The organism is Pseudomonas sp. GW822-FHT06D10 (assembly GCF_058799535.1).
The window spans coordinates 541,457-732,260 of record NZ_JBXALN010000005.1; the positions used below are offsets into that span (position 1 = coordinate 541,457).

The window sequence follows — 190,804 nt, forward strand, 5'->3', positions numbered from 1 at the left end:
CGTCAGCCAAATGGTTTACAAGCACGCTATCTCGACAGTGGTTCCAGTTCGCCCGATTCGCCTGCCTAGCGCTTCCGAATCCGAACAGGGTGACGCTGAGCCAGGTAACGCCTGATAGGAGTCTCCTTTGTTCTTTGAGCGCCACGGTGGTGGTGAACGGGCCATTCTCGTTCACTTGGATGGTCAGGACCCTGAGGCGCGCGAAGATCCGCAGGAGTTTCAGGAGCTGGCATTATCGGCCGGCGCCGAGACCGTCGCGTTTGTTAGCGTGCCGCGTCATCGGCCAACCGCCAAATACCTGGTTGGCAGCGGCAAGGTCGAGGAGTTACGCGACCTGGTCAAAGCCGAACAGGTAGACCTGGTGATTTTCAATCACATCCTCACACCCAGTCAGGAACGTAACCTCGAACGTGTATTCGAGTGTCGCGTGATCGACCGCACGGGTCTGATTCTCGATATCTTCGCTCAGCGCGCGCGCACCCATGAAGGCAAGCTCCAGGTTGAACTGGCCCAGCTTGAGCACATGAGCACCCGTCTGGTTCGTGGCTGGACTCACCTTGAACGGCAGAAAGGCGGTATCGGTCTGCGCGGGCCCGGTGAAACCCAGCTGGAAACCGACCGGCGCCTGTTGCGAGTGCGTCTGCGGCAGATCAAGGCGCGCCTGGAGAAGGTTCGCAGCCAGCGTGAGCAGGCCCGTCGTGGCCGCAAGCGTGCGGATATCCCTTCAGTGTCCCTGGTGGGCTACACCAACGCCGGCAAGTCCACGCTGTTCAATGCGGTCACTGCGTCCGATGTTTTCGCTGCCGACCAATTGTTCGCCACCCTCGACCCCACCCTGCGCCGGCTTGAGCTGGATGACCTGGGGCCGATTGTGCTGGCCGATACCGTGGGGTTCATCCGCCACCTGCCGCACAAGTTGGTGGAGGCGTTTCGGGCTACCCTCGAAGAATCGAGCAACTCCGATTTGCTGCTGCATGTGATCGATGCCCATGAGCCCGAGCGCATGGCGCAGATCGAGCAGGTGATGGTGGTGCTGGGGGAGATCGGGGCTCAAGACTTGCCGATCCTGGAGGTCTATAACAAACTCGATTTGCTCGAGGGTGTGGAGCCGCAGATCCAGCGCGACCCTGACGGCAAGCCGCAGCGGGTCTGGCTGTCGGCCCGTGATGGCCAGGGGCTGGATCTGCTCAAGCAGGCCATCGCCGAGCTGCTGGGTGAAGATTTGTTTGTAGGCACCTTGCGCTTGCCTCAGCGTTTTGCTCGACTGCGAGCACAGTTTTTCCAGTTGAACGCTGTGCAGAAAGAAGATCACGACGACGAAGGTGTCAGCCTGCTTGCTGTTCGCCTGCCACGGGCCGAGTTGAACCGGCTGGTCAGTCGCGAAGGCATGCAGCCGTCGGAATTCATCGAGCAACACACTTTGCAATAAAAGCCTGGGCAAGCGGTTGTGCCGCTGTAGCAGGCATTCTGTAGCATTGGTCGGCGCGCCGTGGGTGCGTCTTTGCTTTATCAGATGGAGAGCGCTATGGCTTGGAATGAGCCGGGTGGCAACTCGAATAATCAGGACCCTTGGGGTGGTAAGCGCCGCAATAATGGCGATCGCAAGGGGCCACCAGATCTCGACGAGGCCTTCCGTAAGCTGCAGGAAAGCCTGAATGGGTTGTTCGGTGGTGGTAAGAAACGTGGTGATGACGGCGGTAGTTCCGGCAAGGGCGGTGGTTTCGGCCTGCTGGGTATCGGTCTTGTCGTGCTGGCTGCCGTGTGGCTGTACAGCGCGGTGTATGTAGTAGACGAGCAGGAGCAGGCCGTGGTGCTGCGCTTCGGCAAATACTACGAAACCGTCGGCCCGGGTCTGAACATCTACTTCCCGCCGATCGATCGCAAGTACATGGAAAACGTCACGCGCGAGCGTGCCTACACCAAGCAGGGCCAGATGCTCACCGAGGACGAGAACATCGTCGAAGTGCCGCTGACCGTGCAGTACAAGATCAGCAACCTGCAGGATTTCGTGCTGAACGTCGATCAGCCGGAAATCAGCCTGCAGCATGCGACCGACAGCGCCCTGCGCCACGTGGTGGGTTCCACCGCCATGGACCAGGTGCTGACCGAAGGTCGTGAATTGATGGCCAGTGAGATCAAGGAGCGTCTGCAACGCTTCCTGGACAACTATCGCACCGGTATCACCGTGACCCAGGTGAACGTACAGAGCGCAGCGGCACCGCGTGAAGTACAGGAAGCCTTCGATGACGTGATCCGTGCCCGTGAAGATGAACAGCGTTCGCGCAACCAGGCTGAAACCTATGCCAACGGCGTTGTGCCGGAAGCCCGTGGTCAGGCCCAGCGCATCCTCGAGGATGCCAACGGTTACCGTGACGAAGTGGTATCCCGGGCCAAGGGTGAGGCAGATCGCTTCACCAAACTGGTTGCCGAGTACCGCAAGGCTCCTGAAGTCACCCGTCAGCGCCTGTACCTGGACACCATGCAGGAAGTCTTCAGCAACACCAGCAAGGTGTTGGTGACTGGCAGCAAGGGCGGGCAGAACAATCTGCTCTATCTGCCGCTGGACAAGATGATCGACAGTGGTCGTAGCGGCAATGCTCCGGTAACGGGCGCAGCGTCGGCGGCCAGCAATGAAGCGAATGCGCGCGCCGCGGCTGACCATATGCAGCAACAGCAGCAGACGCGTTCTAGGGAGACTCGCTGATGAGCAATAAATCGCTGATCGCCCTGATCGTGGGCGTTGTCGTGGCGGTGGTTGCCTGGAACAGCTTCTACATCGTCGCTCAGACCGAGCGTGCGGTGTTGCTGCAGTTCGGTCGTGTGGTTCAGGCGGATGTCCAGCCTGGCCTGCATGTGAAAGTGCCCTACGTGAACCAGGTGCGTAAGTTCGACGCACGCCTGATGACCCTGGATGCACCGACGCAGCGCTTCCTGACCCTGGAAAAGAAAGCCGTGATGGTGGATGCCTACGCCAAGTGGCGGGTGAAGGATGCCGAGCGTTTCTACACCGCGACTTCCGGCCTCAAGCAGATTGCCGACGAGCGTCTTTCCCGTCGCCTGGAGTCGGGCCTGCGTGACCAGTTCGGTAAGCGCACCCTGCACGAAGTGGTTTCCGGTGAGCGTGACGCGCTGATGGCGGATATCACGGCTTCGCTGAACAAGATGGCGGAAAAGGAGCTGGGTATCGAGGTGGTCGATGTCCGGGTCAAGGCCATCGACCTGCCCAAGGAAGTGAACCGCAGCGTGTTCGAGCGCATGAGCACCGAGCGTGAGCGTGAGGCTCGCGAGCACCGGGCCAAGGGTAACGAACTGGCGGAAGGCATCCGTGCCGATGCCGATCGTCAGCGTCGCGTGCTGTTGGCTGAAGCCTATCGGGAGTCTGAAGAGGCTCGCGGTGACGGTGATGCCCAGGCAGCGGCGATCTACGCCAAGGCCTACGGCCAGGACCAGGAGTTCTACGCGTTCTACCGTAGCCTGCGTGCCTACCGTGAAAGCTTCGCGAACAAATCCGACGTCATGGTTCTGGACCCAAGCAGCGACTTCTTCCACTACCTGGAAAAGTCCAAGCCTTGATCAGGCCCTGACCCTGGAGCACCCCGCCGGGCGGCTAAAACGCCTCGCGGGGTGATCCTTTGGGAAAACGGGTGTATGATGCGGCAGCCGGGAAATTCCCGGCTTTTTTGCGTCTGCATCTTTGATTGGCCGTGGCTCGTTCAAGAGACCGGCAAGATTTTTCGAGGAAAATAGTCTGTACAGCTGATTCCTGGCTGCCTGTCCGGCTGAGCTCGCGTCGGATGCGACTGTTTTCTGCTTCACTCTAAGGCTGGCCCCAGGCTTGCCGCCCGGACCATAGGGGAATGGCGTAATGGCAACGGTAGACCGCTGGCTGCTGCCAGATGGCATCGAAGAAGTATTGCCGCCGGAAGCGGCGCGCATCGAAGTGGCGCGTCGTCAGGTGTTGGATCTGTTTCAGAGTTGGGGTTACGAGTTCGTCGTCACTCCCCATATCGAATACCTGGAATCCCTGTTGACAGGTGCAGGCCAGGATCTGGATCTGCGTACCTTCAAGGTCATCGACCCACAGTCGGGCCGGCAGATGGGGTTTCGGGCCGACATCACGCCGCAGGTGGCGCGTATTGATGCCCACACCCTGCGCCGCGAAGGGCCGAGCCGCCTGTGCTACGCCGGCAGTGTGCTGCATGCGCAGCCGCGGGCCTTGTCGTCCTCGCGCAGCCCGATCCAGCTGGGGGCCGAGTTGTATGGCGATGCCAGCCCGAGCAGCGATGTTGAAGTCATCAGCCTGATGCTGGCCATGCTGCAACTGGCCGACGTGCCCGATGTGCACATGGATCTGGGACATGTTGGCATCTACCGTGGCCTGGCACAGGCCGCCGGCTTGTCCGGCGCTGTTGAACAGCAACTGTTCGATGCCCTGCAACGCAAGGCGATCGACGAGGTCATCAGCCTGACGGAAGGCCTGCCGGCCGACCTGGCGGACATGCTGCGCTCCCTGGTGGACCTGTGCGGCAGCCGCGAAGTGCTGGGCGATGCCCGTCGTCGCCTGGCCGGTGCGCCGACGTCTGTGCTGCTGGCGCTGGATGAATTGCTGACCATTGCCGAGCGCCTGTCCGTGCGGTTCCCGGACTTGCCGCTGTATTTCGACCTTGGCGAGTTGCGCGGCTATCACTACCACACCGGTGTGGTGTTCGCGGTATTTGTTCCAGGCGTGGGCCAATCCATCGCCCAGGGCGGGCGCTACGATGACATCGGCGCGGATTTCGGGCGTGCCCGTCCCGCGACTGGTTTCTCCACCGATTTGAAAACCCTGGTGACCCTGGGGCGTGCTGAAGTCGAGCTACCGTCTGGCGGTATCTGGATGCCAGACAACACTGACGCGGCACTCTGGCAGACCGTCTGCCGCTTGCGCAGTGAGGGTCAGCGTGTGGTTCAGGCCTTGCCTGGGCAGCCTTTGGCCGCCGCCCGTGAAGCGGACTGCGACCGGCAATTGATTCAGCAGAATGGGCTTTGGCAAGTATTGCCGCTGGCTTCTTGAGTTTTCCTGCCGGCGGCTGCCGGCACCAAGTTTGCGCGAATGAGGACAAGTGTTATGGGTAAGAATGTCGTAGTCCTGGGCACCCAATGGGGTGATGAGGGCAAAGGCAAGATCGTTGATCTGCTGACCGAACATGCCGCCGCCGTAGTGCGCTACCAAGGTGGCCACAACGCTGGCCACACCCTGGTGATCGACGGTGAGAAGACCGTCCTGCACCTGATTCCGTCCGGTGTGCTGCGCGAAGGCGTGCAGTGCCTGATCGGTAACGGTGTGGTGGTAGCTCCGGATGCCTTGATGCGTGAAATCGTCAAGCTGGAAGAGAAGGGTGTGCCGGTGCGCGAGCGCCTGCGTATCAGCCCGTCCTGCCCGCTGATCCTGTCCTATCACGTGGCCCTGGACCAGGCCCGCGAGAAAGCCCGTGGCGAGCAGAAGATCGGTACCACCGGCCGCGGCATTGGCCCGGCTTACGAAGACAAGGTTGCACGTCGTGGCCTGCGCATCGGCGATCTGTTCCACCGCGAGCGTTTCGCCGCCAAGCTGGGCGAACTGCTGGACTACCACAACTTCGTTCTGGTGAATTACTACAAAGAGCCGGCCATCGACTTCCAGAAGACCCTGGACGAGTGCATGGAATACGCCGAACTGCTCAAGCCGATGATGCTCGACGTGACTGCCGAGCTGCACCAGCTGCGCCGCGCCGGCAAGGACATCATGTTCGAAGGCGCCCAGGGTTCGTTGCTGGACATCGACCACGGCACCTACCCGTACGTCACCAGCTCCAACACCACTGCTGGTGGTATCGCGACCGGTTCGGGCGTGGGTCCGATGTACCTGGACTACATCCTGGGCATCACCAAGGCCTATACCACTCGCGTAGGCTCGGGCCCGTTCCCGACCGAGCTGTTCGACGACATCGGCGCTTTCCTGGCCAAGCGTGGTCATGAGTTCGGCGCCACCACCGGCCGCGCTCGTCGCTGCGGCTGGTTCGATGCCGTGATCCTGCGTCGCGCCATCGACGTCAACAGCATCTCGGGCCTGTGCCTGACCAAGCTGGACGTTCTGGACGGCCTGGAAACCATCAATATCTGTGTCGGCTACAAGAACCAGGATGGTGCAGTCATCGACGCGCCAACCGACGCCGACAGCTACATCGGCCTGGAGCCGGTGTACGAGCAGATGCCGGGCTGGAGCGAGTCGACCCTGGGTGCCAAGACCCTGGAAGAGCTGCCTGTTGCGGCCCAGGCTTACATCAAGCGCATCGAAGAGTTGGTCGGCGCGCCGATCGACATTATTTCGACAGGCCCGGACCGCAACGAGACCATCGTTCTGCGTCATCCGTTCGCTTGATAAGTCGTTGATGTAAAAAACAAAGGGCCCTTAATCGGGCCCTTTGTCGTTTCTGCCTGCCACGCGGCACGACCCTTGCTGTGAAATCCACTTCTAGAGTGCCATCAGAATAATGGCGTCAAAAGTAGAGGGATTTCCTGTGTCGGCCGTTCTCTCACTGTTACAAAGCCGTTTACTACGGCCTGTGTTCGTTACTCTCGGTATCGCCCTTTTGGTGCAAGTGCTGGTAGCGGTTGCCCTGACTCGGAGCACAGTGACTGCCCTCGAGGCGGATCTGGCTTCGCGCCTGGGCGGCGACAGCCAGAAATTGGCTGGCGAGCTCGAGCAGGCGGGCAAAGAAGTCACCTCCAGTCTGGAGAGTCTTTCCAGCAGTACCCGCCAACGCCTCACGGCCGGCCTGTCTTCGCGTCTCAAGGAAGAACAGGTACAGCTGCGTGCGGCGCTGGAGAAGGACCTGAAGGACTCTGCCAATGACATGGCTCAGTTGCTGGCCTCCGTGGCGCCTCGCGCCATGTGGGACAGTGATGTGCCGACCTTGTCCGAGTTCGCCCGACGGGCTCAGCGCAACCCCAATGTGTTGTTCGTGGTTTATGACGATGCGGCGGGAGAGCACCTGACCCGCTACCTGAATCGTGAAAACCCGATCAACAAGGCGCTGCTGGAAAAGGGCAAGGGCGACCGGGCGCTGGACAAGGTCCTGGATGCAGCGAAGAACGATCCTTCGGTGTACTACCTTGAAGCCTCGATCAATCCCAATGGCGTGGAAATCGGCAAGGTGCTGATGGGAGTCTCCACCGCGTCGGTGGAGGCCGATATCGCCGCCCTGGATCAGCGCTTCAGTGCCTTGATTGCCAGCAGCGATCAGTTGGTTGGCGACAGCCTCAAGGGAGCTTCTGCCGACAGCTCGGCGGCCATGCGCTCGCGCTTGCAGTCGGCCCAGGGTACGGCGGCACAGATGCAGGCCAATACCGCGAGCACGGTGCAGGAGGCGGCGACTACCTTGCGCTGGCAGATCGGCGTCGGCCTGGCGCTGGTTGGCCTGGCCCTGCTGCTGTTGCTGGCAGTGGTGCTGGGGCGTCGCGTGGTGAGCAAGCTGCATTTGCTGATCGCTGCGCTCAATGACCTGGCAGCGGGCGAAGGTGATCTGACCAAGCGTGTGCCGCTCAACAGCAATGATGAGATTGGCGATATGGCCTCGGCGGTGAATCGCTTTGTGGATAAGTTGCAGCCCATCGTGCGGGAAGCGGGGGATGTGGCCCAGCGCACAGGCGTCGAGATCGGCGCCATGAGCCAGCGTAATGCCGGGGCTGATGCCGCAGCCGAAGCGCAGCGTGATGAGGTGGCAGAGAGCCTGCGGGCGTTGTCGCAGATGGCCGATGAAGCCCAGGCGGAAAGCCAGGCGATGCAGGCCGCACTGCAGCAGGTGGTGGAGATTCGTCAGGCGACGGACGAGACTACCCGCACCTCTGAGCAGGTCGGCAGCCTGATCGAGGCGCTGGCGGGGCAAGTGGATACCGGGGCCAAGGTGATCGAGCGCCTGGCCCAGCAGAGCGAGCAGATCGAGGTGGTGCTGACGGTGATCCATGGCATTGCCGAGCAAACCAACCTGCTGGCATTGAACGCTGCGATCGAGGCCGCGCGCGCCGGCGAGACCGGGCGCGGATTTGCCGTGGTGGCGGATGAGGTGCGGGCCCTGGCCAGCAAGACGCAAAGCTCCACTGGCGATATCCAGGCCCATATCGGTGCCCTGCAGCAGGGCGCGCGGGAGGCCGTAGCGGCTATCGGTCAGGCCGGGCGTCAGGCCAGCGAGGGCTTGCTGGTGCTGCGCGACAGTGCTCGCCTGCAACAATCGGTGCAGTCTTCGGTAGAGCAGGTGCACGCCGCGATTGGCCTGGCCACGCAGGCTGCGGCTCATCAGGCGCAGGGCGCGCAGGCGGTGCGTGGGCGGGTGGAAACCATCCATGCCCAGGCCGAGCGGGCGGCTCAGGCCGTGGTAGAAACCACCGCCAGCGGCAAGGTACTGGACAGCCTGGCGGCGCAGCTCAAGGCCAGCCTCGGTCAGTTCCGCGCCTGATGCCTGGCCGGCAAGCCGGCTCCTGCCACCTTACTGCAGGAGCCGGCTTGCCACCTCTCAGCGACTCAAATACATCCGCGTTGTCAGCAGATAGACCGGTAGCCCTGACACCAGTATCAACAGCGCCGCATAAGGTGCCGCCGCTGCAAACTCCACATTCGCCGTATGCGCCCACACTTCTGTGGCCAGGGTGTTGAGCCCGGTTGGGCTGAGCAGCAGGGTCGCTGTCAGTTCCTTCATCGCATCCAGAAAGACCAGGGCGAATGCCGCGCCCAGCGCCGGGAAGATGATCGGCAGGGTCACTCGGCAAAAGGCGCTGAACGACGATGCGCCGAGGGTTCTTGCCGCTTCTTCCAGCTGTGGTGCGGCCTTGTTCAGCGCGGTGCGGATCGGCGCCTGGGCGAGGGGCAGGAATAGTAGGGCATAGGCAATCAGCAGCAGCGCCGAGGTCTGGTACAGCACCGGCACATAGTGCAGCGCGAAATACACCAGGGTCAGGGCGATCACCAGCCCTGGCAGGGCATGCAGCAGATAGGGCAGGCGCTCTGCCCAGATGGCCAGGCGCCCCTTGTAGCGCACCACCAGCAGGCCCACCGGCACTGCCAGCACCAGGCACAGGCCGGCGCCGCCCAGGGACAGGGCCAGTGAAGACAGCAATGCTTCGCTGATTGCCGCGACGGGGAAGGCTGCCGATGAACCGACGGCCAGCCAATAGGCAAGCATGCCCAGGGGTACACCGCTGCCGATCAGCGCCAGCATCAGGCAGTAAAGCTGTCCGCCTATGCTCCAGCGTCCCAGGCGTACCTGTTCGGCGTGCCTGGCTGCGCCCTGGCCGGTGCGTACATGGCGGCCCTTGCCGCGGACGCGCAGTTCCAGCCCCAGCAGCAGCAGGCACAGCGCCAACAACACGGCCGACAGCATGGCGGCGTTGGCATTGCTGAACTCCAGCTCGAATTGCTGGTAGATGGCGGTGGTGAAGGTCTGCAGGCCGATGATCGACAGGGCACCGAATTCCACCAGCATATGCAGGGCAATCAGCAGCGAGCCGGCCAGCAATGAAGGCCAGAGCAAGGGCAAGGTGATCTTGAAGAACACGCCCCAGCGATTTTGCCCCAGGGTCCGCGCCGATTCCTCCAGGGAGGGGTCGAGATTGCGCAGGGTGGCCGCCACCGGTAGGAACACCAGCGGGTATTTGGACAGGGTCATCACCAGGATCGCGCCGCCCAGTCCTTCGAACCCGGCGCTCAGGGATACCCAAGTGAAGCTGCTGACAAAGGCCGGTACGGCGAAGGGCAAGCACAGCACCACGCCCCAGATCCGCCTTCCCGGCAAATCGCTGCGTTCCAGCAGCCAGGCCAGGGACAGGCCGAGCACGGCGCAGGCAAGGGTCACCCCGAGCATCAGCAGCAGGGTATTGCTCAGCAGGCGCAACACATAGGGGCGCCACAGCAGGTGCAGGGCTTCAGCCCAGCCGGCCTGCCAGGCCTTGAGGCCGACATATAACAGTGGCAACAGGCTCAGGCAGACCAGTAGCAGGACTGGCAGCAGTAGCCAGATCGAAGGCCGCTTGCGCCTCGGCACAAAGGTGGTGCGCAAGGCGGAAGCGGATGGCGATGGATTCATCAGTTCAGGCCGACGTCACGTTCCAGGTCCAGGGCTTCCTCGGCATTGCCGAGATCGGCTGGGGTCACCTTCGGGGCTTCCAGTTCATTGAAGGGCTTGAGTCCGCGATCGGACTGCATGCCTTTATGCAGTGGGTACTCGGCCGTGGTCTGGGTAATCACCCGCTGGCCTTCTTCGCTGGCCATGTAGGCCAGAAGTTGCTGGGCCTCTTTCGGATGCTTGCTGGACTTGAGTACGGCTGCGCTGGACACGGTGATCAGGCCGCCGACGTCGCCGCCCGTGAAGTAGTGCAGTTTTGAGTCGAGCTGGCCTTTTTCCCGTTGCAGGGCAAACCAGTAGTAGTTGTTCACAAGGACCGTGGCCACTTCGCCGTTTTCCACGGCTTTGAGGGCCACCATGTTGTTGCTGTAGACCTTGCCGAAAGCCCGCAGGCCGGTCAGCCATTCTTCGGCAGCATCCTTGCCGTGCATCTTGATGATGGCCACGGCCTGTTCCTGGAAGGCGCCGCTGGTGGGCACGAAGCCAACCTTGCCTTGCCACTGCGGCTGGGAGAATTCCATCACCGACTTGGGCAGATCTTTTTCGTCGATCAGTTTCGGGTTGAAGGCGACGACTCGTACGCGCGCGGTGACACCGATCCAGGTACCGTTGCCCGCAACATATTCCTTGGGCAGCACGGCCAGGGTCGTGGCGTCGGTCTGGGCCAGCAGGCCCTGCTCGCCGAGTTTGTTCAGGGGAGGGGATTCTTCGGTGTAGATCACATCAGCTGGGGAGCGGTCGCCTTCTTCGACAACCTGGCTGGCCAGTTGATTGCTGCTGCCCTTGCGGACATTCACATGGATGCCGGTTTTGGCTTCGAAAGCCTTGGCTACCGCGTCGCCGACTTCCTTGTGCTGACCGTTGTACAGGGTCAGGGAAACCGGATCGGCTGCCTGGGTGAAGGGGGATGCCAGGGTCAGCCCCAGCAAAGTGATGGTCAAGCCACGCAGAAGGGATGTTGGAAGGAGGGTATTTCTGAACATCATTCGCAGGTTTCCTCACTGTAGTGCCGCAAAAACTTGTAACAATCATAAACGATATCGTTTCTCATGTGCGCTTTGCGGATGCGGAGGAAGGTGATGGCGCGGGGAAATATCAGGGGGCAGAAACGCAAAAACCCGCTTTCGCGGGTTTTTGTGAGACTTGAAAGCGATGCTCTCAAGTTTTGAATTGGTGCCCAGAAGAAGACTCGAACTTCCACGACCTTGCGGTCACCAGCACCTGAAGCTGGCGTGTCTACCAATTTCACCATCTGGGCAGTATCGACGTCGTCGCCGTGTCGATGGAGCGCACTATACGGACAGCGTTTTGATCTGTAAACCCCTGTTTTGGTTTTATTAAATCAAACACTTAGAATGCAAAAACCCGCTTTCGCGGGTTTTTGTTCGAGCCTTGAAACTGATCTAATCTCAAGCTCTTGAATTGGTGCCCAGAAGAAGACTCGAACTTCCACGGCCTTGCGGCCACCAGCACCTGAAGCTGGCGTGTCTACCAATTTCACCATCTGGGCAGTATCGCTGACGTCTCCGTCGTCGATGGCGCGCACTATACGGAGGCTCTTTTAAGCTGTAAACCCCAGATTTCAAAAAAGATTGAAAAAAGTCTCCGGCGGTATGCGTGACGATGTTTCTGAGGCGATGGCGAGGATTATTCCCAGGTTGTCTGAGCCTGAAATTTCCCGTTTCAATACGCGTATGCCAAACTAACCCGCATATAGACAAGGTGAAATTTATCTAATGGCCGATTGGCAGTCCCTCGATCCCGAGGCCGCTCGTGAAGCGGAAAAATACGAAAACCCTATTCCTAGCCGCGAACTCATCCTTCAGCATCTTGCTGACCGGGGTTCGCCTGCTAGTCGCGAGCAGTTGGTAGAAGAGTTCGGTCTGACCACGGAAGACCAGCTGGAAGCCCTGCGCCGCCGCCTGCGCGCCATGGAGCGCGACGCTCAACTGATCTATACCCGCCGCGGCACCTATGCGCCGGTGGACAAGCTCGACCTGATTCTCGGCCGTATCAGCGGTCACCGCGACGGCTTCGGCTTCCTGGTGCCGGATGACGGCAGCGACGACCTGTTCATGAGCCCGGCGCAAATGCGCCTGGTATTCGATGGCGACCGCGCCCTGGCGCGGGTTTCCGGCCTGGATCGTCGTGGCCGTCGCGAAGGCGTGATCGTCGAAGTGGTGTCCCGTGCCCACGAAAGCATCGTCGGTCGCTACTTCGAAGAAGGTGGCATTGGTTTCGTGGTGGCAGACAACCCGAAGATCCAGCAGGAAGTGCTGGTAACGCCGGGGCGCAATGCCAATGCCAAGATCGGTCAGTTCGTCGAAGTGAAAATCACTCACTGGCCGACGCCGCGCTTCCAGCCGCAAGGCGATGTGGTGGAAGTGGTGGGCAACTACATGGCACCGGGCATGGAAATCGACGTTGCCCTGCGCACCTACGATATTCCTCATGTCTGGCCAGAGGCGGTGCTCAAGGAAGCCGGCAAGCTCAAGCCCGAAGTGGAAGAGAAGGACAAAGAGAAGCGCATCGACCTGCGTGATCTGCCTTTCGTCACCATCGACGGCGAAGACGCCCGCGACTTCGACGACGCCGTTTTCTGCGAAGCCAAGCCCGGCAAGCTGCGCCTGTTCGGTGGTGGCTGGAAGCTGTATGTGGCGATTGCCGACGTCTCCAGTTACGTGAAGATCGGTTCGGCTCTGGATGCCGAAGCCCAGGTGCGCGGCAACTCGGTGTACTTCCCCGAGCGGGTGATCCCGATGCTGCCCGAGCAACTGTCCAACGGCCTGTGCTCGCTGAACCCGAAAGTCGATCGCCTGGCCATGGTTTGCGAGATGACCATCTCCAAGTCCGGCGAGATGACCGATTACCAGTTCTACGAGGCGGTGATCCACTCCAAGGCGCGCCTGACCTACAACAAGGTCAGCACCATGCTCGAGCAGCCGAAAACCAGCGAAGCCAAGCAGTTGCGCGGTGAATACGGCGATGTCCTGCCGCACCTGAAGCAGCTGTATGCGCTGTACAAGGTCTTGCTGGGGGCTCGCCATACCCGGGGCGCCATCGACTTCGAGACCCAGGAAACCCGGATCATCTTCGGTTCCGAGCGCAAGATCGCCGAAATTCGTCCGACTACCCGCAATGATGCACACAAGCTGATCGAGGAATGCATGCTGGCGGCCAACGTGGCCACCGCCGAGTTCCTCAAGAAGCACGAGATTCCGGCCCTGTACCGGGTGCACGATGGTCCGCCGCCGGAGCGTCTGGAAAAACTGCGCGCCTTCCTCGGCGAACTGGGCCTGTCCCTGCATAAGGGCAAGGATGGCCCGACGCCGAAGGACTACCAGGCATTGCTGGAAACCATCAAGGACCGTCCGGATTACCACCTGATCCAGACCGTGATGCTGCGCTCCCTGAGCCAGGCGGTGTACAGCGCTGATAACCAGGGCCACTTCGGCCTGAATTACGAAGCCTATACCCACTTCACTTCGCCGATCCGCCGCTACCCGGACCTGTTGACCCATCGGGCCATCCGCAGCGTCATCCACTCCAAGCAGGACACGCCGCACGTGCGCCGCGCCGGGGCGATGACCATTCCGAAGGCGCGTATCTATCCGTACGACGAAGCGACCCTGGAGCAGCTCGGCGAGCAGTGCTCGATGAGCGAGCGCCGTGCCGATGAGGCTACGCGGGACGTAGTGAACTGGCTCAAGTGCGAGTTCATGAAGGATCGTGTGGGCGAGTCCTTCCCGGGTGTGATCACCGCGGTGACCGGTTTCGGCCTGTTCGTCGAGTTGACCGACATCTACGTCGAGGGCCTGGTGCACGTCACCGCCTTGCCGGGGGACTACTACCACTTCGACCCTGTGCATCACCGCCTGGCGGGCGAGCGCACCGGTCGCAGCTTCCGCCTGGGCGATACCGTGGAAGTGCGGGTCATGCGCGTCGACCTGGACGAGCGCAAGATCGATTTCGAAATGGCCGAGAAGACCATCAACGCACCGATCGGCCGCAAGAAGCGTGGCGCCGCGGACGCACCTGCCAGCAAGGTCGTGGAAGAGCCGGCTCCAGCCAAGGCGGGGCGTCGCAGCTCCGCCAAGGAAAAGGCGGTCGAGGCTTATCGCCCAAGCGATGCTGCAGCGAAAAACGCCGAAGTGCGCAAAAGCCGCGAAATGAAGCGGGCGCTGCTGGCCGAAGCCAAGGGCGGTGGTAAAGCGACGTCTGCGGGAAAGTCCGGTAAGCCGGCGCCCTCGCGCGCTGGCGAAAAGCCCGCCAAGCCGAGCAAACATCGTAAAGGTCCGCCCAAGGCGGGCTCCGCTTCCGGCGCTAAAAGCGGCGGGGCGCGCAAACCTAAGGCCAAGTCATGAGTCAGTTGGAAAAGATCTACGGCGTGCATGTCGTAGAAGCGTTGCTGCGTCACCATCCCAAGCGGGTCAAGCAGATCTGGTTGGCTGAAGGGCGCAGTGATCCACGGGTTCAGGTTCTGGTGGACCTGGCTGCGCAGAACCGTGTTTCGGTTGGCCAGGCCGAGCGTCGTGAGATGGACGCATGGGTTGAAGGCGTGCACCAGGGCGTAGTGGCGGAAGTCAGCCCGAGCCAGGTGTGGGGCGAGGCCATGCTCGACGAGCTGCTGGACCGTACCGAAGGCGCGCCGTTGCTGCTGGTGCTGGACGGTGTGACCGACCCGCATAACCTCGGGGCCTGCCTGCGTACTGCCGATGCGGCCGGTGCCCTGGCAGTGCTGGTGCCCAAGGACAAGTCGGCGACCCTGACTCCGATCGTGCGCAAAGTGGCCTGCGGCGCCGCCGAAGTGATTCCGCTGGTAGCCGTGACCAACCTGGCCCGCACCCTGGAGAAGCTCCAGCAGCGTGGGCTGTGGATCGTCGGCACCGCCGGCGAGGCCGAACAGGAACTGTACGACCAGGACCTGACCGGCCCGACCATCATCATCATGGGGGCCGAAGGCAAGGGCATGCGTCGCCTGACCCGCGAGCACTGCGACTACCTGGTACGCCTGCCGATGGCCGGCAGCGTCAGCAGCCTCAACGTCTCCGTGGCCACGGGCGTATGCCTGTTCGAAGCCATGCGCCAGCGCGGTGCCAAGGCCAAGGCCGGCGCCAAGAAAGCCTGACCCACAGTTGTAGGAGCCGGTCTGCCGGCGAGGCGCATGCTGCCGTCCATCGTCGGCATGCCGGCTCCCGCAGGTGGTTGTTCAAATAATCACCAATTGCCTTGCGCCGCTGTTCCCCCTTCTCTACAATTGCGCCCCTTGCCGTGACGGCAGGCGCATATGTGCCTACTACCAGGCAAGACACACCAGTGTCATTCACTCCTTGTCTGACCGCTTATAGGCGGCAGGCTACAACCCGTAAGGAGCATTCATGCGTCATTACGAAATCATCTTTTTGGTCCACCCGGATCAAAGCGAGCAAGTCGGCGGCATGGTTGAGCGTTACACCAAGCTGATCGAAGAAGACGGCGGCAAAATCCACCGTCTGGAAGACTGGGGCCGTCGTCAACTGGCCTACGCAATCAACAATGTTCACAAGGCTCACTACGTGATGCTGAACGTTGAGTGCACCGGTAAAGCCCTGGCTGAGCTGGAAGACAACTTCCGTTACAACGATGCTGTGATCCGTAACCTGGTCATCCGTCGCGAAGAAGCCATCACTGGCCAATCCGAGATGCTCAAGGCTGAAGAAAACCGCAGTGAGCGCCGTGAGCGTCGTGACCGTCCTGAGCATGCTGACAGCGCCGATGGCGATGACAGCGACAACAGCGACGCCAGCGATAACGCTGACGAGTAATCCACGGACCTTTTGAGGAGCCAATTACATGGCACGTTTCTTCCGTCGTCGTAAATTCTGCCGCTTCACCGCTGAAGACGTGAAAGAGATCGATTACAAAGATCTCAACACTCTGAAAGCCTACGTATCCGAGACCGGCAAAATCGTTCCAAGCCGCATCACCGGTACCAAAGCTCGTTATCAGCGTCAGCTGGCCACCGCTATCAAGCGCGCCCGCTTCCTGGCCCTGCTGGCCTACACCGACAGCCACGGCCGCTGAGATCGGGCAGTCGACAAGTAGTAAGGGATTGAATGCATGCGCGCCTTAGCTGAGTTCATCATGCGCGGTCGTATGCAGGCCACTCTGGTAGTGGCTGGCTGTTCGGCATTGCCGTTGTTGTATTGGTTGGGTGCTGCCGCCGGAAGCCTGGTGCTTCTGCGGCGCGGATTGAAGGATGCCCTTGGCGTCCTCGCTCTGGGAGTGCTGCCAGCTTTGCTCTGGTGGCTGACGTTCGATGACCCGCGGGCACTTCTGGTGCTGCTGGGTTCTTCGAGTCTTGCGTTGGTTTTGCGCGCAAGCGAGTCCTGGAGCCGCGTGCTGCTGGTCAGCATAGCGATGGGGTTGGTGTTTGCTGGAGTCCTGGGTGCGGCTTTCCGCCCTCAGATCGAAGCGCTGTCACAGGAATTGATAAAAATCCTGCCGATGGCCTTGGGTGAGGTCTACCAGCAGCTATCGGTTGAAGAGCGAGCTCGTCTTGCCACGCTGATTGCACCGATCCTGACCGGCCTGATAGCGGCCCTGTTGCAAGCCATCAGCGTGCTGAGCCTGATTCTTGGGCGTTACTGGCAGGCTGTGTTGTATAACCCGGGTGGTTTTGGTCGCGAGTTTCGCGCCATCAGAATCCCTCTTGGGCCAGCGATGTTGCTGCTGGCGTGCATGCTGGTGGGGCCGAACTTCGGACCTCAACTAGCCATGCTGACGCCAATGTGCAGTGTCCCGCTGGCTTTTGCCGGGCTGGCCCTGATTCACGGGCTGGTGGCACAAGGGCGACTGGCCAGGTTCTGGCTGGTGGGGTTGTACGTCACGCTGTTGCCGTTCATGCAGCTGATCTATCCGTTGCTCGTGGTCCTGGCCATTGTCGACAGTCTGGTTGATTTTCGCGGTCGTTTGGCGCCGAAAGACGCTGATAACGGCTCTGCGAACGGTGAAGGTTAAAAGTTAAGAGGTTATTACCAAATGGAACTGATCCTGCTGGAAAAAATCGCCAACCTGGGCAACCTGGGCGATAAGGTAAACGTTAAGGCTGGTTACGGCCGTAACTACCTGCTGCCTTTCGGCAAAGCCACCGCTGCTACCGCTGCCAACCTGGCTGCGTTCGAAGCGCGTCGTGCCGAGCTGGAAAAACTGGCTGCAGAGAAGAAGGCTTCTGCCGAAACTCGCGCTGCGCAACTGGCTGAGCTGGAAGTGACCATCACTGCCACCGCCGGTGACGAAGGCAAGCTGTTCGGTTCGATCGGCACCCACGACATCGCTGATGCACTGACCGCCTCGGGCGTTGAAGTGGCAAAAAGCGAAGTTCGTCTGCCGAACGGCACCATCCGCAACGTAGGTGAATTCGACGTAGCCGTGCACCTGCACGCTGAAGTTGAAGCAACCGTACGCGTTGTCGTGGTGGCTGCTTAAGCAGTACCAAATCGTCTGGCACCTTGTGTGGCTGACGGTTAACATCGGGCACGATCCTGTTTACAGGTCGTGCCCTTTGTCTTTCTGCTGATCCTGATTTTCATCCCCCGAATTCCAAGTGGCCATGAACGATATCTCCGCTCCCGAGCAATACGATCTGCAAACCGCTGCCCTGAAGGTGCCGCCGCACTCCATCGAGGCCGAACAGGCCGTGCTCGGTGGTCTGATGCTGGACAACAACGCCTGGGAACGTGTGTTGGATCAAGTGTCCGACGGCGATTTCTACCGGCATGACCACCGTTTGATCTTCCGCGCCATCGCCAAGCTGGCCGACCAGAACATGCCCATCGACGTGGTCACCCTGTCCGAGCAACTGGACAAGGAAGGCCAGACTTCACAGGTCGGCGGTCTGGGCTACCTGGGCGAGCTGGCGAAGAACACACCGTCGGTGGCCAACATCAAGGCCTATGCGCAGATCGTTCGCCAGCGGGCCACCCTGCGCCAGCTGATCGGCATCAGCACGGAGATCGCCGACAGTGCCTTCAACCCGGAAGGGCGCACCGCCGAAGAGATTCTCGACGAGGCCGAGCGGCAAATCTTCCAGATCGCCGAAGCGCGGCCCAAGACCGGCGGCCCGGTGGGGGTCAACGAACTGCTGACCAAGGCCATCGACCGCATCGATACCCTGTTCAATACGGACAACGCCATCACCGGCCTGTCCACCGGCTATACCGATCTCGACGAGAAGACCAGCGGCCTGCAGCCGGCCGACTTGATCATCGTCGCCGGCCGTCCGTCCATGGGTAAGACCACCTTCGCCATGAACCTGGTGGAGAACGCGGTACTGCGCAGCGACAAGGCGGTGCTGGTGTACTCCCTGGAGATGCCAGGTGAATCGCTGATCATGCGTATGCTCTCCTCCCTGGGCCGCATCGACCAGACCAAGGTCCGTTCCGGCCAGCTGGAAGACGACGACTGGCCACGCCTGACCTCGGCGGTCAACCTGCTCAACGACCGCAAGCTGTTCATCGACGACACCGCGGGCATCAGCCCCTCGGAGATGCGTGCGCGGACCCGGCGTCTGGTGCGTGAGCACGGCGATATCGCCCTGATCATGATCGACTACCTGCAGCTCATGCAGATTCCAGGCTCCAGCGGCGACAACCGGACCAACGAGATTTCCGAGATTTCCCGGTCCCTGAAGGCCCTGGCCAAGGAGTTCAACTGCCCGGTAGTGGCCCTGTCCCAGCTCAACCGCTCCCTGGAGCAACGTCCCAACAAGCGCCCGGTGAACTCCGACTTGCGGGAATCCGGAGCGATCGAGCAGGACGCCGACGTGATCATGTTCGTCTACCGGGACGAGGTGTATCACCCGGAAACCGAGCACAAGGGCATTGCCGAGATCATCATCGGCAAGCAGCGGAACGGCCCCATCGGCTTTATCCGCCTGGCGTTCATCGGCAAGTACACCCGCTTCGAGAACCTCGCCCCGGGCAGCTACAACTTCGACGACGACGAATAACGGCGCCAGCCATGGTGGTTGGCCGGCTCTGGTGGGGCAGCGTGCTCCCGCTGGAGCAAGCTGCGGCCCCAAGGCCGATCGGCGTCTTGCTCCAGATATATTGTCGCCACCGACTCTGCGTCTGCTGCGCAGGCGAGTGGGAGTAAGCGCCCTCGCCACGGGGCGCGTGACGTGACAATGAATTCCGACCCTTTTGGTCGGAATTGGTTATTTTTTGTGCTATATTCCGCGCCCGCGAATTTCCCTGTGAATCAACGCGTCCCTATCCAAGCCAACACCGGTCATCGACATGCAAGCAGCCAAGCCGTTATTTGACTATCCCAAGTACTGGGCCGAATGTTTCGGGCCAGCACCCTTCCTGCCCATGAGCAGGGAGGAGATGGATCAGCTCGGCTGGGATTCCTGCGACATCATCATCGTCACCGGTGATGCCTACGTCGATCACCCGTCGTTCGGCATGGCGATCATCGGCCGGCTGCTGGAGTCCCAGGGCTTTCGCGTCGGGATCATCGCCCAGCCCAACTGGCAGTCCAAAGACGACTTCATGAAGCTCGGCGAGCCGAACCTGTTCTTCGGTGTCGCTGCCGGCAACATGGACTCGATGATCAACCGCTACACCGCCGACAAGAAAATCCGCTCCGACGACGCCTACACCCCCGGTGGCCTGGCGGGCAAACGCCCGGATCGTGCGAGCCTGGTCTACAGCCAGCGCTGCAAGGAAGCCTACAAGCACGTGCCCATCGTTCTCGGCGGCATTGAAGCGTCCCTGCGCCGCATCGCCCACTACGACTACTGGCAGGACCGGGTGCGCAACTCGATCCTGATCGACGCCAGCGCCGACATCCTGCTCTACGGCAACGCCGAGCGGGCGATTGTCGAAGTGGCCCAGCGCCTGTCCTACGGCCACAAGATCGAAGACATCACCGACGTGCGCGGCACCGCCTTCATCCGCCGCGACACGCCCAAGGACTGGTACGAAGTGGACTCCACTCGTATCGACCGCCCGGGCAAGATCGACAAGATCATCAACCCCTACGTCAATACCCAGGACACCCAGGCCTGCGCCATCGAGCAGGAAAAGGGCCCGGTGGACGATCCCCAGGAAGCCAAGGTGGTGCAGATCCTTGCCAGCCCGCGCATGACCCGGGACAAAACCGTGATCCGCCTGCCGTCCATGGAGAAGGTGCGCAACGACCCGGTCCTGTACGCTCACGCCAACCGCGTGCTGCACCTGGAAACCAACCCGGGCAACGCCCGCGCCCTGGTGCAGAAGCATGGCGAGATCGATGTCTGGTTCAACCCGCCGCCCATCCCGATGACCACCGAAGAGATGGACTACGTGTTCGGCATGCCTTATCAGCGCATTCCGCACCCGGCCTATGGCAAGGAAAAGATCCCGGCCTACGACATGATCCGTTTCTCGGTGAACATCATGCGCGGCTGCTTCGGCGGTTGTACTTTCTGCTCGATCACCGAGCACGAAGGGCGGATCATCCAGAACCGTTCCGAAGAGTCGATCATTCGCGAGATCGAAGAAATTCGCGACAAGGTTCCAGGTTTTACCGGGGTCATTTCCGACCTCGGCGGCCCGACCGCGAACATGTACCGCATCGCCTGCAAGAGCCCGGAAATCGAATCCGCGTGCCGCAAGCCGTCCTGCGTGTTCCCGGGCATCTGTCCGAACCTGAATACCGACCATTCGTCGCTGATCCAGCTGTATCGCAGCGCCCGTGCCTTGCCCGGGGTGAAGAAGATCCTCATCGCCTCCGGCCTGCGCTACGACCTGGCGGTCGAGTCGCCGGAGTACGTCAAGGAGCTGGTGACCCACCACGTGGGCGGCTACTTGAAGATCGCCCCGGAACACACCGAGGAAGGTCCGCTCAATCAGATGATGAAGCCGGGCATTGGCACCTACGATCGCTTCAAGCGGATGTTCGAGAAATACTCCAAGGAAGCGGGCAAGGAGCAGTACCTGATTCCGTACTTCATCGCCGCCCACCCGGGCACCACCGATGAAGACATGATGAACCTGGCTCTGTGGCTCAAGGGCAACGGCTTTCGCGCGGACCAGGTACAGGCGTTCTACCCGTCGCCGATGGCCACCGCCACGGCCATGTACCACTCGGGCAAGAACCCGCTGCGCAAGGTCACCTACAAGAGCGACGGCGTGACCATCGTCAAGAGCGAGGAGCAGCGCCGCCTGCACAAGGCGTTCCTGCGCTACCACGATCCGAAGGGCTGGCCGATGCTGCGCGAGGCTCTGCTGCGCATGGGCCGTGGCGACCTGATCGGTCCGGGCAAGAACCAGCTGATTCCGACCCATCAGCCGGCTACCGACAGCTACCAGAGTGCCCGTCGCAAGAATTCGACACCGGCCGGCAGCCACAAGGTGGCCAAGGAAACCAAGATCCTTACCCAGCACACCGGGCTGCCACCTCGCGGCAGCGACGGCGGCAATGCCTGGGACAAGCGCGAACAGGCCAAGGCTGCGGCGTTTGCCCGCAACAAGCAGGCGGCCAAGGAGCGTGCCGACGCGGCCAAGGGCAAAGGCAAGAAGCCGACCCGCAAGCCGGTAGTACCGCGCTAACCCGCACCGCAAGACGCCAGCCACGGAGCTGGCGTTTTGCTTTTAGGGTGATGGGTTTTCGTGCCTGCGCGGGTGTCCATATGCCTGGCCATTGGGCGCCGTCTGGCACATTTATGTGCAACGGCCTGCACAGGGACACACCGGTTGCGCGGTTTTGGTGCTGTACTGCCCTGAGTCGTTGAACAACTCCCGGGACTTGGGCGCTGGCACAAGTCTTGCGCGGGTTCACCCACCGCTCAGGCTCGCAGGAGGCACGCCGTGTCGATTCATGTCGCATTGCACCATGTCACGCACTATCGCTACGACCGCGCCGTCGAACTGGGCCCGCAGATCGTCCGCCTTCGCCCGGCGGCCCACAGCCGCACGCGAATTCTTTCCTATGCGCTGAAGGTCCAGCCCGAGCAGCATTTCATCAATTGGCAGCAGGACCCGCAGGGCAATTACCTGGCGCGTCTGGTGTTCCCGGAAAAAACCAGCGAGCTGCGGATCGAAGTCGACCTGCTGGCGGAAATGGCGGTGTTCAACCCGTTCGATTTCTTCCTCGAGCCCTACGCCGAGCAGATTCCCTTCGCTTATGCCGCCGATGAACAGCGTGAGCTGGCGCCCTACCTGGAAACCCTGCCCCTGACGCCGAGGTTCCAGGCTTACCTGGACGCCATTTCGCGTACACCGCTGCCGGCGGTGGATTTCCTGGTGGGCCTGAACCAGCGGTTGAGTACCGACATCGCCTACCTGATCCGCATGGAGCCCGGGGTGCAGACTCCGGAGCAGACCCTGCTCAACGCCTCCGGCTCCTGCCGGGACTCGGCCTGGCTGCTGGTGCAATTGCTGCGCAACCTGGGGTTGGCGGCGCGCTTTGTCTCCGGCTACCTGATCCAGCTGACGGCGGACGTCAAATCCCTGGATGGCCCCTCCGGCACCGAGGTGGACTTCACCGACCTGCATGCCTGGTGCGAGGTGTACCTGCCGGGCGCCGGCTGGATCGGCCTGGATGCCACGTCCGGGCTGTTCGCCGGGGAAGGGCATATTCCCCTGGCCTGCAGCCCCGACCCCTCTTCAGCGGCGCCCATCACCGGGCTGGTGGAGCCCTGCGAATGCGAATTCAGCCATGAGATGAGTGTGGAGCGCATCTGGGAAGCGCCCCGGGTGACCAAGCCCTACACCGACGAGCAATGGCTGGCGATCCAGGCCCTGGGCCGGCAGATCGATGTCGACCTGCTGGAGGCGGATGTGCGCCTGACCATGGGCGGCGAACCGACTTTCGTCGCCATCGACGATCCCGATGGCCCGGAGTGGAACACGGCAGCCCTGGGGACGAACAAGCGCCGCCTGGCCGGCGAGCTGTTCCAGCGCCTGCGCCAGCACTATGCGCCCCAGGGCCTGCTGCACTTCGGCCAGGGCAAGTGGTACCCGGGGGAGCAGCTGCCGCGCTGGTCGCTGAATTGCCACTGGCGTCGCGACGGTGTACCGGTGTGGCGCAACAACGCGCTGATTGCCGATGAGCATGAAGATTACGCCGCCGATGCGTTGTTGGCCGGACGTTTTCTGGCCAGTGTCGCCGAGCGTCTGAAGCTGCCTGCGCGTTTTGTGTTTCCCGCCTACGAGGACAATTTCTACTACCTGTGGCGCGAAGGCAGCCTGCCGCTGAATGTCAGCGCCGAGGATTCGCGGCTGGAGGATGCCCTGGAGCGGGAGCGCCTGCGCAAGGTTTTCAGCCAGGGGCTGGACAAGGTCATCGGCCAGGTCCTGCCCTTGGCCCGTACCGCCAAGGGCGACCAGTGGCAGAGCGGGCGCTGGTACCTGCGCGATAACCATTGCCGGCTGGTACCGGGTGATTCGCCCCTGGGCTATCGCTTGCCCCTGGCGTCCCAGCCCTGGGTGACGGCGGCGGAGTATCCGTTCATTCATGCCATCGATCCGAACCAGGATTTTCCCGAACTGGTGGGCGCGGCTCAGCTGGCAGCGATTGATGAGCCGGCAGTGGCCGACGAGCGGGTGCCCCAGGTGGACGAGTCCGCCGACTGGCTGACCCGTACCGCGCTCTGCGCCGAGGCGCGCGAGGGACGGTTGTATCTGTTCATGCCGCCCCTGGAGCGTCTGGAGGATTACCTGCAACTGGTCAGCGTGATCGAGGCCACGGCCGAGGAGCTGCGCTGCCCGGTCTTGCTGGAGGGCTACGAGCCGCCGGCGGACCCGCGCCTGTGCAACTTCCGGGTGACCCCGGACCCGGGGGTGATTGAAGTCAACGTGCAGCCCTCGGTCAGTTGGGACGAGTTGGTGGAGCGCACCGAGTTTCTCTATGAGCAGGCCCGGCAGACGCGCCTGACCAGCGAGAAGTTCATGATCGATGGGCGCCACACCGGCACCGGTGGCGGCAACCATTTTGTCCTTGGCGGAGCCACCCCGGCCGACTCGCCGTTCCTGCGGCGCCCCGACCTGCTGCGCAGCCTGATCAGTTACTGGCACAACCACCCGTCGCTGTCCTACCTGTTTTCCGGGTTGTTCATCGGCCCCACGTCCCAGGCACCGAGGGTCGACGAGGCACGCAATGACGCGCTGTACGAGCTGGAGATTGCCTTCGCGCAGATGCCGGCTCCCGGCCAGGAGTGCGCGCCCTGGTTGGTGGACCGCCTGCTGCGCAACCTGCTGATCGATGTCACCGGCAACACCCATCGCGCCGAGTTCTGCATCGATAAGCTGTATTCGCCGGATGGCGCCACCGGGCGCCTTGGCCTGCTGGAGCTGCGGGCCTTTGAAATGCCGCCCCATGCGCGCATGAGCCTGGCCCAGCAGTTGCTGCTGCGGGCGCTGGTGGCGCGCTTCTGGCGCGAGCCTTACGCGCCGGCCCGGTTGGCGCGCTGGGGCACCGAACTGCACGATCGTTTTCTGTTGCCGCACTTTATCGAACAGGATTTCGCTGATGTATTGGTGGAGCTGAATGCCGCCGGCTACCCGCTGCGGGCCGAATGGTTTGCCGCGCACCTAGAGTTCCGCTTTCCCAACGTCGGCGATTACGCCGTCAGTGGCATCGAGCTGGAACTGCGCCAGGCCCTGGAGCCCTGGCATGTGCTGGGGGAGGAGGGCGCGGCGGGTGGCACGGTGCGTTATGTCGACTCTTCCCTGGAGCGCCTGCAGGTCAAGGTCGGCGGCCTGGTACCCGAGCGCCATGTGTTGACCTGCAATGGCGTGGCGCTGCCCCTGCATCCCACCGGGCGGGTCGGCGAGTTTGTCGCCGGGGTACGTTACCGCGCCTGGCAGCCGGCCAATTGCCTGCAACCCACTATCCCTGTGCATGCACCGTTGGTGTTCGACCTGCTGGATACCTGGATGCAGCGCTCCCTGGGCGGCTGCCAATACCATGTGGCCCACCCCGGCGGGCGCAATTACGACAGCCTGCCGGTGAATGCCAACGAGGCGGAAAGCCGGCGCATGGCGCGCTTCTTCCGCCTGGGCCATAGCCCGGGAAGCCTGGAGGTGCCGCCAGTGGTGATCAATACCGAGCTGCCGCTGACCCTGGATTTACGACGTTTCTAATCCACCTGCGACGCCTGTGAGATAGCCATATCCGGGCGTCATGGCGGTGCGTTAATCTGACTTTCCCTGCCGTCTGCCGAGTGTTCCATGCCTGACTTGCTAGACCGTTACCCGCTGACGGCGGGTACCTACCACGAGTTGCTGGATGACCAGGGCCAGGTCCGGGCGCACTGGCAGCGGCTGCTGGAACAGTTGCAGCGCAGCAGCCCCGGTCAACTGGCCCAGCGCCAGGCGCTGCTGACCCGGCAGATCCACGAGAACGGCGTCACCTACAACGTCTATGCCGACCCCAAGGGCGCCGACCGGCCCTGGGAACTGGACCTGTTGCCCCATGTGATCGCGGCGGATGAATGGCAGTTGCTGTCCACCGGAATCGCCCAGCGCGCTCGCCTGCTCAATGCCGTGCTGGCGGACCTGTATGGCCCGCAGCGGTTGATCCGCGAAGGGCTGTTGCCGGCGGAACTGGTGTTCGGCCACAACAATTTCCTCTGGCCATGCCAGGGCATCTGCCCGCCGGAACAGACCTTCCTGCACCTGTATGCCGTGGACCTGGCACGCAGCCCGGACGGGCGTTGGTGGGTCACCGCCGACCGTACCCAGGCGCCCTCCGGGGCCGGCTATGCCCTGGAGAACCGCATGAGCGTGTCCCGGGCGTTCCCCGACCTGTACCGCGACCTGCAAGTGCAGCACCTGGCCGGGTTCTTCCGCACCCTGCAGGAAACCCTGGCCCGCCAGGCACCCCGGGACAGCGAAGCGCCGCTGGTGGTGCTGCTGACGCCAGGGCGGTTCAACGAGAGCTATTTCGAGCACCTGTACCTGGCGCGACAGCTTGGCTACCCGCTGGTGGAGGGCGGCGACCTGACCGTGCGTGATGCCACGGTGTACCTCAAGACTCTCAGCGGCCTGCGCCGGGTGCACGCCATCATGCGTCGCCTGGACGACGATTTCTGCGATCCGCTGGAGTTGCGCACCGACTCGGCCCTGGGGGTTCCCGGGCTGCTGGACGCGGTGCGCCAGGGCCGGGTGCTGGTGGCCAACGCCCTGGGCAGCGGGGTGCTGGAATCCCCCGGCCTGCTGGGCTTCCTGCCGAAGATCAGCCAGTTTCTGCTGGGCGAGGAACTGCTTCTGCCGTCCATCGCTACCTGGTGGTGCGGCGAGGCCCCGGTGCTGCAGCAGGCCCTGGAAAAACTCCCGGATCTGCTGGTCAAGCCGGCCTTCGCTTCCCAGAGCTTCACCCCGGTGCTGGGCCGCGATCTGAACGCCGAGCAACGCCGGCGATTGGCTGAGCGCATGCGGGCGCGGCCCTATGCCTATGTCGCCCAGGAATTGCCGCAACTGTCCCAGGCGCCGGTCTGGCAGGCCGAGAACGAGCAGTTGCAGCCCCGTGCCATCGGCATGCGGGTGTATGCGGTGGCCAGCGAGGACGGCTACCGGGTGCTGCCCGGAGGACTGACCCGGGTCGCTGCCCAGGCCGGTGCCGAAGTGGTGTCGATGCAGCGCGGTGGCGCCAGCAAGGACACCTGGGTGCTGGGTGAGCGGGCGCCCAGCGGCGAGCAGTGGAAGGCCCAGCGCACCATCGGCGTGTATGACCTGGTGCGCCGCGATCCCTACCTGCCGTCGCGGGTGGTGGAAAACCTGTTCTGGTTCGGCCGTTATTGCGAGCGCTGTGACGACAGTGCGCGGCTGCTGCGGATCATGCTGGCGCGCTATGTCGACGGCGATGACCCGCAAGCCTTGCTGGCCGCGGTGGACCTGGGAGAAAGCCTGATGCTGCTGCCGGATGAGGGCGAGCTGCCCGAGCGCCTGCTGGCGGCCCTGTTGGGTGAGGACTGGTCCTTCAGCCTGCGGTCCAACCTGCAACGCTTGCAGTGGGCGGCTTCCCAGGTACGCGGCAAGCTGTCCCGGGAAAACTGGCAGGCCCTGGTGGAGCTGCAGCGCGAGGCCCAGGAGCTGGACACTCCGGAGCCGGATTTCGCCGAACTGCTGGATTTTCTCAACCGCCTGGTGATGTCCCTGGCGGCGCTCTCCGGCTTCGCCCTGGACGACATGACCCGCGACGAAGGCTGGCGCTTCCTGATGATTGGCCGGCGCATCGAGCGCCTGCAGTTCCTCAGCAGCAGCCTCGCGGCCTTCCTGCGGGGCACCGCGGCCTTCGACCAGGCCGGCCTGGACTGGCTGCTGGAGCTGGGTAACAGCAGCATCACCTACCGGTCGCGCTACCTGGCGGTGGCGCAGTTGATTCCGGTCCTCGACCTGTTGCTGCTGGATGAACAGAACCCCCACGCCGTGTTGTTCCAGCTCAAGCTGGTGACCCGCACCCTCAAGCGCCTCAACGATGATTTCGGCGTGCCCCGCGAGCTGGCGCTGCCGCGGCTGGTGGAGCGCCTGGCGCATTTCGACCTGGGCTGCCTGGAGAACTCGCTGTTCGGCGAGGCCAGTGTGCGCGCCGCAGTGGAGGGCCTGGCGGACCTGCTGCAGGAGATCGCCGAGGTCAGCGGGCAGGTTTCGGACCGCCTGGCGCTGCGGCATTTCGCCCATGTGGATGATGTCAGCCAGCAAACGGTGTCGGTCTGATGAGCGCGCGCTACCAGGTGTTCCACGACACCCACTACCGCTACGACAGCCCGGTATCCCTGGCCCAGCAACTGGCGCACCTGTGGCCTCGGGCCTGTGCCTGGCAACTGTGCAGCGAGCGGCAATTGCTGATCAGCCCCGACCCTACCAGCCGTCGTGACGAGAAGGATGTATTCGGCAACCCGCTGACCCGCCTGGCCTTCGAGCGCCCCCATGACGAATTGCTGGTCAATGCCCAGCTCAGTGTCGAGGTGCTGGAGCGGCCGGCGCTGGATTTTGCCGCGTCACTGCCCTGGGATGCCGCCCGCGGCGCCCTGACCTACAGCGGCCAGCCCTTGCCCGAGGCGTTGCTGGAAGCCTGTCGCTACCGTTTCGAATCGCCTTATGTGCATCTGAAGCAGAGTTTTGTCGAGTTCTGCGCCAGTTGCTTCGTACCGGGGCGGCCGCTGTTGCAGGGCGCCCAGGCGTTGATGGAGAAGATCTTCAGTGAGTTCACTTTCGACGCCGAAGCCACCCAGGTGGCGACGCCGCTGGTGGAGGTGCTGGAACGTCGGCGCGGGGTGTGCCAGGACTTCGCCCACCTGATGCTGGCCTGCCTGCGCTCGCGAGGGCTGGCGGCGCGCTATGTCAGTGGCTACCTGCTGACCCAGCCACCGCCGGGACAGCCGCGGCTGATCGGCGCCGATGCTTCCCATGCCTGGGTTTCAGTGTTTTGCCCGGTGCTGGGCTGGGTGGATTTCGACCCGACCAACAACGTGCAGCCGGCGCTGGAGCACATCACCCTGGCCTGGGGCCGGGATTTTTCCGATGTGTCGCCGTTGCGTGGGGTGATTCTGGGAGGGGGCAGCCATGACCCGGATGTTCGGGTCACCGTCATGCCCCTGGCATGACACGGCCATCTCCGACCTTGCAGGAGCCGGCTTGCCAGCGATGGGGCCGGCGGATATTGCGTAGGGCTGGAGAGCGCTTTCGCTGGCCAGCCAGCTCCTACGGGGCAGGTCAGGCCTGGGGGGCCTCGGGCTCGGCGTCGTCGACGCTCACTTCACCTTCTGCATCCGGGTTCAGTGCGCTGGTTTCTTCAGCGGCGGCTTTCTTGCGTTGCAGCTTTTCCTCTTTCTTCTGTTCCTTGGCCAAGTCACGTTGACGTTTGGCGAAGGAGTAGTTGGGTTTGGCCATGGGCGATCCTCTGGGGTCGAAGGTGAGGTTGAGCGGCGCGTATTCTGCCTGTTATCGGGGCCGGGTGGTTAACTGGGTTTGCCTTCGGCCCATTTGTCCGGGACCGTCGGTTGCCAGGCGTCCAGCGCATCCAGCAGGCCGGCCGGCGACTCGCTCATTTGCAGCATGTCACGGTGCGGGGCACGGACGAAGCCTTCGCCGACGATATGATCGAGAAAACCGCTGAGTTTTTCGTAGAAGCCATTCACTTCCAGCAGGCCGAGCGGCTTGTGGTGGTAGCCCAACTGGCCCCAGGTCCAGACTTCGAACAGTTCTTCCAGGGTTCCCAGGCCGCCGGGCAGGGCGATGAAGGCGTCGCTGAGCTCGGCCATGCGCGCCTTGCGGGCGTGCATGCCGTCCACCACTTCCAGGCGGGTCAGGCCGCGATGGCCGATTTCCTTGTCCTTCAGGCTTTGCGGAATGATCCCGATGACTTCGCCCCCGGCCGCCAGGGCCGCGTCGGCGACGATGCCCATCAGCCCTACCGCGCCGCCGCCATACACCAGGGTCAGCTTGCGCTCGGCGATGGCCCGGCCCAGGGCCTGGGCGGCTTCACGATAGAGAGGGTTGGCGCCGGTGCTGGCGCCACAGAATACACAGACAGAAGTTAACGACATGACTTACTCCGAGGTCATTGATGGCCTCAGAGTAAAGGCTCGCCGGCCTCGCTCCAAGTATTAAACCTCCCGTTGCGGGGTTTCATGGGTACCGCTGGCGCCACAGGCGTAGGCGGCGAGCAAGCTGCGAAACAGGCTGTTCAACGGCATGAGGGTGACTCCGATCAGGGACGATGGCGTGATTCTAGAAGCGTGCCATGCCGCTGGCCGGTTGATTGTCTTGATCAGGTCGATAGCAGAGAGTTGTATACAATTTTTTGATGCAAATCATAGGAACTTGCGAGAAATTCAGGCAGTCTTCCGTCCCATGGATTCAGATGGATTTTGTTAACCCTGCCTTGGAGATTCACCATGTTTGCCAAACTCGTTGCGGTATCCCTGTTGACACTGGCCAGCAGCCAACTGATGGCCGCCGAATGCAAGGTCGATGTCGACTCTACCGACCAGATGTCCTTCAACACTAAGGAAATCACCATCGACAAGAGCTGCAAGACCTTCACCGTGAACCTGACCCACTCCGGCAGCCTGCCGAAGAACGTCATGGGCCACAACTGGGTACTGAGCAAGACCGCAGACATGGCTGGCATCGCCACCGACGGCATGGCCGCCGGCATCGACAAGAGCTACCTGAAGGAAGGCGACACCCGCGTCATCGCCCACACCAAGATCATCGGTGCCGGCGAGAAAGATTCGGTGACCTTCGACGTATCGAAGCTGACCGCTGGCGAAAGCTACCAGTTCTTCTGCTCGTTCCCGGGCCACAACTCGATGATGAAAGGCGCTGTGGTCCTGAAGTAAGCATCAGGCCCGGCTGCAACAAGAAAGCGCCCCCAGGGGCGCTTTTTTGTGTGCATCCGTAGGAGCGGGCAGGCCCGCGAAGAGGCCCTCGAGCCTTGTGCAGTACAAGCGGCCCTTTCGCCGGCAAGCCGGCACCTACAGAGCGAGGCGGGTCATGGGGCGAAGGGCATGACGCGTTTGTGATGGGTCTTGCGGTAGGTGTCGCAGATGATCTTGAAGGCTTCCTCACGTACCGGCTGGCCATGCAGGAAGGCGTCGATCTCGGAGTAGGTGACGCCGTGGGACGCTTCGTCCGGCTTGCCCGGCGACAGGTCTTCGAGGTCGGCGGTAGGGACTTTTTCCACCAGGGACTCCGGCGCGCCGAAATAGCGGGCAATGGAGCGCACCTGGTTTTTCACCAGGCCGCTCAGGGGCGCCAGGTCGCAGGCGCCGTCACCGAACTTGGTAAAGAAACCCATCACCGCTTCGGCGGCGTGGTCGGTACCTATCACCAGGCCATGGGCGGCGCCGGCGATGGTGTACTGGGCCACCATGCGCATCCGCGCCTTGGTGTTGCCGAGGACGAAATCCCGGGACACCGCGTGCTGCCCCTCGAAGGCCGCGACTTCGTTGGCCAGGGCCCTGACCGCCGGGCCGATGTTCACGGTGTGGCGTTCGTCAGGGTTGATGAAGTCCACCGAGGCCTGGGCATCGTGTTCGTCGAACTGGGTCTCATAGGGCAGGCGCACGGCAATGAAGCGGTAGCCATCGTCCCCGCTGCGTTCGCGCAATTCACGCATCGCCCGTTGGGCCAGCAGGCCGGCGGTCAGGGAGTCGACACCGCCGCTGATGCCCAGCACCAGGGACTTGAGCCCGGAATTGACCAGGCAGTCCTGGATGAAGCGGATGCGCCGGGCGATTTCTGCCTCAAGGGCGGCGTGGTCGGGAAAAGGTGCTTGGACCTTGAGCTGCTGCGCAATCTCACGCTGTACGGCTTGCATGATTCACTCCTTGCCAGGTTGGGCAGGTACTTGGAAAACGTGGCGCAAGTAAGCGACGAAGTTCGGATCCTTGCAATGGGTCTTGCCCGCTTCATCGGAGATCTTGGCGACGGGCTGGCCATTGCAGGCAGCCATTTTAAGCACGATGCTCATCGGCTCGACACCGGGAATGTCACAGGTCAGGTTGGTGCCGATGCCGAAGCTGACATTGATCCGCCCCCGCAGCGCACGGAATATTTCCAGGGCGCGCGGCAGGCTCAGGCTGTCGGAGAACACCAGGGTCTTGCTCATCGGATCGATGCCCAGCTTGTGGTAGTGGGCGATGGCCTTTTCCGCCCAGAGGATCGGGTCGCCGGAGTCGTGGCGCAGGCCGTCGAACAGCTTGGCGAAGAACAGGTCGAAATCGCCGAGGAAGGCATCGGTGGTGATGCAATCCGTCAGAGCGATGCCCAGCAAGCCACGGTATTCGCGGACCCAGCAGTCGAGGGCGGCGATCTGGCTGTCGATCAGCCGCGGCCCCAGTTGCTGGTGGGCCATGATCCATTCGTGGGCCATGGTGCCCAGGGGTTTCATGTTCAGTTCCCGGGACAGGTGCACGTTGCTGGTGCCGACAAAACGTCCGGGGAAATCGTGCTTGAGCACGTTCACTACTTCTTCCTGGACCCGGTAGGAAAAGCGTCGGCGGGTGCCGAAATCCGCCACTTGCAGCTCGGAAAGTTCTTCGCTGCTGGCGTTGGCGGTCAGCCAGTCGAACTTGCGGTACAGCTGCTCGCGGGCCTGGACCAGCTGGATCTCGCGATAGCGGTAGCGGTTGCGCACCTCGCTGATGATGGCCAGCATCGGCACTTCGAACAGGATCACGTGCAGCCAGGGGCCGCGCAGGCGGATAAACAGCTCGCCGTCCTCGATGCCGGTATGCACGTAGCGCAGGTTGAAGCGAAACAGCCCGAGAAAGCGCAGGAAATCCGGCTTGAGGAAGCTGATCCGTTCGAGAAAGCCCAACTGGTCGGCGCTCAGGCTCAGTTCCGCCAGGCGCTCGAACTGGTAGCGGATCTCTGCCAGATAGGGCCGCAGGTCCTCGCTGTTACGGCAACGAAACTCCCATTCCACCTCGACGTTGGGGTAGTTGTGCAGCACCGCCTGCATCATGGTCAGTTTGTAGAAGTCGGTGTCGAGCAGGTTCTGCACGATGCGATCGGCAAATACACTCTCGCTCATAACGGGAATCTCCATGCTGGCCGCGACGGACAAGTGCGGCATTCAGCTCTTTCAATGAAGGCGCTAGTGGCGCATAGACGCGCAGCGCTTTGCCAGTGTTTTTTGTGGCGGGCCATTCTCCGGCCGTAGGAGCTGGCTTGCCAGCGAACGGATCTTCAGTCTTGAGCAGGGCTCAAGGGCCCCATCGCCGGCAAGCCGGTTCCTACGGCAGGGGCGAGTCGTTGTGTTCGAGCATCCAGCGCACGAAGTCCCGGACCTTGGGCACTTCCGCCGAGTGTTCGGGGTAGGCCAGGTAATAGGCGTCCTGGCTGGGCATGGCGTATTCCCAGGCGATCACCAGCTTGCCTTCAGCCAGTTCTTCTTCCACCAGAAAACGTGGCAGCAGGGCGACCCCGCAGCCGACCTGGGCCGCACGGATGCACATATAGAAGGTTTCGAAGCGTGGGCCGTGGTAGCTGTGCTCGGTCTGGTAGCCCTGTTGGTCGAACCATTCGTGCCAGCCCTGGGGCCGTGAAGCGTTTTGCAACAGCACCAGTTCAGTGAGTTGCCTGGGGTCGGTCAAGGGCTCGGCGGGCAGGCTGTCAGGGGCGCAGACCGCCACCAGCTCTTCGCTGAACAGCTTCAGGCTCTCGGTGCCGGGGCGTGAGCCCTGGCCAAAGTAGAAGGCCAGGTCGGCATGGCCCTGGAGCAGTTCGTCAGGCTCTTGCTCATTGCACAGGTCCAGGTGGATGTGCGGGTGGCGCAGTCGCCAGCCCTTGAGGCGCGGCACCAGCCAGCGGGCGCCAAAAGTGTAGGGCGTGGAGACTCGTAGGACTTCGGTCTCGCCGCCGTAGGAACGCAGGTAATGGGTAGACATCTCCACCTGGGTGAGGATCTTGCGCACCTCCACCAGGTACAGGTCGCCGGCCGGAGTCAGTTGCAGGCGCCGCCGTACCCGACGAAACAGCAGGTGTTGCAGCAGCTCTTCCAGTTGCGCCACTTGCTTGCTCACCGCGCTCTGGGTCAGGTTGAGCTCTTCGGCCGCACGGGTGAAGCTCAGGTGCCGGGTCACGGCCTCGAAGCACTGCAGGGCGGTGATCGACGGCAAGTAGCGTTTGTTGAGCATGGGTGTTCCTTGTTCTTATGGGTGCCAGCGAGCGGCTCAGCATGAATAAACGGAATGATATCTCGCTTAAAGGTCGTTTGTTGGCAAGTCTCGGGCCAGCTACAACTACTAGCCTTGATGGCCGTCGCAGCGGCCTGGTTCTTTCGCTTTCATCTGTAAGGAGTAACCCCATGGTTGCCGCATTGCTTGATCGTCTGGGTGTCAACCCGGCCCTGTACCAGTCGGGCACCCAGCCTGTGCATTCGCCCATCGACGGCAGCCGGATCGCCGCGGTGAACTGGCAGGGCGCCGCCGAGGTGGAGCAGCAGGTCAGTCGCGCAGAGCATGCATTCGCCCTGTGGCGCAAGGTGCCGGCACCCCGTCGCGGCGAGCTGGTGCGGCAATTCGGCGAGGTGCTGCGCGAGTACAAGGCCGACCTGGGGGAGCTGGTGTCCTGGGAAGCTGGCAAGATCACCCAGGAAGGCCTGGGGGAAGTGCAGGAAATGATCGACATCTGCGACTTCGCTGTCGGCCTGTCGCGCCAGCTCTACGGCCTGACCATCGCCTCCGAGCGCCCGGGCCACCACATGCGTGAAACCTGGCATCCCCTGGGGGTTGTCGGGGTGATCAGCGCCTTCAACTTCCCGGTAGCGGTCTGGGCCTGGAACACCACCCTGGCGCTGGTCTGCGGCAACCCGGTGATCTGGAAACCCTCGGAAAAGACCCCGCTCACCGCCCTGGCCTGCCAGGCGCTGCTGGAGCGCGTGTTGAAGAACTTCCAGGATGCTCCCGAATACCTGAGCCAGGTGATCATCGGCGGCCGTGATGCCGGCGCCGCCCTGGTGGACGATCCGCGGGTGGCCCTGATCAGTGCCACCGGCAGCACCCGCATGGGCCGCGAAGTGGCGCCGAAAGTGGCCGCGCGCTTTGCCCGCAGCATCCTCGAACTGGGGGGCAACAATGCCATGATCCTCGGCCCCAGCGCCGACCTGGACATGGCGGTGCGCGCCATCCTGTTCAGCGCCGTGGGTACCGCCGGCCAGCGTTGCACCACCCTGCGTCGCCTGATTGCCCACGAGTCGGTGAAAGAGGAAATCATCAGCCGCCTCAAGACGGCCTATTCCAAGGTGCGCATCGGCCACCCGCTGGAAGGCAACCTGATCGGCCCGCTGATCGACAAGCACAGTTTCGAGGCCATGCAGGATGCCCTGGAGCAGGCCCTGAGCGAGGGCGGCCGGGTCTTCGGCGGCCAGCGCCAGTTGCAGGACCAGTTCCCCAACGCCTACTACGTGTCGCCGGCCATCGTCGAAATGCCCGAGCAGAGCGAGGTGGTGTGCAGCGAAACCTTCGCGCCGATCCTCTATGTGATCGGCTACAACGACTTCGAAGAAGCGCTGCGCCTGAACAACGCCGTGCCTCAGGGCCTGTCGTCCTGCATCTTCACCACCGACGTGCGTGAGGCCGAGCAGTTCATGTCGGCGGTGGGCAGCGACTGCGGCATCGCCAACGTCAACATCGGTCCCAGCGGCGCAGAGATCGGCGGCGCCTTCGGCGGCGAGAAGGAAACCGGCGGCGGTCGCGAATCCGGCTCCGATGCCTGGCGCGGCTACATGCGGCGCCAGACCAACACCGTCAACTACTCCCGGGAGCTGCCGCTGGCCCAGGGCATCACCTTCGATTGAGTCTTTTCGCGAGCACGCTCGCTCCTACGGGGAGGTTTGTAGGAGCCAGCTTGCTGGCGAACAGCGGCAAGTGCGTTTCAGCGTCTGTGGTTCGTTGATTTCGGAGTCTGGCAATGGCGCTACAAGAACAATGTCTGTGGGAAACACTCACTCCGCAACGGCCTGACAGGGCGCCGCTCAAGGGCGAGCTGACGGCGGATGTGTGCATCATCGGCGCCGGCTTCACCGGGCTGTCGGCCGCCGTGCATTTGCTGGAGCAGGGCAAGCGGGTCTGTGTGGTCGAAGCCCACCGCGCGGGGCATGGCGGTTCAGGGCGCAACGTCGGGCTGGTGAACGCCGGCATGTGGATCCCGCCGGACGAGATCGAGGCCGGTTTCGGCGAGCAGGTGGGCAACCAGCTCAACCGCATGCTCGGCGCGGCGCCGTCATTGGTGTTCAGCCTGGTGGACAAGTACCACATCGATTGCCAGCTGCGCCGCGAAGGCACTTTGCACATGGCCCACAACGCCCGGGGTGAGGCTGATCTGCGCAGCCGTGAAGAACAGTGGAAACGTCGCGGGGCCCCCGTGGAGTTGCTGACCGGCGCGGCGTGCGAGGCGGCCACCGGCACTCGCAAGATTGCCGCGGCCCTGCTCGACCGGCGGGCGGGAACCCTCAACCCCATGGCTTACGTCAGCGGCCTGGCCAGGGCGGCGACGGAATTGGGCGGGCGTCTGTTCGACCATTCCCCGGTCACCCGCCTGGAGCGTCAGGGCCGGCGCTGGTCGGTGCAGACCGAGCAGGGCTCGGTGCTGGCCGAGCAGGTGGTGATCGCCTCCAACGCCTACACCGAAGGCGACTGGACCGAGCTGCGGCGCAACTTCTTCCCCGGCTACTACTACCAGGTGGCTTCCGCGCCCCTGACCGAAGAAGCGGCCCGGCAGATCCTGCCCGGGGGCCAGGGCTCCTGGGATACCCGACAGGTGCTCAGCAGCATCCGCCGGGATGCCGAGGGCCGCCTGTTGCTGGGTAGCCTGGGCAATGGCAGCCAGAAGCCCTTGTGGTTCCTCAAGGCCTGGGCCGACCGCGTACAGCAGCATTACTTCCCGTACCTCAAGCCGGTGGAGTGGGAATGCACCTGGACCGGCTGCATCGCCTTCACTCCCGACCACCTGATGCGCCTGTTCGAGCCGGCCCCGGGCCTGGTGGCTGTCACCGGTTACAACGGCCGGGGCGTGACCACCGGAACCGTGGTGGGCAAGGCCTTCGCCGACTACCTGTGCAACGGCGACCCCCAGGCCCTGCCGATCCCCTTCGCAGCCATGCAGCCCCTGGCCGGCGTGGGCTTGCGCAGTTGCCTGTACGAAGCCGGCTTTTCCCTCTATCACGCGGGCCAGTGCCTGCGAATTGTGATCTGAACAAGGAAATAGTGGGCGGCCGACGACGCTTTTCGATGCAGCGACTAGCCTGTAATGGTGCGGCTCGTAGCAGTCTCGCACCAGCAGTGTGCAGTTCGGTGACGCGAGCTGTTACAGCAGGGTTGCACGTTGAATTGTGTCGCGGTTGCAATGATGGCACGCATGGGTTGCGCCCATTAAAAAGCAGGGTTTTACCTTCCGCGGTTTAGACGGTTGCACGCCCAATAAAAAAGGGCTCGAAACAGTCGAAATAACAATAAGACAGCGACTTTTTTCAGAATAAAAAACCACTGGCACGGCGCTTGCTCTGAGCAACCTTAGTGAAGTCGCAGTGCCAACTAAAAAAACCTTGGAGCACCACCTCATGTCCCAGACGTTTTACAAGAAAGGCTTTCTGGCCCTCGCAGTGGCAACTGCGCTGGGTGTTTCTGCGTTTGCTCAAGCCGACCTGAAGATCGGTGTAGCGGGTCCCATGACAGGCGCCAACGCGGCATTTGGCGAGCAGTACATGAAGGGTGCACAGGCAGCGGCTGACGAGATCAACGCCAAGGGCGGGGTCAATGGCGAGAAGATCGTCCTGGTCAAGGGCGATGACGCCTGTGAACCCAAGCAGGCGGTGGCAGTGGCCAACCGCCTGGTGGACCAGGACAAGGTGGCCGGCGTGGTCGGGCATTTCTGCTCCTCGTCGACCATTCCGGCTTCCGAGGTGTACAGCGACGCCGGTGTGATTGCCATCACCCCGGGCTCCACCAACCCCCAGGTCACCGAGCGTGGCCTCTCCGCGATGTTCCGCATGTGCGGGCGTGACGACCAGCAGGGCATCGTCGCCGGTGACTACATCATCGATGTGCTCAAGGGCAAGAAAGTCGTGGTGCTGCACGACAAGGACACCTACGGCCAGGGCCTGGCGGATGCCACCAAGGCACAGTTGACCAAGCGCGGCGTGACCCCGGTGCTGTACGAGGGCCTGACCCGTGGCGAGAAAGACTTCAGCGCCGTGGTGACCAAGATCCGCGCCGCCGGCGCCGACGTGGTGTATTTCGGCGGCCTGCATCCGGAAGCCGGTCCGCTGGTACGCCAACTGCGCGAGCAGGGCCTGAAGGACGTCAAGTTCATGTCCGACGACGGCATCGTTACCGACGAATTGGTGACCACCGCCGGTGGCCCGCAATACGTTGACGGCGTGTACATGACCTTCGGCGCCGACCCGCGCCTGCTGCCGGACAGCAAGGCCGTGGTGGATGCCTTCCGCAAGGCCGGCACCGAGCCCGAGGGCTATACCCTGTACGCTTATGCCTCGATCCAGGCCCTGGCGGCCGGCTTCGGCGGCGCCAAGTCCAACAAGGGCGAAGATGCGGCCAAATGGCTCAAGGCCAATCCGGTGAAAACCGTGATGGGCGAGAAGTCCTGGGACGCCAAGGGTGACCTCAAGGTTTCCGACTACGTGGTCTATCAGTGGGACAAGGACGGCAAGTACCACCAGCTGGAAAAACAGAAGTGACATGAGTCCGAACGGACCGGTACCACCCCCTGGTACCGGTCCCTGCTCGTGCAGTACTTGCCTTTTCTCGTAGAGCTGCACAACGGACGTGTTGCGCAGACGGGTGATCCCTGTCCGGCGTCGACGGCCTGTGCAGTCTCTCAAGTCCGTGAGATTGCGTTATGGATGGTATTTTCCTGCAGCAACTGATCAATGGGCTGACCCTCGGGTCCGTCTACGGTCTGATCGCCATCGGCTACACAATGGTCTATGGCATCATCGGCATGATCAACTTCGCCCACGGCGAGGTTTACATGATTTCCGCCTACCTCGCGGCAATCAGTCTGGCTCTGCTGGCCTATTTCGGCATTGAATCCTTCCCGCTACTCATTCTCGGCACGCTGATCTTCACCGTCGTGGTGACGGGGATCTATGGCTGGGTCATCGAGCGCGTGGCCTACAAACCCCTGCGCAACTCCACCCGCCTGGCGCCGCTGATCAGCGCCATCGGCATTTCGCTGATCCTGCAGAACTACGCGCAGATCAGCCAGGGTGCCAAGCAGCAAGGGGTTCCGACCCTGCTGGCCGGGGCCTGGAAAGTCGATATCGGCACAGGCTTCGTGCAGCTCACCTACACCAAGATCTTCATCCTGGTGGCGGCGTTCGCCGGCATGGCACTGCTCACCTACATCATCAAGTACACCAAGCTCGGGCGTATGTGCCGGGCCACCCAGCAAGACCGCAAGATGGCCTCGATCCTCGGCATCAACACCGACCGGGTGATCTCCTACGTGTTCGTCATCGGCGCGGCCATGGCGGCCCTGGCCGGGGTGCTGATCACCATGAACTACGGCACGTTCGACTTCTATGCCGGCTTCGTCATCGGCATCAAGGCGTTCACCGCGGCGGTACTCGGCGGCATCGGCTCGCTGCCTGGGGCGATGCTCGGCGGGATCATCCTCGGCATCTCCGAGTCGCTGTTCTCCGGCTTGATCAACTCCGACTACAAAGACGTGTTCAGTTTCTCGCTGCTGGTGCTGATCCTGATCTTCCGTCCCCAAGGCCTGCTGGGTCGCCCACTCGTGGCGAAGGTGTAAGTATGTCTGCTGCCAATAAACCGATTGATATCAAAAAGAGCGTCATCGACGCCGTGCTGGCCGGGCTGATCTCGCTGATCGTGTTTGGCCCCATCGTGGGTGTGGTGCTCGATGGCTACAGTTTCAACCTGCAGCCGACTCGCGTGGCCTGGCTGGTAGCCATTGTCATGGCCGGCCGGCTGGCCCTGAGCCTGTTCCTGCAAACCCCCAAGGGCCTGAAGATTCTCCAGGGCTTTGAAAGCACCGGCTCCGGCGTGCATGTGCTGGCGCCGGACTACAAGTCGCGGCTGCGCTGGATCATCCCGGCCCTGATCGTGATCGCCATCGTGTTTCCGTTCTTCGCCAACAAGTACCTGCTGACCGTGGTCATTCTCGGGTTGATCTACGTACTGCTGGGCCTGGGGCTGAACATCGTGGTGGGGCTGGCGGGCCTGCTGGACCTGGGTTACGTGGCGTTCTACGCCATCGGCGCCTACGGTCTGGCCCTGGGTTACCAGTACCTGGGCCTGGGCTTCTGGACCGTGCTGCCCCTGGCGGCGATTGCCGCGGCCCTGGCGGGGTGCATATTGGGCTTCCCGGTGCTGAGGATGCACGGCGACTACCTGGCCATCGTGACCCTGGGCTTCGGCGAGATCATCCGCCTGGTGCTCAATAACTGGCTGTCCTTCACCGGTGGCCCCAACGGCATGCCGGTGCCGTCGCCGACTTTCCTGGGCCTGGAGTTCGGCCGCAAGGCCAAGGACGGCGGGGTGCCGTTTCATGAGTTCTTCGGCCTGGAATACAACCCCAACCTGAAATTCCTGTTCATCTACATCGTGCTGTTCCTGGTGGTGCTGCTGGTGCTCTACATCAAGCACCGGCTGACCCGCATGCCCGTGGGGCGGGCCTGGGAAGCCCTGCGTGAAGACGAGATCGCCTGCCGCGCCATGGGCCTGAACCATGTGCTGGTCAAACTCTCGGCCTTCACCATCGGTGCCTCCACCGCGGGCCTGGCCGGGGTGTTCTTCGCCAGCTACCAGGGCTTCGTCAACCCGTCCTCGTTCACCTTCTTCGAGTCGGCGCTGATCCTCGCCATCGTGGTCCTGGGCGGCATGGGCTCGACTGTCGGCGTGGTGATCGCAGCCTTCGTGCTGACTGTGGCGCCGGAGTTGCTGCGCAGCTTCTCCGAGTACCGGGTGCTGCTATTCGGCATTCTCATGGTGTTGATGATGATCTGGCGACCGCGAGGGCTGATCCGCATCAGCCGCACCGGCGTCACTCCACGCAAAGGTGCTCTGACTGAGGGGAACGCGCCATGAGCGAATACATTCTTTCGGTCGAAAACCTGATGATGCACTTCGGTGGCATCAAGGCCCTCAGCGACGTCAGCCTGAAGGTCAAGCGCAACTCGATCTTCGCCCTGATCGGCCCCAACGGCGCCGGCAAGACCACGGTGTTCAACTGCCTGACCGGCTTCTACAAGGCCTCCGGCGGGCGCATCGAGCTCAATACCCGGGGCCGGCAGACCAACGTCATCAAGCTCCTGGGCGAGCCCTTTCGCGCCACCGACTTCGTCTCGCCGAAAAGCTTCGCCAGCCGCCTGTACTACAAGATGTTCGGCGGCACCCACCTGGTGAACCGCGCCGGGCTGGCGCGGACCTTCCAGAACATTCGCCTGTTCAAGGAAATGTCCGTGGTGGAAAACCTGCTGGTGGCCCAGCACATGTGGGTCAACCGCAACCTGCTGGCCGGCATCCTCAACACCAAGGGCTACCGCAAGGCGGAAAGCGCCGCCCTGGACCATGCTTTCTACTGGCTGGAAGTGGTGGACCTGGTGGACTGCGCCAACCGCCTGGCCGGCGAGTTGTCCTACGGCCAGCAACGACGCCTGGAGATCGCCCGGGCCATGTGCACCCGGCCGCAGATCATCTGCCTCGACGAACCGGCCGCCGGCCTCAACCCCCAGGAAACCGAGGCGCTGAGCGCAATGATCCGGCTGCTGCGCGACGAGCACGACCTGACTGTGGTGCTGATCGAACACGACATGGGCATGGTGATGAGTATTTCCGACCACATCGTGGTGCTCGACCACGGCAACGTGATCGCCGAGGGCGGGCCGGAGGCGATCCGCAATGATCCGAAAGTGATTGCCGCCTACCTGGGTGCCGACGAAGAGGAGCTGGCATGACTCAACCTATCCTCGAACTCAAGGACCTGGACGTGTACTACGGCCCGATCCAGGCCCTGAAGAAAGTCTCGCTGCACATCAACGAAGGGGAAACCGTGAGCCTGATCGGCTCCAACGGCGCCGGCAAGTCGACCCTGCTGATGTCGATCTTCGGCCAGCCCCGGGCGGAGTCCGGGCAGATTCTCTATCGCGGTGTGGACATCACCCACAAATCGTCCCACTACATCGCCTCCAACGGCATCGCCCAGTCCCCGGAAGGGCGTCGGGTGTTCCCCGACATGACCGTGGAGGAAAACCTGCTGATGGGCACCATCCCCATTGGCGACAAGTACGCCAATGAGGACATGCAGCGCATGTTCGAGCTGTTTCCCAGGCTCAAGGAACGGCGTACCCAGCGGGCCATGACCATGTCTGGCGGCGAGCAGCAGATGCTGGCCATTGCCCGGGCATTGATGAGCCGGCCCAAGTTGCTGCTGCTGGATGAGCCGAGCCTGGGCCTGGCGCCGATCGTGGTGAAGCAGATCTTCGCCACCCTGAGGGAGTTGGCGGCCACCGGCATGACCATCTTCCTGGTGGAGCAGAACGCCAACCACGCGCTGAAGCTCTCGGACCGCGCCTACGTGATGGTCAACGGCGAGATCCGCTTGAGCGGCACCGGCAAGGAACTGCTGGTCAACGAGGAGGTGCGCAACGCTTACCTGGGCGGCCACTGACCGTCCGTTCTGTGATAAAGCATGCCCCGCCGGCCCGCGCCGCCGGGGCATTGTTATGCCCACCCCATCCCGTCTTCCCCTGTAGGCGCTGGCTTGCCAGCGAAGGGGGCCGCCTGACCGCCTTTCTGATATCACCGAGCGCCGACTGGCGCTTTGCGCCTGCACCGAGCCTGTGTCCGGTAATTGTGGAAAACATTCCTGGCAAGCTGCTTTAACGCGGCATAAAGACGCTGCAAACAGTTGTTTTTCCACTGTTTTGACTTGTCCCCGTTTGCTGTGGAGCGGGCTGTGGGTAACGTGGGTGTAGCTGGCTGCAGGCCTTTAACCACGTGGCTTGCAGGCGATTGTTTGTTTTTTGATCGGTGCTTTTTGTGGGAGCTGAAGGTGCGCTTGTCAACCTTTTTATTGTCGCAGCCGTACCTGGAAAAGGGTCGGGATAAGCCTGTGGATAAGTCTGTGATTAAACTCTGGAAAGACGGCTCTGAGCGGCGTAGTTACTGGCCTCTGGCCTTGTCAACCTTGACCGTGCGGTCATCTTTGCCCGGGCCGGCTGCATGGACCCGCGGTCCGGGTCAAGCAAAAAACTTCTGCTGAACCCACGCAAGCCCTGTGGATAGCGGCTTTCAGCCCTTTGCACTTGCCCCCAAAGACTGTGGACCGGCCTGTGGATAAGGTGCGTGCACATGGCTGCAGGCCACGTAACCCGCGGCTTGGCGCCAGGTGAGTGTTTTTTGTACAGCGAGCGTCGGGCGCGCTCACCGCTTGCGGCTCTTTACGGCCAACGGCGCGGTTGCCGGTAGGAGCCGGCCCGGGCATGCTGCGAAGCGTTTTTTATCGAAACGGCGGCTCGCCACCCAGCAAGGAGAACACCATGACTTCCACACTGTTCATTACGGGCGCGACTTCCGGTTTTGGCGAAGCCTGCGCCCGGCGCTTTGCCGCAGCCGGCTGGTCCCTGGTACTGACCGGGCGCCGCGAGGAGCGCCTCAGCGCCCTGTGCGCGGAGCTGTCCAAACAGACCGAGGTGCATGGCCTGGTGCTCGATGTGCGCGACCGCAAGGCCATGGAAGAGGCCATCGCCCAGTTACCGCCCTCGTTCAGCAAGCTGCGCGGGCTGATCAACAACGCCGGCCTGGCCCTGGGCGTGGACCCGGCGCCCAAGTGCGACCTGGATGACTGGGACACCATGGTCGACACCAACATCAAGGGCCTGATGTACAGCACCCGCCTGCTGCTGCCACGGTTGATCGCCCACGGTCGCGGCGCAGGCATCGTCAACCTGGGCTCCATCGCCGGCAACTACCCGTACCCGGGCAGCCACGTCTATGGCGCGAGCAAGGCCTTCGTCAAGCAGTTCTCCCTGAACCTGCGCTGCGACCTGCAGGGCACCGGCGTGCGCGTCACCAACATCGAGCCGGGGCTGTGCGAAAGCGAGTTCTCCCTGGTGCGCTTCGCCGGTGACCAGGCACGCTACGACGCCACCTACGCCGGGGCCGAGCCGATCCAGCCCGAGGACATCGCCGACACCATTTTCTGGGTGCTCAATACCCCGGCACACGTCAACATCAACAGCCTGGAGCTGATGCCTGTGAGCCAGACCTGGGCCGGTTTCGCCATCGAACGCAATGCCAAGTCATGAGTCTCCTGTAGCCGCTGCCGCAGGCTGCGACAGGGCCGTAGTGCCCTCCGGCGCCCGCAAGATCTTGCGCCTCTTGCGGAGGCGGTCGCAGCCTCGCCAGCGCTCGGCAGCGGCTACAGTTGTACTCGGATACACATAAGCTGATTCGTTTCAGCTTGTGGTCAGCCCTGACAGGTTAGAATTCCCGCCGGAAATTTCGCCGCTGCCTCACACGAGGCGGCGTTTTTGAAGTTCGATAGGAGGAATTGTGAGTAACCGAGGTGAGCAGGCTCTGCTCAAACAATCGACCGTACTGATGTTCGCCGTGGCGATCGCCGGTATCGTCACGGGTTTTGTTTCTGGCGCCCAATCCATCCTGTTCGATGGATTTTTTTCGCTGATCGCCACCTTCATCAAGGTCCTGATGCTGATCACCGCCAAGCTGATCGCCAAGGAAAGCAACCACCGTTTCCAGTTCGGCTTCTGGCACCTGGAACCCATGGTGCTGCTGATCGAAGGCAGCTTCCTGATGCTCATCGCCATCTACGCCTTCCTCAATGGGGTGTTCGGCATCATCAATGGTGGCCGCGAGGTCGAGCTGGGGCTGGTGATTTTCTATGCGGCGTTTTTCGCCGTGGCGGAGTTCGCCTACTTCTTCTACGTGCGCCGGCGTAACCGCAAGCTCAAGTCGTCGCTGATCCAGTTCGACAACATCAGCTGGCTGGTGGACGCGATGCTATCGGTGGGGCTGCTGGTGAGCTTCATCATCGCCTTGCTGCTCAAGCAGTACGGGCACGGCCAGTGGGCGGTGTATGTCGACCCGGCGATCCTGATCCTGCTGGCCCTGAGCATGTTGCCGCCGGCGCTGAAGATCCTGCGCCCGGCCCTGCGTGATGTGCTGGGGATCGCCCCGGACCAGTTGGACGAAAAGGTCCGCAACGTGATGGAGCAGGCCAAGGCCGCCCATGGTTTCGACGACTACATCAGCTACGTGCAGAAGCACGGTCGGGCGCGGTTCATCGAGATCCATATCGTCTTGCCGGCGCACTATCCGCTGCAGGATGTGGCGACTCTGGACCGCTTGCGCGAGGAGATTTCCAGCCTGTTGGGAGAGGCCGACGCAGCGCGCTGGCTGACCATCAGCTTTACCGGGGATCGCAAGTGGATCGCTTGATGGGCGGTGCGTCCTTCGCGGGCAAGCCCGCTCCTACGGGGTGTTGCAGGAGCCGGCTTGCCGGCCAAGGGCCTCAGGCAAAATATTCCGCCAGCCCGCGATAGCAGGTCGCCAGGTGATAAGGCGTGGTCGAGGGCATATCCCGCCGGCTGACCGCGCCGCTGGCATCCAGGCATTCATTCCAGCCCCCTGCATGCAGGAAATGCGCTTGCAGCGCCTTTAGCTGACGCAGCAAGGGCGCCTGGCCGGCCGGGCGCAAGGTCAGGGCACGCAGGTATTCGGCCTGGGCCCAGATGCGCTGGGTGGCGTCCTTGACGCCGGCTCGGGGCGGCAGTTCGAGCATGGCGCACACGGCGCCGCTCTCGGGCTCGACACCCAGTTGCTCGGTAAAGGCGAAGGCTCGTTCCACGCAAGCGTGCAGGGCGCTGCCGCGCAGTAACTGTGATGAGGCCAGCAGGAAGTACCACTCGAACTGGTGCCCCGGCTCGAACCAGTTATCCACAGCTCCCAGGGGCTTCTCCATCATCACCCCGTGCTGGGGGTCGATGAACTGCTGCTGTATGGCCTGGCACAGTTCCAGCAACGCGGCTTGGACCGCAGCGTCCTCGCGTACGGCCAGGATCGCGAGAAAGGCTTCGGCCAGGTGCATCAGTGGATTCTGCAGCGGCCCCGAACCCAATATGCACCAGTCCTCGGCGAGGCTGGCTTCGTAGAGCCCGTCGCCGCGGGCGAAGCGCTGGGCTACCACTTCCAGGGCGGCGTTGAGCACCGACTCCACCAGCGGCTCGCGGACCTTGGCCCAGTAGTGAGCGCAGGCGAAGAGGATGAAGGCGTGGGTGTAGAGGTCCTTGCGCCTATCCAGCGGCGCGCCTTCGGGGTCGATGCTGTAGAACCAGCCGCCGTGCTCGGCGTCGTGAAAGTGCCGCTGCAGCGAGCGGAACAGTGCGGCGGCGCGCTCCTGGGCGAAGGGCGCGGCGGCATCGCCGATCAATTGGGAGAACAGATACAACTGCCGGGCGCAAGCCATGGCCCGATAGCGCTGCGGTGGCAGCGGCCGATGCTCGGCGTCCAGCGCCTCATAGGGCAACGCCAACTGCGGGTTCCAGCCCGGGCCCTGCCATAGCGGCACTATCACCTTGTGGAAATGCTGCTGCATGGCGTTGAACAGAGCGCTCGATTCAGGCGAGGCGGCGGAACGGGATACATCAGGCATTGGCTGGCGTCGTCACGGCAGTTTTGAATGCGCGACATGTTACCAGAGAAGCCCCACAAGGCGGCTTGCCCGCCGAGCACGACCTGCTGGCAGGAACTGGCTTGCCAGCGAACGAGGCCCGCAAGACCGCCTTCGCCGGCAAGCCGGCTCCTGCAGATGAAGCAGGGATCAGCCTGCCAGCAACCACACGCCCGTAGCGGCCGAGGCCGCACCGGCCAGACGCACCAGCGGCGCTGCCGCCTGAGGCAGTGCCCGCACCACGGCATAACCGGCGGCATGCAAGGCAGCGGTAGCGGCCACGAAACCCGTGGCATAGGCCCAGGGGCTGGACATGTCCGGCAGTTCCAGGCCGTGGGCCACGCCATGGAACAGGGCAAACAGCGCGGTGGCGGCAATCGCCAGGCTCAGGGGCGGGCGCACGGCCAGGGCCACGGCCAGGCCCAGGGCCAATACCGAGGCGGCGATGCCGCTTTCCAGGGCCGGCAACTCCAGGCCCTCGAAGCCCAGCACGCCACCGATCAGCATGGTGCCGACGAAGGTGCAAGGCAGCGCCCAGCGCGCGGCGCCTTGCTGCTGGGCGGCCCACAGGCCGACAGCGAGCATGGCCAGCAGGTGGTCGAGGCCGCTGATGGGGTGGCTGATACCGGCCATCAGGCCGTTGTCGCCATGGCCCGGGTGGGCGAAGGCCAGGGCCGGGGTCAGCAGCAGGGCCAGGGCCCCGAGGATGCGTTTTAGGGTCATGGAGTGGCTTTCCTTGTTGAGCGGATTGGGTTCGGGGATCAGGCCGCGGTGAGCAGGCCCTGGCGTTCGATGAAGGCGATGATGTCCGCCAGGCCCTGGCCGGTTTTCTGGTTGCTGAAGACGAACGGCTTGCCGCCGCGCATGCGCTGGGTATCGCTGTTCATCATCTCCAGGGAGGCCCCCACCAGCGGCGCCAGGTCGATCTTGTTGATCACCAGCAGGTCGGATTTGCAGATGCCCGGACCGCCCTTGCGCGGCAGCTTGTCACCGGCGGAAACGTCGATCACATAGATGGTCAGGTCGGAGAGTTCGGGGCTGAAGGTGGCCGAGAGGTTGTCGCCGCCTGACTCCACCAGGATCAGGTCGAGCCCGGGAAAGCGCCGGTTCAACTGGTCCACCGCTTCCAGATTGATCGAGGCGTCTTCGCGGATCGCGGTGTGCGGGCAGCCGCCGGTTTCCACGCCGATGATCCGTTCCGGCGCCAGGGCCTCATTGCGTACCAGGAAGTCGGCGTCTTCGCGGGTATAGATATCGTTGGTCACCACCGCCAGGTTGTAGCGCTCGCGCAGGGCCAGGCACAGGGCCAGGGTCAGGGCGGTTTTACCGGAGCCCACCGGGCCGCCGATGCCGACGCGCAGAGGTTGTGCGTTCATGAGTTTCTCCTAGGAACGGAACAGGCGGCTGTACTGGCGCTCGTGGGCCATGCTCGCCAGGGACAGGCCGAAAGCGGCGCTGCCATGATGGTTGGGGTCAAGGTTCGCGGCGTGGTGCTGGGCTTGCTGCAACAGTGGCAGCAGCTCGCTGGTCAGGCGCTGGGCGGCCTGCTGGCCCAGGGGCAGGGTCTTCATCAGCACCGCCAGCTGGTTTTCCAGCCAGCTCCACAGCCAGGCGGCCAGGGCGTCCGCCGGGCTGATGCCCCAGGCCCGTGCCGCCAGGGCCCAGCCCAGGGCCAGGTGTGGTTCGTTCTGGTGCGTCAGCAGTTCCCTGGCATCGCTGTCCAGTTCCGGCAAACCCTCCAGCAGTTGCTTGAGGGAATAACCCATCTGCCGGCTTTCCTGGTAAAGCTCGCGGGTTTCGCGGCTGGTCCGATGTTCCTCGCTCAACTGCTGCAAGCGGGCCCAGTCCTGGTCGGCTGCGGCCTGGCAGTGGGCGAGCAGCAGCGGTGCTTCGAAGCGTGCCAGGTTCAGCAGCAGCTGATCGCTGATCCAGCGGCGGGCGCTGGCCTGATCATGTACCCGCTGCTGCTCCACGGCCATTTCCAGGCCCTGGGAATAGCTGTAGCCGCCAATCGGCAACTGCGGGCTGGCCAGGCGCAGCAGGGCCCAGGCCGGGTTCATGGGCGGACGCCGAACTGGTGCAGGCGCGGCGGATAGTTGAAGTCTTCATCGCCGTGGCGCGAATGATGGTGGCCGCCGCCATAGGCGCCATGCTCGGGCTGGAACGGTGCCTCAAGGGGCGCGGTGCTGGCCCCCAGCTGTTCGAGCATGGCCTTGAGCACATAGTCGTCCAGCAGGCGCAGCCAGCCGTCACCCACCTGCAGGGCCACGTGGCGGTTGCCCAGGTGATAGGCGGCGCGGGTCAGTTCGAAGGCGTTGCGGCAGGTGACGTGCAGCAGGGCTTCCGGGCGGGCGCAGACCTTGACGATGCGCCCGTCCTCGGCCTCCAGGAACTCCCCATCGTGCAGCGGTGGCTGGCCCCGCTCCAGAAACAGGCCGACGTCTTCACCGGCGGCACTGAAACAGCGCAGGCGGCTTTTGCTGCGGGCCTCGTAAGTCAGGTGCAGTTCGGCGGACCAGGTGGCTTGGGGGGCGGTTCTGCGGTGGATCACCAGCATCGGAAAGCTTCCAGCTATGAGCGATGCACAAGCCAGAGCAAGGGCCTTGCCAATCACTCGGTGGAGAGGGAAAACCCTTTCTCGATGCCGGAACTGCGCCTGAAAAAGGGGCAAAACCTTGTTTCATCTTGTTACAAATTGATGCGCTGAGCTGATTTATAGCACTGAGTTGGTGCGCGGGAAATGTTTTTGCTGCAATCCGGTGCCCGGCGGGCGGGCAGGCGCAAACGCGCAACCCAGAGCGGGGCGCATAGTGTGAAGGGGGGAGCGGTGCGGGCGAGTTACTCGGTGCTGCCCAGGCCTTGCCAGTGCTTGAGGCCGATGAAGATGAAGCGCAGTTGCTGGGTGATCTTGGCCTGGGGCGTGAGGTGTTCGGGCAGGGCCTGGGCCGGGGGATCGATGATGTCGGGCAGGGTGGCGAACACGCTTTTGACGATCAGGTCGGCCATGACGCTGAGATCGGCGGCGTCCAGGTGCTGGAGTTTGGGCATCAGGGTGAGGTCGGCGGCGAGGTCCGAACTGATGTTCTCGCGCAAGGTGGCGATGGCCTGGCGAACCGGCAGCGAGCCGCCGTACTGCTCTCGGGCCAGAAACAGGAACTGCGAGCGCTTGGCTTCCACCACATCGAGGAAGATGCGTACCGAGGCATCGATGATGCCGCCCATGACGAATTCATTGTGGCGCACCAAGCGGATGGTTTCGCGAAAGGTCTGGCCGACTTCGCTGACCAGTTCCAGGCCCAGTTGGTCCATGTCGCTGAAGTGCCGGTAGAACCCGGTGGGCACGATACCCGCGGCTTTCGCCACTTCCCGCAGGCTCAGGCTGCCAAACCCACGGCCACACTCCATCAGGTGCCGGGCGGCATCCATCAGGGCGTTGCGGGTCTGTTGCTTCTGTTCGGCGCGGGGCAGCATCGGCGGGGCGTTCTTTGCTCAATGGGAGCGGCGCACTCTAGCAAATCCACTTTGCCGGAGTCGAACTGCTGTCAGAGACAGGAGGGAGAGGCAGGGGGAAAAATGCAGCTGCTATAAAAGTCAAAGCCCGATCCAGGGATCGGGCTTTTTTCCAGGGCCACCATGGCCTCAGCTCGCAGCTTGATGACGTTCGGCCAGGCGATCAGCACCGCCTTCGGCAACGGTCTGACCTTGAGGTGTACGGCTGTAGCCATCTTCCACCAGGCCTTTCTCTTCCAGGCGATCACGGCCGCCTTCAGCTACGTTTTGACCTTGTGGGGTGCGGTCGTAGCCATCTTCGGCGACGTTCTGGCCTTGAGGTGTACGGTCGTAGCCATCTTCGGCAACGTTCTGGCCTTGAGGGGTGCGATCATAGCCGTCTTCGGCAACGCTCTGGCCTTGTGGAGTACGGTCATAACCGTCGGCAGCGACTTTGTTGCGTTCGATCAGGCGATCCGAACCGCCTTCGGCCAGGGTCTGGGTGAACACGCTGTGGCTGGCCTTGACCTGTGGGGTGGCTTGTTCAGCGGCTGGCAGGGCGAAGGCGTTGGCAGCCAGAACAGATAAGGCGAGGCTCAGTAAAAGTTGGCGTTTCATGATGGGTTGCTCCTTGGTAGGGCGATAAATTGGGTACGGAGCTAATGTTACCGCCGCTAAATCGATATAAAAGTTCATAAACACAATGGTAATAATCAACGGAATTGATTGTTTGCCGCGAAGGCTCTAGCTCGGGCGTTAACGCCGATTGCTTTTGCACCAGGGTGGGTATTTTCGACTCACTGCCGCTTCAGGGAGGGGCAGTTCGAGGTAACACAAAGCTGTCCAAGTGATCAGGAAAACAGGTTTTTTCAGCGGATCGGGTAGTCGGATTAAACCTGCGCGGGCTTTGTCAGTCGTAGTTTTCATGGCCGGTGATTTTTCCATCGGCAGTTCATCGATGCGTCGTGGTTGGGCGCTCAGTTGTCTTCAGGAGCCTCGTGCAATGACGCGCACTCGTAAAATTCTCGCCTGGTCCATCACTGGCCTGATCCTGCTACTGGCGGTGCTGGTACTGGTGATCGCGTTCTTCGATTGGAACCGGATCAAACCCACGCTCAATGCCAAGGTCTCCGAGGAGTTGCACCGGCCCTTCGCGATCAATGGCGATTTGTCGGTGGTCTGGCAACGCGAACCTGACGAAGGTGGCTGGCGGGCCTGGGTGCCCTGGCCTCACGTGGTGGCCCAGGACCTGACCCTGGGCAACCCGGACTGGTCCAAGGCGCCGCAGATGGTCAGCCTCAAGCGGGTTGAGCTGCGCATTTCGCCTCTGGCCCTGCTGGCGCAACGAGTGAGCATTCCGCGCATCGACCTCACCGAGCCCGTCGCCGCGTTGCAGCGCCTGGCCGATGGGCGCGCCAACTGGACTTTCAAGTTCGACCCCAAGGACCCGAACGCCGAACCGTCCAACTGGACGGTGGACATCGGTGCCATCGGTTTCGACAAGGGCCACGTGACCCTCGATGACCAGAGCCTGAAGACCCAGCTGGATCTGCAGGTGGAACTGCTCGGCAAGCCGATCCCGTTCAGCGATATCGTCGGTGAAAGTGAAGCGAAGAAGGTGGCCGAGAAAGGCGCCGAGGCCCAGGCCTATGCCTTCGCCCTCAAGGTCAAGGGCCAGTATCACGGGCAGAAGCTCGCCGGCACCGGCAAGATCGGCGGCCTGCTGGCCTTGCAGGATTCCCGCAAGCCGTTTCCGCTGCAGGCCCAGGCGCAGATCGGCGACACCAAGGTGGAGCTGCGCGGCAGCCTGACCGACCCGCTGAACCTCGGCGCCCTGGACCTGCGCCTGAAGCTGGCGGGCACCAGCCTGGGCAACCTCTACCCGCTGACCGGGGTGACCCTGCCGGATTCGCCGCCCTATTCCACCGACGGCCACCTGACCGCCAAGCTGCACGATCCGGCGGGCGCGACCTTCAGTTACCAGGACTTCAACGGCAAGATCGGCGACAGCGACATCCACGGCAACCTGACCTACGTGGCCAGCCAGCCACGGCCCAAGCTCAGTGGCGCGCTGGTGTCCAACCAGTTGCTGATGAGCGACCTGGCGCCGCTGATCGGCGCCGACTCCAACGCCAAGCAGAAGGCCCGGGGCGGCGAGAGCAAGCAGCCGGCGGACAAGGTGCTGCCGGTGGAAGAGTTCCGCACCGAGCGCTGGCGGGACATGGACGCCGATGTGGAATTCACCGGCAAGCGCATCGTCCACAGCGCCGAGCTGCCGTTCACCGATCTGTACACCCACCTGGTGCTCAACGACGGCCAGCTCAGCCTGGAGCCCCTGCGCTTCGGCGTGGCCGGCGGCAAGCTCGACGCCCAGATCCGCCTCAACGGCCACACCACGCCGCTGGAGGGCCGGGCCAGGCTGACGGCGCGCAATTTCAAGCTCAAGCAACTGTTCCCCACCTTCGAACCGATGAAGACCAGCTTTGGCGAGCTCAATGGCGATGCCGACATCGCCGGTCGCGGCAACTCGGTGGCGGCCCTGCTGGGCAGCGCCAACGGTGACCTGAAGATGCTGATCAACGATGGCGCCATCAGCCGCAGCCTGATGGAAATCGCCGGGCTCAACGTCGGCAACTATGTGGTCGGCAAGATGTTTGGCGACAAGGAAGTGAAGATCAATTGCGCGGCGGCCGACTTCGGCATCAAGAGCGGCCTGGCGACTTCCCGGCTGTTCGTCTTCGACACCGAGAACGCCATCATCTACATCGATGGCACCGCCAATATGGCCAGCGAGCAACTGGACCTGACCATCACTCCGGAATCCAAGGGCCTGCGCCTGTTCTCCCTGCGCTCGCCGCTTTATGTACAGGGCAAGTTCATCCAGCCCAGTGCCGGGGTCAAGGCCGTGCCCCTGGTACTGCGCGGTGCCGGCATGGTGGCCCTGGGGGTGATCGCCGGGCCGGCGGCGGGCCTGCTGGCGCTGGTGGCGCCCAGCGGCGATGAGCCCAACCAGTGCGCGCCACTGTTGCAGCAGATGCGCTCGGGCAAGGCACCGGTGACGGTGAAACCGACTCATTAAGGGCCAGTGCGCGCGGCCAGAAAAAAGCCCGCCGCTGCAGGCAGGGCGGGCTTGGGGGAGAGGGCGTTACAGGTCGTTGAGGATGTCAGCCATGTCGTCGGCGTGTTCTTCTTCCTGGGCCAGGATCTCTTCGAACAGGCGGCGAGTGGTGGGGTCCTTGTCACCGATGTACTGGATGATCTCGCGGTAGCTGTCGACCGCGATGCGCTCCGCCACCAGGTCCTCGTAGACCATTTCCTTCAAGGTGTTGCCGGCCACGTACTGGGCATGGGAGTGCTTGGACAGCAGGTCGGGGTTGAACTCCGGTTCGCCACCGAGCTGGACGATGCGCTCGGCCAGTTTGTCGGCGTGCTCGGCTTCCTGGGTGGCGTGCTCGAGGAACTCGCTGGCGGCGACGCTGGCCTTGATCCCGTTGGCCATGAAGTAGTGGCGCTTGTAGCGCAACACACAGACCAGCTCGGTGGCCAGCGACTCGTTGAGCAGGCGCAGTATCTCCTCGCGATCGGCGTTGTAGCCCTCGGTCACGGCTCCGTTTTCCACGTGTTGGCGGGCCCGTTCGCGCAGGGTGTTCACATCAGACAAATGCATGTCGCTCATCTCGATCTCCTGGAGGCTAATCCGATTTACGCCAGGCTCTGTTGGCCTGATCGCTACCTTGGTTGTGAGTCGCGGCGGCGGCAAAAAGTTTTATCGGATGTGCCCGGCGGTCAACTGCGTGCCAGGGGCGGGTGCCCGGCCAGCAATGATTCCTGCTGCAGCCATTGAAGAAAGGCGCGCACCGGCGGATGGCGCTCGCGGCCGGGCACGCACAGGGCGCTGTAGCCGGCGCCGTCCACCTGGACTTCGGGTCGGTAGGGTTGCAGCAGGCCGCTGGCCACGCTCTGGGACACCAGGATGTCGCTGGCCAGTACCAGGCCCTGGCCGGCAATGGCCGCTTGCAGGGCGTACTGTTCCTCGTCGTAGGAGCGGATCAGCGGCGCGTCATCGAACCAGCTTTCCCCGGCCTGGGCGCACCAGGCCTGCCAACCGTCGGCATACAGCCGGGAGTTGCGCCAGTGCACGCTGATCAGGGTCGGCGCCTGCTGGCGGGCCAGGGCCACCTGCTGGGGCGAGCCGTAGACTGCGAAACGTTCGTCGAACAGGCACAGGCCGTGCAGGTCCAGGTAGCCCTCCTGGCTATAGCGGATCGCCACGTCGATGCTGGCGTCCTGTTGCAGGTCCACCACCTCGCACTGGGTATCCAGGCGCAGGCTGATGCCGGGGTGCCGGGCATAGAAGCGCCCCAGCCGCGGCACCAGCCACAGGGCGGCAAAGGCCGCGGTGGTGGAAACGGTCAGTTGGGCATTGCTGGGCGTGGGCCGCAGCGTATCGACACTCTGGGTCACTTCCAAAAGAGCACCGTGCAAGCTGTGAAACAAGCGCTGGCCGGGCTCGGTCAGGCGCACCTGGCGCGGCAGTCGTTCGAACAGCGCCACCCCCAGCCAGTGCTCCAGGCTGCGGATCTGGTGCGACACCGCGGTGGGCGTCACCGACAGGTCCTCGGCGGCGGCCTTGAAACTCAGCAGGCGCGCGGCGGACTCGAAAGTGCGCAGGGCGGTGAGGGGCAGGTGGGCGAACATCGAGTGCTCCATGGCTGAGATAAATTCATCTGGAAGAAATTCTGTTCATTTGTTGCAGTGCGGCTGTGCTCTTAGCTTTAGCGCGGACCGGCCTTGGTTTCAAGGCCGCCATCAGCAACCCGTCTGAGGCAGATGAGATGAGTACAGTTCTTGCGATCCACGGTAGCCCACGGGGCGAGCGCTCTCACAGCCGGCGCTTGGCCGACGCCTTCCTCCAGGCCTGGCAAGCGGCCAATCCCCAGGGGCGGTTGACCCGGCGCGAGGTTGGCCGGGGTGCCTTGCCCCACGTCAGCGAAGCCTTTATCGCCGCCGCGTTTTATCCACAGCCCGAGGCGCGGCCTCTGTCGATGCAGGCCGACCTGGCCCTGAGCGACGAACTGGTGGCGGAGTTGCTTGGCCATCAGCGCCTGGTGATCTCGGCGCCAATGCACAACTTCAGCGTGCCCAGCGGGATCAAGGCCTGGGTCGATCACATCGTGCGCCTGGGGCTGACCTTCAACACCCAGCAGGACAACGGCGTGGCCCAGTACCAGCCCCTGGTGCAGGGCAAGAAGGTGTTGATCGTTACCAGCCGCGGCGGGGGCGGCTTTGGCCCGGGGGGCGAGCATGAAGCGATGAACCACGCGGACCGCTGGTTGCGCACGGCCCTGGGTTTTATCGGTATCGAAGACGTCACCGTGGTTGCGGCGGAAGGCGAGGAGTCGGCGCCCGAGCGATTCGCGCAGTCCTGTGGCGAAGCCCAGCAGCGCCTGCTGGCCCTGGCGCAGAGTTTCTGAGGGGGCGGCGCCATGGCCTGGATGTTCCTGCTGCTGGCGGCGGCCTTCGAGGTCACGTTCGCCATGGGCATGAAGTACGCCGAGGGCTTTACCCGGCCCTGGCCGTCGCTGCTGACGGTGGTCGCGGCGGTGGGCGGGATCTATTTCCTGACCCTGGCCATGCGCGAGTTGCCGGTGAGCGTGGCCTACCCGATCTGGACCGCCATCGGTTCCCTGGGCACGGTGCTGCTGGGCTGCCTGCTGCTGGGAGAAAGCCTGACGGCGGTCAAGCTGGTGTCGGTGGGGCTGATCGTGGCGGGGGTGGCCGGGCTGAAGTAGCTGCCGGGAGAAACGGGCTGTCACCGGTTTGTCGCCAAAGCGTCATGGGGGCTGACGACGGCCCCGGTTATGGTCTAGCTTTCAGCCAGCCCCGCTGCCTTCGCGCAAGGATGTCGCCGCATGTCCCAAGAGCTTGCCACCCGTTACCCCCTGGTCCTGGTGCCCGGTATGCTCGGCTTTGTCCGCCTGCTGCTGTACCCCTACTGGTACGGGATCATTCCGGCCTTGCGCCGGGGCGGGGCGCAGGTGATCGCGGTGCAGGTCTCGCCGCTCAATTCCAGCGAGGTGCGCGGTGAGCAGTTGCTGGCGCAGATCCAGCGGATCATGGCCGAGACCGGCGCCGCCCGAGTCAACCTGATCGGCCACAGCCAGGGCGCGCTCACCGCGCGTTATGCCGCCGCCAAGCGCCCGGACTGGGTGGCCTCGGTAACGTCGGTGGCGGGGCCCAACCATGGCTCCGAGCTGGCGGATTATCTGCAACGGCATTCACCCGCCCATAGCCTGCGGGGGCGAGTGCTGAGCCTGCTGCTAAGGGGGATTTCAAGCCTGATGCGGTTGCTGGAAACCGGCTATCGCGGACCGAAGCAGCCGGTGGATATCCATGCTTCGCACCAGTCCCTGACCACCGAGGGCGTGGCCCTGTTCAACCGCCAGTACCCCCAGGGGTTACCGCAGGAATGGGGTGGGCAAGGGGCGGCGCAGGTCGACGGTGTGCACTACTACTCCTGGTCCGGCATTTTGCAGCCGGGCAAGACCAACCGCGGGCGTAACCTGTTCGACGGCACCAACCGCAGTTGCCGGCTGTTCGCCCGCACCTTCGTCCGTGAAGCCGGCCAGTGCGACGGCATGGTGGGGCGCTACAGCTCGCACCTGGGGCAGGTCATTGGCGATGATTACCCGCTGGACCATTTCGATATCGTCAATCAGTCCCTGGGGCTGGTGGGCAAGGGCGCGGAGCCGATCCGCCTGTTCGTCGAACATGCCCGGCGCCTCAAGGCCGCCGGCCTCTGATCTCAGCGTTGCCCGGCAGAAGCCGGCTTGCCGGCGAGCGGTCCCAGCACGGTGGTCCAGCGTTCCGAGAGAATCACCCCGCCCAAGGTCAGCAAGCCACCCACCAAATGGAACCAGGCCAACTGCTCATGCAGCACCACTGCCGCAATCAGCGCCGTGATCAACGGCAGCAGATTGAAAAACAGCGTGGTCCGGCTTGGCCCCAGGCGCACCACCGCCTGCATCCAGGCCAAGGGCGCGAGCATCGAAGCCAGCAGGCAGGCATAGAGCACCAGCGGAATGTTCTGCAGAGTCGGGCCTACCTTCGGCGAAGCCAGGAACAACGGTAGCAGCACCACGACCGCCACCAGCACCTGCAGATACAACAGCACCAGCGGCGGCAGGCGCAGCTGCCATTTCTTCAGCAGGGTGCTGTAGATGGCGTAGGCCAGGGTGGCCACCAGCATCATCGCGTCCCCCAGGTTGACCCCGTGTTGCAGCAGCGCGGCCAGGCTGCCGGAGGACACCACCACCAGCACTCCGGCGAAGGACAGCACGGCGCCCACCAGGGCTCCGGCAGTCAGGCGCTGGCCCAGGGCCGCGATGGCCATGGCCAGGGACATCAGCGGCATCAGCGAAAGGATGATGCCCATGTTGGTGGCCGAGGTCAGGCTGGCGGCGAAGTAGGCCAGGCTCTGGTACACCGCCATGCCCAGCACGCCGAGAATGGCGATGCGCCAGAGGTTGGGGCGGACCTCCGGCCAGTGCTTGATCACCGGCTTGAGCATGAAGGGGGTAAACAGCAGGCCCGCCAGCAACCAGCGATAGAAGCCGATCTCCGCGGGAAAGATCGCGCCCACGGCGAGTTTGTTGATCACGGTATTGCCGGCCCAGATAAAGATGGCCAGCAGTGGATAAGCGTATTGCATGGAGACAACCAGACAGTTGATGAAGGCTGATTATCCTCTTGTCCGGATCAATGCCTATACTGCGAACCGGACAACCCGCCCCGACATCCGGACAGCATGAGCAAAAAACACATCGATCTCCTGGATTTCCACGGGCTGCCCGCGCCGGTGTACTTCCGCTATGCCGACTTCGCCGCCCACAGCCATGCCCTGGAGCATCGCCACCCCTGGGGCTGCCTGGAGTATTCGGCCCACGGCGTGATGCACATGGAGATTGCCGGCCAGCGTTTCATGTCGCCGCCGCAATATGCGGTGTGGGTGCCGCCACAGACGCCCCACAGTTTCTACACCGCGCAGCCGATCAACTACCGCGCCGTACTGCTGGCCCCGGAGCTGTGTGCCGAGTTGCCGGCCGGGGGCAGTACCCTGGCCATCAGCGAGATCCTCAAGGCGATCCTCAAGGACTTCGCCGCCCGTGACGTGCAGATCCCCGAGGGTGAGGCCGACCAGCGCCTGGCCCAGGTGCTGCTGGACCAGTTGCGCCAGGCGCCGGTGCATACCTGTTACCTGCCCTACGCCAGCAGCCCCGACCTGCTGCGGGTGCTCCAGGCCCTGCAGGCCGAACCGGGCAACAACCAGCCTTTGGCCCACTGGGCGGGGCTGGCCCATGTCAGCGAGCGGACCCTGGCCCGGCAGTTCGTGCGCGAATTGGGCATGAGTTTTGGCGAATGGCGCCAGCGCCAGCGTTTCCTGGCCTCCATCGAGGCCCTGGAGAGCTCGCGCAGCATCCAGGAAATCGCCTTCGACATGGGCTACAGCAGCGCCTCGGCGTTTATCGCGATGTTCCAGCGCCAGGCTGGCAGCACGCCGGAGCAGTATCGCCGGGCCGGCCTGCAGAACAGGTGAAGGTGTAACAGGCTTTGTCTACACTGCGCTGGAGGCCGTGCCCGTCGGTGCGGTGACAAGGAGAAAACTCCATGAAGATGTTGCGTATTCCGTTGTTGATGGTGGGCCTGCTGCTGTGCTCCCAGGGTTTTGCCGCCACCGCCCAGCAGAACAAGATGACCACCTGCAATGCCGAGGCCACCGCCAAGACCCTAAAGGGCGATGAGCGCAAAGCCTTCATGAGCACTTGCCTCAAGGCGGCCCCGGCAGCTGCGGCTACCCCGTCCACGCCTCAGGAAAGAATGAAGACCTGCAACGCCACGGCCACCACCCAGGCGCTCAAGGGCGATGCGCGCAAGGCGTTCATGAGTGATTGCCTGAAGAAGAAATGAGCCTGAATCGATGGGGCCGAGGTATCGCGCGCGTTACAGACCCTTGGCCTGCATCGGTTTTTCAGAGTTTCGCAGCACATAAACCATTAGCTTTCAATGAGATAGGTCTGGAAGCTACCGCTCGTCGCTTTTTTATTATGTAAATTTTTTTACATTTACACTTTATTCCCTTCGAAAACAGGTGCCGGGACGCACCACGCGGACGTTTGGCCAGCCAAAATCCGTGATTCTAGGGAATGGAAAGCATGTCGCGTTTTGGCTTGTTCAGGCCTGTAGTAGCGTTTTGTGCTTTGTCTGCTTCGCTCGCGCTCAGTGCCGCGCCGCTGCAGACGCCGGGTGATCGCGACCTGATTCGGGATCGCCAGCAGCAGTTGCTGCAAGAGCAGCAGAAGCGCCTCGACGAACTCCAGCAACTCCCCGGCAAGACCTTGCCCCCCGAGCCTGCCCCGCAACCGGGCGAGCAGCGCTGCTTCACCATCAAGACCGTGATTCTCAAGGGTGCCGATCATCTTTCCGCCGCCGATCGCGAGCGCCTGGTGGCGCCCTATCGCGACCAGTGCCTGTCGGTGACGCAGATCAACACCCTGCTCAAGGCCATCACCCATCACTACCTGCAGCAGGGCTATGTCACCACCCGGGCCTACCTGCCGGCCCAGGAACTGGCCTCGGGGCAACTGACCATCGTGGTGGTCGAAGGCCGCCTGGAGAGCCTGGACAGTTCCGCCCTGGCCAGCTCGCGGGAACTGGCCATGGCCTTTCCCGGCACCACCGGCGAGGTGCTCAACCTGCGGGAGCTGGAGCAACTGGTGGACCAGCTGACTCGCCTGCCTTCGCGCCAGGTGGAACTGGAACTGGCCCCGGGAGAGAAACTGGGCGACAGCCGTGTTGGGCTCAAGGGCCAGCGTCTGAAACCCTGGCGGGTATCGGCCACCCGCAACAACAGCGGCGACAAGAGCACCGGCGAGCAGCAGGCCGGCCTCGGCTTGGACTGGGACAGCCCCCTGGGCCTGGCAGACCAGCTCAGCCTGCGGGCCAACCAGGACACGGTCAGCGACCGCTGGCGCCACTCCGACAACCAGAGCCTGTTCTACAGCCTGCCCTGGGGCTGGTGGACCCTCAGTTATTCCTACAGCCAGAGCTACTACCGCACCCGCAATGACAGCACCGGCTTCGACTTCACCATGGACGGCGAAAGCAAGAACCAGCAGTTGCGCGCCGAACGGGTGCTGCACCGCGACAACCTGAGCAAGACCGGCATGAGCCTGGGCCTGAGCCAGTTGCGCACGCGCAACTACATCGATGACAACCTGATCGACGTGTCCAGCAACCGCATCACCGAAAGCCAGCTGGGCTTCAACCATGGGCGGCGCATCGGCAATGCCCTGGTCAACGCCGACATTGGCTGGCAGCAGGGCATCGGCGCCCTGGATGCCCAGGGCAGCGGCAATCCCCATGGCAGCGAGCCGGTGGCCCGTTACAACAAATACAGCCTGACCCTGAGCTACCTGCAGCCCTTTCGCCTGTGGAACGAAAACTTCAGCTTCGACAGCCTGGCCACCGGGCAGCGCAGCGAGGACGTGCTCTTCAGCCCCCAGCGCATCAGCCTCGGCGGCCTCAACTCGGTGCGTGGCTTCCAGGACCAGACCCTGTCCGGCAACAGCGGCGGCTACTGGCGCAACCAACTGCGCTGGCGCCGTGCGGTGACCTGGCCGGCGTTGCAGCCTTTTGTCCAGGAATACGGCATGGCCTTTGCGTATGACGTGGGGGTGATCAAGGGCGATCGCTACAACCACGATGCCCGCGGCCGCATGAGCGGCAATGCCCTGGAACTCAATGCCCGCGGCCAGTACCTGGCTGCATCCGTCAGCTTCGCACGCTCCCTGGAGCGACCGGCAATTATCGAGAGGCGAGAGCACCCGGTGTACTTCCGGGTAGACCTGTTCTTCTGACTCGCCCGCAACGTTATTGAATGGATGATTCGCACATGGACGTACGCAAGCCTTTTGCCCAATGCATTGCCCTGTCGTTGTCGGGGATCCTGTTTCTCAACCCGATCGTCAGCGTGGCCGCAGGCCTGGCCCTGGACCCGGCCGCGGGGGGCAACGCCACCATCGGCGCGGCCGGCAATGGCGTACCCATCGTCAACATCAACGCCGCCAACGGCGCCGGCTTGTCCCACAACAAGTTCAGCGAATACAACGTCGGCAGCAACGGCCTGATCCTCAATAACGGTACCGGCTCGACCCAGAACACTCAGCTGGGCGGCTACATCATGGGCAACCCCAACCTCAAGGGGCAGGCGGCCCAGGTCATTCTCAACGAAGTCACCGGCAGCAATCGCAGCAAGCTGGCGGGCTATACCGAAGTGGCCGGGCAGTCGGCCCGGGTGATCGTCGCCAACCCCCATGGCATCACCTGCAACGGCTGCGGCTTCATCAACACCCCACGGGCCACCCTGACCACCGGCAAGCCGGTGATCGAAGGGCAGAAACTCGATCGCTTCCAGGTCGATGGCGGCGACATCAGCATCGAAGGCGCCGGCCTCAACGCCAGCAACATCGACCAGTTCGACCTGATCACCCGCAGTACCAAGCTCAATGCCGACCTGTACGCCAAGAAGCTCAACGTCATCACCGGGCGCAACGACGTCAAGGCCGATGACCTGAGTGTCACGGCCCGGGATGCCGACGCCAGCGCCAAGCCGGAACTGGCCATCGACAGCTCGGCCCTGGGCGGCATGTACGCCGGGGCGATCCGCCTGGTGGGCACGGAAAAGGGCGTGGGGGTGAACATGTCCGGGGAAATGGCGGCCAGCACCGGTGATATCCAGATCGACGCCAACGGCAAGGTCACGGTCGCCGGCATGGGCGCCAACCAGGCCATCGCCATCAAGGCCCAGAGCATCGAGCTCAAGGGCAAGGCCTACGCCGGCACCGAAGCGACCCTGCAGGCCGCCGAGCAGATCCAGGTGCAGACCAGCCTGGCGGCCCGGGACCGGGTCCAGGTGGTGGACGCCGCGCAATTGGTCAACCACGGCATCATCGAAGCCGGAGTCAACACCGACAACAGCCGCAACGATCACGGCGAGGTCAAGCTGACCGCCGACACCCTGGAGAACCGCGGCAACGTACTGGCCAGCCGCAACCTGGAGCTGACCGCGCGCCAGGCCCTGAACAACCAGAACGGGGTGATTCAGGGGCCCAAGGTCGAGGTCAAGACCGCGCGCCTGGTCAACCAGGGCGCACAGGCCCGGGTGCTGGCACAGCACGAGCTGGTGCTGACCACCCCGGCCATCGCCAACCTGGGCGGCCTGATCCGCTTTGGCGAGCAGCAGGCCGCGACGCTCACTCTGGATAGCCTGAACAACAACGGCGGGCGCCTGGAAGTGGCGGGCGCCGACCTGACCCTCAATGCCCGCGAAGTGAGCAACCAGAAAGGCTCGATGATTGCCGACCGGGTAGAGATCAGCGCCGGGCGGCTGGACAACCAGCAGGGCCTGATCGGGGCCAGCCAGGGCAGCGCCACCTTCAAGGTCAGCGAGCAGTTGAACAACAACGGTGGCCAGCTCCAGGCCCAGACCCTGCTGGAAACCCAGGGCGCAGAGTTGCTCAACCAGGGCGGCAAGCTGCTGGCCGACCAGATCAAGATCACTGGCACGCGCCTGGACAACAGCCAGAAGGGCCTGGTCAGCGCCGAGAAGGGCGAGTTGCAGGTGAACCTCGCCCAGGACCTGATCAATGCGGGTGGCAAGCTCCAGGCCACATCGCTGCTCAGCCTCAAGTCCGCCAGCGTGGATAACCGCGCTGGCACCCTGGTTGCTCCGCAGCTGACCCTCACCAGCAGTGGCAAGCTCGACAACCAGGGCGGCACGGTGGATGCCACCGGGCTTGAGCTGCACACCGCGGACATCGACAACCAGGGCGGCCTGCTGCAAGGCAAGGACAACCTGCTGCTGGAAGCCCGGGACCTGGCCAACAACCAGGGCCAGGTGATCGGCAACGTACTGACCGCCAACCTCGACAGCCTCAGCCAGAACCAGGGCGGGGTACTCAGCGCCGAAGCCGGCCAGCTGACCCTGACGGTCAAGCAGCATCTGAACAACGCCCTGGGCCATTTGCAGGCCAAGAACGGCGATGTGCAAATCGGCTCCGGCAGCCTGAACAACCAGGGCGGCGTGGTGGTGGGCAATCAATTGCTGCTGACCAACAACGGCCTTTTGGACAACCGTGGCGGGCAACTGGTGGGCGACCGCCTGAGCCTGAGCACCCAGCGCCTGGACAACCAGGGCGCAGGCTTGCTGGCGGCGGGCAGCGACGGCTTGCTGCTGACCTTGACTGCCGACGGCGCCACCCCGGGGCAGTTGCTCAACAGCCAGGGGCGCCTGCAAAGCGACGGGCATTTGCAAGTCAACGGCGGCCAACTGAACAACAGTGGCGGGGTGATCCTCGGCGAGAGCGTCGGGATCAACGCCGCGGGCCTGGACAACAGCGCCAGGGGCGCAGTGGTGGCCAAGGCCGGGGGGCTGCATGTGGCCCTCAACAATGGCGTATTGAACAACAGCGCCGGGGTCATCGACGCCGGTGACCAGGCACTCAAGGTCACCCAGCTGGCCCGTCTCGACAACCAGGGCGGCACCCTCAAGGGCAAGCGCCTGGAGGTCGATGGCGGCGCGCTGGACAACCGCCAGGGGCAACTGCTCGCTGGCAGCGACGGCCTGAACCTGGTGGCCGGGGGCCTGAACAACGCCGAAGGGATGATCCTGGCCCAGGGCGGCCATGGTGAAGTCACCCTGGGCCAGGGCAGCCTGGACAACCGTGGCGGCACCCTGCAGGGCGCGACCCTGGCGGTGACGGCCGGGGCTGTGGATAACAGTGCCCTGAACGGCAAGGCCGGCTTGATCAGCAGCCAGGCCGGCAACCTGAAGCTGGTGGTGGACCGCCTCACCAACCAGGCAGGCAAGCTCTACGCCAACGGCCTGCTCAGCGCTTCCGGACAGACCCTGGACAACCGCTGGGGCGGCGAAATCAGCGCCCAGCAGTTGGACCTGACCACCGCGGCCAACCTCTACAACCAGGGCGGCCTGGTGGAGTCGGCCGGTTCGCTGCTGCTGGTGGGCGGCAACCTGGACAACAGCGCCGGCGGGCGGATCCGCGCCGTAGGCGGGGAGCAAAGCCGGATCAGCCTGGGCGGCAGCCTGTACAACCAGGGCGGTAGCCTGGCCCTGGGCTCCAACGCCTTCAGCCTGAATGCGGGCAACCTGAACAACGTCGGCGGCAGCATCGAGCACGCTGGCAACGGCCTGTTCAAACTCGACCTGGGCGGGCTCTCGGGCCTCCAGGGGCGCATCACCGGCCTGGGCCGTGGCGACTGGGACATCGGCTGGGTGGACCGCAGCGGGCTGATGCAGCTCAACGGCGCCCTGGACCTGAGCACCGGCGGCGATCTCAACCTCAGTGCCGGCGACCGTATCGCCAGCGCCAGCGGCCTGCGGGTGGGCGCCGCAACCCTGAACAACGCCGGGGAACTGGCCAGTGACGGCTACCTGACCCTGGACCTGGGGGGCAACCTGAACAACAGCGGCCTGCTGTCGTCCCGGGGCAAGCTCACGGTGGGCGCCAGCGACCTCAACCAGAACGGCGGTCGTATCGCCAGCGGCGGCGACACCGAGCTGAACCTGCGCGGCACCCTGGACAACCTGGGCCGGCTGATCGCCAGCCAGAACCTCTACGTGTCGGCGGGGCAGATCAACAACCGCGGCACCCTGGGCGCCCTGGGGCAGTTGCAGCTGCGCTCCAGCAACGGCATCACCACCTCGGCCGACACCCTGATCTACAGCGGCGGCGACATGCTCCTGCGGGGCAACGGCCTGGCCAACAGCTACGGCGACATCTACAGCGCCGGCAACCTCAGCTTCGCCGCCCTCGACGGGGGCCGCGCGGCCCTGCTGAGCAACCGCTCCGGAACCATCGAAAGCGAGGGCGACATGAACCTCAACGTGGCGTTGCTGCAAAACGCCATGGACCAGTACCAGGTCGGCGAAACCATCACCCAGCGCAATATCGTGATCAACTGCACCGACTGTTCCGGCGATTACCACACCGCCACTTACATCGTTAACACCACCTACGAAGGCACCATGGGCGAGCACTCCGCTGGCGCCCGCCTGGTGTCCAACCGTGACCTGACCATCAATGCCGATACGGTGGAAAACGACCAGAGCCTGATCGCCGCCAACCGTGATGTCACCATCACCGCCAACAACCTGTACAACCGGGGCCTGACCCTGAACAAGCGGGTCGAGAGCATCAGCTATTTCCTGCACGGGGTTTCCAAGGGCGCGTTCCGCGCCGCCGAGCGCGCCACCATCGCCTGGAACGCCGCCAACGCCAATCGCGCGCCGGGCCAGCAGGACCCGCTGCCGACCGTGGTGACCCAGTACCCGATCTACGAACCCGCCAGCCACACGGTGATCACCCCGGGCTCCCAGACTGCCTACGCCTCCACCCTGCAGGCCGGCCAGCGCCTGCACCTGCAGGTCAGCGGCACCCTTGAAAACGGCGTGCAGAGCGAACAGAGCCGCGCCCAGCTCACCGGGCAGACGCTGCAGAACAACCTGGCCCAGGTCGGCGGCCAGGTGATCACGGTCAATGCCCAGAGCTCCGCGGCGGCCAACCAGGTGGCCAAGGATGTGCAACGCATCGAGAAGGTCGGTGCCGACGGCACCACCCAGGTCAGCTTCGTCCCGGTGGATTTCTCCGGCGTGCCGTTCGCCGCCGTGGACCCGACCTCGCTGTCGAGCTTCCGCGTGCCTCAGGGTGAGTACGGCCTGTTCGTCAAGAGCCAGAATCCCCAGGGCCGCTACCTGATCGAGACCAACCCAACCTTCACCGACCTGTCGCGCTTCATGAGCTCGGACTACATGCTCGGCAACCTCAACTACAACACCGATCAGACCTGGCGCCGCCTGGGCGACGGCCTGTACGAGACCCGGCTGATTCGCGACGCGGTGCTGGCCCAGACCGGCCAGCGCTTCCTGGCGGCCGGGCTGACCAGCGACTACGACCAGTACCGCTACCTGATGGACAACGCCATCGCTTCCAAGGACCAGTTGAACCTGAGCATCGGCGTGTCCCTGACCCCGGCCCAGGTGGCCTCGCTGACCCATGACATCGTGTGGATGGAAACCCGCGAAGTGCAGGGTGAGAAAGTGCTGGTGCCGGTGCTCTACCTGGCCCAGGCGGAAACCCGCAACCTGCGCGGCGGCAGCCTGATACAGGGGCGCGACATGACCCTGATCGCCGGCGGCGACCTGACCAATGTCGGTACCCTGCGGGCCAGCAACGACCTGAGCGTGAATGCTGGCGGCAGCCTCTACCAGGGCGGCCTGATCGAGGCCAACGAGCGGGTCAGCCTGATGGCCCAGGACAGCGTGCGCAACGCCCTGGCCGGGGAAATCCGCGGCAACCAGGTCAGCGTCACCTCGATCAAGGGCGACATCATCAACGACCGCACCGCAGTGGCCGTTGGCTACGGCTCGGGCAATCGCACCATCCTCGACCAGGGCAGCCAGATCACCGCGCGCCAGCAGCTGGACCTCAGCGCCGGTCGCGACCTGACCAACCTCGGCCAGCTCGCCAGTGCCGGCGATGCCAAGCTCAGCGCCGGTCGTGACATCGACCTGCTGGCGGTGCAGGACCACACCTTCACCCAGAGCGCGATCCGTCGCGGCCTGGTGACCAACGACACGGTGCAGACCCTTGGCTCCAGCGTGACCACCGGCGGCAACCTGGAACTCAATGCCGGGCGCGACCTGGCGGTGGTAGCGAGCCAGGTCAGCGCCGGCAACGACCTGTCCCTCAATGCCAAGCGCGACATCGTCATCGCTTCGGCCCAGGACGAGCAGTCCTCGACCTTCTACCAGAAGAAGAAGGGTTCCTGGGGCAAGAGCAAGACCACCCGCAGCGCCGATTCCTCCACCACCAACGTGGCCTCCGAGATCAGCGCCGGGCACGACCTGATGGTCAACGTCAGCCAGGACAAGGACGGCCGTATCAGCCTCAACGGCGGACGCGACGTCACCGTGGTCGGCAGCCAGCTCAAGGCCGGCAACGACCTGCTGGTGGGCGCTACCCGGGACGTCAGCCTGGTCTCTGCCCAGGAGCAGCAGGACAGCGCCTACAGCCAGAAGAAGAAAGGCAGCTTCGGCCTGAGCAAGAGCGGCAACAGCCGCACCTCCAGCACCACCACCCAGGTGGGCAGCGAGCTGAGTGCCGGCAATGACGCCGTGGTGATATCCGGGACCAACGTCAACCTCTCGGCCAGTTCCATCGAAGCCAAGCGCGATGCCGAAGTGCGCGCCGGGCTGATCGACAAGAACGGCGACATCAACCTGATGGACGCGGCCAACACCTCCAGCAGCCAGAGCGACAAGTACAAGAGCAAGGTGGGGTTCTCCAGTTCCGGCAGTTTCACTTCGATTGCCTCCTCGAAGAAATCCGGCCAGGAAAACATTCAATCCCAGAGTGTCGGCAGCGTGGTCAGTGGCGGGCGTGACACCACCCTGCAGGCATCTCGTGACGTCAACATGATCGGCAGCACGGCCGCGGCCGAGCGCAACCTGAATGTGGGGGCGGGACGCGACATCAACGTCCTGGCCGGCAGCAATAGCTCGGACCAGAGCAACTGGAAGTCCGAGAAGCATGTGGGGCTGTCCCTGGAGAGCGATCGCAATGGCGTCACCGCGTTCCTGGGCAGCGAAGGCCTCAAGCAGAAATCGCGCAATGCCGAGCAGACCGTGGCGCCGAGCCAGTTGCTGGCCGGGCAGGATGCAACCATCAAGGCCGGACGTGACCTGACCCTGGAAGGCTCGCGAGTGGATGCCGGGCGTGATATCAACCTGCAGGCCGGGCGCGATATCAGCATCGACGCGGGCAAGGAAACCTCGATCGAGGAACGTAGCAAAAGCCGTGACCGCAATGGCCTGACGGTCAATGTCAGCCACAACTACGGCAACACCATGGACGCCCTCAAGGGCACCGGCAAAGGCGAGGACAACACCAGCAAGGCCTCCAGCGTGCTGAGCACCGTGGATGCGATCAACCAGTTCACCTCAGGCCCGACCACCGCGACCCATTTCGGTACGGCCAGCCAGTCCAGCAGCTCGCGCCAGGAAGTGCACAGCAACAGCCCTGCCAGCCTGGGGGCCGGGCGGGATATCAGCGCCGTGGCCGGCAATGACATCAACATTCGCGGTGGTCAGTTCGACGCCGGGCGCGACATCACCCTGGTGGGCCGTGACATCAATGTGGATGTGGCCCGCGGTTCGGTCTCCGAAGAGAGCAAGACCGCCCGCAGCCAGGGCGGCATCAATGGCCAGAGCGGCGGCGGTAGCGCCCGTGCCGGTATCGGCGGCAGCAACGGTGTGGCCAGCGAGCAGATGAACCAGGGCACCAACACCCCGTCGGTATTCCTCGCCGGGCGTGATGTCAGCCTTGAGGCGCGCAACAACCTGACCCTGATCGGAACCCAGGTCCAGGCCGGGCGCGATATCGACCTGGGCGCCGGTAACGACCTGACCATCCGTGCCGCGCAGAACGATTCCAGCAGCGAGTCCAACCGCCACAGCGGCGGTGGTGAAGTGGGCCTGGCCGTGGGCGGCAAGGACTTCATCTCGGTCTACGCCAGCGTCGACATGGGCAAGGGCCAGTTGGACCGGGACAACCAGCGGCAACAGAACGCCAATCTGGTAGCCGGCGACCAGCTGCGCTTCAGCAGTGGCAAGGACACCACCATCGCCGGCGCAACCCTGCGCGGCGGTGAGGTCATCGGCCGGGTTGGCGGTGACCTGACCGTGTCCTCGGTGCCGGACACCGGCAAGGTCAGCGGTAAGGAAATGGATGCCAGTGTCACCGTGAGCATCGGCCTGGGCGGCGGTGGCAGCGTCAGCGGTTCCCTGGGCATGGGCAAGACCACCGGCAAGACCAACTGGGTCCAGGAGCAGACCAGCATCACCGGCAAGAACGGGGTGGACATCCGCACCGAGAACCACACCCAGCTCGACGGCGCGCTGGTCGCCGCCGACAACGGCAACCTCAAGCTGGACACCGGCACCCTGGGCTTCCGCGATATCTCCGGCCAGGACAAGGAGCACAGCTACTACGTCAATGCGGGCGGCACCTTTGGCTGGGGCGGCGGTGATGGCGCCAAGGCCACCGGCGGCAAGGACGTGGCTTTCACCACGGACAAGAGCCAGGAAGGCAAGGGCAAGACCGGGGCGTCCGGCTGGAGCGTCAGCGGCTATGACTACCGCAAGGAGCGCGAGCAGGAAGTGCGCGCCACAGTGGGCGCGGGCACCATCACCGTGCGCAACGACGCCAAGACTGGCGCCGACTCCACTGCGGGCCTGAACCGCGATGTGTCCCTGGCCTATGAAATCACCAAGGACAAGGAAAAGCGTACCGACCTGTATGTCTCGCAGTCGTCCCTGGAGTCGGTGAACCACCCGATTCAGACCCTGAACCAGTGGAAGGAGGGGATGAAGAACTATGGCAAGAATGCCTCGGGTATCTTCACCCAGTTTGGCGACCTGAGTAAGGCGGCGGACCAGGTGGTGGCCGACAACCCGTCGTTGCTGCCGCTGGCCTGGATTCCCGGGCTCCTGGAAACCGTGCTCGACAAGGCTGGCAAGTACACCGGTGGCATCATGCCCGGCGTCGAGAACCATGGTGGCCTGATCACCCAGGTGCCGGCCTTGATCACGGGTGACATGCGCTTCTATCGGGTTGAGACCAAGTACCAGTACGAGTCCGACGGCAAGACCATCAAGGTGGACCCGTTGTCCGGCAAACCGATGATCGAGAACGTGCAGAAGCTGATGGAGATCGAGCGTCCCGATGGTGATGGTGCAGTGTTCACCAACGGCATCCAGAACTCGCTGATGGCGGCATTGGTCAACGGTGCGATGCAGACCGGCTCCGATTCCTTCATGCAGGCCTACAACCCCGAGCACGGGATTCTCGGCGACTTGGTCGAGTCGCTGTGGGATGTGGCGCTGGGCGGGACGGTACGCTCTGGTAACGCCCAGCAGCTGCACGATTTCTTCCAGGCCGGGATCAAGGATGAGTACAAGCTGGACGTTGCCGGCCACAGCCAGGGCGGTCTGTTGACCTACCGGGCGATTTCCGGCCTGGATTTCAACCTCAATGGCCAGGTCGGGAGCATCCAGTTGTCGGGCGCCCCAGTGGGTTCCAAGAGCTTCTTTGAAGCCGCCGATGCCGCCGGATTCGATATCGGCAACGGCGCCTTCTTCCAGGTCAACCGTCCGGGGTCGAAGACCTTTTTCGGCATGTTGCCGGTCACCGATACCGTGTCGGATCTGCTGGGGCAGAACTTCACGCACTCGTCCGACCCGGTGGCTCGTTTCTTCGGTTCGCTGGCGACCAGCACCTCGTTGATGGGAGTGGATAGCCCGCACTCGAACTACCTGTGTGTTGCCAAGGGCATGTGCGGTGATGCGCCCAATGCGCTGCAGGACCAGTTCAAGAAGAATCCCCGGTACATTGAACCTACGTTCATCGATGCCAATGGCAAGGACACTATCCGCAGATGAGGGGGAGTCCAAGTGTGGTGGTGGGGCTGGCATTGCTGCTCGGGGGATGCCTGAACCTCCCCGCCAAGCCGCAGGAGCGACGCACCGAGCAGCGCATGTTGTGTAGCGAAGGGGCCAAGCGGGTGACCTTGCCCCAGCGTTTCTCCTTCGACCTGCCTGAACCGTTCCGGCACACAGAATGCGGTACGCTCATGGGCGGTTTCTACTACGACAGAATCAGCGACAGCCTGTCTGTCGCTACCGAGGGGACCTTCGCCTATGGCGATGTCCAGGTATCGGCGTCTTCGCTGTACATGAAGGTCAGCAGTTTTCTCGACGGTGAGGGTTATGGGCTGATGTATCCCCACGACGCCTTTCTCCAGGGCAAGCTGGCTGCATTGGCTTTGCCCGGCAGTGGTGCCAAACCCCGTGAAGTGGATTGGGTCACCCGGGGTGGCTACCAGTGCCTGCGCTTCTATGAGCACTGGCAGGGGGCTGCAGTGGGGCTCTGGGAGGATGAGGTCAGGTATTGGTGCTGGGAAGGGGAAAGCGGCCTTACTCAACCGTTCTATGTACATGCCGGGCAACGTCTGGCTTTGGGCGCCAAGGGTTACGATCTGGATCGGACCTTTATCCTGCCGTTCTTTGCCAGCTTGCAGATCAAGCGTCTGGCACCTTCGGCTCTGGCTCAGGCACAAAACCGGCTCCAGGCTGCTTGTGCCCGCGGCAAGGCTCGTTATGACCGGGGAAGTGCCTGGGGCAGCGACTACCCCGACAAGCGCCTGACCCTGACCCGCCTGCATTACTGCGGCTATGATGTGCCGCTGCCCGACCTTTCGGCCCCGCCGGCCGGGGCCAAAGCCGACTGAACCTTCGCCTGTCACAACACTCCAGTACCCTGTAAGTCCGCGTCCTCACGGCGCCTGCCACTATTCCTCAGGGGTGAAGGCTGGCAGACTGCCGGTCTTTTCCCCGCTGTCTGTCTTGAGGCTATATGCCAGCGTTTTCACAGCGTCATCTGTTGTTCATCAGTTGGATCATCATCTTCGGTGGCCTGTTGCTGGCCTTGCCCCTGCGTCTGCTGCCCAGCCTGCTGGCCGGTCTGCTGGTGTTCGAGCTGGTCAACATGCTCACCCCGCAACTGCAGCGGCTGATCGAAGGCCGGCGTGCGCGCTGGCTGGCGGTGGCCCTGCTGGGCACCCTGGTGGTCAGCCTGCTGACCCTACTGTTCGCCGGGGCCATCAGCTTCCTGTTGCATGAAGCGGAGAACCCGGGCGCCTCGCTGGGCAAGTTCATGGTGGTGGTGGACAAGGCCCGGGGCCAGTTGCCGCCGTTCCTCGATTCCTACCTGCCGGCCAGCGCCGCCGAGTTCCAGGCCGCCATCGGCGCCTGGGCCAGCAAGCACCTGAGCGAGTTGCAACTGGTGGGCAAGGACGCGGCGCACATGTTCGTGACCCTGCTGATCGGCATGGTCCTGGGGGCGATCATTGCCCTGCAGCGGGTCCCCGACCTGACCAAGCGCAAGCCTCTGGCGGCGGCGCTGTTCGACCGTCTGCACCTGCTGGTCCAGGCGTTTCGCAACATCGTCTTCGCCCAGATCAAGATCTCCCTGCTCAACACCTTCTTCACCGGGATCTTCCTGGCGCTGATCCTGCCGCTGTTCGGGGTCAAGCTGCCGCTGACCAAGACCCTGATCGTGCTGACCTTCCTGCTGGGCCTGCTGCCGGTGATCGGCAACCTGATTTCCAACACACTGATCACCATCGTCGGCCTGTCGCTGTCGATCTGGGTGGCGGTGGCGGCGCTGGGCTACCTGATTTTTATCCACAAGCTGGAATACTTCCTCAACGCACGGATCGTTGGCGGGCAGATCAGTGCCAAGTCCTGGGAGCTGCTGCTGGCGATGCTGGTGTTCGAGGCCGCCTTCGGCCTGCCCGGGGTGGTGGCGGGGCCGATCTATTACGCGTACCTGAAGAGCGAGTTGAAGCTGGCGGGATTGGTGTGAATCTTGTTCGCCGGCCCGCGGGCTCCTACAGAACCTTGTAGGAGCCGGCGGGCCGGCGAAGTTGTTTCAGCCGTAACGCTTCTTGGCCTCGATGGCCAGGCCGCTGCCGATGCTGCCGAAGATATTGCCTTCCACATGCCGGGCATTGGGCAGCATCGCCGCCACGCTCTGGCGCAGCGCCGGAATGCCGCTGGAACCACCGGTGAAGAACACCGTATCGACCTGGCCCACACCGACATTGGCGTCGTTCAGCAACTGGGTGACGCTGGTGCGGATGCGCTCCAGCAAACCGTCGATGGAGGATTCGAACAGGGCCCGGCTCAGGTCCACGCTGAGGTCGCGCTCGATTCGGTCCAGGGCTACCAGGCGGTTCTCTGCGTGGGTCAGCTGGATCTTGGTCTCTTCCACTTCCATGGCCAGCCAGTGCCCGGCGCGCTGTTCGATCAGCTTGAACAGGCGGTCGATGCCGCCGGTGTCCTCGATGTCATAGCGCATGCTGCCCAGGGCCAGCTGGGATTTCTGCGAGTACACCGAGTTGATGGTGTGCCAGGTCGCCAGGTTCATGTGGTGGCTGGTGGGCATGTAGGCGCCGCTCTTCATCCGGCTGCCGTAGCCGAACAGCGGCATCACGCCCTGGAGGCTCAGTTGCTTGTCGAAGTCGGTACCGCCGACGTGCACGCCGCCGGTGGCGAGGATGTCGTCATGCCGGTTATCGACGCCACGGCGCTCGGGGGACAGGCGCACCAGGGAGAAGTCCGAGGTACCACCGCCGATGTCGACGATCAGCACCAGCTCTTCGCGCTCGATGGTGGATTCGTAGTCGAAGGCCGCGGCGATGGGTTCGTACTGGAAGGACACGTGCTTGAAGCCGATCTTGCGGGCCACTTCCACCAGGGTGTCTTCGGCTTCCTGGTCGGCGGCGGCGTCGTCATCGACGAAGAACACCGGGCGCCCCAGCACTACTTCTTCGAATTCCCGACCGGCGGCGGCTTCGGCGCGGCTCTTCAACTGGCCGATGAACAGCCCCAAGAGGTCCTTGAACGGCATGGCAGTGCCCAGCACGCTGGTGTCGTGCTTGATCAGCTTGGAACCCAGCAGGCTTTTCAGCGAGCGCATCAGCCGGCCTTCGTAGCCTTCCAGGTACTCGTGCAGCGCCAGGCGGCCGTACACCGGACGGCGCTCCTCGATATTGAAGAACACCACCGAAGGCAGGGTGATCTTGTCGTCCTCCAGGGTGATCAGCGTCTCCTCGCCGGGGCGCAGCCAGCCGACGGTGGAGTTGGAGGTACCGAAGTCAATGCCGCAGGCACGGGCCGGGGTGGCGTTGTTCATGTCTTTGGATCCGGTGAAAAAAACGGCCGCGCAGCGTACGCCAGTCCTCGCGCCTTGCAAAGGCCGACTATCTGCTAAATCACCCCCTGTCGTGCCTTGAAAGACTATCCTTGACCCCCAAACTTGCAGGCATGGGCCGAGCAGCCACCCGGGATCACAAGATCCGCCCGAGGCTGCCGATAAACTTCTGATGCGCCGTTCAGTCAGAGAATTGAGATTGATCAATTCTCATGCTGCCAGACCGAGCATGCTGTGCTGCACGCCGCGCGACTTTGATAACGGATGGTGATTCCCTCGATGGACTTCAAAGACTATTACAAGATTCTCGGCGTGGAGCCGACAGCGGACGACAAGGCGATCAAGGCCGCCTATCGCAAGCTGGCGCGCAAGTACCACCCCGACGTCAGTAAGGAAAAGGATGCCGAGGCCAAGTTCAAGGACGCCTCGGAAGCCTATGAAGCGCTGAAAAGCGCCGACAAGCGCGCCGAGTACGATGACCTGCGCAAGTACGGCCAGCATGGCCAGCCCTTCCAGGGCCCGCCGGGCTGGCAGAGCCGTGGCGGTTTTGGCGGCGGCGAGAACGGTGGCGATTTCTCGGACTTCTTCAGTTCGATCTTTGGTAACCGGGGGCCAGGATTCGGCGGCCCGGAGCAGCGCCGCAGCAGCGGTCGTCGTGGACAGGATGTGGAAATGGAACTGCCGATCTTTCTTGAAGAAACCCTGTCCACCGAGTCGAAGAAGATCAGCTTCCAGGTGCCGCAGTACAACGCCAATGGACAACACGTCAGCAACACCAGCAAGAGCCTGAACGTGAAGATTCCGGCAGGTGTCACCGACGGCGAGCGCATCCGCCTCAAGGGCCAGGGCGCGCCGGGCGTGGGCGGCGGCGCGAATGGCGACCTGTACCTGACCATTCGCTTCGCGCCGCATCCCAAGTTCGATGTCGAAGGCGAGAACCTGATCATCACCCTGCCACTGGCCCCCTGGGAGCTGGCGCTGGGGACCGAGGTCGCGGTACCGACCCTGACCGGCAAGATCAACCTCAAGGTTCCGGCCGGCAGCCAGAATGGCCAGCGCATGCGCGCCAAGGGCCATGGCCTGCTGAACAAGGCCGGCCAGCGCGGCTACCTGTTCGTGCAACTCAAGGCGGTCATGCCCAAGCAGGCGGGCGACGACGTCAAGGCCTTGTGGCAGGAGCTGGCGAAGAAGGCGGCGTTCGACCCCCGGGAAAATTTCTGATTCGACACTAGGAGGCGCTGATCATGAGCACCCTGATCGTTCAGCTGGACATGGAAGAGTTCTGTGAAGTGGCCGACCTGTCGGCGGCCTACGTGATCGAAATCGTCGAGCACGGCATCCTCGAACCTCAGGGCCGGGCGCCCAAGGACTGGCGTTTCAACGACTATGAGCTGTCCCTGGCCAAGCGCGCGGCGAAGTTGCGCCGCGACCTGGACCTGGAATGGGAAGGCGTGGCCCTGGCCCTGGACCTGCTGGATGAAGTGCGGCAACTGCGCGCCGAGAACCAGATGCTCAAGCAGCGCCTGGGCCGCCTGCTGGTGGACTGAGGGTGGGCCTGTAGCCGCTGCCGAGCGCCAGCGAGGCAGCGCCCGTATAAACAGGCGACTGCGGTGTGTCAGGAAAATGCGGGTTGCGAGGACTGCGTCCTCGTTCGCAGCTTCGCTGGCGCTCAGCAGCGGCTACAAAACGATACAAACGGCACAAACGATACAAACGCACCAGCGGTTACAAAGCGCCTCAGGCACTGGCGCGGGAGACGCGCGGCAGGACCACGGTGAAGGTGGTGCCATCGCTGGCGTTGGAGCTGACTTCGATGCTGCCCTGGTGGGCAACCACCACTTCCTTGACGATGAACAACCCCAGGCCAAGGCTGGTGCTGGGGTTGCCCAGTTCTTCGTCGACGCTGCGCACCAACGGGTCGAACAGGGTGCCCAGGGCCTCCGGGGGGATCGGCGTGCCGTAGTTGTGCACGGTCAACAGCACCTGTTCCGCGCCACCGGTGATGGTCACGGTCACGGTGCGGCGGTTGTTGCCGTGCTGCAGGGCGTTGCCGATCAGGTTCTGCAGCATCTGCTCGATGCGCCCGCGGTCCCAGATGCCATGGCTGTCGCCCTCGAAGCTCATCAGCGGGGTGCAATCGGGCTGCCCGGCGCAGGCTTCGTCCATGGCCGCCTTGGCCGCGCTGGCCAGGTCCATGGGCGCAGGTTCGATGGGCAGGCTGCTGCCCAGGCGGCTGCGCACGAACTCCAGCAGGTCGCTGACCATGGCGCCCATGTGCCGGGTGCCGCTCTTGATACGTGAAACGAAGGCCTGGGCGTCGCCGTCCAGGGCGACTTTGCGTGCCAGCATTTCAGTGGACATGCTCACTGCCTGCAACGGCGCCCGCAGGTCGTGGCCAAGAATTGCCAGGAAGATATCCCGCGAGCGGCTGACCTGTTCGGCATAGGCCGCGGTGGACTCGGCCAGGGCTTCATCAATGGCTTCGTTGAAACGGATCATGTCCTGCAGGTAGGCCAGGTCCGGTGTCTGCAGGCTGGCCACCCACAGGCGGATCACGCAGGCTCGCAGGTGGCGGAATTCCGAGGTCATCTGCACCAGGTCAAAACCCACGTGATGGCGCAGCTCGCCATGGCTGGCGGCCGCGGCATCCAGGCTGGGGGTTTTTTCCGGGCCTTCGCCCTTGGCCTTGGCCCGTTGTTCCCCGGGGCTCTGGGCAGTGCACATATCCCGAGCGGCGGCCAGCAGGATGGAGCGCGCGTGGTCACGCAGGTCCGTGCGGGTCAGGGAGTCCTGGGCGAGGCTCCTGGCAAATTGTTCCCATTCATCAACGATTCGATCAACGTGCTGCACGATAAAATCGGACAGGCGCATAGCCGGGCACCTTACTGGGCAGTGAGTGGAAAACCGAGACGCATCTTAGCGCCTAATCGAACATTTCAGCAGCCACTCTGCCCAGTGGTGGGCCGGTCCTAGAACAGGAAGTAGCGCTGGGCCATGGGCAGCACGTCCGCCGGTTCGCACCACAGCAGAACGCCATCAGCCTTGACCTGATAGGTCTGCGGGTCGACTTCGATATCCGGCAGGTAGTCGTTGTGGATCAGGTCGGTTTTCTGCACGTTGCGACAGCCCTTGACCACGGCGATGCGTTTTTTCAGCCCCAACTGCTCCGGCACCCCGGCCTCCAGTGCGGCCTGGCTGATGAAGGTCAGGCTGGTGGCGTGACGGCTGCCGCCGAAGCTGGCGAACATCGGCCGGTAGTGCACCGGCTGCGGGGTCGGGATCGAGGCGTTGGCGTCGCCCATCAGGCTGGCGGCAATGGCCCCGCCCTTGAGGATCAGGCTCGGCTTGACCCCGAAGAACGCCGGGCGCCAGAGCACCAGGTCGGCCCACTTGCCCACTTCGACGGAGCCCACCTCATGGCTGATGCCGTGGGTGATCGCCGGGTTGATGGTGTACTTGGCGATGTAGCGCTTGACCCGGAAGTTGCTGTTGCCCGGGCCATCCCCCGGCAGCGGGCCGCGCTGCTTGTGCATCTTGTCGGCGGTCTGCCAGGTGCGGGTCACCACTTCGCCGACCCGGCCCATGGCCTGGCTGTCGGAGCTGATCATGGAGAAGGCCCCGAGGTCGTGGAGGATGTCCTCGGCGGCAATGGTCTCCCGGCGGATGCGGCTTTCGGCGAAGGCCACGTCCTCGGCGATGCTCGGGTCCAGGTGATGGCAGACCATCAGCATGTCCAGGTGTTCGTCGATGGTGTTGCGGGTGAAGGGGCGGGTCGGGTTGGTGGAGCTGGGCAGCACGTTGGCCAGGCCGCAGGCCTTGATGATGTCCGGGGCATGGCCGCCGCCGGCGCCTTCGGTGTGGTAGGTGTGGATGGTGCGGCCCTTGAAGGCGCCCAGGGTGGTTTCGACGAAGCCCGATTCATTGAGGGTGTCGGTGTGGATCGCCACCTGCACGTCGTACTCATCGGCCACGCTCAGGCAGTTGTCGATGCTGGCCGGGGTGCTGCCCCAGTCCTCGTGCAGCTTGAGGCCGATGGCCCCGGCCTTGACCTGTTCGATCAGCGGCTCGGGCAGGCTGGCGTTGCCCTTGCCGGTAAAGCCGATGTTCATGGCGAAGGCGTCCGCCGCCTGGAGCATGCGCGCCATGTGCCAGGGTCCGGAGGTGCAGGTGGTGGCGTTGGTCCCGGTGGCAGGTCCCGTGCCGCCACCGATCATGGTGGTGACGCCGCTCATCAGCGCCTCTTCGATCTGCTGCGGGCAGATGAAGTGGATATGGGTGTCGATGCCGCCGGCGGTGAGGATCATGCCCTCACCGGCGATGACCTCGGTGCTGGCGCCGATGGCGATGTTCACGTCGGGCTGGATGTCCGGATTGCCGGCCTTGCCGATGGCGGCGATGCGCCCGTCCTTGAGGCCGACGTCGGCCTTGACGATGCCCCAGTGGTCGATGATCAGGGCGTTGGTGATCAGGGTGTCCACCACCTCGGCGGCCAGCAACTGGCTCTGGCCCATACCGTCACGGATCACCTTGCCGCCGCCGAACTTCACTTCTTCACCGTAGGTGGTGAAATCCTTCTCCACTTCGATCCACAGCTCGGTGTCGGCCAGCCGCACCTTGTCGCCCACGGTGGGGCCGAACATGTCGGCGTAGGCTTCACGGGAAATCTTCATCGCAGCTCCTTACAAAAACAGGTCTTGCAGGAGCCGGCTTGCCGGCGAAGGGGCCCGAAAGACCGCATTCGCCGGAAAGCTGGCTCCTACGTGCGTAGGGTCGAGGGATCAGAGGTCGCCCATGATCCGCCCGGCGAAGCCGAATACCCGGCGCTTGCCGGCCAGTTCCACCAGTTCCACTTCCCGGGTCTGGCCCGGTTCGAAGCGCACCGCGGTGCCGGCGGCGATGTTCAGGCGCATGCCGCGGCTGGCGGCTCGGTCGAAGGTCAAGGCGTCGTTGCTTTCGAAGAAGTGGTAGTGGGAGCCGACCTGGATTGGCCGGTCGCCGCTGTTGGATACGTTCAGGCGCAGGGTGCGGCGCCCGGCGTTGAGTTCGATCTCGCCGGGCTGGATCTGGTATTGGCCAGGAATCATAGGGGTTGTCCCAGGGTCTTGAAGTAGATGGCGGTGGCGGTATAGGTGCCGTCCGGGCTCTGGCAGTAGTTGGGCAGTTCGCCGACCCGGGTATAGCCCAGGGCGCGGTAGAACTCTTCCGCCGCGGAGCCGGCCTCGGTGTCCAGGTACAGCAGCCCGCGCTTGTGCTGGCGGGCGGCCTGTTCCAGGGCATTCATCAACTGCTGGCCCAGGCCGCGGCGGCGGGCGCTGTGCAGGACCTGGAGTTTCTGCACCTCGGCGCGGTTGCGCCCGTTGGCCTTCATGCACAGGGCCAGTTGCACGCTGGCCAGGACTTTCTCGTCGCGTACCACCACCCACAACAGCAGGCTGCCGTCCTCGACCCCGGCCTGCACGCTGCTGAGGTAGCTGCGGGCCTGGCTGTCGTCGAGATCGGCCATGAAGCCGATGGACGCACCATGCTGCACCGAGTCCAGCAGCAACTCGATCAGTCCCTGACGGTAATGGGCAAAGCTTTCTCCATGGACAAGGCGCAGTTGGGCGGCGTTCATCGAGATTTCACTCCTTGTGCGGGGCGGGCGGTTGCGCCCCGGGGTTGAGAATCAGCTGCATGAAGGTCAGGTCCAGCCAGCGCCCGAACTTGGTGCCCACCTGAGGCATCTGCCCGGTGCTGATGAACCCCAGGCGCTCATGCAGACGGACCGAGGCGCTGTTGCCGCTCTCGATGGCGGCCACCATCACGTGCTTGCCACAGCCCCGGGCGCGCTCCAGCAGCACCGCCATCAACTGCGGGCCCAGGCCGTTGCCGCGCTGGTCGCTGCGCACATAGACCGAATGTTCCACGGTGTGACGGAAGCCGTCGAAAGGCCGCCAGTCGCCGAAGGAAGCGTAGCCGAGCACCTGCTCCTCGGCGTTGATGATCACCAGGATCGGATAGCCCTGGGCCTGGCGTGCACTGAACCAGGCCTGGCGGTTGCCCAGGTCTACCGGTTGCTCATTCCAGATCGCCGTGGTGTTGAGCACGGCGTCGTTGTAGATGTCGCGGATCGCCGGCAGGTCGGCATGCAGGGCATCGCGGATGCGATAGGTCATGGCACGGCCTCAGGCGATGGGTTGGTGAACGGTGACCAGCTTGGTGCCGTCGGGAAAGGTGGCTTCCACCTGGATGTCCGGGATCATCTCCGGGATGCCTTCCATCACCTGCTCGCGGCTGAGCAGGGTGGTGCCGTAGTGCATCAGTTCGGCCACGGTCTGCCCGTCCCGGGCGCCTTCGAGCAGCGCCGCGGAGATATAGGCCATGGTTTCCGGGTAGTTGAGCTTGAGGCCGCGGGCCAGTCGCCGCTCGGCCACCAGGCCGGCGGTGAAGATCAGCAGCTTGTCTTTTTCGCGTGGGGTCAGATCCATCGTGGTCAATCCGTTGTCAGGCAGTAGAAAAAGGTGCAGTGGAAAAGGGCATGGGGGTCAGGTGTTCCAGATTCTGGGTGGCCTGGCTTCGCGGCCCAGCAGCGCCGGGCGCAGCAGGCGCCACAGCTCGATCAGCCAGGCCCGGGCCTGCAGAGCTTCGCTGGCCAGGCAGCGGGCCACCAGCAGGCCCGGCAGTTGGCTCAGGTCGCCGCGTACCGGGTGCGCCAGGGCGCGGCAGCGTTCCAGCAGTTCGCCGTCGATTTCACCGGTCACCAGCAAGGTGGCGAACACCGGCTGCCCATCCAGGCCGATGGGGGAATCCAGCAGGCCGTCGCCACCGCCGATGCGCTGGCGTTCATGCCACAGCGGCCGGCCGTCGCGGTACAGGTCCAGGTGGGCCTGGAAATGGCCCTGCTCGAACCGCTCGCCACTGGCCGGGCGACCCAGGGCAATGATGTCCCAGTAGAACAGCCGGGCATCGCCCTGCAATTCGATGCGGGTCGTGAGTTCGGCCTGGGCAGCGCTGAAGACGATGGTTTCCTGGGGCAGCCACTCCAGGGTCGCGCCCGGCGCTACCTCCAGGCTCAGGGCCTGGCTGGCCGGGCCGGTGGCGCGATACCACTTGGCTGCCCCGGGGCTGGTCAACTGGGCCCAGGCACCGCTGTCGACCCGGGCGCTGATGGCCAGCCGATCACCGCCGGCAATGCCGCCGGGCGGGTGGACGATGATGTGCTGGCAAACCTCGGGGCCCTCGGCATACAGGTGCTTCTGCACCCGCAGCGGGCCCAGGTGGCGGCGCAGCACCGGGCGCGTGGTGGCGCCGCAACGGGCATAGGCCAGCTCCAGTTCGGCGTGCCAGCTGGGAGTGAACAGGGCGGTGGCGGCAGGTAGGTTCATGCTGGGTCGTTATCGTTAGGAGGCTACAGATTAGATCGTAACCAGGCCGCGTACACCCTCGGCCTGCATATTTTCGCCGCGGCCCTGCTGGATGATTTCCCCCCGGGACATCACCAGGTACTGGTCGGCCAGTTCGGCGGCAAAGTCGTAGAACTGCTCCACCAGCAGGATCGCCATGTCGCCCCGGGCCGCGAGCTTGCTGATCACCGCGCCGATCTCCTTGATCACCGAGGGCTGGATGCCTTCGGTGGGCTCATCGAGGATCAGCAGGCGCGGGCGGCTGGCCAGGGCCCGGCCGATGGCCAGTTGTTGCTGCTGGCCGCCGGAGAGATCGCCGCCACGGCGCTGCTTCATCTGCAACAGCACCGGGAACAGTTCGTAGATGAAGGCCGGCACTTCCCTGGCCTGGGAGCCGGGGAAGCGGGCCAGGCCCATCAGCAGGTTTTCCTCCACGGTCAGGCGGCCGAAGATTTCCCGGCCCTGGGGCACGTAGGCGATCCCGGCGTGGACGCGCTGATGGGGCTTGTAGCCGGTGATGCCCCGGCCCTCCCAGTTGACCGCGCCCTCCTTGGCCGGCAGCAGGCCCATCAGGCACTTGAGCAGGGTGGTCTTGCCCACGCCGTTGCGCCCCAGCAGGCAGGTGACTTCACCGATCCGGGCCTCGAAGCTCAGGCCGCGCAGGATGTGGCTACCGCCGTAGTATTGGTGCAGCTTGTCGACTTGGAGCATGGTCGGGTACTCGAATTTTGTGGGGATTGCGGGGTGGTCTTCGCTGGCCAGCCAGCTCCTGCGGGAGGGGTAGGAGCCTGCTTGCCGGCGAACGACGGTTGCGCTAACGGCCGAGGTACACCTCGATCACCCGTTCGTTTTCCTGCACCTGTTCCAGGGAGCCTTCGGCCAGCACGCTGCCCTGGTGCAGCACGGTGACGTGGTCGGCAATCGAGCCGACAAAGCCCATGTCGTGTTCCACCACCATCAGCGAGTGCTTGCCCGCCAGGGTCTTGAACAGCTCGGCGGTAAATTCGGTCTCGGCGTCGGTCATGCCCGCCACCGGTTCGTCCAGCAACAGCAGTTGCGGGTCCTGCATCAGCAGCATGCCGATCTCCAGAAACTGCTTCTGGCCGTGGGACAGCAGGCCCGCCTGGCGTTGGGCCGAAGGGCTCAGGCGAATGGTCTCCAGCACCTGGGCGATGCGGTCCTGCTGTTCTGTGCTCAAGCGTGCCCCGAGGCTGGCCCACACCGACTTGTCGGTCTTCTGCGCCAGTTCCAGGTTCTCGAACACGCTCAGGGCCTCGAACACCGTGGGTTTCTGGAACTTGCGGCCGATCCCGGCCTGGGCGATCTGCACTTCGCTCATCAGGGTCAGGTCCAGGGTTTCTCCGAACCAGGCCTTGCCCCGGGAGGGGCGGGTCTTGCCGGTGATCACGTCCATCAGGGTGGTCTTGCCGGCGCCGTTGGGGCCGATGATGCAGCGCAACTCGCCGACACCGATGTACAGGTTGAGGTCGTTGAGCGCCTTGAAACCATCGAAGCTGACGCTGATGTCCTCCAGGGTCAGGATGGTGCCGTGGCGGGTGTTGAGGCCCTTGCCGGCGGCGTGGCCAAGGCCGATGGCGTCGCGGCTGGTGCCGGCGTCCTTGTTGGTGTCGAGAATGGGTTCGAGCATGAAGTCCGCCGTTGCTGTGACTCTCATTGTTCACCTCGTTTGTTCAGCAGGCCGATCACGCCCTTGGGCAGGTACAGGGTCACGACGATGAACAGCGCACCGAGGAAGAACAGCCAGTATTCGGGAAAGGCCACGGTGAACCAGCTCTTCATGCCGTTGACCACACCGGCCCCCAGCAGCGGGCCGATCAGCGTGCCGCGCCCGCCCAGGGCGACCCACACGGCGGCCTCGATGGAGTTGGTGGGGGACATTTCGCTGGGGTTGATGATGCCCACCTGGGGCACGTACAGGGCCCCGGCCAGGCCGCACAGCACGGCGCTCAGGACCCAGACGAAGAGCTTGAAGCCGCGCGGGTCGTAGCCGCAGAACATCAGGCGGTTCTCGGCGTCGCGCAGGGCCGTCAGCACCCGGCCGAACTTGCTTCGGGCCAGGCGCCAGCCCAGGTACAGGCTGCCCACCAGCAGCGCCACCGTGGCCAGGAACAGCACCGCCCGAGTGCCCGGTTCGGTGATACCGAAGCCCAGGATGCTGCGGAAGTTGGTAAAGCCGTTGTTGCCGCCAAAGCCGGTCTCGTTGCGAAAGAACAGCAGCATCCCGGCGAAGGTCAGGGCCTGGGTCATGATCGAGAAGTACACGCCCTTGATCCGCGAGCGGAAGGCGAAGAAGCCGAACACCAGGGCCAGCAGCCCCGGGGCCAGCACCACCAGGCACAGGGCCCAGAGGAAATGCTCGGTGCCGGCCCAGTACCAGGGCAGTTCGCTCCAGGAAAGGAAGGTCATGAAGGCCGGCAGGCCATCCCCGGCGGCCTGGCGCATCAGGTACATGCCCATGGCGTAGCCGCCCAGGGCGAAGAACAGGCCGTGGCCCAGGGACAGCAGCCCGGCGTAGCCCCAGACCAGGTCCAGGGCCAGGGCGACGATGGCGTAGCAGAGGATCTTGCCCACCAGGGTCAGGGTGTAGGCCGAGACCTGCAGCGGGTGGTCCGCCGGTAGCAGCGACAGCAGCGGCAGGGCCAGTAGCACCAGGAGCAGCAACGCCCCGACGGTGATCGTGACCCTGGGCCCGGCTTTCTGGGTGGCGGTAATGAGCAGTGGTTGATTCATCAGTCGATCACCCGTCCTTTCAGTGCGAAGAGTCCCTGCGGGCGTTTCTGGATAAACAGAATGATCAGCGCAAGGATCAGGATCTTGCCGAGCACGGCGCCGATCTGCGGTTCGAGGATCTTGTTCGCCACCCCCAGGCCGAAGGCCGCCAGCACGCTGCCGGCCAGTTGCCCGACCCCGCCGAGTACCACCACCAGGAACGAGTCGATGATGTAGCTCTGGCCCAGGTCCGGGCCGACGTTGCCGATCTGGCTCAGGGCCACGCCGCCCAGGCCCGCAATGCCCGAGCCGAGGCCGAAGGCGAGCATGTCCACGCGCCCGGTGGGCACGCCGCAGCAGGCAGCCATGTTGCGGTTCTGGGTCACCGCGCGCACGTTCAGGCCCAGGCGGGTCTTGTTCAGCAGCAGCCAGGTGAGCACCACGATAAACAGCGCGAAGGCGATGATCACGATGCGGTTGTAGGGCAGTACCAGGTTGGGCAGCACCTGGATGCCGCCGGACAGCCAGGCCGGGTTCGCCACTTCGACGTTCTGCGCGCCGAACAGCAGGCGCACCAGCTGGATCAGCATCAGGCTGATGCCCCAGGTGGCCAGCAGGGTTTCCAGGGGCCGGCCGTAGAGGTGGCGGATCACCGTGCGCTCCAGGGCCATGCCGATCCCGGCGGTGACGAAAAACGCCACCGGCAGCGCCAGCAGTGGGTAGTACTCGATGGCTTGCGGGGCGTAGCGCTGGAACAGCAACTGCACCACATAGGTGGCGTAGGCGCCGAGCATCAGCATCTCGCCGTGGGCCATGTTGATCACCCCCAGCAGGCCGAAGGTGATGGCCAGCCCCAGGGCCGCCAGTAGCAGGATCGAACCCAGGGACAGGCCGCTGAAGGCCTGGCCCAGCACTTCGCCCACCAGTAGCTTGCGCTTGACCTGGGCCAGGCTGGTTTCGGCCGCGGTGCGTACCGCGGCATCGGCTTCGACCCCGGGTTCGAGCAGGCCTTCGAGGCGGGTGCGGGCCAGCGGGTCGCCGGTTTCCCCCAGCAGGCGCACGGCGGCCAGGCGCACCGCCGGGTCGCTGTCCACCAGTTGCAGGTTGGCCAGGGCCAGGCTCAGGGCATCGTGCACGTCGGGGGCTTGCTCGGCGGCCAGTCGGGCATCGAGGAATTTCAGTTGCGCCGGCTTGGCGCTTTTCTGCAGTTGGCGGGCGGCGGCCAGACGGCTGTTGGCGTCGCTGGCGAGCAACTGGTGGCTGGCCAGGGCGCTGTCGATCAGGCCCCGCAGGCGGTTGTTCAGGCGCAGGGTTCTGCTTTCGCCGGCGATGTTCAACTGGCCCTGCTGCAGGGCGTTGAGCAGTTCCAGGCGCGCCGGGTCGGGCTGCGCGGCCCAGGTTTCCAGGAGCCGGGCCTGCTCGCCGGAGTTGCCGGCGACGAAGTCTTCGGCATCCCCGGCCTGGGCCGTCCATGGCAGTAACAGCAGGCCGGCGAGGATCAAACGGTAGAGGGCAGTGGGCATATCGGTGTCCTTGAAAGCGCCCGGATAACCTGTAGGAGCGAGCTCGCTCGCGATCCGCGCAGCGGCCAGCCGGGCGGTTTTCGTTGGAGGTCCTGCGGACCTCGTCGCGAGCAAGCTCGCTCCTACGGGGAAGGCGTCAGGTTCGGATCAGTTGCTCTTGACCGCGTAGTCCGGCTTCTTGTCGTTGCCCGGGATGAACGGGCTCCAGGGCTGGGCACGGATCGGGCCTTCGGTCTGCCAGACCACGTTGAACTGACCGTCGGGCTGGATCTCGCCGATCATCACCGGCTTGTGCAGATGGTGATTGGTCTTGTCCATGGTCAGGGTGTAGCCCGAAGGGGCGGCGAAGGTCTGCCCGGCCAGGGCCTCGCGAACCTTGTCGACATCGGTGGACTTGGCTTTCTCCACGGCCTGGGCCCACATGTGGATGCCGACGTAGGTGGCTTCCATCGGGTCGTTGGTCACCGCCTTGTCCGCGCCCGGCAGGTTCTTGGCCTTGGCGTAGGCTTTCCAGGCGGCGACGAACTTCTGGTTCACCGGGTTATCCACCGACTCGAAGTAGTTCCAGGCCGCGAGGTTGCCCACCAGTGGCTTGGTATCGATGCCGCGCAGTTCTTCCTCGCCCACCGAGAAGGCCACCACCGGCACGTCGGTGGCTTTCAGGCCCTGGTTGGCCAGTTCCTTGTAGAAGGGCACGTTGGAGTCACCGTTGACCGTGGAGATCACCGCAGTCTTGCCACCGGCGGAGAACTTCTTGATGTTGGCGACGATGGTTTGATAGTCGCTGTGGCCGAACGGGGTGTAGACCTCTTCGATGTCCTTGTCGGCCACGCCCTTGGAGTGCAGGAACGAACGCAGGATCTTGTTGGTGGTGCGCGGGTAGACGTAGTCGGTGCCCAGGAGGAAGAAGCGCTTGGCGCTGCCGCCGTCCTCGCTCATCAGGTATTCCACCGCCGGGATCGCCTGCTGGTTCGGCGCGGCGCCGGTGTAGAAGACGTTGGGCGACATCTCTTCGCCTTCGTACTGCACCGGGTAGAACAGCAGGCCGTTGAGCTCCTCGAACACCGGCAGCACCGACTTGCGCGACACCGAGGTCCAGCAGCCGAATACCACCGCCACCTTGTCCTGGGTCAGCAACTGGCGGCCCTTCTCGGCGAACAGCGGCCAGTTCGAGGCCGGGTCCACCACCACCGGCTCCAGCAGCTTGCCGTTGACCCCGCCCTTGGCGTTGATTTCGTCGATGGTCATCAGCGCCATGTCCTTGAGGGACGTTTCGGAGATCGCCATGGTGCCCGACAGCGAGTGCAGGATCCCCACCTTGATGGTTTCGGCGGCCTGGACGGTCCAGGTCATGCCCATCGCGGCAATGCTTGCCGTGAGAGTGAAAGCCTTGAGCAAACTACGACGCTTCATTGTGCGATCTCCATGAACTCTTGATTTTTCAGGTGGTAGATGCGGACTGCTGAAGGGCTGTTTTGCAAGGGGTGTGCCGAGTCGGCGCAAGGCATGAAAACGTCGCTTTAACGGCGCGGGCGGGGGAGGTGATGCCCCAAGACGAGGCTTGGGCAAGGGGCTGGTGCGTCGGGGGGCGTCATTGTGGTGCTGCCGCTGGGCGGCAGCCGTGGCCTGGGGGTGGCTTCAGTTCACGCCCGGGAAGGAATCGACATATTTGATGGTGAAGTCGGGAAAGGAGTCGACGATCTGGATCTTGTAGTCGGGAAAACTGTTGACGATTTTCCACTTGCCCGGCGCGTCGGCGAAGGAGTTGACCTGCTTCACCTTCAGGTCGGGGAAGGAGTTCACCACCTTGACCTTGTAGTCGGGGAAGCTGTTGACGATCTGGATGTTGCCGTAGATTTTCGAGACGTCGACAGAGGTGTCGGCCACAGCGCCAAGGGAGGTGCCGAGCAGCAAGGCCAAGAGTGCGGTTCTGAACATGAGACTCATCCTGAGAGATCCAAGCGCGCGATCTTAAAGCAAGGGCGACGATTGTAGGAGCTGGCTGGCCAGCGAAGAGGCCCTTGAACCTGGCACAAGGCCTACGGGCGCCTTCGCCGGCAAGCCGGCTCCTACAGAGGCGGGCACAGTCAGCGGCGGCGCATCAGGCCGATGAAGAACACCCCGCCGATGGCCGCGGTGGCCACGCCGATGGGCAGGTCCTCGGGGGCGATCAGGGTGCGCGCAGCCACATCCACCCAGACCAGGAACACGCTGCCCAGCAGTACGCACACCGGCAGCAGCCGGCGGTGTTCGGCGCCCACCAGGCGCCGGGCAATGTGCGGCACCATCAGCCCGACAAAACCGATGGAGCCGCTGATGGACACCAGCACTCCGGTCATCAGCGAGGCAATCAGGAACACCTTCAGGCGCACATTGCGCGCGTTCAGGCCCAGGGTCACGGCGGTCTGCTCGCCGGCCATCAGGGCGTTCAGCGGGCGTGCCATGCCCAGCAGCAACACCAGCCCCAGCAGCACGCTGGCGGCGGGGATCGCCAGCAGTTCCCAGCGCGCCAGGCCCAGGCCGCCGAGCATCCAGAACATCACTGCGGAGCTGGCGCGGTGGTCGCCCATGAACAGCAGCAGGTTGGCCGCGGCCATCATCACGAACGACACCGCCACCCCGCACAGCAACAGCCGGTCGCTGTCCAGGCGGCCGTTGCGGGCGGCGATCCCCAGCACCAGCGCCATGCTCAGCAGGGCGCCGACAAAGGCCGCCAGGGGCAGGGTCAAAAGCCCGATGACCTGGCCCAGGTGCAGCACCACGATCACCGCGCCGAGGGTGGCGCCGGAGGTCACCCCCAGCAGGTGCGGGTCGGCCAGCGGGTTGCGGGTCACCGCCTGCAGCACCGCGCCGATCAGTGCCAGCCCGGCACCCACCAGGGCCCCCAGGAGCATGCGCGGCACGCGGATCAGCCAGACGATGTGCTCCTGGCCCGGGCTCCAGTCCACAACGCCCAGGCCCAGGGCCTTGTGCAACAGAATGCGCCCCACCACCTCCACCGGCACCCGCGCCGGGCCAAAGCCCAGGGACACCACGCAGGACGCCAGCAGCAGGGCGCCCAGGGCCATCAACAGTGCGGCATAGCGGGGACTGGTCATTCGCCGTGGAAACCCTTGGCCAGGGTTTCCACCGCCAGCACGTTGTCGATGCCCGGCGTGGCCTGCACATAGGGGATGACGATGAAGCGCTGGTTCTTGATCGCATCGACTCCTTGCAGGGCCTTGTTGTTCAGCAGGAACTGCTGCTTCTGCTCGGCGCTGACTTCGCTGTAGTCGACGATCACGATCACCTGCGGGTTGCGCTCGACCACGGTTTCCCAGTTGACCCGGGTCCAGCTGGCGTCGACGTCATCGAGGATATTGCGCCCGCCGGCCGCGTCGATCAGGGCCTGGGGCATGCCCAGGCGGCCCGAGGTCATGGCCCGGTCTTCGCCGCTGTCATAGAGGAATACCCGCGGCTTGTCCCTGGGCAGGTCCTTCTGTACCTGGGCCACCTGCTCCTGCATCCGGGCGATCAGGGCGTTGGCGCGATCCTGCACGTCGAAGATCCGCCCGAGGTTACGCAGGTCGGTGTAGGTGTCCTCGAGGCTGGCGGCCGGGCGCTTCATCACGAAGGCGCAGGACTCGGTCAGCTCGTAGACGTTGATCCCCAGCGGCGCCAGGGTCTGTGGCGTGAGGTCGCCGCCCACGCGCATGCCGTAGTCCCAGCCGGCGAAAAAGAAGTCGACGTTGGCATTGAGCAGGGTTTCCACCGACGGGTACTTGGCCGCCAGTTCCGGCAGGCCGTCGAGCAGGGCGCTCATCTGCGGGGTCACGGCCTTCCAGCCGCTGATCCCGCTGTAGCCCACCATGCGTGGCTTGAGCCCCAGGGCGAGCATCATCTGGGTCATGTTGATGTCATGGCTGAGGGCATGTTTCGGTGCTTGCTTGAAGGTCACTTCGCGGTCGCAGCTGGTGATGGTCAGCGGGTAATGGGTGGCCTCGGCGAAGGCCTGGGCGGCCCCCAGAGACAGGGCCAGGAACAGGCTGGAGCGAAGCAGGGAGCGCAAGGTCATGGTTGGGTGATCCAGGTGATTCGTGGGTAGCCGGACAGGGGATGGGCGTCGATCAGCGCCTCGACGCCGAAGACGTTGCGCAGCAACTCGACGGTGAGCACCTCGCCGGGCGTGCCGCTGGCGACGATGCGCCCGTGGTCGAGGACATACAGGCGGTCGCAGAAGGCTGCGGCCAGGTTCAGGTCGTGGATGCTCGCCAGGGTACCGATGCCCAGGCGCTTGACCCGCTGCAGCAACTCCAGCTGGTAGCGCGGGTCGAGGTGGTTGGTGGGCTCGTCGAGGATCAGCAACTGGGGTTGCTGGGCCAGGGCGCGGGCCAGGATCACCCGCTGTTTCTCACCGCCGGACAGGGTGGCGAAGGCGTGGTCCTCGAAGCCCAGCAGGCCCACCGATTCCAGGGCCTCGCGGGCGATGCGCCGGTCGTCCTGGGTGTCGCCGTCGAACAGGCCCTTGTGCGGGGTGCGGCCCATGGCGACCACCTCTTCCACAGTCAGGCCGAAGGCGTCGGGAAACTCCTGGAGGACCACGGCGATGCGTTGCGCGCACCAGCGCGGCGACTGCTTCCACACATTCTGATGCTCAAGCTGCACCTCGCCCTGCTGCGGCTTGCTGAAGCGATAGGCGCAGCGCAGCAGGCTGGTCTTGCCGCTGCCGTTGGGCCCGATCAGGCCGACGAACTCGCCGGCCGCCACCTGCAGGCTGGCCTCACGCAGTTGGAACTGGTGGTGGCAGTGGCCCTGGCCCAGGGGTGTCCAGGCCAGGTTGGTGAGGTTCAGCGAGGTCATGCCGTATCCGTGTGGTCCCCGCGCGGTGGCCGCAGGTGAGGTTAAAAGGTGTAGTCAGCGGTGACGAAGAACGAGCGCGGCTCGCCGAGTATCCATTGCTGGCCGTCATTGTATTGGCTTTGCGCGTACTGGCGGTCAAACAGGTTGTTCAATTGCAGGCCCAGGGTGGTGCTAGGCAGGGCTTTCCACGACAGCGCGGCATCCACCACGGTGTAGCTGGGCAACTGATTCCGGTTGGCCATGTCGGCGTAGCGTGCGTCTACGTAGCGCACTCCGGCGCCGGCCCGCAGGTCATCGTCGAGGGCCTTGCTCAGCCACAGGTTGGCGGTGCGCCGTGGCACGTCCACCGGGCGCTTGCCGTCACGGGAGACCTGCACGCCGTCGACGTCCTGCTGGAAGTCGTCGTACCGGGCGCGAACGATGGCGGCGTTGGCCTGCAGTTGCCAGGCGCGGGGCAGTTGCAGGTCCAGGCTGGCTTCCAGGCCGTTGGAGGATTGCTGGCCCACCTGCTGTTTCAGGTCCGGGTCGCCCGGGACATCGGTCAGCAGCTTCTTCTTGACGATGTGATAGGCCGCCAGGGTCCATTCGCCGCGCTGGTCCCAGAACATCTGCTTGAGGCCGATCTCGGTCTGCCTGGCGCTGGAGAGGTCGAATTGCTGCTGGCTCTTGCTCAGGGAAATCAGCCCGCCGACACCGTCGGTGCTGGTGGAGTACTGGCCATAGAGGGAGGTGTCCGGGGTCACCGCAAACACCAGCCCGGCCTTCCAGTTGTTACCGGTCAGGGTCTTGTCGCTTCGGCTGTCGTCCTTCAAGTCATCGCGATCAATATGCACGTAGTCGCGGCGCACACCGCTCACCAGGGACCAGCGCTCGCTGAGCTGCAGGCGGTTTTCGGCGAACACCGACATCTGCCTGGTGGTGGTCTTGAACTGGTCGCGGTAGGGGCTGTCGCTGGCGAAGTCGTCCGGGGCCGGGTGGTACAGGTCCACCGGCTGACCGTTGCTGAAGCTGTCGGTGAAGGGCGAGTTGCTCTTCATGTGGAAGCGGATGCGGTTGTAGTCGACCCCGGTCAGGGTCTGGCTGTCGAGGCCGAACAGTGAGTGCTTGAAGGTGAAGGTCTGGCGGTCGCCGACCTGTTCCTGCTGGTGACCGATGCCGAAGTTGCCGCTGCGGGTCAGTTGCCGGTTGGCCGGATCGTAGTTGTAGTTCTCGGCGTTCTGCCAGCGGCGCTGGGCCTTGAGGTAGTACAGCTCGTTGCTGGCACTGAGGTTGTCGGAAATCTGCCATTGGCTGGTCAGGCGGGTCCACTGGTCGTTGTAGTGCTGCTTGTCATTGCGCACGTTGTAGTTCTTGTCCCGCAGGCTCTTGTGCAAACGCCCGTCGATCAGCGGCGTGCCGAAGTCGTTCATCGGGTTCTGGTCGCCGTAGTCGTGGGCCAGGGTGAAGGCCAGGTCGTCACGGGCCTGCCAGCGCAGGGCAGCGCTGACGAAGTCGCCGGAGGAATCGCCCCGGTCGATCCAGCCGTTGCTGCGCTCGCGGTTGAGGTTGAGCCGGTAGCTCAGGGTGTCGCTCAGGGAGCCGCCGCTGTCCAGGGCCTGCTGCTGGCGATCGAAGGAGCCGTAGCCCAGGCGCAGGTGGTTTTCGATTTCGCCGCTGAACGGCTTTTTCGCAACGGTGTTGATCACCGCTCCGGTGGCGCCTTCGCCGTACAGCACCGAGGCCGGGCCGCGCAGCACGTCGACCCGCTCCACCGCCCAGGTGTCCACCGGGAAGGTCACGGTGCCCATGCCTGTGTACATGCGGTTGCCGTCATACAGCTGCATTACCGAGCTCTGCCCGGTAAAGCCCCGTGCCGACAGCGAGGTGCTGCCGTCGCCCGGGGTGCCGGTGCGGCTGATGCCGGCGCTGCGCGATACCGCGTCCTGGATGCTCCGATCGCCCCGGGCGCGGATTCGATCGCCGCTCAGGCTGTCGGTGCTGGCCGGGGTTTCCAGGGCGCTCAGGCCCAGGCGCGAACCGGCGCTGGTGGGGGTGGCCAGGCGGATGCTGTCGTCGGCTTCGCCGGCAGCGGCGGAGATGGTGCCGGTGGGCAGGGTCAGGGCGGAGCCGTCGGCCTGGGCCGGGGAAGTCAGGGCCATCAGGCAGAGGCTGGGCAGCAGGTACTTGTTCATCGGGACGGTGAATCACTTTTTCCAGAGGGTTGCCCGCAGCGGATGAGGCTGCGGGCGGGGATCTTACACTAAGCGTTATAAAGTAACATTATAACTGTGCGCGACTGAAGCGCGCGGAGTGTACAGAGCCCTCTGGAATGCGCATCTCGGCTGATTCATGTTGAAGATGAGGCTGATTCAGGATCACGGTTCCAGCGCGATAGCAGCAGGCGGTCCAGCAGCCAGACCACGACCAGCGAAGCCCCCACCAGCGGGAAGGCCAGGGCCAGCAGGCCGATGACCAGCATTGCGGTCTTCCAGCGTGGCAGGTCGTGGCGCAGTGGTGGTACGCCGAGCCGGCCCTGGGGCCGTCGTTGCCACCACATGATGAGACCACTCACGGCGCCGAGCAGGATCATCAGGCACACCACCAGCACCAGGATCTGGTTGAAGCGCCCGAACATCTTGCCTTCGTGCAGCATCACTCCCAGCTCGGTGGCCCGGGCCACGTTGCTGTAGTCCTTCCAGCGCACATCGGCGAGCACCTGGCCGCTGTACTGGTCGACGTGCAGGGTGGCGTCGTGGCGCGGGTCGTCGGCGAATACGGCGATGGTGAATACCCCTGTCGCCGTGCTCGGCAGGGTGATGCTGTAGCCCGCTTCGACCTGGCGCTGACGGGCGATGTCCTGCACCGCCTGCAGGCTGATGGCGGGGACGGCCGCAGCGGTATTGCCGGCGTTGTGGGCCATGTGCTCGGCGTGGTCGCCGGACATCGGCATGGGGGTGTTTTCCAGGGCCCAGGGCACGGTCTGGCGGCTGGCGCTGTTGAGCTCTCCGGCCTGCTGGTCGGAGGTCGGCACCTCGTTCCACATGGCCGCCGGAAAGCGGTTCCACAGGTCGGCGTACTGCTTGCCCCAGAAGCCGGTCCAGGTCATGCCGCTGAGCAGCATCAGCAGCAGGAAGGCCGAGCCCCAGAAACCCAGCACACCGTGCAGGTCACGCCAGAACAGGCGGCCGCGGGCACTCCAGCGTGGCCAGAGTAGCCCGGCCGAAGACTTGCCCCGCGGCCACCACAGGTACAGGCCCGAGACCACCAGGACAATGCCCCAGCTCGCGGCCAGTTCCACCAGCCGATCACCCGGGGTGCCGATCATCAGCTCGCCATGGATGGCCCGGGCCATGGCCTGCAGGTTGCCCTTGGCATCCTGCTCGCCGAGCACGTCGCCGTGGTAGGGGTCGATGAATACATTGAGTTCCTGGCCTTTGTGCTGCACCACGAACTGCGCGCTGCGCTCGGCATCCACAGGGGGCAGGTACTGCTTGATATGGCCCTGGGGGTAGGCGGCCTGAACCCGTTGCAACAGCTCATCGGCGCTGAGGCTGTGGTGGGCGGCAGGCACCTTGAGCAGGCTGGGGTACATCAGCGGGTCCAGCTGCGGTTTGAACAGGTAGACGATGCCGGTCAGGGCCAGCATCACCATGAAGGGGGCGACGAACAGCCCGGCGTAGAAATGCCAGCGCCAGGCCAGGTTGTAGAAAGACACTTTGGGTCGGTTCATCGGGGAATGCTCCGCAGGGCTGTGGATCTTTTCTTATGGGGGCTGTTCGCCGGCAAGCCGGCTCCTGCGACAAGGAGACGGCGTGCCGGCGAAGGGGCATCAGAAACTCAGGTCAACCTTGGTCCAGAGCGTGCGCCCCGGTTCCTTGATGGCTTGCGGGTCCGTCGCCGGATAGCCGAAGCCGGCATTGCCCGCCAGGTTCAGGTGCTCGGCGTAGGCCTTGCCGAACAGGTTGTCGACCCCGGTGCTGAGCTTGAGGTTCTTGGTCACCCGGTAGGCGCCGTTGAGGGAGAACACGCCGAAGCCGCCGCTCTTGCCGAAGTCCTTGCCGACCACGTTGCCCTTGTTCAGGTCCACCCGGTTCTGCGCGGCGACCACGCGCCACAAGGCCCCGGCGCTCCAGTCGTCCTCGCTGTAGGTCAGGCCCAGGCGCGCGTCCAGCGGCGGCATCTGTGGCAGGGCCTTGCCGTCGCTGCTGTTCTTGCCCCAGGCGTAGGCCAGGGTCGCGTCGGCTTTCCAGTTGGAGGTCAGCTTGTAGGCCGCGCCCAGTTCGCCGCCCATGATCCGGGCGTCGATGTTCTCGGCCCGAGAGGTGCTCATGCCCATCATTTTCGAGTTGTAGTCGAAGAGGATGTAGTCGCGCACCTGGCCGATGTAGCCCGAGGCCCAGGCTTCCAGGTCTTCACCCTGGTATTGCAGGCCGAAGTCGAGCTGGGTGGTCTTTTCCGGCTTGATCGAATCGAAGGCGTTCACCGAGCCGGCCGGGCCCATTTTCGGCGAGAACAGCTCCCAGTAGTCGGGGAAGCGCTGGGTGTGGCCAAGGCCGACGTAGAGCGTGGTCGGGCTGTCGGCCAGGTCATGCTCGTAGCGCACGAAGCCGCTGGGCAGGGTATCGGCCCGGGTGTCGCCGGCGGTGGGGTTGGGGCGGGTCATCATTCCCGAGCCGATGCTTTGCCGGTAGTCCTTGGCGGAGGCGCGGTCCAGGCGCGCGCCGGTGATCATCCGGTCACGCTCGGCGGCGTACCAGGTCAGCTCGCCGAAGGCTCCGTAGTTGTGGAAGTCGGCGTCCTTGGTACGGGGCAGCTCCTTGTAGGTGTCGATGCCGCTGCTGGCGCGGTTGCGGTGTTCGTTGGTCTGGGCGTCCAGGCCGCCGATCAGTTGCAGGTCGGCCCAGCGCCAGGTGGCCTTGAGCCGCGCCCCGAGGGTGCGACGGTCGACGTTGGAGGCCATGGGGCCGGCCATCATTCCGGTGCCGGATGGGGTGCGCAGGCTGTAGTTGTCCATCACGTGGTCGGCGTAGTTGTAGTAGACCTGGGCCTCGACCTTGTCCAGCACCTCGCCAAGGTTGGACTTCTCGAAACGCAGGCCCAGGCTTTCGCGCTTGAATTGCGAGCCGTCCATGCCGCGCCCGGCGTAGCGGGCTTCGCCATCGCCCTTGCCGGCAGTGAGTTCCAGCAGGGTGTCGGCGTCCGGGGTCCAGCCCAGGGCCACGTCACCGTTCCACTTGTCGTAGCGCGAGGCCACGGTGTCATTGTTGCCGTCGCGGTAGTCGTCGGCGTGGGCGGTGTTGCCGATCACCCGCACATAACCCAGGGGGCCACCGGCAGCGGCATCCAGGGTCTTGTCGAAGCGCCCGTTGGAGCCGGCCAGCAGGCTGGCATTGACCCGGGTGCCAAGTTCGCCGAAGTGTTCCGGTTCGCGCTCGAAAAGCACTGTGCCGGCCGAGGCGCCCGGGCCCCAGAGCACGGTCTGCGGGCCCTTGATCACGGTCAGCCGGTCGTAGGTTTCCGGAGAGATATAAGAGGTCGGCGCGTCCATGCGGCCCGGGCAGGCGCCGAGCATCATGCCGCCGTTGGTGAGTATGTTCAGCCGCGAGCCGAACATGCCCCGCAGCACCGGGTCGCCGTTGGTGCCGCCGTTGCGCACCAGGGCAAAGCCGGGAATGGTCTTGAGGTAGTCGCCGCCGTCACTGGCCGGCACCGGCTGGCGCGGGTCCTTGGGGTTGGTGACCACGGTCAGGGGCGAGCTGGGGGCGATGGCGGTGATCACCGTCGGGCTCAGTTCGGTGCTGTGCCGGGAGTGGTCCGTTGCGGCATCGTCGGCCAGCGCCAGGGGCGTCAGCAGAGCGCCGCAGAGGACCACGAGGGCGCGGTTGAAGTGCTGGCGCGCAGGGTTCAGGGCGAAGGTCTTGAGTGGCTGGGCAACGCCCAGGCGAGAGTCGGCAGAAAACATAGATGTTCCATCGTTCGGTCTTGAATGACACGGCCGCAGGTACGCGTCTGTCGCGCTGACAGCCGGCCGTGTGAGATGAGCTGAAGACTCAGGCGAGGAACGGTGGGGCGCGGGTCAGGGCGCCGGGGAACACGGTCTGCCGGGCGTGGCCCAGGCGCGTGGCGGGGATCAGGAAATACGGTGTGGGCGGCGTGAACAGAGCGGCGAACGACAGCGCCGAAGGCAGCGCCGGGCAATTGAACAGCAGGCTGCAATAGCCGCATTTTTCCCAGAGCACATGCTCTTCGCCCTGGGATCTGCCCTTCTGTGCGTGGTGCGGGCCTTCACCGTGGCAGCCGGGCGCAGCGTCGCCCATGTCCATGGAAACGGACATGTTCATCGGCATCGCGTGATCCATCGGCATCGACTGGGAAATCAGCGGGCCGATAAAGATCATCAGCATGGCGAACAGGCTGATCCAGCTGCCGCGGCGGACTCCAGACGAGTCGCGGCGCGGCACGGACCGCCTGCGGCCAGGCGCGTGCGGGGCGTTCACGGTGAGGGCCGGTCAGTGCTTACTGGGCGTGCATATGCCCTTGCATGGCGTCCGGCGCCTGCTTCTGCACCGCCACTTCGACCGTGACGTCACCGGCTTTTTCAAAGTGCAGGGTCAGCGGGAAACGCTTGCCGTCGGTGAGCAGGCTGCGGTCCTTGAGCTCCAGCAACATCACGTGGTAGCCCATGGGGGCGAAGGTCGCCTCGCCACCGGCGGGCACCGCCACCTTGGCCACTTGTTGCATCTTCATCATGTCGCCTTGCTTGACGTGCTCGTGCAGCTCGGCCTTGCCGGCGATCGGCGAGTCGACGCTGAGCAGGGTGTCGGCGCTCTTGCCCGGGTTGTGCACCACGAAGTAGGCGGCCACGGTGGGCGCGTTCGGCGGCAGTTCCTGAGACCAGGGATGGGCGATCTGCAGGTCACCGGCCTTGTAGTCGTGGGCGGTGGCGAAACAGGCAGGCAGCAGCAGTGCGGCCAGCAGCAGGGATTGCTTGACCAGGGATGGTTTGGACATGTGAGTTCTCCAGAACGATTCAAAGACGCAGATCACTTGCGAAAGGGAATCATGCCAGAGGCGGGGCACCGGGGTTCAGGCTGGGCCATTGCTGGCGCAGGGTGAGCCGTTCTACCTGCGGTTGCGGTGCGCCCGGCTGGACTGCGAAGCGGATGAAAGACAGCTGGGGAACGTGCCCGGGCAAGGCCACCAGCGGCGGCGAGCCGGAGCAGCACCAGCAGTGCTGCATGGTGGAGTGGTCGTCGTTCTGTGGCGCTTGCTGGTCGAGCTTGCCCAGGGAAATGGCCACCAGCTTGGTGCCGGTGGAGGAGCAGAAGCTGCCCCACAGCAGTTGCTCGTCCAGCCCCGAATCGCTGCGCTGCATGGCCCCGGAAAGCGGCATGGCAAGCATGTTGAACAGCACTGCGAAGCAGGCGATCCAGGCAAATGCGAGCCGTTGTCGGGACATGGTGGGCGATCCGTCGGTTGAGCGATCAGGCGGGTATTTAGCCTGATCGCTGTGGATAAGTAAAAAAACACCGTGTGCGGTGTGGTGTCGCAGGAGCGGTTCAGGCGTTGCTGACGTTGATCTTCAACCCCAGGGCCTTCATCACCTTGATGATAGTCGCGAACTCCGGGTTGCCCTGGCTGCCAAGTGCCTTGTACAGGCTTTCGCGGCCCAGGCCGGTGTCACGGGCGACCTGGGTCATGCCGCGGGCACGGGCGATGTCGTTGAGTGCGGCGCGGATCAGCACGCCGTCGCCGGTGTCTTCCTCGAAGCAGGCGTCGAGGTAGGCGACCATGTCTTCAGGGGTCTTGAGGTACTCCGCCGCGTCGAAGCGGGTCACTGGGGTGCGCATGTTTCAGCCCTCGCTCTTGAGGTCGCAGGCCAGTTGCCTGGCCCGTTGGATATCGCGTTTCTGGGTGGCCTTGTCGCCGCCGATCAACAGCAGGTAGATCACTTTGCCGCGGCGCGAGAAGTACACCCGGTAACCCGGGCCGCGGTGGATGCGCATCTCGTGGGCGCCTTCGCCCACAGGTTCGCAGTCGCCAAAACGGCCCAGCTGTGCGGCGCGGATCCTGGCCAGTACACGGGTTTTCCCTTGCGGGTCCTTCAGGTTCAGCAGCCAGCGGCTGAACTCAGGAGTCTGCTCGAAAACGAACATGGCGAATGTATTCCTTGGGATACGTCGCGGCAACCCATTTGCCCGCGAAAAACCCAGTGAAGCGACAGGCGGTCCTGCCCGGCGCCGGCGTCACTGAGGCTGTTCAAGGAAGGCTAAAGCAAGGAGTTGGCGCGCGCTGCCAGGGGTTTCCCATGTTGCTGTGGGGGATGATGGTTTTGTCTGTCAGGCTTTATCCGGCAAGCCCAGGGCCAGCAGCAACTGGGCCGTGCTGCTGAAACTGCGATCCGTTTCGGGCAGGTCCGGACGCTTGAGGACCAGCACCGGCAGCCCGCGCTCGCGGGCCACTCCCAGCTTGGGTTCGGTGGCGCTGCTGCCACTGTTCTTGCTGATCAGCACGTCGATCTGCCGGCGGGCGAACAACTGCCGCTCGTCTTCGATCAGGAACGGCCCGCGGGCACCTATGACTTCGCAGTGCTCGTTGCCCGGGCAGGCCTCCAGGGCGCGCAGGGTCCAGAATTGCCCGGGGGGAATTTCATCCAGGTGCTGCAAGGGCTCGCGGCCCAGGGTGAACAGTGGCCGCTTGAAGGGGCGCAGGGCCTCCACCAGTTGCGCCCAGCCGTCGATCTCGCGCCAGTCGTCACCCGGTTGAGGCTGCCAGGCCGGGCGCCGCAAGGCCCAGCAGGGCACGCCAGCGCTCTTCGCGGCGGCTACGGCATTGGCGCTGATCTGTGCTGCGTAGGGGTGGGTGGCATCCAGCAGCAGGCCGATCCGCTGCTCGCGGATAAAGCGCGCCAGGCCCTCGGCGCCGCCGTAGCCGCCGACCCGTACCTGGCACCGCAGGTCACCGGGCACCCGGCCGACCCCGGCCAGGCTGTAGATATGTTCCGGGCCCAGGGTGCGGGCGATGGCCAGGGCCTCGGTGACCCCGCCCAGCAGCAGGATACGGGTCATTGGAAACCTCCGGCGTGGCCGACGATGCCGCCCTGGCGGTCGATGGCAAAGACCTCTACCTGGACCTGGGGCGGCACCACGCTGCGGGCGAAATCCAGGGCGTGCCGGCAGACCGCATCGCCCAGCGCGACTCCGGCGGCGCTGGCCATGGCCAATGCCTGCTGGCTGGTATTGGCTTGGCGGATCGCCTGTTGCAGGGCCGGGGCGGCCCCCGCATCGGCGGCCCATTGCGCCAGTTGCGGCAGGTCGATACTGGAGTGGCGGCTGTGCAAGTCCATGTGCCCGGCGGCCAGCTTGCTGATCTTGCCGAAGCCGCCGCACAGGCTGAGTTTATCCACCGGTACTTTGCGCAAGTGCTTGAGCACCGCACCCACGAAGTCGCCCATTTCGATCAGGGCGATTTCCGGCAGCTCGTAGACCCGGCGCATGGTGTCCTCGCTGGCGTTGCCGGTGCAGGCGGCGATGTGCAGGTAGCCATTGGTTTTGGCCACGTCGATGCCTTGATGGATCGAAGCGATGTAGGCCGCGCAGGAGAAGGGCCGGACGATGCCGCTGGTGCCCAGGATCGACAGCCCGCCAAGAATCCCCAGGCGCGGGTTCATGGTTTTCAGGGCCAGTTCCGCTCCGCCCTCGACGTTCACCGTGATCTCGAAACCGCCGGGGTAGGCCCGTTCTTCGGCGAGCCGTTGCAGGTGCTCGCCGATCATCCGGCGCGGTACGGGATTGATCGCCGGCTCGCCCACCGCCAGCACCAGGCCGGGGCGGGTCACGGTGCCGACACCCTGGCCGGCGACGAAGCGAATGCCCGGTTCAGGGGTCAGGCGCACCCGGGAGTACAGCAGGGCGCCGTGGGTCACGTCCGGATCGTCGCCGGCGTCCTTGATAGTGCCGGCTTCGGCGCCGTCGGCGGTGTGGCGGCAGAATTCCAGGCGCATCTGCACCTGCTTGCCCTTGGGCAGGATGATCTGCACCGCGTCGGCGTTGCTGCCCTCGAGCAGCAGGCGCGCGGCGGCCAGGCTGGTGGCGGTGGCGCAACTGCCGGTGGTCAGGCCGCTGCGCAGGGGCGCGGGCTGTTCCGCTGTTTCTTCACGCATGCCCCAGCCCTCGCAGGGGCGAGCTTGCTCGCCAAGGGCGCACTTCGGTCTCTTGGGCGGACGTATTCGCGAGCAAGCCCGCACCTGCAAGGTTCATGGCAGGTCCCGGGGCTTGTGCAGGTCCAGCAAGGTGATCGGCAGGGCCTGGCGCCAGGTGTCGAACTCTCCCAGTGGCTGGGCCTGGGCGATGTGGATGCGGGTCAGCTCGCCGCCGTGGCGTTCTCGCCAGTCCATCAGGGTCATTTCGCTTTGCAGGGTCACGGCATTGGCCACCAGGCGCCCGCCGGGCTTGAGTTGTTCCCAGCAGGCCTGCAGCACGCCTTCGCGGGTCACGCCGCCACCGATGAAGATCGCATCCGGGCGTTCCAGCCCGGCCAGTGCCTGGGGCGCGCGGCCGCGTATCAGTTGCAGCCCGGGCACGCCGAGTACCTCGCGGTTGTGTTCGATCAATTGCTGGCGGCCGTCGTCGGCCTCGATGGCCAGGGCGCGGCAGCTGGGGTGGGTACGCATCCACTCGATGCCGATGGAGCCGCTGCCGGCACCCACGTCCCAGAGCAGCTCGCCGGGCACCGGTGCCAGGCGCGCCAGGGTCATGGCTCGCACGTCGCGCTTGGTCAACTGGCCGTCGTGGCGAAAGGCCGAGTCCGGCAGGCCGGCGAGCCGCGACAGGCGCGGGGTGCTGGCTTCGGCCAGGCATTCGATGGCCAGCAGGTTGAGGTCGGCGATTGCCGGGTCGGCCCAGTCATTGGCGGTGCCGTCGATGCGCCGCTCCAGGGGGCCGCCCAGGTGTTCCAGCACGCTGATCCGGCTCGGGCCGAAACCGCGCTCGCGCAGCAGGCCGGCGATGGCGGCCGGGCTGTGGCCGTCATTGCTCAGCACCAGCAGGCGTACCCCGCCAGACAGTTGGGCGCTGAGTGCGCTGATCGGCCGCGCGACCACAGAGAGCGTGATCACCTCCTGCAAAGGCCAGCCCAGGCGCGCAGCCGCCAGGGAATAGGACGAAGGAAAGGACAGTACCTGGATTTCCTCTGCGGGCAGCTGCCGCGCCAGGCTGGCGCCGACGCCGAACAGCATGGGGTCACCGCTGGCCAGGACGCAGACTGCAGCACCACGCTGGCTCAGCACCGGCTCCAGGGAAAACGGGCTGGGCCACAGCTGGCGCTGGCCACGGATGCAGGGTGGCAGCAGGTCCAGCTGGCGTTGGGCGCCGACGATCTTTGATGCGCCCAGCAGGGCGTGCCGGGCATTTCTGCCAAGGCCCTTGAAGCCGTCTTCACCGATTCCCACTACTGTCAGCCAGGGCGACATCTCTATTCCTCGAACGCAAAACCTGTTGTTCCGACAGGCAGGCTTTTCATGCCTTCGGACAAAGCAGGCATAATACCGCGCCTTCGCTGACGAAGCGCTTTTCCCACACGGCCGGTCACCCCTTGAACGAACGCTCGATGTCCACTGCCATCCGCCCCTCGGCCTGCCCGGGGTTGCTGCGCATCGTCCCGGCGCTGGACGGTGGCATCTGCCGGATCAAGCTGGCTGGCGGCGTCATCAGCGCGGAGCAGGCCGTGGCAGTGGCCGAGGCGGCGCAGGCTTACGCCGGTGGCGTGATCGAGGCCACCAACCGCGCCAACCTGCAGATTCGCGGCATCGGCCCGGAGCATCAGGCACTGATCGCCGCACTGCTGGCTGCCGGGCTTGGGCCGACTACTGCCGCCGGTGACGATGTGCGCAACCTGATGCTCAGCCCCTGCGCCGGGATCGATCGGCAGTGCTTGATGGATACCCGACCCCTGGCCGCGCAGATTCTCGACACCTTGCAGGGCCATCCGCGCTTTCACCAACTGTCGGCCAAGTTCGCCGTACAGCTCGACGGTGGCGAAGCCCTGGCCATGCTCGAACATCACCATGACCTGTGGCTGTCGGCCCTTGAGCGCGACGGCCAGGGGCTGCTGGCGTTCGGCCTGGCTGGCTGCCCGGTGGATGAACCCCTGGCGGCGGTGGCGCAGGACCAGGGCCACGAGCTGCTGGTGGCCGTGCTGGAGTTGTTTCTCGACCTGGCGCGGCCGGAACAGACGCGCATGCGTCACCTGCTGATGGACATGTCGCGGGAGGATTTCCTCGCTCAACTGGAGCCCCGCCTGAGCCGGCCGCTGTTGAATATCGGTGGCTGGCGGCGCCAGGCCAGTGACGCCGGGCTGCACATCGGTACTTATCCACAGGCTGCGCCCGGGCAGGTCTATGTTGGCGCGGGCACGCCCCTGGGGCGGCTCGATCCGGCCATGCTCAAGGGCGCGGCGCAATTGGCCCGAGAGTACGGCGACGCCAGCCTGCGCCTGACCCCCTGGCAGAGCCTGCTGCTGCCCTCGATCGCCGCGGCGGATGCGCCGGCGGCCACTGCCGCCCTGGAGCAACTGGGCCTGCTGTGCAGCCCGCAACAGGCCTTGGCTCACTTGATTGCCTGCACCGGTTCCAGTGGTTGCGGCAAGGCCCTGGCCGACACCAAAAGCGACGCCCTGCAACTGGCAGGACTGCTCCAGCGCCATGGCCGCCAACTGGATGTGCACCTGTCCGCCTGCCCGCGTTCCTGCGCCGCCGCTCATGTGGCGCCGGCCACCCTGCTGGCGGTGGCCCCAGGGCGCTATGACTTGTATTTGCGCGATGCAACGCAGCCGGGTTTCGGCACGCTGCACGCACGCAACCTTTCTATTGAAGCGGCAGAGGCATTGCTCGATGCCCGCCCACGGAGCAACCTTGATGCTTGATTACATCCGCGACGGTCAGGAGATCTATCGCAACTCCTTCGCGATCATTCGCGAAGAAGCCCGGCTGGAGCGCATTCCCGCCGACCTGGAGAAACTCGCCGTGCGGGTGATCCATGCCTGCGGCATGGTCGAGGCCGTCGACGGCCTGCAGTTTTCCGAGGGCGCCGGCAAGGCCGGGCGCGATGCCCTGGCGGCCGGTGCACCGATTCTCTGCGATGCGCGCATGGTTTCCGAGGGTATTACCCGGGCCCGCTTGCCGGCCAACAACCAGGTGATCTGCACCCTGCGCGACGACAGCGTGCCAGCGCTGGCCCGGGAGCTGGGCAACACCCGTTCCGCTGCGGCCCTGGAACTGTGGCGCCCGCACCTGGAAGGCAGCGTGGTGGTGATCGGCAACGCGCCCACGGCCTTGTTCTACCTGCTGGAAATGCTCGATGCGGGCGCGCCGAAACCGGCGCTGATCCTCGGCTTCCCGGTGGGCTTCGTCGGCGCCGCCGAATCCAAGGCGATGCTCGCCGCCGACAGCCGCGGGGTGCCCTTCGTGATCATGCAGGGCCGCCTGGGCGGCAGCGCCATGGCGGCGGCTGCGGTCAATGCCCTGGCCACGGAGGTCGAATGATGCAGCAGCCCGGACGTTTGATCGGCCTTGGCGTGGGCCCCGGTGACCCGGAACTGATTACCCTGAAGGCCCTGCGCCTGCTGCGCGAATCACCGGTGGTGGCCTACTTCGTGGCCAAGGGCAAGAAGGGCAATGCCTTCGGCATCATCGAAGGGCATCTGCAACAGGCCCAGACCCTGCTGCCCCTGGTGTACCCGGTCACCACCGAGGTGCTGCCGGCGCCGCTGTCCTACGAACAAGTGATCAGCGACTTCTACGACAGCGCCAGCCAGGAGCTGGCGCAGCACCTGGACGCCGGCCGCGACGTGGCGGTGATCTGCGAAGGCGACCCGTTCTTCTACGGCTCCTACATGTACCTGCACGACCGGCTGGCCGAGCGTTACCAGGCCGAAGTGGTGCCGGGGGTGTGCTCGATGCTGGGCGGCGCTTCGGTGCTGGGCGCGCCGTTGGTGTATCGCAACCAGAGCCTGTCGGTGCTTTCCGGGGTGCTGCCCCATGAGGAACTCAAGCGTCGCCTGGCGGACGCCGATGCGGCGGTGGTGATGAAGCTGGGACGCAACTTCCCCAAGGTGCGCCAGGTCCTGGAAGAACTGGGGCTGGCGCGGCGTGCGCTGTACGTCGAGCGCGCCACCATGGCCAACCAGAAGATCGTGCCGCTGGATGACGTGGAGCCGATGTCCTCGCCGTACTTCTCGCTGATCATCGTTCCCGGCGAAAGGTGGCAAGGCTGATGGCCCGTTCAACTCCGGCCATCGTCATCCTTGGCCAAGGCAGCCTCGACACCGCACGGCAGATCCAGCGGCTGTATCCCGACTCGTTGATCCACGGTCTGGCGGAACGGGTCGAAGGCGCCGACCGGGTCTACCACGAATTCGGCGCGACCCTGCGCCAGCTCTATCAGCAGGACACGCCCATCATCGCCCTGTGTGCGGCCGGCATCGTGATCCGCACCCTGGCGCCGCTGCTGCTGGAAAAGGGCGCCGAGCCGCCGGTGCTGGCGGTGGCCGAAGACGGCAGCGCCGTGGTGCCGCTGCTGGGCGGCCTGGGCGGCGTCAACGTCATGGCCCGGGAAATCGCTGCGGGCCTTGGAGTGGCCGCGGCTATTACCACTAGCGGTGAACTGCGCTTCGGCACCTGCCTGCTCAACCCGCCCAGTGGCTATGCCCTGGGTGACCTGGAGCTGGGCAAGCGGTTCGTCTCCGACCTGCTGGGTGGCGAAAGCGTGCGCATCGAAGGCGCAGCACCCTGGCTGGCTGCGGCGAAGCTGCCCGAGAACGACCAGGCCCGCCTGACCATCCGGGTCGGTTCCGCCGAGCGCGAGCCCGTGGCCAATGAGCTGCTGATCTACCCCCGCAGCGTGCTGGTTGCCTGCCGTGGGCAGCGGCTTGCCGGCGAAGCTGATAGCGACCTGGCCACCCACATCCGCCAGGCTCTGCATCAGGCGCGCATCGCGGTGCAGTCGGTGGCGTGCCTGCTGGCCGCTGACCACGACATGGCCGACCGTGCCTTGCACCAGGCAGCAGCGCAACTGGGCGTACCGTTGCGTTTCCTGCCGGCCGCCGACAGTGTCGCCGAACTGGCGCAACAGGCCGTGCCGCAATTGCTGCCGCCGCTGAAGGTGGGCGAGGACATCGCCATTGCTGTGGCCAGCCAGCCCCTGGACCCGGAGCAGATTGGTCGCCCCCGTGGGCGCCTTGCCGTGATCGGCCTCGGCCCTGGCGCCGCCGAGCTGATGGTACCGGCAGTGAAAGCCGAACTGGCCCGGGCCAACGACATTCTCGGTTATGAAACCTACGTGCGCATGGCCGGTCCGTTTCGCGCCGACCAGGTGATGCACTGCACCGATAACCGCGAAGAGATGCAGCGCGCCCGTCACGCCTTCGAGCTGGCGGCCCAGGGCCGTTCGGTGGTGGTGGTGTCGTCCGGCGACCCGGGAGTGTTCGCCATGGCCGCGGCGGTGCTCGAAGCCCTGCACGAATCCAGCGACCCGGCCTGGCACAGCGTCGATCTGGAGATCCTCCCGGGCGTCTCCGCCTCCCTGGCCACCGCAGCCCAGGCCGGTGCACCCCTGGGCCATGATTTCTGCGTGCTGTCGCTGTCGGACAACCTCAAGCCCTGGGACATCATCGAGAAGCGCCTGGACCTCGCCTCCCAGGCGGATCTGGCCCTGGCCTTCTACAACCCGATTTCCCGTTCGCGGCCCTGGCAACTGGGCCGGGCCCTGGAGATCGTGCGCCAGCACCGTACGCCGCAAACCCCTGTGGTATTGGGGCGCGACATTGGCCGCCCGGGCCAGACCCTGCGGGTCATCACCCTGGGCGAGCTGACCCCGGAGCAGGTGGACATGCGCACCATGGTGCTGGTGGGCTCCTCCACCACCTGCGTCTTCCCCCGGGCCGGGGGCGGCGATTGGGTGTACACCCCGCGCTGGTACGGCAATAAACCCCTCTAGGAGTCGCTGGGTTCGGCGGTCAGCAGCCAGGTGATGAATTCGAAGAAGCCGGCCCATCTGGCGGGGATGCGGCCGGCGACGAAAGCTTCCCAGTCGCCCAGGTCGAAATCCCAGACGCCGCCGCTGTCCTTGTCCAGCAAGTAGCCGCCTTCGCCTTGCAATGAGGTGAAGGCCACAAAGTTCTCTGGCAGCTCCCAGACCTCATGGATGAACTCGGTGCCCATGCGAACTTCCTCGCCGGGCCCGGCAATGTCGAGGAGCACTTCGTCGCTGGCGCGGCTGCTGAAATCGGCGGGGTGGCAGGCCAGGTAGATCTGTGCGAACTCGCTGTCCGGGGCAATGCCCAGGGCTTCCAGCGCCAGGGTGACCTCGGCGCTTTCAGGAAGCGGGCGGTAGCGGGGCTGGGCTTCGATCAGGGCAATCAGTGGCGCTGGAATCATGCCGGGTACTCGGTGGCGCGCGGCCATTTGTCCAACGGCAGATGGTTCATGTCGCGGGTGAATTGTTCCCGGGCCTGGCCCAGGGTTTTATGGTTCGGCCCGCTCGGCACATCCAGCGCTTCGCTGCCGTCGTCTTCCCAGTGGCACAGGTCGCAGATCTCGTATTCGCCTCGTGCGCCCAGGGTCAGGTAGCCGCAGCAGGGGCAGGCCTCCAGGCACTCGATGTTCGCGCTGACGGTGTAGTCACCCAGCCCGGCTTCACGCAGGCAGCGCCTCAGGTACAGGTGGGTCACGCCGCGATATTCGGCGCGCAGGGCGATCAGCAGCAGCGCGTCGTAGCGTGGGTCTTGCACCTCTTGCGGGGGCTCCGGTTGGGTCAGGATCTGTTGTTGCAGGCTGGGTGCAAGTGCCGCGAATTCAAGGTCGTCGCTGTCTATTCCCCACCAGTTCAGGAGGTGGGAGAAGCGCGCGGCGGCGTCGAGGCCGGGCAACCTGTGGCGGCTCAGAAGGTCGATGGCTGCGTTGGCGGTGAGTTTTTCCATGGGGGCTCGGCTTTTCGAGGGGGCGGTTCAGGGCCAGGTCAGGGTCAATTGGTCAGGGCGCTGAATGGGTATTCGTACCCTGACCCCGGAGGTCGATTCGCCATGGAGGTACTGGTCCTGGATCTCTACTCGGTTGAAGGGGTTGGTGTCCCGCAGGGCAACCAGCCAGATCAGTGCATCCGAGCCTTTTTCCTGCAAGGCCAGGAAGCCATCGCCGCCGTAGCCTGCCGTCTCCCCACCCCGGGCATAGAACGACTGTGGACCGTCGGTGCACAAGCCCAGGGTGGTGACGAAGTCAGGCTCATCCTGTTGGGGATAGTCCAGGGCCGGCATCCAGACGTTGTTGATCAGCCGGGGATGTTCATAGGGCAGGTCGAACAGGCAGTAGAACCCGCTGCCGAGGACCAGGGTGTTTTCCCGGGGGAAACATCCGCCCAGCCATTGTTCCTGAATGAAAGCGGCATCGGCGCTGTAGGGCATTGGGTGGTTCCTGCTCCTGCTGGAAGGGGTTTTCTACAGGTTCGAGACCTGGCGAAAACCGGAGTTGTAGGCGCATTGCCCGGCATACTCGGGGCGTGCATCACAGGCCTTGAGGCAACCCTGGACGCCCTTGGGAAAGCGCGCCTCCACCGACATAGCGAAACCGTAGGTCGGCGTCGTCACCGCAAAGCTGCTGTTGCAGGTCACTTGCGTGCTGTAGGTGAAGGTCATGGCCTCGCGCCGGCCGTTGTGGGCGAAGGCCACCTCGAAGCTGTCGAGGCTGTTCCAGCCCGACAGCGGCAGCACTACAAAACGGTAGCGGGTGCTGTCCAGGCGTTGGCCGATGACCCGCAGGTTCTTGCTCGATGAGTCGGCCTTGGGCGAAGGGTAGGGCAGGGCCAGCAGCGCCCGCGGGTCACCCACCACGCCCAGTTCGAAGCCGATACCTTTTTGGTAGAAGGGAATCTCCAGGGCCGGTGCGCCCTCGATCTTCACGTACTGGCTGGATGCATAGGGGCCGCGGGTTTCAGGCTTGTAGTCCGGCGCTTTGGCGAAGCTGACTTCAAACTCCAGCACCGCGTCTGAGGCCTGGGCGTGCTCGGTGCGTATATCGCTGGGTTGCTCGCTGCCATGGCTGGCGCAACCGGCCAGCACCATGGCCGTAGTCAGTTGCAGCAGCTGTCGGGCGGGCCATGGACGTAGAACGGTCATCACTCAATGCTCCTTTTTCAGCGGGCTGGAGTTCAGGCCCAGCCCCTTGAGCTGCCAGCTTCCCTGCACCTGCTGCCAGCTGAACTGGCGGCCGACCCAGTCCACCTGCAAGGCGTGATGCAGGCGGCTCTGGTCAATGCGCCGGCCTTCGTCCAGGGCCTTTCGCGCGCGGTCGCCGGCTTGGTTGAACAGGGGCCAGAGCTGGCTCAGGTTCAGCTCTTTGCTGATCGGCAACTGGGCATACACGCCCTGCTCCGCCGAACTGAGCAGCAGCCCTTCCTTGCCGAGGAACGCAGCACTGCTGTTGTCCGGCGACACCGACACCAGCATGGCGTAGTGGGAGAACCCCCAGCCGGGCAGCCGCTCGTCGAACCACAGCACTTGCCCGGTGGAGGGCACCAGGGCCCGCGCGCCCTCGGGAAACAGCAGCAGGTCGCTGCGTCCGGGTTGCGGCTGGCCCCAGTCGGGTTCGCTCTTGCTCTTGACCGGGCTGAGGACGCGGGCCAGGGGCGTGTCGTTCTGCACGGCGATCAGCACCGTGCCGACGCCCATCCATTCGATGGTGGTGGCCAGCAGTACCGGTTGCCCGCCCCGGGTCGCCCCGGTGGGTTTTACATCGGTGATCTGCCAGGCGTTCAGCGGCCGATAGAGCTGGCCCTTGTAGGTGATTTCCCGGGGGCTGCTGCCGTCCCGACGGTGGTACACCTTGAAGTCGCCAAAGCGCTCAATGGATTCACTGGTCTTGTTCAGCCAGGCCTCGAGCTTGGCCTGGGGCGATTCGCCAGCCAGTGTCGGGAGGGGCATGAGCAGGAGCCCGGCCAGCAGGCAGGCCAGGCCGCGCCCGATCTGCGCAAGGCGCAGGGCGCGCGCGGCGGCGGGGCCCGTGCCAGTGGGTCGTTGAAGAGTCTGCATTCCGTTGCCTGTCGCTTGATGGGAGGGTGGCCGGGGCCCTAAGGGACCAGGTAGCCCCTGACCCCGGTGAAGATGATCTGCGCCGCCAGGGCGCAGACGAACAGTCCCATCAACCGGCTGACGATCTGCAAGCCCTGGTCGCCGAGGATGCGTTCGATGCGGTTGGACAGGTACAGCACCACCCCCACGGTGAGGCTGGCCAGGGCGATGCTGAGGATGGCGGTGAGCTTGTCGTCCCAGTGCGGCTGGCTGACGCCCATCACCAGCAGGGCGCCGATGGTGCCCGGGCCCACGGTCAGGGGAATGGTCAGCGGGACTATGGTCACGTCCTGCTGCACGTTGTCGGTCTGCACCGCCGATTTGCCCTGGGCCATGCCCAGGGCTGAGATGAACAGCACACTGCCGGCGCCGATGCGGAAGGCGTCAACGGTGATGCCGAACACGCCGAAGATCACCCGGCCGAACAGGTACAGCAGGATGCTGGAGACCAGGGTCGCCAGGGCCACTTTCCAGGCCAGGCGCCGGCGCTCCTTGAGCGAATAGCCGCGGGTCAGGCTGATGAAGCACGAGAGCACGAAGAAGGGGCTGTAGAGCACCAGCATCTTCAGGTAAACGCTGAACAGCACGTGGAGCATGGTGGGAGCTCACGACTAAAGGAGGGCGAGCGAGAGTTTAACAGGCGCCGCAGAGCCTGTCGGCTCAACTGGTGTGCGCGGTGCTGCGCTCGCGCAGGTCGCGCTGGGTCACCCAGTGTTCCACCAGTTCCCGCAGTTGCGAGAGCTCCACGGGCTTGGCCATGTGCCCATCCATGCCGGCCTGGCGCGCGCGCTCCTTGTGCTCGGCGAGGATGTGCGCGGTGAGCGCCACTACCGGGGTGCGTACCCGCTGGTTGCCGACTTCCCAGGCGCGCAGTTGCTGGGTGGCGGAGAAGCCGTCGAGCACCGGCATTTCGCAGTCCATCAGTACCAGGTCGTAGCGGTTGGCTTTCATTGCCTGCAAGGCTTCCTCGCCGTTGCTGGCGGTATCGGGCTGCAGGTTGAGCTTGCCGAGCATGCCGCGGATGACCTTGGTGGAAATACTGTTGTCCTCGGCCACCAGGATGCGGAAGTCGCTGGGCACGGTGACTGGCGCCGGGGCCTGGGCAGCGTGCGCCGGCTGGTTGTAGGGGGCGGCGGGGGCCTTGTCGCGCTGATTGAGTTCGTCCGCCAGGGTGGTCTTGAGGGTGTAGCCGGCCACTGGCTTGGCGAGGATGCGCTTGATCCCGGCATTGCGTGCAATCACCTTGCTCGGCGCATTGCTGATGCCGGTGAGCATGATCAGCAGGATGTCGTGGTTCAGGCTCGGGTCTTCCTTGATCTTCGCCGCCAGTTGCATGCCGGTCATGCCGGGCATGTTCTGGTCCAGCAATACCACGTCGAAGTAGTCCCGCAGGTGCGCCTTGGTGCGTAGCAGGGCCAGGGCTTCCTTGCCCGATGGCACGGCGCTGACGTTCAGGCCCCAGGCACTGCACTGCTGTACCAGCACCTTGCGGCAGGTGTCGTTGTCGTCCACCACCAGTACCCGCGCGCCCTGCAGGGGGCCGTCGAGGTCGGCGGTCGGGTGTTCCAGGCGCTCGGCATCCAGGGGCAGGGTCAGCCACAGGGTGCTGCCCTGGTTGGTGCCGCTCTTGATGCCGAACTCGCCATGCATCAGCAGGATCAGTTGACGGGCGATCACCAGCCCCAGGTTGCCCCCCAGGCGGGTGGTGGCGAGGAAGTTCTTGCTGTGCAGCTCGGTGTGCAGCAGGGCTTCGCGCTCTTCGGCCTCCATCGGCTGGCCGCTGTCCTGCACGGCGATGCGCAGGCGCGGTTTGCTGCTGCGCTCGTCGAGGGCGACGACGATCAGCACTTCGCCTTCATCGGTCTTCTTCAGGGCATTTTCCAACAGGCTCAGCAGGGCCTGGCGCAGGCGTGTCGGGTCACCGCTGATGACCCGTGGCACCTGGGGCTGGATGAAACTGATCAGCTCGACGTTCTGCTGTTCGGCCTTGGCCCGGAAGATGCTCAGGCAGTCTTCGATCAGGGCGTTGAGGTCGAACTGCACATCGTCCAGTTCGATCTGCCCGGACTCCAGCTTGGAGATGTCGAGGATCTCGTTGATCAGGGTCAGCAGCTCGTTGCCGGCACTGTGGATGGTCTGCACGTAATCGCGCTGCTTGACCGACAGCGGGGTGCCCAGCAGCAGCTCGGTCATGCCCAGCACGCCGTTCATCGGGGTGCGGATCTCGTGGCTGATCTTGGCCAGGAACTCGGCCTTGGCATTGACCTCGGCGGTGCTGGCGGCCAGGTCGCGGCTGACGCTGAAGCGGTTCTCGGTGATGTTGCGCTGGCGCTCGCCCAGGGCAATGCTCATCAGCAGCCCGGCGATGCACACCACGCTCAAGAGGGTGACGATCAGGCCTTGCGGGGCTACCAGGGTCAGCCCCAGCAGGGCCGGCAGGATCACCAGGGTGCCGAGGTTGAAGATCACCATGGCGGCGACGAACAGGCGCGCCGGGCGATAGCCCTTGTGCCAGTGATAGCCACCGACGAACAGCATGCTCAGGCCGGCCAGGGCCACCAGGCCGTAGGTGATGATGTTCAGCGGCAGGGTATCGACGAACAGCAGCAACAGGCCGAACAGGCTGATCAGCAGGATGTTGCCCAGCAGCAGGCGGTTCAGTGGATGCGCGCCCAGGGGGGCGAAGAAGCGGTAGGCGAACATCATCCCGCAGGGCGCGGTCAGCAGCAGGGCGATATAGGCCCCCGGCGTCTGCAGGGCTTCCCAGGCCGGGAGCCAGGGCCCGAACAGGTTCAGCAGCATCAGCAGGCTGAGGGTCAGCAGCCCTTCGCAGGCTGCCAGCCACAGGCTGCTGCGCGAACGGGTGTAGGCGAAGCGGGTGAGGTTGTGCAGGATCAGCATCGCCAGGCAGCCGAAGAGCAGGCCGTAGATCAGCGTCTGGCTCTGGTCGGCCGCGCCCATCACCGCCGATTGCAGGGTGATGAAGGGGCGCAGCTCGTGTTCGGACACCAGGCGTACATAGACGTCCAGTGGCTTGGCGCTTTGCGGCAGCGGCAGCATGAAGTCGCTGCTGGGCAGGGGCTTTTGCGCCTGCGACGTGCCGGAGCCGGTGTTCACTTGCTCGATCAGCTTGTCGCCTTCGAGCACGTAGAGGTTCAGGTGGGACAGGTCGGGGGCGAAGATCCGCAGGATCTGCTCATGGGTTCCCGGTTGCAGCTTGAAGCGTAGCCACAGGGCGCCATCGGGCTCGGCGGCGGTGAGCTTGTCCAGCTCGATCGGGCTGAACTGGTTGGTGTAGCGCGGGGAGCGGATGTCACTGAGCTGCAGGTCGGCCTGTTCGTCGAGCAAAACCGCCCAGCCACTGCCTTGAGCGGCCAGGGCCGGGTTCAAGCAGAGCAGGGTCAGCAAGGTGACGGTGAAGCCTAGGGCAATCCTGAGCCAGCGCACGGCGAAATCCCTTCGTTGGTTGATGCCTGATTATAACTATGCGCGGCGTAATGACCGCACGACAAGGGCGTGTGCCCTTGCCGGGGTCAACGACAGCCTTACTCCTGGCCGCGCTCGCGGGCAATGGCGCGGTAGCCGATGTCCTTGCGGTAGAAGCAGCCCTGCCAGTCGATCTCGGCCGCCAGGCGGTAGGCCTGTTGCTGAGCCGCGTCGACGCTGTCACCCATGGCGGTAGCGCACAGTACCCGGCCGCCGGAGGTCACGACCTGGCCATCCTTGAGTGCGGTACCGGCGTGGAACACCTTGCCTTCCAGTGCTGCCGCGGCGTCCAGGCCGGTGATGGCCGCGCCCTTGGCGTAGTCACCAGGATAGCCGCCTGCCGCCAGGACGATACCCAGGCTCGGGCGTGGGTCCCACTGCGCTTCGACCTTGTCCAGGGCCTGGGCCAGGGCAGCTTCCACCAGCAGCACCAGGCTCGATTGCAGGCGCAGCATCACCGGTTGGGTTTCCGGGTCGCCGAAGCGGCAGTTGAACTCGATGACTTTCGGGTTGCCGGCCTTGTCGATCATCAGCCCGGCGTAGAGGAAGCCGGTGTAGACGTTGCCTTCCTCGGCCATGCCGCGCACGGTGGGCCAGATCACCAGGTCCATCACCCGCTGGTGCACTTCTGAAGTGACCACCGGTGCCGGGGAGTAGGCGCCCATGCCACCGGTATTGGGGCCAGTGTCGCCGTCGCCGACGCGCTTGTGGTCCTGGCTGGTGGCCATGGGCAGCACGTTCTTGCCGTCGACCATGACGATGAAGCTGGCTTCCTCGCCGTCGAGGAACTCCTCGATCACCACGCGGGAACCGGCGTCGCCGAAGGCATTGCCGGCGAGCATGTCGCGCACCGCTTCCTCGGCTTCGGCCAGGGTCATGGCCACGATCACGCCTTTGCCGGCGGCCAGGCCGTCGGCCTTGATCACGATCGGGGCGCCTTTTTCACGCAGGTAAGCCAGGGCTGGCTCGATCTCGGTGAAGTTCTGATAGTCGGCGGTAGGGATCTTGTGGCGGGCGAGGAAATCCTTGGTGAAGGCTTTCGAACCTTCCAGCTGCGCAGCACCGGCAGTCGGGCCGAAGCAGTCCAGGCCACGGGAGCGGAACAGGTCGACCACGCCAGCCACCAGCGGCACTTCCGGGCCGACGATGGTCAGGGACACATTCTTCTGAGCAAAGTCTGCAAGCTGCTCCAGGGCCAGGACGTCGATGGCGACGTTCTCGCACTTGGCCTCGATGGCGGTGCCGGCGTTGCCTGGGGCGACGAACACTTTCTGAACCCGTGGGTCCTGAGCGACTTTCCAGGCCAGAGCGTGTTCACGACCGCCGCTACCAATGATCAGTACATTCATTTCAAAAACCTCGGATGACGCTAATTCTGTTTTGGAACCTGAAGAGCTGGACGCCTCAGGAGGTTGCAATGACAGTGGTAGATGCAAGGCGGAGCCTACCTCGATGAGCGCAGTTGCCTGTTGGCAATGAGCATCATCGAGGTGGGCTCCAACGCAGCAGATGCCGGTGTCAGTGCGACCGTTGTCGTATCAGTGACGGAAGTGGCGCATGCCGGTGAACACCATGGCAATGCCCGCTTCGTCGGCCGCGGCAATCACTTCGTTGTCACGCATCGAGCCGCCGGGCTGGATCACTGCGGTGATGCCGACCTTGGCGGCGTTGTCCAGGCCGTCGCGGAACGGGAAGAACGCATCGGAGGCCATGACCGAACCGGCGACTTGCAAGCCGGCGTGCTCGGCCTTGATGGCGGCGATTCGCGCGGAGTTCACGCGGCTCATCTGGCCGGCGCCGACACCGATGGTCTGGCGGTTCTTGGCGTATACGATGGCGTTGGACTTGACGTACTTGGCGACTTTCCAGGCGAAGATCAGGTCGTTGATCTCTTGCTCGGTCGGGGCGCGCTTGGTCACGACTTTCAGGTCATCGGCACTGATCATGCCGATGTCGCGGCTCTGCACCAGCAGGCCGCCGTTGACGCGCTTGTAATCCCAGGCCGCAGCGCGCTCAGCCGACCACTGGCCGCAGGCCAGCAGGCGCACGTTGGCCTTGGCAGCGACGATGGCGCGGGCTTCTTCGCTGACGCTCGGGGCAATGATCACTTCGACGAACTGACGCTCGACGATGGCCTTGGCGGTGGCTGCATCCAGCTCGCGGTTGAAGGCGATGATGCCGCCGAAGGCCGATTCGGTGTCGGTGGCGTAGGCCAGTTCGTACGCCTGGCGGATACCGCCTTCAGCGTCCGGGCTGACCGCCACGCCGCACGGGTTGGCGTGCTTGACGATGACGCAGGCCGGCTTGACGAAGCTCTTCACGCATTCCAGCGCGGCGTCGGTGTCGGCCACGTTGTTGTAGGACAGCTCTTTGCCTTGCAGTTGGGTCGCGGTGGCGATGCCGACTTCAGCAGGCTTGGCCTCAACGTAGAACGCCGCGCTCTGGTGCGGGTTCTCGCCGTAGCGCATTTCCTGGGCCTTGATGAACTGGCTGTTGAAGGTGCGCGGGAATTCGCTGCGGCCGGATGTCGAGAGGGTTTCGGCGGCCTGGTTCACGGTGCCCATGTAGTTGGCGATCATGCCGTCGTACGCAGCGGTGTGTTCGAAGGCCTTGAGCATCAGGTCGAAGCGCTGGGCGTAAGTCAGGCCACCGGCCTTGAGGCTTTCCAGGACGCCGGCGTAGTCGCTGGCATTGACCACGATGGCCACGTCCTTATGGTTCTTGGCCGCCGAGCGGACCATGGTCGGGCCGCCGATGTCGATGTTCTCGATGGCGGTCGGCAGGTCGCAGCCTGGCTTGTTGATGGTGGCTTCGAACGGGTAGAGGTTGACCGCGACCAGGTCGATCGGCTTGATCCCGTGCTCGTTCATGATGGCGTCGTCAATGCCGCGACGGCCGAGGATACCGCCGTGGATTTTCGGGTGCAGGGTCTTCACCCGGCCATCCATCATTTCCGCGAAACCGGTGTAATCCGCGACTTCCACTGCGGACACGCCGTTGTCCTGCAGCAGTTTGAAGGTCCCGCCGGTGGAGAGGATCTCCACACCAAGGGCTTCCAGCTCCTTGGCGAATTCGAGGATCCCGGTCTTGTCGGAAACACTGATCAAGGCGCGGCGGATCGGCAGGCGGGTAGTCTGGTCGGTCATCTCAATTTCCATCAAAAGCAAAGGAGTCAGCAAAAAAGGCGACCGTTTTTTACGCGGGCGCCTTTCTGGTTTGATTGAATGCTTACAGCAAATCGTACTGCTTGAGTTTCTTGCGCAGGGTACCGCGGTTCAGACCCAGGAGTTCGCTGGCCTTGGTCTGGTTGCCCTTGACGTAGTTCATCACGCTTTCGAGCAACGGAGCCTCGACTTCGGAGAGCACCAGGTTGTACACGTCCGTGACGGCAGCGCCCTCAAGGTGGGCGAAATAATTGTGCAGCGCCTTCTCGACACTCCCGCGAAGGGTCTGGCCTTCTTCGCTGGGTGTATTGAGGTGCTGTTTCAAATTCACGTTGTCGCTCACGGGTGTTGTTCCACTCACTAAAGTCTCGGTCATCATCGTCATGCGGCCACCCCCTCTCCGTCCCCTGTTTCCAGGCTCTTGTAACGTCCGGCAAAGAACTCACGAACGTTGGCGCATTGTGCTTCCGTATCTTCCAAACGATTGAAGTGGGCGCGAAACTCCCTGGCGCCCGGCAGGGTTGCGAGATACCAGCCCACATGCTTGCGCGCAATGCGGACGCCCATGACCTCTCCATAGAAGGCATGCAGCGCGGCCAGGTGCTCTAGCAGAATACGTTCCACCTCGAACAGCTCCGGTGCCGGGAGGGTTTCACCGGTACTGAGGAAGTGTTCGATCTCACGAAAAATCCATGGCCGCCCCTGGGCGGCCCGGCCGATCAACAGCCCGTCGGCGCCGGTGGCGTGCAACACCCGCCGGGCCTTTTCCGGCGAGTCGATATCGCCATTGGCAAAGACCGGGATCGACACCGCCTGCTTGATCGCGGCAATGGTGTCGTACTCGGCTTCACCGGTGTACAGGTCGGCCCGGGTCCGACCATGGACCGCCAGTGCCGTGATGCCGGCCTGCTCGGCGATCTTCGCCACCGTCAGGCCGTTCTTGTTCTCCCGGTCCCAGCCGGTGCGGATCTTCAGGGTGACCGGTACATCCACAGCGGCCACTACTGCCTGGAGAATCTCGTTGACCAGGGCTTCGTCCTTCAGCAACGCGGAGCCGGCGGCCTTGTTGCAGACCTTCTTGGCCGGGCAACCCATGTTGATATCAATAATCTGTGCGCCCAACTCGACGTTGGCGCGGGCGGCGTCTGCCAGCATCTGTGCATCACCCCCGGCAATCTGCACCGAGCGGGGCTCGGGATCGCCTTCGTGGATCATGCGCAACCGCGATTTGCGGCTGTTCCACAAGCTCATGTCGCTGGTGACCATTTCCGAGACTACAAGGCCCGCGCCCAATTGCTTGCAAAGCTGACGAAAGGGCTGGTCTGTAACTCCCGCCATCGGGGCGAGAATCAAACCGTTGTGCACTGTATATGGGCCGATGCGTACCGCCGACATAGGACTTCCCTGTTGTGGGGCCGGATCATGAGAGTTCGAAAAAGGGTTGGCATGATACCCGCTCTCGATGACCGGATAAAGGCTGAATTGGATAAAATCTGAACAGTTCTTCTGTAACGTCCTGGGAGCAATCCAGGCGAAACAGTCATAAAACTGTCGTTAATCCAGAGTCGTCCGTGAACTTGTGCAGCCGATTCACTCAGGCGAGTGGAAACTCAGACTGTAGTTCACCGCTTTCGGGCCGGGGTCAAGAATATCCAGGGCGATGTGAATCGGGGTCTGCGGCGGCATTTCCGCCGCATCCTGCAAGTCACCGCCCAGGTATTCCCCGGGCTTGAAGCTGCGGCTGGCGATCAGGTGGCCGTTGAGGTCGGCGAAGCGCAGCTCAAGCAGCGGGAAGGGTTGGGAGAAGGGCGCGCGGTTATAGATGATGGCGTCCACCACCAGGGCGCCGCTGAATTCCGGATGGCTGCGTACCACCAGGTTGCTGCTCTTGATCCGGGCGATGTCGACCCGGGAAGGTACCGTGCAGCCGAATTCCGGGCACAGTTGCTGGAACCAGGGGCGGTACTGGTCCTGGCGGGCCAGCTCATCAAAGTGATAGGCGACGTATTGTCCCACCAGGCCGCCGGCGGCCAGCAGGATCAGCAGCAGCCAGAGCAGGCGCTTGCCCCAGGGCGAGCGGCGCTTCTGCCAGTCGAGGTGGAGCGGGTCGTCCACCAGGTCCAGCAGCACCTCTTCCTTGACCCCGGGCTCGTTGCGCTCTCGGCGCTTCTTGCCGGAGACGGCGGGCTCGTCGTCCTGGTCGTCCGGGTTGGCAGGCGAGTGAGGTTCCAGGTCATCGTCCAGGCGCAACCTGGGCGCCTGGGGTTCGTCGTCCAGGTCCGCGAGGTTGAACGACAGCGACGGTTCGGTGCGGCTGGGCTTGGGTGGTTCGGCGCTGGGTTCGGCGTCGTCCGGTTGCACCTTGGGGGGCGAAGGCTCGCTGTCGTCCCGTTCGGCGGCGCTGCCGAACAGTCCGTCCGGCCAGTGTGCCTCGTCGGCGTCCTGGGTATCGCGCCGGGCGCTGAGGCTGCCTTCCTTGTGCTCGCGTTCCTGGCCAAAGGCCTTGGCTGGCTGGATTTCGCGCTGTTCGAGCTTGGCCAGTTCCTCATCGAGGTCCAGGTGATCCAGGTCCATCTCGGCGGCCGACCATTGCTTCTGGCTGATGGCGCGCTGAGGAGCGGCAGGGGCCGCGGGGGGTGGCAGATCCGGTTCCGGTGCCGCCGGTGCCGGCGCCACGGTCGCTGCGGGAGCAGCCGGTGGCGCTACGGGTTTGGCAGCGGCTTTCGAGGTGGCAGCTTCCTTGGCCGCGCGCTGCTCGAGCAACTGTCGTGCGGCGTTGAACACCTGCAGGCAGGAGCCACAGCGAACCACTCCACGGGCCACGCTCAACTGGGCATGGCTGACGCGGAAGCGGGTTTGGCAATGCGGGCACTGGGTGACGAAACTGTCGGTCATGCGGCCATCCGGATTATGCAGGCGGCCATTCTAGCGCCGACGGCCGGTGATGCGCACCCAGCCATCAAGGGTGGCGATCGGGTCCAGATCGAAGTCCTGGGCATAAGCCGCGGCGACTTCCTCGCCCTGCTCGGCAAGAATGCCGGAAAGCGCCAGGCGCCCGCCGGACTTGACCAGCCCCGAAAGCTGCGGCGCCAGGGCCACCAGTGGCCCGGCCAGGATGTTGGCCACCAGTACATCGGCTTGCTCCTGGGGCAGTTGCTCGGGCAGGTAGAGCGGGAACAGCTCGTCGGCAATGCCGTTGCGCCCGGCGTTGTCACGGGAGGCTTCCAGGGCTTGCACGTCGATGTCGGTGCCCACCGCCTGTTTGGCGCCCAGCAACAGGGCGGCAATGGCCAGGATCCCCGAGCCGCAGCCGAAGTCCAGCACGTTGCAGTCCTTCAGGTCCTGGCCGTCCAGCCATTCCAGGCACAGGGCGGTGGTCGGGTGGGTGCCGGTGCCGAAGGCCAGGCCCGGGTCCAGCAGCAGGTTCACTGCCTCGGGCTCTGGCGCGGCGTGCCAGCTGGGAACGATCCACAGGCGCTGGCCGAAACGCATGGGCTGGAAGTTGTCCATCCAGCTGCGCTCCCAATCCTGGTCTTCGATGACTTCGCTGTGATGCTCGGGCAGCGGGCCGCCGGTCAGCAGCTCCATGTGGGCGAGTACGCTGGCGGCTTCGGTGCCGCCCTCGAACAGGGCCAGCAGATGGGTGTGGGACCAGAGCGGGGTGGTGTTCAGTTCAGGTTCGAAGATCGGCTGATCCTCGGCGTCCATGAAGGTGACCGAGACGGCACCGACTTCAAGAAAAGCGTCTTCGTAGGTTTCGGCTTGTTCTGGGCTGATGGCGAGACGGACTTGCAGCCAAGGCATGGCGGGCACCTTTGAAAATATGTGATGTGCAGCCTAGTGGGCCGCGAGAAGCGCGCAAGTTTACGCGAGACGCCCCTTGGGAGCGAGGGGGATACCCTGTGCTTGGTCGCAAGGACGGTTGATCAGGGAATGGCCGCTGCGCGGTTCGTGAGCAGGCTCGCTCCTGCAGGGCGGCGGCGGATACGACAAGGCCGCTCGAAAGCGGCCTTGTCGGTGTGGCGGGTGCCGATCAGTGTTGCTCGGCCAGCTTGTGCTCGAGGTAGTGAATGTTCACCCCCCCTTTGCAGAAGCCTTCGTCACGGGTCAGGTCGCGGTGCAGCGGGATGTTGGTCTTGATCCCGTCGACGACGATTTCGTCCAGCGCATTGCGCATGCGCGCCATGGCTTCGTCACGGGTGGCCCCGTAGGTGATCAGCTTGCCGATCAACGAATCGTAGTTTGGTGGAACCGCGTAACCGCTGTACAGGTGCGAGTCGACGCGCACGCCGTTGCCGCCCGGGGCATGGAAATGCTTGACCGTGCCTGGGCTTGGCATGAAGGTTTTCGGGTCTTCGGCGTTGATCCGGCATTCCAGCGCGTGGCCGCGGATCACGACGTCGTCCTGGGTGAACGACAGCTTGTTGCCGGCGGCAATGCTGAGCATTTCCTTGACGATGTCGATACCGGTCACCATTTCCGATACCGGGTGCTCTACCTGCACGCGAGTGTTCATCTCGATGAAGTAGAAGCGGCCGTTCTCGTAGAGGAACTCGAACGTGCCGGCGCCACGGTAGCCGATGTCGATGCACGCCTTGACGCAGCGGGCGAAGACTTCCTGGCGGGCGGTCTCGTCGATGCCCGGTGCCGGCGCTTCTTCGAGGACCTTCTGGTGCCGACGCTGCAGCGAGCAGTCGCGGTCGCCCAGGTGGATGGCATTGCCCTGGCCGTCGGACAGCACCTGGACCTCCACGTGACGTGGGTTGGTCAGGAACTTCTCCAGGTAGACCATCGGATTGCCGAACGCCGCGCCGGCTTCGGAGCGGGTCAGCTTCGCCGAGGCGATCAGGTCTTCTTCCTTGTGCACCACGCGCATGCCGCGACCACCACCGCCACCGGCGGCCTTGATGATCACCGGGTAGCCGACTTCACGACCGATGCGCAGGGCGGTTTCCTCGTCTTCCGGCAGCGGGCCGTCGGAACCTGGAACCGTCGGTACGCCGGCCGCGATCATGGCGTGCTTGGCGGAAACCTTGTCGCCCATCAGGCGGATGGTCTCGGCTTTCGGGCCGATGAAGGCGAAGCCGGAGTTTTCCACCTGTTCGGCGAAGTCGGCGTTTTCCGCGAGGAAGCCGTAGCCAGGGTGGATCGCCGTGGCGCCAGTGACTTCAGCGGCCGCGATGATGGCCGGGATGTGCAGGTAGGACTGCGCGGCTTGCGCAGGGCCGATGCATACCGATTCGTCTGCCAGGCCCAGGTGCATCAGCTCCTTGTCGGCCTTGGAGTAGACGGCTACGGTCTTGATCCCCATTTCCTTGCAGGCACGCAGGATCCGCAGGGCGATTTCGCCGCGGTTGGCGATCAGGACTTTTTCCAACTTCGCAGGCTTCAACATCAAAGACTCTCCGCGGTTCAAACGATGGTGAACAGCGGTTGGTCGTACTCAACCGGCTGGCCGTCTTCGACAAGAATGGACTCGATCACACCGCTGGTTTCAGCTTCGATGTGGTTCATCATCTTCATCGCTTCGACGATGCACAGGGTGTCGCCCTTCTTCACGCTCTGGCCGACTTCAACGAAGGCTGGCGAGGTAGGCGAAGACTTGCGGTAGAAAGTACCGACCATTGGCGAACGGGCCACGGTGCCGTTCAGCGCGGGTGCGGCCGGTGCTGCAGGAGCGGCGGCGGCAGCAGGAGCGGCAGCGGCAGGCGCAGCCACTGGAGCGGCAACCGGAGCCGGTGCGTAGTACTGCTGGGCTGGAGTCTTGCTGTGGCGGCTGATGCGTACGGACTCTTCGCCTTCCTTGATCTCCAGCTCGTCGATGCCGGACTCTTCCAGCAGTTCGATCAGTTTCTTAACTTTACGGATATCCATGAATCATCAACTCCCAAGGGTCGGTCAGGGGCGTTTATCGCTTGTCGTTCAAGCGTTTGCCTGACGTTCAAGCTGTTCTAGGGCGGCCTCCAGGGCCAGTCGGTAACCGCTGGCGCCAAGGCCGCAGATCACTCCCACCGCAACATCGGAGAAGTAGGAGTGATGACGGAAAGGTTCGCGTTTGTGCACGTTGGACAAATGCACTTCGATGAATGGGATGCTCACCGCCAGCAGCGCGTCACGTAATGCGACGCTTGTATGCGTAAAAGCTGCTGGATTGATCAAAATGAAATCCACGCCTTCATCGCGGGCGGCATGGATGCGCTCGATCAATTCGTACTCGGCATTGCTCTGCAGGTACTGCAGATGGTGCCCGGCATCACGGGCCCGTTGCTCCAGGTCCTGGTTGATCTGGGCCAGGGTAGTTGCACCGTAGACCCCCGGTTCACGGGTGCCGAGCAGGTTCAGGTTGGGTCCGTGAAGAACCAGTAGGGTGGCCATCGGTTGTTCCTTGTTATCGGGGGCTGTTGTCAGAACCCGGCGACTATGCCGGAAAGACTTTATGACTGTCCAGTTCTCTGCAATAGCCAGCACGATGACCGATGTTTGCGCAAAATATGTGACCGACAGATTAAATCCGGTCATTTGCCCTCAAGAAAGGGGGGCGTGCTTCTTGTCGCCCGTTTCGTCGCTGATGGCGGTGGGTTGTGGTTTGCGCGCCCGTTTCAGAGCCTAGACGCGGAACGCTTGGACTGCCGTATGCAATTGCCCGCCTAGGTCCAGCAGGTTCTCGCCCTGGGCCCGGCCTTCGCCGATGCGCAGCAGGTTGTCGCCGCCCAACTGGTGGATGCGTTCGCTGTGATCGCGGATTTCGCTCACCGCGCCGCTCTGCTGGGCAGTGACATCGGCGATCCGCACGGCGGTATCGGCGATGGTCTGGATCGCCCCGACGATTTCGTCCAGGGCGCCATCGGCGGCCTGGGCCTGGCCGGCGGTGGCCTCGGCGTGTTCGACCTGGGCGCGCATGCCTTGTACCGATTGCTGGGCGGCGGCCTGCAGGCCGGCGATCAGGGTCTGGATCTCCGCGGTGGCCCCGGCGGTGCGCTGGGCCAGGGAGCGCACTTCTTCGGCGACCACGGCAAAACCGCGGCCCATTTCCCCGGCGCGGGCGGCTTCGATGGCGGCGTTGAGGGCCAGCAGGTTGGTCTGGTCGGCGATGGAGCGGATCACCGTCAGCACGCCGCCGATGGTGGCGGATTCCTGCGCCAGGTGTTCGATCATCTGCGCGTTGCCCTGGACTTCCCCGACAAGGGCGTGCAGCCCGGTGAGGCTCAGGCCTATGACTTTCTGCCCCTGCTGCACGGCGAGGCCAGCACTGCGGCTGGCGTCGGCGGCCTGGCTGGCGTCCCCGGCGACCTGCTGGATGGTGGCTTCCAGTTCGCCCAGGGCATCGCGGATCTGTGCGGTGTCGCCGGCCTGGCGCTCGGCGCCGCTGTGCAGGCCGCTGCTCAGGTCGGCCAGGGCGCGGCTGCTGCCGGCCACTTGTTCGGCGTTCTGGCGGATGGTGCCCACCAGGTCCACCAGGTAGGCGCGCAGGCGGTTCAGGGATTCCTCGATGTCATGCAGCTCGCGGTTGGTCTTGCCCAGCTGGATCGGTCGGCTGAAGTCGCCTTCGGCCCAGGTCGACAGCGCCGGGGCGAGGTTGGTCAGAACCCGCGCCAGCTTGCGCTGCAAGGTGTCGATCACCAGGGCGATCAACAGGATCAGGCCGATCATCAGCCCCTGCATCAGCCGCACTTCGCCCTGGATCTGCCCGTGCTGGGCCCGTACCGCCGGTTCCAGTTCGGCGATGGCCTGGCGCACGGCGTTGATCTTCAGCAGGGTTGCGGCGCTCAGGTCGGCGCGCTTCTGGATCTGCTCGCGGGTGCGTTGCAGTTCTGCCGGATAGCGGCTGAGCAGGCTGTTGAGTTCACGCTTGAAGCCTATGCCGGCATCTTCGGCGGCGGCTTTCTCGGTGTTTTCCAGGCCCATCATGGCGGCGAAATCATCGGTGCCCGATTCGCTGCTGGCGGCCACGCCCAATAAAGGCAGGGCATCGAGCTGATCGGCCTGGGCGCGGATGCTGTTCACTTCCCGTTCCACATCGGCGGCCAGCTCGCTGCGGCCACTGCTCACCAGCTTGTCCCGGGCCAGGGAGAGCTTGCCCAGGTGCTGGGAGGCGGTGAGCAATAAAGGCAGGTAGTTCGCCGCTTCCGCGCTCTTGGCCCCGCTGGCGTACTGGCTGAGCTGCTCCAGGTTCGCGCCCAGCTCGCGTTCGGCCTGCAACAGCAGGGCCTGGGGATCGCCTGCCAGCTTGCCGGCGGCCAGCAGGTCGGTCTTGCTGAAGTCGTCGAGGCTGGCCAGGCTCGGGCGCAGGCTTTGCGCCAGCGGTGGCGGCAGTTCGCCCAGCTCGCCCTGCAGGGTTTCCAGGGCCTGGGCCGCACTGCTCAGCCGCAGGGCATCGCCGCTGGCCAGGTAGTCTTCGATATTGCGCGCCACCTGGTTCTGAAACTGCTGGGACAGCCCCAGGTAGCGCTCCATCAATAGATAGGGGCGTTCCAGGGCACGTTGCGACCACCACAGCGTCGCCCCCAGGGCGAGGCAAACGGCAACGAGCAGCAGGGTATTGAGATTGGTCAGCAGCTTCAGGCGCATCGGGGCTCTACCAACGGCTTAAATGGTAAGCGCCTGAATTTATTGCGTTTGTATTACAAGGTTATGACCGAATCGGTGGATTCGGATGAAAAGATGGCACTTTGACTTGATCGCGCGGCCTGGACTCGATTGCGCCCGCCATGCTTGGCTCGGTACAGGGCTTCGTCGGCCTGGCTGGCCATCATCAGGCTGTCGGAATCCTCCTGCATTTCCACCACCCCGGCGCTGAAGGTGCACCACAGGTCCTGGGGCTGGGCCGGGTAGTGGATCTCGGCAAAGCGCTGGCGGATTTCGTCCAGAACCTTGCACGCGGCGTCCTGGTCGGTGTCGGGCATGACAATGGCAAATTCTTCGCCGCCGTAGCGGCCGATGAAGTCGGTCTTGCGCAGGCGCTGTTTGAGAAACAGCGCCAGGCTCTTGATCACCCGGTCGCCCATGGGGTGGCCGTGGCTGTCGTTGACCCGCTTGAAGTGGTCGATATCCAGCATGGCGAAGCTCAGCGGCTTGCCCTCGCGACGGGCGCGGAAACTGCAGTCTTCCAGCAGTTGCAGGATATGGGTGTGGTTGTACAGGCCGGTGAGGCTGTCGCGGACCATCCGCGCCTTGAGGTTGCGCGCCCGGGCCGCGCGGTTGCGCACGGTGGTGATCAGGTGCCGGGGCTTGATCGGCTTGGTGAGGAAGTCGTCGCCGCCTTCGCTCATGGCGTCCAGCTGCTTGTCCAGGTCGTCCTCGGCGGACAGGTAGATGATCGGCACGCTGACGTAGCGGTCGTTGTGGCGGATTACCTTGGCCAGCTCGGTGCCGGTGCAGGCCGGCATGTACATGTCGAGAATGATCAGGTCCGGCTGGAAGTCCGCCAGCTCGGCCATGGCCTGGATCGGTTCGATCAGGGTGCGGGTGACGATCCCGGCACTGTTGAGCAGGCGCTCGGTGTGCAGGGCCTGGGCCCGGGAGTCGTCGATGATCAGCACTTTATAAGGTTCGTACTGGGCGACGCAGGTCAGTACTTCGATTTTTTCCAGCAGGCTGGAGGCTTCCAGGGTGCCGGTGAGGAATTCCTGGCCGCCGGCGCGCACTGCGGCCAGGCGCGTCGGGGTGTCGGTTTCATGCAGGCTGAAGAAAAGCAGCGGGAGTTTCTGCTCCAGGCCGACCTGGGCCTCGGCGGCCAGGGTCAGGCCCATGCCGGCACCGCAGAAATCCACATCGATGACGATGGCCGCCGGCAGGCGTTCGACCATGGACGAACGAAAGGCCGGAATGCTGTCCAGGGACTGGGCGCTGAGGCCGAAGAATTCCAACTGCTTGGCCAGGCGCTCGGCCCGGTCGTGGTCCTGCAGCATCACGTAGATCGGCTTGCGCAGGGGCGGCAGGAAGGTCTGTTCCAGTTGGTCGCCGTGGCGCAGCCCGGTGCGCGACAGGCGCTGCATCAGGCGGTTGAGGTCGGTGATCAGGTTGCTGCTGAGGCGGCCACGGTTGGCGTCCACCGCTTCCAGGGACTGGCTGATGCTGCGGGCCAGCTGGGTATGTTCGGGTTGTTCGAAACGTTCGGCGAAGCGAAGCAGGCGCAGGTTGGCCTCGCACAGCTCCGACATGTCGGTGGTCGACCATTCGCTGCGTTGCAGACGCTGCCATATCTCAAGAATCTGACGTGCCTGATGAATTACCCGCTGGGCAAAGTGGTGCTTGAGGCGCTCACGGCTGGGGTCTTCTGGCTCGGTCATATCCTGACTACTAGTTAGGGTGCATGCTGAGATCGACTGGTGGCTCTATGCTAGCACCACTTTTGTGTCCCATGAGTGTCGTACGTCAATAATGTGCAAAGCGACGTTATTCAGTTCCTGACCGATTGGTCGCGTAGGCTCCGGACTGTGCTTCATTTATAGTGGCCAGCTGATTCGCAATCTTTGCGCGGCGCGCATTTGCCGGAAGATTTATCCCGTCAAGGCAAGGCACGATGGAGTAGGGTTGTGGTCGAACCGATGAACTCAAGTGATTGAAAGGACATAGCCATGCTGGATTGGAAGAATCGCGCAGGCAGCGCGCCAGATCGTGCTGCCGAACCCAAGTCGGCGACACGCAGCTATTTCGGTGGCCTGCTGTTCAGTCGTGCCCTGGCCACCTTGCTGGGCCTGTATCTGCTGGTCACCGGTGCCCTGGGCTGGTACTGGAGCCAGGAGCCGGCGCTGTTCCCCGTCCAGCAGAACGCCCAGATCGCCGCCGAGAAGGAAGGCCGACAGATGGTGGTGGGCTACACCACCGTGGAAACCCTGAAGACCGTGGTCGGCACCCTGCTGGACAAGCCGGGTGGCTACATTTCCAACGACCGTTTTCCACCGGGGCTGTGGATGGACAACATGCCGAGCTGGGAATACGGCGTGCTGGTCCAGGTCCGCGACCTGACCCGTGCCCTGCGCAAAGACTTCGCCCGTTCCCAGTCGCAGTCCGCAGAAGACGCCGACCTGGCCAAGGCCGAGCCGCGCTTCAACTTCGACAACAAGAGCTGGATCCTGCCGTCCAGCGAATCGGAGTACCAGGAAGGCATCAACTCCCTGAGCCGCTACCAGGCGCGTCTGTCCGATCCGAACCAGAAGACCGCGCAGTTCTATGCCCGCGCCGACAACCTCAACAACTGGCTGGGTGACGTTGGCACGCGCCTGGGCTCGCTGTCCCAGCGCCTGTCGGCCAGCGTCGGCCGGGTCAAGCTCAATACTGCTCTGAAGACCGAAGTGCCGGCCCCGGGCCAGGGCCCGCAGGTTGATGAAGAAGTGGTGGAAACCCCGTGGATGCAGATCGACAACGTGTTCTACGAAGCCCGTGGCCAGGCCTGGGCGCTGTCGCACCTGCTGCGGGCCATCGAGGTGGACTTCGCCGATGTGCTGGCGAAGAAGAACGCCACCGTCAGCGTGCGCCAGATCATTCGCGAACTGGAAGCGTCCCAGGAGCCGGTCTGGAGCCCGATGATTCTCAATGGCAGCGGCTTCGGCGTGCTGGCCAACCACTCGCTGGTGATGGCCAACTATATTTCCCGGGCCAACGCGGCGGTCATCGACTTGCGTCAATTGCTCAATCAAGGCTGATCCATGGTCGCAACCGACAAAGAGGCGGCCCACCGCGCCGCCTCCGATGCAGAACAGATTGCCTGGGTCGATGGCGAAGACCAGTTGCTGGGTGCCATGGTCCGTTCCGAGTTGCGCGAGCGCGGCCTGATCGGGCGTGGCACCTACATCATGCTGTTCAACTCCGCCGGTGAGCTGTGCGTGCACCGGCGAACCCTGAGCAAGGCCATCTACCCGGGCTACTGGGACGTCGCCGCCGGCGGCATGGTCCTGGCGACTGAAAGCTATGCCGAATCCGCCGCCCGGGAGCTGGAAGAGGAACTGGGGGTGAGCGGGGTCGAACTGACCGCCCATGATCACTTCTTTTTCGAGGATACCGGCAACCGTCTCTGGTGTTCGGCGTTCTCTGCCGTGTGGGACGGTCCACTGCGCCTGCAGCCGGAAGAAGTCCTCGAAGCGCATTTCATGCCACTGGATCAGGTGCTGCGGGAAATCCACGAAAAGCCCTATTGCCCGGACTCCCTGGCTGCCCTGCAGCGCTATCTGGCACGGCGTCGCTAAAGTTGCATAAATTGGCGCTGATTGGCTCTTAGCAACCGGGCTTTTTGCCGTTACACTGCGCGACTTTTCAAGCTGAACCAGGCTGCCCTGGTTCAGTAGCGCTGCCCCTGCCTGAGTGGGGCTTCGCGGTCGATGGCACCGCCATGTGCTTCGACCAGTCTTTGTCCTCCCAAGAGGATTGCCGGTGGCCAAAAAAGCCGCATCCTTCGCCGCCCTTGGTGGCCTGGTATTTTCCACCGACGCAGGTCGACATTGCCCGGACTGTAGCCAGCCGGTAGCCGCCTGTATCTGCAAACAAACCGTGATCCCGGCCGGCGACGGCATTGCCCGCGTGCGCCGCGAAAGCAAGGGCCGTGGCGGCAAGACGGTGACCACCATCACCGGCGTGCCCCTGGCCGAAGATGCCCTCAAGGAGCTGGCCACGACGCTGAAGAAACGCTGTGGCACCGGCGGCGCCCTGAAAGACGGCGTCATCGAAATCCAGGGCGACCATGTCGAGCTACTCTTGGCGGAACTGGTCAAGCACGGTTTCAAGGCGAAGAAGTCCGGCGGCTAGCAGCCTCTGTGAAAACCACCTGTGACTGGACCCTGTCTTGATTCGCTCAGGACACCGGCGTCGTCTCCATGGTTTTCACAGAGCCTGTTCATGAACGGTTTCTAAACTCGGCACGGCGGGCGCGGTCTATTGCGCTTGCAGGCTAATCGTCATTTTCATTCTTTAGACTGCGCCAGCCCTGGAGTGGGGCGGCGCTCTATGACTTCTTTATAGGGGACTTCGATGTCCGTACGACGCACACGTAAAGACGATGGCAGCCAATGGACAGTTGCGGACAGCCGCAGTGTCTACGGGATTCGCCATTGGGGGGCCGGGTATTTCGCGATCAATGACGCCGGTCGCGTCGAAGTTCGTCCGAACGGCCCGAGCAGCTTGCCCATCGATCTGTTCGAACAGGTCGAGGAGCTGCGCAAGAGCGGCTTGTCCCTGCCGTTGCTGGTGCGCTTCCCGGACATCCTCCAGGACCGCGTGCGCCAGCTGACCGGTGCCTTCGATGCCAACATCGGGCGCCTGGAATACCAGAGCAAGTACACCGCGCTGTACCCGATCAAGGTCAACCAGCAAGAAGCGGTGATCGAGAACATCATCGCCACCCAGAATGTTTCCATCGGCCTGGAAGCCGGCTCCAAGCCGGAGCTGCTGGCGGTCCTGGCCCTGGCGCCCAAGGGCGGCACCATTGTCTGCAACGGCTACAAGGACCGCGAGTTCATCCGCCTGGCGCTGATGGGCCAGAAGCTGGGCCACAACGTGTTCATCGTCATCGAGAAAGAGTCCGAAGTGGGCCTGGTGATCGAGGAAGCGGCGTCCCTCAAGGTCAAGCCACAGGTGGGCCTGCGGGTGCGCCTGTCGTCCCTGGCTTCGAGCAAGTGGGCCGACACCGGTGGTGAAAAGTCCAAGTTCGGCCTGTCGGCGGCGCAACTGCTGTCGGTGGTGGAGCGCTTCCGCGCCGCCGGCCTGGACCAGGGCATCCGTCTGCTGCACTTCCACATGGGCTCGCAGATCGCCAACCTGGCGGACTACCAGCACGGCTTCAAGGAAGCGATCCGCTACTACGGCGAGCTGCGCAACCTCGGCCTGCCGGTGGACCACATCGACGTCGGCGGCGGCCTGGGTGTGGACTACGACGGCACCCACTCGCGCAACGCCAGTTCGATCAACTACGACATGGACGACTACGCCAGCGTGGTGGTGGGCATGCTCAAGGAATTCTGCGACGCGCAGAACCTGCCGCACCCGCACATTTTCTCCGAGAGCGGCCGCTCCCTGACCGCCCACCACGCCATGCTGGTGGTGCAGGTCACCGACGTCGAGAAGCACAACGACGACGTGCCGCAGATCGACAACAAGCAGGAGCTGCCGGAAACCGTGCAATGGCTGGTGGACCTGCTGGGCCCGACCGACATTGAAATGGTCACCGAAACCTACTGGCGCGCCACTCACTACATGAGCGACGTGGCCGCCCAGTACGCCGACGGCAAGCTGACCCTGGCCGAGAAAGCCCTGGCCGAGCAGTGCTACTTCGCCGTATGCCGGCGCCTGCACAACTCGCTCAAGGCGCGCCAGCGTTCCCACCGCCAGGTGCTGGACGAACTCAACGACAAGCTGGCCGACAAGTACATCTGCAACTTCTCGGTATTCCAGAGCCTGCCGGACACCTGGGCCATCGGCCAGGTCCTGCCGATCCTGCCGCTGCACCGCCTCGACGAAGAGCCGCTGCGCCGCGCGGTGCTGCAGGACCTGACCTGCGACTCCGACGGCAAGATCAAACAGTACGTCGACGAGCAGAGCATCGAGACCAGCCTGCCGGTACACGGCCTCAACGAGGGCGAGGACTACCTGCTGGGGATCTTCCTGGTGGGCGCCTACCAGGAAATCCTTGGTGACATGCACAACCTGTTCGGCGACACCGACTCGGTGAACATCTACCAGCGGGCCAATGGCAGCGTGTACCACGCCGGGATCGAGACCCACGACACCATCGAAGACATGCTGCGCTACGTGCACCTGTCGCCGGAGGAGTTGATGACCCACTACCGCGACAAGGTGGCCAGCGCCAAGATCAGCGCCGCCGAGCGTACCCAGTTCCTTGACGCATTGCGCCTGGGCCTGACCCGTTCGTCCTACCTGTCTTCCTGACAGCCCCGGCGAACCCTGGAAACCCACCGCTCGCGGTGGGTTTTTTTTGCCCGCAATTCAGGCTGTACGGCCTGCGGGCACTAGGTTCAGCGAGCCTCGGCGAACCAGCGGTCGCGGCGCTGCAGGTGCCAGGCGAAGGCACCCAGGGTCAGGCTGCGCAGGAACATGAACAGCAGGAACGTCAGCCACAGGCCGTGGTTGCCCAGGCCTTGCAGCGCCCAGGCAAAAGGCAGCAGCAGGAGCACGGTCAGCAACATGCCGTTGCGCATTTCCCGGGCCCGGGTGGCGCCGATGAACAGGCCGTCCAGCAGGTAGCTCCAGACCGCAATCAACGGCAGTACGGCGAGGTAGGGCAGGTAGGTAAAGGCGGTCTGGCGCACGTCGGGAATATCGGTCTGCATTTCGATGAACAGGTGGCCGCCCAGCAGGAACAGCACGGCGAACCCCAGGCTGGCCAGCAGCGACCAGCCACCGGCTACCACCAGCGAGCGGCGCAGGGCCGGGCGGTCATGGGCGCCGATGGCGTGGCCGCACAGGGCCTCCACTGCGTGGGCCAGGCCATCGAGGGCATGGGCGGTAAGCAGCAGGCCGTTGAGCAGCAGGGCATTGGCCGCCACTGTGGCATCGCCCAGACGGGCGCCTTGCACGGTGATCAGGAAGAACACCGATTGCAGGGCCAGGCTGCGGATGAAGATGTCACGATTGACCGCCAGCAGCGGGCGCCAGCTCTGCCAGCGGCGCAATGCCGCCCAGGCGATTTGCCCCGGATAGGCCCGCAGGGCCGGCCGGGTCATGGCCAGGCCGACCAGCGCGCCGCTCCATTCGGCGATCACCGAAGCCCGGGCCGAGCCCACCACGCCCCAGTCCAGGCCGAGGACGAACCACAGGTTGAGGGCGATGTTCAGCACGTTGGTGCTGAGCAGGATGGCCAGCGGTGCCCGGGCGTTCTGGGTACCGAGAAACCAGCCCACCAGGGCGAAACTGGCCAGGGCCGCGGGCAGGCCCAGCAGGCGGGTGTGGAAAAAGCTCCGGGTCATCTGGTCCAGCTCCGCCGAGGGCTGCATCAGGTGCAGCGCCGCGCCGCTCAGGGGCACGCCTATGGCGCCCAGCAGCAGCGCCAGCCCCATGGCCAGTATCAAGCCCTGGAGCAGGATCTGCCGCAGCGCCGCCCCGTCGCCGCGCCCGGCGGCCTGGGCGGCGAAGCCGGTGGCGCCCATGCGCAGGAAGCCCATGGCCCAGGCCAGGAAGGTATAGAGGCTGGCACCGACCGCCACGGCGCCCAGCTGGTGGGCGTGGGGCAGGTGGCCGATCACCGTGCTGTCCACCAGCGCTACCAGGGGCACGGAAATGTTCGACAGGATCATCGGCGCGGCCAGGGCCCAGACGCGGCGATGGGTGGGGCGGTGACGCCAATCGGAAATCAGGGGGGGCATGCAGGCTCCTTGCGAGAGCGGGCATTGTACCCGGCGCCCGCGGGCGCCGGGGGTTAGTGCGGGGGGATCAGTGGATGATCCAGCTCAGCAGCCAGAGGCCGAGCACCAGCCAGATGATGCCGAGGATGATCGAGGCTCGCATGAAGGCGCGGATCGCCGAGTACAGGAACATCAGGCCGATGATCAGGGCAATGATGCTGACGATCGAGGTGTCCATGCCCAGGGCGCGGGACAGGCCGTCGACAAAGTTGCCCCCGGCGTGGGTCAGGGTATTGAACAACCCGCTGAGCAGGTCGACGATAAAGCGGATCACCGAGCCGATGGCCTGGCCGAGCCATTCGAAGAAACTTTCTACCTGCATGTGCGCGTCCTGATGAAAGATGGGCCGAGTGCCCGAGCTCAAGCTTGGGCCATGAACACCCGTGGCGAGTTCCCTGTTAAGCATAGAAGCTGCCGGGGGTTGCGCATTCTGGAGGAGCCGGCTTGCCGGCGAAAGCGCTCTTGCGTCCCACGCCCATCCCCCGGAAGCTATACGCCTTCAGGAGACCCCGATGAACCTAGAGCAACTGACCCAACGCCTGCACGCCATTCGTGACCGCAACGATTGGCGGCAATTTCACAGCCCGAAGAACCTGGCCATGGCCGCCAGCGTCGAAATGGCCGAGCTGGTGGAAATCTTCCAGTGGCTGAGCGAGGACCAGTCGCGGCAACTGCCAGCAGACAAGCTGGCCCATGCCGGCCAGGAAGTGGGGGATATCGTCCTCTACCTGCTGTTGCTGTGCAGCGAGCTGGGGTTGGACATGGACCAGGTGGTACGCAGCAAGCTGGCGGACAGCGAACGGCGGTTCTGCTCATGAGCGACCGGCATTTCGACCAGTTGGCGACCCGTTTCGCCGAGAAGATCTATGGCGGCGCCAAAGGCGCGATCCGCCTGGCGGTGCTTCAGGCCGATCTCAAGGAAGCGCTGCCCGAGCGGCCACTGCGGGTGCTGGATATCGGCGCCGGGCTGGGGCACATGTCCTTGTGGCTGGCCGAGCGCGGGCACCAGGTCACCCTGGCCGAGCCCGCCGCGCCCATGCTTGAAGGCGCCCGCCAGCGCTTTGCCGACGCCGGGCAGCAGGCCACCTTCATCCAGGCGCCCTGGCAGGAACTGCTGGGGCAACTGACCGAACCCTACGACCTGGTGCTGTGCCACGCGGTGCTGGAATGGCTGGCCGAACCCCACGCGATCCTGCCGGTGCTGCACCAGTTGACCGCCGCCGATGGCTGGCTGTCCCTGGCCTTCTACAACCGCGACGCACTGGTCTACCGCAACCTGCTCAAGGGCCACTTCCGCAAGATGCGCAAGAACGACATGGCCGGCGAGAAACAGAGCCTGACCCCGCAACAGCCCCTTGATCCTCGCGAGCTGGCGGCGCAACTTGAGGGCCTGTGGCGAGTCGAAAGCCAGAGCGGAGTGCGGGTTTTCCACGATTACATGCCGGTGGAGTTCCAGGCCCGTGCCGAGCTGACGGATCTGCTGGAAATGGAGCTGGCTCACCGTCGACACCCAAGTTTCGCCGGGCTTGGGCGTTATCTGCATTGGCTGTGCCGGCCGGTCTAACGGAGTGTGCAATGAAACACCGCCTGGGTCTGATCCTCCTGTGTTCGGGGCTTGCCGCCTGTCAGGGCAGCAACCCCTATGTCGCCAGCTCCAACCCGCTGCCGCCGGCCCCGCCGCAAGCGGCCAACACCTTTGACCGCAGCGCCTACCCGGCGCCGCAACGGGACTATGGCCGCTACCGCAACTGGGCCTGGCTCAATGGCCGCCTGCCCAGCGGTTCGGCCTGGGCCGACTCGGCGCAGATTGCCGAGGCAGTCAGCAATGCCCTGGATCAGCAGGGTTTGCGCCCTGTGCATGACAACCGGCCGGCGGACCTGTGGGTCAGCGCCGACCTGCACCTGGAAAAGCGCCTGCGCCAGGTCCAGGACGACTACGGGTATGGCGGTTACGGCGGCTATAACCGTTATGGCCCGGGCTACGGCATGTACGGCAGCGTGCCGGTGGTGCGCACCTACGAGGTGGAAGTGGTGGTGGTGCGGGTCAACCTGTATGACGGCGCCAGTGGCCAGCCGGTCTGGAGCGCCAGCGCCGAGACCAGCAGCCGCGGCAGCCTCGGCGAGCGGGCCGATGCCTTGCGTGAGGCGGTGCAAAAGGCAATGGCGGCCTATCCTCCCAGTTAGGATCGCCCCCGGTTTTTGTCTTCAAGCGGAGAAACAGCATGTTCCATCGAATCGCTCTACTGGTGTGTGCCGCCTTGCTCAGTGCCTGCGCCGCCAACCAGGTCAATCATGACTTCGACGCCAGCCGGGACTTTGGCGCCTATCGCAGTTGGAACTGGAAAGAACCCGCCCTGCAATACCGGCCGGATGATCCACGGATCAAGAGCGACTTGACCGAACAGCGCATCCGCCAGGCGGTGGCCGAGCAACTGGACCAGCGCGGCCTGCGTCCGGCCCAGGGCGGTGCCCGGGCCGACCTGAATGTGCAGGCGTACCTGATCGTCGAGGACCGCCAGCAGCAGGTCACTACCAACTATGGCGGCGGTTGGGGCGGCCCGTGGAATGGCTACTGGGGCGGGCCGATGTACAACGAAACCCGCAACATCACCTATAAGGTGGCAACCATCCAGATCGACCTGCTGGACGGCAAGGACGGCAAGCTGGTGTGGCGCGGCAGCGACGAGCAGATGCTCAGCAGCTCGCCCAACCCGGCAGATCGCAGTGCCGCGGTTCGCACTACGGTGATGCGCATCCTGCAGAACTACCCGCCCCACTGAAACCTTCGACCGGGCAGGGCGGCACAGGGTGTGCGGCCCTGCCTGCTGCCGCCAGTCCGGCGCCCCTGCGCCCCGGCCGGCATCTGCCACGGCCTTTGACTACACTGCTTTCATCGATGGAGATAGCGCTCGGCTGCGAGCCGGTAAAGGAGTGCCCCGATGTCTCCCCTGAAGCGGTTTTACGGCCCGGCCCGTCAGCGCGGGGCCATTGGCCTGATGGCGGCGGTGACCTTCGGCCTGGCGTTGTTGCTGATGTTGCTGGTAGTGGACAGCGGTCGGCTCTACATGGAACAGCGCAAGTTGCAGCGCGTGGCGGACAACGCCGCGCTGGAGGCCGTCAGCCGTGGCGGCACCTGCCAGGCCGGCCTGACGGCCGCCGCCTACGCCGGCCAGAACGCCACCCGCAACGGCTTCACCGTAGCCACCGGCAGTAGCCTGAGCACTGCCTGCGGTTCCCTGACCACCGGGGCCAACGGCCTGCGGACCTTCACTGCCAACCCTGCACAAGCGGTGGCGATACGGGTGATCGCCACCCATACCGTGCCCATCAGCGTGGCATCGGGGGTGGCGGCCCTGTTCACACCGGGGCCGATCAACCTCACCACCCAGCTCAGCGCCACGGCCGTTGCCGCGGCGCCGACGCCTACCGTGGCGCAGTTGAGCATTCGCAGCACCCTGGGCACCGTCAGTACCGCGCAATCGAGCATTCTCAACCCACTGGTGGGCGGGATGCTGGGGGGCAGCCTGAGCCTCAGCGCGGTGGGCTGGAACGGCTTGCTCAACACCAACATCAACCTGCTGAGCTACCTCAACCAACTGGCGATCAATCTGGGGGTGGCCGCCGGCAATTACACCCAGTTGCTCAACACCACCACCAGCGTGACGCAGTTGATCCAGGCGGCGATCACCGTGGTCCAGGCCAATGGCGCCACCGCCGACATCCTGACCGCCCTGGGCAACCTGCAGGTTGCCGCGATCAATGCCGCGCCCTTGAAGCTGGGAGATATCCTGCAGTTGCAGACCGGCCTGCCCAGCACCGCCCTGGATGCCAACCTGCAACTGTTCCAGCTGTTGCAGGCGGTGATCCAGTTGTCCAACAGCAACAGCGCGGTGGCGGCGACCTTGCCGATCAACGTGCTGGGGCTGGCCAATATCACGGTGCAGGCCAAGGTCATCGAGCCGCCGCAGTTGTCGGCCATCGGCAATCCGGCGCTGGCCAAGGCCGATCCCACGGGCGCCAACCGGATCTATGTGCGCACCGCGCAGGTACGGACCCTGGTGCGGGTCAATCTGTCCCTGCCGCTGGTTTCAGGGTTGAGCACCGCGGTGGGCAACCTGGTGGCGCCGCTGACCCCGGTGTTGAACAGCCTGCTGAGCCTGAACCTGGTGGCGACCCTGGGTTCGGCGTTATGCCTGCTGGGGGCGGGGTGCGAACAGCTATACCCGGCCATCGCCTCCTCATCGGAGATCGACCTGAGCCTGGACGCGGGGGGCGCGATTGCCTATGTCACCGACTACAGCTGCCCGGTGAACAACAGCGGGACCAAGAGCCTGACCGCCCATGCCATCAGTTCCATCGCCGACTTGAAGGTCGGCCAGATCGACCCGGCCAATGCCTTTTCGTCTGCCGCCGAGCCCGTGGTGAAGCCATTGCCGCTGGTGGACCTGGGCATACGCACCTGCTACCAGTTCCTGGTCCTGCCGGGGCGCTGCGACCCGGTGGTGCACTACGCGGGCGGCGGCATCGCGGTGATGGTCAACACCAGCGTGGCGCAGAATACCCAGGATCTGGTGTTCTCCAGCTCGGCGTCGCCGTTTCCGATACCGCCCAACGTCAACCAGACCCCGACTTACCAGACGGCGGCCCCGACCACGAACATCGTCAACAGCCTGGCGGGCACCCTGGCCGGCATCAACCTGATCGTCTACAAGCCGGTCAACAACAACCCGCTGGGGGCCATTGTCACGGGGTTGGCTTCGGCCATCAGCGGGGTCAGCAACCTGCTCACGCCGTTGATCACCGGGCTCCTGAGCCCGCTGCTGGACCCTCTGCTGAATAACCTGCTGTCGGGGCTGGGGATCAACCTGATGGACGTGGAAGTGGGGGCCAACCTCACCTGCGGGCAGACCGGCAAGGCCTACCTGGTGATCTGATCTGCCTCGGCGATCGGCAGTTCGATGCAGAAGCGCGCGCCGTCCTGGCTGTTGCTGACGCTCAGGCGGCCCCCCATGTTCTGCACGATGCCATAGCTCACCGACAGCCCGAGCCCGGTGCCGATGCCCACCGGCTTGGTGGTGAAGAACGGCTCGAAGATCCGCTCCAGCAGGCGCGGGTCGATGCCGCCACCATTGTCCTCGACCCACAGGCGTACCCACTGCTCGTCGCGCTGGCCGTACACGGCGATCCAGGGTTTGAAACCGTGCTGCTTTTCCTGTTTGCCCAGCAGGGCGTCCCGGGCATTGACCAGCAGGTTGATCAATACCTGCTCCAACTGGTCGACAAACCCCAGCACCTGGACCTCGAACCCCAGCTCGCTGATCCGCAACTCCAGGCCCTTGCCACGCATGCCTTCGGCCAGCAGCGAGAGGGTGCCTTCGATGGCGTGGGCCGGGTTGAACGGCTGCTGTTCCACTTCCGAGCGCCGGCCGAACACCCGCATGTGGTCCACCACCCGGGCCGCACGCTGGACCTGGGCGTCGATGCGCTTGAGCTTGTCGGTGAGGTAGTCGATCTGCACGTCGCCATTGCCCAGGCGCTTGAGCACGTTGACGATGGCCATGCGCATCACGTTGAGCGGCTGGTTGATCTCGTGGGCAAGCCCGGTGGCCATTTCCCCTAGGGTGGCCATTTTCGCGCTTTGCGTGAGTTGCTGCTGGGCGCGCCGGACTTCGGTGTTGTCGCGGCCCACGGCCTGGATTTCCAGCAGTTGCCCCTGTTCATCGAACACTCCGCGATCCGACCACACCCACCAGGCATGTTCGCGCCCGGGCAATTGCAGGTTGATCTCGGCGGTGCTCACGGGATATTCCGGGCTCAACAGCTTGAGCCGGCGCTCGAAGCCTTCACGCTGTTCGGCGGACAGCCACTGCCCCAGATTGCTGCCCGGCAGTTCCTCGGGGGCGGATTCCAGGTAGGCCGCCAGCGGCCGGTTGCCGAAGGTCAGGGTCAGGTCCGGGCGATAGCGACAGATCATCGCCGGCGAATCTTCCACCAGGATCCGATAGCGCTCTTCGCTCTGGCGCACCTGCTCGGCGGCCAGGGTTGCCTCGGTGACGTCCAGCCACAGGCCGACGGCTTCCACCGGCAACCCCAGGTCGTCGCGCAGCAGCTTGGCTTCGTCCAGCACCCAGTGGTATGCCCCGTGGCGATCGCGCAGCCGATAGCGGGTATGCACACTGCCTTCGCGCAGCAACTGGCGGCAGCGCTGGAAATACAGGTCGCGGTCGTCGGGGTGCACCCACTCCGCCAGGGGCTGCGCCGTGCAGTCCGCCAGGCTCCAGCCCAGCAGGGGTTGCAGGCTGGCGCTGAAAAAGCTCGGCTGCAAGGCGCCTTCCTGGTAACGCTGGACGTAGATCACCGCCGGTGAACTGGCGATCAGGTTGTCCAGCCGGGCATGGGCGGCGGCGGCCTGCTGCTGTTGGTTCTTGATGTCGCTGATGTCCAGCATGAAACCCACCAGGCGTTGGCTTTCCCCTCGGCCCAGGGCCTGGCCCTGCAAGCGATGCCAGCGCTGGGGGGCGCTGGGGTCGGGCTCGTGCAGGCGCACATTGAGCAGCAGCGGCTTGCCCAGTTTCAGTTCCTGCAGGCGGCTGCTGAGTTCGCCGCGGTCGGCGGGATGAATCAGTTCCAGCCAGGCCTGCACGCTCAGGCGAGCGCCATCCTCGGGCAGGTGCAGGCTGGCGGCCAGGCGGCTGGCCAGCAGTATTTCGGCGGTGTCCGGGCACAGCTCCCACCAGCCGGCGCCCAGCAGCCCTTGGAGGGCCTCCAGGCGTTCCAGGTGCAGGTGATGGCGATGCTCCCGCAGGCGGCTGAGCAAGGGCCCGGCCAGGGCTGCGGCGAGCATCAGCCAGTCGCGATCCAGCAGGTACGGGGCATGCTGCTGGACCGCGTAGCAGCCGCACAAGAGCCAGGCGGCGACGCCGTGATCATCCCGGTACGGCACCAGGAAGCCTTCGCGATGGCCGAAGATGCCTTGCAGTCGCGGGTGTTCGTTGAGGCCCTGGATCTGGTTCAGGTGCTGCGGGGTGTTGCCGCTCAGGCTGTCCAGGCCGGCCCCCAGAGCCTGGCCTTCCTGCCACAGGCGCGGGGCGTCATGGGCGCTGTAGCAGCTGTGGATCACCCAGCCCTGTTCCTGATCGTCGAGCAGGGCCAGGCCGAGACAGGGAATGTGCCAATAGCGGGCCAGGTCGGTGAGTTGGTCGTGGAGCACGTCCGGCAGGCGGGTCAGGTTGCACAGGCGCAACTGTTCGCTGGCCTGGGCGGCAAACACCCGGCACTGCTCGCGCCCCAGGGCCTGTTGCCGCTGCTGGACCAGGTCGCCGATATCCAGCAGTTGCAGGTGCCATTCCTGCCCCCAGCGCTGGACCCAGCCGCGCAGGTGCAGGGGCTGGCCGCCGGCGCCACGCAGGTCCAGGTCCAGCACCTGGCCGCTCCAGTCGGCAGGGCCGCCCTCAAGGGCCAGGACGCTGCCGGGCAATACGTAGTCCAGCAGGTGTGGTGGCTCGTGGGAGGGAGGCAATTGGATCAGGTTGTGGCGCAGCGGCCCGTGGCTGCTGAGGATGCGCCCCTGTTGATCGAGTACCAGTTGCAGGCCCACCGCCTGGGGCGGCGGCGGGCTGTGCGGCGGGGCGGCGGGAAGCGCCTGGCGGCCCAGTAGACGTCCGAGCAGCTTGTCGCCAGAGGTCAAAATTGCAGACTCGAGCTAGCGGTCAGGGTGGTGGGCAGGCTGGGTACCGGGCCGATTCCCGGCAGCACCAGCCGCGGCAGCACCTGGTTCAGCTTGCTGGAGGGGTAGTTCACCGAGACCGTCAGCACCCCGGCGCTGTACACCGCGCTGTAGTCGGTGGCGGCGAAGTTGAAGGGCGGGGGAATCCACTGGGTCTGGGTCTGCACCACGCTGTTGGCGAGGTTCTGCACCGTGGTGGCGTAGTTCGGGGTATTGGGGTCGACCATCACCGCGCGCCGCACCGCTTCGGCAGTGGCCTGGTGGAACGACTGCATCATCAGCAGCGGCAGGCTGTAGCTGACAAGACCGTAGAACACCGCGAAAAAGATCACGAACACCGCGGCGAATTCGATCGCCACAGCGCCTTTCTGCTTTCTAGGGAGGCCCGGTTTCATGAGTGCGTCTACCCTGACAACCACTATGTCCATTGAGCATAGGACCATTCCGGCAAAAGGGACCGTTCTGGCTGATGCATTTCTGGGTTTTGTGGGTCTGGTTGGCAATCTGTGCGCTGCAGGATTTGCGTCAGCGGCATATTGCCAATGGCTTGACTCTTGGCGCCGCGCTCTTGGCGACGGTCTACCTGCTGTGGAGCGGCACGACCTGGCTGGGGGCCGGCGCGAGCCAGGGCGGTTGGGCGTTGTTGCTGGCGTTGCTGTTCACCTTGCCCGGCTACGCCTGCGGACGAATGGGCGCCGGCGACGTCAAGTTGATGGCGGCCCTGGGACTGGCCTCCGGCCCCCTGTATCTGCTGGGGACGTTCATCGCCGCCGGTCTGTGCAGCCTGCTCTGGCTGCTTGTGCTCAGGCTCTGGCCCCAGCAGAAACAAGCACTTGATACCCCCGTGGCAGGACGCGCTGGGAGGGGGTCAAAAAAATACCCTTTTGCCCCCTTTGTCCTGGCTGGAATGGTCTTAACTGTGAGCGTGATCCACTAGTCGCCGGACCCATTAATGCTATGTACATAGTCGGAAAGTAGGTCTAGGTTTTAAGTCGTGGCTGCCCGGATCATGCGTGGCAGCACAGGAGTGGCCAATCGGCGATTGGCCCGCACGGAGTAGCACGTGAACAAGCTCACCTCACAGATGAAGGTGCTCGTGGTCGACGATCAGCCCCTGATTGTCGAAGAGCTTTGCGAGTTCCTCGAAAGCAGCGGTTACCGTTGTGTCCCTTGCCAATCCGGCCGCCAGGCGCTGGAGTGCTTCAACAGGGACCCGGAAATTTCCCTGGTGCTCTGCGATCTGCACATGCCCGATATGGACGGCATTCAGCTGGTCCAGGAACTGCAACGGATGGCCGGCAAGCAGCGGGTGTTCGAAGCCATCATGCTCACCGGGCAGTCCGACAAGCAGGACGTGATCAAGGCCCTGCGCGCCGGCATCGCCGACTACTACCAGAAGCCCATCGACCTGGACGAACTCCTCGAAGGCCTGCAGCGTCAGGAGGTCGCCTTGCAGGAGCGGCAGAAGAACCTGCACCTGGGGCACCTCAACCAGAAGCTGCAGTTTCTTTCCGAATCCATCGATGACCTGTACCAGGACCTGGACAAGGTCCGGCGCAGCCCGGCTACCAGCCGCAGCGAAGAGCCCCGGGGCGAAGGCGCCGGCGAAGCGGATGCCATCGAGATCCCGGCCATCTTCAACCAGCTGTCGCCACGGCAGCTGGATGTGGCCCGACTGGTGGGCAAGGGCCAGACCAACTACCAGATTGCCTGCGAGCTGGGGATCACCGAAAACACCGTCAAGCTGTATGTCTCCCAGGTACTGCGCCTGACCCACATGCATAACCGCACACAGCTGGCCCTGGCCCTGTCACCGAGCAATTCCGGGCTGCGCCAGCGGGTGACTGCCCACTGAGCCTGCGGCGGCGAGCCGTTCGCCGCCGGTTGCGGGCTTTCCCCTACTTGGTTTCCACCTTGCCGCCGGCGTCCGGGTCGTACAGGTCCGGGATCTCGTATTTGTATTTCTTCAGCCAGCGCTGCAGCGCCAGCTCGCGTTCGGTGGGCGTGGCCGTCTGAGGCTGGGGCGAGGACGCCAGGTTGCGGTTCTGCAACAGTAGCCAGGCTTCGGTTTCCTGCTGCTGGGGCGAAGCAGGGCCGGCCTCGATGGCCTGGGCGGCCAGGGGCAGCGCCAGCAGGGCAGTGCAATAGAACATCGGAAGTTTCATCATCAGCGCTCCTTGGCGGGTGCGGCGTCTGGCTGCAAGGTGGTAGCGCCACTGGCGACCTGGGTCACCTTGGCGCGCGGGGCGGTCGGGGCCTTGAGCTCTTCGGCGCGGGCCTGGGCCTGGGCGAACTGCTGCGGGTTCAGGCTAGCCTGGCTGACCACTTGCGCGGCCTGCTGCCAGTTGTCCTGGTAGAGCAACAGGGTCACCAGGTTGATGGCCGCCAGGGGCTCGGACTGCTTGAGCTCGATGGCGGTGAGGAACTCGAAGCGCGCATCCTCGATGCGCAACTGGTTGAGGTAGACCACCCCCAGGTCATTGCGGATTCTTTCATTGGTCGGTGCCAGGCGCGCGGCCCGTTGCAGGTGCGCCTGGGCCTGGCCGTTGTCGCCCCTGGCCGCCGCCAACTGCCCCAGTCCGTGCTCGCCTTCGGCCGCCAGGCAAGAGCCCAGCAGGCTGCGGTACAAGGGTTCGGCCTCACTGCGGCCTAGCAACCGATAGACTCGCGCCTTGCGTACGCGCACCTCGGCGAGGTTGTCCGGCAGGTTCTGCAGGTTGGCCAGGCTGGCGTGCAACTTGCCATCGGTGGCCATTTCGTCGGCGAGGTTCACTGCCAGTTCCTGCTCGGAGCTGAGCTTGGCGCAACTGCTGGAGTTGGTCAGGGCCGCCCAGGGCGTCTGGCCGTTGCTGGCGCATCCTCCGAGCAGCAACAGGCTGGCAACGACAATCATGGCTTTCATCAGGTTCCCTCTTAGGAAGCGAAGGCCCGGGCGATGGCGGTGAAGCCTGGCCCGGCCAGCACGATCAACAGGGCGGGGAAGAGAAACAGCATCATCACCACCGACATTTTTGCGGACATTTTCGAGATGTATTCCTGCAGGCGAGTCAGGCGCCGGTCGTCCAGCAGTTGCTTGAGCGCCTGCAGCGATTTCATTGCCCCGCCGCCCTGCAGGATCAGTTGCTGGAGAATCACGCAGGTGTCGGTGAACTCGTCCACCGCCAGCAGGGTGGCGGTCTGGTTGAGTTCATGGCCCAGTTCCAGCCCCGAGTCGACACGGGCCAGGATCAGGCGCAGTTCCTGGGTCAGTTCCGGCAGCAGCTTTTGCGCTTCGCTGCTCAGTACGCGTAACGCTTGTTCCACTGCCATGCCCGACTCGAACAGGATGCGCAGCAAGGGAATGAAGGTCGAAATCTCCAGGGCGATGTGCTTCTGCCGGCGCTTGGCGGCGTAGGCCAGCGCGCGCTTGGGTAGCAGGTAGCCGGCACCGAGTGCCAGCATGGGCACCAGCCACTTGCTCTGGGCCTGGGCAAAGGCCACTTCCTGGATGAAGATCACCAGGCACACGGCCAGCACCGGCGTGGCGATCTGGCTGGCGGCGAACAGTGAGCGCTCTCTGGCGCGGCGCCAGCCCAGACGGTTGAGCAGGGTCTGGGTTTCACTGTCCATGCTCACCGCGCGCTGCCCGAAGCGGCTGTCGCCCAGCAGTCGCAGCCAGTTGCCCAGGCGGCTGTCGCGGGTCATGTTGCCCTGCAAGCGCTGGGCGATCTGGCGCTCGCGCCGGCGCTGTTCCAGCACACCGTTGCCAAGCAGCAGCAACGCCCCGAGAAACATCAGTGCAGCGGCCAGAACCAGCATTTCAGATGCTCCTCAACATGCGCCAAAGGGCCAGGCAGCCGAAGATCTGCAGGCACACCGCGGTGATCAGCATTTTCTGCCCCGCGGAGTCGTGCCACATGCCCAGCATGTAGCCCGGGTTGGTCAGCATGAAGTAGCCCACCAGCAACAGCGGCAGGGTCCCCAGGACCCAGGCGGTCATGCGGGTTTCCCCGGTCATCGCGCTCAGTTGCCGCGCCCCTTGCTCGCGCTCGCGGATCAGCTTGATCAGGTTTTCCAGCAACTCGCTGGCGTTGCCGCCGTAGCGATGGTTGACCTTCAGGCCCAGGGCGAACATGCGCAGTTCGTCCTGCTCGTAGAACTCGGCGAAATCGCTGACCGCGTCCGGCAGGTTGACCCCCAGTTGCACGTTGCGCTGGATGCGGCCCATGGCGTTCTTCAGCGGGTCGTTGCTGGCCTCGATGGCACCCAGCACGGCGTCCGCCAGGGTGCGCCCGGACTTCAGGCTGCGCACGCTGTGATCGAGCAAGGCCGGCAGTTGTTCGATCATGCGCTTGAGCCGGCGCTGATACAGCCAGGCGATATACAGCCGCAGCAGCAGGGGTGGCAGGAGGATGCCGCCCAACAGGCCGAGCCAGCTCGCCAGCACATAGCCCAGCAGCATCAGCACCACCCACACCGCCAGCCACAGGCCCAGGCGCTCGCTGGGCTGGCCCAGGCCGGCCCGGGCGAACGCGCGCTCCAGGCCACCCCAGGAGGTGCGTTGCGGCGTCAGGTCGGGCTGCCCTTCGGCCAGGCGGTTGAGCACTCGTTCCCGCTCGGTCTTGCGCACGCCGTGGTAGAACAGCCAGCCGGAAAGCCCCAGCAGAAGCAGGCAGATCAAGGTAAACAGCAGACCGATCATGGGCCACCTCGCCGGTTCAATTGACGCCCAGCCCGCTTTCGCGGCGCAGTTTGTCACCCGCAGGGTTCATCGCCTCGCGCAGGAAGCCGAAGCCGGTACGACGATCCAGGCGGAACAGGGTGTTGGTGACGTAGATGTCGTCACGTATGCCCACCACTTCCACGACTTCGCTGACGCAACGCCGGCCATCGGGCATGCGGGTCAACTGGATCACCACATCCAGGGCGGCGCAGATCATCTGCCGCAGGGTGCGCTCGGCGATCTGGCGGCCGGTCAGGCCCACCAGGGTTTCCAGGCGCAGCAGGGCATCCTGGGCGTTGTTGGCGTGCACGGTGCTCATGGAGCCGTCGTGGCCGGTGTTCATTGCGGTCAACACGTCCAGTACTTCCACACCACGGATCTCGCCGAGGATGATCCGGTCCGGACGCATCCGCAGGGCGTTGCGGATCAGGTCGCTGGCCTTCACCTCGCCGTGCCCCTCGGCATTGGGCGGGCGGGTTTCCAGGCGGACCACGTGGGGGTGGCCCAGCTGCAGTTCGGCCACGTCCTCGATGGTGACCAGCCGTTCATGGGGGTTGATCAACTGGCTGAGGATGTTCAGCAGGGTGGTCTTGCCGGTGCCGGTGCCGCCGCTGATCAGGATGTTGCAGCGCTTGCCCACCGCTTCCTGGATGAATTCGAAGATCGCCAGGTCGATGGTCTGCATGGCAATCAGGTCGCTGCTCTTGAGCATGTCCTTGCGAAACTTTCGAATCGACAGGCAGGGCCCGTCCAGGGCGATGGGCGGGATGATCGCGTTGACCCGGCTGCCGTCCGGCAGGCGCGCATCGACCATCGGCGAGGACTCGTCGAGGCGTCGGCCCAGGGGCGCGAGAATCCGCTGCATCACCCGCTCCACATGGTGGGCGTCGATGAAGCGCAGGTCGCTCTGGTGCAGCACGCCTTCACGTTCGACGAACACCCGATGCGGGCCGTTCACCAGGATCTCGGTCACCGCCTGATCGCGCAACAGCACTTCCAGGGGGCCGAAGCCGGTCAGCTCGTCGACGATCTCCTCGGCCAGCCGCTCCATTTCATAGCGCGAGATCGCCAGGTGCATGCGCGCGATGTACTCCGCCACCTTGTCGGTGACGAATTGCGAGAGGTTCTGCCGGGAGCTTTCCAGCAGGTTTTTCCCCGACTCTTCGATGGCATCGATGATGTAGCGATGCAGCACCAGCTTCAGGCCTTCGTGGTCGCTGTTGCCGGCGCCTGCGCGGGGTGGTGCGCCAAAGAGTTTTTCGCCGCTCATCTGCCCCCCATGATGCGATTGAGCCAGCCGGCCTTGGGCTTGGGCAGGCCCTGGGAGCGTTTCGCCAGCCGCTCGCCCAGGGTACGCAGGCTTTGGGTCAGGGCCTCGCGCGGGGCCAGTTCGAACAGGGTAACGCCCTGGTTCTTGGCGTTCAGGCGCACCTCGGGGCTGTAGGCCAGCACCGCGATCACCTCCAGGCCGAAGGTCTTGCCCAGGGTTTCGGAATCCGGTGCCACGGTGCGCAGGTAGCGGTCGACCAGCAAGCGCGCATGCTCGAGTTTCATGCCTTTTTCACGCCAGTGATTGAGTACGGCCAGGTTGCGCCGGCAGTCGAGCACATTCTGGTCGGTGCACCACAGCAGCTTGTCGCAATGGCTGACGAAGGTACGCAGGGCCTCGCTGTCCGGCTGGCCGACAAGGTTCACCACAATGTGCTGGAAGTGCTGGCGCAAGGCACTGAGGAGCATGTACAGCTCCGCCGCGCTGGTGTGCTCCAGAGGCGCGTCGTGGCTGGCGTAGGCGAGGATCCGCAGGCCCGCCTCGGCGCTGGTGAAGGCGCTGTCGATCAGTGTGGCATCCAGGCGCCGCAGGTGGCGCAGAGCGTCGCCGAAGTGGAACGAGCTTTCCAGGCCCAGCAGCGCCAGGCTGTCGCCCCGGGGCAGGCCCAGGTCCAGCAGCAGGGTCTGCTGGCCGCTCTTCTGCACCACCAGCGCCAGGTGGCTGGCCAGGAGGGCGCCGTCGCCATCGCCCTGGGCGCCATAGAGCACGGTCAGGCCGCCCAGTTGCGTGTTGGGTGTCACTGCCGGCAGGCGTTTGCTCAGACGGCGGACCAGCCCGGCGACTTCACTGGAGCGCGAGCCGTAGGCGACGAAGTCGCGGGCGCCGGCGCGCATGGCATTGAGCACCAGCTGGTTGTCCATGCCATCACCGAGGGCGACGATCGCCAGCATCGGCTTGGCCTCCAGGGCGCCTTCGATCAGGGCGGCCTGGGCCACCACGTGTTCGCGATCGAGGCCGACGAACACCAGGTTGGCGAAGGTCACATCCACCAGTGCCAGCAGCTCGTCGAGACTGCCATCGGCACCCACGACCTGGCCCAGGGGCGCCAGGGCGCCTTGCAGCCACTCCAGGTCGGTGCTGTTGCGGGTGATGGCGAGAAACGTCTGGCTCAGGTCCTGGTTCATTGCGACAACCCGCTGCGCTTGTCGAAGTTGCCGTTCTCGAGGAAGAACATGCGGTAGAAGTTCGGGTCGTAGTTGCGCAGCCGTTCGCCGGGCAGGGCCGGCAGCTTGGCGTCGGCGGCCAGGGGCTGGACCAGGTGCGGGGTCACTACCATCAGCAGTTCACGCTCTTCGCGATTGATCGTGGTGTCGCGAAAGAAGGCACCGAGCACCGGAATGTCCCCCAGCCCTGGAAACTTGTTCACTTGAGAGCTGTTGTTGGTGCTGATCAGGCCGCTGATGACGAAGCTTTCGCCGTCGGCCAGGGAAATGCTGGTATCGGTGCGGCGGATGGTCAGCGCCGGGACTTGGGTTCCGGCAATGGTCACGGCGTTGCTGTAGTCCAGTTCGCTGACCTCCGGAGCAACCTTCAGGGAGATACGCCCGCGATCGACGATGGTGGGCGTGAGGGTCAGGCGGATACCGAACTCCTTGTATTCGATGGTCACGCTATTGCTGCCTGTGCTGGGCACCGGGATGGGGATTTCGCCTCCGGCCAGGAAGCTTGCGCTCTGGCCGCTGAGGGCCACCAGGGACGGGCGGGCCAGGGTGTAGGCGAAGCCGCTGCCTTCCAGGGCGTTGATCAGGGTCAGCACCCGACCGTTGCCGAAGCCGATGTTGAAGGTGCCGTTGTCCAGCGGGATGTTGGTCCGGCGGCCGCCGAAGGTCGGGGTCACGCTGCCGGAGGTGCCACTGGTAACGGGGGCGGTGCCGGGCGTGCCGAACAGGAAGTTGTGCCCGCGGCCGAAGATCGAAACGCTGGCCTCCTTGAGCTTGGTGCGGCTGACTTCGACGAAGCGGATGTCGGTCTGCACCTGGCTGGGCAGCAGTGGATCGTCACTGGCCGGCAGGCGGCCGGTGCTCATGTCGGCGGTGGCCCGGCCCTGGACAAACACCATGCTCTGGCGTGGGGTACTGGCGCAGGCGGTCCAGACCATCAGGCTGGTGGCGCCGGGCGCCATGCCGGTGAGCAGGAAGGCTTTGTTGCCGGTGGTCTGGACGTCCGCGATCTTCGGGTCGCCCACCGCCAGGCGGGTGATGGCCACCGCAGATTGCAGCTCCTGCTGCAAGCCTTCGCCGATCTCCAGCACCGCGGGCAACGGTGCCAGGCTCGAACAGCCTGCCACCGCCGCAGCCAGGGCCTGGGTGCAGAGCAGCGGGCCCAAGCTCAGGGTCAGCAGTGCGGAGAACAGTGGCATGGAACGACTGCGCATGTAGTGCATCCTTGCTCAATCAGGGAGTTTGTTGAGTGACTTGGTTGCCCCGGATCACTTCCACCGCCGACCGTGCGGCGCCACCTTGGGCGGCCGGTGCGCGCGGGGCGCTGCCCAGGGCAAGCTGGGTGAACTGGAACAGGTTGCTGTTGGCGGCATCGAGGTGCTCGCGGGCTTCTTCGTTGCCGGCCCAATAATGGGCCAGGCGCTGTTCCTCGCTGCTGCGCACGGCCAGGCGCAGCACTCCGACCTGGGTGGCGAGCATCAGCCGGCTCAAGAGCTGTTCGGGGACGGCCAGGACCACCGTGCGCGCATTCAGCCGGCGCTGGTCCTGCTTGAGCTTTTCTTCGTTGCTCAACCCGGGGGAGGCGGGCTGCCCGTCATTGGCCAGGCCCAGCTGTTCGCCGACAGCCAGCACGCGCATGGCGGGCACGGCGATCTGTGCCGACTGCTGCGGGTTGCTGGTGTCCTGGCGCAGGAACAGCACGACATCGACATAGTCCCCCGGGCTCAGTTGCCCGGCGGCGCCGATCACCTCGTCGACCGCGACCGCCAGGGCTCGTTCGTCGCTGTGAATCATCCGCGCCAGGGCGCCGCCGGTACTGAAGCTCTGCTCATTGAGCCAGGTGCCGGCATTCAACTGCCGCCAGGGTGTACGGCCCACCGCCTGACTGATGGCGCTGAGGCTGCCGGCCGGCGCGGTACGCAGTTTTTCCAGCGCCAGATCGGCGGCGGCTAGGGGCACGAAGGGCGGCACATCGCGCACCAGCACGACCACCGGTTGGCGGGTCTGGTCTTCTGCGCTGGTGGTGGTTGGTTCGACGACACTGGGCGCCACGGGTTGAACCGGTGGTGCTGGTTCGGGTTTGCGACTGAGTACCAGGCCCCAGTAACCGAAAAACACCGCACCTACCAGAAGAAGTCCGGCCAGACCCATGGTGAGGCGACTGTTCATGAAGGCTCTCCCTTTCCTGCTGCACTACCAGCCCGTGATTCCAAACGAGTTAATTTCGCAATCAGGCAGCTATGAACATGCAACTATTTCGCTATGTGAAGGTAGTTGAGCTAGGACGAAATGCCATTAACTCACCCAAAAATAGCTAACAAAGGTATGAGTCTGTCCACATGGGCAGGTTTTTTGGCGCCTACCTTCCAATTAATACTTACTGACTAATCAGTTCTTACAGTTGCTGGGCCGGTCTTTGTTGACAATGCTCAGGTGGCGCCGGGGAATTTGCCCGGTGCTGTTCCAACGGCGCCTTGCGGCGCAAGGAGAGCTAGGATGATTTTTCAATACTTGTTGCTCAGGGCGCGCCAGTTTTTTGACCGCACCGAAGGCGCATCCGCCATCGAGTACGCCATTGTCGTGGCCATGGTGGCCGTTGTGGTCGTGGCGTTCGTCACCCCCCTGGGTGATCGTGTTCTGGCCATTTTCAACAACATCCTGACTAACCTCGGAGGCGCCACCGTCACCCGTCCTACCCCTTGAGCATGGAGGGGCCCAGCTGAGCAGCCGCTGGGCTGTGATCGCCCGACCTTCCAGCCATCCGGGTCTCGTGCAGGCCTGTGGTTTGCCTAACCAAAGGCCTGCTGGTGGTTGGGTTCCGCTCGGCCGGCTGTGCATTGGCTGCGTTCACCCACTTGCATGAAGTTCATACCAGGGTACCGTCCATGACTTCCCCATCCTCACGTCAGCAACTTCTTCTGGTCGATGACGAAGAGGATGCATTGCTGGAGCTTGCCGAACTGCTCGAAGGCGAGGGTTTCTGCTGCTTCACTGCCACCTCGGTGAAACTTGCCCTGGACCACCTCACCCGGCATCCGGATATCGCCCTGGTAATCACTGACCTGCGCATGCCCGAGGAAAGCGGCCTGTCGCTGATCAAGCGCCTGCGCGAGCACACCGCTCGCCAGCACCTGCCGGTGATCGTCATGTCGGGGCATGCCGACATGGATGACGTCAGCGACCTGCTGCGGCTGCAGGTCCTGGACCTGTTTCGCAAGCCGATCTACCACGTGCGCCTGCTGGAAACCCTCAACAATCTGTTTCCCGAACCCCGGCTGCATATCGTTGGTCCCTGACCCCAGGGTTTGGCCGGTGCTGTCCTGGCGGCAAAAAAAAGACCCGCTCGAAAGCGGGTCTCAGTCATCCGGATGCTCAAAGTTGATAGCTGAAGCTCAAGGTATAGCGCGGCTTGCGGTTGTAGGTGTCGAGGGCTTCATCGGACATCGGCTTGGCCGCTTCCAGGGCGATGTTGTAGTGCTTGGCATCACCGAAACGCAAACCGACCGCGGCGGATGACAGGCTGCTGCCCCTGACCGGCAGCTGGTTGAACCAGGTCTTGGAGCGGTCCAGCACCACATAGGGCTGCAGCACACGCACCCAGGGCCCCTCGCGGTTGAAACTGTAGTTCACTTCGTAGGCCACGCCCCAGCCCTTGTCCCCGGTCGCCTGGTCATCGGGATAGCCGCGAGCGAAGTTCTGCCCGCCAAAGGACGCTCGCTCGCTGTCGGGGAGGTTGTCGTTGCTCCAGTACCAGGCGGCGGAAAGCACGCCTTGCCAATTGTCCAGGAAACGATCGCTCTGTACCCCGGCCAGACGCAGGCGGAAGAAATCCAGATCATAGAGGCTGTTGTTGGTCTCGGCGCCCATGCTGTCCAGGCCCCGATACAGGCCGGCGCTGAGAATCCGCAGTTGGCGCGGATCGGACTTGCTCCAGTCCGCCTCAAGCGCCAGGGCGCGGATGTCGGTTTTTTCTTCCAGGGTCAGCGGGCTGTTGCTGACCCGATAACGGGTCTTGTCATTTACCGCATACAGGCGTGTGCCGGCGGTGAGCATTTCATTGGGCGAAGCGATGAAAGGGTGGCTGACGCCGATGGAAAAGCGGTCGTTCTCCCGATGGGGCTCCAGCTCGATCCCGTTGTCCAGCTGCACGTTGCTCCGTGGGTCGGCGCGGTAGCGAGCGCCATAGAGGCTCAATTGCGTGCCTTCCGAACCCAGCAACTGGCTGTAGTCCAGGCGGTAGTAGTGTTCCTTGTCGTGGCCCGGCGGGAACAGCCCGCTGAGGCTGAGCTGTTCGCCCCACGCGGTCTGCGAGTTGCTGGTGATGCCCACCAGGGCCTGCAGGCCGTTGCGGTTGTCGTCGGTGCTGTTGAGGGTGGTGGCGATGGCCTTGCGGCTGGCCACGGCCACCAGTTGGGTTGCGCCGTCGGTAGTGCCCGGTGGCGGCACTACCGCCTGCAGGGTGACCCCGGGAACCTTGCTCATCAGTGTGGTGTAGCGTTCGAAGGTCTTGCGGGTCAGCGGGCGTTCGGCCTTGAGCTTGCTCACCAGTTTGTCCAGGTAAGCGGATACCGGGCCTATATCGCCCTGCAACTGGTAGTCCCGAATGTAGCCTTCCACCAGCACCACCCGCAGCACGCCCTGGTCGAAGTTCTGCTGTGGCATGAAGGCGTAGGACAGCAGGTAGCCGTCATTCTGATAGCGCCGGGTGATGTTGCGCGTGGCTTCGATCAACTGGCCGAAGCTGGCCTCGTGGCCGATCAGCGGCTGGTAGATCGCTGCCAGTTCTTCCAGGGGGTAGACCGTGCCGCCCTCGATCTGCACCTGGCGCACCGTGACCTTGGTGCCCATCATCAGCGGCTGCTGACCTTGCGGCGCAGTGGGCTGCTCGGGCAGTTGCAGTTGCGGGGTAGCCGGGCGATAGGCATCCACCGGCAGGTTGGGTTGGGGCAGGTTGTTGATGCTGTCATTGCTGTTGAGAAAGCGCGGAAGGGAGTCGGCGTAAACGGAGGTACAGCATCCAACTAACAACAAACTGGCCAACGTGCGCATAGGACACTCCATGGTCGAGCCGCAGCGGTGTAGAAAGTTCCTGGCTCCAGTTGCCGCTCGGGTCTTGGCCACGATCTGGCTCTGGATGCTTGTCTCTGGATAAACAAAAAGGCGAGAGACTCATGAGAATCTCTCGCCCTCAACCAAGCGTAGGCGCTGTAGGTGAGGCCGTCGAATCGGCCAGGTGCAAATTATTTCTTGTTGCCGCCCAGGGCGCCGGTCAGGCCACCGAGCACGCCACCCAGGCCGCCATTGAGGCCCGCACCGGCAGAGGCACTGCCACTGGCGCTGGTGCCAAGGCCACCGAGCAGGCCGCCACTGGGTGCTGTGCCGCCGTTGACCAGGCCACCGACCGAAGCCACGGTGTTGCCCAGCGCACCGAGGGTGCCACCCAGAGCGCCGCCCACCTGATTGCCGCCGGTGCTGCCGGCGATACCGCTGCCTACGTTGCTGACCGCGCCGCCAACCTGGCTCAGCAGACCGCTGACCGGGCCGCCGAGGCCGCTGGCTGCGCCCACTTGCTGGGTCAGCCCGGTGACCGAACTGGTAACTGGATTCAATGCCGAGCCCAGGTTCACGCCAACACTGGCCAGTGGTGCGGTGACTACCAGGTTGGGTGTACCGCTGCCGCCCAGGGCACCGCCAACCGAGGCGATCAAGTTCCCGGCCGCGGCCCCGGTGGTGCCGCCGGCGCTGACGGTGCCGTTGGTGTTGCCGGTATTGAGGCCGTTGCCCAGGTTGGCCACGGCGCCGCCGACCACTTCCAGCAGCCCGGTGCCGCCAAGGCCAGTACCGCCACCTGTGCCGCTACCGCTGCCACTGCCACCGGCGGATTTGTCGACGTAGCCGCCAGCGGTGCCCACTGCGTTGCTGGCGTTGCTCAGGGCGTTGCCCAGCAGGTCGGTCACCGGATTGCCGTTGCCGGCGTCGGTCACTTTATCGCCGGTGTCATCGACGGCATCGGCGACGCCTTTGAGCAGGCCCTTGACCGGTGCCCCGAGGCCCGTGGCGCTGCCGACCTTGCCGGTCACGCCTTCTGCCAGGCTGACCACCGGCACCAGTACCTTGTCGCCCACACCATCGGTCAGGGTGCCCAGGGGGCCGCTGCTGGTGACGGTGCTCAGGGTATTGCCGAGCATGGTGACCCGGGTACCGACGCCGCCAAGAACCGGTGCAACTTTGGTCACCACGCCGCCGACCACCGGAACGCTCTGGGTGGTGGTGGCCAGTTTGCCGCTGAGGTCGGTGACCCCGGTGCCCACATCGCCGACCACATTGCCGACGGTGGCAGTGGTCTTGCTCAGGGCCTTGGGATCGGTGCCCAGTTTGCCCAGGCCGTTGGTCAGGCCTTCGCCTACGGTATCCACCACATTCCCGGTGGTGTTGACGGCGCTTTGTACCACGCCGCCGACCAGGGGCACGGCAGCCAGGGAGTTGCCCAGATCACTCACGCCATTGCCGACGCCGCTGACGGTGGTGCCCAGGTCGGATACCAGGGAGCTGGTGGTCAGGGTCGAAGTGGTACCACCTGTACCTCCGTCGGTACCGCCACCAGTGCCGCCACCGCCACCGGCTGGCGAACTGCTGCCACCACTTTTATGACCGCCACCACCGCCGCTGCAACCTGCCAGGCTGAGGGTCAGGATCATGGTTATTGCCGTTAACGCTTTCCATCCGAATTGAGTTTTCATGTCTGGTATTCCTTGCACCTGTTACAACGTTCGTTGTTTTCGATAGCTCTCCAGTTCTTGCGCTGGAGATACCTTCGTCCGTTATCTACATAAAAGGCGCAGGGAATGAATTGAACAATTATGAACTTGGTATTAATGACTTATTTTGTTCGGTTAATTGATTTACAAGTAGCTAGTCTCAAAGTATTGGTTGGCGTTTCTAGTGTGAGATTAATTGTTTTAAAACAATGATTTGAAGTTTTGTGGTGTCTTTGGAAAGTGCTCGTTCAACTAAAGTTATATACACACAATTAATAGGCTGTTTTTGTGCTGAGCTCGCGGTACTTGCACTTTCACGCTGATGTTTAGTGGCTGGCAGGGGGATGGGATGGTGGCCTGGTTTATACTGCGCCGCCCAAAACTCTCTGGAGCTCAATATGCTGACGCCTGTGTGGTGGCTGCTGTGCCTGCCGTTTGTTGCCGGGGCCTTTCTCGCCCTGCAAGCCGGAATCAACGGTCAACTGGCCAAGCAGGTCGGCGGGGTGCTGGCTGCGGCCCTGATCTCTTTTTTCGTCGGCACCGCGGCGCTGCTGGTGCTGGTGCTGCTGCAGCGCGAAATGCCGACCCTGGGAGCCCTAAAGGGCCTGACCTGGTGGCATTGGTGCGGCGGCCTGCTGGGGGCGTTCTTCATTACCACGGCCGCCTTTGCCGGGCCGCGGGTCGGCGCCCTGCTATTCATGTCGCTGGTGCTGGCCGGCCAGTTGAGCATGGCTCTGGCGCTGGACCACTTTGGCTGGGTGGGGTTTCGGGAAGCGCCGGTCAGCCTCGGCAAGATTGCCGGATTGCTGCTGATCGTCGTCGGGGTGGTGCTGATCCGCCGGAGCTGAGGCCCCTCAGGCGATGGGCTGCCAGTTGCCCAGCATATGCTGCAACTCGCCGCTGCCCAGCAACTGCAGTTCTCCGCTTGAACCCCCGGCACTGGCCAGCAGGCGCACTTCGCCGGGCAGCAGCACGGGCTTCATGAACTGCACCGTCACTTCGATGTTCGCCGCTGGCAGATGCTCGCTCAGGGCTGCCAGGGTGCGCGCCTTGTTCCACAGGCCATGGGCGATGGCCTGGGGAAAGCCGAACAGCCGGGCGCTCCAGGCGCTCAGGTGGATCGGGTTGTAGTCGCCGGAAACCCTGGCGTAGCGCCGGCCGATATCGCGCTCGGCGCGCCAGCAGGCGACTTCGCCGAGGTTGTCGGCTTTGGGCAGGTGTTGGCTGGGAGGTTCTCCCGCCAACTTGACTCCACGGCAGAGCATGCGGCTTTGCGCTTCCCAGAGGGGGCCCAGCAAATCGTCCACTGTGGTCACCAGGTCGAATGTTGCGCCTTTGGCGTGGGGTTGCAGGTTGCACACCTGGACCCCGATTCGAACGCTGCTGACATTGCCCATGGGGCGCAACACACGAATCCTGTTGCCCAGGTGAATCAGCCCCAGCAGTGGAAATGGGAAGTCCCGGGCAGTGAGCAACTGCATCTGCAAGGGAAACGCCAGCACATGGGGGTAGGTCGCGGGCAGCAGGCCGTTATCGGCAAAGCCGCAGACCTTGCGGTAAGCCGCCAGTTGCCCGGGGGCCAGGCTGATCCAGCAGCGCAGGCCGTATTCGGGTAACTGCGTGCCGTTGATCCGTCGGCGCATTGCTGCCCTGAGAAACAGCGGCGGCAGGGACGCGGGAAGGTTCAGTTCGTGCCAGTGTGCAGTCATTTTCAGGCCCCCAAGAGACTTTGCCCGCAGACCCGCAGTGCCTGCCCGCTGACGGCGCCGCTGCCCGGCTGGCCGAGCCAGGCCACCGCTTCGGCAACGTCCTGGGGCAGGCCGCCCTGGCCCAGCGAACTCATGCGCCTTCCAGCTTCGCGCAGGGCGAAGGGCACCTTGGCGGTCATCTGGGTCTCGATGAAGCCCGGCGCCACGGCATTGATGCTGATATCCCGGGCGTGCAGCAGCGGCGCCCAGGCCTGGGCCAGGCCAATCAGCCCGGCCTTGCTGGCGGCGTAGTTGGTTTGCCCGCGGTTGCCGGCGATGCCGCTGATGGAGGCCAGCAGGATCACCCGGCCATGGTCGTGCAGGCGTGCGCTGTCCAGCAGGGCCTGGGTCAGCACCTGAGGCGCATTGAGGTTCACCGCCAGCACCGCGTCCCAGAATTCCGGGGTCATGTTGGCCAGGGTCTTGTCCCGGGTGATGCCGGCGTTGTGCACCAGGATGTCGATGCCCTCCGGCAGTTGCTCGATCAACTGTGCCGGAGCGTCTTCGGCGCAGATGTCCAGGCAGATGGCGCGGCCGCCGAGACGGGCCGCCAGGGCTTCCAGATCGGCCTTGGCCTGGGGCACGTCCAGCAGCAGGACCTGGGCGCCGTCCCGGGCCAGGGTTTCGGCGATGGCCGCACCAATGCCGCGGGCGGCGCCGGTGACCAGGGCCTTGCGCCCGGCCAGCGGGCGGCTCCAGTCCTGGACCTGGGTCGCGCAGGGCTGCAAGCGGATCACCTGCCCGGAAACGTAGGCGCTCTTGGGCGAGAGAAAGAAGCGCAAGGCGCCTTCCAGCTGTTCTTCCGCTCCGGCTGCCACGTACAGCAATTGCAGGGTGGCGCCGTTGCGGAGTTCCTTGGCCAGGGAGCGGCTGAAGCCTTCCAGGGCGCGCTGGGCGCTGGCGGCGAAGGGCTCGTCAAGGCTTTCCGGGGCACGCCCGAGGATGACCAGGTGGGCGCTGGGCTCGAGGTTTCTCAGCAGTGGCTGGAAGAATTCCCGCAATTGCTTGAGCTGGTCTGTGTGCAGCAGCTCGCTGGCGTCGAACACCACGGCCTTGAGCCTGGGTCCGTGGCCCGGAATCCAGGGGGTGGCCAGGGACGGGTCGGCGCCATAGCTGTAGATGCCATCGGTCAGGCGCGGCGCCAGGGCGGCCACCTGCTGTGCCAGCGCGCCACCGCCGAGCAACAGCGCACCTTCGATAGGCCGCAAGCGACCGGCTTGCCAGCGCTCCAGGCGTACCGGCGACGGCAGGCCAAGAGCCCCGACCAGGCGCTGGCCGATGGACGAGTTGGCGAAGTCGATATAACGGTCAGACATGGAACGCACTCCGAAGGTTGGGGTTCAAAGTGTGGACCATGAATGGCCCTGGGTCGTTCGATCGGCCAGATCCCTCCTACGCTGGAGGAGGTACCCACCGCAGTCGCACTCAAAGAATAGGGAGCTTTCCATGACACAGCTGCGTCGCGTCGCGATTATCGGCGGCAACCGCATCCCCTTCGCCCGTTCCAACGGCCCCTATGCCACCGCCAGCAACCAGGCGATGCTCACCGCCGCCCTGGAGGGCCTGATCGAGCGCTACAACCTGCACGGCCTGCGCCTTGGCGAGGTGGCCGCCGGTGCGGTGCTCAAGCATTCCCGGGACTTCAACCTGACCCGCGAATGCGTCCTCGGCTCGCGGCTTTCGCCCACCACCCCGGCCTACGATATCCAGCAGGCCTGCGGCACGGGCCTGGAAGCGGCGCTGCTGGTGGCCAACAAGATCGCCCTGGGGCAGATCGACTGCGGCATCGCCGGCGGGGTGGATACCACTTCGGATGCGCCGATCGGGGTCAACGAAGGCCTGCGCAAGATCCTGTTGCAGGCCAACCGCGCCAAGAGCACCGGCGACAAGCTCAAGACCCTGCTGCAACTGCGGCCCCATCACCTCAAGCCGGAACTGCCGCGCAATGGCGAGCCGCGCACCGGCTTGTCCATGGGCGAGCACTGCGAGCAGATGGCCAAGACCTGGAACATTGCCCGCGCCGATCAGGATCAACTGGCCCTGGAAAGCCATCAGAAAATGGCCGCCGCCTACGCCGAAGGCTGGCAGGACGACCTGATCACTCCCTTCCTCGGCCTGACCCGGGACAACAACCTGCGCCCGGACCTGACCCTGGAAAAGCTCGCCAGCCTCAAGCCAGCCTTCGACCGTAGCGCCAGCGGCACGCTGACGGCGGGCAACTCCACGCCCCTGACCGATGGCGCCTCGCTGGTGCTGTTGGGCAGTGAAGCGTGGGCCAGGGAGCGGGGCCTGCCGGTTCTTGCCTACCTGCGCGACGGCGAGGCCGCGGCGGTGGATTTCGTCAACGGCGCCGAGGGCCTGTTGATGGCCCCGGTATACGCCGTGCCGCGCTTGCTGGCGCGCAATGGCCTGAGCCTGCAGGACTTCGACTACTACGAGATCCACGAAGCCTTCGCCGCCCAGGTGCTGTGCACTCTCAAGGCCTGGGAAGACCCCGAGTACTGCAAGGCCAGGCTGGGCCTGGAGGCACCTCTGGGCAGCATCGATCGCGCCCGGCTCAACGTCAAAGGCAGTTCCCTGGCGGCAGGGCACCCGTTTGCCGCCACCGGCGGGCGCATCGTCGCCAACCTGGCGAAGCTGCTGAGTGTGGCGGGGCAGGGGCGCGGGCTGATTTCCATCTGTGCCGCGGGCGGCCAGGGTGTGACGGCGATCATCGAGCGCTGAGGTTCGTGGCTTTCCCCGGCACGCAGGCTCCTACACAGAAATACTGCCCATCCGTAGGAGCCGGCTTGCCGGCGAAAGCGTCTTCAGGTCTTGAAGCGCCGTACCAGGGCGTCCAGCTCATTGGATAGCCCCGCCAGGCTCTGGGAGTCCAGGCGCGCCGAGTTCGCCAGTTCCGCCACCAGTTGCGCATCGCCATGGATCTGGCTGATGTGCCGGTTGATGTCTTCCGCCACCTGATGCTGCTCTTCGGCGGCGGTGGCGATCTGGGTGTTCATGTCGCGGATCACGTCCACCGATTCGCGGATCTGCCCGAAGCTGTTGCGCGCCAGGCCGATGCGGTTCACCGATTGCTGGGACACTTCCAGGCTGGCGTGCATCTGCTGGGTCACGGCGCTGGTGCGTTTGGCCAGGTTGCCCAGCAGCCCGTCGATCTCGGCAGTGGAGTCGGCGGTACGCTTGGCCAGGGCCCGCACCTCGTCGGCCACCACGGCAAAACCGCGACCCTGCTCCCCGGCCCGGGCGGCCTCGATGGCCGCGTTCAGCGCCAGCAGGTTGGTCTGTTCGGCGATCGAGCGGATGGTGCCGAGGATCGACTGGATGTCGGTGCTGTCGCGTTCCAGTTGCTGCATCGACTGCGCCGACTGTTCGATCTCCTGGCTCAGGCGATCGACGCTGTGCACCGCGTCATCGATCTGCTGCTGGCCTTCCCGGGCCTGGCGCTGGCCGCTGTCCGCCGACTCGGCGGCCTGGCTGCAGGAGCGGGCCACTTCGTTGGCGGTGGCGACCATTTCGTGGAAGGCGGTGGACACCATGTCCACCGCTTCGCGCTGGCGCCCGGCGGCTTCGGCCATGTCGCTGGAGACCTGGGTCGAACTGTGGGAAGTGGCGAGGATCTTCTGCGCGGCCTGGCCGATGCTCTGGATCAGGTTGCGGATTGCCGCCAGGAACTGGTTGAACCAGTTGGCCAACTGCGCGGTTTCGTCGCTGCCACGGATATTCAGGCTGCGGGTCAGATCGCCTTCGCCTTGGGCAATGCCTTCCAGGCCACTGGCCACGCCGCGGATCGGCCGCACGATGAGGCTGGCGAAACTCGCCCCGAGCACTGCGAACAGTACCGCCAGGATCGCGGCAATACCGGCGATGATCCAGGTCAGCTGGGTGGCCGCGCCCATGACTTCGTTCTGCTTGATCAGGCCGATGAAGGTCCAGCCCAGTTGCTCCGAAGGCCAGACGTTGGCCATGTAGTGCTCGCCGCCCAGCTCCACCTGCACCAGGCCCTTGCCGGCCTTGGCCAGTTGCGCGTACCCCTCGCCGAGGCTGCCCAGGGCCTTGAAGTTGTGCTCCGGCTGCTTGGGGTCCACCAGCACCGTGCCGTTGTTTTCCATCAGCATCAGGTAGCCCGATTCGCCCAGCTTGATCTGTTTGACGATCTCGGTGAGCTGCTTGAGCGACACGTCGACTGCGACCACGCCGCCCTGGGGCCCCAACTGGTTGGCCAGCGAGCGCACGGTGCTGACCAGCACCGCATCGTCGCTGGCCCAGTAATAGGCCTCGGTACGCAGGGTCTTGCCCGGGTTGGCCTGGGCGGTCTTGTACCAGGGGCGTACGCGGGGGTCGTAGTTGGCCAGCTTCAGGTCAGCGGGCCAGGAGACGTATCCGCCGTTGCTCACGCCATAGGACACATAGGAATAGGCAGGATGGCTGGCAGCCATGGCGGCGAACAGCTCGAAGATTCGTTTGTCCTGCTCGCCTTCCGGGGCCTTCGCGGCATCGGCGCTCATCCAGGTCTTGAGGTTGTCGCCGGCCTGGGTGATCAAGGGTTGAGCGGCCAGGTAATCGATGTTCTGGCTGATGCCTTCGAAGAACAGCTGCATGGCGTTGGCCACTTGGCGGATCTCGCGGCCGCTGCCGTCGACGAAGGTGTTTTCGGCCTCGCTGCGCAGGTTGATCACCACCAGCGTGGCTACCAGCACCACGGGCAGGCTGGCGATGACGGCAAAGGCCCAGGTCAATTTCTGTTTGATGTTCATCCGCGCTCCAGTTTTTTGTAAGACCACGAAGTGCAGGCGACTCGCGGATTTATCGGCAGCTTGAAAGATGACGCTGATTGCATCCCTGGGGTGAAGTCGAGCCCGCGGCGATCGAACCTTGGCCGGTGGCTGACGTCTTTATTGGATTGTCGGACAAACTCCCTGTCTCTCTGAGGGCTTCGGCTGGCGCCGGGCAATATTGAGCCGCAGGCAGAAAAAAACTTCCGCGGGCAGGCCCGCGAAGGGGCTGGCCTGAGTGCCACTGATGGACGGTTGCGGACGCCGTCTCGGCTATGATCCTTGGCGGCGTCGATGGATTGATCTGGCACATTGAGTGCATTGCTGTCGCTCGGTGGTCGGCAGCCCTTTCCCGTCGTGGGAGGATTGCCGTATAACGAGTGACTTTCGCGTGTTTGGTAACAAGGGACCCACAATAAAAGCTGATGAAGACTCCAAAACGCATTGAACCGCTGATCGAAGACGGTCTGGTAGACGAGGTGCTGCGCCCACTCATGAGTGGTAAAGAGGCAGCTGTGTATGTGGTGCGCTGCGGCAACGAGCTACGTTGCGCCAAGGTCTACAAGGAGGCGAACAAACGCAGTTTCCGTCAGGCGGCGGAGTATCAGGAGGGGCGCAAGGTTCGTAACAGCCGTCAGGCGCGGGCCATGGCCAAGGGCTCGAAGTTCGGGCGCAAGGAAACCGAGGACGCCTGGCAGAATGCCGAAGTGGCGGCGTTGTTCCGTCTGGCCAATGCCGGGGTGCGGGTGCCCAAGCCGTTCGACTTCCTCGAAGGTGTGCTGTTGATGGAGTTGGTGGCCGACGAGTACGGCGATGCGGCGCCGCGGCTCAACGATGTGGTGCTGGAACCGGACCAGGCCCGTGAATATCACGCCTTCCTGATTTCCCAGATCGTGCTGATGTTGTGTACCGGCCTGGTGCACGGTGACCTTTCCGAGTTCAACGTGCTGCTGACCCCGGATGGCCCGGTGATCATCGACCTGCCCCAGGCGGTGGATGCTGCCGGCAACAACCATGCCTTCAGCATGCTGGAGCGTGACGTCGGCAACATGGCGTCCTATTTCGGGCGTTTTGCCCCGGAACTCAAGGGCACTCGGTATGCCAAGGAAATGTGGGCCCTGTACGAGGCTGGCACCTTGCATCCGGGCAGCGTGCTGACCGGCGAGTTCGACGACCCCGAAGAACTGGCGGATGTCGGCAGCGTGATCCGCGAGATCGAAGCGGCGCGCCTGGACGAGGAGCGTCGCCAGGCAGTACGCGCGGCGGATGATGCGCCGCCGGGCAAATCCGAAGAACCACCGCCTCCGCCCTGGATGCAGTGATGCCATAAAAAATCCGGCCTTGGCCGGATTTTTCATTCCCGCAAACTACCCGGCCCCTGGGCCCCTTGCACCTTGCATCTTGTAGCCGCTGCCGAAGGCTGCGCACGGCCCGAAGGGACGCAGGGGTCTTGAGGGCGCCGAGGTCTGGCGGGAGATCGCCAAGCAAGGCCCGGCGGGTCTTTTCGCAGCCTCGTCCAGGGCTCGGCAGCGGCTACATGGGCCGGCAGGTCACAGGCTCAGGATCCGCAGCAACTGCCCGAGGCCAGTTCCTTGAGGATCGGGCAGTCCGGGCGGTGGTCGCCCTGGCAGTGCTCCACCAGGTCCTGCAGGGTGTCGCGCAGCCCTGCCAGCTCGCGGATCTTCTGGTTCAACTCGTCGATATGCTGGCGGGCCAGGGCCTTCACATCGGCGCTGGCCCGCTGCCGGTCCTGCCACAGGGTCAGCAGCTTGCCCACCTCCTCCAGGGAAAACCCCAGGTCCCGGGAGCGCTTGATGAAGGCCAGGCTGTGCAGGTCGTCATCGCCATACAGGCGATAGCCGCTGTCACTGCGATGGGCGGGCTTGAGCAGGCCGATGGACTCGTAGTAACGGATCATCTTGGCGCTCAGGCCGCTCTTTCGGGCTGCTTGGCCGATGTTCATTCGGCGTTCTCCAGGTCTTTGGGTTTCCAGGTTTTCAACAGTAGCGCATTGCTGACCACGCTGACGCTGGACAGCGCCATGGCCGCCCCGGCGAGCACCGGGTTGAGCAGGCCGAAGGCCGCCAGCGGGATGCCGATCAGGTTGTAGACGAAGGCCCAGAACAGGTTCTGGCGGATCTTCGCGTAGGTCTTGCGGCTGATTTCCAGGGCCGCCGGGATCAACCGTGGATCGCCGCGCATCAGGGTGATGCCGGCCGCATGCATGGCCACGTCGGTGCCGCCGCCCATGGCGATGCCGATGTCCGCCGCCGCGAGGGCCGGGGCGTCGTTGATACCATCCCCGACCATGGCCACCACGCCGGTCTTTTTCAGCTCGGCCACCGTGGCCGCCTTGTCCGCCGGCAGCACTTCGGCGTGCACGTCGGTGATGCCCAGGGCGTCGGCCACCACCTTGGCGCTGCCGCGGTTGTCGCCGGTCAGCAAATGGCTGCTGATATGCCGTGCATTGAGTTGCTGCACCGCCTGCAACGCGCCGGGCTTGAGGGTGTCGCCAAAGGCGAACAGGCCCAGCACCCGGGATTGCGGGCTCTGCTCGATCAGCCAGGACAGGGTCCGGCCTTCGTGTTCCCAGTCCCTGGCCGCCTGGGCCAGATCGCCGGGGTTGAGGCCGCTTTCTTCCAGCAGGCGGCGGTTGCCCAGGGCCAGTTGGCGGCCCTCCAGGGTGCCGGCGATGCCTCGCCCGGTGAGGGACTGGCTGGCGCTGACGTCAGCCACCGGCAGTTGGCGTTCCTGGCACAGGTCCAACACCGCCTTGGCCAGAGGGTGCTCACTGCCGCGCTGCAGGGCACCGGCCAGTTGCAGCACGCTGTTTTCATCGCCTTCCACCGCCTGCATATGGGCGATGCGCGGGGTGCCGGAGGTCAGGGTGCCGGTCTTGTCGAAGACCACCGAACTGACTTCGTGGGCCCGCTCCAGGGCTTCGGCATCCTTGATCAGGATGCCGTGGCGGGCCGCCACGCCGGTGCCGGCCATGATCGCCGTGGGCGTGGCCAGCCCCAGGGCGCAAGGGCAGGCGATCACCAGCACCGCCACGGCGTTGATCACCGCGGTTTCCAGCGGTGCGCCGTACAGCCACCAGCCCACCAGCGTGATCAGCGCCAGCACCAGGACAGTGGGCACGAATACCTGGCTGACTTTATCCACCAGTTTCTGGATCGGTGCCTTGCCGGCCTGGGCGTCTTCCACCAGGCGAATGATCCGCGCCAGCACGGTTTCCGCCCCCAGGGCCAGGGTGCGCACCAGCAGCCGGCCTTCGCCGTTGATGGCGCCACCGGTGACCTTGTCGCCGGGTTGCTTGGGCACGGGCAGGCTCTCGCCGCTGATCAGCGCTTCATCGGCGTGGCTCTGGCCTTCGATGACTTCGCCGTCCACCGGAAAGCGCTCGCCGGGCTTGACCAGCACCAGGTCACCCAGGCGCAAGGCGCTGATCGCCACTTCCTGTTCGCGGCCGTCGATGACCTGGATCGCCCGCTCCGGACGCAGGGCTTCCAGGGCGCGGATGGCACTGGCGGTCTGGCGCTTGGCGCGGCTTTCCAGGTATTTGCCCAGCAGCACCAGGGCGATTACCACCGCCGAGGCCTCGAAGTACAGGTGCGGCATGCTGCCCGCGGCGGCGGTGGCCCACTCGTACAGGCTCAGGCCATAGCCGGCGCTGGTGCCCAGGGCCACCAGCAGGTCCATGTTGCCGCTGCCGGCGCGCACGGCCTTCCAGGCCGCGACATAAAAGCGTGCACCGAAGATGAACTGCACCGGGGTGGCCAGGGCGAACTGGGCCCAGGCCGGAAGCATCCAGTGCAGGCCGAACGGCTGCACCAGCATCGGCAGCACCAGGGGCAGTGCCAGGAGGATGGCCAGCACCAGGCTCCAGCGCTCGCGTCGCAGGTTCTGCTGTTGCTCGTCGCCCTGTTTCTGCTCGGCCTGCCACAGGCTGGCGGAGTAGCCGGCCTGGGTCACGGCATTGATCAGCAGCGTCGGGTCGACCTGGCCCAGCAGTTCGACATGGGCACGCTCGGTGGCCAGGTTGACGCTGGCGCTGCGGACGCCGGGGAGTTTGTTCAAGGCGCGTTCGACTCGCCCGGCGCAGGTGGCGCAGGTCATGCCGCCGATGCTCAGTTCGACGGCTTGCACCGGCACGCTATAGCCGGCGTTTTCCACGGCTTCCAGCAGGGCCGGCAGGCTGTCTTGCGGTGCTTCGACCCGAGCCTGTTCCGTGGCCAGGTTGACGCTGACCGTGCGAATGCCGGCGACCTTGCCCAGGGCACGCTCTACGCGCCCGGCGCAACTGGCGCAGGTCATGCCGGCAATCGGCAGGTCGAAAGTGGTTGATTCAGGCATGGCGACGCTCCCTGTGAATGTTGCCTACAGGATCAACCTTGCCACGCAGGCAAGGTCAAGGGGGCATCGCACGGGTGCTTCATTTTGTCCCAGGGGCTGCTCGCAGTGCGCGAACGACAGGCCCCGGGAGCTCGGCAGGGGGGCGGGGTGTCAGTATTCCAGGGCGGCGGGCTTGAGGTACATGCCCGAGGCGTTCATGGCGATCCGGAACTTCAGCACATCGCCAGCCCGCAGGCTGATGTCCTGGGAACTCGGGGCAAGCAACCCGGCATTGCAGCCCGGGGCCTGGCCTGGCAGCAGTTTCAGGCGCAGGGAAACCTTGCCCGGCGGCAGGTTGAACGAGGCGCTCTGTTCCTGGAACAGCCGGCCGGCGAGCTGGTCCTGGATGTACAGGCCGATTTCGCAGGACGTGGCGACTTCCAGCCGCTCCCTGGAAATGATCAGCACGCCGTAGTCCTCTCCGGCGGCCAGCGCCGATGGGGTTGCCGCGAACAGGCCCAGGAGGCCGACGAGGCTGAAAGTTGACCAGCGCATGGCTGAATCTCCCGCTGTGATGTCGTAAGACGTGCAGCTTGGCCGAGCGCGCCGCCGATTTCCAGCCCGGCAGATCAATCCGGAACTTGACCTTGCCATGGTGGCAAGGACAAGACTTGCTCCAACCCAATACAGGAGAAACGCAATGCAAGTATTCAACGTTCAAGGCATGTCCTGCGGTCACTGTGTGCGTGCCATCACCCAGGCGCTGCAAAGCAAGGACCCGGCGGCCACCGTGCGGGTGGATCTGGCGGCCAAGGAAGTCGGGGTCGAGAGCCGCCTGTCCAGCGATGAGGTGATCAGCCTGATCAGCGAGGAAGGCTACGCGGTCAAGGTTGCCTGAGCCTTTTTATATAGTTAGCGACCTATCGGAATGTTCAAGGCGTCCAAGCGCGGCTAGACTGTGCGACCGCTGACCAACGCTCGTTTGGATGCCATGAACCTCCGCACAATCCTGATTCTCGGCGCTCTGAGCGCTTTCGGCCCGCTGGCCATCGACTTCTACCTGCCGGCCTTCCCCTCGATGGCCCTGGCTTTCGGCACCGATGAAAAACACGTTCAGCTGACCCTGGCCGCCTACTTCCTCGGCCTGTCCATCGGCCAGCTGGCCTATGGCCCGGTGGCCGATCGTTTTGGCCGGCGCCTGCCGCTGCTGGCGGGGGTGGGCCTGTTCACGCTGGCCTCCCTGGCCTGCGCCTATGCGCCGAACCTGGAATGGCTGATCGGCGCACGCTTTGTCCAGGCCCTGGGCGGATGCGCCGGGATGGTGATTTCCCGGGCGGTGGTCAGCGATAAGTGCGATGCGGTGGGTTCGGCCAAGGTCTTCTCCCAACTGATGCTGGTGATGGGCCTGGCCCCGATCCTGGCGCCAATGCTGGGCGGCCTGCTGGTCAACCTCTACGGCTGGCAGTCGATCTTCATCATGCTCACGGTGTTCAGTGCACTGTCCGGGCTGGCAGTGGCCCTGGGCCTGCCGGAAAGCATGCCGGCCACCCGCCCGCGCCTGCCTCTGTCCGGGGCGCTGCGCCAGTATGGCCTGCTACTGTCGGACCGGGTATTTCTTGGCCACGCCTTGACCGGCGGGATCGCCATTGCCGGGATGTTTTCCTACATTGCCGGTTCGCCCTTTGTCTTCATCAAGCTCTACGGCGTGCCAGCCGAGCACTTCGGCTGGTTCTTCGGGATCAATGCCGGGGGCTTCATCCTGGTTGCGCAGATCAATGCGCGCCTGCTGGCCAAGCGTGGCCCGGCGTTCCTGCTGGCGCGCACCGTGTGGATCTACCTGGCAGCGGGCCTGGCCCTGCTCGGCGTCAGCGCCTTGCACACCAGTGCGCTCTGGCCGCTGCTGCTGCCGCTGTTCGTGTGTATCGCCAGCCTGGGCTGCATCATTCCCAATGCCGCAGCCTGCGCCATGAATGGTCAGGGCGCACGGGCCGGCAGCGCCTCGGCGATGCTCGGTTGCCTGCAATTCAGCGTGGCGGCAGGGGCGGCATACCTGGTGGGTGTGCTGCATGACGGCAGCGCCATGCCGATGGCCATGGTCATCAGCCTGTGCGGTGTGCTGGCGGTGAGCATGGCGGTCATGACCCGGCGCTTGCAGAATGCCCGGGCGCTGAAGGCTGCCGAGCTCTGAGTCAGCCGGTGGCGCGCTGGCTCTGGGGAATCGGGTGGGGGGCTTGCAGGCGGCTTTGCAGGGTCTGGGTGAAGGCCCGGGCTTCGGCCTCGCTGCGGAACGTCACCACATGCTGGTCGAGCCGTACCTGCCATTGAGAGCCCTGGGGGTGTGCCAATTCTTTTATCAGGATCTTCATTGCTGACCTCCTAACGGTAAAAGACTGCGCTGCAAGGGCCCCCAGTGTAGACCCGAATACGGTCACAAATATGACCGGAATCAACTCTCGGACTGACGGCAGCCAGCACCTTTTACCGGTGCCGGATGCCGTTCGTTAACGCCTCAGAAACCTTCGAGGACGATCTTGCCGCGAGCCTTGCCGCTCTCCAGCAGGGCGTGGGCGCGGCGCAGGTTGGCTGCATTGATCTGGCCGAAGTGCTCACCGACCGTGGTCTTCAAGGTGCCGGCGTCAATCAGTTCGGCGACCCGGTTGAGCAGCACGTGCTGCTCTTGCATGTCGGCGGTTTCGAACAGCGAACGGGTGTACATGAACTCCCAGTGCAACGACAGGCTCTTGCGCTTGAGCTTGGTCACATCGAGGCTTTTCGGATCGTCGATCAGCGCCAGCTTACCCTGGGGTGCCAGGGCTTCCACCAGTTGGTCGAGGTGGGCATCGGTCTGGGTCAGGCTGGCGACGTGGGTCACCTGGCCTGCGCCAATGCGCTGGAGTTCGGCGCTCAGTGGCTGGCTGTGGTCCACCACCGCATGGGCGCCCAGCTCGCGGACCCAGGCCTGGGTCTGTTCGCGGGAGGCACTGCCGATCACCTTGAGGCCGGTGAGCTGACGGGCCAGTTGGGTGAGGATCGAACCGACCCCGCCGGCAGCGCCGACGATCAGCAGGCTCTGGCCTTTGTCAGCCGGCTCCTGGCTGATCTGCAGGCGTTCGAACAGCAGCTCCCAGGCGGTGATCGCGGTCAGCGGCAGGGCGGCGGCCGCGGCGAAGTCCAGGCTCTTGGGCATGTGGCCGACGATCCGTTCATCCACAGTGTGCAGCTCACTGTTGCCGCCGGCCCGGGCGATGGAGCCGGCGTAGAACACCCGGTCACCGACCTTGAACAGGCTGACGTCGCTGCCCACGGCCTTGACCACCCCGGCCACGTCCCAGCCCAGCACCTTGGCTGCGCCGCCTTCGGGCTGGACGTTCTGGCGCACCTTGGTGTCCACCGGGTTGACCGAGATGGCCCTGACTTCCACCAGCAGATCGCGAGGGCCGGCCACGGGCTCGGGCAGCTCGATGTCTTGCAGGGACTTGGGATCGTCGATGGGCAGGGAAGCGTAATAGGCGATGGCTTTCATGTTGAGTTCCTGATGATGAGTAGGGAAAAAAGGCTCAGACAATCAACTGCAGGCGCTTGAGCTCGAAGTGCTCGATCGCCTCGCGGGTCTGATGGAGGAAATGCCGGAAGTGCGCGGTGTTGTTGTGAAACTCCAGGGCTGCTTCATCGTCCCAGCGCTCCAGCACGTAGAAGGTGCCCGGTTGCTCGGCATCCTGGTGCAGCTCGTAGTACTGGCAACCGCTTTCCTCGCGGCTGGGCGAGACCAGGGCGCTGAGCTCGCGCTTGAGAACGTCTTGCTGCTGGGGCTTGGCGATCAGGGTGGCAATCGCGGTGAAGGCTTGGGACATGTGGGCTTCCTCAGGTGCTGGGCGATGGGAGGGATGATTGGCTATTTCTCCCGAGGATAAAACCGGCTAAAAGAGCAGGCTCTTTCAATATTTTTTTGATAATCCAGGAAGACCTCATGCTGCGATTCGATGACCTGCAGTTGTTCGTGCGTGCCGCAGACCTGGGCAGCCTGTCGGCGGCGGCCCGGGTCATGGACCTGTCGCCTGCGGTGGCCAGCGCTGCCCTCAAGCGCATCGAGGAACACCTGGGCGCACGGCTGCTGGCCCGTTCCACCCGCAGCCTGCGGCTCACCGCCGAGGGCGAGGGCTTTCTCGAATACGCCCGGGCGGCCTTGAGCAACCTGGATGAAGGCCGGCGCCTGCTGGCCAGCGGTCAGGATCAGGTCAGTGGCGTGTTGCAGCTTTCTGCCCCTTCGGATTTTGGCCGCAATCTGCTGTTGCCCTGGCTCGACGAGTTCCAGCGTGAGCATCCCAAGCTCAGCGTGCGCCTGCTGCTGGGGGACCGGATTGCCGACCTGTTCCGCCAGCCGGTGGACATTGCCCTGCGTTACGGCGAACCGGAGGACTCCAGCCTGGTGGCGCTGCCAGTGGCTCCGGACAACCGCCGGGTGCTGTGCGCCGCCCCCCGTTATCTGGCCCGCTACGGCGAGCCGCGCCAGCTGGAGCAACTGGCCCAGCACAACTGCCTGTTGTACATGCTCGACAGCCGGGCTCATGACCTCTGGAGCTTTCATGACGGCAAGCGCGAGGTGAGCCTCACCGTCAGTGGTGACCGCCTGAGCGACGACGCCGATGTGGTGCGGCGCTGGGCCGTGGCCGGTGAGGGGATTGCCTACAAGTCCTGGCTGGATGTGGCCGCCGATGTGCTGGCCGGCCGCCTGCAGATACTGCTGCCGGAACTGCGCTGCGAAGGCGCGTCGCTGAACCTGCTGTGCACCCACCGGGCGCACCTGAGCAAACCGGTGAAACTACTGCGTGACCTGCTCCAGGAGCGTTGCGCGCAGATCAGCGCGCAACGCCCGCGATAGGAGCCGGCTTGCCGGCGAGCCTGGGCACCGTGCCCTCGGCGTCGCTGGTGGACGCGAACAGGTCGCCCTCGGCAATCAGCCCCGGCCTCGATCCCGCACACTCGGGCGGTCAAGCATTCAACCGGGGGGAACGGGCATGGGCATACAGGAATACAGCGCCGCAGAGCGCCTGGAACGGCTACCCATCAGCGGCTATCACCGGGTGATCTTCATCATCATCGCCCTGGCGTTTTTCTTCGACTCCATGGACCTGGCGATGATGACCTTCCTCCTCGGCTCGATCAAAACCGAGTTTGGCCTGAGTTCGGCCCAGGCCGGCCTGCTGGCCAGCTCCAGTTTCTTCGGCATGGTGCTGGGCGCCTCGCTGTCGGGCATGCTTGCCGACCGCTATGGGCGCAAGCCGGTGTTCCAGTGGAGCATCGTGCTCTGGGGCGTGGCCAGTTACCTGTGTTCCACCGCCCAGAGCGTGGACAGCCTGACCCTGTTCCGGGTGCTGCTGGGGATCGGCATGGGCATGGAGTTTCCCATCGCCCAGTCGATGCTCTCGGAGATGATTCCGGCCCAGCGTCGCGGGCGCTACATCGCCCTGATGGACGGCTTCTGGCCCCTGGGTTTCGTCGCCGCCGGGGTGCTCTCGTATTTCCTCCTGCCGCTGATCGGCTGGCGTGACATCTTCCTGGTGCTGGCAGTACCGGCGGTGTTCGTGCTGGTGATCCGCTTCTTCATTCCCGAGTCACCGCGCTGGCTGGAACAGGCCGGGCGCCACGCCGATGCGGATCGGGTGCTGTGTGGCATCGAAGACAAGGTGCGCGCTTCCCTGGGCACGGCGCAATTGCCGGAGCCGCTGCACCTGCCGCGTATCGAGAGTGCGCCGGGGCACTTTTTCTCGGCACTGAAGCAGATCTGGTCGCCGCTCTATCGCCAGCGCACGATGATGATCTGGAGCCTGTGGTTCTTCGCCTTGCTGGGCTTCTACGGCCTGACGTCCTGGCTCAGCGCCTTGCTCCAGCAGTCTGGTTTTGCGGTGACCCAGTCGGTGTACTACACGGTGCTGATTTCCCTGGGCGGAATTCCTGGGTTCCTCATGGCCGCCTGGCTGGTGGAGCGCTGGGGGCGCAAGCCGGTGTGCATCGTGACCTTGCTCGGCGGCGGGGTCATGGCCTTCTTCTACGGGCAGAGCGCGGTCTTTGGCGGCAACGTCAGCCTGCTGATCGGCACCGGGCTGCTGATGCAGTTTTTCCTGTTCGGCATGTGGGCGGTGCTCTACACCTATACCCCCGAGTTGTACCCGACGTCGGCCCGGGCCACGGGCTCGGGGTTCGCTTCGGCGGTGGGGCGCATCGGTTCGCTGTTGGGGCCGCTGGTGACCGGGCTGGTGTTTCCGTTGACCGGGCAGGGCGGCGTATTCGCCCTGGGGGCGGCGTGCTTCGTGATTGCCGCGGGGGTGGTCTGGCTGTTCGGGATGGAAACCCGGGGCAAGACCCTGGAGGAGTTGAGCGAGGCGGGGAGCTGATAGAGACGGGGGGGACCTGTTCGCCGGCCAGCCGGCTCCTACAGATTCGTGTAGGAGCCGGCTGGCCGGCGAAGGCCGTTACGGCTTGACCAGCCGTGCATCCAGGCTGTTCTGTGCCAGGCGCCGGGCCTGGTCCTGGGTCATGCCCAGGTCGGTGTGCAGGGCGTGGAAGTTCTCGGTGACGTAGCCGCCGAAGTAGGCCGGGTCATCGGAGTTGACCGTGACCTTCACCCCGCGCTCGAGCATTTGCAGGATGTTGTGCTGGGACATGTGGTCGAACACGCAGAGCTTGGTGTTGGACAGCGGGCACACAGTCAGCGGGATCTGCTCGTCGATGATCCGCTGCATCAGCCGCTCGTCTTCGAAGGCACGTACACCGTGGTCGATGCGCTGGATCTTCAACAGGTCCAGGGCTTCCCAGATGTACTCCGGCGGGCCTTCTTCACCGGCGTGGGCGACGGTCAGGAAGCCTTCGCTGCGCGCACGGTCGAATACCCGCTGGAACTTGCTCGGCGGGTGGCCCATTTCCGAACTGTCCAGGCCCACGGCGACGAATGCATCGCGAAACGGCAGCGCCTGGTCGAGGGTCTTCTGCGCCTCTTCTTCGCTCAAGTGGCGCAGGAAACTGAGGATCAGGCCGCTGGTGATGCCCAGTTGCTGCTCGCCATCTTTGAGTGCGCTGGCGATGCCGTTGAGCACCACTTCGAACGGCACGCCACGGTCGGTGTGGGTCTGCGGGTCGAAGAAGGGTTCGGTGTGGATCACGTTCTGTTCTTTGCAGCGCAGCAGGTAGGCCCAGGTCAGGTCGTAGAAGTCCTGGGAGGTGCGCAGCACGTCGGCGCCCTGGTAGTACAGGTCGAGGAATTCCTGCAGGTTGTTGAAGGCGTAGGCCTTGCGCAGGGTCTCGACGTCGCTCCAGGGCAGGGCGATCTTGTTGCGTTCGGCCAGGGCGAACAGCAGTTCCGGTTCCAGGGAACCTTCCAGGTGCAGGTGCAACTCGGCCTTGGGCAAGGCGTTCAGCCAGTCATACATGGTGTCGTCTCATCAGGTGCAGGCGGGCGCTGCGAGAGTGATGCGCTGCTAGGGCCGTGCCCTTCTGTGGGGAACTGGCTGTGGCTTGCGGCTTTCGCCAGGTTTTCACCGGGCCCGAAAAAGCCGCCATTCTACATCTGGCGGCGCAAATGTTCGGCAAAACCTGACCGGGGGGGCGGTCAGGCCTGCTCCAGCTCCCGGCGATAGGCGTAGGTATCGGCAAAGCGCGAGAGCAGGAATTGGGCGCAGGTCGTCACCGGGTACTTGGCCGGGTGCTCCGCGTCCTGGCAGCCGGGCAGGCATTCGATGCGGGTGTCCGGGTGCGGCTCGGCGAAGAACGGCATCGAGTAGCGGTCCACCCCCAGCGGGCTGATGACCCGGTGCGGGGTCGACAGGTAACGGTCGTTGCTCCAGCGCGCCATCATGTCGCCGAGGTTGACCACGAAGCTGCCGTCGATGGGTGGGGCGTCGATCCACTGGCCCTTGACGTTGCGCACCTGCAAGCCGCCAGCGGCGTCCTGGTAGAGCAGGGTGATGCAGCCGTAGTCGGTGTGGGCGCCGGCGCCTTGCTGCTCTGCGCTGCTGGCGGTGTGGCGCGGCGGATAGTGGATCATCCGCAGCACGCTCACCGGGTCCTGGAAGCGGCGGTCGAAGAAATCACGTTCGATGCCCAGGGCCAGGGTCATGGCCCGCAGCAGGGTCTGGGCCAGGGCCTGCATGTCCTGGTAGTGCTGCTCCATCAGGGCTTGCCAGCCGGGCAGGTCGGGGTGGCGGTTGGGCCCGCGCAGGGGTTTTTCCGCCAGCACGTCCGGGTGCTCGGCCGGCAGGTGCAGGCCCATGTCGAAGGTTTCCTTGAGGTCGCTGGGCTTGCTTGGGTCCAACTGCTCGGTGGCGATGGCGCCGTAGCCGCGATGGTGACGGCTCTGGGTGATATCGATCTTGAGTTTTTCAACACTGGGCAGGGCGAAGAAGTGCTTGGCCGTGCTCAGCAATTGCTCGATGCGTTGTGCGCTGATCGGGTGACCCTTGATGTAGAAGAAGCCCCATTCGCGACAGGCGCGGTCGATCTGCTTGGCGACACTGTCCCAGCCTTGCTGCTCATCCTGATACAGCGGGCTGATATCGATGATCGGCAGTTGATTCATGAAAATGCTCCCATCCTGATTGGCGGTCCGTCGTCGCTGGCGGATGCTCCGACAGCGACGACCAGATTATTTGGGGATGTCCGCCTTCAGGCCTTCGACGTAGTAGTTCATCGAGGCCAGTTCGGCATTGCTGGCGCTGACCCCCGCGGCGATTTTTTCGACCCCGGCCTGGTCCTTGATCGGGCCGGTGAACGGGTGGAACTCGCCGCTCTTGATGCTGGCGATGATCTGTTCGGCCTCGGTTTTCACCGGGGCCGGCAGCAGGTCGCTGAGGGGCAGTTCAACCGTACCCTCTTTCAGCCCACCCCAGTAGTCCTGGGGTTTCCAACTGTGGTCCATCACCCCCTGGGTGGCCTGGATGTAGTGCGGGCCCCAGTTGTTGACGATGGAGGTCAGCACCGCCTTGGGGCCGAAGTGGGCCATGTCCGAGGCATAGCCCACCGCGTACACGCCACGCCGTTCCGCGGCCTGGATCGGCGCCGGGCTGTCGGTGTGCTGGAAGATCACGTCGGCGCCCTGGTCGATCAGGGCATTGGCGGCGTCGGCTTCCTTGCCCGGATCGAACCAGGAATTGACCCACACCACCTTGATCTCGGTGCCCGGGTTGTACTTGTTCAGGGCCAGCTGGATGGCGTTGATGTCGCGGATCACCTCCGGAATGGGGAAGGAGGCGACGTAGCCGATCTTCTTGCTCTTGGTCATCTTCGCCGCGAGGAAACCACCCACATAGCGGCCCTCGTAGGTGCGCGCCAGGTAGGTACCGAGGTTCTTGTCCTGCTTGTAGCCGGTGGCGTGTTCGAAGGTCACCTTGGGGAATTGCCTGGCGACCTTCAGCGTGGGGTTCATGTAGCCGAAGGAGGTGGTGAAGATCAGGTCGTAGTTGTCCTTGGCCATGTTGCGGATCACCCGCTCGGCGTCGGCGCCTTCGGCTACGTTCTCCACGTAGTTGGTCTTGATCTGGTCGCCGAATTTTTCCACCAGGGCCTTGCGCCCCTGTTCATGCTGATAGGTCCAGCCGTGATCGCCTATGGGGCCGATGTAGACGAAACCGACCTTCAGCGGATCGGCGGCGCTGGCGGTAAGGCTGGCACTCAGGCCGATGGCGGCGGCCAGGGTGCAGAGCAACTTGTGCAACGGGCGTGTATGCATGAAATGGAGCTCCATCTTGTTGTGGGGGGCTGGGGCGGCAAGCACTGGAGGGCAATGCAAATAGCTGACCAAGAGGACAACAAAGATGGCCGTTGCGCCGGCGAGGTGGTTTCTACGGGGGCTTTGGGGCGCGCTTTTCGCTGGCAAGCAGCTCCTACGGAGCTGGAATGCAGGAGTCCGCTTGCCGGCGAAGGGCTGTTCAAGACCCATCCCGGTGCGCGGAGCCTGGGGCTGGTGCACTAACATGTAACGAAACGTTAGTGACTTGGTGCAGTCTTTCAGTCATCTCCTGTACTCGTTTTTATTCCCGTCAAAGGACTGCAATGCTCAATTCCCTCAAGCAAGAAAAGTTTCTACTGCTTGCGCTGCTGGCCGCCGTGGCCGCCTATCCGCTTGAACATCTGTTGCTGGGCAGTGGCCAGGGCATCGCCCTGGGCGCCGGGCTGGTGCTGATCGGCTTTATCGTCATGGCTTCGATGCGCGTCGCCCACCACGCTGAACTGCTGGCGGAAAAGGTCGGCGACCCCTACGGCACCATGATCCTGACCCTGGCCGCGGTGCTGGTGGAAGTGGTGATCCTGGCGATCATGATGAGCAACGAAGCCTCGCCGACCCTGGTGCGCGACACCATCTACTCGGCGGTGATGCTGGACATCAACGGCATCCTCGGCCTGGCCGCACTGATGGGCGGCATCAAGCATGGCGAGCAGCCCTACAACGACGACTCGGCGCGTACCTACAGCGTGATGATCCTCACCGCCATGGGCGTGTCGATGGTGGTGCCGGAGTTCATCCCCGAGGCCGACTGGAAGGTCTACTCGGCCTTCACCATCGGCGCCATGGTGGTGCTCTATACCCTGTTCCTGCGCATGCAGGTCGGGCCGCACAGCTATTTCTTCAGCTACAGCTACCCGGAAAAACGCCGCAATAAAGAGGCCCAGGAACAGCCCCATGCCATCAACCTGGCCTGGAGCATCGGCATCCTGGTGTTCGGGGTGGTGGTAATCGGCGCCCTGGCCGAGGTGATGTCCAAGACCCTGGACCTGGGCCTGGAAGGCACGGGCGCACCGCCGGTGATCACGGCGATCCTGGTGGCGGCGATTTCCGCCGCGCCGGAAATCCTGACCGCCCTGCGCGCCGCCCTGGCCAACCGCATGCAGTCGGTGGTCAACGTGGCCCTGGGCGCTTCCCTGTCGACGGTGATCCTCACGGTGCCGGTGATGGAGGCCATGGCCTTGTACACCGGCCAGCCCTTCCAGATGGCCATGACCCCGGTGCAAACGGTGATGGTGTTCATCACCCTGATCGTCAGCGCGATCAACCTTAACGACGGTGAAACCAATGCCATAGAAGGCATGACTCACTTCGTGCTGTTTGCGACCTTCATCATGCTGTCGCTGCTCGGTCTTTAAAGGGGTTGCGCCGACTGGATAGCGCAGCGAAAGCTGACCCCGGGGGCATTCCAGGCCGCGAGTGCTCCCCAACGCCAACGGCGGACGGTGCTGGCCGAAGGAGAAAAGGTCGGGTCGTTGGCAAACTTGTTGTTGGCGCCCCGTTGCGCTCGATAAATGCCTGTTTCAGGCCCTTGCGGATTCTCCACGGGAGATTCGCGGTAGTAGTGTTTGTCGTACCAGTCGTTGACCCATTCACTGGCATTGCCGGTGAGGTTGTAGAGGCCCAGCGGGTTAGGCACAAACCTGTCCACGGCGAAGGTTTCGTTGTCGTCAGGCGCCGGAAAGTTGCGGCCATAGTCCAGATTGCCGTTGTCGGTCGCGAACATCACCGGCTGGCCACGGTTGCGCGCGGCATATTCCCATTGGGCCTCGGTCGGAAGATCCACGGCATAGCCGCTGAGGTCTGCAAGCCAGCCACAATAATCCTTGGCCTCTTGCCATTTTCGAGACGCCGGGGCGGGCAGGTTTTCCTGGTAGAGGTGTTTCATGTCTTCGCGTTTGCGCAGTGCCGCGTCGAATTGCGGCCTGCCTTGCGCCAGGAAGAACAGATCGAAATCGCCCAAGGTGGTTTGCAGCGAGGACAGGTAGTAGCTGCTCAATTTGACCGGGTGAACGAAGTCGTCATCGATGTCGAGGCTGATCCGTTCCATGTTGGCCGGGTCCACGCCACAGGGCCATTGGCACAACGCCTGTGGGTCGAAGCCACGGGGCCAGCCGAAATCCCCCATCTGGAATTCGCCACCTTCGATCAGCACCATGTTGTCCATCGAACGCACGACGGTGTTGAGCACCGCATCGCGGACTTGCGGGGACAGGTCCGGGTATCTGCGGCTGATGGTCGAAGCAATGTCTGCAACTTTTTCAGGTGACAGCACTTTGCTGGCGGGGCCTGCAACCTCCTGTTTCCCACAGCCCGAAATCAGCAGTGCGACGCAGAGCGCCAGTCCGTGCTTTTGTTTCACGTAATGTCCCTATAACGGTTCGGATGAGGGCGGCAAACTAACATGTTTCCTCCCTCTGATACCGTTCAACGCACAGGCGAGGGATACACTCCCTCGCCGTGGGCGCCAAAGATCAGGTGCCGGCGATCAGTTGCCGGGCCGCCTGGCTGTGATCGGCGATCAGGTTTTTCAGATCCAGCCCTTCGATCTGGCCATCAATCACCCGCCACTTGCCGCCAATCATGACCCGGTCCGCTCGATCCGCAGCGCACAACAGCAGCGCTGAAACCGGATCATGGCTACCCGAGAAACGCAGTTCATCGAGCTTGAACAACGCCAGGTCTGCCTGCTTGCCTACCGCCAGTTCGCCGATGTCGGTACGGCCCAACAGGCTTGCCGACCCCTGGGTCGCCCAGCCCAGTACACGCTCCGGGGTGATCTTTTCGGCGCCGTAACGCAGGCGCTGGATGTACAGCGCCTGACGCGCTTCGAGGATCATGTTCGAGGCGTCATTGGACGCCGAACCGTCCACGCCCAAGCCGAACAGCGCCCCTGCATCGGTCAGCTCGATGCTGGGGCAGATGCCGGACGCCAGGCGCATGTTCGAACTCGGGCAATGGCAGATGCCGGTACCGGCCTGGCCGAGGCGGGCGATCTCATCCGGGTTGAAGTGGATGCCGTGGGCCAGCCAGGTGCGCGGACCGAGCCAGCCGACGCTGTCCAGATAATCCACCGTGCGCAGGCCGAAACGCTGCAGGCAGAAGTCTTCTTCGTCGAGGGTCTCGGCCAGGTGAGTGTGCAGGCGCACATCGAGCCCGTTGGCCAGTTCGGCGCTGGCCGACATGATTTCCGGGGTCACCGAGAACGGCGAGCACGGTGCCAGGGCGATCTGGATCTGCGCACCGTCGCCACGCTCGTGGTACTGCTGGATCAGGCGCTGGCTGTCGTCGAGAATCACCTGGCCTTCCTGCACGGTCTGTTGCGGTGGCAGGCCGCCGTCCTTTTCGCCAAGGCTCATCGAGCCGCGGGTGAGCATGGCGCGCATGCCCAGTTCACGCACGGTTTCGACTTGCACGTCGATGGCGTTTTCCAGGCCGTCCGGGAACAGATAGTGATGGTCGGCGGCGGTGGTGCAGCCGGAGAGCAGCAGTTCGGCCAGTGCCACTTTGGTCGCCAGGGCGAGTTTTTCCGGGGTCAGCCGGGCCCAGACCGGGTACAGGGTCTTGAGCCAGGGAAACAGCGGCTGGTTGACCACCGGCGCCCAGGCGCGGGTCAGGGTTTGATAGAAGTGATGGTGGGTGTTGATCAGGCCCGGCAGCAGCACGTGCTCGCGGGCATCGAAGACCTGCTGGCAGGGGCTTGCAGGTTGCTGGCCGAGGCCCAGCACTTCAACGATCAGGCCGTCTTGCAGCACCAGGCCGCCACGGGCGTCGAGGGCATTGCCGGTGAAGATGGCCAGGGGATTTTTTAACCAGGTACGGGTCGCAGGCATGGTTGCCGGCTCCTCTGAAAGTGGGTTCAGGTTAGCCAGCTCAGTGATGCCCTGTCTGCTGATCCAGGGTCGCCGCAAGGGGCGAGGTGCGCAGTCTAGCGAAAGATTTGCCGGGGGACAAAACTTGCATTTTGCCCCCCGTTCCAGAGCCTTTGCTGGCCTGTGCAAGGGCTGCCTGGGGCAGCCGCGGCCTTACCAGGGGATGGTTTCGCCTTTGTAGTTGACGAAGTGATGACCGCCCTTGCCGGTGTAGGCATTGACCTGGGCGATCAGCCCGCGGGTGCTGGTCTGCACATCGATATCGGCGCCTTCGCCGCCCATGTCGGTCTTCACCCAGCCCGGGTGCAGCGAAAGCACGGTGAGCTTCTGCCCCAACTGGGTCACGAAGCTGTTGGTCATGGAGTTCAGCGCGGCCTTGCTGGCCTTGTACAGGGCCAGCTCCGGCGCGTCGGGCATGGTCACGCTGCCCAGCACCGAACTCATGAACGCCAGCACGCCGCTGTCCTTGCGGATCTGCCCGACGAAGCGCTGGGCCAGGTTGATCGGCGCCACGGCGTTGGTGAAGAACAGCTGGCCGACTTCGGCCAGGGTCGCCTGCCCCGGCAACTGGTTGTCCGGGCCCTTGACCCCGGCGTTGACGAACAGCAGGTCGAACACCTGGTCCTTGAGCTTCTGGCTCAGGGCAATCACCGCTTGCTGATCGTCCATGTCCAGTTGCTCGATCTGCACCTTGCCCAGGGCTTGCAGCGCCTCGGCCTTGTGCGGGTTGCGCACGGTGGCGGTGACCTGCCAGCCGTCTTCCAGCAGGCGCTGGACCAGGCCGAGGCCCAGGCCCCGGGAGGCGCCGATGATCAGTGCGGTTTTTGCCGTGGACATGATGAGGTTCCTTGATAAGTGAGGATCACGGATTCAATGGACAGGCTTGCCCCAGTCGCAGTTGCAGCACGGGGCGCAACTGGCCCGGTTCTCCGATGTGCAAGCATGGGGCTCGAAAGGGCTGACCCTGAAGCATACTCCAGGCTTTGGCCTGCGCGCTCCTTGAATCAATGGAGCGACATCTATGTGGACCCCGCCCTGGCTCACGCAGCCACGGCATTGATCGGGGTGATCCTGATCTTCGAGCAGGCCTGGTACGTGGCCCAGTTGCAGCCGGTGCGAGCGGCTGCCGGTAAGGCCCCGGCAGCCATCTAGTGTCCCGACTGCCACGGCTGGCCGAGGGACACCGGTGCATACAGCCGGGTGCGCAAGGCATCCCGGGATAGCAGCACCAGCACCAGGATGGTGGCGGCATAGGGCAGCATCGCCAGCAGGTTGGAAGGAATCGCCAGGCCCAGGCCCTGGGCCACCAGGTGCAGGATGCTCGCCAGGCCGAACAGGTAGGCGCCGAGCAGCAGCCGCCACACCCGCCAGCTGGCGAATACCACCAGCGCCAGGGCGATCCAGCCGCGTCCGGCGCTCATGTTCTCGGCCCACATCGGGGTATAGGCCAGGGACAGGTAGGCCCCGGCCAGCCCCGCCATGGCGCCGCCGAACAGCACCGCGAGCGTGCGCACCCGCAGCACCGGAAGCCCCATGGCGCTGGCGGCGTCGGGGTTCTCGCCGACAGCCTGGATGATCAGGCCGACCCGGCTTTTGAGCACCACCCAGGCCACCAGGGCGAACAGGGTGAAGGACAGGTACACCAGCAAATCCTGGGCGAACAGCATGCGGCCGATCAGCGGGATCTCGCTCAGCAGCGGCAGCGCCAGCGGTTCGAAGCCGGCCAGGGGCTTGCCGACCCAGGCCGCGCCGACAAAGCTCGACAGGCCGACCCCGAAGATCGTCAGCGCCAGCCCGGTAGCCACCTGGTTGGCGGTGAACACCAGGGCCACCAGGGCGAACAGCGCCGCCAGCAGCATCCCGGCGGCCATCGCCAGCAGCACCCCGAGCCACAAATGGCCGCTGTTGAGGGCGACGATAAAACCTATCACCGCGCCGAACAGCATCATGCCTTCCTGCCCCAGGTTGAGGACGCCGCTCTTTTCACAGATCAGTTCCCCCAGGGCCACCAGCAGCAGGGGGGTGCCGCAGCGGACCATGGCGTAGAGAATATTGCTCAGCAGATCGATATCCATCACAGGGCTCCGGCGGTAGCAGTGGCGCTGGCGTTACGGCGCACCCAACGCAGGTTCAGGCGCGGGCGATAGAGAATCAGCACGTCGCTGGCCAGGAGGAAGAACAGCATCATTCCCTGGAACAGCTGGGTGATGGCCTGGGGCAGGTTGAGGCTCATCTGCGCGCTCTCGCCACCGATGTACAACAACGCCATCAGCAGGCTGGAAAACACAATGCCGATGGGGTTCAGGCGGCCGAGAAAAGCCACGGTAATGGCCGCGTAGCCGTAGCCGGGAGACACCTGGGGCACCAGTTGGCCGATGGGGCCGGCGACTTCGCAGACCCCGGCCAGCCCTGCCAGCGCACCGCTGGTCAACAGCGCCAGCCAGACCAGGCGCTTCTGGCGAAAGCCGACGAAGCCGGCGGCACGCTGGTCCAGGCCGAGCACCCTGATCTGGAAGCCGACAAAGCTTTTCTGCAGCAGCACCCAGACCGCCACCAGGGCCAGCAGGGCGAAGTACACCCCGGCGTCGACCCGGCCGTCTTCCATCAGCAGCGGCAGGCGGCTGGCGTCGCCGAACATCGCCGACTCGGGAAAGTTGAACCCGGCGGGGTCTTTCAACGGGCCATGCACGCCGTACAGCAACAGGTTCAGGGCGATGTAGTTGAGCATGATGCTGGTGAGGATTTCATTGGCGTTGAAGCGGGTGCGCAACCAGGCGGTGAGCCCGGCCCAGGCAGCCCCGGCCAGGGTTCCGGCAAGCAGGATCAGCACCAGCGCCCAGCGGCTTTGCAGTTCGATGAGATTGACCGCCAGGGCGCTGCCGACCAGGGCCCCGAGCAGCAATTGGCCCTCGGCGCCGATGTTCCACACCCGCGCCTGGTAGGCCACCGCCAGGCCCAGGGCACAGAGCAGGATAGGTAGCGCCTTGACCAGCAGCTCGGACACGCCATACAAGTCGCTGACCGGGGCGATCAGCAGGGTGTGCAAGGTCAGCCAGGGGTCATGCCCCAGGGCCATGAATAGCAGGGAACCGCAGCCCAGGGTCAGCAGCGCCGCCAGCAGTGGCGAGCACCAGAGCATCAGCCGCGACTGGCGGCCACGGGGTTCGAGTGAAAGCAGCATGGACAGCTCCGTTAAATCGCCAGGGCAGCGGGTGAGGGCAGGGAATCGGCGTGGCCGGCCATCCAGCCGCCAACCTCCACCGGCGAGGTGTCGGCGCAGGCCTTGAGGGGCGATAGGCGTCCAGCGCACAGGGCAGCGAGGCGGTCGCTGATCTGGAACAGCTCGTCCAGGTCTTCGGAGATCACCAGGATCGCCGCGCCGGCATCGCGCAAGGCGATCAGTGCCCGGTGGATAGTGGCGGCGGCCCCTACATCCACGCCCCAGGTCGGGTGCGCGGCGATCAGCAGGCGAGGCTGCTGGAGAATCTCGCGGCCCAGGATGAATTTCTGCAGGTTGCCGCCGGACAGGCTGCGGGCCGGGCTCTGGGAACCGGCGCTCTTGACCCCGAACCGCTGGATGATGCGCTCGGCCAGTTCCCGCACCTTGCGTCGCTGGATCAGCCCGTGGCGCACCAGGCCCTGTTGAAAGGCGCTGAGCAGGGCGTTGTCCTCCAGGCTCAGTTCCGGCACCGCGCCGTGGCCCAGGCGTTCGGCGGGAACGAAAGCCAGGCCGCGCTGGCGTCGGGCGTCGGGATACAGATGAGCCACGCCCTGGCCGGCGAAACAGATACGTTCGGCTTCGCCACGGGGCAGGCGCTGTTCACCGCTGAGCAGGGCCAGCAGTTCGTCCTGGCCATTGCCGGCGACTCCGGCGATGCCGACGATCTCGCCGCTGCGCAGGCGCAGGTCGATGTTCTTCAGTGAGCAGCCGAAAGGATCGGGGTTGTCCCTGCTGAGGTTGTCCAGGCGCAGGAAGTCGTTCGTGCCGCGGGCTTTCGGGTAGTCGGTGATCATCGCCGCCGCGTCCCCCACCATCAGCCGCGCCAGCTCGCGATCCGAGCACTGCGCCGGCCTGCAGTGCCCGGCCACCCGGCCCGCGCGCAGCACCGTGGCGCTGTGGCACAGGGCGCGCACCTCGGCGAGCTTGTGGCTGATGAACAGGATGCTGCAGCCTTCGTCGGCCAGCCGGCGCAGGGTGACGAACAGGTCGTCGGCCTCCTGCGGGGTCAGGACCGAGGTCGGCTCGTCGAGGATCAGCAGGCGGATGTCCTGCATCAGGCAGCGGACGATTTCCACCCGCTGGCGTTCGCCGATGGACAGGCTGTGCACCAGGCGCTGGGGTTCGAGGGCCATGCCGTAACGCTGGGAAACCTCGCGGATTCTGCCTTCCAGCTGGCTCGGCGTACCGGTGCCGGCGCCCATGGCCAGGGCAATGTTCTGCGCCACGCTGAGGGTTTCGAACAGCGAGAAATGCTGGAACACCATGCCGATCCCCAGGCTGCGTGCCTGGGCCGGGTTGTCGATGAGCTGGCGCTGTCCTTGCCAGAGCAGTTCCCCCGAATCGGCCTGGACCACCCCGTAGATGATCTTCATCAAGGTGCTTTTGCCGGCGCCGTTTTCGCCCAGCAACGCATGGATTTCACCCGCAGCGATGTTCAGGTCGATGGCGTCGTTGGCCAGGCAGCCGGGATAGCGTTTGCTGATCCGGCGCAGTTGCAGGCGTGGTGCCTGGCTGCTGGGTGCAGGGTGATTGGACATGACAGGCTCGGCTTCTGGGAGTTGTGCCTGTGGATAAAGCAATTTCCTGGCCAGTGGGTCAGGAAAGCCGGTGAAGCGCTCCCGGGCGGCATCCTGCCTGGCTGACAGGACCAGGGTCCTGGCACCACTTCGGGGCAAGGTGTTTGAAAAGGCGCTGTTTTTGTCCCCAGGCCGTTGCGCAGAAAATGATCAGTTGCCTGCAGACCCTGCGCAATCAGGGGCTGGAGCAGCCTTGCACGGGTTATCCACAGCTTGCTCCACAGTAATTGTGTGCAAGAGCGGCGCTTGGGCATCAGCACCACTGGCTTGCCCGTGAACTGCGATCAACCGGCTTAAGTGGCTGTTTCGCTGTGGAAAAAAGCTTCCTGGGGGCGCTTTGGACAAAAAATGAACAAAGCCCGCAAAGCCACGTTGCAGAAGGGTTACAGCGCTATGTGCTCAGCTTATCCACAGTCGGGTGCACAGTAGATGTGGGCAAGTGCCCGGGGCCCTTGCGGGTTATGCACAAGGTGGTTCGGGCCGGGTTGGTGCCTTCAGCGCTGCAAAAGGATGCGCCCGCGGCTGAGGTCCGCCAGCTGTTGCTGCAGGGTATCGATCTGCTCTTCGCCCAGGGCCAGTTGCAGCTCTACGCCGTTGGCGGTGAAGTCTTCCTGGACCAGCAGCCCACCCAGTTCGGCAACCCGCAGCTTGACCAGCGCCAGTTCGCTGAAGCTGCAGGCGCAACGCAGCGGTACGCGGTTGACCAGGGCGATGCGCTCGGCGCCTTGCAGGCACTTGTTGGCGCCGCCGCCATAGGCTCGGGCCAGGCCGCCGGTGCCCAGTTGGATGCCGCCGTACCAGCGGATCACCAGCACCGCCACCTGGTCGCAGTCCTGGGCCTCGATGGCCGCGAGGATCGGTCGCCCGGCGGTGCCGCCGGGTTCACCGTCGTCGTTGCTGCGGTACTGGTCGGCGAGTTTCCACGCCCAGCAGTTATGCGAAGCGTTGAGGTCGCTGTACTGCTGGATGAAGGCTTGGGCCTCGGCCGCGCTGCTGATGGGCGCGGCAAAGGTGATGAAGCGGCTTTTGCGAATTTCCTCGCGGTATTCGCAAAGGCCGGCCAGGGTAAAGGGCATGGGGGTCAGTCTTTCAGTGCAGGTGTCAGGCCACAGCCTTTGAGGATGATGCGGATCAGGTTGTTGCCGGCGTCTTCCATGTCCTGCTTGGTCAGCCGGGTGCGCCCGGTGACGCGGCAGATCTGGGTGGCGAAATCGGCATAGTGCTGGGTGCTGCCCCACAGCAGGAAGATCAGGTGCACCGGGTCTACCGGGTCCATCTTGCCGGCGTCGATCCAGGCCTGGAACACCGCGGCGCGGCCCTGGAACCAGGCGCGGTAGTCCTGGCTGAAATACTCGCTCAGGCACTCGCCACCGCTGATGATCTCCATGGCGAAGATCCGCGAGGCTTGCGGCTGGCGGCGGGAGAATTCCATCTTGGCGCGGATGTAGCGGGACAGGGCTTCGGCCGGATCATCTTCGGCGGTGAGGGTGTTGAAGGTGCTGTCCCAGAGTTCGAGGATGTTGCTCAGCACCGCGATGTACAGCCCCAGCTTGTTGGTGAAGTAGTAGTGCAGGTTGGCTTTGGGCAGGCCGGCCTTCTGCGCGATGGTGTTCATGCTGGTGCCTTTGAAACCGTGACGGGCGAACTCGTCCTCGGCGGCCTGGAGGATGGCCTCTTCATTCTTCTGCCGAATGCGGCTGGCGGGTTTGCCGGGGTGAGGAGCGCTGTGGGCGGGGACTTCAAAGGTCATGGAGGTTTCCGAGCAAGTCTGTGGGTGCAACCTGTGCGTTGATAGCGCACCCACGTGGATCAGACAAGCCTTGGCGCTACAAAAGCCTCAGTGGGCCCTCAGGGTGTCGTTTTCCGGAATCGGATTTGCGTCATTCGCCGCGCCCTTGCTTTCCGGCAACAGCAGGCTCATCAGCAAGGCGGTGAGGCCGCCGCTGGTGATCGCCGAATCGAACAGGTTCTGCACCACCTTGGGCAGCAGGTGCAGCAGGTTCGGTTGCGCGGCGATGCCCAGGCCGACGCCGAACGAAGTGGCGATGATCAGCATGCTGCGCCGGTCCAGCGGGGCCTGGGCGAGGATCCGTACCCCGGCTGCGGCGACGCTGCCAAACATCACCAGGGTGGCACCGCCGAGTACCGGCTTGGGGATCTGTTGCAGCAGCGCGCCGATCAGCGGGAACAGGCCCAGGCAGAACAGGATCAGGCCGATGTACAGGCCGACGAAGCGGCTGGCCACACCGGTCAACTGAATCACCCCGTTGTTCTGGGCGAAGGTGGTGTTGGGGAAGGCGCTGAAGGTGGCGGCGATCATGCAACTGACGCCGTCCCCCAGGACCCCGCCCTTGAGCCGGCTTATATAGGAAGGGCCGCTGATGGGCTGGCGCGCCAGCATGCAGTTGGCGGTCAGATCTCCCACGGTTTCCAGGGTGCTGATCAGGTAAATCAGGGCTACGGGGATAAAGGCGCTCCAGTCGAAACTGAAGCCGTACCTGAAGGGCAGGGGCAGGCTGATCAACGGCAGGTCCGGCAGCGGCTGGGGCACCAGCTTGCCGCTGAACCAGGCCGCCAGGCTGCCCAGGGCCAGGCCGATGATGATGGCGCTGAGGCGCACCCACGGGGTGTTGCTGCGGTTGAGCAGAATGATGGTCAGCAGCACCAGCAGGCCCAGGCCGAGATTGCCCGGGGCGCCGAAGTCCGCGGCATTGAAGCCGCCGCCCAGGTCGGTGATGCCGACCTTGATCAGGCTGATGCCGATCAGGGTAATGACGATGCCGGTCACCAACGGGGTGATCACCCGGCGCAGTCGCCCGATAAAGCGGCTGAGGACGATCTGCACCAGCGCGCCGAAGAAACACACGCCGAAGATCATCGCCAGGATGTCTTCCGGGCTGCCGCCCCGTTGCTTGACCAGGAACCCCGCCGACAGTACGGCGCCGAGGAAGGCGAAGCTGGTGCCTTGCAGGCAGATCATGCCGGCCCCGATGCCCCAGGGGCGCCGAGCCTGGATAAAGGTGCCGACCCCGGAGACCATCAGCGCCATGCTGATCAGGTACGGCAGGTGCGCCGAAAGGCCCAGGGCCGAACCAATCACCAGTGGTGGGGTGATGATGCCGACAAAGCTGGCCAGCACATGCTGCAGGGCTGCCAGCAGCGCGGGCAGGGGTTGCGGGCGATCGTCGAGGCCGTAGATCAGTTCGCTGGGGCGGGAAGCATCTGGCTGCATGGCGTGGAGCTCGGGCTGGGGTTCAAGGTGCCGAGGTCTTTGCAAAAAGCTGTCCAGGTGCTCAGGTTATTTTTTCTGTTTTGCGGTGCGGGCCTTTTAATACGGGGCCTTGCTGGTGAGTGGAGACGCTCTAGCGGGTTGCCGCCAGGCTTTCCAGAAAGCTTTCGAGCACCAAATGAGGGCGCCGGCCCTTGCGCGTGACCGATGCCAGGCTCAGGTCGTAGAAGCGTGACTTGGGCTTGAGGGCGCGCAACCGGCCCTGCTGCACCCAGAGGCTGGCGTAGTGGTCCGGCAGGTAGCCGATGTAGCGGCCGGTGAGAATCAGGAACGCCATGCCTTCCCGGTCGGATGCGCTGGCGGTGCAATTCAGCGCCTGGTAGTGGGCCTGGATCTCGGCTGGCAGGCGAAAGGTCGGGGCGATGGCGTCCTGGTCGTTGAGGCGCTGGTCGTCCAGTTGCCGGTCATCCACATAGAACAGCGGGTGGCCCACGGCGCAGTACAGCAGCGAGCGTTCGTCATACAGCGGCTGGTATTCCAGGCCGGGTAGGGCACTGGCCTGGGGCACCACACCGACATGCAGGCGGCCGTCGAGCACCCCTTGCTCGACTTCGTTGGGGGCGATCATGCGGATCTGGATCTGCACGTCCGGGCCACGCTCCTTCAATTGCGCCAGGGCGTGGGTGATGCGCATGTGGGGCAGGGTCACCAGGTTGTCGGTGAGGCCGATGATCAATTCGCCGCGCAGGTGGCGGTGCAGGCCGTTGACCTCGGTACGGAAGCTTTCCAGGGCACTGAGCAGTTGCAGGGTCGACTGATAGACCTCGCGGCCCTCCTCGGTCAGGGAGAACCCGGCGCGCCCGCGCTGGCACAGGCGCAGGCCGACCCGTTGCTCCAGGTCGCTCATCTGCTGGCTGATGGCCGAGCGGCCGATGCCGAGCACGGTTTCCGCCGCGGAGAAACCACCGCATTCCACCACGCTGCGAAAGATCCGCAGCAGGCGGATATCAAAGTCGCTGACTTGCGCCAGCGGGTCGGCTCGACGGCTGCTCATAGTTTAGTAGATGCCAGACTGAAGGTTATTAAAGTTGGATTTCACCGACTTTATAGCCGTGGCAACTTAGCTGCAACAACGCTTTTCATTCCTACGCCGCTTCATTGCCTTGCGAGGTTTTGCTCATGAACATGCCGGAAACCGCCCCTCAGTCCCTGGCCAGCCAGCTCAAGCTCGACGCTCACTGGATGCCCTATACCGCCAACCGCAACTTCCAGCGCGACCCGCGCCTGATCGTCGGCGCCGAAGGCAGCTGGCTGGTGGACGACAAGGGCCGCAAGATCTATGACTCGCTGTCCGGTCTGTGGACCTGCGGTGCCGGTCACTCGCGCAAGGAGATCCAGGAAGCGGTCGCCAAGCAGTTGGGCACCCTGGACTATTCCCCAGGCTTCCAATACGGCCACCCGCTGTCGTTCCAGCTGGCCGAGAAGATCACCGACCTGACCCCGGGCAACCTGAACCACGTGTTCTTCACTGACTCCGGCTCCGAGTGCGCCGATACCGCAGTGAAGATGGTGCGCGCCTACTGGCGCCTGAAAGGCCAGTCGACCAAGACCAAGATGATCGGCCGTGCCCGTGGCTACCACGGGGTGAATATCGCCGGCACCAGCCTCGGTGGCGTCAACGGCAACCGCAAGTTGTTCGGCCAGGCGATGATGGATGTCGATCACCTGCCCCATACCCTGCTGGCCAGCAACGCTTATTCTCGTGGCATGCCGGAGCAGGGCGGTATCGCTCTGGCCGATGAGCTGCTGAAACTGATCGAACTGCATGACGCTTCCAACATTGCCGCGGTCTTCGTCGAGCCTCTGGCCGGCTCCGCTGGCGTGCTGGTGCCGCCACAGGGTTACCTCAAGCGCCTGCGGGAAATCTGCGATCAGCACAACATCCTGCTGGTGTTCGACGAAGTGATCACCGGCTTCGGCCGTACCGGTGCGATGTTCGGCGCTGACAGCTTCGGCGTGACGCCGGATCTGATGTGCGTGGCCAAGCAGGTCACCAACGGCGCGATCCCCATGGGCGCGGTGATTGCCAGCTCCGAGATCTATCAGACCTTCATGAACCAGGCGACACCCGAGTACGCAGTGGAATTCCCCCACGGCTACACCTATTCGGCGCACCCGGTGGCGTGCGCTGCGGGCCTGGCGGCACTGGACCTGCTGCAGAAGGAAAACCTGGTGCAGAGCGTGGCCGAGGTTGCCCCGCATTTCGAGAATGCACTGCACGGCATCAAGGGCACGAAGAACGTGATCGACATCCGTAACTTCGGCCTGGCTGGCGCGATCCAGATTGCACCCCGTGATGGCGATGCCATCGTGCGTCCGTTCGAGGCTGGCATGGCGTTGTGGAAAGCCGGTTTCTATGTGCGCTTCGGCGGCGACACCCTGCAGTTCGGCCCAACCTTCAACAGCAAGCCGCAGGACCTCGATCGCCTGTTCGACGCGGTTGGCGAAGTGCTGAGCAAGCTCGACTGATTCGATCCTTCTTATATAGAAGCGGGCGCGAAGTGTTTCGCGCCTGCGCTTTCCCTCTTTCAGGAGTCCCCGCATGAGTCTGATTCAACACCTGATCCACGGTGAGCTGGTAAGCGACAACGGTCGCAGCGCCGACGTATTCAACCCGTCCACCGGTCAGGCGATCCATAAAGTGCCGCTGGCCAGCCGTGAAACCATCCAGCAAGCCATCGACTCGGCCAAGTCGGCATTCCCGGCCTGGCGCAATACGCCACCGGCCAAGCGCGCCCAGGTGATGTTCCGCTTCAAGCAATTGCTGGAGCAGAACGAAGCCCGTATTGCCAAGCTGATCAGTGAAGAGCACGGCAAGACCCTGGAAGATGCTGCTGGCGAATTGAAGCGCGGTATCGAGAACGTCGAATACGCCTGCGCCGCGCCGGAAATCCTCAAGGGCGAGTACAGCCGTAACGTGGGCCCGAACATCGACGCCTGGTCCGACTTCCAGCCGCTGGGCGTAGTGGCCGGCATTACCCCGTTCAACTTCCCGGCCATGGTGCCGCTGTGGATGTATCCGCTGGCGATCGCCTGTGGCAACTGCTTCATCCTCAAGCCTTCTGAGCGTGACCCAAGCTCGACCCTGCTGATTGCCGAGTTGCTGCATGAAGCCGGCCTGCCCAAGGGCGTGCTGAACGTGGTGCACGGTGACAAAACTGCGGTGGACGCGCTGATCGAGGCACCGGAAGTCAAGGCGCTGAGTTTTGTCGGTTCGACGCCGATTGCCGAGTACATCTATGCCGAAGGCACCAAGCGCGGCAAGCGCGTTCAGGCTCTGGGCGGGGCGAAGAACCACGCGGTGCTGATGCCGGATGCCGACCTGGATAACGCCGTCAGTGCGTTGATGGGCGCGGCCTACGGTTCATGCGGTGAGCGTTGCATGGCGATCTCGGTAGCCGTGTGCGTGGGCGACCAGGTGGCCGATGCCCTGGTGGCCAAGCTGGTGCCACAGATCAAGGCGCTGAAGATTGGTGCCGGTACTTCCTGTGGCCTGGACATGGGGCCGCTGGTTACCGCCCAGGCGCGTGACAAGGTCAGTGGTTATGTAGAAGACGGCGTGGCCGCAGGTGCGCAACTGGTGGTGGACGGTCGTGGTTTGAGCGTAGCCGGTCATGAAGACGGCTTCTTCCTCGGTGGCTGCCTGTTCGACCGCGTTACCCCGCAGATGCGCATCTATAAGGAAGAGATTTTCGGGCCGGTGCTATGCATCGTCCGGGTCAACAGCCTGGAGGAGGCCATGCAACTGATCAATGATCACGAGTACGGCAATGGTACCTGCATCTTTACCCGTGACGGTGAAGCGGCACGTCTGTTCTGCGACGAGATCGAAGTGGGCATGGTGGGCGTCAATGTGCCGCTGCCGGTACCTGTGGCCTATCACAGCTTCGGTGGCTGGAAGCGTTCACTGTTCGGTGACCTGCATGCCTACGGTCCCGATGGTGTGCGTTTCTATACCCGTCGCAAGGCGATCACCCAGCGCTGGCCGCAACGCGCCAGCCACGAAGCTTCGCAGTTCGCCTTTCCTAGCCTGTAAGAGTGAAGCGATAAAGGCCGGCCCCTTGGGGCCGGCCTTTGCTTTTATGGGCTTTTCTGACCGATATGACAGATTTATGAAAATAACTGTTGACGGCAGATTCTACAGGTCTATAATTCGCCCCACTTCCGGCGCAGTCGAAGCGGAAAACTCCTTGAGATTCAACGAGTTATGCAGTTTTCGATAGCGGTTACGCTTCAGTTCATCGAAGCCAGAAGCAGTTGGTAAGGCAGTCAGTTTTCGCCTTATT

At 64.3% G+C, this 190,804-nt stretch carries 167 protein-coding genes, 2 tRNA genes and 1 pseudogene (1 of these 170 only partly in view); 68 read left to right on the top strand and 102 right to left on the bottom strand.

The genetic code is table 11. From position 1 onward, the window contains the following. The 7 genes from hfq to AC1RL5_RS19755 all read left to right on the top strand — a co-directional run. Nucleotides 1-115: the end of an RNA chaperone Hfq gene (gene hfq / locus AC1RL5_RS19725; RefSeq protein WP_007921378.1), read on the top strand. 146 nt of this gene lie to the left of the window's left edge; only the last 115 of its 261 coding nucleotides appear in the window; the start codon falls outside the window, past its left edge; the stop codon is at nucleotides 113-115. A 12-nt stretch (nucleotides 116-127) separates the two neighbouring features. After that, nucleotides 128-1,429, top strand: a complete 1,302-nt coding sequence (gene hflX / locus AC1RL5_RS19730; protein WP_011058939.1) for a ribosome rescue GTPase HflX — start codon at nucleotides 128-130, stop codon at nucleotides 1,427-1,429. 96 nt (nucleotides 1,430-1,525) lie between these two features. Continuing rightward, nucleotides 1,526-2,704: an FtsH protease activity modulator HflK gene (gene hflK, locus AC1RL5_RS19735; protein ID WP_103407032.1), complete on the top strand. Its 1,179-nt coding sequence runs from the start codon at nucleotides 1,526-1,528 to the stop codon at nucleotides 2,702-2,704. Beyond that, nucleotides 2,704-3,573: a protease modulator HflC gene (gene hflC, locus AC1RL5_RS19740; RefSeq protein ID WP_011058941.1), complete on the top strand. Its 870-nt coding sequence runs from the start codon at nucleotides 2,704-2,706 to the stop codon at nucleotides 3,571-3,573. Before hflK ends, hflC begins: the two co-directional genes overlap by 1 nt. 292 nt (nucleotides 3,574-3,865) lie before the next feature. Beyond that, the gene (locus AC1RL5_RS19745) at nucleotides 3,866-5,053 is read left to right on the top strand and encodes an ATP phosphoribosyltransferase regulatory subunit (RefSeq protein ID WP_011058942.1); all 1,188 of its coding nucleotides are present in this window, start codon (nucleotides 3,866-3,868) and stop codon (nucleotides 5,051-5,053) included. A gap of 54 nt (nucleotides 5,054-5,107) precedes the next feature. Next, entirely contained in the window at nucleotides 5,108-6,400 is a 1,293-nt protein-coding gene (locus tag AC1RL5_RS19750; protein ID WP_145713733.1) for an adenylosuccinate synthase, read from the top strand. A 139-nt stretch (nucleotides 6,401-6,539) separates the two neighbouring features. Beyond that, nucleotides 6,540-8,474, top strand: a complete 1,935-nt coding sequence (locus AC1RL5_RS19755; RefSeq protein WP_093406886.1) for a methyl-accepting chemotaxis protein — start codon at nucleotides 6,540-6,542, stop codon at nucleotides 8,472-8,474. Nucleotides 8,475-8,531: 57 nt separating this feature from the next. Here AC1RL5_RS19755 and AC1RL5_RS19760 read toward each other — a convergent pair whose 3' ends face one another. The 4 genes from AC1RL5_RS19760 to AC1RL5_RS19775 form a co-directional block, all read right to left on the bottom strand. Beyond that, entirely contained in the window at nucleotides 8,532-10,097 is a 1,566-nt protein-coding gene (locus AC1RL5_RS19760) for an ABC transporter permease (protein ID WP_011058945.1), read from the bottom strand. Then, nucleotides 10,097-11,122 carry an extracellular solute-binding protein gene (locus tag AC1RL5_RS19765; RefSeq protein WP_072452027.1) on the bottom strand — a complete coding sequence of 342 codons (1,026 nt, stop codon included), beginning with the start codon at nucleotides 11,120-11,122 and terminating at the stop codon, nucleotides 10,097-10,099. The genes AC1RL5_RS19760 and AC1RL5_RS19765 overlap by 1 nt, the downstream gene beginning before the upstream one ends. Nucleotides 11,123-11,307: 185 nt before the next feature. Further along, nucleotides 11,308-11,394 (bottom strand) — tRNA-Leu (locus AC1RL5_RS19770). Nucleotides 11,395-11,559: 165 nt separating this feature from the next. After that, a tRNA-Leu gene (locus AC1RL5_RS19775) sits at nucleotides 11,560-11,646 on the bottom strand. 226 nt (nucleotides 11,647-11,872) lie between these two features. Between AC1RL5_RS19775 and rnr the strand changes: the two genes are divergently transcribed. The 11 genes from rnr to AC1RL5_RS19830 all read left to right on the top strand — a co-directional run bounded on the left by rnr (nucleotide 11,873) and on the right by AC1RL5_RS19830 (nucleotide 28,710). Beyond that, nucleotides 11,873-14,500, top strand: a complete 2,628-nt coding sequence (gene rnr / locus AC1RL5_RS19780) for a ribonuclease R (protein WP_011058947.1) — start codon at nucleotides 11,873-11,875, stop codon at nucleotides 14,498-14,500. Continuing rightward, nucleotides 14,497-15,264 (top strand): 23S rRNA (guanosine(2251)-2'-O)-methyltransferase RlmB, encoded by a 768-nt coding sequence (gene rlmB / locus AC1RL5_RS19785; RefSeq protein WP_492589533.1) that lies wholly within the window; start codon nucleotides 14,497-14,499, stop codon nucleotides 15,262-15,264. Before rnr ends, rlmB begins: the two co-directional genes overlap by 4 nt. Before the next feature lie 250 nt (nucleotides 15,265-15,514). After that, nucleotides 15,515-15,940, top strand: coding sequence for a 30S ribosomal protein S6 (rpsF, locus tag AC1RL5_RS19790; RefSeq protein WP_011058949.1), 426 nt, complete (start codon nucleotides 15,515-15,517; stop codon nucleotides 15,938-15,940). Nucleotides 15,941-15,968: 28 nt separating this feature from the next. After that, complete coding sequence (gene rpsR / locus AC1RL5_RS19795) at nucleotides 15,969-16,199, top strand: 30S ribosomal protein S18 (protein WP_002551829.1); 231 nt, start codon at nucleotides 15,969-15,971, stop codon at nucleotides 16,197-16,199. A 36-nt stretch (nucleotides 16,200-16,235) separates the two neighbouring features. After that, complete coding sequence (locus AC1RL5_RS19800) at nucleotides 16,236-17,135, top strand: hypothetical protein (RefSeq protein WP_011058950.1); 900 nt, start codon at nucleotides 16,236-16,238, stop codon at nucleotides 17,133-17,135. Nucleotides 17,136-17,156: 21 nt separating this feature from the next. Beyond that, entirely contained in the window at nucleotides 17,157-17,603 is a 447-nt protein-coding gene (rplI, locus tag AC1RL5_RS19805) for a 50S ribosomal protein L9 (protein WP_007921484.1), read from the top strand. 124 nt (nucleotides 17,604-17,727) lie between these two features. Further along, nucleotides 17,728-19,125, top strand: coding sequence for a replicative DNA helicase (dnaB, locus tag AC1RL5_RS19810; RefSeq protein WP_007921486.1), 1,398 nt, complete (start codon nucleotides 17,728-17,730; stop codon nucleotides 19,123-19,125). A 289-nt stretch (nucleotides 19,126-19,414) separates the two neighbouring features. After that, entirely contained in the window at nucleotides 19,415-21,712 is a 2,298-nt protein-coding gene (locus AC1RL5_RS19815) for a YgiQ family radical SAM protein (RefSeq protein WP_093406880.1), read from the top strand. A 258-nt stretch (nucleotides 21,713-21,970) separates the two neighbouring features. After that, complete coding sequence (locus tag AC1RL5_RS19820) at nucleotides 21,971-25,246, top strand: transglutaminase family protein (protein ID WP_492589534.1); 3,276 nt, start codon at nucleotides 21,971-21,973, stop codon at nucleotides 25,244-25,246. 87 nt (nucleotides 25,247-25,333) lie between these two features. Continuing rightward, a complete protein-coding gene (locus AC1RL5_RS19825) occupies nucleotides 25,334-27,820 on the top strand; it encodes a circularly permuted type 2 ATP-grasp protein (RefSeq protein WP_492589535.1) in 2,487 nt (828 codons plus the stop codon). Then, a complete protein-coding gene (locus AC1RL5_RS19830) occupies nucleotides 27,820-28,710 on the top strand; it encodes a transglutaminase family protein (RefSeq protein ID WP_072452023.1) in 891 nt (296 codons plus the stop codon). The genes AC1RL5_RS19825 and AC1RL5_RS19830 overlap by 1 nt, the downstream gene beginning before the upstream one ends. Nucleotides 28,711-28,819: 109 nt before the next feature. On the opposite strand, the gene AC1RL5_RS19835 is transcribed toward AC1RL5_RS19830, so the two are convergent. Further along, nucleotides 28,820-28,996, bottom strand: a complete 177-nt coding sequence (locus AC1RL5_RS19835) for a hypothetical protein (RefSeq protein ID WP_011058958.1) — start codon at nucleotides 28,994-28,996, stop codon at nucleotides 28,820-28,822. Nucleotides 28,997-29,064: 68 nt separating this feature from the next. Then, a complete protein-coding gene (locus tag AC1RL5_RS19840; RefSeq protein ID WP_019096143.1) occupies nucleotides 29,065-29,652 on the bottom strand; it encodes a cytokinin riboside 5'-monophosphate phosphoribohydrolase in 588 nt (195 codons plus the stop codon). A 351-nt stretch (nucleotides 29,653-30,003) separates the two neighbouring features. Here AC1RL5_RS19840 and azu point away from each other — a divergent pair, with 351 nt between their 5' ends. Next, nucleotides 30,004-30,450, top strand: a complete 447-nt coding sequence (gene azu, locus AC1RL5_RS19845) for an azurin (protein WP_011058960.1) — start codon at nucleotides 30,004-30,006, stop codon at nucleotides 30,448-30,450. A 152-nt stretch (nucleotides 30,451-30,602) separates the two neighbouring features. Here azu and nadE read toward each other — a convergent pair whose 3' ends face one another. From nadE to AC1RL5_RS19860, 3 genes are all read right to left on the bottom strand, one after another. Beyond that, entirely contained in the window at nucleotides 30,603-31,430 is an 828-nt protein-coding gene (gene nadE, locus AC1RL5_RS19850) for an NAD(+) synthase (protein ID WP_492589536.1), read from the bottom strand. Between the two features lie 3 nt (nucleotides 31,431-31,433). Continuing rightward, the gene (gene pncB / locus AC1RL5_RS19855; RefSeq protein ID WP_015633947.1) at nucleotides 31,434-32,648 is read right to left on the bottom strand and encodes a nicotinate phosphoribosyltransferase; all 1,215 of its coding nucleotides are present in this window, start codon (nucleotides 32,646-32,648) and stop codon (nucleotides 31,434-31,436) included. A 202-nt stretch (nucleotides 32,649-32,850) separates the two neighbouring features. Next, nucleotides 32,851-33,753, bottom strand: a complete 903-nt coding sequence (locus AC1RL5_RS19860) for a LysR family transcriptional regulator (RefSeq protein WP_015633948.1) — start codon at nucleotides 33,751-33,753, stop codon at nucleotides 32,851-32,853. A 170-nt stretch (nucleotides 33,754-33,923) separates the two neighbouring features. Between AC1RL5_RS19860 and amaB the strand changes: the two genes are divergently transcribed. The 9 genes from amaB (at nucleotide 33,924) to AC1RL5_RS19905 (ending at nucleotide 45,060) form a co-directional block, all read left to right on the top strand. Then, a complete protein-coding gene (amaB, locus tag AC1RL5_RS19865) occupies nucleotides 33,924-35,414 on the top strand; it encodes an L-piperidine-6-carboxylate dehydrogenase (protein WP_011058964.1) in 1,491 nt (496 codons plus the stop codon). Nucleotides 35,415-35,527: 113 nt separating this feature from the next. Further along, complete coding sequence (gene amaA, locus AC1RL5_RS19870) at nucleotides 35,528-36,811, top strand: L-pipecolate oxidase (protein WP_145713745.1); 1,284 nt, start codon at nucleotides 35,528-35,530, stop codon at nucleotides 36,809-36,811. 364 nt (nucleotides 36,812-37,175) lie between these two features. Beyond that, the gene (locus tag AC1RL5_RS19875; RefSeq protein ID WP_011058966.1) at nucleotides 37,176-38,312 is read left to right on the top strand and encodes a branched-chain amino acid ABC transporter substrate-binding protein; all 1,137 of its coding nucleotides are present in this window, start codon (nucleotides 37,176-37,178) and stop codon (nucleotides 38,310-38,312) included. Nucleotides 38,313-38,473: 161 nt separating this feature from the next. Then, a complete protein-coding gene (locus AC1RL5_RS19880; RefSeq protein ID WP_011058967.1) occupies nucleotides 38,474-39,388 on the top strand; it encodes an ABC transporter permease subunit in 915 nt (304 codons plus the stop codon). A gap of 2 nt (nucleotides 39,389-39,390) precedes the next feature. Further along, nucleotides 39,391-40,686 carry a high-affinity branched-chain amino acid ABC transporter permease LivM gene (gene livM, locus AC1RL5_RS19885; protein WP_011058968.1) on the top strand — a complete coding sequence of 432 codons (1,296 nt, stop codon included), beginning with the start codon at nucleotides 39,391-39,393 and terminating at the stop codon, nucleotides 40,684-40,686. Continuing rightward, entirely contained in the window at nucleotides 40,683-41,555 is an 873-nt protein-coding gene (locus AC1RL5_RS19890; RefSeq protein ID WP_011058969.1) for an ATP-binding cassette domain-containing protein, read from the top strand. Before livM ends, AC1RL5_RS19890 begins: the two co-directional genes overlap by 4 nt. Continuing rightward, a complete protein-coding gene (locus AC1RL5_RS19895) occupies nucleotides 41,552-42,268 on the top strand; it encodes an ABC transporter ATP-binding protein (protein WP_011058970.1) in 717 nt (238 codons plus the stop codon). Before AC1RL5_RS19890 ends, AC1RL5_RS19895 begins: the two co-directional genes overlap by 4 nt. An 871-nt stretch (nucleotides 42,269-43,139) precedes the next feature. Next, a complete protein-coding gene (locus tag AC1RL5_RS19900; RefSeq protein WP_041115482.1) occupies nucleotides 43,140-43,907 on the top strand; it encodes an SDR family oxidoreductase in 768 nt (255 codons plus the stop codon). A gap of 247 nt (nucleotides 43,908-44,154) precedes the next feature. Further along, on the top strand, nucleotides 44,155-45,060 hold the full coding sequence (locus tag AC1RL5_RS19905; RefSeq protein ID WP_492589537.1) for a cation diffusion facilitator family transporter: 906 nt from the start codon (nucleotides 44,155-44,157) through the stop codon (nucleotides 45,058-45,060). 73 nt (nucleotides 45,061-45,133) lie between these two features. On the opposite strand, the gene AC1RL5_RS19910 is transcribed toward AC1RL5_RS19905, so the two are convergent. From AC1RL5_RS19910 to AC1RL5_RS19940, 7 genes are all read right to left on the bottom strand, one after another. Next, nucleotides 45,134-46,273 carry an AGE family epimerase/isomerase gene (locus AC1RL5_RS19910; RefSeq protein WP_492589538.1) on the bottom strand — a complete coding sequence of 380 codons (1,140 nt, stop codon included), beginning with the start codon at nucleotides 46,271-46,273 and terminating at the stop codon, nucleotides 45,134-45,136. Nucleotides 46,274-46,441: 168 nt separating this feature from the next. Next, nucleotides 46,442-47,014 carry a HupE/UreJ family protein gene (locus AC1RL5_RS19915; RefSeq protein WP_492589539.1) on the bottom strand — a complete coding sequence of 191 codons (573 nt, stop codon included), beginning with the start codon at nucleotides 47,012-47,014 and terminating at the stop codon, nucleotides 46,442-46,444. 38 nt (nucleotides 47,015-47,052) lie between these two features. After that, the gene (ureG, locus tag AC1RL5_RS19920) at nucleotides 47,053-47,667 is read right to left on the bottom strand and encodes an urease accessory protein UreG (RefSeq protein ID WP_011058975.1); all 615 of its coding nucleotides are present in this window, start codon (nucleotides 47,665-47,667) and stop codon (nucleotides 47,053-47,055) included. A 9-nt stretch (nucleotides 47,668-47,676) separates the two neighbouring features. Then, nucleotides 47,677-48,351, bottom strand: a complete 675-nt coding sequence (locus AC1RL5_RS19925) for an urease accessory protein UreF (protein ID WP_145713753.1) — start codon at nucleotides 48,349-48,351, stop codon at nucleotides 47,677-47,679. Beyond that, nucleotides 48,348-48,848 carry an urease accessory protein UreE gene (ureE, locus tag AC1RL5_RS19930; protein WP_015633955.1) on the bottom strand — a complete coding sequence of 167 codons (501 nt, stop codon included), beginning with the start codon at nucleotides 48,846-48,848 and terminating at the stop codon, nucleotides 48,348-48,350. The genes AC1RL5_RS19925 and ureE overlap by 4 nt, the downstream gene beginning before the upstream one ends. A gap of 281 nt (nucleotides 48,849-49,129) precedes the next feature. Next, a complete protein-coding gene (locus tag AC1RL5_RS19935) occupies nucleotides 49,130-49,762 on the bottom strand; it encodes a TetR family transcriptional regulator (RefSeq protein WP_011058978.1) in 633 nt (210 codons plus the stop codon). Nucleotides 49,763-49,930: 168 nt separating this feature from the next. Further along, nucleotides 49,931-50,398 (bottom strand): hypothetical protein, encoded by a 468-nt coding sequence (locus AC1RL5_RS19940; RefSeq protein WP_011058979.1) that lies wholly within the window; start codon nucleotides 50,396-50,398, stop codon nucleotides 49,931-49,933. Nucleotides 50,399-50,783: 385 nt separating this feature from the next. Here AC1RL5_RS19940 and AC1RL5_RS19945 point away from each other — a divergent pair, with 385 nt between their 5' ends. Beyond that, nucleotides 50,784-52,859 carry an AsmA family protein gene (locus tag AC1RL5_RS19945; RefSeq protein WP_492589540.1) on the top strand — a complete coding sequence of 692 codons (2,076 nt, stop codon included), beginning with the start codon at nucleotides 50,784-50,786 and terminating at the stop codon, nucleotides 52,857-52,859. 66 nt (nucleotides 52,860-52,925) lie between these two features. Here the strand turns inward: AC1RL5_RS19945 and AC1RL5_RS19950 are convergent, their stop codons facing one another. Together AC1RL5_RS19950 and AC1RL5_RS19955 are read right to left on the bottom strand one after the other, a co-directional pair. Continuing rightward, on the bottom strand, nucleotides 52,926-53,456 hold the full coding sequence (locus AC1RL5_RS19950) for a ferritin-like domain-containing protein (protein ID WP_015633957.1): 531 nt from the start codon (nucleotides 53,454-53,456) through the stop codon (nucleotides 52,926-52,928). Nucleotides 53,457-53,566: 110 nt separating this feature from the next. Beyond that, nucleotides 53,567-54,490 carry a LysR substrate-binding domain-containing protein gene (locus tag AC1RL5_RS19955; protein WP_162470465.1) on the bottom strand — a complete coding sequence of 308 codons (924 nt, stop codon included), beginning with the start codon at nucleotides 54,488-54,490 and terminating at the stop codon, nucleotides 53,567-53,569. A gap of 125 nt (nucleotides 54,491-54,615) precedes the next feature. Between AC1RL5_RS19955 and AC1RL5_RS19960 the strand changes: the two genes are divergently transcribed. From AC1RL5_RS19960 to AC1RL5_RS19970, 3 genes are all read left to right on the top strand, one after another. Continuing rightward, nucleotides 54,616-55,254, top strand: coding sequence for an FMN-dependent NADH-azoreductase (locus AC1RL5_RS19960; protein WP_072452016.1), 639 nt, complete (start codon nucleotides 54,616-54,618; stop codon nucleotides 55,252-55,254). Nucleotides 55,255-55,266: 12 nt separating this feature from the next. After that, nucleotides 55,267-55,572, top strand: coding sequence for a DMT family transporter (locus AC1RL5_RS19965; RefSeq protein ID WP_011058984.1), 306 nt, complete (start codon nucleotides 55,267-55,269; stop codon nucleotides 55,570-55,572). A 120-nt stretch (nucleotides 55,573-55,692) separates the two neighbouring features. After that, nucleotides 55,693-56,583 (top strand): esterase/lipase family protein, encoded by an 891-nt coding sequence (locus tag AC1RL5_RS19970; RefSeq protein WP_072452015.1) that lies wholly within the window; start codon nucleotides 55,693-55,695, stop codon nucleotides 56,581-56,583. Between the two features lie 2 nt (nucleotides 56,584-56,585). Here AC1RL5_RS19970 and AC1RL5_RS19975 read toward each other — a convergent pair whose 3' ends face one another. Then, on the bottom strand, nucleotides 56,586-57,491 hold the full coding sequence (locus tag AC1RL5_RS19975; RefSeq protein WP_011058986.1) for a DMT family transporter: 906 nt from the start codon (nucleotides 57,489-57,491) through the stop codon (nucleotides 56,586-56,588). 96 nt (nucleotides 57,492-57,587) lie between these two features. On the opposite strand from AC1RL5_RS19975, the gene AC1RL5_RS19980 reads away from it, so the two are divergent. From AC1RL5_RS19980 to AC1RL5_RS20005, 6 genes are all read left to right on the top strand, one after another. Continuing rightward, nucleotides 57,588-58,376 carry an AraC family transcriptional regulator gene (locus AC1RL5_RS19980; RefSeq protein ID WP_011058987.1) on the top strand — a complete coding sequence of 263 codons (789 nt, stop codon included), beginning with the start codon at nucleotides 57,588-57,590 and terminating at the stop codon, nucleotides 58,374-58,376. A 71-nt stretch (nucleotides 58,377-58,447) separates the two neighbouring features. Further along, nucleotides 58,448-58,747 (top strand): PsiF family protein, encoded by a 300-nt coding sequence (locus tag AC1RL5_RS19985; RefSeq protein WP_011058988.1) that lies wholly within the window; start codon nucleotides 58,448-58,450, stop codon nucleotides 58,745-58,747. Between the two features lie 245 nt (nucleotides 58,748-58,992). Beyond that, nucleotides 58,993-60,696: a ShlB/FhaC/HecB family hemolysin secretion/activation protein gene (locus AC1RL5_RS19990; RefSeq protein WP_041120529.1), complete on the top strand. Its 1,704-nt coding sequence runs from the start codon at nucleotides 58,993-58,995 to the stop codon at nucleotides 60,694-60,696. Between the two features lie 20 nt (nucleotides 60,697-60,716). Then, complete coding sequence (locus AC1RL5_RS19995) at nucleotides 60,717-70,355, top strand: hemagglutinin repeat-containing protein (RefSeq protein ID WP_492589541.1); 9,639 nt, start codon at nucleotides 60,717-60,719, stop codon at nucleotides 70,353-70,355. Continuing rightward, entirely contained in the window at nucleotides 70,352-71,203 is an 852-nt protein-coding gene (locus AC1RL5_RS20000; RefSeq protein WP_176876771.1) for a hypothetical protein, read from the top strand. The genes AC1RL5_RS19995 and AC1RL5_RS20000 overlap by 4 nt, the downstream gene beginning before the upstream one ends. Nucleotides 71,204-71,328: 125 nt before the next feature. Continuing rightward, nucleotides 71,329-72,339 (top strand): AI-2E family transporter, encoded by a 1,011-nt coding sequence (locus AC1RL5_RS20005; protein WP_011058994.1) that lies wholly within the window; start codon nucleotides 71,329-71,331, stop codon nucleotides 72,337-72,339. A gap of 66 nt (nucleotides 72,340-72,405) precedes the next feature. Here the strand turns inward: AC1RL5_RS20005 and AC1RL5_RS20010 are convergent, their stop codons facing one another. After that, the gene (locus AC1RL5_RS20010; protein ID WP_262213935.1) at nucleotides 72,406-73,671 is read right to left on the bottom strand and encodes an Hsp70 family protein; all 1,266 of its coding nucleotides are present in this window, start codon (nucleotides 73,669-73,671) and stop codon (nucleotides 72,406-72,408) included. Between the two features lie 297 nt (nucleotides 73,672-73,968). On the opposite strand from AC1RL5_RS20010, the gene AC1RL5_RS20015 reads away from it, so the two are divergent. Beyond that, complete coding sequence (locus tag AC1RL5_RS20015) at nucleotides 73,969-74,910, top strand: DnaJ C-terminal domain-containing protein (RefSeq protein ID WP_072452198.1); 942 nt, start codon at nucleotides 73,969-73,971, stop codon at nucleotides 74,908-74,910. 23 nt (nucleotides 74,911-74,933) lie between these two features. Then, on the top strand, nucleotides 74,934-75,236 hold the full coding sequence (locus tag AC1RL5_RS20020) for a chaperone modulator CbpM (protein ID WP_011058997.1): 303 nt from the start codon (nucleotides 74,934-74,936) through the stop codon (nucleotides 75,234-75,236). 190 nt (nucleotides 75,237-75,426) lie between these two features. Here AC1RL5_RS20020 and AC1RL5_RS20025 read toward each other — a convergent pair whose 3' ends face one another. The 27 genes from AC1RL5_RS20025 to AC1RL5_RS20155 form a co-directional block, all read right to left on the bottom strand. Continuing rightward, nucleotides 75,427-76,560 (bottom strand): sensor histidine kinase, encoded by a 1,134-nt coding sequence (locus AC1RL5_RS20025; RefSeq protein ID WP_011058998.1) that lies wholly within the window; start codon nucleotides 76,558-76,560, stop codon nucleotides 75,427-75,429. A 98-nt stretch (nucleotides 76,561-76,658) separates the two neighbouring features. Beyond that, entirely contained in the window at nucleotides 76,659-78,359 is a 1,701-nt protein-coding gene (gene ureC, locus AC1RL5_RS20030; protein WP_041115656.1) for an urease subunit alpha, read from the bottom strand. A gap of 108 nt (nucleotides 78,360-78,467) precedes the next feature. Then, nucleotides 78,468-78,773: an urease subunit beta gene (locus tag AC1RL5_RS20035; RefSeq protein ID WP_492589542.1), complete on the bottom strand. Its 306-nt coding sequence runs from the start codon at nucleotides 78,771-78,773 to the stop codon at nucleotides 78,468-78,470. After that, nucleotides 78,770-79,303: a GNAT family N-acetyltransferase gene (locus AC1RL5_RS20040; protein WP_011059001.1), complete on the bottom strand. Its 534-nt coding sequence runs from the start codon at nucleotides 79,301-79,303 to the stop codon at nucleotides 78,770-78,772. Before AC1RL5_RS20040 ends, AC1RL5_RS20035 begins: the two co-directional genes overlap by 4 nt. Nucleotides 79,304-79,310: 7 nt before the next feature. After that, nucleotides 79,311-79,844 carry a GNAT family N-acetyltransferase gene (locus AC1RL5_RS20045; RefSeq protein WP_011059002.1) on the bottom strand — a complete coding sequence of 178 codons (534 nt, stop codon included), beginning with the start codon at nucleotides 79,842-79,844 and terminating at the stop codon, nucleotides 79,311-79,313. 9 nt (nucleotides 79,845-79,853) lie between these two features. Further along, nucleotides 79,854-80,156, bottom strand: a complete 303-nt coding sequence (gene ureA / locus AC1RL5_RS20050; RefSeq protein ID WP_011059003.1) for an urease subunit gamma — start codon at nucleotides 80,154-80,156, stop codon at nucleotides 79,854-79,856. 57 nt (nucleotides 80,157-80,213) lie between these two features. After that, nucleotides 80,214-81,053 (bottom strand): urease accessory protein UreD, encoded by an 840-nt coding sequence (locus AC1RL5_RS20055; protein WP_093406820.1) that lies wholly within the window; start codon nucleotides 81,051-81,053, stop codon nucleotides 80,214-80,216. Between the two features lie 30 nt (nucleotides 81,054-81,083). Then, on the bottom strand, nucleotides 81,084-81,782 hold the full coding sequence (gene urtE, locus AC1RL5_RS20060) for an urea ABC transporter ATP-binding subunit UrtE (protein ID WP_072452011.1): 699 nt from the start codon (nucleotides 81,780-81,782) through the stop codon (nucleotides 81,084-81,086). Nucleotides 81,783-81,885: 103 nt separating this feature from the next. After that, nucleotides 81,886-82,746, bottom strand: coding sequence for an urea ABC transporter ATP-binding protein UrtD (gene urtD, locus AC1RL5_RS20065; RefSeq protein ID WP_011059006.1), 861 nt, complete (start codon nucleotides 82,744-82,746; stop codon nucleotides 81,886-81,888). Next, nucleotides 82,743-83,822: an urea ABC transporter permease subunit UrtC gene (gene urtC, locus AC1RL5_RS20070; protein WP_015633971.1), complete on the bottom strand. Its 1,080-nt coding sequence runs from the start codon at nucleotides 83,820-83,822 to the stop codon at nucleotides 82,743-82,745. The genes urtD and urtC overlap by 4 nt, the downstream gene beginning before the upstream one ends. Continuing rightward, complete coding sequence (urtB, locus tag AC1RL5_RS20075) at nucleotides 83,822-85,324, bottom strand: urea ABC transporter permease subunit UrtB (protein WP_207239969.1); 1,503 nt, start codon at nucleotides 85,322-85,324, stop codon at nucleotides 83,822-83,824. The genes urtC and urtB overlap by 1 nt, the downstream gene beginning before the upstream one ends. A gap of 147 nt (nucleotides 85,325-85,471) precedes the next feature. After that, nucleotides 85,472-86,737, bottom strand: a complete 1,266-nt coding sequence (gene urtA, locus AC1RL5_RS20080) for an urea ABC transporter substrate-binding protein (RefSeq protein ID WP_019094029.1) — start codon at nucleotides 86,735-86,737, stop codon at nucleotides 85,472-85,474. 225 nt (nucleotides 86,738-86,962) lie between these two features. Continuing rightward, nucleotides 86,963-87,262, bottom strand: coding sequence for a 7(1) septoil knot domain-containing protein (locus AC1RL5_RS20085; RefSeq protein ID WP_015633974.1), 300 nt, complete (start codon nucleotides 87,260-87,262; stop codon nucleotides 86,963-86,965). A gap of 149 nt (nucleotides 87,263-87,411) precedes the next feature. Further along, nucleotides 87,412-88,422 carry a FecCD family ABC transporter permease gene (locus AC1RL5_RS20090; protein ID WP_011059011.1) on the bottom strand — a complete coding sequence of 337 codons (1,011 nt, stop codon included), beginning with the start codon at nucleotides 88,420-88,422 and terminating at the stop codon, nucleotides 87,412-87,414. Then, entirely contained in the window at nucleotides 88,419-89,378 is a 960-nt protein-coding gene (locus AC1RL5_RS20095) for an ABC transporter substrate-binding protein (protein ID WP_123577366.1), read from the bottom strand. The genes AC1RL5_RS20090 and AC1RL5_RS20095 overlap by 4 nt, the downstream gene beginning before the upstream one ends. Further along, entirely contained in the window at nucleotides 89,375-90,163 is a 789-nt protein-coding gene (locus tag AC1RL5_RS20100) for an ABC transporter ATP-binding protein (protein ID WP_053156130.1), read from the bottom strand. Before AC1RL5_RS20100 ends, AC1RL5_RS20095 begins: the two co-directional genes overlap by 4 nt. A 41-nt stretch (nucleotides 90,164-90,204) precedes the next feature. Next, complete coding sequence (locus AC1RL5_RS20105) at nucleotides 90,205-92,334, bottom strand: TonB-dependent receptor (RefSeq protein WP_492589543.1); 2,130 nt, start codon at nucleotides 92,332-92,334, stop codon at nucleotides 90,205-90,207. 155 nt (nucleotides 92,335-92,489) lie between these two features. After that, nucleotides 92,490-93,872 (bottom strand): PepSY-associated TM helix domain-containing protein, encoded by a 1,383-nt coding sequence (locus tag AC1RL5_RS20110; protein WP_492589544.1) that lies wholly within the window; start codon nucleotides 93,870-93,872, stop codon nucleotides 92,490-92,492. Nucleotides 93,873-93,971: 99 nt separating this feature from the next. Beyond that, nucleotides 93,972-96,104, bottom strand: coding sequence for a TonB-dependent copper receptor (locus AC1RL5_RS20115; RefSeq protein WP_072452004.1), 2,133 nt, complete (start codon nucleotides 96,102-96,104; stop codon nucleotides 93,972-93,974). 88 nt (nucleotides 96,105-96,192) lie between these two features. Next, the gene (locus tag AC1RL5_RS20120) at nucleotides 96,193-96,603 is read right to left on the bottom strand and encodes a DUF2946 domain-containing protein (RefSeq protein WP_011059017.1); all 411 of its coding nucleotides are present in this window, start codon (nucleotides 96,601-96,603) and stop codon (nucleotides 96,193-96,195) included. A 55-nt stretch (nucleotides 96,604-96,658) separates the two neighbouring features. After that, nucleotides 96,659-97,153, bottom strand: a complete 495-nt coding sequence (locus AC1RL5_RS20125; protein ID WP_065364905.1) for a copper chaperone PCu(A)C — start codon at nucleotides 97,151-97,153, stop codon at nucleotides 96,659-96,661. A 49-nt stretch (nucleotides 97,154-97,202) separates the two neighbouring features. After that, the gene (locus AC1RL5_RS20130) at nucleotides 97,203-97,601 is read right to left on the bottom strand and encodes a DUF2946 domain-containing protein (RefSeq protein WP_492589545.1); all 399 of its coding nucleotides are present in this window, start codon (nucleotides 97,599-97,601) and stop codon (nucleotides 97,203-97,205) included. A 100-nt stretch (nucleotides 97,602-97,701) separates the two neighbouring features. Beyond that, a complete protein-coding gene (locus tag AC1RL5_RS20135) occupies nucleotides 97,702-97,992 on the bottom strand; it encodes an addiction module antidote protein (protein WP_011059020.1) in 291 nt (96 codons plus the stop codon). Between the two features lie 3 nt (nucleotides 97,993-97,995). After that, entirely contained in the window at nucleotides 97,996-98,298 is a 303-nt protein-coding gene (locus AC1RL5_RS20140; RefSeq protein ID WP_123577368.1) for a type II toxin-antitoxin system RelE/ParE family toxin, read from the bottom strand. A 183-nt stretch (nucleotides 98,299-98,481) separates the two neighbouring features. Beyond that, nucleotides 98,482-99,210 carry a cobalt-precorrin-6A reductase gene (locus tag AC1RL5_RS20145; protein ID WP_492589546.1) on the bottom strand — a complete coding sequence of 243 codons (729 nt, stop codon included), beginning with the start codon at nucleotides 99,208-99,210 and terminating at the stop codon, nucleotides 98,482-98,484. Beyond that, nucleotides 99,207-100,304 (bottom strand): cobalt-precorrin-5B (C(1))-methyltransferase, encoded by a 1,098-nt coding sequence (locus AC1RL5_RS20150; RefSeq protein ID WP_093406795.1) that lies wholly within the window; start codon nucleotides 100,302-100,304, stop codon nucleotides 99,207-99,209. Before AC1RL5_RS20150 ends, AC1RL5_RS20145 begins: the two co-directional genes overlap by 4 nt. Before the next feature lie 93 nt (nucleotides 100,305-100,397). Then, nucleotides 100,398-101,612 carry a bifunctional cobalt-precorrin-7 (C(5))-methyltransferase/cobalt-precorrin-6B (C(15))-methyltransferase gene (locus tag AC1RL5_RS20155; RefSeq protein ID WP_011059024.1) on the bottom strand — a complete coding sequence of 405 codons (1,215 nt, stop codon included), beginning with the start codon at nucleotides 101,610-101,612 and terminating at the stop codon, nucleotides 100,398-100,400. 137 nt (nucleotides 101,613-101,749) lie between these two features. On the opposite strand from AC1RL5_RS20155, the gene cobG reads away from it, so the two are divergent. From cobG to cobJ, 4 genes are read left to right on the top strand one after another with little or no spacing between them, the layout of a single operon-like run. After that, a complete protein-coding gene (gene cobG / locus AC1RL5_RS20160) occupies nucleotides 101,750-103,063 on the top strand; it encodes a precorrin-3B synthase (RefSeq protein WP_207239972.1) in 1,314 nt (437 codons plus the stop codon). After that, nucleotides 103,056-103,682 (top strand): precorrin-8X methylmutase, encoded by a 627-nt coding sequence (locus AC1RL5_RS20165; RefSeq protein ID WP_011059025.1) that lies wholly within the window; start codon nucleotides 103,056-103,058, stop codon nucleotides 103,680-103,682. Before cobG ends, AC1RL5_RS20165 begins: the two co-directional genes overlap by 8 nt. Then, nucleotides 103,682-104,413: a precorrin-2 C(20)-methyltransferase gene (locus tag AC1RL5_RS20170; RefSeq protein WP_053156151.1), complete on the top strand. Its 732-nt coding sequence runs from the start codon at nucleotides 103,682-103,684 to the stop codon at nucleotides 104,411-104,413. The genes AC1RL5_RS20165 and AC1RL5_RS20170 overlap by 1 nt, the downstream gene beginning before the upstream one ends. Beyond that, nucleotides 104,413-106,134, top strand: coding sequence for a precorrin-3B C(17)-methyltransferase (cobJ, locus tag AC1RL5_RS20175; protein WP_492589547.1), 1,722 nt, complete (start codon nucleotides 104,413-104,415; stop codon nucleotides 106,132-106,134). Before AC1RL5_RS20170 ends, cobJ begins: the two co-directional genes overlap by 1 nt. Here the strand turns inward: cobJ and AC1RL5_RS20180 are convergent. The 18 genes from AC1RL5_RS20180 to gcbA all read right to left on the bottom strand — a co-directional run bounded on the left by AC1RL5_RS20180 (nucleotide 106,131) and on the right by gcbA (nucleotide 126,197). Continuing rightward, on the bottom strand, nucleotides 106,131-106,574 hold the full coding sequence (locus AC1RL5_RS20180; RefSeq protein WP_065364911.1) for an SMI1/KNR4 family protein: 444 nt from the start codon (nucleotides 106,572-106,574) through the stop codon (nucleotides 106,131-106,133). The genes cobJ and AC1RL5_RS20180 overlap by 4 nt on opposite strands. After that, the gene (locus AC1RL5_RS20185) at nucleotides 106,571-107,116 is read right to left on the bottom strand and encodes a CPCC family cysteine-rich protein (RefSeq protein ID WP_065364912.1); all 546 of its coding nucleotides are present in this window, start codon (nucleotides 107,114-107,116) and stop codon (nucleotides 106,571-106,573) included. The genes AC1RL5_RS20180 and AC1RL5_RS20185 overlap by 4 nt, the downstream gene beginning before the upstream one ends. Nucleotides 107,117-107,143: 27 nt before the next feature. Continuing rightward, a complete protein-coding gene (locus AC1RL5_RS20190) occupies nucleotides 107,144-107,596 on the bottom strand; it encodes a hypothetical protein (protein WP_015633990.1) in 453 nt (150 codons plus the stop codon). 33 nt (nucleotides 107,597-107,629) lie between these two features. Further along, entirely contained in the window at nucleotides 107,630-108,307 is a 678-nt protein-coding gene (locus tag AC1RL5_RS20195) for a hypothetical protein (RefSeq protein ID WP_492589548.1), read from the bottom strand. 3 nt (nucleotides 108,308-108,310) lie between these two features. Continuing rightward, the gene (locus AC1RL5_RS20200) at nucleotides 108,311-109,219 is read right to left on the bottom strand and encodes a hypothetical protein (protein ID WP_093406767.1); all 909 of its coding nucleotides are present in this window, start codon (nucleotides 109,217-109,219) and stop codon (nucleotides 108,311-108,313) included. Between the two features lie 38 nt (nucleotides 109,220-109,257). Beyond that, nucleotides 109,258-109,854 (bottom strand): MarC family protein, encoded by a 597-nt coding sequence (locus AC1RL5_RS20205; protein ID WP_011059033.1) that lies wholly within the window; start codon nucleotides 109,852-109,854, stop codon nucleotides 109,258-109,260. A gap of 64 nt (nucleotides 109,855-109,918) precedes the next feature. After that, on the bottom strand, nucleotides 109,919-112,705 hold the full coding sequence (locus tag AC1RL5_RS20210; RefSeq protein ID WP_072451992.1) for a hybrid sensor histidine kinase/response regulator: 2,787 nt from the start codon (nucleotides 112,703-112,705) through the stop codon (nucleotides 109,919-109,921). A gap of 98 nt (nucleotides 112,706-112,803) precedes the next feature. Then, nucleotides 112,804-114,093 (bottom strand): phosphoribosylamine--glycine ligase, encoded by a 1,290-nt coding sequence (purD, locus tag AC1RL5_RS20215; protein WP_011059035.1) that lies wholly within the window; start codon nucleotides 114,091-114,093, stop codon nucleotides 112,804-112,806. A gap of 189 nt (nucleotides 114,094-114,282) precedes the next feature. Next, nucleotides 114,283-115,890, bottom strand: a complete 1,608-nt coding sequence (purH, locus tag AC1RL5_RS20220) for a bifunctional phosphoribosylaminoimidazolecarboxamide formyltransferase/IMP cyclohydrolase (protein ID WP_011059036.1) — start codon at nucleotides 115,888-115,890, stop codon at nucleotides 114,283-114,285. An 82-nt stretch (nucleotides 115,891-115,972) separates the two neighbouring features. Continuing rightward, nucleotides 115,973-116,293: a DNA-binding transcriptional regulator Fis gene (gene fis, locus AC1RL5_RS20225; RefSeq protein ID WP_003186237.1), complete on the bottom strand. Its 321-nt coding sequence runs from the start codon at nucleotides 116,291-116,293 to the stop codon at nucleotides 115,973-115,975. Further along, the gene (gene dusB / locus AC1RL5_RS20230) at nucleotides 116,290-117,303 is read right to left on the bottom strand and encodes a tRNA dihydrouridine synthase DusB (protein WP_047283747.1); all 1,014 of its coding nucleotides are present in this window, start codon (nucleotides 117,301-117,303) and stop codon (nucleotides 116,290-116,292) included. The genes fis and dusB overlap by 4 nt, the downstream gene beginning before the upstream one ends. A 195-nt stretch (nucleotides 117,304-117,498) precedes the next feature. Then, a complete protein-coding gene (locus tag AC1RL5_RS20235) occupies nucleotides 117,499-118,803 on the bottom strand; it encodes a DUF3426 domain-containing protein (RefSeq protein WP_053148860.1) in 1,305 nt (434 codons plus the stop codon). Between the two features lie 30 nt (nucleotides 118,804-118,833). Next, a complete protein-coding gene (gene prmA, locus AC1RL5_RS20240; protein ID WP_065364917.1) occupies nucleotides 118,834-119,712 on the bottom strand; it encodes a 50S ribosomal protein L11 methyltransferase in 879 nt (292 codons plus the stop codon). 229 nt (nucleotides 119,713-119,941) lie between these two features. Further along, nucleotides 119,942-121,303: an acetyl-CoA carboxylase biotin carboxylase subunit gene (accC, locus tag AC1RL5_RS20245; protein ID WP_015633996.1), complete on the bottom strand. Its 1,362-nt coding sequence runs from the start codon at nucleotides 121,301-121,303 to the stop codon at nucleotides 119,942-119,944. Between the two features lie 17 nt (nucleotides 121,304-121,320). Next, nucleotides 121,321-121,782, bottom strand: a complete 462-nt coding sequence (gene accB / locus AC1RL5_RS20250) for an acetyl-CoA carboxylase biotin carboxyl carrier protein (RefSeq protein ID WP_015633997.1) — start codon at nucleotides 121,780-121,782, stop codon at nucleotides 121,321-121,323. A gap of 48 nt (nucleotides 121,783-121,830) precedes the next feature. Further along, complete coding sequence (aroQ, locus tag AC1RL5_RS20255; RefSeq protein ID WP_011059042.1) at nucleotides 121,831-122,283, bottom strand: type II 3-dehydroquinate dehydratase; 453 nt, start codon at nucleotides 122,281-122,283, stop codon at nucleotides 121,831-121,833. Between the two features lie 231 nt (nucleotides 122,284-122,514). Then, nucleotides 122,515-124,476 carry a methyl-accepting chemotaxis protein gene (locus tag AC1RL5_RS20260; RefSeq protein ID WP_492589549.1) on the bottom strand — a complete coding sequence of 654 codons (1,962 nt, stop codon included), beginning with the start codon at nucleotides 124,474-124,476 and terminating at the stop codon, nucleotides 122,515-122,517. Between the two features lie 53 nt (nucleotides 124,477-124,529). Further along, nucleotides 124,530-126,197 carry a diguanylate cyclase GcbA gene (gene gcbA / locus AC1RL5_RS20265; protein ID WP_015634000.1) on the bottom strand — a complete coding sequence of 556 codons (1,668 nt, stop codon included), beginning with the start codon at nucleotides 126,195-126,197 and terminating at the stop codon, nucleotides 124,530-124,532. Nucleotides 126,198-126,485: 288 nt separating this feature from the next. Between gcbA and AC1RL5_RS20270 the strand changes: the two genes are divergently transcribed. The 4 genes from AC1RL5_RS20270 to speA all read left to right on the top strand — a co-directional run bounded on the left by AC1RL5_RS20270 (nucleotide 126,486) and on the right by speA (nucleotide 130,785). After that, entirely contained in the window at nucleotides 126,486-127,553 is a 1,068-nt protein-coding gene (locus AC1RL5_RS20270) for a DUF2333 family protein (RefSeq protein ID WP_011059045.1), read from the top strand. A gap of 3 nt (nucleotides 127,554-127,556) precedes the next feature. Beyond that, nucleotides 127,557-128,093, top strand: coding sequence for an NUDIX hydrolase (locus tag AC1RL5_RS20275; RefSeq protein WP_072451990.1), 537 nt, complete (start codon nucleotides 127,557-127,559; stop codon nucleotides 128,091-128,093). 184 nt (nucleotides 128,094-128,277) lie between these two features. Next, nucleotides 128,278-128,649 carry a translation initiation factor Sui1 gene (locus AC1RL5_RS20280; protein WP_015634001.1) on the top strand — a complete coding sequence of 124 codons (372 nt, stop codon included), beginning with the start codon at nucleotides 128,278-128,280 and terminating at the stop codon, nucleotides 128,647-128,649. A 222-nt stretch (nucleotides 128,650-128,871) separates the two neighbouring features. Continuing rightward, nucleotides 128,872-130,785, top strand: coding sequence for an arginine decarboxylase (gene speA, locus AC1RL5_RS20285; protein WP_492589550.1), 1,914 nt, complete (start codon nucleotides 128,872-128,874; stop codon nucleotides 130,783-130,785). A gap of 86 nt (nucleotides 130,786-130,871) precedes the next feature. On the opposite strand, the gene AC1RL5_RS20290 is transcribed toward speA, so the two are convergent. Beyond that, nucleotides 130,872-132,218 carry an MATE family efflux transporter gene (locus tag AC1RL5_RS20290; RefSeq protein ID WP_011059049.1) on the bottom strand — a complete coding sequence of 449 codons (1,347 nt, stop codon included), beginning with the start codon at nucleotides 132,216-132,218 and terminating at the stop codon, nucleotides 130,872-130,874. A 67-nt stretch (nucleotides 132,219-132,285) separates the two neighbouring features. Next, the gene (locus tag AC1RL5_RS20295) at nucleotides 132,286-132,579 is read right to left on the bottom strand and encodes a hypothetical protein (protein ID WP_011059050.1); all 294 of its coding nucleotides are present in this window, start codon (nucleotides 132,577-132,579) and stop codon (nucleotides 132,286-132,288) included. A 190-nt stretch (nucleotides 132,580-132,769) separates the two neighbouring features. Here AC1RL5_RS20295 and AC1RL5_RS20300 point away from each other — a divergent pair, with 190 nt between their 5' ends. From AC1RL5_RS20300 to AC1RL5_RS20320, 5 genes are all read left to right on the top strand, one after another. Next, the gene (locus AC1RL5_RS20300; RefSeq protein WP_011059051.1) at nucleotides 132,770-133,075 is read left to right on the top strand and encodes a MazG-like family protein; all 306 of its coding nucleotides are present in this window, start codon (nucleotides 132,770-132,772) and stop codon (nucleotides 133,073-133,075) included. Then, nucleotides 133,072-133,821 carry a methyltransferase gene (locus tag AC1RL5_RS20305; protein ID WP_011059052.1) on the top strand — a complete coding sequence of 250 codons (750 nt, stop codon included), beginning with the start codon at nucleotides 133,072-133,074 and terminating at the stop codon, nucleotides 133,819-133,821. Before AC1RL5_RS20300 ends, AC1RL5_RS20305 begins: the two co-directional genes overlap by 4 nt. An 11-nt stretch (nucleotides 133,822-133,832) precedes the next feature. Continuing rightward, on the top strand, nucleotides 133,833-134,441 hold the full coding sequence (locus AC1RL5_RS20310; RefSeq protein WP_019095460.1) for a DUF4136 domain-containing protein: 609 nt from the start codon (nucleotides 133,833-133,835) through the stop codon (nucleotides 134,439-134,441). 38 nt (nucleotides 134,442-134,479) lie between these two features. Further along, nucleotides 134,480-135,037: a DUF4136 domain-containing protein gene (locus AC1RL5_RS20315; protein ID WP_011059054.1), complete on the top strand. Its 558-nt coding sequence runs from the start codon at nucleotides 134,480-134,482 to the stop codon at nucleotides 135,035-135,037. 159 nt (nucleotides 135,038-135,196) lie between these two features. Further along, complete coding sequence (locus tag AC1RL5_RS20320; RefSeq protein ID WP_093406748.1) at nucleotides 135,197-137,191, top strand: pilus assembly protein TadG-related protein; 1,995 nt, start codon at nucleotides 135,197-135,199, stop codon at nucleotides 137,189-137,191. On the opposite strand, the gene AC1RL5_RS20325 is transcribed toward AC1RL5_RS20320, so the two are convergent. Together AC1RL5_RS20325 and AC1RL5_RS20330 are read right to left on the bottom strand one after the other, a co-directional pair. After that, nucleotides 137,176-139,944 carry an ATP-binding protein gene (locus AC1RL5_RS20325; protein ID WP_492589551.1) on the bottom strand — a complete coding sequence of 923 codons (2,769 nt, stop codon included), beginning with the start codon at nucleotides 139,942-139,944 and terminating at the stop codon, nucleotides 137,176-137,178. The genes AC1RL5_RS20320 and AC1RL5_RS20325 overlap by 16 nt on opposite strands. Continuing rightward, complete coding sequence (locus tag AC1RL5_RS20330; protein WP_123577375.1) at nucleotides 139,941-140,378, bottom strand: TadE/TadG family type IV pilus assembly protein; 438 nt, start codon at nucleotides 140,376-140,378, stop codon at nucleotides 139,941-139,943. The genes AC1RL5_RS20325 and AC1RL5_RS20330 overlap by 4 nt, the downstream gene beginning before the upstream one ends. A gap of 74 nt (nucleotides 140,379-140,452) precedes the next feature. Here AC1RL5_RS20330 and AC1RL5_RS20335 point away from each other — a divergent pair, with 74 nt between their 5' ends. After that, on the top strand, nucleotides 140,453-140,920 hold the full coding sequence (locus AC1RL5_RS20335) for an A24 family peptidase (RefSeq protein WP_492589552.1): 468 nt from the start codon (nucleotides 140,453-140,455) through the stop codon (nucleotides 140,918-140,920). 126 nt (nucleotides 140,921-141,046) lie between these two features. Next, nucleotides 141,047-141,838, top strand: coding sequence for a response regulator (locus AC1RL5_RS20340; RefSeq protein WP_492589553.1), 792 nt, complete (start codon nucleotides 141,047-141,049; stop codon nucleotides 141,836-141,838). A gap of 43 nt (nucleotides 141,839-141,881) precedes the next feature. Here AC1RL5_RS20340 and AC1RL5_RS20345 read toward each other — a convergent pair whose 3' ends face one another. Genes AC1RL5_RS20345 through cpaB form a run of 8 tightly spaced genes read right to left on the bottom strand, consistent with a single transcriptional unit; the run spans nucleotide 141,882 to nucleotide 149,344 of the window. Continuing rightward, nucleotides 141,882-142,151, bottom strand: coding sequence for a DUF3613 domain-containing protein (locus tag AC1RL5_RS20345; protein ID WP_015634009.1), 270 nt, complete (start codon nucleotides 142,149-142,151; stop codon nucleotides 141,882-141,884). Beyond that, nucleotides 142,151-142,885, bottom strand: coding sequence for a tetratricopeptide repeat protein (locus AC1RL5_RS20350; RefSeq protein ID WP_103407019.1), 735 nt, complete (start codon nucleotides 142,883-142,885; stop codon nucleotides 142,151-142,153). The genes AC1RL5_RS20345 and AC1RL5_RS20350 overlap by 1 nt, the downstream gene beginning before the upstream one ends. Before the next feature lie 11 nt (nucleotides 142,886-142,896). Next, the gene (locus AC1RL5_RS20355) at nucleotides 142,897-143,781 is read right to left on the bottom strand and encodes a type II secretion system F family protein (RefSeq protein ID WP_011059062.1); all 885 of its coding nucleotides are present in this window, start codon (nucleotides 143,779-143,781) and stop codon (nucleotides 142,897-142,899) included. Between the two features lies 1 nt (nucleotide 143,782). Beyond that, on the bottom strand, nucleotides 143,783-144,664 hold the full coding sequence (locus AC1RL5_RS20360) for a type II secretion system F family protein (protein WP_041115745.1): 882 nt from the start codon (nucleotides 144,662-144,664) through the stop codon (nucleotides 143,783-143,785). 16 nt (nucleotides 144,665-144,680) lie between these two features. Next, the gene (locus tag AC1RL5_RS20365) at nucleotides 144,681-145,955 is read right to left on the bottom strand and encodes a TadA family conjugal transfer-associated ATPase (protein WP_072443995.1); all 1,275 of its coding nucleotides are present in this window, start codon (nucleotides 145,953-145,955) and stop codon (nucleotides 144,681-144,683) included. After that, nucleotides 145,952-147,139, bottom strand: a complete 1,188-nt coding sequence (locus tag AC1RL5_RS20370) for a CpaE/TadZ family protein (RefSeq protein ID WP_011059065.1) — start codon at nucleotides 147,137-147,139, stop codon at nucleotides 145,952-145,954. The genes AC1RL5_RS20365 and AC1RL5_RS20370 overlap by 4 nt, the downstream gene beginning before the upstream one ends. Next, nucleotides 147,136-148,389 carry a type II and III secretion system protein family protein gene (locus AC1RL5_RS20375; protein WP_123577380.1) on the bottom strand — a complete coding sequence of 418 codons (1,254 nt, stop codon included), beginning with the start codon at nucleotides 148,387-148,389 and terminating at the stop codon, nucleotides 147,136-147,138. The genes AC1RL5_RS20370 and AC1RL5_RS20375 overlap by 4 nt, the downstream gene beginning before the upstream one ends. Nucleotides 148,390-148,408: 19 nt before the next feature. Further along, nucleotides 148,409-149,344 (bottom strand): Flp pilus assembly protein CpaB, encoded by a 936-nt coding sequence (gene cpaB / locus AC1RL5_RS20380; protein ID WP_072451983.1) that lies wholly within the window; start codon nucleotides 149,342-149,344, stop codon nucleotides 148,409-148,411. A 327-nt stretch (nucleotides 149,345-149,671) separates the two neighbouring features. Between cpaB and AC1RL5_RS20385 the strand changes: the two genes are divergently transcribed. Both AC1RL5_RS20385 and AC1RL5_RS20390 read left to right on the top strand, forming a co-directional pair. Further along, a complete protein-coding gene (locus tag AC1RL5_RS20385) occupies nucleotides 149,672-149,878 on the top strand; it encodes a Flp family type IVb pilin (RefSeq protein ID WP_065364927.1) in 207 nt (68 codons plus the stop codon). A gap of 182 nt (nucleotides 149,879-150,060) precedes the next feature. After that, nucleotides 150,061-150,471: a response regulator gene (locus tag AC1RL5_RS20390; protein ID WP_011059069.1), complete on the top strand. Its 411-nt coding sequence runs from the start codon at nucleotides 150,061-150,063 to the stop codon at nucleotides 150,469-150,471. A gap of 76 nt (nucleotides 150,472-150,547) precedes the next feature. Here the strand turns inward: AC1RL5_RS20390 and AC1RL5_RS20395 are convergent, their stop codons facing one another. After that, on the bottom strand, nucleotides 150,548-152,224 hold the full coding sequence (locus tag AC1RL5_RS20395; protein WP_072451982.1) for a ShlB/FhaC/HecB family hemolysin secretion/activation protein: 1,677 nt from the start codon (nucleotides 152,222-152,224) through the stop codon (nucleotides 150,548-150,550). Nucleotides 152,225-152,415: 191 nt separating this feature from the next. After that, the gene (locus AC1RL5_RS20400; RefSeq protein ID WP_072451981.1) at nucleotides 152,416-153,915 is read right to left on the bottom strand and encodes a collagen-like triple helix repeat-containing protein; all 1,500 of its coding nucleotides are present in this window, start codon (nucleotides 153,913-153,915) and stop codon (nucleotides 152,416-152,418) included. A 416-nt stretch (nucleotides 153,916-154,331) separates the two neighbouring features. On the opposite strand from AC1RL5_RS20400, the gene AC1RL5_RS20405 reads away from it, so the two are divergent. After that, entirely contained in the window at nucleotides 154,332-154,781 is a 450-nt protein-coding gene (locus tag AC1RL5_RS20405) for a DMT family transporter (RefSeq protein WP_072451980.1), read from the top strand. A gap of 6 nt (nucleotides 154,782-154,787) precedes the next feature. On the opposite strand, the gene AC1RL5_RS20410 is transcribed toward AC1RL5_RS20405, so the two are convergent. After that, nucleotides 154,788-155,642 (bottom strand): MaoC family dehydratase, encoded by an 855-nt coding sequence (locus tag AC1RL5_RS20410; RefSeq protein ID WP_072451979.1) that lies wholly within the window; start codon nucleotides 155,640-155,642, stop codon nucleotides 154,788-154,790. Nucleotides 155,643-155,644: 2 nt separating this feature from the next. Then, the gene (locus tag AC1RL5_RS20415) at nucleotides 155,645-156,997 is read right to left on the bottom strand and encodes a 3-oxoacyl-ACP reductase (RefSeq protein ID WP_093406715.1); all 1,353 of its coding nucleotides are present in this window, start codon (nucleotides 156,995-156,997) and stop codon (nucleotides 155,645-155,647) included. Between the two features lie 130 nt (nucleotides 156,998-157,127). Between AC1RL5_RS20415 and AC1RL5_RS20420 the strand changes: the two genes are divergently transcribed. Then, nucleotides 157,128-158,405, top strand: coding sequence for an acetyl-CoA C-acetyltransferase (locus AC1RL5_RS20420; RefSeq protein WP_011059075.1), 1,278 nt, complete (start codon nucleotides 157,128-157,130; stop codon nucleotides 158,403-158,405). A gap of 83 nt (nucleotides 158,406-158,488) precedes the next feature. On the opposite strand, the gene AC1RL5_RS20425 is transcribed toward AC1RL5_RS20420, so the two are convergent. Together AC1RL5_RS20425 and AC1RL5_RS20430 are read right to left on the bottom strand one after the other, a co-directional pair. Next, nucleotides 158,489-159,256: a methyl-accepting chemotaxis protein gene (locus tag AC1RL5_RS20425; protein WP_370059466.1), complete on the bottom strand. Its 768-nt coding sequence runs from the start codon at nucleotides 159,254-159,256 to the stop codon at nucleotides 158,489-158,491. Between the two features lie 90 nt (nucleotides 159,257-159,346). Continuing rightward, nucleotides 159,347-160,435, bottom strand: a pseudogene (locus tag AC1RL5_RS20430) (cache domain-containing protein); the annotation flags it as partial. A gap of 443 nt (nucleotides 160,436-160,878) precedes the next feature. On the opposite strand from AC1RL5_RS20430, the gene AC1RL5_RS20435 reads away from it, so the two are divergent. Beyond that, nucleotides 160,879-161,775: a PA4780 family RIO1-like protein kinase gene (locus AC1RL5_RS20435; protein ID WP_011059077.1), complete on the top strand. Its 897-nt coding sequence runs from the start codon at nucleotides 160,879-160,881 to the stop codon at nucleotides 161,773-161,775. A gap of 236 nt (nucleotides 161,776-162,011) precedes the next feature. Here AC1RL5_RS20435 and cueR read toward each other — a convergent pair whose 3' ends face one another. From cueR to AC1RL5_RS20450, 3 genes are all read right to left on the bottom strand, one after another. Continuing rightward, complete coding sequence (gene cueR / locus AC1RL5_RS20440) at nucleotides 162,012-162,416, bottom strand: Cu(I)-responsive transcriptional regulator (RefSeq protein ID WP_011059078.1); 405 nt, start codon at nucleotides 162,414-162,416, stop codon at nucleotides 162,012-162,014. After that, nucleotides 162,413-164,809 (bottom strand): heavy metal translocating P-type ATPase, encoded by a 2,397-nt coding sequence (locus tag AC1RL5_RS20445; protein WP_072451977.1) that lies wholly within the window; start codon nucleotides 164,807-164,809, stop codon nucleotides 162,413-162,415. The genes cueR and AC1RL5_RS20445 overlap by 4 nt, the downstream gene beginning before the upstream one ends. A gap of 150 nt (nucleotides 164,810-164,959) precedes the next feature. Then, the gene (locus AC1RL5_RS20450; RefSeq protein ID WP_011059080.1) at nucleotides 164,960-165,343 is read right to left on the bottom strand and encodes a hypothetical protein; all 384 of its coding nucleotides are present in this window, start codon (nucleotides 165,341-165,343) and stop codon (nucleotides 164,960-164,962) included. Between the two features lie 145 nt (nucleotides 165,344-165,488). On the opposite strand from AC1RL5_RS20450, the gene AC1RL5_RS20455 reads away from it, so the two are divergent. After that, complete coding sequence (locus tag AC1RL5_RS20455; protein WP_011059081.1) at nucleotides 165,489-165,686, top strand: heavy-metal-associated domain-containing protein; 198 nt, start codon at nucleotides 165,489-165,491, stop codon at nucleotides 165,684-165,686. A gap of 93 nt (nucleotides 165,687-165,779) precedes the next feature. Further along, entirely contained in the window at nucleotides 165,780-166,976 is a 1,197-nt protein-coding gene (locus tag AC1RL5_RS20460; protein WP_072451976.1) for a multidrug effflux MFS transporter, read from the top strand. 1 nt (nucleotide 166,977) lies between these two features. Here the strand turns inward: AC1RL5_RS20460 and AC1RL5_RS20465 are convergent, their stop codons facing one another. The 3 genes from AC1RL5_RS20465 to AC1RL5_RS20475 form a co-directional block, all read right to left on the bottom strand. Continuing rightward, nucleotides 166,978-167,154 (bottom strand): hypothetical protein, encoded by a 177-nt coding sequence (locus tag AC1RL5_RS20465; RefSeq protein ID WP_015634024.1) that lies wholly within the window; start codon nucleotides 167,152-167,154, stop codon nucleotides 166,978-166,980. A gap of 143 nt (nucleotides 167,155-167,297) precedes the next feature. Then, nucleotides 167,298-168,311, bottom strand: coding sequence for a zinc-binding alcohol dehydrogenase family protein (locus AC1RL5_RS20470; protein WP_011059084.1), 1,014 nt, complete (start codon nucleotides 168,309-168,311; stop codon nucleotides 167,298-167,300). A gap of 34 nt (nucleotides 168,312-168,345) precedes the next feature. Beyond that, entirely contained in the window at nucleotides 168,346-168,639 is a 294-nt protein-coding gene (locus tag AC1RL5_RS20475) for a putative quinol monooxygenase (protein ID WP_015634025.1), read from the bottom strand. 116 nt (nucleotides 168,640-168,755) lie between these two features. Between AC1RL5_RS20475 and vimR the strand changes: the two genes are divergently transcribed. Both vimR and AC1RL5_RS20485 read left to right on the top strand, forming a co-directional pair. Further along, a complete protein-coding gene (gene vimR / locus AC1RL5_RS20480; protein ID WP_011059086.1) occupies nucleotides 168,756-169,667 on the top strand; it encodes a transcription regulator VimR in 912 nt (303 codons plus the stop codon). A 136-nt stretch (nucleotides 169,668-169,803) separates the two neighbouring features. Further along, nucleotides 169,804-171,180, top strand: a complete 1,377-nt coding sequence (locus tag AC1RL5_RS20485; RefSeq protein WP_041115768.1) for an MFS transporter — start codon at nucleotides 169,804-169,806, stop codon at nucleotides 171,178-171,180. A 78-nt stretch (nucleotides 171,181-171,258) separates the two neighbouring features. Here the strand turns inward: AC1RL5_RS20485 and AC1RL5_RS20490 are convergent, their stop codons facing one another. The 3 genes from AC1RL5_RS20490 to AC1RL5_RS20500 form a co-directional block, all read right to left on the bottom strand. After that, nucleotides 171,259-172,212, bottom strand: a complete 954-nt coding sequence (locus tag AC1RL5_RS20490; RefSeq protein ID WP_011059088.1) for an adenosine deaminase — start codon at nucleotides 172,210-172,212, stop codon at nucleotides 171,259-171,261. Nucleotides 172,213-172,391: 179 nt separating this feature from the next. Beyond that, complete coding sequence (locus AC1RL5_RS20495; protein ID WP_015634027.1) at nucleotides 172,392-173,357, bottom strand: 2-oxoglutarate and iron-dependent oxygenase domain-containing protein; 966 nt, start codon at nucleotides 173,355-173,357, stop codon at nucleotides 172,392-172,394. A gap of 66 nt (nucleotides 173,358-173,423) precedes the next feature. Beyond that, nucleotides 173,424-174,506, bottom strand: a complete 1,083-nt coding sequence (locus AC1RL5_RS20500) for a BMP family ABC transporter substrate-binding protein (protein WP_011059090.1) — start codon at nucleotides 174,504-174,506, stop codon at nucleotides 173,424-173,426. Between the two features lie 323 nt (nucleotides 174,507-174,829). Between AC1RL5_RS20500 and AC1RL5_RS20505 the strand changes: the two genes are divergently transcribed. After that, entirely contained in the window at nucleotides 174,830-175,918 is a 1,089-nt protein-coding gene (locus AC1RL5_RS20505; RefSeq protein ID WP_011059091.1) for a calcium:cation antiporter, read from the top strand. Here the strand turns inward: AC1RL5_RS20505 and AC1RL5_RS20510 are convergent. The 3 genes from AC1RL5_RS20510 to AC1RL5_RS20520 all read right to left on the bottom strand — a co-directional run bounded on the left by AC1RL5_RS20510 (nucleotide 175,915) and on the right by AC1RL5_RS20520 (nucleotide 179,269). Beyond that, complete coding sequence (locus tag AC1RL5_RS20510) at nucleotides 175,915-176,922, bottom strand: formylglycine-generating enzyme family protein (RefSeq protein ID WP_072451973.1); 1,008 nt, start codon at nucleotides 176,920-176,922, stop codon at nucleotides 175,915-175,917. The genes AC1RL5_RS20505 and AC1RL5_RS20510 overlap by 4 nt on opposite strands. A gap of 112 nt (nucleotides 176,923-177,034) precedes the next feature. Further along, on the bottom strand, nucleotides 177,035-178,393 hold the full coding sequence (locus AC1RL5_RS20515; protein WP_072451972.1) for an 8-oxoguanine deaminase: 1,359 nt from the start codon (nucleotides 178,391-178,393) through the stop codon (nucleotides 177,035-177,037). A gap of 192 nt (nucleotides 178,394-178,585) precedes the next feature. Then, nucleotides 178,586-179,269, bottom strand: coding sequence for an SDR family oxidoreductase (locus tag AC1RL5_RS20520; RefSeq protein ID WP_011059094.1), 684 nt, complete (start codon nucleotides 179,267-179,269; stop codon nucleotides 178,586-178,588). Between the two features lie 162 nt (nucleotides 179,270-179,431). On the opposite strand from AC1RL5_RS20520, the gene AC1RL5_RS20525 reads away from it, so the two are divergent. Further along, on the top strand, nucleotides 179,432-179,584 hold the full coding sequence (locus AC1RL5_RS20525) for a hypothetical protein (protein ID WP_207239986.1): 153 nt from the start codon (nucleotides 179,432-179,434) through the stop codon (nucleotides 179,582-179,584). Here AC1RL5_RS20525 and AC1RL5_RS20530 read toward each other — a convergent pair. The 7 genes from AC1RL5_RS20530 to AC1RL5_RS20560 all read right to left on the bottom strand — a co-directional run bounded on the left by AC1RL5_RS20530 (nucleotide 179,581) and on the right by AC1RL5_RS20560 (nucleotide 187,512). Then, nucleotides 179,581-180,507, bottom strand: coding sequence for an ABC transporter permease (locus AC1RL5_RS20530; protein WP_019092790.1), 927 nt, complete (start codon nucleotides 180,505-180,507; stop codon nucleotides 179,581-179,583). The genes AC1RL5_RS20525 and AC1RL5_RS20530 overlap by 4 nt on opposite strands. Beyond that, on the bottom strand, nucleotides 180,507-181,613 hold the full coding sequence (locus AC1RL5_RS20535) for an ABC transporter permease (RefSeq protein WP_492589554.1): 1,107 nt from the start codon (nucleotides 181,611-181,613) through the stop codon (nucleotides 180,507-180,509). The genes AC1RL5_RS20530 and AC1RL5_RS20535 overlap by 1 nt, the downstream gene beginning before the upstream one ends. An 11-nt stretch (nucleotides 181,614-181,624) precedes the next feature. Continuing rightward, complete coding sequence (locus tag AC1RL5_RS20540; RefSeq protein WP_492589555.1) at nucleotides 181,625-183,190, bottom strand: ABC transporter ATP-binding protein; 1,566 nt, start codon at nucleotides 183,188-183,190, stop codon at nucleotides 181,625-181,627. A 533-nt stretch (nucleotides 183,191-183,723) separates the two neighbouring features. Beyond that, nucleotides 183,724-184,305 carry an IMPACT family protein gene (locus AC1RL5_RS20545; protein ID WP_019092788.1) on the bottom strand — a complete coding sequence of 194 codons (582 nt, stop codon included), beginning with the start codon at nucleotides 184,303-184,305 and terminating at the stop codon, nucleotides 183,724-183,726. Between the two features lie 5 nt (nucleotides 184,306-184,310). Then, on the bottom strand, nucleotides 184,311-184,979 hold the full coding sequence (locus AC1RL5_RS20550; RefSeq protein WP_047283792.1) for a TetR/AcrR family transcriptional regulator: 669 nt from the start codon (nucleotides 184,977-184,979) through the stop codon (nucleotides 184,311-184,313). An 87-nt stretch (nucleotides 184,980-185,066) separates the two neighbouring features. Further along, nucleotides 185,067-186,461: a uracil-xanthine permease family protein gene (locus AC1RL5_RS20555; RefSeq protein WP_065364940.1), complete on the bottom strand. Its 1,395-nt coding sequence runs from the start codon at nucleotides 186,459-186,461 to the stop codon at nucleotides 185,067-185,069. Nucleotides 186,462-186,591: 130 nt separating this feature from the next. Further along, nucleotides 186,592-187,512: a LysR family transcriptional regulator gene (locus AC1RL5_RS20560; protein WP_011059101.1), complete on the bottom strand. Its 921-nt coding sequence runs from the start codon at nucleotides 187,510-187,512 to the stop codon at nucleotides 186,592-186,594. Nucleotides 187,513-187,637: 125 nt separating this feature from the next. On the opposite strand from AC1RL5_RS20560, the gene aptA reads away from it, so the two are divergent. Then, nucleotides 187,638-188,987 carry an omega-aminotransferase AptA gene (gene aptA, locus AC1RL5_RS20565; protein WP_011059102.1) on the top strand — a complete coding sequence of 450 codons (1,350 nt, stop codon included), beginning with the start codon at nucleotides 187,638-187,640 and terminating at the stop codon, nucleotides 188,985-188,987. A gap of 73 nt (nucleotides 188,988-189,060) precedes the next feature. After that, a complete protein-coding gene (locus AC1RL5_RS20570; protein ID WP_011059103.1) occupies nucleotides 189,061-190,554 on the top strand; it encodes a CoA-acylating methylmalonate-semialdehyde dehydrogenase in 1,494 nt (497 codons plus the stop codon). Nucleotides 190,555-190,804: the final 250 nt, after the last annotated feature.

What these genes read in the sequence shown, in the direction of transcription:
- AC1RL5_RS20020 (WP_011058997.1), top strand. Translation starts at nt 74,934, where the DNA reads ATGAGCACCCTGATCGTTCAGCTGGACATGGAAGAGTTCTGTGAAGTG.
- fis (WP_003186237.1), bottom strand. Translation starts at nt 116,293, where the DNA reads ATGACGATGATGACCGAGACTTTAGTGAGTGGAACAACACCCGTGAGC.
- purD (WP_011059035.1), bottom strand. Translation starts at nt 114,093, where the DNA reads ATGAATGTACTGATCATTGGTAGCGGCGGTCGTGAACACGCTCTGGCC.
- rnr (WP_011058947.1), top strand. Translation starts at nt 11,873, where the DNA reads ATGGCCGATTGGCAGTCCCTCGATCCCGAGGCCGCTCGTGAAGCGGAA.
- AC1RL5_RS20485 (WP_041115768.1), top strand. Translation starts at nt 169,804, where the DNA reads ATGGGCATACAGGAATACAGCGCCGCAGAGCGCCTGGAACGGCTACCC.
- ureG (WP_011058975.1), bottom strand. Translation starts at nt 47,667, where the DNA reads ATGAACGCACAACCTCTGCGCGTCGGCATCGGCGGCCCGGTGGGCTCC.
- AC1RL5_RS20295 (WP_011059050.1), bottom strand. Translation starts at nt 132,579, where the DNA reads ATGCAGGTAGAAAGTTTCTTCGAATGGCTCGGCCAGGCCATCGGCTCG.
- ureC (WP_041115656.1), bottom strand. Translation starts at nt 78,359, where the DNA reads ATGAAGATTTCCCGTGAAGCCTACGCCGACATGTTCGGCCCCACCGTG.
- AC1RL5_RS20165 (WP_011059025.1), top strand. Translation starts at nt 103,056, where the DNA reads ATGCTTGATTACATCCGCGACGGTCAGGAGATCTATCGCAACTCCTTC.
- AC1RL5_RS20460 (WP_072451976.1), top strand. Translation starts at nt 165,780, where the DNA reads ATGAACCTCCGCACAATCCTGATTCTCGGCGCTCTGAGCGCTTTCGGC.
- AC1RL5_RS20200 (WP_093406767.1), bottom strand. Translation starts at nt 109,219, where the DNA reads ATGCAGACTCTTCAACGACCCACTGGCACGGGCCCCGCCGCCGCGCGC.
- AC1RL5_RS20530 (WP_019092790.1), bottom strand. Translation starts at nt 180,507, where the DNA reads ATGGATATCGATCTGCTGAGCAATATTCTCTACGCCATGGTCCGCTGC.
- AC1RL5_RS20450 (WP_011059080.1), bottom strand. Translation starts at nt 165,343, where the DNA reads ATGCGCTGGTCAACTTTCAGCCTCGTCGGCCTCCTGGGCCTGTTCGCG.
- AC1RL5_RS20400 (WP_072451981.1), bottom strand. Translation starts at nt 153,915, where the DNA reads ATGAAAACTCAATTCGGATGGAAAGCGTTAACGGCAATAACCATGATC.
- AC1RL5_RS20350 (WP_103407019.1), bottom strand. Translation starts at nt 142,885, where the DNA reads ATGAAAGCCATGATTGTCGTTGCCAGCCTGTTGCTGCTCGGAGGATGC.
- AC1RL5_RS20415 (WP_093406715.1), bottom strand. Translation starts at nt 156,997, where the DNA reads ATGTCTGACCGTTATATCGACTTCGCCAACTCGTCCATCGGCCAGCGC.
- AC1RL5_RS20550 (WP_047283792.1), bottom strand. Translation starts at nt 184,979, where the DNA reads ATGACCTTTGAAGTCCCCGCCCACAGCGCTCCTCACCCCGGCAAACCC.
- AC1RL5_RS20110 (WP_492589544.1), bottom strand. Translation starts at nt 93,872, where the DNA reads ATGAACCGACCCAAAGTGTCTTTCTACAACCTGGCCTGGCGCTGGCAT.
- AC1RL5_RS19980 (WP_011058987.1), top strand. Translation starts at nt 57,588, where the DNA reads ATGAGCAAAAAACACATCGATCTCCTGGATTTCCACGGGCTGCCCGCG.
- AC1RL5_RS19890 (WP_011058969.1), top strand. Translation starts at nt 40,683, where the DNA reads ATGAGCGAATACATTCTTTCGGTCGAAAACCTGATGATGCACTTCGGT.
- AC1RL5_RS20180 (WP_065364911.1), bottom strand. Translation starts at nt 106,574, where the DNA reads ATGATTCCAGCGCCACTGATTGCCCTGATCGAAGCCCAGCCCCGCTAC.
- hflC (WP_011058941.1), top strand. Translation starts at nt 2,704, where the DNA reads ATGAGCAATAAATCGCTGATCGCCCTGATCGTGGGCGTTGTCGTGGCG.
- AC1RL5_RS20045 (WP_011059002.1), bottom strand. Translation starts at nt 79,844, where the DNA reads ATGACCTATCGCATCCGCGATGCCCTGCATGCCGACCTGCCGGCGATC.
- AC1RL5_RS20545 (WP_019092788.1), bottom strand. Translation starts at nt 184,305, where the DNA reads ATGCCCTTTACCCTGGCCGGCCTTTGCGAATACCGCGAGGAAATTCGC.
- AC1RL5_RS20560 (WP_011059101.1), bottom strand. Translation starts at nt 187,512, where the DNA reads ATGAGCAGCCGTCGAGCCGACCCGCTGGCGCAAGTCAGCGACTTTGAT.
- AC1RL5_RS20290 (WP_011059049.1), bottom strand. Translation starts at nt 132,218, where the DNA reads ATGCCCCCCCTGATTTCCGATTGGCGTCACCGCCCCACCCATCGCCGC.
- AC1RL5_RS19970 (WP_072452015.1), top strand. Translation starts at nt 55,693, where the DNA reads ATGTCCCAAGAGCTTGCCACCCGTTACCCCCTGGTCCTGGTGCCCGGT.
- AC1RL5_RS20195 (WP_492589548.1), bottom strand. Translation starts at nt 108,307, where the DNA reads ATGACCGTTCTACGTCCATGGCCCGCCCGACAGCTGCTGCAACTGACT.
- AC1RL5_RS19910 (WP_492589538.1), bottom strand. Translation starts at nt 46,273, where the DNA reads ATGCCTGATGTATCCCGTTCCGCCGCCTCGCCTGAATCGAGCGCTCTG.
- AC1RL5_RS19745 (WP_011058942.1), top strand. Translation starts at nt 3,866, where the DNA reads ATGGCAACGGTAGACCGCTGGCTGCTGCCAGATGGCATCGAAGAAGTA.
- AC1RL5_RS20055 (WP_093406820.1), bottom strand. Translation starts at nt 81,053, where the DNA reads ATGAACCTACCTGCCGCCACCGCCCTGTTCACTCCCAGCTGGCACGCC.
- purH (WP_011059036.1), bottom strand. Translation starts at nt 115,890, where the DNA reads ATGACCGACCAGACTACCCGCCTGCCGATCCGCCGCGCCTTGATCAGT.
- urtB (WP_207239969.1), bottom strand. Translation starts at nt 85,324, where the DNA reads ATGCCCACTGCCCTCTACCGTTTGATCCTCGCCGGCCTGCTGTTACTG.
- speA (WP_492589550.1), top strand. Translation starts at nt 128,872, where the DNA reads ATGTCCGTACGACGCACACGTAAAGACGATGGCAGCCAATGGACAGTT.
- dusB (WP_047283747.1), bottom strand. Translation starts at nt 117,303, where the DNA reads ATGTCGGCGGTACGCATCGGCCCATATACAGTGCACAACGGTTTGATT.
- ureA (WP_011059003.1), bottom strand. Translation starts at nt 80,156, where the DNA reads ATGGATCTGACCCCACGCGAAAAAGACAAGCTGCTGATCTTCACCGCC.
- AC1RL5_RS20345 (WP_015634009.1), bottom strand. Translation starts at nt 142,151, where the DNA reads ATGATGAAACTTCCGATGTTCTATTGCACTGCCCTGCTGGCGCTGCCC.
- AC1RL5_RS20335 (WP_492589552.1), top strand. Translation starts at nt 140,453, where the DNA reads ATGCATTTCTGGGTTTTGTGGGTCTGGTTGGCAATCTGTGCGCTGCAG.
- AC1RL5_RS20305 (WP_011059052.1), top strand. Translation starts at nt 133,072, where the DNA reads ATGAGCGACCGGCATTTCGACCAGTTGGCGACCCGTTTCGCCGAGAAG.
- AC1RL5_RS20365 (WP_072443995.1), bottom strand. Translation starts at nt 145,955, where the DNA reads ATGAGCGGCGAAAAACTCTTTGGCGCACCACCCCGCGCAGGCGCCGGC.
- AC1RL5_RS20090 (WP_011059011.1), bottom strand. Translation starts at nt 88,422, where the DNA reads ATGACCAGTCCCCGCTATGCCGCACTGTTGATGGCCCTGGGCGCCCTG.
- AC1RL5_RS20540 (WP_492589555.1), bottom strand. Translation starts at nt 183,190, where the DNA reads ATGTCCAATCACCCTGCACCCAGCAGCCAGGCACCACGCCTGCAACTG.
- nadE (WP_492589536.1), bottom strand. Translation starts at nt 31,430, where the DNA reads ATGCAAGCCGTACAGCGTGAGATTGCGCAGCAGCTCAAGGTCCAAGCA.
- AC1RL5_RS20320 (WP_093406748.1), top strand. Translation starts at nt 135,197, where the DNA reads ATGTCTCCCCTGAAGCGGTTTTACGGCCCGGCCCGTCAGCGCGGGGCC.
- AC1RL5_RS20520 (WP_011059094.1), bottom strand. Translation starts at nt 179,269, where the DNA reads ATGTCCACGGCAAAAACCGCACTGATCATCGGCGCCTCCCGGGGCCTG.
- AC1RL5_RS20425 (WP_370059466.1), bottom strand. Translation starts at nt 159,256, where the DNA reads ATGGCCGAAGCCGCCGGGCGCCAGCGCGAAGCGGTGGACATGGTGTCC.
- AC1RL5_RS20315 (WP_011059054.1), top strand. Translation starts at nt 134,480, where the DNA reads ATGTTCCATCGAATCGCTCTACTGGTGTGTGCCGCCTTGCTCAGTGCC.
- AC1RL5_RS19895 (WP_011058970.1), top strand. Translation starts at nt 41,552, where the DNA reads ATGACTCAACCTATCCTCGAACTCAAGGACCTGGACGTGTACTACGGC.
- AC1RL5_RS20300 (WP_011059051.1), top strand. Translation starts at nt 132,770, where the DNA reads ATGAACCTAGAGCAACTGACCCAACGCCTGCACGCCATTCGTGACCGC.
- AC1RL5_RS19900 (WP_041115482.1), top strand. Translation starts at nt 43,140, where the DNA reads ATGACTTCCACACTGTTCATTACGGGCGCGACTTCCGGTTTTGGCGAA.
- AC1RL5_RS20115 (WP_072452004.1), bottom strand. Translation starts at nt 96,104, where the DNA reads ATGTTTTCTGCCGACTCTCGCCTGGGCGTTGCCCAGCCACTCAAGACC.
- AC1RL5_RS20360 (WP_041115745.1), bottom strand. Translation starts at nt 144,664, where the DNA reads ATGATCGGTCTGCTGTTTACCTTGATCTGCCTGCTTCTGCTGGGGCTT.
- AC1RL5_RS19960 (WP_072452016.1), top strand. Translation starts at nt 54,616, where the DNA reads ATGAGTACAGTTCTTGCGATCCACGGTAGCCCACGGGGCGAGCGCTCT.
- urtD (WP_011059006.1), bottom strand. Translation starts at nt 82,746, where the DNA reads ATGAGAGTCACAGCAACGGCGGACTTCATGCTCGAACCCATTCTCGAC.
- AC1RL5_RS19940 (WP_011058979.1), bottom strand. Translation starts at nt 50,398, where the DNA reads ATGAAACGCCAACTTTTACTGAGCCTCGCCTTATCTGTTCTGGCTGCC.
- AC1RL5_RS20385 (WP_065364927.1), top strand. Translation starts at nt 149,672, where the DNA reads ATGATTTTTCAATACTTGTTGCTCAGGGCGCGCCAGTTTTTTGACCGC.
- AC1RL5_RS19815 (WP_093406880.1), top strand. Translation starts at nt 19,415, where the DNA reads ATGCAAGCAGCCAAGCCGTTATTTGACTATCCCAAGTACTGGGCCGAA.
- AC1RL5_RS20270 (WP_011059045.1), top strand. Translation starts at nt 126,486, where the DNA reads ATGCTGGATTGGAAGAATCGCGCAGGCAGCGCGCCAGATCGTGCTGCC.
- AC1RL5_RS20010 (WP_262213935.1), bottom strand. Translation starts at nt 73,671, where the DNA reads ATGAACAACGCCACCCCGGCCCGTGCCTGCGGCATTGACTTCGGTACC.
- AC1RL5_RS20470 (WP_011059084.1), bottom strand. Translation starts at nt 168,311, where the DNA reads ATGAAAGCCATCGCCTATTACGCTTCCCTGCCCATCGACGATCCCAAG.
- AC1RL5_RS20235 (WP_053148860.1), bottom strand. Translation starts at nt 118,803, where the DNA reads ATGACCGACAGTTTCGTCACCCAGTGCCCGCATTGCCAAACCCGCTTC.
- AC1RL5_RS20475 (WP_015634025.1), bottom strand. Translation starts at nt 168,639, where the DNA reads ATGTCCCAAGCCTTCACCGCGATTGCCACCCTGATCGCCAAGCCCCAG.
- AC1RL5_RS20190 (WP_015633990.1), bottom strand. Translation starts at nt 107,596, where the DNA reads ATGCCCTACAGCGCCGATGCCGCTTTCATTCAGGAACAATGGCTGGGC.
- livM (WP_011058968.1), top strand. Translation starts at nt 39,391, where the DNA reads ATGTCTGCTGCCAATAAACCGATTGATATCAAAAAGAGCGTCATCGAC.
- AC1RL5_RS19830 (WP_072452023.1), top strand. Translation starts at nt 27,820, where the DNA reads ATGAGCGCGCGCTACCAGGTGTTCCACGACACCCACTACCGCTACGAC.
- accB (WP_015633997.1), bottom strand. Translation starts at nt 121,782, where the DNA reads ATGGATATCCGTAAAGTTAAGAAACTGATCGAACTGCTGGAAGAGTCC.
- AC1RL5_RS19995 (WP_492589541.1), top strand. Translation starts at nt 60,717, where the DNA reads ATGGATGATTCGCACATGGACGTACGCAAGCCTTTTGCCCAATGCATT.
- AC1RL5_RS19935 (WP_011058978.1), bottom strand. Translation starts at nt 49,762, where the DNA reads ATGCTGCCCCGCGCCGAACAGAAGCAACAGACCCGCAACGCCCTGATG.
- AC1RL5_RS20040 (WP_011059001.1), bottom strand. Translation starts at nt 79,303, where the DNA reads ATGAACGCCGCCCAACTGCGCCTTGTCCATGGAGAAAGCTTTGCCCAT.
- AC1RL5_RS19800 (WP_011058950.1), top strand. Translation starts at nt 16,236, where the DNA reads ATGCGCGCCTTAGCTGAGTTCATCATGCGCGGTCGTATGCAGGCCACT.
- AC1RL5_RS20570 (WP_011059103.1), top strand. Translation starts at nt 189,061, where the DNA reads ATGAGTCTGATTCAACACCTGATCCACGGTGAGCTGGTAAGCGACAAC.
- AC1RL5_RS20155 (WP_011059024.1), bottom strand. Translation starts at nt 101,612, where the DNA reads ATGTCGCCCTGGCTGACAGTAGTGGGAATCGGTGAAGACGGCTTCAAG.
- AC1RL5_RS19840 (WP_019096143.1), bottom strand. Translation starts at nt 29,652, where the DNA reads ATGTCGTTAACTTCTGTCTGTGTATTCTGTGGCGCCAGCACCGGCGCC.
- AC1RL5_RS19975 (WP_011058986.1), bottom strand. Translation starts at nt 57,491, where the DNA reads ATGCAATACGCTTATCCACTGCTGGCCATCTTTATCTGGGCCGGCAAT.
- accC (WP_015633996.1), bottom strand. Translation starts at nt 121,303, where the DNA reads ATGTTGAAGCCTGCGAAGTTGGAAAAAGTCCTGATCGCCAACCGCGGC.
- rplI (WP_007921484.1), top strand. Translation starts at nt 17,157, where the DNA reads ATGGAACTGATCCTGCTGGAAAAAATCGCCAACCTGGGCAACCTGGGC.
- AC1RL5_RS19880 (WP_011058967.1), top strand. Translation starts at nt 38,474, where the DNA reads ATGGATGGTATTTTCCTGCAGCAACTGATCAATGGGCTGACCCTCGGG.
- AC1RL5_RS20025 (WP_011058998.1), bottom strand. Translation starts at nt 76,560, where the DNA reads ATGCGCCTGTCCGATTTTATCGTGCAGCACGTTGATCGAATCGTTGAT.
- amaA (WP_145713745.1), top strand. Translation starts at nt 35,528, where the DNA reads ATGGCGCTACAAGAACAATGTCTGTGGGAAACACTCACTCCGCAACGG.
- AC1RL5_RS20555 (WP_065364940.1), bottom strand. Translation starts at nt 186,461, where the DNA reads ATGCAGCCAGATGCTTCCCGCCCCAGCGAACTGATCTACGGCCTCGAC.
- AC1RL5_RS20275 (WP_072451990.1), top strand. Translation starts at nt 127,557, where the DNA reads ATGGTCGCAACCGACAAAGAGGCGGCCCACCGCGCCGCCTCCGATGCA.
- AC1RL5_RS20395 (WP_072451982.1), bottom strand. Translation starts at nt 152,224, where the DNA reads ATGCGCACGTTGGCCAGTTTGTTGTTAGTTGGATGCTGTACCTCCGTT.
- dnaB (WP_007921486.1), top strand. Translation starts at nt 17,728, where the DNA reads ATGAACGATATCTCCGCTCCCGAGCAATACGATCTGCAAACCGCTGCC.
- AC1RL5_RS20535 (WP_492589554.1), bottom strand. Translation starts at nt 181,613, where the DNA reads ATGCTGCTTTCACTCGAACCCCGTGGCCGCCAGTCGCGGCTGATGCTC.
- AC1RL5_RS20105 (WP_492589543.1), bottom strand. Translation starts at nt 92,334, where the DNA reads ATGAACAAGTACCTGCTGCCCAGCCTCTGCCTGATGGCCCTGACTTCC.
- gcbA (WP_015634000.1), bottom strand. Translation starts at nt 126,197, where the DNA reads ATGACCGAGCCAGAAGACCCCAGCCGTGAGCGCCTCAAGCACCACTTT.
- cobJ (WP_492589547.1), top strand. Translation starts at nt 104,413, where the DNA reads ATGGCCCGTTCAACTCCGGCCATCGTCATCCTTGGCCAAGGCAGCCTC.
- AC1RL5_RS19750 (WP_145713733.1), top strand. Translation starts at nt 5,108, where the DNA reads ATGGGTAAGAATGTCGTAGTCCTGGGCACCCAATGGGGTGATGAGGGC.
- amaB (WP_011058964.1), top strand. Translation starts at nt 33,924, where the DNA reads ATGGTTGCCGCATTGCTTGATCGTCTGGGTGTCAACCCGGCCCTGTAC.
- AC1RL5_RS20495 (WP_015634027.1), bottom strand. Translation starts at nt 173,357, where the DNA reads ATGAATCAACTGCCGATCATCGATATCAGCCCGCTGTATCAGGATGAG.
- AC1RL5_RS19825 (WP_492589535.1), top strand. Translation starts at nt 25,334, where the DNA reads ATGCCTGACTTGCTAGACCGTTACCCGCTGACGGCGGGTACCTACCAC.
- AC1RL5_RS20370 (WP_011059065.1), bottom strand. Translation starts at nt 147,139, where the DNA reads ATGAACCAGGACCTGAGCCAGACGTTTCTCGCCATCACCCGCAACAGC.
- AC1RL5_RS20260 (WP_492589549.1), bottom strand. Translation starts at nt 124,476, where the DNA reads ATGCGCCTGAAGCTGCTGACCAATCTCAATACCCTGCTGCTCGTTGCC.
- AC1RL5_RS20435 (WP_011059077.1), top strand. Translation starts at nt 160,879, where the DNA reads ATGAAGACTCCAAAACGCATTGAACCGCTGATCGAAGACGGTCTGGTA.
- cpaB (WP_072451983.1), bottom strand. Translation starts at nt 149,344, where the DNA reads ATGAACAGTCGCCTCACCATGGGTCTGGCCGGACTTCTTCTGGTAGGT.
- AC1RL5_RS20500 (WP_011059090.1), bottom strand. Translation starts at nt 174,506, where the DNA reads ATGCATACACGCCCGTTGCACAAGTTGCTCTGCACCCTGGCCGCCGCC.
- AC1RL5_RS20445 (WP_072451977.1), bottom strand. Translation starts at nt 164,809, where the DNA reads ATGCCTGAATCAACCACTTTCGACCTGCCGATTGCCGGCATGACCTGC.
- AC1RL5_RS20150 (WP_093406795.1), bottom strand. Translation starts at nt 100,304, where the DNA reads ATGCGTGAAGAAACAGCGGAACAGCCCGCGCCCCTGCGCAGCGGCCTG.
- AC1RL5_RS20405 (WP_072451980.1), top strand. Translation starts at nt 154,332, where the DNA reads ATGCTGACGCCTGTGTGGTGGCTGCTGTGCCTGCCGTTTGTTGCCGGG.
- hflK (WP_103407032.1), top strand. Translation starts at nt 1,526, where the DNA reads ATGGCTTGGAATGAGCCGGGTGGCAACTCGAATAATCAGGACCCTTGG.
- AC1RL5_RS20375 (WP_123577380.1), bottom strand. Translation starts at nt 148,389, where the DNA reads ATGCGCAGTCGTTCCATGCCACTGTTCTCCGCACTGCTGACCCTGAGC.
- AC1RL5_RS20505 (WP_011059091.1), top strand. Translation starts at nt 174,830, where the DNA reads ATGCTCAATTCCCTCAAGCAAGAAAAGTTTCTACTGCTTGCGCTGCTG.
- aroQ (WP_011059042.1), bottom strand. Translation starts at nt 122,283, where the DNA reads ATGGCCACCCTACTGGTTCTTCACGGACCCAACCTGAACCTGCTCGGC.
- aptA (WP_011059102.1), top strand. Translation starts at nt 187,638, where the DNA reads ATGAACATGCCGGAAACCGCCCCTCAGTCCCTGGCCAGCCAGCTCAAG.
- ureE (WP_015633955.1), bottom strand. Translation starts at nt 48,848, where the DNA reads ATGCTGGTGATCCACCGCAGAACCGCCCCCCAAGCCACCTGGTCCGCC.
- AC1RL5_RS20205 (WP_011059033.1), bottom strand. Translation starts at nt 109,854, where the DNA reads ATGCTCCACGTGCTGTTCAGCGTTTACCTGAAGATGCTGGTGCTCTAC.
- AC1RL5_RS19950 (WP_015633957.1), bottom strand. Translation starts at nt 53,456, where the DNA reads ATGAGCGACATGCATTTGTCTGATGTGAACACCCTGCGCGAACGGGCC.
- AC1RL5_RS20465 (WP_015634024.1), bottom strand. Translation starts at nt 167,154, where the DNA reads ATGAAGATCCTGATAAAAGAATTGGCACACCCCCAGGGCTCTCAATGG.
- AC1RL5_RS19990 (WP_041120529.1), top strand. Translation starts at nt 58,993, where the DNA reads ATGTCGCGTTTTGGCTTGTTCAGGCCTGTAGTAGCGTTTTGTGCTTTG.
- AC1RL5_RS20310 (WP_019095460.1), top strand. Translation starts at nt 133,833, where the DNA reads ATGAAACACCGCCTGGGTCTGATCCTCCTGTGTTCGGGGCTTGCCGCC.
- cueR (WP_011059078.1), bottom strand. Translation starts at nt 162,416, where the DNA reads ATGAACATCGGCCAAGCAGCCCGAAAGAGCGGCCTGAGCGCCAAGATG.
- AC1RL5_RS19955 (WP_162470465.1), bottom strand. Translation starts at nt 54,490, where the DNA reads ATGGAGCACTCGATGTTCGCCCACCTGCCCCTCACCGCCCTGCGCACT.
- AC1RL5_RS19875 (WP_011058966.1), top strand. Translation starts at nt 37,176, where the DNA reads ATGTCCCAGACGTTTTACAAGAAAGGCTTTCTGGCCCTCGCAGTGGCA.
- cobG (WP_207239972.1), top strand. Translation starts at nt 101,750, where the DNA reads ATGTCCACTGCCATCCGCCCCTCGGCCTGCCCGGGGTTGCTGCGCATC.
- AC1RL5_RS19925 (WP_145713753.1), bottom strand. Translation starts at nt 48,351, where the DNA reads ATGAACCCGGCCTGGGCCCTGCTGCGCCTGGCCAGCCCGCAGTTGCCG.
- AC1RL5_RS20330 (WP_123577375.1), bottom strand. Translation starts at nt 140,378, where the DNA reads ATGAAACCGGGCCTCCCTAGAAAGCAGAAAGGCGCTGTGGCGATCGAA.
- AC1RL5_RS19915 (WP_492589539.1), bottom strand. Translation starts at nt 47,014, where the DNA reads ATGACCCTAAAACGCATCCTCGGGGCCCTGGCCCTGCTGCTGACCCCG.
- AC1RL5_RS19945 (WP_492589540.1), top strand. Translation starts at nt 50,784, where the DNA reads ATGACGCGCACTCGTAAAATTCTCGCCTGGTCCATCACTGGCCTGATC.
- azu (WP_011058960.1), top strand. Translation starts at nt 30,004, where the DNA reads ATGTTTGCCAAACTCGTTGCGGTATCCCTGTTGACACTGGCCAGCAGC.
- AC1RL5_RS19835 (WP_011058958.1), bottom strand. Translation starts at nt 28,996, where the DNA reads ATGGCCAAACCCAACTACTCCTTCGCCAAACGTCAACGTGACTTGGCC.
- AC1RL5_RS20135 (WP_011059020.1), bottom strand. Translation starts at nt 97,992, where the DNA reads ATGCGCACCCCAGTGACCCGCTTCGACGCGGCGGAGTACCTCAAGACC.
- AC1RL5_RS20140 (WP_123577368.1), bottom strand. Translation starts at nt 98,298, where the DNA reads ATGTTCGTTTTCGAGCAGACTCCTGAGTTCAGCCGCTGGCTGCTGAAC.
- AC1RL5_RS20420 (WP_011059075.1), top strand. Translation starts at nt 157,128, where the DNA reads ATGACACAGCTGCGTCGCGTCGCGATTATCGGCGGCAACCGCATCCCC.
- AC1RL5_RS20005 (WP_011058994.1), top strand. Translation starts at nt 71,329, where the DNA reads ATGCCAGCGTTTTCACAGCGTCATCTGTTGTTCATCAGTTGGATCATC.
- urtC (WP_015633971.1), bottom strand. Translation starts at nt 83,822, where the DNA reads ATGAATCAACCACTGCTCATTACCGCCACCCAGAAAGCCGGGCCCAGG.
- AC1RL5_RS20410 (WP_072451979.1), bottom strand. Translation starts at nt 155,642, where the DNA reads ATGACTGCACACTGGCACGAACTGAACCTTCCCGCGTCCCTGCCGCCG.
- rpsF (WP_011058949.1), top strand. Translation starts at nt 15,515, where the DNA reads ATGCGTCATTACGAAATCATCTTTTTGGTCCACCCGGATCAAAGCGAG.
- AC1RL5_RS20490 (WP_011059088.1), bottom strand. Translation starts at nt 172,212, where the DNA reads ATGTATGACTGGCTGAACGCCTTGCCCAAGGCCGAGTTGCACCTGCAC.
- urtE (WP_072452011.1), bottom strand. Translation starts at nt 81,782, where the DNA reads ATGCTCCAAGTCGACAAGCTGCACCAATACTACGGCGGTAGCCACATC.
- AC1RL5_RS20515 (WP_072451972.1), bottom strand. Translation starts at nt 178,393, where the DNA reads ATGCCTGCGACCCGTACCTGGTTAAAAAATCCCCTGGCCATCTTCACC.
- AC1RL5_RS20125 (WP_065364905.1), bottom strand. Translation starts at nt 97,153, where the DNA reads ATGTCCAAACCATCCCTGGTCAAGCAATCCCTGCTGCTGGCCGCACTG.
- AC1RL5_RS19965 (WP_011058984.1), top strand. Translation starts at nt 55,267, where the DNA reads ATGGCCTGGATGTTCCTGCTGCTGGCGGCGGCCTTCGAGGTCACGTTC.
- AC1RL5_RS19860 (WP_015633948.1), bottom strand. Translation starts at nt 33,753, where the DNA reads ATGCTCAACAAACGCTACTTGCCGTCGATCACCGCCCTGCAGTGCTTC.
- rpsR (WP_002551829.1), top strand. Translation starts at nt 15,969, where the DNA reads ATGGCACGTTTCTTCCGTCGTCGTAAATTCTGCCGCTTCACCGCTGAA.
- rlmB (WP_492589533.1), top strand. Translation starts at nt 14,497, where the DNA reads ATGAGTCAGTTGGAAAAGATCTACGGCGTGCATGTCGTAGAAGCGTTG.
- AC1RL5_RS20455 (WP_011059081.1), top strand. Translation starts at nt 165,489, where the DNA reads ATGCAAGTATTCAACGTTCAAGGCATGTCCTGCGGTCACTGTGTGCGT.
- AC1RL5_RS20035 (WP_492589542.1), bottom strand. Translation starts at nt 78,773, where the DNA reads ATGATTCCTGGCCAATACCAGATCCAGCCCGGCGAGATCGAACTCAAC.
- vimR (WP_011059086.1), top strand. Translation starts at nt 168,756, where the DNA reads ATGCTGCGATTCGATGACCTGCAGTTGTTCGTGCGTGCCGCAGACCTG.
- AC1RL5_RS20095 (WP_123577366.1), bottom strand. Translation starts at nt 89,378, where the DNA reads ATGACCTTGCGCTCCCTGCTTCGCTCCAGCCTGTTCCTGGCCCTGTCT.
- AC1RL5_RS20390 (WP_011059069.1), top strand. Translation starts at nt 150,061, where the DNA reads ATGACTTCCCCATCCTCACGTCAGCAACTTCTTCTGGTCGATGACGAA.
- AC1RL5_RS19760 (WP_011058945.1), bottom strand. Translation starts at nt 10,097, where the DNA reads ATGAATCCATCGCCATCCGCTTCCGCCTTGCGCACCACCTTTGTGCCG.
- AC1RL5_RS20185 (WP_065364912.1), bottom strand. Translation starts at nt 107,116, where the DNA reads ATGGAAAAACTCACCGCCAACGCAGCCATCGACCTTCTGAGCCGCCAC.
- pncB (WP_015633947.1), bottom strand. Translation starts at nt 32,648, where the DNA reads ATGAGCGAGAGTGTATTTGCCGATCGCATCGTGCAGAACCTGCTCGAC.
- AC1RL5_RS20130 (WP_492589545.1), bottom strand. Translation starts at nt 97,601, where the DNA reads ATGTCCCGACAACGGCTCGCATTTGCCTGGATCGCCTGCTTCGCAGTG.
- AC1RL5_RS20145 (WP_492589546.1), bottom strand. Translation starts at nt 99,210, where the DNA reads ATGACCCGTATCCTGCTGCTGGGCGGGGTCACCGAGGCCCTGGCCATC.
- AC1RL5_RS20355 (WP_011059062.1), bottom strand. Translation starts at nt 143,781, where the DNA reads ATGCTGGTTCTGGCCGCTGCACTGATGTTTCTCGGGGCGTTGCTGCTG.
- prmA (WP_065364917.1), bottom strand. Translation starts at nt 119,712, where the DNA reads ATGCCTTGGCTGCAAGTCCGTCTCGCCATCAGCCCAGAACAAGCCGAA.
- AC1RL5_RS20015 (WP_072452198.1), top strand. Translation starts at nt 73,969, where the DNA reads ATGGACTTCAAAGACTATTACAAGATTCTCGGCGTGGAGCCGACAGCG.
- AC1RL5_RS20085 (WP_015633974.1), bottom strand. Translation starts at nt 87,262, where the DNA reads ATGTTCAGAACCGCACTCTTGGCCTTGCTGCTCGGCACCTCCCTTGGC.
- AC1RL5_RS19985 (WP_011058988.1), top strand. Translation starts at nt 58,448, where the DNA reads ATGAAGATGTTGCGTATTCCGTTGTTGATGGTGGGCCTGCTGCTGTGC.
- urtA (WP_019094029.1), bottom strand. Translation starts at nt 86,737, where the DNA reads ATGAAGCGTCGTAGTTTGCTCAAGGCTTTCACTCTCACGGCAAGCATT.
- AC1RL5_RS20000 (WP_176876771.1), top strand. Translation starts at nt 70,352, where the DNA reads ATGAGGGGGAGTCCAAGTGTGGTGGTGGGGCTGGCATTGCTGCTCGGG.
- AC1RL5_RS20100 (WP_053156130.1), bottom strand. Translation starts at nt 90,163, where the DNA reads ATGACCTCGCTGAACCTCACCAACCTGGCCTGGACACCCCTGGGCCAG.
- AC1RL5_RS19765 (WP_072452027.1), bottom strand. Translation starts at nt 11,122, where the DNA reads ATGATGTTCAGAAATACCCTCCTTCCAACATCCCTTCTGCGTGGCTTG.
- AC1RL5_RS20170 (WP_053156151.1), top strand. Translation starts at nt 103,682, where the DNA reads ATGCAGCAGCCCGGACGTTTGATCGGCCTTGGCGTGGGCCCCGGTGAC.